Source organism: Mesonia phycicola (assembly GCF_900141885.1).
Classification (GTDB): domain Bacteria; phylum Bacteroidota; class Bacteroidia; order Flavobacteriales; family Flavobacteriaceae; genus Mesonia; species Mesonia phycicola.
The window spans coordinates 57,672-288,357 of record NZ_FQYY01000001.1 but is presented as its reverse complement, the minus strand read 5'-3'; the positions used below and the strand labels follow the sequence as shown (position 1 = coordinate 288,357).

Genomic DNA, 230,686 nt, shown 5'->3' with positions numbered 1-230,686 from the left:
TAAATCTAGGCCAATAACCTTAGGTACTCCCGCTTGAGCCAAACTTATAGCTAAATCACCAGTACCTGTAGCAATATCTAAAGCACTTTCTGGTTTTTTATCTGTTACAAGCTGAATTACTTTTTTTCTCCAAGAAGTGTCAATACCAAATGAAATTACGCGGTTTAAACCATCATAATTTTCAGAAATATTATCAAACATCTGCTCTACCTGCTTTTTTTTAGTAAGGGTAGAGTCTTTATAAGGAATCACTTTTTTAGACATAGCAAAAATTTCTACAAAGATAAGATTTATGTATTAGATATAACTTCATCATTTAAAAAATTGCTTCCTAAGCATTTATCTCATATTTGTAAAATAACCTATATTTGCTTCACTTTGAAAAATTTCATCTTAATATGAAAATAATTATTGCAGGAGCTGGAGAAGTGGGATTTCATTTAGCAAAATTACTTTCTTTTGAGTCTCAAGATATTACCTTAATAGATCCAGATAAAAACAATCTAGAGTATGCAGATACACACCTAGATATTAGAACTATTAAGGGAGACGCTACTTCTATTCAAGTTTTACATGACGCCCATATAAATGGAGTAGATTTATTAATTAGTGTAACTTCTAGTGAGACAACTAATATTACCGTGTGTGTATTAGCTAAACAATTAGGGGCTAAACGTACGGTGGCTAGAATTTCTAACACAGAATTTTTAGAAAATAAAGATGAAATAGGTTTTAAGCGTTTTGGAATAGATGAGTTAATTTCACCAGAGGCATTAGCCGCTAAAGAAATTAAGCTTCTTCTAAGTCAATCTGCCTTTAACGATACTTTTCAATTTGAAGACGGAGCCTTAACTATGGTAGGTTTTAAATTGTCTAAAAACTCTTCTTTCGTAGGAAAAAGCATAAGAGAGGCCGCAGAAATTTATCCGAAAATACATTTTGTACCTATAGCAATTCAGCGTTTTAGTACACAATATACCTTAATACCAAGAGGAGATACCCAATTTAGAGAGGGAGATCAAGTGTATTTTGTTACCACACAAGATGGAGTAGAAGAACTATTTAAACTAACAGGAAAAGTAAAACAAGAGATTAAAAATATTATGATTCTTGGTGGTAGTAAAATAGGAAAAAAGACTGCCAAGCATCTTAGTGAAGCTAAATTTAATGTTAAGCTTATAGAAAGTGATAAAGAGAAAGCATTTGATTTAGCAGACGAATTACCTAAAGTTTTGGTAATAAATGGTGATGGTAGAAATGTAGAGCTGTTAGAAGAAGAGAATATACAAGATATGGATGCATTTATTGCGTTAACAGGTAATTCTGAAACTAATATCATGTCTTCTTTAGTAGCAAAATCAAAAACTGTTAGAAAAACAATCGCTTTAGTTGAAAATATGGATTATTTTCAACTAAGTCATTCTATAGGTATTAATACGCTAATCAATAAAAAACTTCTTGCCGCTAATAATATATTTAGATATGTAAGAAAAGGAGAAGTGGTAGCAATGACCAAGCTGACCAACATGAATGCAGAGTTATTAGAATTTATTGTAAATAAATCTTCTAAAGTGTGCGGCAAAAAAATAATAGATGTAGACTTGCCTAGATCTTCTATTATAGGTGGAGTAATAAGAGAGGGGCAAGGAATTATTGCACTAGGAGATTTTAAAATAGTAGAAGGAGACCGTGTAGTGGTTTGTTGTTTACCAAGATCTATTAAAAGAGTAGAAAAACTGTTTTTATAATGCCGAAACTAAACTATAGAATTATTTTGCACATTATGGGGCTTCTGTTAGTTTGTAACGGAGGGTTTATGATTTTTGCTTCTTTAGTAAGTTGGTATTATGCAGATGGAGTTACTGTGCAAATTACGGGTGCAGCAATTACTACCATGCTTGTAGGGGTAGGGCTTATGTTTTTTACTCGCCACCACCGTAAAGAAATGAAAAAACGAGAAGGTTATATTATTGTAACTTTTGGTTGGGTTTTTATGACCTTAAGCGGAATGTTACCTTATCTTTTTTCTGAAAGTATACCTACCGTAACTAATGCTTTTTTTGAAACCATGTCTGGTTACACCACCACAGGAGCTACTATTTTAAACGATATTGAAGTAGTGCCTAAAGGTATTTTGTTTTGGCGAAGTTTAACCCACTGGATAGGTGGAATGGGGATTATTGTATTGGCGGTAGCTATTTTGCCACTTTTAGGAATTGGTGGAATGCAATTATTTGCAGCAGAAGCTCCAGGGCCAAGTGCAGATAAGTTAAAACCAAGAATTACAGATACCGCTAAAAGACTTTGGTTTATATACGTAGGCTATACATTTGCAGAAACTATACTGTTAAAAGTAGCCGGAATGAGCTTTTTTGATGCTATTAATCATGCGTTAAGTACACTTTCTACAGGAGGTTTTTCTACTAAAAATGCTAGTGCTGCCTATTGGAATGACCAGCCAATCATTCAGTATATATTAATATTGTTTATGTTCTTAGCAGGTACAAACTTTGTATTGAGTTACTTTAGTTTTAAAGGAAAAATACAAAAAGTACTTCATGACGAGGAATTTAAATGGTACTGTATTTTTGTATTCGGGTTTACGGCAATTGCAGCTGTTTTAGTCTATTATCAAGCAGATGTAGGTCTTTCTTCTATAGCGCATCCTATGGTTTGGGGAGAAGCAGAAAGTGCTTTTCGTCATGCATTATTTCAAGTGTTAACCGTAATTACTACTACAGGATTTGTATCGGCAGATTTTAGTTTGTGGACGCCTTTTTTAACTATATTTTTCTTCGGAATGTTTTTCTTGGGTGGTTCTGCAGGTTCAACCTCTGGAGGAGTAAAAGTGGTAAGACATATTATAATGATTAGAAACGGTATTACAGAGTTTAAAAGAACTCTGCACCCAAATGCTGTTTTACCTGTTCGTTATAACGGAAGAAGTATTAAAGGCGAGATTGTTTTTAATATACTAGGATTCTTTATTTTATACATGTTAGCATTTATAATTGGAGCTATTGGTTTAGCCTCTTTGGGGTTAGATTTTCCTACTTCTATAGCAGGAGCAGCTTCATCTTTAGGTAATATTGGTCCGGCGTTAGGAGCTTTAAGTCCTGTAAATAATTTTGATGTATTGCCACCTGCAGGTAAATGGTGGTGTTCTTTTTTAATGTTAATTGGTAGATTAGAGCTATTTACAGTATTAATTATACTAACCCCATTCTTTTGGAGAAATAGATAAATATGCGTTATATTTTTACTTTGTTATTATTTGTTTTTGTGAATACGCAAGCGCAAATAATTACAGGAGTTGTAAAAGATAGCATTACTATGGAAGCATTGCCTTATGTGAATATAACATTGTTAAATTCAGATAAAGGGGCAAGCACAAATACGGATGGTGAATTTAAATTGAATTTATCGGAAGAAAATAAAAACGATACATTACTTGTATCGTTTTTGGGTTATAAACCTAAAATTATTCCTATAAAAGCTATAAATAAACAATTTATAACTGTTACTCTTCAGAAGCAAATAGCAGAAATAGAAGAGGTTCAATTAAAAGTAAAAAAAGCAAAATATACTTCAGAAAAGAAAGCAGGTTTACAAAGAAATGGTGACATAAGGGTTGCGTCTGCTTACGGTTTAGAAGAATGTGTTTTAATTAAAAATGAAAAAAAACGTTCTGGAAAACTAACTGATGTTTATCTTTATTTTAAAAAGAATTCTTCTAGAAATAAAAAGTGGCAAAGTAATCAAGCTCATTTTTTAATCAAATTTTATAGGTATGACGAAGAGAAGAGAATACCAGGAGAACTTCTAAATGTAAAACCCATACTCATAAAGCCAGAAAATAAAAAAGCTACGGTAAAATTAGAGGTAGAAGGTTTAAATATATTGTTCCCTAAACAAGGTATTTGCGTAGGTATAGAAACAGTAAAGCCAGCAGATGTGGTTACAGGGAAAACTATGGCTTCAACTTATCCTTATCAGGTTTACACACATTCTAAAGAACCATTAAGTTGGGGAAGCTACCGAGGTAAACCTTGGAAGAAAAAGCGTAGGTTGTCTTATTTTAAAAAAAATATGTATAGCATACCTTTAGTTAAATTGAATGTAAAATATAAAAAATAAACCGTCACAACTGTAACGGCTTATTTTTTATATAAAAGAAAACTAATTTGTATAACTAGTAACCTAAATTAAGCTAAAGCTTCTTTTATTTGTTTAATAGCATCTGTGATATTTTCTTCACTTGCTGCGTAAGAAATTCTAATACAATTAGGGTTACCAAAAGCTTCACCGGTAACCGTAGCTACGTTTGCTTCTTCTAGTAAAAACATAGAAAGATCTGTAGCATTGTTAATTTTTACTCCTTTAAAAGTTTTCCCGAATAGGGCAGAAACATTAGGGAATACATAAAAAGCACCTTCTGGCTCATTACATTGAAAACCGTCTATTTCACTTAATAAATTTAAGATTAAAGTTCTACGTTCTTTAAACTTATCTATCATGTATTGTATTTTACTTACTGGAGCCTTTAAAGCTGTAATGGTTGCTCTTTGTGCAATACAATTTGCTCCACTAGTAATTTGCCCTTGAATTTTATTACAAGCTCTAGCAATATAAGTAGGAGCTCCAATGTAACCAATACGCCATCCCGTCATTGCAAAAGCTTTAGATACACCATTTACAGTAACAGTTCTTTCTTTCATATCTTCAAACTCAGCCATAGAAGCGTGACCACCAACAAAGTTAATATGTTCGTAAATCTCGTCACTAACTACAATTATTTGTGGGTGCTTTTGTAATACGTCTGCTAAAGCTCTTAACTCTTCTTTACTATATAAGGAACCACTTGGGTTACAAGGTGAGCTATACCATAGCATTTTTGTTTTAGGAGTAATAGCAGCTTCTAATTGCTCTGGAGTCATTTTAAAATCATTCTCAATAGAAGTTTGTACTTCTACCGGAGTACCTTCTGCAATTTTTACAATATCACGGTAACTTACCCAGTAAGGGCATGGTAAAATTACTTCATCTCCAGGGTTAAGCATTACCATTGCTACATTAGCTAAAGATTGTTTAGCACCTGTAGAAACAACTATTTGAGAAGGGTTATATGTAAGATTATTATCTCTTTGAAATTTTTCTATGATAGCTTCTTTTAACTCAGCATAACCATCTACAGGTGTGTAAGAGTTATAATTATCATTAATTGCTTGTATAGCAGCTTCTTTTATAAAATCTGGTGTATTAAAATCTGGTTCACCTAAGCTTAAACCAATAATGTTTTTCCCTTCAGCTTTTAATTCTCTGGCTTTTGCTGCCATTGCTAAAGTAGCAGAAGTTTCTAGCTTGTTAATTCTTTCAGATAATTGTTCTTGCATGGTTTTTCAAAAAAAAGTTTAGTTAAACAGCTACGGCTGGTTTTGTTCCCATTTCTTTTAAATGTCTGAAATGAGCCATAATAGCTGCTCTAGTAGTTTTATATTCGTGATATGGTAAATTAAATTCGTTAGCAGTTTCTTTTACTATCTTAGAAATTTTTCCGTAGTGAATATGACTAATATTCGGGAAAATATGGTGTTCTACTTGATGGTTTAAACCTCCAGTAAACCAGTTTACAATTTTATTTTTTGTAGAGAAATTTACTGTTGTAAATAATTGGTGAATAGCCCAAGTATTTTTCATTGTTCCTTTATCATCAGGTAAAGGCATTTCTGTATGTTCAACTACGTGAGCTAATTGAAAGACAATACTTAAAATTAAACCTGCAGTATAATGCATGATAAAAAAGCCTAATAAAATTTTCCACCAAGAAATTTGTAAAAATATCATAGGAATAACAATCCAAATAGCCACATATAGAGCTTTGGTAATTGCAAGAGTACTCCATTGTTTAATTGGGCTAGGTAATTTACCGTAAGCTAATTTTCTTTTTAAATAACGTCTAGTTTGTTTAAAATCTGTAGTTAATACCCAGTTAAAAGTAAGTAGACCGTATAAAAAGATTGAGTAATAGTGTTGAAATTTATGAAATCTTCTCCATTGAGAATGTTCACTAAATCTAATAATTCTACCAGCTTCTAAATCTTCGTCGTGACCGTGAATGTTAGTGTAGGTATGGTGAAGTACATTGTGTTGTACTTGCCAGTTGTATACATTTCCTGCTAATATATACATACTACCACCCATTATTTTATTTACCCATTTTTTAGAAGAATAAGCACCATGATTACCATCGTGCATCACATTCATCCCAACTCCGGCCATACCAATACCCATTACTACGGTTAAAAGTAGCATCCACCATTGAGAAATGTCTAAAGTTAGAATTAAAAAATATGGAGTTAAAAAAAGAGAAAACATGATAATGGTCTTTAAATGAAGCTTCCAATTACCAGTTCTTGGTATATTATTCTCTTTAAAATAACTATTTACGCGTTTATTTAATGTTCTAAAGAATTTTGCTGAATCTACTCTAGAAAATTTTATAGGGGATTGTGTCATTATTATTTCTACTTAAATATTGCCAAAGTTAAAAATTAATCAGTTTAAAACTGTCTTAAGTTTCATAAAGATTTGATTTAATTACTTTAAAACGAATTATAGATTAGATTTAGTACTTAATTTGTTTTCAGATTTTTCTAATAATAGAATTTATATGTTTAAAAATATAAAACTGTTAGTGTAATAAAACCAAGAATTTGTAAATGTATTTTTTCAATCCACTTATTACATTAATTTTGTAAAAAAAAATATCACTTTGAAAGAAATACTAAAATATTTTCCTGATTTAACAGAAGACCAAAAAGAAAAGTTTAACCAATTACAAGATCTTTACAAAGATTGGAATTTGAAGATAAATGTAGTCTCTCGTAAAGATATTGACGAAATTTATTTAAGACACGTACTTCATTCTTTAGGTATAGCTAAAATTCAGCAATTTAAACCAGGTTCAACCGTGATGGATGTTGGTACAGGCGGTGGTTTTCCTGGTATTCCGTTAGCTATTCTTTTTCCTGAAACTCAGTTCCATTTGGTAGATAGTATAGGTAAAAAGATTAAAGTTGTAAACGAAGTGAAAGATGGGCTTGGCTTAGAAAATGTAAAATCATCTAATTGTAGAGTAGAAGAAATAGATGAGCAATACGACTTTATTGTAAGTAGAGCAGTGGCTCAAATGGAAACTTTTGTACGTTGGGTAAGAGGTAAAGTGAAGAAAAAAAGTGAGCACGAACTTAAAAATGGTATTTTATATTTAAAAGGTGGAGATTTAACTGAAGAGTTAGCATTATATAAAACAGCTAAAATATATAATCTTTCTAGTTATTTTGAAGAAGATTTCTTTGAGACCAAAAAGGTGGTACATCTTCCTATGAAGTATAAGGGTTAATTACTTTCTTTCTTGTAAGCTAATACTAATTTATAATGAGCTTCTTGAGGTTCTTTGTTTTTATATACTGGAGATAATTTTGGTAATTTCTGAATCACTTCTTTAATATAGTTGCTTACATGTTCAGAATTACTATGTACAGATAAATTTATAAGTTCTCTGTTTTTGTTTATTGTAAATGAAGCATCAATTGTATTAGTGCCTTTTTCTAAGAAACTTGAAATTTTATAAATATTTATATTGTTGTATAAGCTAGAAAGATACCTTCGTTTAATAATTTCATCAAAATCTCTAAATTCAATTTTTTTATTTAATTTTTCGTCTAAATTATATTTAAGAACTTGAGCATTTTCTACATTGGAGTTATCTAAAGCTAATCCAGAGTTCTTATATAGTGGGTTTGGTTTAACTCTAGAAGGTAATTCTCTTATTACAATTGGTATAGTATAAAAAATATTTATACCCTTGCCATCGTGCATTGCAGGTGTGTGAAATTTTATTTTAGAAAGAATTTTTTCAATTTGATTTCTTATTTCTTCATTAGGATGATTAATTGTAAAATAATTTATAGTCTTATCTTTTTCAATAATAAAATCGACCATAATTAAGTTATTACCAGGATGTAGTTGAGATTGAAATTTTTCAACTTTAAGTTTTTTTCTTATTAAATTACTTATCCTTTTACTTACGCAAGCCTTTATTTCTTTGGTGTCTACATATTCTAAGCATTCTTTAAACTTTGGTGGAGTAACTGTTTCTTGTGCTAAAATAGAGACGCTACTAAAAAGAATAAAAAGAATTAAAAACTGCGGTCTTAATTTTGTAAAATGGTCGGAAAACATAAAAGACAATTAGATTTTGTACTAAAATAAAAAAGCCTCACTATTTAGCGAGGCTTTTTTGTAAATAATATTCAATTATATATTATTCTCCTAAAAAAGGATATCTATAATCTGTTGCTGGTACAAACGTTTCTTTAATTAAACGTTGTGATACCCATCTTTGCAAGTTGAGTTTAGATCCTGCTTTATCGTTAGTACCACTAGCTCTTGCTCCTCCAAATGGTTGTCTACCTACTACAGCACCTGTACATTTATCATTAATATAGAAGTTACCCGCAGCATTTTGAAGTTTATCTGTAGCTTCTGCAGCAGCATATCTGTCTTTAGAGAAAATAGCTCCTGTTAATGCATAAGCACTTGTGTTGTCTACTAGTTCTAAGGTTTCTTCCCACTTTTCATCTTCATAGATGTAAATAGTAACTACAGGGCCAAAAAGTTCTGTCTCCATAGTTGTATAGTGTGGGTCTGAGGTTACAATTACCGTAGGTTCTACAAAATACCCTACAGATTTATCATAATTACCACCAATAATAATCTCTGCATCTTTATCTTGTTTAGCTTGATCAATATATTTAGCTAATTTATCAAAAGAACGCTCGTGTATTACTGCATTAATAAAGTTGCCCATATCTTCTGGAGAACCCATTTTGAAAGATGAAATATCTTCAATAAGTTCTTCTTTTATTTGTGGCCATAAACTTTTTGGTAAGTAAACTCTAGAAGCTGCGCTACATTTTTGTCCTTGAAACTCGAATGCACCTCTAGAAATTGCTGTAGAAACTTCTTTTGTGTTAGAAGAAGGGTGAGCAATTATAAAATCTTTACCACCTGTTTCTCCTACAATTCTTGGGTAAGTTTTATAGGTATGAATATTTTGCCCAATTTTTGCCCAGATATCTTTAAATACTTCTGTACTTCCAGTATAGTGAATTCCAGAAAAATCTGGACTCTGTAAAACTACATCTGTAATCATTGCGGGATCACCCATTACCATATTGATTACTCCATCTGGCACTCCTGCTTCTTGAAAAACATCCATCAAAATTTTTGCAGAAAATACTTGACTATCACTAGGTTTCCATACTGCTACATTACCCATTAATGCTGGTGCACTTGGTAAATTACCAGCAATGGCAGTAAAGTTAAAAGGGGTTACTGCATAAACAAAACCTTCTAGTGGTCTGTGTTCTACACGGTTCCAGGCAGTTTCGTCAGATTCTGGCTGGTCGCTATAAATTTCAGACATATATTCTACGTTAAAACGAAGAAAATCTGCAATTTCACAAGCAGAGTCAATTTCAGCTTGAAAAATATTTTTAGACTGCCCAATCATTGTAGCAGCATTTAATTTGTAACGGTAAGGCCCAGAAATTAAATCTGCAGCTTTTAAAAATATAGCCGCACGTTGCTCCCAAGCTAATTTAGACCACTTTTTTCTAGCTTCTAAAGCAGTTTCAATAGCTTGTTCTATATGTTTTTTTTCTGCCAAATGATAAACACCTAAGTTATGTTGATGGTCGTGTGGCGGATGCATAGTAGCTGTATTATTAGTTCTAATTTCTTCAGAACCTATATAAAGTGGTACATCTACTTTAGTGTTGTATAATTCTTTATAAGTGAGTAATACTTCTTCTCTTTCCGGTGTTCCGGGCGCATAGCTTTTAATAGGCTCATTGTTAGCCGGCGGAACTTGAAAAAATCCTTTCCCCATAATGTATTTCGTTTTTTTTATTTATTATTTTTTGCGGTCTAAAGATAGGTAAAATCTAAGAACTTGAAGTCTGCTAGAAACTAAGGTTTTATTAATTTCTGTTAAGTTTTATTAAGGAGTGAATTGTCTCTAGAAATTAGAATTTGTTTAACTTGGAAGAAATTAATTGTGTAAAAAAAATGAAATGATTCTTAGTTAATATCATGGAAACAAAATAACTTATCTGGATTTCTTAGAAAATCGTTATTCTGATATTTATGTTGTAGAAAAAGTTGAATCTGTTCAGGTGGAGATATAGGTTTTGTAGAAGAAACTTACCGAGTTGCAAAAATTTCTTTAATATATAAAGATTTGATAGGTGTTTATATTATTTTCAATGTTGAGACAGAATATATTTTCTATTTTTCTGAAATTAATTGAGGGACAGGGATTTGTTAAATGTTAATTTTAAACCTAAGCGCCACAAATTTTTGTTTGCCGCTTTTATAATTTTGCTATGAAATATTTCAACATATTAATTGCTTTTTTATTTTTTAACCTGGCTTTTTCTCAAAACTTTATAGTTGCGGATAAAGAATCTAAAAAACCATTACCGTATGTCTCGGTTTATAGTATAAATGCAGGTGTGTATTCTAATGTTGAAGGAAGGGTGGAATTGAATGATAAATTTCAGTTAAACGATACTTTGACTATAGAAATACTTGGTTTTAAATCAGTAAAAAATACAGTATTAAATTTTCAAGAGCTAGATACTATTTTTTTAGAGCCTAAAGTAGAGAAACTTGCAGAAGTAAAATTAAATAACGGACAAGAGTTTATTGTTATAGAAAAAGGAAGTAGCCCTCGTTCTTATACGAGTTGTCCCTTAAATAATACTACCGAATTTATTAGTGTTTTAACCCCAAAAAGTACAGTAGCGAATAATCTGGTAAATAAGGTGAAACTTTATTTTCTCAAACCAAGAGGGTTTAAGTATAAAAAAAAGATGTTAAAAGGTCATAAGTTAGTTTTTCGTATGAATCTTTATAGATTTTCTAGCGATAATGATTTTGAAAAATTATATATGTCAGAAATTTTCTACATTAATATTTTAGAAAAAGATGATGTAGAATTGAATATTGATAAATATATACCTTTTTATGAAGAGGGTCTTGCTGTAGGGGTTGAGCATATAGGAGAAGTAGACTCGCAAATGAACTTTGTAGAAAAACCTTTTAGTAGAGGTCCTGCACTAACAAGCGATGTAAATGATTATTATCAAGCTGCTTCTTTTTTACGATTTTCATTTTCAGAAAAACCAACATATAGACCTTATTCAGCATTACCTTATGTATCTTCTAAAAAAGATGAAAGAAATCTTCAATTAGACTTAGAGTTAATTAAATAATTCTAAGTTTTTTGAATAAAATTGTGTTATAGCTCAAGTTACTACTGAAAATCTTTTATTTTCTACTAATTCAAAGCAAAAGGAGCACTAAGTTTAAATGAAGGAATATCTACTTTAAATTTTCTGGTAGAAGTGAAGTTAATCATATCGTAATAACCACTCATTGCTCCAAAAGGAGAGGTTAATTGGCATCCGCTTGTGTAAGTGTGAGATTCTCCAGGTTTTAAAACTGGTTTTTTCCCCACAACACCTTCACCTTTAACAATAATATTATTGTTTAAAGCGTCTTTTATCTTCCAGTATCTAGAATTAAGTTGCACAGAATCGTTGCTTTGGTTTTTGATTGTAATCTCGTAAGTAAAAGCAAAGTGTATTTGGTAGTTTTTCAAGAAAGTGCCTTGAAAACTAGTCTTCACCGATATTTTAATTCCTCTAGTTACTTGTTGAATCATACTAATAAAGTGCAAAAGATGCTAAAAATGCAATCATTGTTGTGATTGATGCTAATATAATAAATAAAATGTTTAAAAACACAAATTTTATAAGCGTTTTAATAAAACCCTGTTTGTAAAATATCATTAATGATTTAAATAGATAGGCTAGGTAGGCAATGGTTATTATGGTTGAGATGATAGTGGATTCTATAAAAATATCTATAATTACATTAAAACTCATCAAGAAAAACAACATAGTTTGCGAGTGAAATGCAAAAACTAAATGCTCCATATAGGTGTAAGAACTTCTACCGTAGGTTAGCCAAAGTATTAGTGTAAACAGTGGGATGAAAAAGAAAATAATTAGCGGTAATTTACCTATAGCAAAGACTACAAAAGATTCAGGAGATTTTACTATTTCTTCTATTAATAAAGATCTATTGTAAATCCATTTATTGTATATGCTGTTTTCGTGTTTTAGTGTTTTTAATGATTTAGTGACACTGTGTTCTGGGTTTTTTTCGTGATAGACTAAGTAGATCTTTACTTTTTCTTTAAATTCAGAAATAAAACTGAGAGTGTCTAACTCTTTTTCTGAAAGTAACGGTATATCGAGATCGTCTATAAGTTCAAAGTCATTTCCATCATTCACCTGAAATGCAATAGCCTCTTGATCTTCTATTGTCAGTTTTAGAGAGAAAACATATAGTATAAAAAATATAATAGAAATACTTAGGTAGAATCTAAATGGATTAGAGTAAGTAGCTCTTTTACCTTTTATATATTCTAAAGAAATTCTGCCAGGCTTAAATATAAGGGTGCTTAATGTTTTGCGAAGCTTAGAGTCGTAAGAAATAATGCTTCCGAAGAATTCGTAAAAAAAATCATTAAAACTAAGTTTTTTACTAGAATTTAATTGTCCGCAATAAGAGCAATATCTATCGTTAGTATCTAAAGGGGTTTCGCAATTAGGGCAAATGGTGTTGCGGTATTTTTTTGAGAATCTAGACTTCTCCATAGGCTTTAATTGCTAATGTTACTACTGTTAGCGCTACCTACACCAATTATTCTGTCGTATCTACCGCCTACTTCTCTGTAGTATGCTAAAATAGTGTATTCGTTTTCTGTCTCGTCAAAATTACCGCTGTTAAAGCCTTCGTCTATGCTTCCGTCAGGTAATAATAAAACATATTTATAATTGTAAAAACCTTGTTTAAACAGTCTTTTTCCTTCAAAAACATCTTTTTTAGAATTGTAAGTCATTTTGGTAGAGCTGTCTAAATTAAAATTATTAAAGGCTCCGTAAATGTGTATTTCGCCTCCTCTTAATTTTTCGTAATTAGCTAGAGAGAAATGTACCCAAGTATATTCAGATTCTCTTGTGGCGTCATCTCCCTGTAAGGTGGTTACTTTAAATTGGCCATTAATATCTGGATCGTATGTATAAGGATCGTAAGATCTGTTTTTATCGGTATATAAATAGGTATTGTAAATATCTTTTAATTCTATAGATCTTATATTCATAGTTGCAGACCTTACGTCTTTGCTATCAAATTCAAGAAACTCGTTACCACCCCAAAATGCAGATTCTTGATCGTATTTATAGATGAGTTTACTGCCTAAAGAATATTGAGGTTTTAAGTTGTAGATAGAAGATTTTAAATTATTATTTTGAATAATTAAAGTTTTTAAATTTTGTGATGGGTTTCTAAAAACAATTCTTTCAGAACCATCTATAGTAAAGTTGATAGTCTGTTTAGTATTTATATATTTAAGGTTTCTTGCTCTTTTTACTTCTGCTTGTACTAGTGCAATATCTTCATATACCATAAATTTTCTAGAGAATACCAGTTCTTCATCAGTATTAAAAATCTTAATAATGTAATTTCCGCTAACTTTTAAACTTCTAGTGTTAGAGTTGGGTATGGTAAGAGAATAATGAGAGTAAGATTGTAAAGTGTTCCAAGAATTTTGGTAATCCATAATTCTCATATTATCAAAACCTTCCATGTATTCATTTTTAGATAAGTTGCTAGGTTTCCAGCTAAAGTCAAAATGTTCAATGGTGTAATAATAGTCGGCTTCATCTCCAATTAAGTCATCAAAAGTTAAAGTAATCTCGTCTCCAAGGCTTATAATAGGAGTGCCGCTAAACTCAGAATTCCCTGTAAACTCAATAGTTCTAATATACTCAGGGGGTGTAGTTTCTAAAACTTGAGAAAAACCAGATAGAAAACTAAAAAAAGAAACAAGTAAAATGATAGTATTTTTCATGAAAACCTCTACTAAATTATGGGTTAAATATACTTAAAATCTTTTCTCAGCAAGGATTTTAATAAAAAATGAAGTCAATTTATTTAGAATTAATATAAATAAATAACTTCCATTTAACAGAGCTATAACATGAGGATTAAATTACTAAATTTGCAATCGCGAATATTAACTTATAAATGAATTATGTCAAAAGACATTAAAGTTAAAAAAGGTCTCAATTTGCGATTTAAGGGCGAAGCAGAGCAAGTGCTTGTGGATGCTCCTAAATCTAAGACCTTTGCAATCAAGCCACCAGATTTTCATGCGGTTGTCCCAAAACTTGTTTTAAAAGAAGGGGCTAAAGTTTTAGCCGGTGAAGTTCTTTTTTATTCAAAGTATAACGAAGCTGTAAAAATTTCATCACCTGTTAGCGGTTCTATTAAAGAAATTGTTAGAGGTGCAAAACGACGTGTTTTAGAAATTGTTATCGAGGCAGATGCTGTAAATTCTTATAAGGAATACGGGCAGTTAAATGTTGCTACTTCAGATTCAGAAACTGTGAAAAACAGAATTTTTGAAAGTGGTTGTGGTGCATTTATTAAGCAGCGTCCTTATGATATTTTAGCAAATCCAGATGATTCTCCAAAAGCTATTTATGTGTCTGTTTATAATACAGCTCCTTTAGCTGCAGATCCAGCATTTGTTTTAGCTGATCAAAAAGCAGAGTTTCAAGAAGGATTAAATGCGTTAAAAAAACTTACAGCAGGAAAAGTTTATGTGGCGGTAAATGCTAAATCTTCAGATTTTAAAGATCTTCAAGGTGTAGAGTTATTAAATGTTTCTGGACCTCACCCAGCAGGTAATGTTGGTGTGCATGTGCAAGAAACAGAGCCAATGAATATGGGAGACCGTGTTTGGACTGTAGGTCCAGAAGATGTAGCAATTATTGGTCGTTTGTTTTTAACTGGTAAAGTTGATGCAAAAAGAACAATAGCTGTTGCCGGTACAGATGCTAAAGAGAAAAAATACTTTAGAACATATATAGGGGCTAATGTAGCAGACTTGATTGGTCAAGTAGATGAAAGTAAAAGTCGTATTATTTCAGGAGATGTGTTAACAGGTTTAAAATTATCTAATAATCAATATGTTGGTTTTTATGATAATACAATAACTGTAATACCTGAAGGAAATAATTATAGAGCTTTTGGTTGGTTACCATTTACATATAATAATATTCACTCGATGTCTAAGACATCACTTTCTTGGATGTTCCCAAATAAAAAGTATGATGTGAATACTAATTTAAATGGTGAAGAAAGAGCTTTAGTGGTAACAGGAGAGATGGAAGAGGTAATGCCTTTAGATATTTATCCAATGCAATTGCTTAAGGCTTGTATGACAGGAAATATTGAGAAAATGGAAAATTTAGGTATTTATGAAGTAATACCAGAAGATTTTGCATTAATCGACTATGTGAATACATCTAAAATTGAGGCGCAAGAAATTATTCGTCTTGGTTTAGATTTAATGATTACTGAAGTAGGATAAAAGGATCATAATATTTATGAATTGGATACGTCAAAGGCTTGATAGTATAAAAGAGCCATTTTCCAAAGGGAAAAAATACGAAAAGTTCGCTCCAGCAATTAATGCGTTGGATACCTTCTTGTTTGTGCCTAATCACACAACACAAAAAGGAGCTCACGTTAGAGATGCGGTAGATTTAAAAAGAGTAATGATTACAGTTGTAATGGCTTTAATCCCTGCTCTAATTTTTGGTACCTGGAATGCAGGTTATCAATACTTGAGTCAAATTCAAGAAACAGTTGGTTTTTGGGAAGCAATAGGAGAAGGTGCTATTAAAGTAGTTCCTATGATTGTAGTTTCTTACGCTGTAGGTCTTGGAATAGAATTTGCTTTTGCAATTTTTAGAGGTCACGAAGTTAATGAGGGGTACTTAGTAACAGGATTGTTAATTCCAATGGTAATGCCAGTAGATATTCCATTATGGATGGTAGCTATTTCTGTTGTTTTTGCTGTTCTTATTGGTAAAGAGGCTTTTGGTGGTACAGGAATGAATATTCTAAACCCTGCACTTACAGCTAGAGCTTTTGCTTTCTTTGCATACCCAACTTATATGTCTGGTAATGCAGTTTGGGTTAGTGAAGCAGGAAATTTAGATGCTGTTTCTGGAGAAACAATTTTAGGTAAACTTGCAGCAGGAACAGAGGTCCCTTATAGTACAATGGATATGTTTTCAGGGTTAATACCTGGTTCTGTAGCAGAGACTTCTACTGTTTGTATTCTAGCAGGAGCTTTATTACTTATTTTAACTAAGGTGGGAAGCTGGAGAATTATTGTAAGTGGTTTCTTAGGAGCTGCTTGTATGGCTTTTATCTTTAATATGATTGGTGGTAGTTTTCCAGATAACGATTTGGTTAATTTCCCTTGGTATAATCATTTAGTAATAGGTGGTCTTGCTTTTGGTATTGTGTTTATGGCAACAGATCCAGTATCTGCAGCACAAACTTATAAAGGAAAGTGGATATACGGATTTTTAATAGGCTTGTTTGCTGTGATGATTAGAATCTTCAATCCAGCTTATCCAGAAGGAATTATGTTGGCAATATTATTAATGAATGTATTTGCTCCAACAATAGATCACTACGTTATTGAAGGTAATATCAAAAAACGTAAAAACAGAGTTAAGGCACAAGTAAAAACAGCGGTGTAATGAATAGAAATAGTAACGCATATACATTTATTTTCGCGATTATAATGGTAGTTGTGGTTGGTGCATTGTTAGCATTTACTTCCATTTCTTTAAGCGATAGACAAAACGCTAATGTAAAGCAGGAAAAGATGCAAAACATTCTTTATACTGTAGGTGTAGATTCTGTAGAGCAAAATGGAGCTATGGTTCCTTTATCTCGTCCTTTAGCAGAAGCTAACTTTAAAAAATATATTACTAAGCAAATAGCACTTAACTCAAAAGGGGAAGTAGTTGAAGAAGGTGACAAAGCCTTTCAAGTAGATTTAGCTAAAGAATTAAATAGAACAGTAGAAGAGCAGAAGTTTCCTTTATACGAAGCAGAAGTTGATGGTGCAAAGTATTATATTATTCCATTACGCGGTACTGGATTATGGGATGCTATCTGGGGATATGTTTCTTTAAAAGATGATGTAAATACAATTAAAGGAGTTGTTTTTGATCATAAAGGAGAAACTACTGGTTTAGGTGGAGAGATTACTAAAGCTTGGTTTCAGCAACGTTTTGAAGACGAGAAGATTTTTGATAGCTCTGGTAATTTAGTAGGTGTTTCTGTAGTAAAAGGTTATACAGGTGGTAGCAATAAAGATGACAATGCAGTAGACGCAATCTCTGGAGCTACTATTACTGGAGATGGGGTAACAGATATGATCTCTGAGAGATTAAAACATTACCTACCTTATTTTAAGAATCAAACTGATATGAAAGTAGCAGTAAAATAATTTTTATGGCTAAAGAAAATAATAACACAGCGATGTCAGAAAAAGAAGCAAAAAAGAAAGAAATGATTCTTTTCCTTTCTAATTCAGAAGAAAAAGAAAGTTTCTTATCTAAGCAAAATATGAAGTTATTATCAGATCCTTTGAATGATGATAACCCAATTACAGTGCAAGTATTAGGTATCTGTTCTGCACTAGCAATTACAGTACAATTACAAGCGGCAATCGTAATGTCTCTTGCAGTAATGGTAGTAATGGCTTTCAGTAACATGATTATTTCTATGATGCGTAATCTAATTCCTAGTAGAATTAGAATTATTGTACAGTTAGTAATTGTAGCAGCTTTAGTGATTCTTGTAGATCAAGTTTTAAAAGCATTTTTATATGATTTAAGTAAACAACTTTCGGTATTTGTTGGTTTAATTATTACCAACTGTATTGTAATGGGACGTTTAGAAGCGTTTGCTTTAGGTAACGGAGTTTACAAATCATTTTTAGATGGTATTGGTAATGCTGCAGGTTACGGATTAATACTTGTAATTGTAGCTTTCTTTAGAGAACTTTTAGGTTCAGGGAAGTTATTTGGTTTTGAAGTATTAGGTCACAAGGGAGCAACGTTAGCAGATTCTACAGGTTTATATGCTTTTGGATATGAAAATAACGGATTAATGTTATTAGCGCCAATGGCACTTATTATTGTAGGTATTATTATCTGGGTGCAACGTTCAAGAAACAGAAAATTAATAGAAGAAGCATAGAGACTGCTTAAAAATATAGATTATGCAAGAGTATTTAAACTTATTTATTAGAAGTATTTTCATAGAGAATATGATTTTTGCTTACTTCTTAGGAATGTGTTCTTATTTAGCAGTATCAAAAACTGTTAAAACAGCAGTAGGTTTAGGAGCAGCGGTAATTTTTGTATTAGCAATTACTGTACCTATCAACTTTTTAATGGATCAATATTTACTAAAACCTGGTGCTTTAGCTTGGTTAGATCCTGCTTTTGGAGATGAATCTGGAAGCCAATTTATCGACTTAAGTTTCTTAAGCTTTATCATGTTTATTGCTGTAATTGCATCTATGGTACAGTTAGTAGAAATGATTGTAGAGAAATTTGCTCCTGCGCTTTATGGTGCATTAGGTATATTCTTACCATTAATAGCTGTAAACTGTGCAATTTTAGGAGGATCATTATTCATGCAGCAAAAAAGTTTTGAAGGTGTTGGTCAAGCTTTAACCTATGGATTAGGTAGTGGTATAGGATGGTTTTTAGCCATTTTAGCAATTGCTGCAATTAGAGAAAAAATAGCATACTCAAATGTTCCTGCTCCTTTAAAAGGATTAGGGATTACCTTTATCATTACAGGGTTAATGGCAATTGGGTTTATGAGTTTTATGGGAATCAAATTATAGTCGAAAACAAAGCATTATGACAGTAATAGTTGCAAGTGTAATTGTATTTTTAGCGTTAATACTATTGTTAGTAGGAGTGCTGTTAGGAGCTAAAGCAAAGCTAGTTCCTTCAGGTCCTGTTAAAATTAACGTAAATGGAGAAAAAGATATAGAAGTTGGTTCCGGAGGGACATTGTTATCTACTTTAGGTGATAATAAATTATTTTTACCATCAGCTTGTGGTGGTGGTGGTACTTGTATACAATGTAAATGTATTGTAAAAGATGGTGGTGGTACTATTTTACCAACAGAAGCACCTCACTTTACCAGAAAAGAAATTGCTGAAGGTTGGCGTTTAGGTTGCCAAGTGAAGGTGAAGCAAAATATGGATATTCAAATTCCTGAAGAGGTTTTTGGTATTAAAAAGTGGGAAGCTACAGTAGTTAGAAACTGGAATGTTGCTTCTTTTATTAAGGAATTTGTGGTAGAATTACCAGAAGATATGGACTACAAAGCGGGTGGTTACATCCAAATTGAAGTTCCTAAATGTGAAATCAAATTTCAAGATATAGATATTCAAGCTCACCCAGAAGAACATCCTGGAGAGCCTGATAAATTTAAGAAAGAATGGGATAATTTTAAATTATGGCCATTAGTAATGAAAAATCCTGAAACTGTAGAGAGAGCATACTCTATGGCTTCTTACCCAGCAGAAGGACGTGAGGTAATGTTGAATGTACGTATTGCAACACCACCTTTTGATCGTGCTAAAAATGGTTGGATGGATGTAAATCCAGGTGTTGCTTCTTCTTATATTTTCTCTAGAAAAAAAGGAGATAAAGTTACTATCTCTGGTCCTTATGGTGAGTTCTTTATCAATGAAAGTGATGCAGAAATGCTTTACGTTGGTGGTGGTGCTGGTATGGCTCCAATGAGATCTCATTTATATCACCTATTCAAAACCTTAAGAACCGGTAGAAAAGTTACTTACTGGTATGGAGGTCGTTCTAAAAGAGAGTTGTTCTACTTAGAACACTTTAGAGAGTTAGAAAGAGAATTTGATAACTTTAAATTTTACATTGTACTTTCAGAACCTTTAGAAGAAGATAACTGGAAAGTTAAAAAAGATATACATAGCGAAGGTGACGGATTTTTAGGATTTGTACACAACGCAGTAATTGATGAATATCTTTCAAAACATGATGAACCAGAAGAAATAGAATTATATTTCTGTGGTCCTCCATTAATGAATAAAGCTGTTCAGAAAATGGGAGAAGATTTTGGTATTCCTGATGAGAATATTAGATTTGATGATTTTGGAGGATAAAAACTCTATCTTATTTAAAAAAGTCCAATATGAAAATATTGGACTTTTTTATGCGCTAATATTTCTGTATTTAGTTTTTTTATAGATTTGATAAATTATATCTATAAAAATTTATTTATTGAATTTTTAAAATAAGTATTATTGCATTATGGCAAAATTAACAGAACAAGAAATACATAACCTTGCAATGAATATTGTGGGTAAAGATTTAGAAGATAAGGGATTTGAATTTCTAGGAGTTAATAGTGAATTAAAAAGAAATCCACAGTTTGTAGCTTTAAAAGATAAAAAACTTCATTTTGTAATTGTTAGGGCTATTTCTTACCCTAATGATCCTAAATTTTTAGATGAAATTTTAATGAGTACAATAAAAGATCATGCAATTAAGTTTAATGCAAGAACTTTTTATGCAGGGGTAGGTTTAGCAAATTCTGAAGACTTTACTAAAGAGCTTACTTCAGAGAGTGATTATGTGGTAAATTATGACGGTTTTCAAGAATTTTAATATGTATAAATTTTTATTTTTTTTACTAGTAATTTGTTTGTTTGGTTGCAATTCTAAACAGACTATTAAAACCAAATATTTTGAAGGAAATGCTTTAGGTACTACCTATCATATTAAATTTTTTTCTGAAGAAGAAGTAAATTGGGAGAAAGGTTTAGATTCTATTTATGAAGTGGTAAATAAATCTATGAGTACATATTTACCAAATTCTGACATTTCTAAAATTAACAAAGGAGATACTACAATCGTAGTAGATAATATGTTTAAAGAAGTTTTTCTTCTTTCTAAAGAAATCAATAAATCTACTAGCGGTTATTTTGATCCTACTGTTGGAAATCTTGTAAATGCCTATGGTTTTGGCGCTGAAGAGCTAAATTATTTATCTGATAAAGAATTAGACTCCTTATTTGTATTAGTTGGTATAGATAAAATGGAGTTAAGTGAAGACAATCGTTTAAAAAAAGAGAATATTAATTCTTATATAGAATTTAATGCTGTTGCCAAAGGTTATACTATAGACAGATTAGCAATATTTTTAGAAAATAATAATGTAGATAATTATTTAATTGAACTTGGTGGAGAGTTAAGAGTTAAAGGTATTAATAAAGAGAAGAAACAAGCTTGGAGAGTAGGTTTAGATAATCCATATCAAACAGAATTAAAAAGAGAAATTACAGCTATTTTAGAGTTAAAAAATGAAGCATTGGCTACCTCTGGTAACTATAGAAAGTTTAGACAAGATTCTATAACAGGACAGAGATTTGTGCATACTATAAACCCGTTAACAGGTAAGGCTGAAAAAAGTAATATTTTAAGTGCTTCTGTTTTAGCAACTACTTGCGCAGAAGCAGATGCTTATGCTACGGCATTTATGGCAATGGGATTAGAAAAATCTAAATTAGTGATTGAAAACCTTACAGGAATAGATGCTTATTTAATTTATACTGAAAATGATAGTACTAAAGTTTACTCTACTGCTAAATTTAAAAAACAATTAGTAAAAGATTAGTTTTTAGGTTTTATGCAAACGGGAATAATTTCTTCTTTATTAATTCTAAATTTGTCTATCTCTTCGTTTGTTAAGCTTTTAGTATAATTTTCTTCAATTACCTTAAAACCTATACTTCTAAGTTTATCAAAATAATCTCTTCCATAAATCCTCACGTGATCATATTGCCCGAAGATCTTAGCTCTTTCTTTTTCATCTGTAATAGAATCATCTTCAAAAGTAGTAGCTCTACTTAAATCTTGTGGTATTTGTAGAATAGCAGTACCTCCAGGTTTTAATACTCTATATAATTCTTGCATTGCCTTAGTATCATCTGGAATATGCTCTAATACGTGATTACAAAGTATAAAATCATATTGATTATCCTTAAACGGAAGGTTGCAAATATCTGCCTTAACATCTGCTAATGGAGAGTTAAGGTCTGTAGTGGTATAATTTAGATTAGGTAGTTTTCTAAATCTTTTATAAAATGCTTGTTCTGGTGCAAAATGTAAGACAGATTTTTTTGAAGTAAAAAAATCTGTCTTATTTTTTAAATATAACCATAACAATCTGTGTCTTTCTAAAGAAAGGGCAGAAGGGGATAATACATTTTCTCTCTGATTTTCATAACCATATGGTAAAAACTTAGAAAAGCTCTTACCGTCTATTGGGTCAGTGTATTTATTCCCTTTTAGTAAAATTGCCAAAACTGGCTTAGCTAGATAACTTGCTTTTATAAGCAAAGGTCTAGGTATTGTATTTAATACAGTTTTAAATACTTTTTTGATCATATTATACTTTAAGATCTGCCCAGTTTTCTCCGGTTTTAATTCTGTGTAATTGCATTTCAGATACACCAAATTGTTTTGCTAATACTTTTAGTCTAGTTTTTCTATTAGGATCTAAAAGTTTTTTCTTTAAAATAGTTGCTTCTGCATAAGAGAGTTTTGTATAAGTTCTTCTCTTGCTTTGGCGTTTAGCAATTACTTTTGGATTCTTATCTTGGTGAGCTTCCCATTCTTTGCGGTTTACCCAAGCAAGATTGTTAATGTTGTTGTCTTTTTTGTTATAATTTTTATGAATAACAAATAGACCGTCTTCTGGTTTTTCTAAAAAGGCAATAGCTTGTACTTTGTGAAGGTAAAAGTTTTTACGTTTACCATTGGTCATTTTGGTGTTAAATACTTGATAGCCGTTAATAGAGCTTCCTTTAAGAATAATGCCATTTTTGCTTTTCACAAAATTCATTACTCTTCCTTTGCTAGAGATTGCTATTTCATAGCCCTCTGCCCAATCGTCTTCATAGTAGTAACGCCATTCTTCAACTAAGTTGTTGTCTCGGTAAAATGATTCATTCTTTTCTAAATTCATTTTCTTCTTCGCTTTTAATTCCCAAGGATTCATAAATATAATCGAAGGTAGATAGTAATTGGGGGTTTCCATCTACCAGGGCCACATCATGCTCAAAATGTGCACTGACTCTTCCGTCTGCAGTAAGAATCGTCCAGCCATCACGAAGTTGCTTGATGCGTTTTGTTCCTAAATTAATCATAGGTTCTATGGCTACGGCCATACCTTCTACAAATTTTTTACCACGACCTCTTTTGCCGTAGTTTGGCATTTCTGGGTCTTCGTGCATAGTTCTACCTAAACCGTGACCTACAAGTTCTCTTACTACCCCGTAACCGTGATCTTCTGCGTGTTTTTGTATAGCATAGCCAACATCACCCACTCGGTTACCTAGTTTAAACTCTCTTATACCAAGGTAAAGCGACTCTTTAGTAACTTTTAAAAGTTGCTTTATTTCTGGTGAAACTTCACCTACTTCAAAAGTATATGCGTGATCTCCATAAAATCCATTTTTTATAGCTCCGCAGTCTACAGATATAATATCTCCTTCTTCTAAGGGTTTATCATTTGGTATCCCGTGTACTACTTGAGCGTTTGGACTTACACATAGCGTATTAGGGAAATCATATAATCCTAAAAAACCAGGTACTGCACCTTCTGACCTAATATAGTCTTCTGCAATTTTATCTAATTGAAGTGTAGTAACTCCAGGTTTTATTTCTTTAGCAATTATTCCTAATGTTCTTGAAACTACTTGAGCGCTTTCACGCATTAATTCTAGTTCTTCGCTATTTTTTGGTATGATCATTAACTTGTAATTCTGTTATTTGAAAAAAGAAAATAAACCTTTCTTCTTTTTACTTATTTGTAAGTGCTCTGGTTTTGTGTTGGTTATTTCTTGATATATTTCTCCCCAACCTAAAAAACCACCTACGTTTCTATCGTCTATAAATATGTCTGCATTAATTTTTCTACTAATTGCAGGGTCAAACTCTTCTTCTGGGTAACTTTGATTTACTGCGTAAAATTTAATTCCGTTTTTCTCACAAAAATCTACGGCTTCTTGTAATCTTTTACCGTGTCTATAAGTCCATAAAATTAATCGGTGACCTTCTTGTTCTAGTTTTTTTAGGGTTTCAAAAGCAAAAATTTTAGTTTCTCCAATTTCAGGATATCTACTTTCTACAATTGTCCCATCAAAATCTACGGCTATAATTAAAGATTTATCACTAATCATTTACTCAGCATATGGATTTTGGTAAGGTTGTTTTGTAACTATTTTAAGAATATCTTCTTCAAATGATTCTTGAGCAAACTCTACAAATCTATTTACCTCTTTTCCTTTTTTGTCGTAAAAAATAATAGTAGGTACATGATTTATGTCTAAATCTTTTTCGTAATTAGCTGTGGTGGTTTTAAACTCATCCATAGCATATACCTCTATATTTTCTTGTTTAAAGTTTACTTGATCTAACAATTTAAATAGTTTAGGAGTTTCTCTTCTACTATCTGGACACCAAGTACCCATAAAAACTTTAATATGGTAATCTTTAATGTTGTTTTTAATTTTCTTTAGAACATCTGTATCTGCTTGATAAGCATTGTAACCTTCTGTAAACCATTCTTGAGTGTAACCTGTTTCAAAATCTTTTTTAGTGATTAAGCCAGTATACTCTTCATCATTAGGTGTTAATTCTTTTTGAGCAAAAGCAGAAATATTTATTAATAAAAATAAAATAAGACTGTATTTTTTTATTGTTGAAAAATTTATCATCATTTTTTTATAAGCGATTTTTGTGTCATTAATTCTGGTTGGTCAATATTCATTAACTCTAAAATTGTTGGAGCTACATCTCCTAAAATACCATTATTAATTTCTTTTTTATCTGGTGTAACCAATATTACTGGCACAGGGTTGGTAGTGTGTGCTGTATTTGCGCTACCGTCTTCATTTATCATTTTTTCACTGTTACCGTGATCTGCTAAAATAATTATAGAATAATTTTCTTTAGCACTGTTTACAATTCTGCCAAGACAGTTGTCTACTGTTTCACAAGCTTTCACTGCAGCTTCAAAAACACCAGTATGGCCAACCATATCTGGATTTGCAAAATTGATGCAGAAAAAATCTATTTCTGATTTATTGATTTCTGCTTCTAATTTATCTGTTAATTCATAGGCACTCATTTCTGGTTGCAGATCATAAGTTGCAACTTTAGGTGAGTTTACTAATATGCGTTCTTCTCCTTCAAAAGGTTCTTCTCTTCCTCCAGAAAAGAAAAATGTAACGTGCGGATATTTTTCTGTTTCAGCAGCTCTTAATTGAGTTTTTCCTGCTTTTTCTATAGCTTCACCTAAAGTGATTTTGATATTATCTTTTTTGAAAACTACGTTTACTCCCTTAAAAGAGGCGTCATAAGTTGTCATTGTAACAAAATATAACGGAATTTTTTTCATGTCAAATTCAGTAAAGTCTTCTTGAGATAGAGCTTGAGTTAATTGTCTTCCTCTATCTGTTCTAAAATTGAAGAAAATAACTACATCATCTTCTTTAATTGTAGCAACAGGTTTTTGGTTTTCAGTAATAACTATTGGCTCTATAAACTCATCTGTAACACCATTATCATAACTTTCTTGTATGGTAGTCGTAGGGTTTTCTGTTTCCTTACCAACTCCATTAACAATTAGGTCATAAGCTTTTTTGGTTCTTTCCCATCTTTTGTCTCTATCCATTGCAAAATAGCGACCAATTATTGATGCCAGTTTTGCATCATTTTTATCTAAAACGGTAGTTAATTCTTCTACAAATCCTTTTCCAGATTTAGGGTCAACGTCTCTACCATCTGTAAATGCGTGAACATATTTATTTTTAACTCCAGATTCTTGAGCGGCTTTAACTAAACCTTCTATATGATTAATGTGAGAGTGTACACCACCATCACTTAATAAACCTAAAAAATGAACAGCTTTGTCATTCGCTTTAGCATATTCAAAAGCATCTTTCAATACTTTTTCATCTTTTAAAGTGTTTTCTTTAACTGCCATATTTATTTTGGCTAAGTCTTGGTAAACAATTCTACCAGCGCCTAAATTCATATGTCCAACCTCGCTATTTCCCATTTGGCCTTCTGGCAGCCCTACATTCATCCCATCTGTACGTAACTCTGCGTGAGGGTAATTTTTATAAAGTTTATCAAAGTTAGGAGTATTGGCATTATATATAGCAGATGCTTTAGGGTTTTGGGTAGCCCCCCATCCATCTAATATGAGTAAAATTGCTTTGTTAGACATGACAAAAAAAGTTTAGTGTAAAGGTAAAAACTAAATAAGTGCTAAATTATAATTTTTTGCTAAAATTAGATTTGAAAAATTAGCACTTTATCCCAAAAGATGGGGGTTAATGTCTAAAACATTAGCGAAAACGTATTCTTGAATAAATTGTTTTGAAAAGTGTTCGCTTCCTATTAGACTTTCTTTTTGTAAAATAGAGAGTATATCTAGAGTCTTATATTTCTGTAAATATGGTATTGACAGTGGTGCATATGAAAAATGCCAAGGCTCGGGTTTAAACCCTTTTCTGTTAGGGTTATCTGTATAAACTACGTAAAAATTATACTTGTGTGCATTATTAGTCATCCAAGTGTTTAAATTGCTAAAAACACCATTTTTATTGTAATTTTCAGCTATTAATAAATCTGAAGGAGTTTTTGGAGTACCATCAATTATATCTATATCTGTACCCCAATGATGCCTAGAAGTACCAGGAATGGTAGAATATTCAATTATTTTTTGAATAGCAACTGTAGGAGAAAGGCCCTGTTGTAGGTAATTGTTATATTTTCTATTCCAAATTCTTTTTTGGTGTGAGAAGCTTCTATAGCTAGATACAATTTGTATATTAACTCCCGCTTCTTGATAAGCGGCTTTTTTCATTAATAAAAAATCTTGATAAGCTTCTTGTCTTAACTTATAGTTTTTACCATACAGAGTAGGGGAGCCTTTACCCAATAATTCTTTTGTAGAAATGTCTTCTAATAAATTCCATATAAAATTAGTAGGAGTAATAAGCGCACCAATACCTAAGAGAGTGTTTTGTATGAAATTTTTTCTATTCATAAATTTTATACATTAAATAATGCGGACCTACATTGGGTATGTTAAATTCTTCTCCGTACACTTTAAAATGTAATTTTTTGTAAAAAGGCACAGCTTTAGTGCGCGCATTAAACCATAATAAAGTAGGAGTTTTTTTTACTATTTCTTTTTCGCAATGAGAAAGAAGTTTTTTACCTAAACCTAAGTGTTGAAATTCTGGTAAAACTGCCATACCACGTAATCTATATTGGTTAGAATTAGAGAAAGTATTACAGCTATCTTTCATTATAGTAGCAATTGCGGTAATTTTTTGGTCTTTATATAAGCCAAAATGCTGTGTTGTTTCTAAGTTATCACCATCAAAAAGACATTCTTTTATAGGTTTGCCGTTTCTTAAAACTTGCTGCCTAATAGAAAGAATGTCTTTTGTAGAAACTTTTTTAATTTCTAAAATCAAATAATTATGCTTTTACGTCATTATATGCTTCAATTTCATCAAATTTAACCTCAGCAAAAGGGCAGAGAGGGTCTATTTTATACTTGTGCTCTCTAGCGTAATTTACTGTATGATCTAAGAGTTGAGAAGCAATACCTTGGCCTTCTAAATTTTTTCTAGTCTGGGTGTGATCAATAACTAAAATATTGTTTTCTTTTTTTACGTAAGTAAGTTCACAAACAATACCTTCTTCATCTTTCATGTAAAACATACCATTAGTATGGTTTTCTTTATGTGAAATATTGTAGTTCATTACATTATTTTTTAAACTCCCCGTCTACAATTCCATAAGCTAAAGATTCACTAGCATCCATCCAATAATCACGATTAAAATCTTTCATTACTTTTTCAAATGATTGCTCGCAATTATCGGCTAATATTTGTGCGCTTACTTCTTTTGTTTTTAAAATTTCTTGTGCCTGAATTTCGATATTAGAAGCTTGGCCTCTTGCACCACCGCTTGGCTGATGAATCATAACTTTTGCATTAGGCATAATAAAACGTTTGCCTTTTGTACCTGCTGAAAGCAAAATAGAACCCATAGAGGCAGCTAAACCTGTACAAATGGTAGAAACATCTGAAGATAAAGATTGCATAGTGTCATAAATAGAAAAACCAGAAGTTACATAACCACCAGGGCTGTTAATGTAGAATTGAATATCTCCAGAGCCTACAGCATCTAAGTACATTAATCTTTCTACCACGTGTTTAGCAGATTTATCATCTACTTGCCCCCAAAGAAATACTTTACGTTCTTCTAAAAAATTATTGTCTATCAGGTCTTGAATTTTTCCTGTTTTATTTTTCATTTTTGATTTTTTTTATTTGTTTAAAAATAGATTTTTTTGAATAAAAACCATAGTTAAAAAGGCTATTTAATTGGTGAAATTTTTTTCTATTTTTTATTTGGTAGTTAACATTAAGTTATATTATATTTGCAATCGCTTTGCGGGAGTAGCTCAGTTGGTAGAGCGTCAGCCTTCCAAGCTGAATGTCGCCAGTTCGAACCTGGTCTCCCGCTCTTAAAAAACCCATCTTTTTAGATGGGTTTTTTGTTTTTATAAAGTATTTATTTTTAGTTAGTAGTTTAAAAAATTGACAAACCAGTAAGTGAAGTAAGCTCTTCTAAAGCTTTCATCCCTTTTTCAGAGTTTCCTTTTTCGTTTAATAACGGACTCCAAACTGCAACAGAATATTGACCTGGGTGTACGGCTACAATGCCGCCGCCAACACCACTTTTACCAGGTAAACCTACTCTAAAACTAAACTCGCCAGCCTCATCGTAAAAGCCACAAGTCTGCATAATTGCGTTTATCCGTTTAGTATTGTTGGTAGTAATTACTTTTTCTCCTGTGCTTAAAATTTTACCTTTATTAGCAAAAATCATAAAAGCTTTAGAAAGTTGGTAGCAAGACATTTTTAATGAGCACTGGTAGAAATAAAAGTCTAATACATCTTCAGCGTTATTTTTTATGTTACCTAAAGATTTCATGTAATTAACTAGAGCAATATTACGATAACCGTTTTCTTTTTCAGAAGCAGCAACACTTTCATCATAATTAATAGTTTGATCGTTGCTTATTTTTCTTACAAATTCTAAAAGATATTTTTTAGGGTTTTCTAGTTCAGAAATTAATATATCTGCAATAACAAGAGAGCCAGCATTAATAAATGGGTTTCTAGGTATTCCTTTTTCATTTTCTAGTTGTAAAAGTGAATTAAAAGGATCTCCAGATGGTTCTACATCTACACGGTCCCATATTTTTTTACCTCCAAATTTTTTAGCCAAGGTTAGCGTAAAAACTTTAGATATACTTTGTATGGAAAAAAGTTCATCGTAATCTCCAAAATTAAAATGTTCTCCGTTTTGGCAATACAGGTTTAATCCAAATTTATTGGCAGGTACTTTGGCAAGTTCTGGGATGTAGGTTGGGACTTTACCACCAGCATCAAAATTTGCTAATTCTTTTTCTATTACATTTAATATAGCTTGATAATTCATTAAGAAAGATCTTTAAAAGAAGTATTTGGTTCTACTTCATAAGGTTCTTGGTTTTGTTCAAAAACTCTAGCATTAAGTGTGCCTTCTAAAATTATAGAATTGTTTTTAACTCTTAACCAACTTCCTTCTCGTAAACCAACAACTGGGATAGCATTAAACTTATGAAACTCTTTTATTCTAGTTTCTCTTGTCTCTCCTTTATGTTTAGAATTTGGATCTGGATCTAAGTAATGTGGATTAATATTAAATGGTATAATCCCTAAAGTCTTAAAATTTGGAGGATATACAATAGGCATATCGTTAGTGGTTCCTATCGTAAGTCCGCAAATATTACTACCTGCACTTGTGCCTAAATATGGTGTACCTTGTTTAATTACTTCCTTTAGAGTTTCTATCACTTTCTGGTTATAAAGTTGAGATACTAATAAAAAAGTGTTTCCGCCACCTGTGAAAATAGCTTGCGCATTTTTTACAGCTTGTGCAGCATTTTCAAATTCGTGTATGCCTTTTACTTCTACGTTTAAAAATGCCAATCCTTTTTGTGCTTGTGCGGTATATTCTTCGTGAGAAATCCCTCCAGGTCTTGCGTAGGGTATAAATAAAATTTGGCTAACCCCTTTATAAAGATTTTGTAAAGGCTCTTTTAAATATGCTAAATAATCACTTCCGTGAATAGTAGAAGTACTGGCGATAATACAATTCATTTTTGCTGTTTTTTTGTAAATTTATAGTAAACTCTTGCTTTAACAAAAGTTTACACGCGATTTAGTTTTTTTATAAGACACTTTGTGGGTAACTTTAACTTAAAATTTTATAATGAAAAAGCTACTTTTTATATTCTCTGTATTATTTACCTTTTCTCTCTCTGCTCAAATAGATACCAGAACCTTAGTGAAGGGAAAAATTAATGTAGATGCAAATTCTATTGCAAAAGACATTAATGTATACAATTACAACACTACCGATGGTACAATTACTAATGATTATGGAGAGTTTTTAATTTCTGTAAAAGAAGGAGATAAGCTATATTTTTCCGGAATTCAATACCAAGATTTTAATGTTATTATAGATGAAAATGTGGTAAAAAAAGGAGTTTTAAATATTACTATCAATGAAGCAGTGACAGAATTAGATGAGGTAACTGTAAAACCTTATGATTTATCTGGTAATGTAGAGGTAGATGCTAGAAAAATTAACACCGTAGATGTAAAAACTCCACAGCAGAGTAGTATAGAAATGGTAGAGACGTATGATTATCAACTAAGACCAGATAGCCACACTGCGGTAAAGAATGATGCTATAGATAAAAGCTACTTAACAAACGGACTTAACGTAGCTAATATTTTTAGAACAATATTTAGCTCGAAAAATGAAGGTGATGTAGATACTAGAGATGAAATAGATGTTCACGTAAGAAAAGTTTATAACGATGAGTTTTTTAAGAAAAATCTGGATATTGAAAGAGAAAATATAAACGATTTTATTTACTATGCAGAAGAGCATGGTTTACAGCAAGATATGCTTAAAAAAGGTAATGAGTTAATGCTTATAGAGTTTTTAATAGATAAAAGTAAATCTTACAAGTTGCAACAAAACTAATTAACCTGCGTCTTATAGAATAGAGTTGTTAATTTATGAGAAACACTACTATTCTATTTTTCTTAATTTTCAATGTGGTATTATCTCAAGAAAAACAATTTTCAGGAGTTATAATAGCAGATTCTATTGCATTTACTCAAGTAAACATTGTTAATTTAACTCAAGAAATAGGGACGGTAAATAATACAAAGGGAGAATTTGCCATTAATGCCAATATTGGAGACGAAATCATTTTTTCTTCCATCCAGTATGAAACTTACCAAATAACCCTTACTCAAGAAAATTTTTTAGAAAATACAACCATATATCTCTTATCTGAGGTGAATGAATTAGAAGAAGTTAAAATTAGTAATATATCTTTAACGGGAAATCTTACTAAAGATGCTGCTAATTTAAAAACGACACCTTATTTTTATCCTTCATCTGTAGGTTTGCCAAATGCAGCACCAGTGTTGAGTGTAGAAGAGAGAAGATTGTATAGTGCAAGAACTGGCGGTCCGGTGGGTTTACTTGTAGATGTTTTAAGCGGAAGAATGGCAATGCTTAAAAGAATGAAAGAAATAGCAGATGCTGAGGGAGTGATTAGCAAATCAAAAAAAATGGTTACTACTCATTTTATAGTAAATGATTTACAAATACCAGAAGACTATATAGATGATTTTTTTTATTTCTGTTCTGAAGATGAAAATTTTAAAAAAATAGTCAATACTAATGATAAACTTAAAATGATAGTTTTTTTAAATTCAAAAAAAGAATTATACCTTAAGCATAAAGAATGGAAATAGTGAAACCTAAATACTTAAGTATATTAATTTTTTTTACTACCGCTGTAGCACTTTCTCAACAATACAGAGGAAAAATTATAGCAGATTCAATTGCATTTTCTCAAGTAAACATTGTAAATTTAACTCAAGAAACAGGAACAATTAACAATACAAAAGGTGAATTTGTGATTGATGCAATTGTAGGAGATGAAATTGTATTTTCTTCTTTACAGTATGAGCCTTACCAAGTTACAATTACAGAAGAAACTCTTCAGCAATCAACAAACATTATATACCTATTTCCAGAGGTTAACGAGTTAGAAGAAGTTAATATTAGTAATATAGATCTTACAGGAGATTTATTAAAAGATGTTACAAATATAGAAGTAGATGCATATTTTAATCCTTTAGATTATGATTTACCTGTTAATACAAAACCAAAACCCACTACCGCACAAAGAAGACTGTATACCGCAAAAACAGGTAATGGTATTGTTCCTTTAGATCCTATTATAAATGCTATGACTGGTAGATTAGCCATGTTAGAAAGGCAGAGAGATTATGAAAAAGAAACTAATCTCATGATTAAAGGCTATAACTCTAGACCGTTAGATTATTTTATAACAGATTTAGGAATACCAGAAGATTTAGTAGAAGATTTTCTATATTACTGCACAGAATTTAAACCTTTCAGAAGTTTATTAGTCAAAAGTGAAAATACTTTTAAACTTTCTACTTTTTATGAAGAGAAGTCTGAATCATACAAAAAGATTAAAAAACTACCTTAAATGAAATTAATACGAATCACCTTTCTTTTCACATTAATTATCTCTTTTTCTTCATTTACAACAAGTGCCCATAAATACTATATGAGTGTTACAGATATAGAATATGTACCGCAAAAAAAATCACTACAAATTGTAAGTAGAATTTTTGTAGATGACTTGGAAAAACTATTACAAACGAGGTATGATGATTCTGCTCAATTAATAAAAGGGCAAAACAACCCTGAAAACAATGAGTATATAAAAAAATACTTTCAAGATAAATTTGAAATAATCATTAAAAATAAGCAGCTGTCATTAAATTTTATAGGCAAACGCTATGAAGATGATATGATTATTTGTTATTTTGAAGCCGTAAATGTAGAAAACTTTAAAAGCATTACCATTTCTAACCTTGTTTTAACAGATCTGTTTGAAGATCAAAAAAACTTAGTTCATGTAAAAAAAGATGAACGCACAGAAAGTATAATGTTGATAAAAGATAAACCAAAAGACACCATAAAATTTTAATTTACTAATCCAAAATCAAACTTACCTAATGAAAAAAGCTAAATTTATATTTGCTTTTCTTTTTGTAGTTTTTTCTTTAACGTCTTACGCACAGGAAGATAGCGAAAGCGCGAAAAAAGATGAACCACAAGAAGGACATCTAAATCAAAACAAATTTAGACAGCTTTACCAAGAGTTTTCTACCCCTAACCAATATAGAACTGCCTCTGGAGCTCCAGGACCTGCCTATTACCAAAATATGGCAAACTATGATATGGAAGTTGTTCTAGATGATAAAAACCAAAAACTTTCTGGTTACGAGACTATTACTTATATTAATAACTCACCAGACGATTTAACCTACCTATGGGTACAATTAGATCAAAATGTTAGAGCTAAAGATAGCAAGTCTCCTTTAAGAAACGGAGATGGCGTAAGTCCTGTAAGTCAGCCAGGTCGTTTTGTTTCTCAATATGTAGAAGAACCTTTTGATGGAGGTTTTAATATTCAAGAAGTAACTCAAGATGGTAAAGCTTTAAAATATACTATTAACCAAACCATGATGAGAATAGATTTACCAGAACCATTAGAATCTGGTGATGATTTTGAGTTTTCTATCAAATGGTGGTATAATATTAACGACCACGTAGTAAACAGAGGTCGTTCTGGTTATGAGTATTTTCCAGAAGATGGCAATTACGCTTATGTAATAGCTCAATTTTTTCCAAGAATGGCGGTTTATAATGATGTAGAAGGATGGCAAAACTACCAATTTTGGGGTAGTGGAGAGTTTGCTCTTCCATTTGGAGATTATAAAGTAAAAATAACTGTTCCTGCAGATCATATTTTAGATGGTACAGGAGAACTTCAAAATAGAAAAGAAGTTTTCTCTAAAACTATGATGAGTCGTTACGAGCAAGCTAAAAAATCTTTTGATAAGCCTGTTTTAATTGTAACGCAAGAAGAAGCAGAAAAAGCAGAAAAAGGTTTTTCTAATAAAACTAAAACTTGGGAGTTTGAAGCAGAGATGGTTAGAGATTTTGCATTTACAACTTCAAGAAAGTACATCTGGGATATGCAGAATGTAAAAGTTGGAAAGAAAAATGTAATGGCAGTTTCTTTATATCCAAAAGAAGGTAATCCGCTTTGGGAAGAGTACTCTACTAAAGCTGTAGCGCATACTTTAACTTCTTATAGTGACCATACATTTGAGTACCCTTACCATAAAGCAATTTCTGTACACGCAAAAAATCAAGGGATGGAGTACCCAATGATTTGTTGGAACTATGGAAGACCAAATGCAGATGGTACTTACACCGATAGAACTAAATTCGGAATGATTAGCGTAATTATTCACGAAGTTGGACACAACTTTTTTCCAATGATTGTGAATAGTGATGAGCGCCAATGGGGTTGGATGGACGAAGGTCTAAACAGTTTTGTAGAATATATGTCTGAGCAAGAATTTGGAGAGAAATATCCAGAGGCTATTGCGCCATTAGATAAATACCCATCTCGTAGAGGAGAGCCAACAAAGATTACTGGTTACATGAAAGGAAACCAAGATTTTATTGCTCCTATTATGAGTAATCCAGAAAATGTTTACCAATTAGGTAACAATGCATACGGTAAACCAGCTACTGCATTAAATATTCTTAGAGAAACCGTAATGGGTAGAGAGTTATTTGATCACGCATTTGCAACTTACTCTAAAAGATGGATGTTTAAACACCCAACTCCAGAAGATTTCTTTAGAACTATGGAAGACGCTTCTGGTGTAGATTTAGATTGGTTTTGGAGAGGATGGTTCTATACTACAGATTATGTAGATATTGCAGTAGATGATGTAAAATCTTATTTTATAACAGACCAACCAACAAAAGCTGGTAAAGAAATTTTAAAGCGTTATGGTATAGAAGATCCTAGCCAAATTCCTGCAGTTTATGTTGTAGAAGAATCTAGTGATGAGTTTACAGAAGATTTAAAAACAAAATCTCCTTTAGATAATGCATCGACTTTAAAAGAATATATGATGGATAATTTTAGCGAACAAGAACGTAGAAATATGAAAGTTCCTAAGCATTTTTATCAAATCTCTTTTAAAAAGCCAGGAGGTTTAATCATGCCGTTGATTGTAGAGTATAAATACAAGGACGGAACTTCAGAAAGAATAACTTATCCAGCTCAAATATGGAGAAAAAATGAAAATGAAGTAAGTAAAGTATTGGCAACAGATAAAGAATTAGAAAGTGTTGTAGTAGATCCAGATATGGAAACTGCAGATGTAAACACAGAAAATAATTCTTGGCCACAAAAAGAACAACCTAGTGAGTTTGAAAATTTCAAAGAAAATCAAACCAAAGGCTAAAAGAGGAAAATCTTATTTTTAAGCTGACTTTAACGAGTCAGCTTTTTTTTTTGTACTACCTTTACATTATTATATTTTTACAATATGCTTACAATACCATTATTTATTAGTAGTGCAGAAATAGCTTTCATCGTTTTTATATTGGTGATGGTTTTTGGCGCAGATAAAATTCCTGAAATAGCTCGAGGTTTAGGTAAAGGAATGCGTACTTTAAAAGATGCAACCAACGATATTAAGACAGAAATTACCAATAGTGCAGAAAAACATTTAGAAGGCGCAGGTGGTGAAGACTTAAAAAAAGAAGTAGATAAAGTCAAAAATGATATTGAAGAAATTACAGGTTCTATAAGTAGAAAAAGATAATTTTAAATAGATAAATGTTTAAGCAATTAAAAGAGTGGGACAGAGAGCTATTTATTTATCTTAACGGATTAGGTATAGAAGATTTTGATTCTTTTTGGATATTTATAACTCAAGAAGAAACTTGGATACCGCTTTATCTTGTAATGTTTGTTCTTATATTTTCTTCTTATAAACTCAAAAAGGCTGCTATAGTTTGTATAGGTTTTCTTTCTAGCTTTTTAATCACTTTTGGGATTACTAGAATTATTAAAGCTACGGTTGCTAGAATAAGACCTAATAATGTAGAAAGTTTAAAAGAAGTTATTAGAGTACTGCAAGAACCAACTTATTATAGTTTTGTATCTGGCCATACTTCTACATCTATGGCAATTACTACTTTTATCGTTTTATCTTTAAGACATAAATATAAATGGATTTACCTATTTTACTTATGGCCACTTTTATTTGCCACAAGTAGAGTTTACGTAGGTGTCCATTACCCTTCAGATTTGGCAGCAGGAGCTTGTTTGGGAGTTCTAGTAGCTATTATCTTACACAAAGTAATTCAGTATTTTTTAAGTAGAATTTCAGATTAATATGAATTTTATTTCAAGACCAGAAGATTTAGCACAAGAGGCATATTATACTCCTTATATAAATACTGTTGTAGGAGACAATTTATTAGAATGTTTAAAAACGGTAAAAAAAGCAACAGAAGATTTTTACCTACAATTGTCTATAGAAAAAGCAACACTCAAACCCTCTGCAGAAGTTTGGAGTGCCAAGCAAATATTACATCATATATCTGATTGTGAAAGAATATTAGCTTATCGGTTTTTAAGATTAAATAGAGGTGATACTTCTCCTACCTTAGGTTTTGATCGAATACTTTTTGCAGAAAATGAAAACCCAAACCTTTCTATCACAGAATTATTAGATGAATATAAAGCTGTAAGAGAAGCTAGTATACAACTAATTAAAAATTCAAATGCAGCATTTTTAGAGGTGACTTCCACTTATAAAGGCACAATACTTAGTCCAAGAATTTTAGCGTGGTTAATAGTAGGTCACAATCAACATCACTTAAACCTTTTATACAAAGGCTTTAATTTATAAAACTCTAGTCACAGTTAACCCATCTCTAATTGGTAGTAAAACTGTTTCTACACGATTATCGGTTGCTAATTTTTTATTGTATGCCAATAAAACTTCGGTGTCTTTATCACCAGCTTTCAAATCTTCCACAACTTTACCGCTCCACAAAACGTTGTCAGATAAAATTATACCACCTTTGTTCATTTTAGGAAGAATTATTTCAAAATAATTTAAGTAATTACTTTTATCGGCATCAATAAATACTAAATCAAACTTTTGCTCAATTTTAGGTATTATATCTAAAGCTTTCCCTACGTGCTGATGCATTTGTTCTCCCCAACCAGACTTATCAAAATACTTACGCTGAAAATCATACAATTCTTCATTTTTATCAATAGTATGCAGCGTTCCTTTTTCCTGAATACCTTCCATTAAACACAAAGCAGAATAACCTGTATACGTGCCAATTTCTAAAATATGTTGAGGTCTAATCAACTTAGAAAGCATACTTAAAACCCTACCTTGAAAGTGACCACTCAACATTCTTGGTTGTAGTATTTTTTGGTGCGTTTCTCTATTTAATTCTGCTAATAATTTAGGCTCTGCTTGAGAATGTTGCTCAGCATAAATATCTATTTCTTTTGGTAAAAAATGCATTATTCTAAAATACGTTTTACAAGTTTATCTTTAGCGTCTTGGTCATCTCCACATAGCCAAGTAATCACGTTATTCTCCCAAATATCATCATATTGTTCTGGAGTAATAATTTCACGATCTACTGCTAAATCTAATATTTTCCCTGGGTAAGATGACTGTTTTTCACTTTCCATTTCTCCTAACGGATAAGGATCATCTAAGCCCATAATTATTTGTTTTGGTTTTTGGTTTTCAACCAAAAGTTTTAAAGAACCTGTATCGTGTACCAAAGTATCAAAAAAGATATTTTTGTGCCCTACAGATTTTCTTGGGTGTGTTTTACCTTCAAACAAATCTGGTCTACCATCAAAACCTTGAATTCTTCGTCCTAAATTTATCTGAGCTAACTGTCCGCCGTGCGCAAAGCAAACACGCATATTGGGGTATTTATCAGGGTAACCGTTTAAAGTTAAAAAGTGATAAGCATCTGCACATTGCGCCAACATCCAGATTAGGTGAAAACGCCAAGAGGTATTTTCTAGTTTAATAAATTTTTCTCCATCATACGGGTGTATTTCTACCGCTAAGTTGTACTTGTTTGCCATTTCAAAAATTGGCTCATTTTCTGCATCAAAAATACAACGCCAAGTACCAATACTGTCCATATAGTGAGTAGGTAAGCATAATAAACGCATACCTAATTCTTCTACACAACGTTCAATTTCCCACAAAGCACCACGTACAAAACCCGGATGCACCACAAAACCACAAGTAAATTTAGAAGGGTGATCGTGCTGTACACGTGCATTAAAATCATTTTGAAATCTTAATGCTTTTTTCATCTCTTCTACACGCAAACCATTACCGTATAGTTGAGAAAGATTTAAAACCACCGCATGATCTAATTTGTAACGCTCCATCCATTCTAATTTTTCATCTAAGAAAAAACTAGAATCGGTTACCGGTCTGCTCCAATTTTTTTGCAGCATAAATTTACGCTCTTCATCTACCCAAAAAATTTCTTTTTCTTTCATAAACTGCGGAATTTGTTCTGGGTAAGGCAGTAAATGAGAATGACCGTTTATACGTAGCTTTTTTTTCATAGTTGTGTTTCTAGTTGGTTTGTGGCGTGTTTTAAGTTATCTGAAATTTCTATGGTTAAACTGTTTTGTCATGCTGAACTTGATTCAGTATCTCATTCTAATTTTTTTATAAGGATGAGACCCTGAAACGAGTTCAGTGTGACGCTGGTTTTGTTTTGAAAGTTTTGAGTGCCATACTTGATCCACGCAAGCGAAATTACAAACTTTTTGTTCTTCCACCATCTACCGGAACGTTAATTCCGTTAATATATCCAGCAGCTTCACTAGCTAAAAAAGTTACCACATTAGCCAGCTCTTCTGGTTGTCCAAATCTTTTTGCAGGAATGGCACTTTGCATAGCTTGAGTAACTTCTTCTTCCGTTTTTCCCGTTTTATTGGCTTTATTTTTAATAATTTCTGTTAATCTTCCTGTGGCAGTTGCACCTGGTAAAATATTGTTTACGGTAATACCAAATTCACCTAATTCATTAGCCAAAGTTTTGCTCCAATTGGCAACTGCACCACGAATGGTGTTAGAAACTCCCAAACCATCTAAAGGTTGTTTTACCGATGTAGAAATTACATTGATTACTCGGCCGTAACCGCGCTCTTTCATTCCTGGTAATAAAGTTTGTACCAAAATATGATTACAGATAAGGTGCTGGTTAAATGCTGCTAAAAATTCTTGGGTTTTAGCTTCAGAAATTTTCCCACCCGGAGGTCCTCCCGTATTATTCAATAAAATGTGATATGCTTTGGATTGGGTTGCTTCTTTTATTTTGTTTTCTAATTCAGAAGGATTTGAAAAATCAGCTACCAAATAAGTATGACTCTGATTTTGATTTTGGTCTAATTCTTCTAATACCGATTTTAATTTATCTTCGTTTCTGGCAACAAGTGTTACATTTACACCTTCTTCAGCAAGTGCTAAAGCAGAGGCTTTTCCTATTCCGCCAGTGGCGCCACAAACGAGAGCATTTTTATTTTTTAAATTTAAATTCATTTCTTTTTTATTTTACTTATCTATAATTATTTAAAAAAGTCAGCCGAAATTTGTTTCCCATCTGAATGAGATTCTGAGTCAAGCTCAAAAAGACGCTGATAAATTATTTAAAAATTATAGAATACGTTCGTTTCTTATATTGTTCAACTTCAATTTTTATACTGAATACACACATTTTTAGGTTCGGTAAAAAAGCGCAAAGCTTCAAAGCCTCCTTCGCGACCAACGCCACTGTCTTTCGTCCCGCCGAATGGTGTACGTAAATCGCGATTTAACCAAGTGTTTACCCAAATAATACCTGCTTCTAAAGTGTTACTTAATCGCATAGCTCGATCTAAATTGCTCGTCCAAACCGTAGCCGAAAGTCCGTAGCGAACGTCGTTTGCCATTTCTAGCGCTTGCTCTTCTGTTTTAAATGGTAAAATTGTAACGACCGGACCAAATATTTCTTCTTGATTTAGTTGACAACGATTCGACTGAACTTCAATAATCGTTGGTTCTAAATAATAACCATTTTCGTAATCTTTTACCTCTACACGTTTTCCGCCGGTTAGAATTTTAGCATCTTGTTTTTCAGCTTGATTAATATATCCTAAGATTTTTTGCATATGCGCTTCAGAAACCACCGCACCCAAATCTGAAGACGCTTCCGAAGGAACACCAACCTTTAGTTTTTTTGTTTCCGCAATAAAATCATTTTTAAATTTTTCGTAAATCGATTCTTCTACAAAAATCCTTGAACCACATAAACAGATTTGCCCTTGATTGGCAAAAGATGATTTTACAGTAGTTTGCAGCATTTTGTCATAATCACAATCGGCAAAAATTAGATTCGGATTTTTACCGCCTAGTTCTAACGATAATTTTTTAAACATTGGTGCCGCTGTCCTAGCAATATGCTCTCCCGTTTTGGTGCCGCCGGTAAAAGAGATGGCTTTAATTTGCGGATGTTCTACCATAGCTTGCCCAACTTCATTTCCCAGTCCGTGAACAATATTTAAAACGCCTTTTGGTAAACCGGCTTCTATACAAATTTCACTGAGTAAATAAGCCGTCATTGGTGTGATTTCACTCGGTTTGGCAACTACGCAATTTCCTGCGGCTAGAGCAGGAGCGATTTTCCAAGAGAAAAGGTAAAGTGGTAGATTCCAAGGGGAAATACACCCCACCACACCAATAGGTTTGCGTAGGGTAAAATTTATTGTGTTTTTACCCACGCTTTCGTGAGCCTCGCTTCCAAATTGTGTGAGTGCGTGTGCATAAAATTCAAAATTACTAATAGCTCTTGGTATATCTATGTTTAGTGCTAATGATAAAGGCTTACCGTTGTCTTTAGATTCGGCTTGAGCAAATTCTACTAATTTTTGCTGAAGAAGATTAGCTATTTTTAAAAGTAGTTGACTTCTTTTTTCTAAGGTAGTATTGCTCCACTCCGGAAAAGCTTTTTTAGCAGCTTCAAAAGCAAGTTCTACATCTTCTTGTTTACTTTTCGGAATTTTGCTGTAAATCTCTCCGTTTGATGGATTGTAATTATCTATCCATTCTGAAGAAAGAGGAGAAACAAACTTTCCGTTAATATAATTTTGAAGTTGTTGCATGAGTTGAAAAATTGTTGAATTCTGAAAAAAATCCACTCAAATATAACGCATGTTTAAAAAATGATTCCATAGAATTAGAAAAATTATTTTTCTAATTTAAAATAGAATTAGTGCTGTATAAATTTATTGTAGAGGTCAGGTTGAGTGGAGTAGAAACCGTATTTCAATAAAAATAGTTCTCGACTCCGCTCGAACTGACAATTATTAACCTTTCAAAGTGGTTAACTTCAGAAGGTAAATATTGTTTGTTTTTCAGCATTTAGCTAATTAACTCCGTTGAATCTTCGATGTCAAGATCTCATCAGATAGCGGACGGTTCAAAAGAAAATTTAAGGTATGGGTAAATAAAACCCTTCCGTCTTTTTCAACTTGCGTTGAAAAATCCACCTTCCCTTACTAAGGGAAGGAACTTTGTTTAATTCCCCTCCATTGGAGGGGTTAGGGGAGGCTTTTTAATGCGTAGCGTATTGTTGTTTTTTGTAAGCAATCACTTTAATCTCGATTAATAAATGCGGATGTGGTAATTGATGCACGGCAACCGTAGTACGTGTTGGGCCAGTTTCTGGTTCAAAAAACTTTCCGTAGGTTTCGTTATAACCTCCAAAATCATTCATGTTAACTAAAAAAGTCGTCACATCGACCACATCTTTTAACGAAGCGCCTTCTTCGTGTAAAATACTGTCGATATTTTCTAGAACCGCTGCGGTTTGTTTTTTAATATCAAGATTAGTGGTACCCATTTCATCAACTTCAACGCCCTCAAAAGTATTGTCGGGTCTGCGAGAACTTGTACCAGAAACATAAATAAAATCGCCAACGCGTTTTACGTGCGGATATTTGCCTCTTGGCGTTGCTTTTCCTTCAATTACTTTTCCTGTGCTCATAGTTTATTTTTTGTTTTTACCCTTCCGTCTTTTTTCGCTTTCGCTTAAAAGTCACCTTCCCTTTTTAATGGAAGGATTGTTCTTTTTATTTCTCTCTGAAAAACAAGTAAGGAGCTTATTTCGTTTCAAAACTTACGCTTCCTAATTTTTCTACTTGTGTATTAATGGTTTGATTCGCATAAAATTGAATTGCTGGTGTTGCTGCGCCAGTTAAAACAATTTGTCCTTTTTTTATAGTTACTCCAGCTTTAGATGCGAGTCTACTTAATTCTACCACCGATTGCAACGGATTAGAAAGTACCGAATTTGTATTGCCTTCTGCTAGTGTTTTATTACCAATTTTTAATTGAATAGGTAAATTACTAATATCTTCATTTACATTGATCCAATCTCCAAGCACATATGCAGAAGCAGAGCAGTTGTCTGCTATTACATCTTCTAGAGAGAAGTTGAAATTCTCATATCGGCTATCTACAATTTCTATGGCTGGAGCCATTTTATCTATATAATTGGTAATGTGCTTTAAGCCTACAGACTCTTCTATATCTTTAGAAATTCTAAAAGCAATTTCTGTTTCTGCACGAGGTTGTATCCAGCGTGTAGTATCTACTTTTTCATTATTTAAAATTTCCATACTGTTAGTAAGTACACCCCAAATAAGATCGTGTACTTCCATTTCTTTCATTTTAGCTCGGTTAGTAAACCCAAGTTTATAGCCAGTAATATATTCTCCGCGCTCCAATCTTTTTTGGATGCAGTAGTTTTGTATTTGGTAAGCAGCTTCTATATCTATTTGATGGTTGTCTGCTAATTGCAATATGGGTCTAGCATGGCTTGCCGCCTGATCTAAAATCTCTGCTATCTCCTGATGATTCATTTTTATTTAGTTTATTATTTGTAAACAGTCATCTTGATATTTTTTACCTATCACCGTGATGAGTTTCCGTGTTAAGCATAGAATGACGAAAAAATTACCGGGTTTAGTGGTTATATCGTCTTAATAAGCAACGGTATCTTCCTCTAAAATTGCTTTGGTTTCTTCTTTTACTAATTTCAGTTTTTCTGCTAAAGTCAAATCTTCTGTAATTTTTTCTTCAGAAATTAATCTCAGCATCGCTTTGTCTTGTGCACGTCCTCTTTTCATTGCTTCTGCATAACCAATTTGTTCTTGAAAGGTTACTAATCGGTATTTTGAAGCATATTCTGCAGGAAACTCTTGTTCTAAGGCAGTTTCTAATTTTCTTTTTTGCTGAAAAATTGGCGCTGCCGTATGCTCTTTCATTTCATGAAAATTATCGATAGCTAAATCTGCAATTGCATCGGTATCTTTTTTACGTGCTTTTTGGTAAGCTTTAAAAGTTTCTTCCCAATCACCTGTATGTTTTTCTAAGGCTTCATCGAAAACCACAACATCTTCAAAAGAAGCATTCATTCCTTGTCCGTAAAAAGGAACAATAGCGTGGGCAGCATCTCCCATAAGCAAACTTTTTCCGTGGCTATACCAAGGAGAACATTTTACCGTACCTAATGCGCCGGTAGGATTTTCAAAAAACTCTTCGCCTAAATTTGGCATGAGTTTTAAAGCATCTGGAAAGTTTATTTTAAAATATTCTTCTACTTTTTCTACCGTGGTAAGATCATTAAAACAATAATCACTATCTGCATAAGCTAAAAATAGTGTTACGGTAAAACTTCCATCTAAATTAGGAAGCGCAATAAGCATATCTTCTCCTCTTGGCCAAATATGCAATGCATTTTTATAAAGTTGAAAGTCTCCACTTTCGGAAGCTTCAATAGTTAATTCTTTATAACCGTGCTGTAAATATTCTTGAGAATAGCTAAATAGAAAGCTACGATCTTCCATCATGCTTTTTCGTAGTGAAGATCCTGCACCATCTGCACCAAAGATAAGATCGGCATTCATGGTTTTTTCTTCTTTAGAATGGTAATCTTTAAAAGTAGCTGTTCCTTTTTCAGAATTTACAGAAAGACAATCTTGGTTAAAAGTTATGGTAACATTTTCCATTTTTTCGGCTTCATCTAACAAAAGAGCGTTGAGGTCTGTTCTAGAAATGGAATTGATGTATTCGTGTTCTAAGCCGCTATAAGGAGAAAGAAATGTATTTTCTTGTTCGTCATGAATCATTCTGCCATTCATAGGGATACAAATGTCTAACACTTTTTTTTCTAAACCGACAAGTTTCATCGCTTTGATACCACGATTTGAGAATGCCAAGTTGATAGATCTTCCTGCAGAAATATCGGTCTTTCTTAGATCGGGACGCTTTTCAATAAGCTGAACTTGATAACCGCGTTGCGCCATACGTAAAGCCAATAAAGATCCGCAAAGACCGGCACCAATAATGAGAATATTTTCTTTGTTTTTCATTACAACAGTGCTTTTAAACGTTCAACCATTTTATAAACATCTTCAAAAGAATTGTAAAGTGGAGCAGGAGCAACTCTAATTACATTTGGCTCACGCCAATCTGCAATTACTCCGGCAGCCATTAATTTATCAAACAATGCTTTGTTAGCATTTTTCACCTTGATAGAAAGTTGGCAACCGCGTTCTTCTGGATTCTGAGGTGTTATAATTTCAATTTGATCACCTTCAATTTCTTTTAATAAATACTCTAAGTAATTTGTGATTTTTACAGATTTTGCTCTAATATTTTTAAAACCAGCTTCTTCAAAAATTGCTAAAGAAGCTCTAATTGCTGCTAACGATAGAATAGGAGGGTTGCTTAATTGCCAACCTTCTGCTCCAGGTATAGCGTCAAATTCATGACGCATATTAAAACGTGTTTGCTTGTTATGACCCCACCAACCGGTAAAGCGTTTTAAATCTTTATTGTTAGCGTGACGTTCGTGTACAAAGCAGCCGCCAACGCTCCCCGGACCGCTGTTTAAATATTTGTAAGAACACCAAACGGCAAAATCTGGTCCTGTTTTGTGTAAATTAGGCTGAATATTACCAGCACCGTGAGCAAGGTCGAAACCAACTTTTGCTCCGTGACGATGACCTAATTCTGTTATTTTTTTTAAAGGGAAAGATTGTCCCGTATAATAGTTAGTTGAACCGATAAGCAATAGCGCCACTTGATCACCTTCGGTCTCCATAATTTTTTCTAAATCTTCAAAATGGCAAAGTTCTTCACCTTCTCGAGGTTTCCATAAAATTAAAGCGTCTTTAGGGTCGTAACCATGAAATTTAAGTTGAGATTCTACCGCATATTTATCTGAAGGGAAAGCATCACTTTCAATAATAATCTTGAAGCGCTCTGAAGTAGGTTGGTAAAATGAAACCATCATTAAATGCAAGTTTACACTTAAGGTATTCATCATCACAACTTCAGATGGTTTTGCACCAACAATTTTCGCCATTTTTTCAGTAAGAAATTCGTGGTAAGGCATCCAAGGGTTTTTTGCTTCTGTATGGCCTTCTACACCTAAATTACTCCAATCTTCTAATTCTTGCTGAATGTAATCTTTAACTAATTTTGGTTGTAAACCTAAAGAATTTCCGCAGAGATAAACTTGCTCTTCTCCGTTTTTATCTTTAGGAATATGAAATTGATTTCTATAGATTTTTAAAGGATCGTTTTGGTCTTGCTCTCTAGCAAATTCTAGGGTGTTTTTATGTTGGGTTGTTTGCATTTTTGTGTTCTAAGAAAAATGTGATTTCTACAAATTTAGCAATAATTAATGAGTTGTTTTTGAATAATTAAAACGTTTGAAGGATTGTTTTGTAGGATTTTGAAATGAAATATAGAAAATAGGAATATTATTTAAATGGAACACATTGTCTAATCTTTAATAATGTGACCCTGAATCGAGTTCAGGGTGACGTTAAATTTTAAAATTAGACAGGTGATTTAAAAATTTCAGTAAAAATTACTTAGCCTTAATGTTGGTGAAATATAGTTTGAAATTTCCTTCTTTGTTTTGATGAGTTGTAGCAATTTTGAGTCCGTTAAATGTTTGGTACTTTTCCCAAGTAGTAGCTAATCTTGGCTCGTTACTACCAGAAGGTGTGTAAGACCATTCTCTAATTATAAAATCTTTGTCCACATATACTTTATAAGTATCTCCAGGGGTGTAACCATCTTTATTATCGTATGCAATAGTAATTTCTGTCATCGGTTGTTCACTAATAGGTGCTTTTATATTTTCTTTTATAGAATGCTGAAAACCTTGATCCCAAACTAACTGAAAAGGAAATAACAACCAATATTTATCATTTATAAAAGCTTGGTTTGCTTTTAGCTGAATGCTGTCCATATTTTCACGTACATATTCTAGCGTGTCTTGTGCAGTAAGCATTTTAATTTGATTTTTTTGAGGTTGCCATTGCCAAGACCTTTCAAAATGAATAGTATCTCGATCTACATTAAAAGTATAGGTTAGTTGCTCAATATTTTTAAAATTATCATAACCGTGGGCTTGTGCAACTTTTTCTAAGACGGTAAGTTCTGGAGTTTTATTTTTTTCTGATTCAGAATTTTCAGAAGAGTTTTTACAACCAAAAGTAATGCTGGCTAAAATGAAAGCGGATAGAATTTTTTTCATAAGTAATTATTTATAGATTAAAAGTAAAAAACCTCTTGATGTTCTCAAGAGGTTTTATAGTTATATTTTTTTGAGAAGAAGATTAATCTACAGCATCTTCTACGTCATCTGCAGCATCATCTACTGCGTCTCCTACATCATTTGCAGCATCTTCTACTTTATCTTCTGTGCTTTCTTCTCTACAACTTGTAAAAGTGGTAGCTAAAGTTCCTACTAAAAATAGTGATAAAAATAATTTTTTCATAATGTTTAATTTAATTGATTTGTTAATTGATTTACGGCCTTCTACCGGTTGCTAGTCTGTATAATATTCCTATTACGGCAAGTACTAATAAGATGTGTATTAAACTTCCTACAGCGTCGCCAAAGCCAAAATAACCTACTAGCCATCCTATAATTAAGATGATAATAATAAGCCAGATTAAATCTTTCATAATTAATTGGTTGTTTGTTAGTTATGATAAATGTAGAAAATATGATTTTTCATTCAAGCTCGTTTAACTATCAATTAACTAAGGTTTAGTAATTATTTGGGTTTTTAAAGATGTTTGCTGCCCTGTTTTTATGTTTCTTTAAGGTTTCTGGATTCATTTTATGTAGTAAACTCATCATCATTTTCATTCGTTGGTTATTTTTAAAATGTTCTCGTTTATCGTCTAAGAAATTCCAGTAAAGGGAATTGAATGGGCAAGCTTCTTCGCCTTCTTTTTTATTTACATTGTAATGGCAATCTTTGCAATAATTACTCATTTTATTAATGTAACTTCCGCTAGAAATGTAAGGTTTGGTAGCTACTAAGCCACCATCTGCAAATTGACTCATCCCACGAGTATTTGGCATTTCTACCCACTCTATAGCATCTATATAAATACCCAAATACCAATTATCAACTTCATCTGGATGTACTTGAGCAAGCAATGCAAAATTTCCTGTAATCATTAACCGCTGAATGTGATGAGCGTAGGCATTTTCTAAACTTTGCTTAATAGCGTGATGCAGACAATTCATTTTTGTTTCAGCATTCCAATAAAAATTGGGGAGTTTATTTTGGTTGTCAAGCTTATTGCTTCTGCCATAATTGGGCATTTCTTTCCAATAAACCCCGCGCATATATTCACGCCAGCCTAAAATTTGTCTAACAAAACCTTCTACTTGAGAAATATCAATTTCTGTTTTATTTTCGTGGTAAGCATCTATTACTTTTTCTATCACTTCTTGCGGAGAAAGCATTTTAGAATTCATTGCAAAAGAAAGTCGAGAATGAAATAAATAGATTTGCTCGGTATGCATGGCATCTTGATAATCGCCAAAATGAATCAACAAATTTTCGCAGAAATAATTAAGCACTTTTAAAGAGTCTGGGCGAGAAGTTGGCCAGTTAAAGTTTTTCTCTTCCATGCTTCCCATCGTTTTTATTTCTTGCTGTTTGATTTGCTCTACAATTTTAGAAACATTTTTTCTGAAGCCTTTTTCGTGCGGAATTTCTGGTTGACCTTTCCATTTTTTGCGATTACTCTTATCGAAATTCCATTTACCGCCTTCCGGATTTTTTTCATTCTGCATTAAAATAGAATGTTTTTTACGCATATTGCGGTAAAAATATTCCATGGTCATTTCTTTTTTGCCTTCGTAAAATTCTGTTAGTTCTGTACGTGAAGTGTAAAAATGCTCGGTATTGAAGGCTTCCGTTTCAATTTCAAGTTTGGAGCAAAAATCTTTTAATTGTTCATCTAAACGATATTCATCGGGAAGTTGATATTCAAACTTTTCAATTTCATATTTATCAATTAATTGCTGGAGATTTTTAGTTAAATCTTGTTGGTTTTCTTTAGCATCAATCTCATAGTAAATTACTTGAAGACCTTTTTCTTTTAAAAATTGATAAAAGTTACGCATAGAAGCAAAAAACGCAACCACTTTTTGAATATGATGTACCGTATAATCTGTTTCTTGGCGCATTTCTGCCATAAAATAAATGGTGTTTTTATCTGAAGAAGAAAACCAAGAATGTTTATGGTTTAGCTGATCGCCAAGTATTAATCGAAGTTTTTTCATATTTAGGTAACTTAAATTGAATTTTAGCTACTAATAAAGAAAGTTGTCTTATGAAAAAAACTATTTACTATTCTTTACTTGTAGTTTGGTTGTTAAGCCTTGCAATTTGTGCTTTTGTATTAAAGTTAGAGCCAAACACATTAATTTTTATTTACGTAATTACTCAAGGTTTAATGGTTAGCATTTATCTAAATGTTTTTAAGAAGAAGTCTTGCTCAAAGTCTTAAAACAATTCTTTTTGACCGCCTAGCCAAGTTTGTAGGTATTTCTTTTCTGGATCGTAGCGTTTTGCCTGCAATTGAATATTAAATTTTCTGTCTCGTGGGTCGTTACCAACACCGCTATTGTACATCCAATTGCCCCAATTGCTATGTACGTCGTAATCGACGAGCATACTTTCTAAATAAGCAGCGCCAATTCGCCAATCTTGTTTTAATTCTTTAGCCCAAAAACTATTTACGTTTTGGCGACCGCGATTACTCATAAAACCTGTCGCAGCAATTTCTTTCATATTCGCATTTACAAAAGGCTCATCAGTTTCGCCATTAATCCAGTTTTGAAGTATTTCTTTATCTTGATTCCAGTCGAGATTTTTGTTTAAAATACCACCAAGTTGAAAAATCTTATTGCCGTGTTTTAAAGAAATGTATTTAAAATAATCTCGCCAGATTAACTCAAAAATAAGCCAATACGTACTGTTGTTTTTTACGACTTGTTTTTCAAACTTTTTTACTTCCCAATAAATTTTTCTGGCAGAAATACTTCCGTTAGCTAACCAAGCAGAAAGTTTAGAGCTATAATCTGGGCCTAAAAGTCCGTTGCGGGTTTTTTTATAATGCTGAAGTTGACAAGTATCCCAAAAATAATGCTGAATGCGTAGGTCTGCAGCCTCTTCACCGCCGTGAAAAGGAAAGGCAGTTCTAGAGTCTTTTTCAAATTCATCTAAACCTAACTCTTTTAATTTTGGTATTTGCGTGGTATGTTCTACAAGATATTCTTTTGGTTGAGGTTGTGGTAAATTGGCGGGTGGTCTTATGTTTACATGGTATTCTGCTTTTTTTCTGAATTGCGTATAAACTTCAGGTATGTTTTGAAAAGACTCGTAAGGAATATCTTCCGGATGAAATAAAAACTGATCGTAGGTTTCAATAAATTCAACTTCTGGTAAGTGATAATGCACATTTTTTTGAACTTCAGCTTCTTCTTGCGTCCATTCTTTTTGAAGAAATATTTTCTGAAAATGATATTTCTCTGAAAGCTTCGGGAAAACACTTTCGGGATAATCGTGAAAAATCAATAAGCTAATATTGAGTTTTTCTTTTAAATTTTTCTGAAGGTTTTGCACGGTTTCGATAAGAAATTGTGCTCGGTATTTTTCAATTTTTTTGAATCCGAATTTTGTCTTTTCAAAATGTCTAGGATCAAAGCAGTAAACCGCTAGAGTTGGATGGTTTTCTTTGCGTGCTTTTTCTATAGAATAATTATCAAAAACACGTAAATCGTTCCTGAACCAAATTACATTGTATGTTTGTTTTTCGTGCATTTTTTACTACAATATTTTACATTTTCCCAATCGCGTTCCCATTTTTTGCGCCAAGAAAAGGGGCGTTTACAAATGGGACAAATTTTGGTAGGTAATTCACTTTTCTTCATTTAGAATAGAGGTTAGCTTTTTATTGGGTTTAGCGTAGCTAAGTCTGTCTAATAACTTAGCTTCTGCATAAGCATCTACACCATTTATAGTTACTGTTTCTGCTTTTTCTAAATTTAGCCAACCGTCTTCTTGTTGTATATCGTCTTCTATAAAAAGATGTTCTACTTCTCCCACAATCATTCTGCATTGGTTTTCTTCAATAAAATAATTGTTCACCAATTTACAGCCAATTTGGATGTTAGCCTCTTTTACAAAAGGCGCAAAAAAGTCTGCTTTATATTCTTCTGTAAGATGAGTTTTTTCAAACTCAGAAATATTGCCATCATATTTAGCAGAAGTTTGATGAGCCTCTTTAATAATATGTTTATTTACGTGATTTATGGTAAATTGTTTGGTAGACATTAAATTATCGTAAGTGTTTCTTACTACAGAAGTTGGTCTTAAGATAAAACCTAATAATGGCGGGTTACTACCTAAATGAATTACCGAACTGAAGATGGCTACATTAGTAATTTCATCTTTAGATTTTGTTGCAATTAAATTGGCAGATTTATAACCACTTAAACTATTTATGAGATTAACTCTATATAGCTTTTCTAATTTATCTATATGTTCTCTATTTATATATTGCATTAAAATTGTTTCTGTAAAAATATATTTTGTTTAATTATTTATAGTTAAAAATTAAACAAAATTTTATAATTAAATAAAAAAAAGCTACCGTATTTATGGTAGCTTTTTTATAAATTAAAGATGTTATTCTTTGTTTTGTTGATTTTTGATGGTTTTTTCATCAATATCAAATTTATTGGTATTTTGTTTTCTATCACCAATATTACCTAAAGGGCTTTCAGTGTCTTTGTGTTTTCTTTTGTTTCGATTATCATCTATTACTCCCATAATTCAATTTTTTTAGTTTCTTCTAAGTTAACAGAATAGCTATTAAAACTGTATTAAAAGACTTGTAAAATCTTGTTAAGCGTTTTTTAATTTAATGATGTAACCCAATTTACAGCCTTAGTAAGCTTATCAAATTTTAATATTCTGTTTTTGTAAAACATTTTTTCAAATTTTAGATTAAATAAGGAGGATTGATGTTTCGTAATTAGAATATATGAGCTTAAACTATGACCCATCTTAAAAAAACTTACCCAATCTGCAGGATTAACATAATATTTATGAATACGATGAGAAATATAATGAGGTTTACTATTTACCCCATAAAAAGATTGTGCAAGCTCAATAAGAATAGATGCTTTATGCCAATCAAAAAAAATATCTTCAGCTACTTCACCAATAATGTAATCTTTATAAAAATAAAAATTACCAAAGCTTAGCTGATGCTTTTGTAGCGCATTATTATATATATTGTGTGGTTTGATTGAAATAAAAATTTTAAATAGATATTCTAAAATTAATAATAATACTTTTAAATCTAAAGAAACCTTCCAAAAAAAAGGAAGGTTTTTTATTCTTAATATTTTAAATAGATAATTTTAAAAGTCTAATAAACTCTGCTCGATAGCCCTGTTCATCTTTTCCTTTTCCGGCTTCGGCTAATTGAACAATATTTTCTTTGGTAATATTTTTAGCAAATTGAGATTCTCTAAGTTGCATACCAAACATTGCTAAAGCAGTAGTAAATTTTAAGTCTACAGAAGCATTTTTAAGCTGAATATTTTCATCTTTTACTACTTTGGTTAATAATTTACTTTTATCTCCGTCAGGTTTTTTATAGCGGAATTTTACCGTTAATAATTCATCAGAATCATTTTTAACTGTTTTATCGGTATATTTTAAATCGTCTATATCTTTTATCCATTCACTTTCTACACCTACCGGAATAATTTCATAAAGAGCCGTTACGGTGTGACCGCTTCCTAATTCTCCTGCATCTTTTTTATCGTCGTTAAAATCTTCCGCATTAAGTAATCTATTTTCGTAACCAATTAAACGATAAGCTTGTACTTTGGCAGGATTAAATTCTACCTGAATTTTCACATCTTTAGCAATAGTGTATAAAGTACCGCCAAACTCAGTACCAAGAATACGTTGCGCTTCTTGCATTGTATCGATGTATGCGTGATTTCCGTTCCCTTTATCGGCAAGAGTTTCCATTTTAGAGTCTTGGTAATTTCCGGTTCCAAAACCTAAACACGTAAGAAAAACGCCGCTTTCTCTTTTTTCTACAATTAAATCTTCCATTGCGCTATCACTACTTGCTCCAACATTAAAATCGCCATCTGTAGCTAATATTACTCGGTTATTTCCGTTTTTAATGTAATTATCTTCCGCAATTTTGTAAGCAAGTTGTATACCTTCACCTCCAGCAGTAGAGCCTCCAGCATTTAGTTTATTAAGTGCCTCTAGAATTTTATTTTTATCTGAAGTTGGTTCTAAAGCCAAGCCTGCAGCTCCTGCATAAGTCACAATGCTTATTTTATCTTCATCGCGAAGTTGATTCACTAATAATTTAAAAGCCGATTTTAAAAGCGGAAGTTTGTTAGCCGAATTCATAGAACCAGAAACATCTATTAAAAACACTAAGTTGGAAGGTGGAATATTGTCTAACGGAACTTCTTTACCTTGTAAGCCTATTTTTACAAGTTTCGTGTTACTATTCCAAGGTGATTGCGCTACTTCGGTATTGATCGAAAACGGATCTTTACCACTTGGTTGCGGATAATCATAATCAAAATAATTAATAAATTCTTCAATCTTCACGGCGTCTTTAGGGACTTTTTGTCCGTTATTAATCATTCTTCTTACGTTACTGTAACTCGCTTTATCTACATCTATAGAGAAAGTAGAAAGTGGAGAAGCATTCACCATTTTAAAAGTGTTTTCTTCTATTTGTTTGTAAGACTCTGTATTTTCTTGCGGAACAGGAATTCTATGAATTGTATTAGAAACTTTAATGCCTTCTATTCTTTTGTGCATTACTGGAGCAGGATCCATCATTTCGTATTCTTCAGCTTCAACATCTTCTACAACTATTTCTTCTGTAATTGTGTTGATGTTTGGATTTTTGTGTTGTGTTTGATTTTTAACTTCATTATTGCACGAAAAAAAGCATAAAGAAATTACGGCTAACAAAATGTTGATATTTTTCATAATTCAAGTTTTAAGTTGCAAAAGCAATTACAAACAACTTGCCAAAAATTTTGATAGTTTTATAAATTCATCGTTTTTACCTAAACAATATGCGTTATTCTGGACTTGCTTTAGATTCTAAAGCGGTATAAAATATGGATGAGAAAACCCTGAATCAAGTTTAGAGTGACGATAACTTAAAATATTTAACCAAAATTGTAAAGATGAGTCAAAAATATGTAGCCTTATTACGAGGTATAAATGTGGGTGGAAAACGAAAATTAAAAATGGCCGATTTACGAGAATCGGTTTTAAAAATTGACTTTACAGAAGTTTCTACCTACATTCAAAGTGGAAATTTATTTTTTACTTCGGAAGAAAAAAATGCTAGAATTTTAGAAGAAAAATTAGCGCAACATTTGTTAGATGAATATACTTATGATATTCCTGTAGTTATAAGAACAGCTGGAGAGATTGAAAAAGCAATATCTAAAAACCCGTTTTCAAACGCAGAAGATTTTAAGCAATTGCATCTTATATTTTTAAAAGAAAATCCTGCTCAAGATTTAGTTAATGCTTTTAAAGAACTAGAATTTCCTTCGGAACAATTTAAAATTGAAGAAAAACATCTTTATGTAAATTATACCGAAGGTGTTAGAAATTCTAAACTTTCTACAACATTTATAGAGAAAAAATTAAAAACTAAAGCAACCGCACGAAATTGGAAAACTTTATTGAAAATAGAAAGTTTTTTGAAAGGTTAATTGAATATTGGTAATGAATCAACATAACAAACCAATACCCGTTTGTAATACTTAGCGGAGTCGAAGTCTCATTATTAATATTTTGTTTCTCAAAATAGTATGCGATTCTGGATCAAGTCCGGAATGACGAAAGCATTTATTTACATTCTAATCTGCTTGATAAAACTTTCAATTTGTAGCGTTCCGTTTTCGGTGAGGTGTTTGATGAAAGCTGAACCAATAATGGCTCCTTTAGCAAATTGAGTAGCTTTGTCGAAAGTTTCAGCATTGCTAATTCCAAATCCAACAATTTGCGGATGCTGAAGTTTCATTTGATCAATTCTTTCAAAATAAGCTTGTTGCGCGTCACCAAAACTATTTTTTGCTCCGGTAATACTTGCAGAACTCACCATATAAATAAATCCTTCTGAAGCTTCATCGATCTGTTGAATACGTTTTTCTGAAGTTTGTGGCGTGATCAAAAAGATGTTTTGTAAACCGTATTGCTGAAAAATCGCTTGATATTCTTCCGTATAAACTTCTAAGGGAAGATCTGGAATAATAAGACCGTCGATACCAATTTCAGCACATTTTTTGCAAAAATTTTCAATTCCATATTGTAGTATTGGGTTAAAATATCCCATGATAATTAACGGAATGGTAACTGTTTTTCTAATGTCTTTAAGTTGTTCAAAAAGCTTTTCTGTAGTCATTCCGTTATTTAAAGCTTGCGTAGAACTAGCTTGTATGGTTGGGCCATCTGCTAACGGATCACTAAATGGTAAGCCAATTTCTACCATATCTACGCCAGATTTTTCTAAATTTTCTAGAATAGTTTTAGTGTCGTTAAGTTGCGGATAACCTGCGGTAAAATAGATAGACAGTAATTTTTTGTCTTCTTGTAGTTTATGAGAGATACGATTCATTGTGTTTAGTTTTATTCTTCATCCCAGACTTGATCTGGAATCTCATTTATTAGTTAAATTTTGATATGACCCTGAATCAACACTTCGACTCCGCTCAGTGTGAGAACAGGTGACGTTTTTTAATACTTTAAAAACTATAAATCAAAATACTTCATATAGGTTTCTAGGTCTTTATCACCACGACCAGAAAGGTTAACTACTACCACTTCTTTAGGTTGAAACTTTCTTTGATCTAATGCCGCTAATGCGTGTGCACTTTCTATAGCAGGAATTATACCTTCTAATTGTGTTAAGTTGGCGCCAGCTTGCATTGCTTCATCATCTGTAACCGATAAAAATTCTGCTCGTTTGCTGCTAAACAAATGTGCGTGCATTGGTCCAACTCCTGGATAATCTAATCCGGCAGAAATAGAATATGGCTCGGTAATTTGTCCGTCTTTACTTTGCATTAAAAGGGTTTTACTTCCGTGAATAATACCGTCGTTACCAAGTTGAGAGGTTGCAGCACTTTCCCCACTATTAATTCCTTTTCCTGCAGCTTCTACAGCAATAAGATTTACGTCTTTTTCATCTAAATAATGATAAAAAGCGCCAGCAGCATTACTACCACCACCTACGCAAGCAATGATATGATCTGGGTTGGTTCTATTTTCTTTTTCTTTTAACTGTAGTTTAATTTCTTGAGAAATAATACTTTGTAAACGTGCTACCATATCTGGATACGGATGCGGACCAACGACCGAACCAATTATATAATGCGTTTCTTCTGGGTTATTAATCCAATCTCTAATAGCATCGTTAGTAGCATCTTTTAAGGTTTTACTACCAGAGGTAGAAGGGATAACTTCTGCTCCCAACATTTTCATTCTTGCTACGTTGGGTGCTTGGCGCTGCATATCAATTTCTCCCATATACACAAAGCAAGGCATACCCATTAATGCACAAACGGTAGCTGTTGCAACACCATGCTGTCCAGCGCCAGTTTCTGCAATAATTCTTTTTTTACCTAAGCGTTTTGCCAGTAAAATTTGACCAACTGTATTGTTTACTTTGTGTGCTCCAGTATGGCAAAGATCTTCTCTTTTTAAATAGATTTTGGTGTTGTATTTTTCACTTAATCTATTTGCAAAATAGAGTGGAGTAGGGCGACCAACATAATCTCGTAGTAATTGTTGGTATTCTTCTTGAAAAGATTTTTCGCCTAAAATAGATAAATATTGTTCTTTTAATTGCGCAATATTAGGGTAAAGCATTTCTGGAATATAAGCCCCGCCATACTCACCGTAATAGCCTTTATTGTTAATGTGGTGTGTTTTCATTTCTTAAAAATTTATAGGATGTGATGCTGTTTGTCGAGTCTGCTCGGAATGTCAAGAAGTTCAGTATAACGATATTGATTAAAAATTCGTTATTATGGACTTGATTAACTCCGTTGATTCTTCGATTTCAGAATCTCATCAACTGTTTATTTTCTTTTTAAAATTTTTTAATTTTTCTATGTTTTTTTTTCCTGGTTCTGTTTCAAATTTACTGTTAAGGTCGATAGCGTATAAGGGAAGATTTTTGTTCTGAAATTCTTTTATTTTTTCTACTTCATCTAAACCAATACCGCCACTTAAAAAAAAAGGTTTTTGAAAAGGATAATTTTCTAAAACTTGCCAATTAAAAGTGTATCCATTGCCGCCAGGTTTTTTTCCTTTTGTATCAAATAAAAAATAATCTACTACTAGAAGGTATTTTTCTAGCTCTTGAAAGTCAAATTGATCTTTGATTGAAAAAGCTTTGATGATTTCTACTGATTTTTTATGTTGACCTGTGTAATGTGATGCTGAATCAAGTTCAGCATGACGTTCAAAACCGTCATCCCGAACTTGATTCGGGATCTCATCCTGCTTATTCTCACCTTGAGCGGAGTCGAAAGGTCTTTTTAGCTTTTTCTTCAATTCTTTACAATATTCCACACTTTCGTTCCCATGAAGTTGAATCGCCTGTAAACTGTAATCTTCAATTTTTTGCTGAATAAAACTTATTTCTGCATTTACAAAAACTCCTGTTTTTTTGATTGTAGAAGTAATGGAAGGAATATTTGTATCTACATAACGAGGAGATTTTTCATAGAAAATAATACCCATATAGTCTGGCTGAAGTTGAGCTAACTCCATTATATTCTCTTCATATTTCATTCCGCAGACTTTTAGTTTCATATTTTTATTTTTTTATCATTCTGTGCTTGACACGGAACCTTATCTTGAATTTTTCTACTGAGGCGATGCTGTCCCTCGACTCCGCTCGGGATGACTATGATCTTCAATTTTATGCTTCATCCCGAATTCCTAATATGATGTGATGCTGAATCAAGTTCAGCATGACGGCTTTATTTTTTCGTCATTCCGTGATTGACACGGGATCTCATCATGCTATTTACTCTCAATTTCGTCAATTAGTTTTTTAGCACTTGCTCCAGGGTTATCGGTTTTCATAAAAGTTTCTCCAATTAAAAATCCGCGATATCCAAATTCTCTTAACTCAATAATATCATTCACAGATTTTAGTCCGCTTTCAGATATTTTAACCATTTCTTCCGGAATTTTTTCAGCTAAATTTTTACTAATTTCGGTAGAAACTTCAAATGTTTTTAGGTTTCTGTTATTTACTCCAATTAATTGAACGGGAGCATTTAAGTTAACTTGTAACTCTTCTTCATTATGTACTTCTAGCAAAACCTCTAAGCCTAATTGATGAGCTAGTTTTGTAAAATTAAGTACTTGTTGCGGCGTTAATATTGCTGCAATTAGTAAAATAGCATCTGCCCCGTGAGCTTTGGCTTCTAGAATTTGGTACTCATCTATGGTAAAATCTTTTCTAAGTAAAGGTAGGTTTACGCTTGCTCTAGCTAATTGTAAATCTTCTAAAGAACCTCCAAAAAAACTATTGTCTGTTAATACCGAGCTACCGCAAGCCCCTGCTTTTTTGTAACCTAAAACCACTTCATTTACATATAAATTCTGGTTGATATTAGGTTTAGATGGCGAGCGACGTTTATGTTCTGCAATAATACCGCTAGTACTATTTTTTAGATTTTTACTTAATGAAAAACAAGTTCTTTCAAACAAAACAGAACTCTCTAAATATGAAGTGGGAAAGAACTCTTTTTTTAGTTGTATTTCTGTGATTTTGTGTTTCACAATCGTGTCTAGAATAGTTATCATTATGCGCTTAATTTTTGAAGTATTTTTAATTTATCTAAAGCTTTACCACTTTCTAGAGACTCTTTAGCAGCTACTAAAGCTTCTTCTAAATTTATTTTATTAGCAGTAGAAATCGCTAAAGCAGCATTGGCACAAACCACATTGTTTTGTGCTACCGTACCTTCTCCGTTCAAAATTTTTTGAAATAATTGTACCGCCTCTGGAATTGTATTACCGCCATAAATTTCTTCTGCATTAATTTTTTCTGCATTAAAATCTTCAGGAGTTAATACGGTGTTTATGTGGTTACCAACCACTTTTGTGTTGCCTGTAAGAGAAACTTCATCGTAACCATCTAACGCGTGTATAATTCTGAAATTGGTATCTGTGTTTTGATAGAGGTAACTATAAATTCTTGCTAGCTCTAAACTAAAAACACCTACTACCTGATTAGTTGGTTTAGCAGGATTTACCATTGGCCCTAACATATTGAAGAAGGTTTTAACAGCTAGCTCTTTTCTTACAGGAGCTACAAACTTCATTGCTGGGTGAAACAGAGGAGCGTGTAGTACACAAATGCCAGCTTTTTCTAAACAGTTTTCTAGAAATGCTTGATCGTTAGAAAATTTTACACCTAGATTTTCTAAAACGTTACTACTTCCGCTAACAGAAGAAACACTGTAATTACCGTGTTTGGTAACATTAACGCCGGCACCAGCAGTTATAAAAGATGCCAAGGTAGAAATATTAAAAGTGTTTTTACCATCACCACCCGTACCACACAAATCTATAGGATTGTAACTAGATAAATTTATAGGAATTGCTAGCTCTAATAATGCATCTCTAAAACCTTCTAGCTCTTCAATGGTAATGCTGCGCATCATGTAAACGGTTAAAAAACTAGCTATTTGGCTGTGATTAGCTTTTCCTTCAGAAATATTAATAAGCGCCTGTTTTGCTTCTTGCTTACTTAATATTTCGTGATGAGTTAATCTATTGAGTAGTTGTTTCATTTTAATCTATTTTCCTTTTTATAAAAGGTATTTAGCTGATAATAATTTTTTAAACTTTTTAATGAACTTCTTATTAGAAAGTTAAGCTGAGACGGTTTCTTCGTTTTTTACAGGAATTTCAATCCAATTTTTTAGCATCTGTTTACCTTGAGGAGTAAGTACAGATTCTGGATGAAATTGAACTCCGTAAACTTGAAAATCTTGATGTTTGAGAGACATAATTTGTCCGTTTTCATCAAAAGAAGTAGGGATTAACACGTTAGGTAAATCTTGCACTACCCAAGAATGGTAACGGCCAACTTCTAGATTTTGAGGAAGGTTTTTAAATAAAGTATCTTCATTATCAATCACTTTAATAGGAGTTGCTACTCCGTGAAAAACCTGATTTAAATTAGCTAGTTTAGCTCCAAAAACTTCACCAATAGCTTGTTGACCAAGGCATACTCCAAAAATACTTTTGGTAGCTGCGTAGGTTTTTATAATTTCTTTAAGCAACCCAGCTTCTGAAGGGATACCAGGACCAGGAGAAAGTAAAATTCTATCAAAATCTTCTACTTCTTCTATATCTAATTCGTTATTTCTTCTTACCGTTACCTCACAATTTAAATCTTCTAGGTAGTGTACTAAGTTGTAAACAAAACTGTCGTAATTATCTATAACTAATATTTTTTTCATTTGGATGTTTTCTAAAAAATTAATTTCATAATTTCATTTCAGTATCTCATCAAGAATTTTTAGTAACTGGATGAGAACCTGAATCAAGTTCAGGTTGATAATGAACTTTCAATTTTTATTTATTCTATGTTTTCTTCCTTTTAAAAAGTAAGGTTTATAATTCTTTTGCTAATTCTAAGGCTTTTGTTAATGCACCTAATTTATTGTACACTTCTTGTAATTCGTTTTCTGGTTTTGAGTCGGTAACAATACCTGCGCCCGCTTGCCAGTGTAGTTGGTGATCTTTGCTTAAAAAAGTTCTAATCATAATAGCGTGATTAAAGTTTCCTTTAAAATCCATTACACCAATTGCACCACCGTAAAAAGTTCTATTTACAGTTTCGTATTTTTCTATTAACTCTAATGCTTTGTATTTAGGTGCACCGCTCAATGTACCAGCAGGAAAAGTATCTGCTACTAATTGCATGGTTTTTATATTGTTTTTTTTCTTTCCGGTAACTTTACTAACTAGGTGAATTACGTGTGAGAAAAATTGAATTTCTCTATAAGTTTCTACCGTTACTTCAGAGCAGTTTCTACTTAAATCGTTTCTAGCTAAATCTACTAGCATTACGTGTTCAGAATTTTCTTTAGGGTCTTTTGCTAATTGTTTAGCTAGTTCTGCATCTCGTTCATCATCACCGCTACGTTTTATAGTGCCTGCAATTGGGTGAATTTCTGCCATTTCATCTTCTACTACTAATTGCGCCTCTGGAGAACTACCAAAGATTTTAAAATTTCCGTAGTCAAAATAAAATAGATAGGGAGAAGGGTTTACACTTCTTAAAGCACGGTAAACATTAAAATCGTCTCCTTTATATTTTTGAGAAAAACGTTTAGATAACACCAACTGAAATACATCACCACGTGCACAGTGTGCTTTTGCTTTTTCTACATTTTGTTTGTAAACTTCATCATCTATGTTAGAAGTAATATCTCCATCTGTTTCAAAATTAAACTGAGCAAAATTCTTGGTTTGTAATAAAGAGAGAAGAGTATCTAAATTACTTTCAGAATTATAATTATGCGAAAATAAATAGGCCTCGTTATTAAAATGATTGATGGCTATAATGTTTTGATAAACTGCATAATAAAAATCTGGGATTTCTAGCTTATTCTCTTTTTCTGTTAGCTGAATGCTTTCAAAATACTTTACAGAATCGTAACCGGTGTACCCAAAAATACCATTATGAATAAATTTATAATGCGTGTCTTCGGTTTTAAATTGTTTTGCAAAATTTTCTATTTCTGAAGGAATATGTACTTCTTTGGTAATTTCTTTTTCCGTTTTACTACCGTCAGGATACTGAATAAAAAGCGTGTTTTTTTCTGCTTTTATAGAAGCAATAGGATTGCAACAGATATAAGAAAAACTGTTTTTATTGGCATGATAATCACTACTTTCTAGTAATAAACTATGCGGGAATTTATCTCGTAATTTTAAATAAATACTTACCGGTGTAATGGTATCTGCAATTATTTTTTTTGATGTGGTATTAAGCGTAAACATTTTATTAATCTTAGCAATTATTGAACAAAAAAAAAGGCTTGTCGTGATAGACAAGCCTTTTTGGATATAATTATATACAATGCGGTGCTAGCTCACGACGTTTTTCGTAAGTTATTCCACCACCAAGTATGTACTGTTAAATTTTTCATTGCCTCAAATATAGGTATGAAATTATAATTTGCAAATAATTTTTAAAACAATCTGCAAACTTTAATTAGAATTTAAGAGTTATATCTAATTCAAAATCATCATATATAGTTTTATCACCTAGATTATCAAAAAAGCTTCCAGAACCATATTTAATATTATATTTTGTTCTGTCTATGGTTAAATGTGTAGTGGCTGTATTATCTTTCATATACAAATCAAAAGTAACAGAGTTGGTTTTACCCTTAATGGTAAGGTCTGCCATTATTTTGTAAACATTGTCTGTTTTAGTAGCTTTTTTAATTAGCAATTTTGCTGTAGGATGTTTTTTTACACCAAAAAAATCGTCAGACTTTAAGTGACCTTCTAATTTTTGTTTTCCTTCGCCAGAAAGATCTGTAGCGGTGATAGAAGACATGTCTACTATAAATTCACCTCCTGTAATATTTTTGTTTTCCATCTCTAGAAAACCTTCTTTAAAGGTTAATGTGCCTTCGTGAGAACCGGTAAGTTTTTCACCTTTCCATTCAATATTACTTTCTTTAATGCGGATGTTTTTCTTTTTAATAGGGTTGCTAGTAAAAGAAATCATAGCTAAAAAAATGGCAGTAACACCTAAAGTTTTTAATAATCTATTTTTCATGGGATAAATGTTTAAGTATTAAATAGTAGTAAATAAATCTGTATGTTGCTTTCTAACTTTTATATGATGTTGAGTAGCATCTTCTTTGCTTCTGTAACCCACAGGGGCAATAACAGTAGCGGTAAGACCTTTGTTGTTAAGACCCAAAATTTCGTTGAATTTTTCTACATTAAAACCTTCCATTGGGCAAGAATCTATTTTTAAGGTTGCAGCTACATTTAATAAATTACCTAAAGCAATGTATGTTTGTTTTGCCATCCAGTTTGCTTGTTGTTCTTTTGGTAAAGACATAGAAGCGCCTTTAATCATTTCTGCAAATTGATCTAGATTAGAAACATCTATACCTCGTGTTACAGCAACATTTTGCATATAATCTTTAATATATTCTTCTTTTACCTCTGTATAAGCCGCGAAGACAAATATTTGAGAAGCTTCTGTAAGTTGAGGTTGATTAAAAGCAGCAGCTCTTAATTGTTCTTTTACTTTAGGGTCTTCTATAATAAATACCTGGTATGGTTGTAAGCCGTAAGAAGAAGCTGTTAAGCGTACTGCTTCTTTTAAATCTGATAAATCTTCCGCAGATATTTTTTTGCTTTCATCAAAATGTTTGGTAGCATATCTCCAGTTTAAATTTTCTAAGTGTGCTTTCATAATTCTTGTCTATACAAATGTTAATATAAATTTTTTTAAGACCTAAGTTTTTCTAAAAGGGTGTTTAACTCTTTCAATTCTATTTCAGATAAATTTTTGGTAGAATTTTCTTCTAATTTCTTTATTTCAGGATCAATTTTTTTTAATAATTCTAAACCTTCTTTAGTAATAGTAACTTCTATTTTACGTCGGTTTTCTTCACAAATACAACGCTCTACTAATTTTTTATCTATTAATTTATCTATAAGTCGGGTAGTGTTGCTCATTTTATTTACCATACGTTCTTGTATCGTATTTAAATTGGCAGGTTTTTTTTCTTGTCCTCTTAATATTCTTAACACATTAAATTGTTGAGCAGAAATATCAAAAGATTTAAGAGAAGACATCATTTCACTACTCGTCTTGGCACTTGCTAATTGCAAATTAATAAGCACTTTCTTTTTGATAGAAAGTGTAGCTTTTGTTTTTAATATATCTTCTACTTTCATTGTGTAAACAATATTTGTATATACAAATGTAATGAGATTAGAATAATGAATATATTAAAGGAATGTTAAAACTATTAAACAATGACTAAAACCCTCTAAAAACACATAATTTTACGCGGATAGGCTTATTGGTAATTTGTATTTTAATAATAAAATTAATGGAGCAAGTTATTAATAAAGACAAAACAAAATTTATGAAGTTTATTTATCTTTTTATATCTGTATTAGTATTGGTGGGATGCCAAAACAAAAAGAATAGAGAATTAACTTTAGAAGAGATAGAAGTACCTACATACAATTTTGAAGAGTTTAAAAAAGAAATTGCTATAGAAGAAGGGAAAGTATATGTAATTAATTTTTGGGCAACTTGGTGTGCTCCCTGCGTAGAAGAATTACCTTTCTTTTTAGAGCTTGATAAAAAAGAAGATATAGAAGTGGTTTTAGTAAGTTTAGATATGCCATCTATGAAAGAAACTCAGCTAAAACCCTTTATAATAAAGAAAAACGTAACCAGTAAAGTAGTGTTGCTAGATGATTTAAGAAGTAGTATATGGATGCCAGAAGTAGATGAAAATTGGGATGGAGCCATACCAGCAACTTTACTTATAAATGGAGGTAAAAAAGCCTTTTATGCTAGAAGGTTTGAAGATATGAACGATTTATTAAGTGTAGTAAATAAGATTAAAAATTAGATTATGCGTACCCTAAAAATACTTACTGTATTAACCGTGATTATAGCAGCTTCTGCTTTTGCAGTGAATACGGTAATGACAAATGCAGATGTTACAAACTCATCTATAGATGGTTATGAAATTGGTGACCAAGCAATAGATTTTACTTTAAAAAATATAGATAATAAAATGGTTTCTTTAAGTAATTTTAAAGAAGCAAAAGGTTTTATCGTAATTTTTACAACCAATCATTGTCCCTATGCAAAAGCATATGAAGAGCGCATTGTAAAGCTAGATAAAAAGTTTAAACCTCTTGGTTACCCTGTAATTGCTATTAACCCTAATAGTCCAGAAAAAAACTCTCAAGATAGTTTTGAAAATATGCAATTGAGAGCTAAACAAAAAGGCTTTACTTTCCCTTATTTGCTAGATGAAGGTCAGAAAATATATCCTCAATATGGTGCTACTAAAACACCTCATGTTTTTATTTTACAAAAAGAAGAAAGCAAAAATATAGTAAAATATATAGGTGCAATAGATGATAACTACCAAGATGAAACCGCTGTTAAACAACAGTATGTAAATAATGCGGTTTTAGAGCTTCTAGCAGGAGACGAGATTTCCATTAAGTCTACAAAAGCAATTGGCTGTGGTATTAAATAAAAGCTTATTTTTGATTTAAAAACTATTTGTAATGAAAGAATTATCTCAACAAGATTGGAAAGAACAACTAGAAAATGATGAAAATGCATTTTTGTTAGATGTAAGAACAGATGAAGAGTATCAAGAAAAACACATCCCTAACTCTACACAATTAGATATATTTCAAGCACAAAAATTTATGGATAAAGTAAATGAGTTTGATAAATCTAAAAACTTTTATGTGTATTGCAGATCGGGGAAAAGAAGTGCTCAAGCTTGTCAAATTTTAGATCAAGTAGGAGTAGAAAATACTTTTAACTTAGAAGGCGGAATATTAGATTGGACAGGTGAAACTAAAACTTCTTAATTAAGTGAAAAACATATCGTATATATTATTAATCACCGTTTGTTTTTTATTCAATAGCTGTAAAGAAACTTTTGCTAATGAAGAAGACGTACAGATGATTACTCCAGAAGAGGTGGAAAGCCTTTCTAAAATGGATGAAGTACAAACCTTAGATGTTCTTACTTCAAAAGAATACAAAGAAGAGCATCTTAAAAATGCTCAGAATATTGTATACGATGAAAATTTCTCTCATAAGATACAAGAAATAGACAAGTCTAAACCTATTATAGTTTATTGTAATACTAAAGTAGAAAATGAAAAAAGTATACAAATACTTAAAGATTCTGGTTTTGTAAAGGTTTATGATTTAAAAGAAGGAATTTCTGAATGGAAATTGAAAGAAAATAAAACTGAAAAATAAGGTGCTATATCTTATTTTTCAGTTTTAAAAACTCTTGCTCTAAAAAATTTAATTTTTCTTCTACACCTGTAGAAATAGCTTGAACTTCTGGAGTACGTTTGTAAAACACATATCTTACCTTCCAAAGTTCTTTTACTTCGTTAAGCTTAAAGCTTAAATCTTCTATGTTTTTGTGGTCAGCACGTAAAATAAGTTTATTTTTTGCAATATAAAGACGTCTTAAAATAAGTTGATTGTTAATTAAGGCTAACACAATATTTCCATTATTTAGTTTTTTATAAACCTCTTTAGGTACAAACTCTGCAATCACTATATCTTTAGGGTACAAACCTTGGTCATGATTGGTCATTTCCAAATTCATTACCGTATAAGCTCTAAAATTTTTATCCGTATTTATTGGTAAGCTTAAGCTAGGTAATTCGGTTATAAAGTTTTGCTTGTCAAAATTATCTATATAGTCTTTACTGTTTTTTTCTGTAATACAAGGTATCTCTGCAAACTTCTCTTTTATTTGTATGTGGTTATCTAGAGGTATATTCTCTTTAAATTTTAAAAGCTGATTTACTGTTAGCTCTGTAGTTAATATAGCGTCTATGCTAATGCTAAAATAATTAGCAATTAAAATAATTGTTTCTATTTTAGGTTCACTTCTCCCTTCTTCATAAGCTCCTAAAGTGCCACGTTTTAATTCAAATAAATCAGCAAAAGCCTGCTGACTCATATTTTTCACGTTTCTAATTTTCCTAATATTTTTACCAAAAAAAGACATAATTGCTAATTTTATTTGCAGATAAGATTTTAATTTGTATATTTACCTAACATTATTAGCTAATATACTATTTAATTGCTAATTATTTAAGTTGGTTTTAAGTTATTTTAAAATTAAACTAAAATAATTAGCACAAAATGTTAATTAAATTTTAAAACTAACCAATATGATTTCTCTATTTTTAATAACTTATGCAAAAATTATTTGCCAAATAGATCAGGCAGAAATTATATGTTTGCTTTTACAGTAGACCTAAAAAACCATTAACTAATGAAAGATCATTTTCAAATAACCAAAAACTTTTTACTAGAACTAAATTTCAATATTACTTATGAAAGTAGGGAAGATGAAGTGTTAGTTGTACAAAAAGAAAACTTTGGTATTAAAAATTTAATTCTTGGTGTTTCTCCTCCAGTTTTAATAATGGAGCAATTTATTTTTAATATCAATAATCAAAATGAAAAAGTATACAAGTCTCTTTTACAGAAAAATAGAGATGTTATTCACGGTGCATTTGTATTAGATGAGAGTGGTAAAAAAGTAATCTTTAGAGATACTTTACAGATAGAAAACTTAGACTTAAATGAGCTAGAAGGCTCTTTAAACTCTTTAAGTCTATTAATGAGTGAATACTCAGATAAAATTATTGAATTTTCAAAATATTAAAAACAACCGTTATGAACATATTTAAAAGATTATTTAAAATTGGAGAGGCAGAAGCAAATTCTGCTATAGATAAAATGGAAGATCCAATAAAGCTTACAGAGCAAGGTATTAGAGATATGAAGCAAGACTTAGAAAAAAGTTTTGAAGCCTTAGCGCAAGTAAAAGCATTAGCTATAAGAGCTAAAAATGAACAAGATGAGCAGCAAGATAAAGCTGAAGATTACCATAACAAAGCAATTTTAATTCTTAAAAAAGCAGAAAAAAAACAAATTGATAGTGCAGAGGCAGATCGTTTAGCAAAACAAGCATTGCTTAAAAAAGAAGAAGCTCAACAAAGAATAACTGCTTCTAAAGAAGAAGTGCAAAAGTTTAATACTTCTATCGCTCAGTTAGAAAATAATATTCAAGGTATAAAAGCCAATATTAGTAACTGGGAAAATGAGCTAAAAACTTTAAAAGCTAGAGTGAAAGTATCTAATGCTACGAAAAACTTAAATAAACAAATGGCAGAGATAGATAGTTCAAGCACAGTATCTATGCTAGAAAGAATGAAAGAAAAGGTAGCGCAAGAAGAAGCTTTAGCAGAAGCTTATGGAGATATTGCTAATGCTTCAAAATCTATAGATGAAGAACTTGAAAAAGCTGCAGATAGTACAGATGCAAAGGCAGAAAATGATCTGTCTAAACTTAAAGAACAATTAGGTCTAAATAAAGAAGCATAAAAATTGAACGATTTATTTAATATTATATTTTCTGAAGTAAATCTAGTACTTACCTGTTTACTATTGTTGCTTGTCTTGTATTGGATTTTAACTATGGTTAGCGGTATCGATTTTGATTACGATATAGATATAGATGTAGACATAGATATTGATGCAGATGTAGGAATAGAAGGAGGAAATATGGATTTTCAAGATGTTTCTAACGCAGAAGTAAATCAAGATGATATTTTAGGAAAAAGAAGAAAACCACTAAAATGGTGGCAAATTTTCTTGATTTATTTCAATTTTGTAGGCTTGCCGTTCATGTTCACTTTTACTTGCTGGATTTTTGCTTGGTGGTTTATCACCGTATTAACAACAAGTATCACATATAGTTATAATTCTGCATTTGGTTTTTTAATAATGATTATAGCCTTTTTTCCTGCGTTAATCGTAACAAAAATAATAACCACACCATTTAAAAACTTTTTTAAGAATTTAAATAAAGACGGAGATAAAGCAAAAGAATATATAGGGAGACGTGGGGTAATGCTTTCTACTATTTCTGAAAAAAAAATGGGAAATGCAGAAGTGATTATAGATGGAGATTCTTACAATATATATGTAAAATCTTTAGACGGATCACCAATTACATATCACCAAGAAATTTTAATCATTAAACAGTCACAAGACAATAATTATTTTTTAGTACAAACGTATAACAACTAAACAAACTTAAATTTATTATGGAAGGATTTTTACCCATTATTGGTATAGGATTAGGTTTATTCTTATTTCTCATTGTAATTTACTTTGCAATTATTGCAATGTTCTACAAAAAGGTACATCAAGGCCAAGCACTTATACGTACAGGTTTTGGAGGTACAAAAGTAGCTACAGATAAGGGACTTTATGTGGTGCCTGTGTTTCACCGTGTAGAAATAATGGATGTATCTGTAAAAAAAATTCAGATAGAACGTTTAGCGCACGAAGGTCTTATTTGTAAAGACAACATGCGTGCAGATATTAAAGTAGCTTTCTTCGTTAGAGTTAATAACGATATTAGTTACATTAAAAAAGTAGCTCAAACTATTGGGGTGGCTAGAGCTTCTAAAATAGAAACCTTAGAAGATTTATTTGAAGCTAAATTTTCTGAAGCTTTAAAAACAGTAGGTAAAAAATTCGATTTTATAGACTTATACGAAGCACGTAGAGAATTTAGAGATGAAATTGTAGATATTATAGGTACAGACTTAAACGGATATACTTTAGAAGATTGTGCAATAGACTTTCTAGAGCAAACTCCAATTACTCACCTAAAGCCAGATAATATACTTGATGCAGAAGGTATTAAGAAAATTACAGAGCTTACTGCTAATCAAAATGTAAAAGCTAATTTAATTAAGCGTGATGAGCAAAAAACTATCCGTAAGCAAGATGTAGAAGCTCGTGAGGCAATTTTAGAATTAGATAAACAATTAGCAGAAAAAGAAGAACAGCAAAAACGTGAGATTGCTAACATAAAATCTAGAGAAGAGGCAGAAACCTTAAAAGTATCTGAAGAAGAACGCTTAAAATCTGAAACTGCTAGAATTGCTACAGAAGAAAAAGTAAAAGTTGCAGAAGAAAATATGCAACGCCAAATTATTGTAGCAGCTAAAAACAAACAACGTACAGATGCGGTAGAAACAGAACGTGTAGAGAAAGATAGATTGCTAGAAGCAACAGAGAGAGAACGCGTAGTTACACTTGCTCAAATAGAAAAAGAAAAAGTAGTAGAAGTAGAGAAGAAAAACATACAAGATGTAATTAGAGATCGTGTAATGTTAGAGAAAGGTGTGGTTGAAGAGCAAGAGAATATGAAAGATATTCAGGCATTTAAAACCGCAGATAGAGATAAGAAAGTAAAAGTGACTAATGCAGAAGCAAATGCACAAGAAGATTTAATTAAAACGATTAAAGCTGCTGAAGCGCAAAAAGAAGCCGCTAAACAAAGAGCAGAAGAAATTAATATAGAAGCTTTAGCTAAGAAAGAAGCAAGTGAAAAAGAAGCAGAAGCAAGAAAAACACTAGCAGAAGCACAAGCCAAAGAAGAAGCAATTATTGGTATGTCTGAAGCTCAAGTAATGCATGCAAAAGCAGATGCCAACGAGCGTCAAGGTATAGTAGATGCCTCTATAATTGAGAAAAAAGCCAAAGCAGAAGCAGCAGGTATAGAGGCAAAAGCAGAAGCTTCTAGAAAAGAAGGGAAAGCACAAGCAGAAGTTATTAAAGAAAAAGCACTTGCAGATGCAGCTGGTATAGAAGAGAAAGCAGCAGCAATGAAGAAATTAGATGGTGTTGGTAAAGATCACGAAGAATTTAAATTACGTTTAGATAAAGAGCTTCAAATAGACTTAGCTAGCATTAATATTCAAAAAGAAATTGCAGATGCACAAGCTCAAGTACTTGGTGATGCATTAAAGTCTTCTAAAATAGATATTGTAGGTGGAGAAACTATGTTCTTTGATCAAATTGTTGGGCAAATTACTAGAGGTAAAGGTATAGATAGATTAGTTGAAAATAGTGAGAATATTCAGCAAGTAAAAGACTCTATCTTAGGTAGTGAAGATATTCAAGGCAATCTTTTAGAGAAGATCAAAGAATTTTCAGCTAAATACGGCATCACTTCAGAAGATTTAAAAAACTTAACCATTGCTAGTTTAATTGTAGATTTAAAAAGTAAATCTAATAGCAATAAAGAGCACACTATGTTTAACAACTTATTTAATCTTGCTAAAGGTTTAGGCTTGTCAGACAAAACTATTAGTGCTGTAACTAAAGAGCATTTAAGGTAATACATTTTTTAGCTAGGCTTTTAAACTACTATTAAAAGCCTAGTTTTTTTCCAAAATAAACTCTATTTATTTCTACCAGAATACCCACGTTGATAATTCACTATGCAAGAAGAAAAACAAGATAACAATAAGCAATCGTTAGATGGAGGTACCTATGAAATTATTCAGAATAGGTTACAAAAGCAAAAACAAGATTTGCAAAATAGACTTCAGCAATTAAATGAAGGCAGAAAAGAAGTTTTTGGTTCTTTAGAAACTAAGCTTATTGCAAATAACCGTATAAGTACAGAAAATAACTGTATTGCTAAAGATATTGTTTCTATAAACCAAACGTGCATATTTGGTTATAATGTTCACTTTGGGTTAAGAACAGAAATTAATTTAAGTGACGTTTTTAGTATTTACCAGTATAAAGATCATCAGTTTGAACCACAATCACTAGCTTTTATAGAAGATGATATTTTTATTACAGATTTTACCAATTTGTACAAATATTATAGAAATACTATCTTTTCTAAATTTGCAATTATAGGTAATTACCTATATATGGTTTTTCAATTAAGTGATAGTGTAACAGATATTAAAACCTTTAAATGGTTAATTAGCGATGGAGGTTTAACTTATGTAGATAATAGAAGTGATCACGAATATAAATTTCCGCAGCAACACGAATTTAAATGGTTAGAAGCAGGTAGAGATGAGCAACGCCACGGGAAACATTCTCATATTTCTATTTTAGATAAGGTTTTTGTAGAAACCATAGGTGGTGATTTAACAATTAAAATAGAAGATAATACAGACGAAGGTAAAGGTATTTTAGACGAGCCTGTAGAGTATAAAGATCAAACTTTAGATGATGGGCAATATAAATATGCAGATTTAGGTAACCTTATAGCCTTATCTATTAAACCATTTCAAGAAGAGGCTCGTTATTTTGTATATAACCATAAGTTAAAAGAAGTACAAAAAATAGACAGCATTAAAGAGGCTGCAGTTTTATTACCAGACGATCAGGGTATTATTTTTCCTAATGGTTATTATTTACAGACAGGAGAATACCAAGTTTTTGATAGTAATACCAAAGATTTAAAATTTCAAAAAAGAATAGCCTCTCCTAATGGAGAAGATTATTTATTTGTTTTTTATGCGCAAGCAAAAGGTACTTATGTACTTATGTCTTACAACGTAATAGAGCAAACGGTACAAACACCTATTATATGTAATGGTTATACTGTACAATCTAATGGTGAACTCTGTTATTTTAGAAGTGAAGACGATCAAAGTAAGCATCATATGGTGCAAATTTGGCAAACTCCATTTTTAAAAGGAGACATTATGCCTTCTCAACATCAAGATACGCTCTTATACAAAATTGGGAATAAAGACATTGTAAAAGCAATGGCAGAGACTCAAGAGCTTATTAATCTATTAAACAAAGAAGATAATTATAGTGGCCTTTATAATGATGTAGCAAAACTATCTAAAGATATTTTAGATACTTATTATTGGTTAAATGAAGAAGAAACTAAACAATTAAATCTTCCTTTAGCAGAAATTAATAAAGCAGCAAACTCTGCAATAGATGAATTTGAAAAAGTAGTTCAGCTAAAGAAAAATGCAAAACTAGAAACAGAAAAGTTTACTAAAAAAGCAGAAGAAGTTTTTGCAAAAATAAAAAGCACATCGTTTAAAACAATAGAAGATTTTGTACAACTGCTTAACCAAATGAGAACTTTACGAGGTGAAGCAATTGGTTTGTATGAAATTAGATACACCAACGAAAGTTTAATAAAATCTATAGAAAATGACATTGCAGAGTATACAGAAAAAATATCTGAACGTTGTGTACAATTTTTATTAGATGAAAAAGCCCTTGCTCCCTACCATAAAAAGGTAACGCAAAAAGAAAAAGATTTAGCTAAAATTGAAAAAGTAGTTGAAGCTAAAAAATTAGAAGAAGAAGTAAATCAAATAGCACAAGATTTAGAAATGCTAATTGAAATTGTTTCTAATCTTGATATAGAAGATACTTCTCACTCTACCAAAATTATAGACAATATTTCTTTAATTTTTGCTACGCTTAATCAGCTAAAAGCAGCTATTAAAAAGAAAAGAAAAGGTTTAGGTAGTAAAGAAGCTCAAGCAGATTTTGCAGCCCAATTAAAGCTAATAGATCAAAGTATAATCAACTATCTAGATATTGCAGATACCGTAGAGAAGTGTGAAGATTTTCAGACAAAAATATCTATTCAGTTAGAAGAAATTGAAGGGAAATTTGCAGATTTTGAAGAGTTTATTTCAGAAATAATAGAAAAAAGAGAAGAGGTTTATAATGCTTTTGAGGCTAGAAAAAACTCTATTAAAGAAAAAAGAAACAAGAGAAGTCTAGCTCTTCAAAATGCTTCAGAAAGAATATTAAATGGAGTAGATAAACGTGCATTAAATTTAGGTTCTGCCACAGAAATTAACGGATATTTTGCTTCAGACTTAATGGTGAGTAAACTCCGTGATATTATTCAGCAATTAAAAGATTTAGAAGAAACAGGTAAAGCTGAAGAAATTGAAACTAAGCTTAAAGTTGCTAGAGAAGATGCGTTACGTAAACTAAAAGATAAGTTAGAACTATATGAAGATGGAGATAGCATTATAAAATTTGGAAAACACAAATTTGGGGTTAATAAACAAAACTTAGATTTGAGTATTGTTTATAGAAATAATGAATTACAATATCACCTAACAGGAACAGATTTTTACGAAACCGTAACTAATAAAACTCTATTAAACGCAAGGCAAATTTGGGATCAAGAATATATCTCTGAAAATAAAAATATTTATAGAAGTTCTTATTTAGCCTATAAATTATTTAAAAATTTACCAATAGATAAGTTAGTAAATATAAATGAAGATGAGCTGCTTAAAATTGTGCAAGAAGAGAGTAGTAGTAATTATGCAGAAGGTTATGTAAAAGGAGTTCATGACCAAGATGCAGCTCAAATTTTATCTGTTTTAGTACGTAAACATCAAGAATTGGGTATGTTGAGGTTTTCTGCCAAAACAAGAGCACAAGCTCAGTTTTTTTGGCATCAATTACCTGCAGAAATACAATCGAAGTTTAATGAATCTTTAAAAGCTTCTGGAGAGGTATTAACCGTTTTTCCAGATACTAACGAGTATAAATTTTTACTAAACAAACTTCAGCAATCTATAAAAGAAGTTGCAGAAAATTCAGTTCTCTTAAACTTAGAACACAAGGAGGCTATTGCCAATTATTTATTTGAAGAATTACAAAATGACGATCAGTTTGAAGTAAGTGGAGAAGCACTAAAATTAAAAGAAGAATTTTTAAAAGCAATTAAGCAAAAACAAGCAGACGTTAGGTTTAAAAATAGCTTTGAAAATTTAGAATTATTAGAATCTAAAGTACAGTTAGTACGCCAATGGGTAAACTCATTTGTAAAAACTGCCTCTGTAAATTATGATGAAGATTATGTAGATGAAGCTGTGTGTGTAATTTTATTTGGAGATGATTCTGTTTCTAAAGTAAATCACAGCCCTGCAAAAGAAATTATTTACAATTTAAAGGGAGATCACGAGCTTATAAAAAATAATGAATTCTCTTTTAACTACCATCATTTTGTTTCTACTTTAGAAAATTATACTACCGTAAATGTACCAGCTTTTCAAGAATTTAGAAAAGCTAAGCACGAGGTGACAGAAACTCTAAAAGAAGAATTAAAATTAGAGGAATTAAAACCAAGAGTACTAACCTCTTTTGTAAGAAATAAGTTAATCAACGAGGTTTATTTACCCTTGTTTGGAGATAATTTAGCCAAACAATTAGGTACGGTAGGTGACAATAAGCGTACAGACCGTATGGGTATGTTGCTCTTAGTTTCACCTCCAGGTTACGGTAAAACTACTTTAATGGAGTATATAGCCAACAGATTAGGCTTAGTGTTTATGAAAATTAATGGTCCAGCAATTGGTCATGAGGTTACCTCTGTAGATCCTGCTGCTGCCACCAACTCTGCCACAAGAGAAGAGTTAAAAAGGTTAAACTTAGCTTTTGAAATGGGAAATAACGTAATGCTTTATTTAGATGATATACAGCATTGTAACCCAGAGTTTTTACAGAAATTTATTTCTCTTTCTGATGGAACCAGAAAAATAGAAGGAATTTACAAAGGAAAATCTAAAACCTATGATTTGCGTGGAAAGAAATTTTGTGTAATCATGGCAGGAAACCCTTATACCGAGAGCGGAGAAAAATTTAGAATACCAGATATGTTAGCCAACCGTGCAGATATTTATAACCTTGGTGATATAATTGGAGATACAGCCCATTTATTTAAACTTAGTTTAATAGAAAATGCACTTACCTCAAATGCTACTTTACAACAGCTAAGTAGTAAACATTTTAACGATATTTATAAGTTAATAGATAGAGTAGAAAACAATAATCAAGAAGTACAATTAGATGGTAACCATACCACGCAAGAAGTACAAGATTATATTTCTGTATTAGAAAAAGTGATTGCCATTAGAGATACCGTTTTAAAAGTAAATGCTACTTATATTAAATCTGCAGCTATGGAAGATGAGTATAGAACAGAGCCATCTTTTAAACTTCAGGGGTCTTACAGAGATATGAATAAGCTTATTAGTAAGATTGTACCAATTATGAATGATGAAGAATTAGCTAGTTTATTACTTTCTCATTACGAGAGTGAATCGCAAACATTAACATCATCTGCAGAGGCTAATTTATTAAAATTTAAAGAGTTGCAGGGTATTTTGACTGCTGAAGAATTTGATAGATGGGAAGCAATAAAAGAAACCTTCGTGAAAAATAACAAACTAAAAGGTTTTGGTAATCAAAATGAAATGGCGCAAATGCTAAATCAGATGATTTCTTTTACAGATAATTTAGAAGGTATTAAAAAAATACTGCAACAAGGTTTACTAAAATAATATAGATGTAAGTAAAGAAAATAAAACACTAATTAGATTAAAAGTATTTTTTAAAGATTAAGTGTTTATTAATGTTATTTTTGTGATTTTTATTAAAATTAATGCTAATTAATTGTGAATCTTATGTTATCTTGTATATGATTCACCCCAAAATCGTTAATTATGGATTTAGTATTAAACGCAATAATGACACTAGGAGGGATTTCTTTTCTAGGTATAATTTTAGATGAATTTATGAAAAACTTATAGGTATAAACATTTATACTTATAAGTTTTTTATTGATTTTATACTTCTTTAAAAATTCTACCAAAGAATTGAAAGGTTTCTTTTGCCTTATTTATAGCTTCTATTTCTTCCTTTTCAGAAAAATCTTTGCTTTTAAGATCTTTACAATACTGTTTCCAACCTTTTACATTTTGTCTTTTTCCGCTAAAAAAATAGTGCTCATCCATCATAGCTAAAGCTTTACATTCTTTAATGTTTTTAGAAATTATCATTCCGCCTAAAGATGAGCCTTCTACTACATACCAAGCACCCCAAGCTTCTGCAGGAGTATTAACGTTAAAGTTATTTTCAAAATCTTTAACAATAGAGGTGTCTACTTTTAAATTAAGTAAATCTTGAGATAATCTTTCGGTTTTATCTTGGCTATAAGTTGGTATCTGCTTAGTAATTTTTTCTTCTGTAATTTTATAAGCAACAAAATTTTGTAATAATAGTTTTTTATATTGCTCTAATGTAATACTGTGATCTATTATTAAACCGGCAGTATTTCCTCCTTCAATATCTTTATGTAGTTGTTGTGTAGCTTCTCTAAGTTTATTCAGCATCAGTATCTTTTTTAATTAGATCTATATTTTTTCTAATTTTGTTGATATTTAGTTTTTGTTCTTCATTATCTACCTGAATTTTATCTAGGTAGTCATAAATTTGATTTACAGCAATTTTATTTTTTCTTACTTTTTCACGTACTTCTTCTTGTTGAATCATGTTAAAAACAATCTTTTTAAGAAGTGGTGCTAACTTATCTGCTAGCGTATTCATGTGTTTTTTTAATATAAATCCAGATGCACCAGAAAGTATTGTATTGGCAGCCATCTCATCATCATCAATAGTACCGGTGATAAAAATAAAAGGCAAAGTATCATCGTAATTTTGGGAGTACTGTAAAATATCTAAACCATTACAAGAAGGTAAATTATAGTCAGATAATATAACGTCTGGCACAAATTTTTGAAGTTCAGTTTTAAAATCGTCAAGATTATCTACAACTCTAATTTCACTACTTTCAACAATTTGATTTATTTGAAATTTAATAAGTTCTGCATCTGTTTTATAATCTTCAACTAATAGAATTCTTAATTTTGTTGTAATCATAATTATTTTGAAAATTGTAAATTTTGAGTATTTACATCTACGTAAAAATAAAAGCTTGCTCCGTTACCTAAGCTAGACTCTGCCCAAACTTTACCTTTGTGTTTTTTTACTATTCTCTTTACGGTTGCTAAACCTATACCAGCGCCTTTAAAATCTGTACTCGCTGCAACGCGTGAAAATACATCAAAAATTTTATTTTTATATTGAGGGTCAAACCCAATACCATTATCTTTTATATAATAGATGGTTTTGTCTAATTTTTTTTCTGCTCCAATTTCAATTTTAGGATTAGTTTCTTTAGATGAATATTTTACAGCGTTATTAATTAAATTACTAAATACTTGAGATAACATTTTTTTATCTCCTGTTATTTCTGGTAAATTTTCTGCAATTTTAATTTCTACATTAGAAGTATCACTTGTTATATTTTGTGCAGTAATAATTGTTTCTATTTGTTGTTGTGTAGAGTAGGTGGTAATATTAAGGTCTTGTTGCCCTGCTTTAGAGTAAAGTAAAATATCTTCTATTAAAACATCCATCTCTTCTGTAGATGCTAATATGGTATTTAGAGCGCTTTTGCCAAATTGGTCTAATTGGTTGGCATATTTACTTTGTAATATTCTAGAGTAACCATCTATACCTCTTAAAGGAGCTCTTAAATCGTGTGTGATGCTATAGCTCAATATTTTTAATTCTTTATTTACTTCAACTAAATTTTTATTTAGCTTTTTTATTTTATCTTTTTGTCTTTTTACAATAACGTGGGTGATGCTATCTTGTAAATTAGTAGCTGCCTCAATATCATAAGTATTCCAGGCATTTGCTATACCAGAAACTTTTTCTGTCCAACGTTCAAAAGATTTTCTAGGGTGCAAGTATTGTATACCATTTTTTACAAAGCCTTTTTTTTCTGGATTGCCGCCCCAAGAGATATGGTGAGACTCTTCTGCTCTAAACCAAATTAGGTAATTATCTGTGTCATTACCAATTCTAACACTTAAAATACCAGAGGCAGTATCTTTATATGCACTTGCATCTTGATGAAAACGAGTAAGCTTTTTAGTGAAAAAAACGGCATCGTTTTGTTTTTTTAATACTTCAGAAATAATTTTTTTTACCTCATTTTTTTTAGGGGTATTACCAATTAAAGTGAGTTTTCCATTATAACAAACAGCACCTCCGTGGCAATCTAGTATATCTGTAAACTTAATACTTTGTTGTGTTAAAGCATTTTTTATACTTTTAGAATGGTCTATTTGATTTAGTAATTTTTTTCTAATTTCTTCTGAAGAATTTATTTTTTCTAGAAACGTATTACTAGTTTTTAATGCTAATTTGTTAGCAAGAATTTGAGATAAAAATTTGCAAGATTGACGTTGGTGGTAATTTATAAACTTAGGTTGGTAATGGTGGCAAGCAATTAACCCCCATAGTTTTCCGTTTAAAATAATGGCAGAAGTTAAAGAAGCACCAACCTTCATGTTAGTTAAATACTCAATATGTATTGGCGAAACCCCTCTTAATTCACTTTTAGATAAATCTATTTTTTTATCTAATTGTGGTAGTAATGGAGAAGGTGAGTGGTTTACATCACTAATTATTCTAACCCCTTGTTTTAAAAAAATTTTTCTAGCAGGTTTTGGTAAATCTGTAGAAGGGTAGTGTAAGCCTAGCCAACTTTCTAAATGCTCTTCTTTTGTTTCTGCAATTACTTCGCCATTCCATTCTTCATCAAATCTATAAATCATTACTCGGTGGTAACCATAAAGGTTTTTTACAAGCAATGCTGCTTGATTACTCATTTCTTCAATAGAGTCTGAGTCTTTTATTTCGTGAAGTATTTTAACTAATTCTTCTTGAAATTGTATAGGGTTTATGGTTTCTCCCGCAGGTTCTATATCTAATATAAGATGGTTGTCTGCAGATAAATGAGGTATAACAAGATATTTTTTATTTTTAAAAGTAGCTTCTTGTGGGTATAGTGTATTACTGTTTTGTATGGTATTATATAAGATATTAACTTTTTTAGTAGAAAGTACTTTGTCTAGAGATTGATTTATAATCTCTTTAATATCTATACCTAACAAGTGTAAACAATTTTCACTTGCTTGAACTATTTTTTTTGAAGTTGTATCTATTACAAGAATAACCCCGTGTTGTTGAGTTTGCTCTATATTGTGTATAGGTTCTCTGTCACAATTAGTTATATTTATTTTCGGACTAATTTCTTTAGGGGTTATTTTCATTAGCTATGCTTTTATTTTAAAGTAAAAAGTACTTCCTACACCTTTTTGTGAGTTTACCCAAATGGAGCCCTCATGTAATTGTACAATTTTTTCTACGTGTGCCAATCCAACACCTGTCCCTTCATATTTATCTTTTGTTGGCACTCTGCTAAAAATAGTAAAGATGGTTTTTTGGTCTTCTTCAGATATACCTATACCGTTATCCATGACAGAGAAAACCCACGAGTCTCCTTCTCTATAAGCAGAAATTCTTACTTCTGGTTTTCTGTTTTTGTCAATATATTTAAGTGCATTACTTAAAAGATTTTGTAGTAATAATCTCAATTCAACCTTATAAGCTTTAATTTTTGGTAAAGAGCCAATGCTTACTTTTGCTTGGGTGTCTTTAATTCTTTTGGTTAAATCATACTTTACTACTTCTGCAAGTTCTTGTGTGTCTACAAGTGTTTTTTTGGTGTTTCTCCCTATTCTAGAGTGCTCAAGAAGTGCTTTTATTTGGTTAGCTAACCTATCTGAAGCTTCGTCTATATAAGAGATGTAATTTTTACCTTTTTCATCTAATTTATCTGCGTATAGTTTACCTAAAACGTCACTTCCAAATTTAATAGTAGCTAATGGTTCTTGAAGATCGTGTGAGCAAATAGATACAAATTGCTCTAAATCTTTATTGGCTCTTTCTAAATCTGCTTTTTGTTCTTTAAGTTTTTCTTGTGCTAATTTTAGTTCAGAAATATCTACGCAGGTAAGGCGGTTGGTAATCACCTCTTTTTTCTCATTAAACTCAATATTAGAATAAAGTATAATAGGTACTTTTGTTCCTTTTTTAGTGAGCATTTCAATTTCTACATTCTTAAACTTATTCTTTTCTTTTAGAGCTTTGTTAAGATGTAATGCTTTTAATTGTGTTTTATCGTCATAAAGATCATAAATAGGTTTACCAATTATTTCTTCTTTATCTGTATAGCCCAATCTGAGTACAGCTTCTTCGTTACATTGAAGTATTTCTGATGTGTTAGGGTCTATGCTAAAGTGCATAACCGGGTCTTCTTCATAAAAAGATTTAAACCTTTTTTCACTTGCAACTAGTTTTTCTTTTGCTCTTTGTAAAGATTCTATGTCTACAAAAGTGATAACAACACCATCTATATTATCGTTAGAATCGATAAAAGGAGATATTCTTCTCAGGTAATTTCTACCTTCTTTAGAGACAATATTTCTCTCTAATGTTTTACCTGTTTCCATAGATTTTTTACATCGGGAAACTAGACCACGGCCTTTATTTTTACCAAAATTAGTTACAAAATTATCTATAGGTCTACCAACATCTGAATTTATTAGGCTAAAATGTTTTTTTATGGCTGGAGTAAATTTTCTAATACGTAAGTCGCTGTCTAGAAAAATTACACCAATATCTGTACTTTCTAAGATATTATTCATATCAGCATTAAGTTCAGATAAATCATCCATTTTCTGGATGTTTTCGGCATTTACCGTATTTATCTCTTCATTAACGCTTTGTAACTCTTCGTTGGTGCTTTGTAGTTCTTCATTAGAGGCTAGTAACTCTTCATTAGCGGCTTGTAATTCTTCGTTACTAGTTTCTATTTCTTCCATAGATGTGTGTAGCTCTTCTTTTGTTTTTTTAAGCTCACTTTCTATTTCTTTAATATATTCTTGTGTGTGAGAATCTAAAGTTATTTTTTTAGATTCTTTAATAGTAGAGGTATCTAATTCTTTTTCTAAAAAGGTAATAACAAAATTAGTTTCATTGTCTAAGTTGTTAATTTTAAATGGTTTTACAATTAAATCTAACACCTTTTGTTCACCTAAATGCGTATATATAGCATCTCTATAAATAATTTTACTATTATCTTTTTGGGCTTTTTTACAGCAGGCTAATAGAATGTGTTGTAGGTGTTCATCTAACATTTCAATTAGCTTGGTAGTAAAACCTTTTGCTGGTAAGTTGGCATATTTGTTAAACTCACCAACTGCTTCTAATATATTTGTTTCAGAATCAATAAAAACACTGGCGCCTCCAAATTGCTCTAATATAGCTTCGTTTAATTCTGAAATGAATTTTTGTTTAGGTCCAGTAGCTTTAGGTTCTGGTTTTCTAATTTTGTGGTCTTTAATTTTTATTTTAGAAGATGATTTTAATTGGTTGTTATTCAATCTTTTTCTAGGTGATGTATTTCTGTAAATTTTCCACTTACGGCTAACCTCTTCAAAATTTTCTTGATAGGTGTTAACGGTTTCACTTGTGCCTAATACTAAATATCCATTTTCTTTAAGTGAATAATGAAGTAGGTTTAAAGCCTTTTTCTGTATGCTTTGCTGAAAATAAATTAAGAGATTTCTGCAAAAAACCATATCCATATTACTAAATGGAGGGTTTTTTATAATATTATGTTGAGAAAATATAACCATTCTTCTAATTTTCTCTATTACTTGGTAATTATCTCCTTTTTTTACGAAGTACTTTTTGAGTAAATGTCTATCTATATCTGCAACCATACTGGCAGAGTAAATACTATTTGCTGCAATTTCTAAATGATTTTTGGCTATATCTGTAGCAAAAATCTTTACTTCTACTTGTTTGTTTTGTCGTTCTAATTCTTCTTGAATATATATAGCTAGAGAAAATGCTTCTTCTCCCGTACTGCAGGCTACATCCCAAATTTTAAAAATCTCCCCCTGATTTTTATTTTCAATTATTTCAGGTAAAATATCATCTGCTATAATTTGCCAAACTCTAGGATCTCTAAAAAATTTGGTAACACCAATTAAAAACTCTTTAAAAAGTATAGAAACTTCATCTACGTGGGTTTGTAAGTAGTAATAATAATCTTTTAAATTTTTACACTGGCATACATAAACCCTTCTGGCAATTCTTCTTACTAATGTAGAGGTTTTATATTCTTTAAAATCTAAGCCTGTTTTCTCATTAACATAATTCAGAATTTTTAGAAATGCTTCTTCATTATAGTCTTCTAAATTGCCTTCTATTACATATGTGTCTGAAGATTCTATAAATTTAGATAATTCTGCACCCATTTCTTCCACAGGTAAAACATAATCTATCATCCCTGAGTTAATAGCACTTTTAGGCATACCGTCAAATTTAGCTTGGTTAGGGTCTTGTACCATAACCATCCCGTCTTTTTCTTTTATAGCCTTAGCTCCACGAGTACCATCACTTCCAGTTCCACTTAAAATAATAGCAATAGCTTGGTCTTTTTTATAATCTGCAAGAGAATCTAAAAAAATATCAATAGGTAAATTAAGCTGTTGATTTTTAGGTTTTTGACTTAAGTGAAGAATTCCGTTTTCTATAGTAAGGTTATTTACTGGAGGTATAAGGTATATTTTACCTGGTTCTACTTTAGAATTATTAATAATTTCTTCAATAGGTAATTTTGCCGTTTTAGCTAACAATTCTCCCATCATACTTTTGTAGTCTGGAGATAAATGCTGAATAACAATGTAAGAATTTATATCATTATCTGGTAAATTACTAAAAAAAGACTTTAAAGCTTCTAAACCACCTGCACTAGCACCAACTGCTATTAATCTAGATTCTAAAGTTTTTTTATTTTTAGAATTAACAGTTTTTTTTTCTACTATTTTTGTCATTTTCTGAATAAAATGGCTATAATTAATTTTTTCACTCTAGGGGTAGAGGTAAAAATAATAAATTTAATGGGTAACTCTATACTGTATATGCCATTTATAATACCACATTTAACATTTTATAACATAATCTAGTCTTAATTTAAAAATTAATATGCTAAAAATTTCAATTACCGTAATGTTTACAAGTTTGCTGCTATTTACCAGTTGTAAGCAAGAAACCGAAAACACTAAAACAGAAGAAATGCACAGAGAGAAACAAGAGTCTGGTAATGTTTTACTATCTGAGTGGAAAGGGCCTTATCAAGGTGTACCAGCTTTTAATATGATGAAGTTAGAATTGTTAAAACCAGCAGTTTTATCTGGAATAGAAAGTCATTTAAAAGAAATAGAAGAAATAGCAAATAATACAGAAGAACCAACTTTTGAAAATACAATTATTGCGTTTGAAAAATCTGGCCAAGATTTAGATAGAGTATTTACATATTATGGTATATATAGTAGTAATTTATCTTCACCAGAATTTAGAGAAATACAAAAAGAATTGTCTCCTATAATTTCAGACTATAGCTCTAAAATATCACAAAATGAGAAGCTTTTTCAACGTATAAAAACAGTTTATAATGCCTCTCAACAAACAGCTTTACCTAAAGAGCAGCAACGTACTGTAGCTTTAATTTATCAGAATTTTGAGATGAAAGGAGCTAATCTTTCTAAAGAAGATAAAGAAACTTACGCAGAAATAGAAAAACAACTTTCTGAATATTATACTCAATTTTCTAATCATATTTTGGCAGATGAAGAGAGTTATATTACTTATATAGATAGTTCTCAAATAGGAGGTTTGCCAGAAAGTTATATAAAATCTGCTAGTGGCATTGCAAAAGAAAATGGTGAAGAGGGCAAATTTGCTATAACCAATACTCGCTCTTCTATGGATCCTTTTTTAACTTATTCTACAAATCGTGAATTAAGAGAAAAAGTTTGGAAAACATATTATTCTAGAGGAAATAATGGAGATGAAAATGATAATAATGAATTGATTCTTAATATTTTAAAATTAAGAGATCAAAGAGTAGCATTATTAGGGTATGATAATTATGCACAATGGCGTTTACAAGATAGAATGGCAAAAAATCCTGAAAATGCTATGAATTTAATGAAAGCAGTTTGGCCATCTGCTTTAGCGAGAGTAGAAGAGGAGGTAAATGATATGGAACAATTAGCGAAGAAAGAAGGAGAAAATATTTCTATACAGCCTTGGGATTATCGTTTTTATATGGAAAAAGTAAGAAAAGAAAAATATGATTTAGATAGTGAAGAAGTAAAACAGTATCTAGAACTTAATAACTTACGCAAGGCTATATTTTATGTAGCAGGAGAGCTTTTTAATTTTAATTTTGAGCCAGTATCTACAGACTCTGTTCCTGTATTTCATCCAGATGTAAAAGTTTGGGAAGTTACTAATAAAACTAATGGAGAAATTGTAGGGTTATGGTATTTAGACCCATACGCAAGACCAGGAAAACGTTCTGGAGCTTGGGCTACAACTTATAGAAGTAAGTCTGAATTAATGGGAAATTATCCAGTTTTAGCATCTAATAATTCTAATTTTGTTAAACCAGCAGATGGAGAGCCTACTTTAGTAAGTTGGGATGATGCAGAAACGTTTTTTCATGAATTTGGACACGCATTACATTTTCTTTCAGCAGATATTAAATATCCAACACTAAACGGAGGTGTTAGAGATTATACAGAGTTTCAATCTCAGCTTTTAGAGCGTTGGTTATCTACAGATGCGGTTATAAATAAATTTTTAAAACATTATAAAACTGGTGAGCCAATGCCAGCCCAATTAGTACAAAAAATTAAAAAAGCATCTACTTTTAATCAAGGTTTTGCTACTACAGAGTTTTTAGCATCTGCTTTAATGGATATGATTTATCATACTACAGACCCTGAGCAAATAAAAGATGTGCAAGAGTTTGAAAAAAACAAACTAAAAGAGTTAGGAATGCCTGAAGAAATACCTATGAGACATAGATCTACACAATTTGGGCATGTATTTTCTGGTGAAGGTTACGCAACCGGTTATTATGGTTACCTGTGGGCAGATGTACTAACCTCTGATGCTGCTGAAGCTTTTGCTGAAGCTCCAAACGGTTTTTATGATAAGCAAGTAGCTAACAAACTTGTTAAATATTTATTTGCACCAAGAAATGCAGAAGATCCTGCAGAGGCTTATAAAAAATTTAGAGGTCGTGATGCAACTATAGATGCATTAATGAGAGATAGAGGTTTTCCTATTCCTCAAAAATAGTTCTTTACGTACATTGTAAAAAAAGCCTCAAGTTTTGTCTTGAGGCTTTTTTTAATAAATGTAACAGCCTTTAACCTTTTTTTGAACCGGTTGTTTGGTTGTTTTTGATTCTACTTTCTGATTAGAAGAATATAAGTACATTCCTTCTTTAGCAATTAACGTAGTTGTGAATAATACGGTAGATAATAATATAATCTTTTTCATAGCATTTTTTATTTTATGATACAAATTTGAGTCATTTTAGTATATTTATCAAATTGATTTTGTTAACTATAGTATTTATAAAATAAATATGACGCTCCAACAATTGCATTATGTGGTTGCTTTAGATAATTATAGGCACTTTGTGAAAGCAGCAGAAAGCTGTTTTGTAGCACAACCCACGCTTACTTTACAGGTAAAAAAATTAGAAGATGAAATAGGTTTAGTAATTTTTGATCGCTCTTCAAAACCATTAACGCCTACCTACCAAGGTGAAAAATTTATATTAAAGGCAAGACAAATAATTAGAGAGGTAGAGGGCTTAAAAGAAATGGTTAATGATGATAGGCAGTCACTAACTGGTATTTGTAAAATAGGAATTATCCCTACACTTTCTCCTTATTTAATCCCTTTGTTTTTAAAATCGTTTAGTGATGCGCACCCAGATCTTCAATTAGAGATTAATGAAATGCAAAGTGATGATATTCTAGCAAATTTAGATAATGGTAAGTTAGATATAGGGATGTTAGTAGTACCCACACAACAGAGAAATATTAGAGAAGTTAAATTGTTTTCTGAGCCTTTTATGTATTACGCAGATGAAAAAAATAAATTACTTCATCAATCAAAATTGTTTCCCGAAGATTTAGATGAAAAAGGTCTTTGGTTGTTAGATCAAGGACATTGTTTTAGAGATCAGGTTCTAAATATTTGTAACAGACTTGAAAAAACTTCTGCAGAGAATAGAATTAAATTTAAAACAGGTTCTTTAGAAACATTAAAAAAGATGATATTAAGTCATACAGGCTATACGTTGTTGCCAGAACTTTCTGTTACTAGTAATGATGAAAAATATGTAAAGAAATTTGAAAATCCGCAACCAGCAAGACAAATAGGTTTAGCGGTACATAAAAGTTTTACTAAAGAATTGTTATTAAAAAATTTAAGAGATGCAATTTTAGAAGTAGTGCCTAGTCACTTCCATAAAACCAAAGAATTTATAACGGTAAAGTGGAGGTAATATATAGTTAGTCTGTGATGTACTTGTTAACTAGGTCTATGTATTTTTGTTTAGCTTGGTCTTTACTAATGCCTTTAGTTTGAAAAAGAGCATTCATTTTAAAAGCAGAAATTAATCTACTTCCTAAGTTTTCTTCTTTATGTGTAGAGTTGTCTTTAGTAGCTCTTTTGTAATAAGCATAAAAGTGTAATCTAACATCTGGAGGAAATCTCAAATCTGTTTTAGAGGCTTTATGGTAAGCCTCTTCAAATTCAAGATCTAATTGTTTTTTAGATTTAGTCATGGATTATACCTTTGCAATAACCGTTAATCCGCCCTTTACCTTTTGATTTAGTTTTACATCAATAGGTGTGTTTAATGGTAAAAAAAGATCTACTCTAGAACCAAATTTTATAAAACCACTATCACTTCCTTGAACCACTTCTTGTCCTTCTTTAGCGTAGTTTACTATTCGTTTAGCTAAAGCTCCAGCAATTTGTCTGTATAAAACTTCTACTGCGTTATTTTTTACAACTACGGTTGTACGTTCATTTTCTTCACTAGATTTAGGGTGCCAAGCCACTAAAAATTTACCTGGATGGTATTTGCTAAAAACTACTTTACCGTTAATAGGGTGTCTGGTTACGTGTACATTTACAGGAGACATAAATACAGAAACTTGTAAGCGTTTTTCTTTAAAATATTCTTTTTCAAATACTTCTTCTATAACCACTACTTTGCCATCTACTGGCGCTACAATATTATGATCACTTACTAAAGTTTGACGTTTTGGGTTTCTAAAAAACTGTAGCACTAATAGAAACATAATAATAGTTGCTGCTAAAATTAGCTGGTTTACCCATTCAACATTAATAAATGTATAAGAGAGAATGTTTATAATCACGCATATGGTGATAGCAATTCCTAAAATCTTATATCCTTCTTTATGAAACATGTTATATTATATTATTAATAAGTAAGCATAAACAAAAGTTCCTGCAAATAAAATACTATCAAGTCTATCTAATAAGCCACCGTGACCAGGCATGATATTACCACTATCTTTCACGTTAGCTTGTCTCTTTAGTTTAGATTGAATTAAATCTCCACAGGTTCCAAATATACTAACTAATATAGAAACTATTAGCCAAGTTTTGTAATCTAAGGTTTTTGTATAGTAAGCGACACCAATACTTGCAATCATAGCAAATACAAGACCGCCAATAAAGCCTTCAATAGTTTTTTTAGGAGAAATTCTTTCGTAAAGTTTTCTCTTACCAAAATTTTTACCCACTAAATAAGCAAAAGAGTCATTAAACCAAACTAACAAAAATACTCCAATAAGTATATATGGAGAATATTCTTTATTTTCATAAGGTATCAATGTTAAAAATATAATAGATGAGATAAGGTAAAATAAAGTAAGAATATATTTTTTACCCTCAAATAATGGTATTTTATTTATGATGATTAAATCTTTTAAAAGAAGAATTTTTACAAAAATAGTTACAATTAAAAGAGTGATAATGGAGTATTCGTGATATTTTAAAATACCAAAAAATACTAAAGCTATAGTAAGTACAATATAATTTAAGTAGCTATTTAGTTTTAATAATTTTTGTAGCTCATATAAGCAAACTATACCAAATAGAAAGAACAATGCAATAAAAGTATATTCTGAAATTAATATTGCAGAAATTAACAATACTACATAGAAAACCCCAGAAAGGGTTCTTTTTAAAAGTTCACTCATATTTTTATAAATCTTCTAGTAGGAGTAAATATACATTTTTGGAGGTGCTTCCATAACTTAAAAAATCACTTTCTTTTTTATCTTGAAAAGTTTTAATAGTAGTTATGTTAGAAGGAATTCTTGTTGTACTCTTAGATTTTATTCCTCTTAAACCTTCGCCAATATTGTCTACCAGTTGGCTAGTGGAAGCCAAAATAACAAAATTATGAGGTATTTCTGCTAGTTTTTTCTCCTTAATTTGATTAGAACATATAAAAAGTGCTCCAGTATTTGCAATTAAATATTCACAAGTAGAGAGAAAAAAACTAGCTTCTCCATTAGTTGTGAAATTTAAATTGAAATTTTTAAAATTTTGTTTTAAATTTTCATCAAAGCAACAACACTCGGCATTGTGCCAATTATTTTCTTGTAAAATTTGCTCAAAAATTTCTTGTACATCAGCTTGATCTTGACAATAAAGAAATTTACCTCCATTGTTTTTAAAATTATACACAAAGTTATCGTCAATTGGGAGTTGTGGCTCCGGCATGTACTTACCAGTGGTATCATTTTTTTGATCCTCTTCTTTGTCTGATTTAGATTTGGATGAAAATAATTTTCTAAATAGACTCATATATTAATTTAGGGTAGTAACCGGGTTTGTTTATACTAATTCAAATATAAAAAATCTTGATTGTACCTAGGGTATAATCAAGATTTTTTAAGGTTTTATTAGTTTTTAGGGGCTAAATTTTGAGAATCGTCAGAAAAATTTTCATTCTCTGTTGTAGAGGTACCTTCTTCTATTACTTTATTCTCTTGTGTCATGTATCTAGCATATGGACGATCTCCAAATATTCTTTGTAAATCATCTTTAAATATTACTTCTTTATCAAGTAATATCTCTGCTAATTCTGTAAGCTTGTCTTTATGCTTGGTAAGTAAATCAATAGCTCTTTGGTACTGAGTTTCAATAATATTAGAAATCTCTTTATCTATTAACTCTGCAGTTGTTTCACTATAAGGTTTAGCAAAACCATACTCATTTTGACCCGTAGAATCGTAGTATGTTAGATTACCTATTTTATCATTAAGACCGTAGATAGTTACCATCGCCTTTGCTTGCTTAGTTACTTTTTCTAAATCACTTAATGCTCCTGTAGATATTTTATCAAAAATTACTTTTTCTGCAGCACGCCCACCCATGGTAGCACACATTTCATCTAGCATTTGTTCTGTACGTACAATAAGTCTTTCTTCTGGTAAGTACCAAGCGGCACCTAAAGATTGACCACGAGGTACAATAGTTACTTTTACTAGTGGTGCTGCGTGTTCTAGCATCCAGCTAACAGTAGCGTGACCAGCTTCGTGAAAAGCAATTGCTTTTTTCTCTTCTGGAGTAATAATTTTATTTTTCTTTTCTAGACCACCAACAATTCTGTCTACTGCATCAAGAAAATCTTGTTTACCAACAGCTTTGTTTCCTTTTCTAGCAGCAATTAAAGCAGCTTCATTACAAACATTAGCAATATCTGCACCAGAAAAACCTGGAGTTTGCTTAGCCAAAAACTCTGTGTCTAACTCATCTGCAACCTTTTTTAATGGACGTAAATGTACTTCAAAAATCTCTTCACGTTCTCTTACATCTGGAAGATCTACATAAATTTGACGGTCAAATCGTCCTGCACGCATTAATGCTTTATCTAGTACATCTGCACGGTTGGTAGCGGCCAATACAATCACATTTGTATTAGTGCCAAAACCATCCATCTCGGTTAACAATTGGTTTAATGTGTTTTCTCTTTCATCGTTAGAGCCAGACATGTTGTTTTTTCCACGAGCTCTACCAATAGCGTCAATTTCATCAATGAAAATAATTGCAGGAGATTTTTCTTTAGCTTGTTTAAAAAGATCTCTCACACGAGAAGCACCAACCCCAACAAACATTTCTACAAAGTCTGAACCTGATAGAGAAAAGAAAGGAACTTTTGCTTCTCCAGCAACGGCTTTTGCTAATAAGGTTTTACCTGTACCTGGAGGGCCTACTAATAGAGCTCCTTTTGGTATTTTACCTCCTAATGCAGTATATTTTTCTGGTTGCTTTAAAAAGTCTACAATTTCTTGTACTTCTTCTTTTGCACCTTCTAATCCAGCTACATCTTTAAATGAAGTTTTAACATCTGTATTTTGGTCAAATAATTTGGCTTTAGACTTACCAATGTTAAAGATTTGACCTCCAGCACCACCACCGGCACCACCGCTCATTCTCTTCATTATAAAAATCCATACTCCAAAAAGAAGTATAAAAGGAAGAAGTGTTAGTAAAATATCTCCCCACATATTATTTTGAGTTTCATTAACTCTAATAGTATCTAGGTTATATTCATTTTTAATTTCATCAAAATCATTTTCAAAGTTTTGAAGATCTCCTAACTCAAATGAATAATCTGGTTGGTCTCCTGCAGGAAGAAATTCTTTTTCTTGCGTTTTTTTATGCTCTTCTTTAGCTTCAGCAGCTTCCGTAAGATAAACATTAGCAGTTCTTTTGTTTATAATCTCTACTTTTTTAACGTCTCCTTGTTTTAAGAAAGATTCAAACTCTGCAATATTTGTTTTTTTAGGTTCGTTAAAACCCATTCCTCCAAAAAAGTTTAGTCCTAAAAATATTAGAACTATCCCAATATAAATCCAGTAAGAGTTAAATTTGGGTTTATTGCTCCCTGGTTTCTTTTTATTTTGCTCTTTAGCCATGTGTTAATACTTTCTAATAGAAATTTTAGTAATTGGTTTCAATAGTGGTTGATTTTGCGTCTCCCCATAAACCTTCAATATCATAATATTCTCTAATGTGTTTTTGGAAAACGTGAACCACTATATTTACGTAGTCAATAAGTACCCATTCAGAATTATCGGTACCTTCTACGTGCCAAGGCTTGTCTTTAAGACCCTTGCTCACGATTTTTTGGATAGAATTTACAATAGCGTTAACTTGAGTGTTAGACGTACCGTTGCAAATTATGAAATAGTCACAAACCGTGTTTTCAATTTCTCTAAGGTCTAAGATTTGAATATCTTTTCCTTTTACTTCTTCAATCCCCTTCAGTATATATGTTATAAGCTGGTCTGTGTTATTTTCTTTTTTTACCATTAAATTTTAATTATTTTTCGCAAAGTTATTATTTTTTGCGCTTTTTTTGCGTTGATATCTCAACATTATTTTTAGCAATCTAATTTATTTTACATGCAAAGTATCAAAGTTCTTGCCACCGATTCTACAAACTTATTTTTAAGAGAACTTTTTAGAGAGCAACCAAGCATAGAAAACTGCTATGTGGTAACAGAAGAACAGACTAAGGGTAAAGGGCAAATGGGAGCTAGTTGGGTGTCTAAAAAAGGAGAGAACCTTACGTTTAGCATACTGCTGAATGATTTGAACTTAAAAATTGATGAGCAATTTAAACTTAGTGCTATTGTAGCTTCTTCTATAATTGAGGTTTTAAAAAAACATAATATACCTAAATTAAATATTAAATGGCCTAACGACATTTTGGCAGAGCAATTAAAGATATGTGGCGTGTTAATTGAAAATATTTTAATTAATGGCAGAGTAGGTTCTTCTATAATTGGTATTGGTTTAAACGTAAATCAACAAGATTTTGAAGATTTGGCTAAAGCTTCATCTTTAAAAAAACTTACCGGAGTGCATTTTGATTTAGAATATTTATTAAAACAGCTAGTAAATACTATTGAAAAAAATATTTACGATAAGAAAGATTGGGCAATAGAAGCTATTTTAGAAGAGTATTATAAAAGTTTATTTAGGTTAGAAAAACCTTCTACATTTGAATTTCCTACAGGAATAAGAAAAACAGGTATCATAAAAAAAGTCTCCAAACAAGGACGATTAATCGTTTTGTTTGAAGACAATGTTTTAAATGAGTTTGATATTAAGGAGGTAAAACTATTGTATTAAAGCTTCCCTAAGTTATCACTCAATGTATTTATAAATTTTTTAAGTGGAGATTTAACCATCATAGCCATCATTGCATTAAATTCTCCTTCAAAAACTAATTTTACTTGTGTTTTGTTATCTTCAAGAGCATCTATATCTGCTTTTAACGTAAAAGGAAATTTATCACTCATAGAGCCTAAAACTGCAGTTTTATATGGTAGCTTTTCCTGCATTTTAAGTCCAATTACGGGCATACCACTTAATTGAAAAAGAAAACTATCTTCTCCTTTTAATTCAAATTTTTGAATGCTCTCTGGCATTATTTGTTCGTAATTTTCTACGTTGGTTAAAAATTCAAAAACTTCTTGTTGGCTTTTGTTAACCGTAGTAATATCGCTTTCTAAATGCATAGTTTTTAGTTTGGAGACCAATTGGCAGGGTCTAACCTCCAACGTCTTAATGTTTCTGCTTCTTTTTTGTTTAAATAGCTAGTTTCTAAAGCTTGCTCAACTAAATGCTCATAGTTGCTCAACACGTTAATGTCGATATTTTCTTTTTCAAAATTTTCTTGAGCAATATCAAAACCGTAAGAAAAAATGGCAACCATTCCTTTTACATTGGCATTGGCTTCTTTTAGAGCTTTTACTGCATTTATACTGCTTTTACCAGTACTAATTAAATCTTCAATCACTACTACGTGTTGCCCACTTTCTAAATGACCTTCAATTTGGTTTTGTCTCCCGTGCTTTTTGGCTTCTGGTCTAACATAGATAAATGGTAGGCCCAAATATTCTGCAACAAGCATCCCAATACCAATAGCTCCAGTGGCAACTCCAGCAATTACATCTGGCTTACCGTAAATTTGCTCTACTTGTTTAGCGATGTTTTCTCTAATGTAGTTTCTAATAGGAGGGTACGAGAGTACAATTCTGTTATCACAATAAATTGGAGACTTCCATCCGCTTGCCCAAGTAAAAGGTTCTTGCGGGTTTAATTTAATTGCTTTAATTTGCAATAAAAGTTCGGCTGTTTTTTTGGCTGTTTCTGTATCTAAAATCATACTTGCAAATGTATAAAGTTTTTGTGAATGATGTTCCAATTATTCTTTCCACCAAAAAGGAAATAGGTGAGCAATATACATCAATTCCTATTAAAAAGGTAAAACTAAAAAAGCTAATTAAAAAAATTGCTAAAGGGGAATTGCTTTACGTTAATTTATATCATAAAAAAGAAGAAAAACTTCTAAAACACCTAAAAAGAAAACTTAAAACTATTGTTGCAGGTGGTGGGTTAGTGTATAATTCTAAAGGTGAAATCTTATTTATTTATAGAAATGACCGTTGGGATTTACCAAAGGGAAAAGCTGAAAAGAAAGAAACTATAGAGCAAACAGCTATTCGTGAGGTAGAAGAAGAAACGATGGTGAAAAACCTAGAGATTACTCAGTTTTTACAAACTACTTATCATATTTTAAAAAGAAAAGGTAAGTATAGATTAAAAGAGACTTTTTGGTTTGAAATGACTACCAATTTTAAAGGGGAATTAATTCCGCAAGAGAAAGAAGGGATTACTAAAGTGGAGTGGAGAAACTTTGAAAAAAGCCAAGAAGCACTCAAACAATCTTATGAAAATATTAAATTATTGTTTCCTAAAGAATATTTAATTCAGCATCCTAAAAATAGGGTATCTTAAATGAGATTTTTCATAATGTATAGAGTGTTTGTGTATCCAGTCTAATTGCATATACCAGTTTTTACTGAATGTAGAATTGACTCTTTTAATAGAGTCAAATTTTTGCTTTAATTCTGGTTGTTGTTCTAAAATTTCTAGTGCTTTGTCTTCAAAAACATAAGGTGAAAAATGTTCTTTTTGCTGAAGCACTGTATCAAAAAAGTTCCAATTAAAAAAAGAGTCGGTAGCAACAGGTTCTAAAGTTTCTATTAAATACCGAATACCTTCTTGGTGAGTAGACACTATAAAATCACCTTTGTGTAATTGTATTTTTTCTTGTTGAGCATTTACTTTGGTGTTGTAATGTAGGTAATGCCCTTCATAAGCTTCTTTTTTAGTTTTATAATCTTGTATGTGGTAAGTTTCTACTGTAATAATGCTGTCTTTTTTAAGAGATTGCATTTCTATATTATTTCTTTTTAATAGATCTGTTACTTGCCACCAAGCTTGCGGTATAATATAAGCTTTGGGAATTTTAATGGTGTCTGTAGGTTTAAAATAATTGTAATAAGTTACGTTTTTGGTGTATGGTTTCTCTCGGTTATATTTTAAACGTGACAAACCAGTAACTTTACTTTTTATGAGGGTGTCGTGGTAACCTTTAAATTGAAGTTGAGAAGTTTTAGAGCTATCTACTTTATAATTAAGGTAATATTCTTTAGCATTAGTAAAATAAGCTTTGGTTTTAGCTCTTGCTTTTAAAATTTGTTCAGAATTTTTATCGATAATATTTAAAGTAGTTTGCATAAACTCATAAGTACCTTCTACTCTTTGTTTGTATGGTTTTAGCATATGAGTTTCTAACATCATGCCTAAACTATTAAAAAGGGTAGAATAACCCGTAGAATATCTAGGAGAGTCATTAAATTGCTGAAAACCAATTTCCGGACTTTCATTAAACACATTCACATACGGAGTAATTGGCCAGTTTTTTTTAGCTAAACTATCTTGTAAAGCAGGCATAAATTGATTGTGTAAATAGTTACCTAATTCTCCATTTAATTTATTGTGCTGTGTAAGTAGATGAGTTAGAGTGTATTGGTAATCTGCTCCGTTACTTACGTGGTTATCTAAAAAAATATCAGGATCAAGATCTTGAAAAATTTTATAAAATGATCTAGCATTTTTAGTATCTGCTTTAATAAAATCTCGATTTAAGTCATAATTTCTAGCATTACCTCTAAAACCGTATGCTTTAGGTCCGTTTTGGTTAGTTCTTGTAGAAGTGTTTCTGTTTAAGGCACCGCCAATATTGTAAATAGGGATAGTGGCAACAATAGTATTTTTAGGTATAGTAATAGAGTCTTGCGCTAAATCTCTTAAAAAAAGCATCGTGGCATCAATACCGTCACTTTCACCAGGATGAATTCCATTATTAATAAAAAATATTTGTTTGTTCTTTTTTAATTCATCTAAATCAAATTTTTCTGCTGGATTGTATATCACAAGGTGTAGTTTTTTACCACTATCTGTTTCACCATATTCAATAAAAGAAATACTAGGATAAATACTATCTAAAGCTTGGTAAAAATTAATAACCTCGTTATAGGTTGCAGTTTCTTCTCCGTTAGATTTTTCAAAAGCAGTAGTAAAATCAACACTTTCAGTTTGTTTGTATTTAGAAAAATCACAACTAGAAACTACTAATATCAAAAAGTTTAGAATAATTACTCGTACAAGCATAAATAGGCATTCAAATTAACTCTATCAAAAATACAAAGATTAATTCTTCTTGAAGAAGCATCTAATTAGCTATCTTAATTATTCTATAATATGTGTTAAACATATACTAATGTAAGGTGCAGATTTTAAGCTTTTTAATTGAAAAATTAAATTAGTAAAAAATACTTATGATGAAAAAATTACAATTGCCTTTAAATTTACTTGGTTTATCAATGGGAGTTTTACTCTTGTTTAACTGCAAGGGAGAGCATAAAGTGTCTGAAGATACTATGGAAACCATTGAAGAAGATAGTACCTACACCACTGTAGAAACTGCTATTGGAGATTTAGTACTTCCTCCTGCATTTCATACAGAATCTGTACGTGTAGAAAGTGAGATTATTAATTGGGGGCAAAGAGAGTTGCCTCAAGCTCCAGAAGGTTTTACAGTTACTCGATTTGCAGACAATCTAGAACATCCTAGGTGGAGTTACGTAGGAAGTAATGGAGATTATTTTGTAGTAGAGTCTGATGATGCTAGCAAATCTGCAAATAGAATTACCTTATTTAGAGATACTAATAATGATGGGCTACCTGATGAGAATTATACTTTTTTAGAAAGTTTAAATCAACCGTTTGGAATGCTAATTTTAGGAGATTATTTCTATGTAGCTAATGTAGATGCCGTAGTAAGGTTTCCTTATTATGAAGGGCAAACAAGTATCACTGCAGAGCCAGAATTAGTAAAAGAGCTCCCTGCAGGAGGATACAATCATCACTGGACTAGAAATATGATTACCAATAAAGATGAATCTAAATTATATGTAACCGTAGGTTCTTCTAGTAATGTTGGAGAACACGGAATGGAGAAAGAAGAAAGAAGAGCGGGTATTTTAGAAATGAATCCAGATGGTACCGACGAAAAAATATATGCATCGGGTTTAAGAAACCCAGTTGGGATAGATTGGAACCCTATTACTGGAGAACTTTGGGCAGCAGTTAATGAGCGTGATAAATTAGGAGATGATCTAGTGCCAGATTACGCAACTAGTGTAAAAGAAGGTGGTTGGTATGGTTGGCCATATTCATATTATGGGCAAATAAAAGATCCTCGTTGGGAGGCAGAGCCTCATCAAGAACTGGTAGATAAAGCAATTATGCCAGATGTACCGCTAGGTGCTCATACCGCTTCGTTAGGATTTACATTTTATACCTCTAATGCTTTTCCTGGTAAATACAAATATGGAGCTTTTGTAGGGCAACACGGCTCTTGGAATAGATCTAAACTTGCAGGTTATAAAGTTGTATTTATTCCGTTTGATGCTGAAGGAAAACCACAACAGCCAGAAGATTTCTTAACAGGTTTTATTGCAAATATTGATGGTACCGAAGTTCACGGTCGTCCAGTTGGGGTAACCCAAACTCCAGATGGAGCATTACTAGTTTGTGATGACGATGCAGGAATTGTATGGCGAGTTTCTGCCGACGGATAAATTTATTCAACTTTAAAACCAATCATTTTGAAATATAAAACAATTACCTCTTTAGTTGTAGGTATTTGTTGTACCTCTTTATTACAGGCTCAAGAAAAACCAATAGAGCCTGTAGTAGATAGTACAACCTTACCTACTGTTCTTTTAAAATCTATCAGTATTCAATCTGAATTAGAAAAAACACCAGCGGCCGTAAATTTATTAACTAACAAAGAGCTCAATAGAAGTAATGTAACACTTTTAACAGCTGCTTTTAATCGAGTGCCAGGCGTATATACACAAGAAGCTGCTTTAAATACTAATAGAATAACCATTCGTGGTATAGGTGCACGTGCACAATATGGTACCAATAGATTAAAAGCTTATTTTAACGAAATTCCTATTACTACAGGAGACGGACAAACAGAAATTAACGATATAGATTTAGATGCCATTGAGCACGTAGAAATTATAAAAGGACCTAATTCAAGTATTTATGGCTCTGGTTTAGGTGGAGTGATTAATTTATACGCGTATGAGCCAGGAGAAGAACGTTCTTTTGGTAAAGTTTCTAGTACTTTTGGTAGCTATCAACTATTAAAAAATAGTGTAAGTGCTGGTTATTCAGATAAGAAAAAATCACTTTTCGCTACTTACAATCATTTACAAAGTGATGGGTATAGAAGTAATTCAGATTTTGATCGTAAATCTTTCAATTTTAATGGTACCTTATATTCTGGAGAAACTTCAGCAATAAGTTTTATAGGAAATTTTACACGTCTTAAAGCTTATATACCTAGTTCATTAGGTATTACAGATTTTACAGAAAGTCCAGAAAAAGCAGCTTATACTTGGGGAGCGGCAAAAGGGTATGAGTCTTACGATCGGTTTTTAATGGGACTTTCTTACACGCAACATTTTACAGAAAATTTTAAAAATACCACCAGCGTTTTTATTAACAATCGTGATGCTTACGAGCCAAGGCCATTTGATATTTTAAAACAAAATAGTTTTAGTATAGGGGCAAGAACAAAATTTAATTATAAAACAGAACTTTTTTCTTTTCCTACGGAAGCAAGTCTTGGCGGTGAGTTTTTAAATGAAAATTACAAAGGAAGTAATTATGAAAATTTATATGAAGATTTTCCCGATCAAGGAAGTGTTCGTGGTAGCCAAATAGCAAATTTAGAGCAAGACAGAAATTACTATAATTTATTTGCGCAGCTGAATTTACAACTTCTTCCGAAGCTAAAATTAGTAGGAGGTTTAAATGTAAATGTTACTGATTATAGTTTAACCGATTTATATGCGGAAGATGATATTGATCAAACAGGAGATTACCAGTTTGAAACCATTTGGTCACCAAGAGTTGCCGCTTTATATGAATTAACTTCCACAAAAAACTTATATGTAAATGTTTCTAAAGGATTTTCTACTCCAACAGTAGATGAAACTTTAACTCCGCAAGGCTTAATTAATACCACACTAAAACCAGAAATAGGTTGGAATTACGAAATCGGTTTTAAAGGAACTTGGCTAAAAAATCTTTATACTGAAATAGCTTTATATACAATACAAGTAAATGATTTATTAGTAGCAGAGCGTGTAGCAGAAGATCAATATGTGGGTGTTAATGCAGGAAAAACAGACCATAACGGAGCAGAACTAATGCTTAAATACAATTGGGAAGTTTCTCCTTTTGTACAAATTCAACCTTATGCATCGGCAAACTTTAATTGGTATGAGTTTGATGAGTTTGTAGATGAAGGAGAAGATTATAGCGGTAACGATTTAACAGGAGTTCCCGATCAAAAGATAAATGTAGGAATCGATCTCCTTACTGAAAGCGGATTTAGTTTTTTTAGCAATGCTTTATTCGTTTCAGAAATTCCGCTCAATGATGCTAATACTTTATATACCGATAGTTACCAATTAATCAACTTAAAAGCAGCTTACGATTTTACTATTCTTAAAGATTTTCAAATTAACCTGAATGTAGGAGTAAATAATTTGCTAGATGAAGAATATGCAGTAAGTATTGTACCTAATGCCGTTGGCTTTGGTGGTAGCGAACCACGCTATTATTATCCCGGGAACGATCGTAATTTTTACGGCGGAGTTGGAGTGAAGTATTTGTTTTAGAAGTTATAATTTATGTTTGTCGTCACCCTAAACTTGATTTAGGGTCTCATTCAGATTTTTGAAAATGTTTTTTATTTTTTCAATATAATAGGTGTTTTTAAATTACATAAATATCCCTCATTGTTAATTACGAATAATTAATAATTTGATTTCAATAAAAAATAATTTTTAAATTTTAATATATATATATATTAGCAGCAGTTATTTTCCGGAAAATACTATTGTATCAATTTAAACTTATTAATTTATCATAATATGAAAATTAAAATAATATTATCAATATTAATATATATGAACTTTAATTTAGGGTTTTCTCAAGTTGATACAGAAATTAATTTTATTTCATCAGATTCAATCGAAAATTACATTAAAGTCAAAAATCTTTCTTTCGAGAATCAAGATATTTATGTTCTGAAAAACTTAGAAAGTTTTAAAACCTATAGTCAAGGTTACTTAAAATCTCCAGTAATATTTGTGTTTAATGCTGATGGGGAATATGTAGATCTTATAAATAATGTGAATGCAGAAAAAAAGCTTTCAAAATTTAAAAGAATTAATAACAAAACTAGTGAAGAATATCCTGGTTTAAATTTTTGGAAAGAACGAATAAGCCATTTTGAGTCAGGTGATTTATTGAAAGATACTCCTGTAGAATATACTTTTATTCTTAATTGGGGTTTATTATTTGGAGATATAGAGAATATTGAAATGATTGATCATTGGTATAAAGTACTTTTAAGGCAAAAAGCTAATGGTAAAAATATTAAAATAGTTTTATTGAATGTTGATTTGCAGAAAAGTTGGAATTTATCTCCCAAAATGGAAAAATGGGTGTTAAATAACGTAAATAATCAAATATAGAATTTGTATGCGAGAATTTTTAATTTTCAGTTTTCTAATTGTTTTTGCCAGTCCTATTCTAGCTCAATCCAATTATGAGTTTAATTTTAAAAACTCAGACTCATTAAATAGTTATATTGAAAATAATAATCTTTTATTTCATCCAGAAGATATTTATATAGTTAAAGATTTAGAAAGTTATAAAGCTTATACACAGACTGATTTTTTTGCTTCTCCAATAATATTGGTATTTAATGCTGAAGGTAAGTTTTTAGAAAATATAGATAATATTAGCTCTGAAAAAAAGCTGAGTAATTTCAAAAAGATTAAAAGCAAACCTAAAAAAGATCAGCCTGTTTTAGAGTTTTTGACAGAAAAAATTGTTCCTTACGAAACTGGGAAAGATTTTCAATCTAAAAACGAGTACAGTTTTACATTTGTAATAAATTGGTTGCTTGTTACGGGCGAGCAAAAATCGATGATTATAGATATTTTAAATGAGTGGTATGATGTACTTTCACGACAAAAAGCTAATGGCGAAAATATTAGAATAATCTTATTGAATATGGATGTTCAAGATCATTGGGATTTATCGCCAAAATGGCAAAATTATGTTTTAGAAAATTTGAATAGAAGTTAGAATTTATAGTATGAATAATCGATTGATATTACTATTAGTGTCCATTATTACTTTTTCAGTAAGTGCACAAAAAGAGTACACCTATAATTTTAAAAATTCAGATTCTTTAGATGCTTATATTGAAAGGTACGAACTACCATTTCAGGAAGAAGATATTTATATCACCAAAGATTCTGAAAATAGTTTTAGACCTTATTATGAATCTAAATTTCTTCGTTCTCCTATAATTTATGTGTTTAATGAAGAAGGACAATTTTTAGAGTCTATAAACAATATAACTTCAGAAAAGAAATTGGCGAATTTTAAAAAACTTAGAAAGAGACCTGAGAAAAATGAGCCTAGCTTAGATTTTTGGACCTCAAAAATTGTTCACTACAAAACAGGAAATGATTACGACGATCCCAAAAAGTACGATTATACATTTGTAGTTAATTGGGGTGTATTTGAACATGAGCAAATCCAACAAGTCGTTGATATTTGGAGTGAATGGTACAATGTACTTATGCGACAAAAAGCAAAAGGAGAAAATATTAAAATAATCTTGTTTAATATTGATTTACAAGAACGCTGGGAGCTTTCGCCTTATATGCGAAAATTTGTTCTAGAAAATGTAAACCGAAGCTGGGGCGAATAAATTTAACGTGATGAGGTATTTATTTATAATTAGTTTTTTCTTGACTGCTTGTTATTCTATAACTGCTCAAAACGAAGTATTTAAAACTAATATTCAGCTTATAGAGCTAGAAGAATTAAAAGAAGAAATTTTTGAGAGTGAAAAAGAATACAAAATAGCTTTTATATTTAATCAATTTTGTCCGGCAAGTAGAGATATTTTTCCGGATTTAGATAAATTATATAAAAATTCAATTCAAAAAAACTTTGAATTATTTATTATCAGCGAAACAAAAGAAAAAAATAAAGAAGATTTAAAAGACCATCTTTTTTATTATGGTTATGAAGAGCCTTTTTATATTTTAAAAGACAAACCATTGTTGGGTTTCTTAAAAAAGACGATTCAAAGTATTTGTGAAGGTTGTGATTTTAAAGAAATGGGATATTCTAGTTTTATTATTTTTAATAAAAATAATGAAGTTGTAGTGCAAACTAATTACAACCACACTGAAGAAGAGCTTGTTTCAATTTTAGAAAAGTATATGCAATAATTTTTTGATTGCTCAACACAACAGTCATCCCAAACTTGATTTGGGTCTCGTATTTTTTTTGGAGTTATGTTGATGCGATGCTAAAATCGAAGATTCAACGGAGTTAATCGAGTTCTGCCTGGTAAAGGGTAAATTATTTGTTATCAATCTGTCGTCACCCCAAACTTGATTTGGGGTCTCATCCAGATTTTAAAAAATTATGATGATGCGATGCTGAAATCGAAGATTCAACGAAATTAATCGAGTTCATCATGACGAAGGGTAAAGTGTTTATTATCAAATTACCGTCACCCCAAACTTGATTTGGGTCTCCCAGATTTTTAAGAATTATATTGATGTCATTCTAAAATCGAGTTCAATATGATGTATTTATCTAACTTCTAACCAATTCTCTAAACCCTAACCGCATCTGGGACCAGCAAAGTGTAATCCCCATTATTTCTAATTACATCTCGAACAATGGAAGAAGAAATATAACTTTTGCCGCTAGAAGTTAATAAGAAAACGGTTTCAATTTGTTGTAATTTACGGTTGGTGTGAGCAATGGCTTTTTCAAACTCAAAATCGGCAGGATTTCTAAGTCCACGTAAGATGAAATCTGCATTTTCTTTCATACAGAAATCTACGGTTAAACCTTCGTAAGTTTTTACGACAATCTTTGGTTCATCTTTAAAAGTCTCTTCTAAAAATTGAAGGCGTTGCTCTAAAGAGAACATATATTTTTTATCGGCATTTACACCAATGGCTAAGATAATCTCATCAAAAAGTTTGAGTCCGCGTTCAATAATATCGTAATGTCCTAACGTTAAGGGATCAAAAGAACCTGGGAAAACCGCTCGTTTCATAATTTTATATTTAGTGATGTTATACTGAAATCAAGTTCAGTAAAACGTTACTTTATTAGTTAAGTATTTTTCAATTAAGAAAAACTAAAATTTTTAGGGAAGATAATCAATTCTTAAGATAGAGAAGCTTCCATTAAATTAGTAAATAAATCGGTTAGACTAATACCAGCTGCTTTAGCTTGCTGAGGTAAAATACTAGCTTCGCTTAAACCAGGGTTGGTATTTACTTCTAGAAAGTGAGGCTCACCTTCGTGAAAAATAAATTCGGCTCTTGTGAGACCTTTTAGCTTCAACACTTGAAAAATACGTTTAGCTTGATTTTGTACTTTAATTCTATCTTCTTCAGAAATATTAGCTGGTGTAATTTCTTTAGACATTCCTAAATATTTCGCTTCATAATCGAAAAATTCATTTTCAGAAATAATCTCGGTTACTGGCAACGCCATAATTTCTCCTTTGTAATTAATCACTCCTACAGAAACTTCGGTTCCGTCTAAAAAAGATTCAATAATTACTTCTTCGTCTTCTTCAAAAGAAAAATTAATTGCCGCTTCCAAGTCTTCTTTTTTCTTCACTTTAGAAATTCCGAAGCTACTTCCGGCTTTATTGGCTTTTACAAAACAAGGTAAACCAACACGCTCAATAATTTCATCTTCGTTATAATCGTCTCCTTTATTTAAAAAGTAGTTTTTTGCAGTTTTAATACCATAAGCACGCAAAATACTTATGCAATCGCGTTTATTAAAAGTAAGGGCCGCTTGGTAATAATCGCAAGCTGTTTGTGGAATATTTAGCATTTCTAAGTAGCCCTGAAAAATACCGTCTTCGCCTGGAGTACCATGAATAATATTAAAAACCGTATCAAATGTGATTTTCTCGTTGTTAATTTCCACAGAAAAATCAGCTTTATCAATTGAGTGTTTTTCACCATTATCAAGCACTACAAACCAACCTTCTTCTAAAATATGTACTCGGTAAGGCTCAAACAAATCTCGGTTAGTAAGTTTATAAACCAACTCACCACTATTCAATGAAATTTTATATTCACTAGAATAACCGCCCATAGCGATGGCAACTTTTTTTTTCATAGTAGAATTTATCTAAAAGGTTTTTAATAATAAAATAACACTTCAAGTATTTCACACAAAAATACGGGTGTTTTTATATCTTTGCGCAATAATTTTAATAATAATGAGCATTTTAAAATTCATTTTCAGTAAAACCTTTTTAATACAAATAGTAATTGCTATTGTACTAGTCGTAATTTTAGTTTTTGGAGCTATGGCCTGGTTAGATAGCACTACTAATCACGATCAGCGTATTGAAGTACCAGATTTATCTAGATTATCTATAGATATTGTAGATAAAAAATTAGAAGAAATGAATTTAAGAAAAGTAATTCAAGACTCAGCTAATTATAATCCAGACTATCCGCAGTATTCTGTAATAGAACAAGTGCCAGAAGCAGGTAAATTTGTAAAAGAAAATAGAAAGATTTATATCAAATTAAATCCGTCTGGATACCCAAAATTAGATATTCCGCAGTTTGAAAGAATAACAAGACGTCAAGTAGAATCTAAACTTTTATCATTAGGTTTTAAAATAGGAGATGTTACTTTTAAACCAGATTTTGCAGAAAATGTAGTACTAGAATTAAGATATAAAGGTAAAGCATTAAAAGCAGGAGATAAAGTGAAAAAGACAGGAGTGATAGATATGGTATTGGGTGATGGTACCCGTAATTATAATAGTGCGGAGTAAAAGTATGCAGGAAGAAAATAATATAGAAGATAACGGAAACGACGATTTATACGAGCATTATAGTTTTACCGCTTCTAAAGGGCAAGAACCTTTACGAGTAGATAAATTTTTAATGAATTTTGTAGAAAATGCTACCCGAAATAAAGTACAACAAGCTGCTAAAAACGGAAATGTATTTGTAAACGGAAACACCGTAAAACAAAATTACCGCGTAAAAGCCGGTGATGAGGTAAAAGTGCTTTTTGAGCATCCGCCGTATGAATATTTACTAACGCCAGAAGATATTCCGTTAGATGTGGTTTATGAAGATGATGCGCTTTTAGTAGTAAATAAACCAGCAGGAATGGTAGTGCATCCTGGGCACGGTAATTACTCAGGTACTTTAATTAATGCCTTGATTTATCATTTTGAAAATTTACCAAACAACAGTAGCGAGCGTCCCGGCTTGGTACATCGTATAGATAAAGATACCAGCGGATTGTTAGTAGTTGCTAAAACAGAAGCAGCTATGACGCACCTTACCCAACAGTTTTTTCATAAAACTAGTGAGCGTGAGTATGTAGCATTAGTTTGGGGTAACGTAGAAAATGAAGAAGGTACGGTAGAAGGCAATATTGGTAGAAACCCCAAAAACCGTTTACAAAACATAGTTTTTGAAGGAGACGAAGCAGAAAACGGAAAACCAGCTGTAACACATTACAAAGTTTTAGAACGTTTTGGTTATGTAACCTTAGTTTCTTGTAAGTTAGAAACCGGACGTACACACCAAATACGTGTGCATATGAAGCACATTGGGCATACTTTATTTAATGACGAACGTTATGGAGGCGAGCGTATTTTAAAAGGAACCTCTTTTACCAAATACAAGCAATTTGTAGATAATTGTTTTAAAGTATTACCACGCCAAGCATTGCATGCAAAAACACTTGGCTTCGAGCACCCAACCACCAAAAAATGGATGAGTTTTAATACCGACATACCAGAAGATATACAACAATGTATAGAAAAGTGGCGTAGCTACGCAAAAAACCAAAAAGAAGTATTGTAAAATGCTTCTTTTTTTATTTTAATCACTATTCTGGGCAATCCCCTCCGTAAAAACTCCGGGTCGGGCTATTCGCGCTACACGGTAGCTTGCTACTATCCCTATTGCAAAAAATTATAAAACCACAATTAACTATAGTTTTTGATTATCGTTTTATTGTAAAAAATAACAAAAAGTTATTTACATCTAGCTGCATAAATTTTAAATTTACCTCAAAATTAAATCGATGAAAATAGTAGTTTCTCCAGCAAAATCATTAGATCAAGAAAGTAAATTACCTACAACTAGAGGTACGCAAGCTCAATTTTTAGATCAAGCCACAAAAATTAATAAAAAGTTAGCCAGAATGACAAAAAAAGAGATTTCTGAGCTAATGGGGATTAGTGATAAATTGGCAGACTTAAATTATACGCGTTACCAAGATTTTCAAGAAGAACATACTAAAGAAAATTCTAGACCTGCAGCATATTTATTTTCTGGCGATGTTTATACTGGTTTAGACGCTTACACTATCGAAGCAAACAAGATCGATTTACTACAAAATACGTTAAGAATTTTATCTGGAATGTACGGAGTATTACGTCCGTTAGACTTAATACAACCTTACCGATTAGAAATGGGAACCAAACTATCTATAGAAAATAATAAAAATCTATACGAGGTTTGGCAAGATCAAGTAACTCAAGCTTTAAATAACGAGTTAGAAAATGATGAACTTTTTGTAAATCTAGCCAGTAACGAATATTTTAAAGCTGTAGATGCAAAAAAACTTAAAACAAAAGTTATTTCTCCAGTATTTAAAGACTTTAAAAACGGAAAGCTAAAAATTATTAGTTTTTATGCCAAAAAAGCAAGAGGTTCTATGGCTCGTTATGTTATAGATACCAATGCTAAAACCTTAAACGATCTTAAAGGTTTTGATTATGATGCCTATAAATTTAGTGAAGAGCATACTCAAAAAGAAAATGAACCAGTTTTTATTAGGTAAGAAACTTTATATTAAAACTTTATACAAAAAAAAGCCTCTATGAAAATAGAGGTTTTTTTTATTTAATTTATGAATAATTTTAATTTTTCAATTCAATTTTAAATTACATTTACTCGGTTTTTTAATAAAGTAAATGAATAAATATATTGTCGTAGACAATCCTAAATCTTGGAAGTTTCTAGCAGAAAACATTCAGGTAATTTCGGCTCAAGAGTACCTTACTAATGCAGATTTTGCGAGCCAAAAAAACTTTCGGGTTTTTAATCTTTGTAAAGATTATTCATACCAATCTAAAGGGTATTATGTTTCTCTTTTAGCAGAGGCAAGAGGGCATTCGCCTATTCCTAATAGTAAAAATTTGGTAGATTTACGTGCGCCAAAATTGGTAAAGATAATTTCAGAAGAATTTGAAGATTTAATTCAGCAGAGTTTAAAAAGTATCAAATCTAGAGAGTTTGTACTTAGTATTTATTTTGGGCAAAACGTGGCTCAAAAATACAAAGAGCTGAGCGCAACTTTTTTTAAAAATTTTCAAATACCTTTTTTACGAGTAAAATTTAATTTCACTCATAAATGGAATATTCAACATATTCGTGCGATTGCGTATGCAGAAATTCCGCAAGAACATAAAACTAGTGTCGAGCAATTTGCGCTTCAGTATTTTGCCAAAAAACGTTATGATACTGCAAAGCCTTCAAAGTTTTTGTACGATTTAGCTATTTTAGTAAACGATAAAGACCCTGCACCACCAAGTAATACTAAAGCTTTAAAAAAGTTTATAGAGGTTGCAGAAAAAAATAATTTTTACGTAGAGATAGTTTCTCCAAAAGATCTTTCTCGGCTTTCGGCTTTCGATGCTTTATTTATTCGTCAAAGTACAGAAGTAAATAACGAAGCTTACGCATTCGCAAGAAAAGCACAGCAAGAAAATATAGCTATTATCGATTATCCCGATGCTATTTTAAAATGCTGTAATAAAGTATTTATGGCAGAAGCTTTACAAAATGCGCATATTGCTTCGCCTAAAACCAAAATTGTACATCTAGACAATGTGCAACAGGTGTTAGAGGAAGTAAAGTTACCGTGTGTTTTAAAAAGTCCCGATTCTACCTTTTCATTTGGAGTAAAAAAAGCTCAAACCAAAATGGAGTATTTAGACTTGGTGAAAGAAATGCTGAAAACCTCAGATTTAATTATAGCGCAAGAGTATACACCATCAGACTACGATTGGCGTATAGGTATTTTAGACGGAAAACCGTTTTATGCATGCCGTTATTATATGGCAAAAGGGCATTGGCAAATTTATAATTGGGCTGCAGAAGATAAAGAAGACCAAGATGGGAATGCCGATTGTTTGGCGATAGAAAATGTACCGCAAAACATTATTGATGTTGCGGTAAAATCTGCTAAAATTATGGGCTTAGGTTTATATGGTATAGATATAAAAGAAGTTAATGGACAGCCATTGGTAATTGAGATTAACGATAATCCAAATATCGATTTTGGAGTAGAAGATATGTATTATGGAGATGAAGTTTACCAACAAATTATTAAAGCTTTACTCAAACGAGTAGAAGAGAAGTAAGATGAAAAAATACCATCTTTTTGAAGTATTTGGCATTGAGCTAGAATATATGCTCGTAAATAAAATGAACCTGAAAATTGCTCCGCAAGTAGATGAATTGTTACTATTGAAGCAAGGTGAAATCACTTCTGATGTAGAAAACGGAGAAATTGCATGGAGTAACGAATTGGTAGCTCACGTAGTGGAGTTAAAAACCAACGGACCGGCGAAAGATTTAAAAAAACTAAGCGATCAATTTCATCAAAATATTTTGGAAATTAATGAGTTGCTCGCAATAAAAGGAATGCAATTATTACCAACGGCATCACACCCAATGATGAATCCGTTAACAGATACTCAACTTTGGAAACATAGCTATTCTGAAGTTTATGCACTTTATAACCGAATTTTTAATTGCAAAGGTCACGGTTGGGCAAACGTGCAAAGTATGCACATAAATTTGCCGTTTTATGATGATGAAGAATTTGAAAAACTGCACGCTGCAATTCGGGTTTTACTTCCGTTATTACCAGCTTTAGCAGCAAGTTCACCGATATTTGAAGGAAAAGCTACCGGTTTTAAAGATAGCCGAATGCAGGTTTATAAAACCAACCAGAAAGAAATACCGGTATTGGCTGGTAAAGTAATACCGGAGCAGGTTTTTAGTAAAGCAGCTTATTACAAGGAAATTTTTGAACCAATTAATCAAGCGATTATACCTTACGATACCGAGAAAATTTTAGAACATCATTTTCTAAATTCTCGTGGAGCCATTGCTCGTTTCGATAGAAATGCCATTGAAATACGTGTTTTAGATCTGCAAGAATGCCCTAAAGCAGATTTGGCGATTGCCATGTTTGTAGTGGTAGCTTTAAAATGGATGATCAATCATTTAGATATTGAAAAATTGAAACTCTTACACGAAGATGAATTATTTTCAATTTTAAATGAAACTATTCTTTCTGCGGAAGAAGCGAACATAGAGGATGTTGAATTTTTATCGGCTTTTGGTTTTACTGAACAGAACTACACCGCTCAAGAAATTTGGCAAGTGTTATTTGAAAAAGTAAAAGATAAACTGAATGGCGAAACACAAGAAACGCTTCAATTTATTCTGAAAAACGGTTCACTTTCTACCCGAATTTTAACAGCTTTATATGGAAACTTATCAGAAGAAAATATGGTAAAGGTTTATCAAAAACTAGCAGATTGTTTGCAAGAAAATAAACTGTTTGTAAGTTGAAATTAATCATTACTTGTGAGCACGGCGGAAATGAAATTCCGCCGGCTTATCACGCTTTTATTCAGCATAAAAAACAAGCGCTAAATTCTCATCGTGGTTACGATCCGGGAACTTTAGATCTGTTTGAAGAAGTGAAATATTTAGCTGATTTTAGTCTCAAATCTGAAGTAAGCAGATTGCTTGTCGAGTTGAATAGATCTTTGCATCATCGGCAATTATTTTCTGAAGTTTCAAAAGAATTTTCAGTAGAAAAAAAAGAAGAAATACTTCAGCAATATTACTTTCCTTATCGAAATTCAGTAGAAAAGCAAATAGAGACTTGGATTCGTTTAAATGAAAAAGTGGTTCATTTATCTTTACATTCGTTCACTCCAATTTTCAACGGAATAGAGCGAAATACTGATTTTGGTATTTTGTATGACTCATCAAAAACGAACGAGAGAAATTTCAGTAAAAATTTTAAACTTCAGCTTCAACAAGAATTACCACAATTCAAAATAAGATTCAATTATCCATATTTAGGAAAAGCCGATGGTTTTACGACATATCTTCGCAAGAAATTTCCAGAAAATTATATAGGTGTTGAGTTAGAAATTAATCAGAAATACGCTGCAGAAAATCAATTTTCAGTAAAAATAAAATTAGCTATTATTCGTGTGCTTGAGCAACTTCTGGAAAGTGATGATTAAGAGTTTCTGTAATCTCTATCACCTCTCCGGCAGTCATTTTATCTATCGTTATTTTGTCTACACGGTAGCGCACTAAACGTAAGGTAGGAAAACCAACAGCAGCAGTCATTTTTTTTACTTGTCTAAATTTTCCTTCGGTAATAGTAATTGATGCCCAACTTGTAGGTCCGTGGCGTTCGTCTCTAATTTTTTTAGCACGTTCAGGTAGGTTGGGTATTTCAATTATTCTTGCTTGGCAGGGTTGGGTTAGGTATTTTTTTCCTTGAATTCCAATTTCTACGCCTAATTGTAATTTTTTAATGGCTTCATCAGTAATAATTCCGTCAACTTGCACATAGTATTCTTTTTCTACAGAATTACTCAGTACTGCGTAACTCATTTTGCCGTCGGTACTTAAGAGTAGTAAACCTTCAGAATCTTCATCTAAACGCCCAATAGACATAGTTTCTGTAGGGAAATTGTACAATTCACCCAGCATTTTTTTCTTTTTAGCTTGTTTTTGATTAGTTATAAATTGACTTAAATAACCGTAGGGTTTGTACAGTTTAAAATGACTATGCATAGATATTTACTCTATTTTTTGAAATGAATGATACTTCAATTTTTAAAAATTTCCAAATGACGATTATAGAAAATTAAATTATTGAGACTTGGCAAATGAATCATCGTACAAATATGTTATTAATTAGTCAACTTACAGAAGAATTAAAATATGGTATTTGGGAGTGAAATAAAATTTAACCTTATTCTATTAAGCTTTAGACATAGTAGAAATATAATTTGATTTGTAATATTCTGTAGGGCGTTTGCCTACAATTTTTGTAAATGTATTGCTAAAACTAGGTAAGCTACTGTAACCAACCATTAAAGCAATTTCTGCAATAGTGTATCTACCTTCAATTATATATTCTATAGCCGTAAAAATTCTAAGTAGAGTGTAATATCTAATAAAAGAAATACTCATATCTTTTTTAAAAAGACGATGCAAAGTTCTTTCACTTACTAAAAACTGTTTAGCAATATCTGTTAAGGTCCAATTTTTACTAAGGTCTTTGCGTAATAAATTGGTAACTCTTTTTAAACGCTCATCGTTAGCTAATGGTAAATTTAAAAGTATAGGTCTGTTAGAAATTTGCGGCAGTAAAACTTTAAACGCTTCTACAATAGGAAATTTATCTTTTTCTGTAGGGCAAATATTTCCGTTCCATTTTTCTGTAAAAAGTAATAATTGCATCAGCATATCATTGGCAGGGTAAATACCTTGGGTAAAATAAAAAGGATGGTCGCTTTCATGTACAGGAAAATATAAATTTCTCATCACAACTTTAGGAGAGCTAGGGTAAATGGCATGTTCTACTCCAGGCGGAATCCACATAAAATGTCTGGCAGGCAAATAAAACTCTTCCGTTTCATTTTTAACATATACCAAGCCACCTTCGGTATACAAAAATTGTGCTTTTTGGTGAACGTGTTTTTCTATAAAAACTTCGCCCATAGGGTTGTGGTAACAATAGATGCTTTTAGGCTCTTTGTCTACCTCTGTTAGATAATATTTAGGCTGAATGTTATTAATAATATTCGGTTTGGCTTAAATGGATAACTTATTGGCTAGTTAAGATAATTAATGATTATCAAGTTTGCATAAATTGCTATCAAATAATTAATAATTCACATTATAACACTTTTAAAATATTCAAATATACACTTAAAGTGTTATTTTTTGTAAAATACATAAATAAATGATGAAGGATAATAGGTTATTGTTTGACAAGTATAAAAGTAAAATTTTTAGTGCAGATAAAGCGGCAAAACTAATTAGAAATGGAGATGTTGTTGGTGTTAGTGGTTTTACTAAAGCTGGAGATAGTAAAGCAGTGTTACCTGCATTTGCAGAACGTGCTGGAGAAGAGAATTTACAAATAACCTTGATTACTGGAGCATCTTTAGGTTACAATACAGATGGGGCTCTTGCAACTAATCACGCATTAGCTAAAAGAATGCCTTTTCAGGCAGATAGTACTTTAAGAAAAGAAATAAATGCAGGTAATATTTTATATATAGACCAGCATTTAAGTGAAACCGCAGAGCAATTACATAACGGAGATCTTCCTAAAATAAATATAGCTATTGTAGAGGCAATAGGGGTAACAGAAGAAGGCTATTTAATACCTACTACGTCTGTAGGGAATTCTGCAACATTTTTGGCAATGGCAGACCGTATTATTATAGAAATTAATGAAGCGGTGCCGTTAGAATTTAACGGAGTTCATGATATTAAACTTCAAAAAAAATCACCTAATAGGGAAATTCTTGAAGTTACCTCTTGTGAGACTAGAGTAGGAGATACTTATATAAAATTAGACCCTAATAAAGTAGAAGCAATTGTATATACTAATAAACCTGACGCACCTGCTAGAATTGCTGATCCAGACAAGAAAACGATTTCGATAGCTAAACATTTAATGCAATTTTTTGAAAAAGAAGTAGAAGAAGGGAAACTAACTAAAAGTTTACTACCATTACAGGCGGGTATTGGTAAAATAGCAAATGCAGTTCTTGCAGGTTTTTTAAATAGTCCGTTTGAAGATTTAAAAATGTATTCTGAAGTATTACAAGATAGTACCTTTCAGCTAATTGACGCGGGAAAAATGAATTTTGCATCTGCATCATCCATCACTGTTTCAGAAGAATGCTATGCTAATTTTATAAAAAACTTTAAAAATTATAAAGATAAAATTGTTTTAAGACCTCAAAATATTAGTAATTCTGCAGAGGTAATTAGGCGTTTAGGGATTATTGCAATTAATACCGCTATAGAATTTGATATATATGGTAATGTAAATTCTACCCATTTAACAGGAACTAGAATGATGAATGGTATTGGTGGCTCTGGTGATTTTGCAAGAAACGCACACCTCAGTATTTTTGTATGTCCGTCAATTTCTAAAGAAGGGCGTATTTCTCACGTAGTGCCTATGGTTTCTCATACAGATCATACCGAGCATGATGTAGATATTTTAGTAACAGATCAAGGTTTGGCAGATTTAAGAAATTTGGCTCCGAGAGAGAGAGCTCAAAAAATTATAGACAATTGTGTACATCCAGCTTATAAAGAGCAAATGCAAAGTTATTTTGATCGAGCAAAATTAAAACAAGGACATACCCCACATATTTTGCAAGAAGCATTTAGCTGGCATACTAGTTTAGATGAAGAAGGTACAATGCAATTACAAACTAAAGCTGAAAGCTTAGTATCTAAAAAAGATTTCAGCTTTAGTTAATGTAAATTATTTTAATATTTCGGCGCCTCTTTGGTAATCTGAAGGGCGCTTACCTATTACTTTATAAAAGGTGTTACTAAAAGTTGGAATACTAGAGTAACCCACTTTAGAAGCTATTTCACTAATGCTGTATTTTTTTTGTGATAAATAATCTATCGCTTTATACATTCTTATAATCGTGAAAAATTTAATAAAAGATATATTGATGTCTTTTTTAAATAATCTATGTAGCGACCTTTCATTAATATTAAACTTGTTAGCCAATTCAGAAAGCATAATATTCTTATCTAAATTATTGTTCAAAAAAATACTAACTTCATTCAACTTTTCATTTTGAATTTTCGGTATAGTAAAGTTGATAGGTTTTTTAGAAAAATCTGGAAGTAAAACTTTTATTGATTGAACAATAGGGTATAGTTTTCTATTACTTTCTTCAATATCACCTGTCCAATCTTTGGTATGTAATAGTAGTTGTAATAACAAATCATTAGCAGGATATACTCCAACATTGCTATAATACTCTACCTCATCTTGTTTTATAGGAATGTATAAAGTTCTTATTAATACTTCTTTTGAATTTGAATAGATTGAATGAGCTACTCCTTTAGGTATCCATATGTAATGATTACCTGGAACAAAATAAATTTTTTCATCTGTTTCTACTTGCAGAGTGCCACCTTCTACATAACTAAGTTGACCTTTGTTGTGTGTATGTTTAGAAAATGAATTTTGCTCTTCTACGTTGTGTAAATTGTGATAACAGAATATACTTTCTGGATTTTTATCTACTAGCTCTAAAAATTTTTCTTGATTATTAACCACTTATAAATGTCTATAATTAATAAATACTTTAATATTTAAATATTTTAAGTAAATGTTAACTAAATATACCCTTTTTTACACTTTTTATAGTTAAACGTTAGTATGTTTTTTTGTTTTTGGCTTAATTTTGTCTTTAATTAATATTTTTTTAAGTTTTTAATCAAAAAAAATAGGAGTTATATTCTAACTCCTATTTTTCTTGGTAAGTTTACTTTTATTGCCAATTAGTGTTTAAATCTTCTAACTTTTTAATGTTATGTACGGTCTCTTTAATTTCTGATAATTGAGTGAGAAGCGTACTTTTAATTTCTGTTGGGTAATTGTATTTGTTCAATTTTTCTTCATACTCTTTAATACTGTTTTTGTCACCTCTAATACATTCTTCTAAAACAGCTTCAGAATCGTTATTGGTAAATGCAGTTTTAATGTCTATCCAAGCTCTATGTAAATCTCCTGCAGAACTTCCTTTTTCAATAGGTTTTTCATTTAAATCATGAATGTGTTTATCTAATTCTGTAGCAAATCTATTTCTCTTTACAGCTTGAAATTTTAGATATTCTTTTAGGTTTGGGTTATCAGTATCTTCTAATGCTTTTTTAAAACCTTTTTCTGCATCATAATTTTTTTCTAATAATGACTGTAGGTTGTCTACAAGGTCATTATGTATGTTTTCTTTTGCTTCTTCAATGGTAGTTTTCATAATTTATTTTTTTTAGTTTTATATAAATTTACATGAAACTACTTGCATTAAATTGCTAGTTAGTAATTGTTTAACAACAAAAAAAAAGCCTTTCTGAAACAGAAAGGCTTTTTTATATATAAGATTTTTTTTTATTTTCTTTTAATAACTTTTTCTGCAGCAATTTTAATTGCATTTGCATTTAAGCCATATTTTTCCATCAATTGAGCTGGTGTACCACTTTCACCAAAAGTATCTTTAGTAGCGATAAATTCTTGTGGAGCAGGAGCATTTTCAGCTAAAACTCTTGCAACACTTTCACCAAGACCACCTAAAAAGTTATGTTCTTCTGCAGTAACAATACAACCTGTTTTGTTTACAGATTTAATTATAGCTTCTGCATCTAAAGGTTTGATAGTGTGTATGTTAATTACCTCTGCAGAAATTCCGTTAGCTTCTAATTCTTCCGCAGCAATTAATGCTTCCCATACTAAGTGTCCAGTTGCAACAATGGTAACGTCTGTACCTTCTGTTAATTGTACTGCTTTACCAATTTCAAATTTTCCGTTTTCAGGAGTAAAGTTTGCAACTTTTGGTCTTCCAAAACGTAGATAAACAGGTCCGTCATGTTCTGCAATTGCAATGGTAGCGGCTTTGGTTTGGTTGTAGTCACAAGTATTAATAACCGTCATACCTGGTAACATCTTCATTAAACCAATATCTTCTAAAATTTGGTGTGTAGCGCCGTCTTCCCCTAAGGTTAAACCTGCGTGAGAAGCACAAATTTTTACATTTTTACCAGAGTAAGCTACACTTTGTCTTATTTGATCGTAAACTCGGCCTGTAGAGAAGTTAGCAAAAGTACCTGTAAATGGTATTTTACCACCAACTGTCATCCCTGCAGCCATTCCAATCATATTTGCTTCTGCAATACCTACTTGAAAAAAGCGTTCTGGATGATTTTCTTTAAATTCGTCCATTTTTAAAGATCCAGTAAGATCTGCACAAAGTGCAACTACATTTTCATTAGTTTTACCTAATTCTGCTAGTCCTGCACCAAACCCTGATCTTGTATCTTTTTTACCTGTATCTGTATATTTTTTCATTTTTCTTGATTCTGAATTAATAGTTGTAGAAATAAATTTAGTAATCTCCTAAAGTTTCAGCATTTTGCTGTAACCCTGCTTCTAATTGTTCATCGTTAGGAGCTTTACCGTGCCAAGCGTGAGTATGCATCATAAAATCTACGCCATTACCCATTACTGTTTTTAATAAAATACAAACAGGTTTTCCGTTACCTGAAAGTTTTTTAGCCTCTTGCAGACCTTTAATTACTTCTACAATATTATTTCCTTTTTCAACTTCTAATACTTCCCACCCAAAAGCAAGAAATTTATCTTTCATATTACCCATTGGTAATACATCATCTGTAGAGCCGTCAATTTGCTGTCCGTTTAAATCTACGGTTGCAATTAGGTTATCTACTTTATGCCCTGCAGCGTACATTATTGCTTCCCAATTTTGTCCTTCTTGTAATTCACCATCTCCTAGAAGAGCAAAAACAGTATGCGTATCGTTGTTTAGTTTTTTGGTTTCTGCGGCACCAATAGCAACAGATAAACCTTGCCCTAAAGAGCCAGATGCCATTCTAATACCAGGTAAACCTTCGTGAGTAGTAGGGTGACCTTGTAAGCGAGAGTCTAAAAGTCTAAATGTGTTCAATTCTTCTACAGGAAAAAAACCGCTACGAGCTAGAACACTATAAAATACAGGAGAAATATGCCCGTTAGATAAGAAAAATAAATCTTCATTTATTCCATCCATCGTAAAATCTGTACTGTACTCCATTATTTCTTGATAAAGAGCAGTAAAAAATTCTACGCATCCTAAAGAACCTCCTGGATGTCCAGAACTTACTTTATGTACTTGCCTAAGAATATCTCTTCTTACTTGGGTTACAAAATCTTCTAATTGTTGTGTGTTTTGTGGCATTTTTAAATGTGTTGTTTCAATTTATGCAAAAGTAAGTCTAATTAAAAGGCTATAAAAGAAAATACGATTCATTTATTAACTTTTTATTGTGAATAATTCAATTTTCAACTTTATAAGTATTAACTCTTTAATTCTGTAATAAAAAAATTCGGCATTTATTATAGATAGTTATCTTTGCCATCCATATATGATATTATGAAATTTGATCTTTTAAGTACAGATATAAATAGTAAAGCCAGAGCTGGAGAAATTACAACAGATCATGGTAAAATTGAAACTCCTATTTTTATGCCCGTTGGTACAATTGCTACGGTTAAAGGAGTTCATCAAAAAGAATTGAAAGAGGAGATAAACCCTGATATAATTTTAGGTAATACCTATCACTTATATTTAAAACCTAAAACTGAAATTTTAAGGAAAGCTGGCGGAATTCATAAATTTATGAATTGGGATAGAAATATCTTAACAGACAGTGGCGGGTATCAAGTATATTCACTTTCTGCAAATAGAAAGATAAAAGAAGAGGGAGTAAAGTTTAAGTCACATATTGACGGATCGTATCATTTTTTTACGCCAGAAAATGTAATGGAAATTCAACGTACCATTGGAGCCGATATAATTATGGCTTTTGATGAGTGTACACCTTACCCTTGTGATTATAGGTATGCAAAAAAATCTATGCACATGACCCATAGATGGTTAGATAGATGTATTAAGCATTTTGAAAAAACACCACCGTTATATGGTTATGAGCAATCTTTATTTCCAATTGTACAAGGGAGTACTTATAAAGATTTGAGAAGACAATCTGCAGAATATATAGCAAATGCTGGTGCCGTTGGTAATGCAATTGGTGGCCTTTCTGTTGGTGAACCTGCGGAAGAAATGTATGCAATGACAGAAGTTGTTACAGAAATTTTACCAGAAGACAAACCTAGATATTTAATGGGAGTAGGTACACCTATTAATATTTTAGAAAACATTGCATTGGGAGTAGATATGTTTGATTGTGTAATGCCAACCCGTAACGGAAGAAACGGAATGTTATTTACCGCTCACGGAACCATTAATATAAAAAATAAAAAGTGGGAAGATGATTTTTCTGCAATAGATGATATGGCCATAACTTGGGTAGATACAGAATACTCAAAAGCATATTTAAGACATTTATTTACCGTAAATGAAATGCTTGGCAGGCAAATTGCTACTATACACAATTTAGGTTTCTACCTCTGGTTAGTTAGAGAAGCAAGAAAACATATTTTAGCAGGAGACTTTAGAGTTTGGAAAGATATGATGGTTAAACAAATGGATAAAAGGCTGTAAATTGAAAATTTTAGATTGGTACATACTTAAACGCTATTTAGGAACATTTTTTATGCTTTTGTTACTGTTTATACCTATTGGTATTACTGTAAATTTAGCTGAAAAAATAGATAAAATATTTAAAAATGAAGTTCCTTTTATAGAGGTAGTCTACTACTACATAGATTTTACCATCTATTTTGCTAATCTATTATTCCCTTTATTCTTATTTCTCTCTGTTATTTGGTTTACTTCAAAATTAGCTAACAATACAGAGGTTATCGCATTTTTAAGTTCTGGAGTTTCTTTTTATCGTTTTTTAAGGCCGTACTTAATAGGTGCAACTTTGGTATGTATTGGGGCCTTAGTTTTAGGGATGTATTTAGCCCCAAAAGCAAGTGCAGGTTTTAACGATTTTAAGTATAAATACTTGAAAAACAGTTCTGATGTGCAAGAAACTAAAGATGTATATAGACAGATAAATGATAATGAGTTTATTTACGCAACCAACTTTCAGCCAAAAAAACTATCTGCAAGAAATTTTACTTTAGAGCATTTTGAAGGGAATGAACTTAAATTTAAAATTAAAGCAGACCGTTTAGAGTTTAATAAAGACTCTGCCTACTATACTTTAACTCGTTACGAAAAAAGAACAGTAGGAAAAACAAATGATATATTAGAAAGCGGAAATAAATTAGATACTATTTTACCTTTTGAAATAGATGCTTTAACTCCTGTTTCTTACATAGCAGAAACATTAAACTACCAAGAACTTAATAAATTTATAGAGCAAGAAAAAAGAAGAGGCTCTGGTAATATCAACATCTATCAAGTAGTAGCATACAAAAGGTGGAGCATACCTGTTTCAGCTTACATATTAACTATTATAGCTGTTTCTGTTTCAGCAATGAAAAGGAGAGGAGGTATGGGAGTTAATCTAGCAGTAGGGATAGCAATAGCTTTTACTTATGTATTTATGGATAAAGTGTTTGGTACCATTGCAGAGAAATCTACATTTTCACCCATTATAGCAGTTTGGTTCCCCAATATAGTTTTTGGAATACTAGCATTTTTCTTGCTTAGAAAAGCAAAAAGATAAAATCTTTTGAGATTATACTGTTATATTCTAAAATTTAAACTTTTCAGTCTTAGAAGTTTTATATATTTGTAAGCTATAATTATAAAAAGCCTTATTCATATTATGGAATATTTAGAATTTGAGTTGCCCATTAAAGAGCTTCAAGAGCAATATGAAAAAGCTTGCGCGATAGGAAAGGATAGTGAAGTAGATGTAAGCTCAACTTGTAAACAAATAGAAAAGAAACTTAGCGATACCAAAAAGGAAATCTATAAAAACCTTACGGCTTGGCAAAGAGTTCAATTATCAAGACACCCTAATAGACCTTATACATTAGACTATATTAATGCTCTTTGTGATGGTAACTTTCTAGAACTACACGGTGATAGAAATGTGAAAGATGACAAAGCAATGGTTGGTGGTTTAGGTAAAATTGGAGATCAATCATTTATGATTATTGGTCAACAAAAAGGGTATAATACCAAAACACGTCAATATAGAAATTTCGGGATGGCTAATCCTGAAGGTTACCGTAAAGCATTGCGCTTGATGAAATCTGCTGAGAAATTTGGTATACCTGTATTAACTTTTATAGACACTCCAGGAGCATACCCGGGGTTAGAAGCAGAAGAAAGAGGGCAAGGGGAAGCTATTGCAAGAAATATACTTGAGATGACACGCCTTAAAACATCTGTATTTGTAGTAGTAATAGGTGAAGGTGCTAGTGGTGGTGCATTAGGTATTGGTGTAGGAGATAAAGTGATGATGTTAGAAAACTCTTGGTACTCTGTAATTTCTCCAGAAAACTGCTCTTCTATACTTTGGAGAAGCTGGGATCATAAAGAACAAGCAGCAGAGGCATTAAAGTTAACTGCAAAAGATGCTAAAAAATTAGAGGTGATAGATTCTATTATTAAAGAACCAATTGGTGGTGCACATAGTAATAGAGAAGAAATGTTTAAAACACTTAAAAAAGTAGTTTTAGAATCTTATGAAGAAGTAAAAAACTTATCACCAGAAGAATTAATAAAAACTAGAATGGATAAATATTCTAATATGGGAGTATTTAAAGGATAAACGCTTCTGTACAAAACTTCTTGAAAAAATCCAGATGTTAAATCTGGATTTTTTTATACTTATTAACAAGATTATTAAGTTATTAACAAGCAAATTGTTTACAAACAGTGAACTATCTGCAAGGCTAAAATAGGCTCTTGTGTTAACATTTTTTTTACATTCGTGATATGGAAAAAGTACAAGCACCAAAACAATATAATTACACTAAACGTAATGTAATCAATCTTGAAAAAGGTAAAATACCACCTCAAGCAACTGATTTAGAGGAAGTTGTTTTAGGGGCAATGATGATTGATAAAAAAGGGGTAGATGAGGTAGTAGATATACTACACCCAGATGCTTTTTATAAAGAAGCGCATCAGCATATATTTGAAGCTATCTTTACTCTCTTTAAAGATGGGTCTCCAATAGACTTATTAACCGTTTCTAATCAATTAAAGAAAGACGGTAAGTTAGAAGCAGCTGGAGGTGATTATAATATCATTCAGCTTACTCAAAAAGTTTCATCTTCTGCGCATATTGAGTTTCATGCTAGAATTATTCTGCAAAAATATATTCAAAGAAGTTTAATTAAAATTTCAAATGAAATTATTGAAGACTCTTATGATGAGTCTACAGATGTTTTTGATTTATTAGATAAAGCAGAATCTAAATTATACGAAGTTACTCAAGGAAACATTAAAAGATCTTCAGAAACCGCCCAAAGTTTAGTAACTCAGGCATTAAATAAAATTGAAGAGATTTCTAATAAAGAAGGTTTAAGTGGTATACCTTCTGGTTTTGAAAAATTAGATAAATTAACTTCTGGTTGGCAACCCAGTGATTTAATTATTGTGGCAGCAAGACCTGGTATGGGTAAAACAGCTTTAACCCTTTCTATGGCAAGAAACATTGCTGTAGACCAAAAAATACCTGTTGCATTTTTCTCTCTAGAGATGGCATCTGTACAGTTAATTACTCGTCTTATTTCTTCTGAAACAGGTTTGTCTTCAGAAAAATTAAGAACAGGAAAATTAGAAACACACGAGTGGGAACAGCTAAATGTAAAAGTAAAAGATTTAGAGAAAGCTCCACTGTTTATAGATGACACACCTTCTCTTTCTATATTCGATTTAAGAGCAAAAGCTAGACGTTTAGCCTCACAACACGGAATAAAATTAATTGTAATAGATTACTTGCAATTAATGACAGCTTCTGGAGCAGGAGGAAATCGTGAGCAAGAAATATCTACTATTTCTAGAAACTTAAAAGCATTAGCAAAAGAGTTGAGTGTGCCAGTTATCGCTTTATCTCAGCTGTCACGTGCTGTAGAAACACGTGGAGGTAGTAAGAGACCATTACTATCTGACCTTCGTGAATCTGGTGCAATTGAGCAAGATGCAGATATTGTGTCGTTTATTTATAGACCAGAATATTATAAGATTGAAGAGTGGGATGATGAAGAGCGATCTCCAACAGATGGTCAAGCAGAATTTATTGTAGCAAAACACAGAAATGGTGGATTAGAAAATATAAGACTGAAGTTTGAAGGGCATTTAGGTAAATTTAGTAATCTAGAATCTTTTGACTCTCCTTTTGAGTTTCATTCTAAAATGAATGATGGAGAAGAAGAAAACCCATTTGGTGGTACTCCTAATTTCCCTTCTGCAGATGAAGCTTTTGGTAGACCAGCAGAACCAAGTAACGATGATAATGAGGTTCCTTTCTAAAAGTTTAGAAAAGAAATTCAATTAGAATAAATTTTGTTTATATTTTAGGGTTGAATTGTTTCTGATACTTTCAGAATTAATTCAACCTTTTTTAATTTAAATTTTCAGTATGAAAAAATACCTCTTAATACTTTTTATTCTAATACTCCCATTACGTAATTACGCATCTTATGTACTTATACCTATGGATGCAGAGTCTCAAACAGATCATTTGAAGGCTTACGGAATTACTTACTGGGTGCTTAATAAACAACAAAAAGTAAAGTGGTTACTTAATTATCGAGGAGGTTCTTTTTTAATGCCAGATACAGAAGAGCTAAAAAAAGAATGCAAAATAAGAGGAGTTGCTTTTGAAGTGATAAGTGATGCTAAAACTCAAAATATTTTAGAAGAAATAGAAAGTCCATCTCAAAATATGGATGCGGTAATTTTAGAAAAAGCTCCAAAAATAGCAGTTTACACTCCTAACGGAAATGCCCCTTGGGATGATGCTGTAACTATGGTACTTACTTATGCAGAAATACCATACGAGACGGTTTACGATAAAAAAGTGCTAGATAATGAGTTATTGTTGTATGATTGGTTGCACTTGCATCACGAAGATTTTACAGGTCAATATGGTAAATTTTATAGAGCTTACAGGGCAGCCCCTTGGTATATAGAAGAAAAAAGAAATGCAGAGCAATTAGCACAAGAATTAGGTTTTGCTAAAGTCTCTGAAGAGAAATCTGCAGTTGCTACAAAAATTAGAGATTATGTAATTGGTGGTGGTTTTATGTTTGCTATGTGTAGCGCTACAGATAGTTTTGATATTGCACTATCTGCAGAAGGGGTAGATATTTGTGAACCAATGTTTGATGGTGATGCAAGTGAAGCTGGTTATCAAAATAAAATAAATTACAATAATACATTTGCTTTTACAGATTTTACTTTAGAGCGTAACCCGATGGTATACGAATTTTCTTCAATAGATATGACAACCAAGCGAAGAATACCTAAAGAAACAGATTATTTTAGTTTGATGAATTATTCTGCAAAATGGGATCCTATACCAACTATGCTTTGTCAAAATCATACCGCGTTAGTTAAAGGTTTTATGGGGCAAACTACCTCTTTTAATCGTGATGAGATAAAACCTACTGTATTGGTAATGGGAGAAAATAAAACTAATGGAGAAGCTCGTTACATTCACGGTATTAAAGGCAAAGGTTTTTTTACATTTTATGGAGGCCACGATCCAGAAGATTATCAGCATAAAGTAGGAGACCCAAAAACAGAATTGTCATTACACCCTAACTCTCCGGGTTATCGTTTAATTTTGAACAATGTTTTGTTTCCTGCAGCAAGAAAGAAAAAGCAAAAAACATAATTAAATATTACGGCTGTTTATAAAAATCTTTATCAGGTATTACAATAATTTCAACCCTTCTGTTTTCTTGTCTTCCAGCAGAGGTCTTGTTAGTAGTTATTGGTTGAGTTTCTCCAAGAGACTTTACATCAAAAGTGTAATTATTGGCATTTGCTTTTAATTGTTTAATCAGGTATTCTTTTACACTTATAGCCCTATTAAAACCTAATTTCTCATTGTATTGGTGAGATGCTTGGTTATCTGTATGTCCTTCAATTATAATTTTAGCTTTAGGTATTTTATTTAATCCTATTATAAAATTATCTAAGGTTTCTGTTGCTTTATTTTTTAGTTGAAACTTATCTAAATCAAACAAAAGACTAGCATCTATATTTACTTTTAAAACCCCGCCAATAGCTCCAATAGCATCAATATCTGCACCTGCAGTTGGCCCATCACAAAAAGAACCTAGGTCAATTAGTTTAATGTAATAATAGATTGTTTTTTCTTTCCCGTTTTCTGCAGAAGAAATATCTACGTAAGAAGAGCCTCCAGAGGTATCTCCAATAGTAATCCAATTTTTTCCATCGGTAGAAATTTCAACTTTAAATGCTTCAATAGATGGGCCAACTTCAAAAAAATATAAATCGGGACCATCAATATCTATAAAACCATTATTTTTAAATTCTACAACCAACACTCCACCACACCCTAATGACAGACAATTACTATCTGGGTAGCTGGTAAAATCTGGAGCGCCTAATGCATTTTTAGCCTTCGTGTATGCTGGTAGAGCTTTAGGTTTACCTTCTTTAAAATATGTTACTTTATCTGCAAAAGAAATTTCGCCTAAAGGCATAAAAACCTCGCCCTTACTCGTGCTGTAAATTTTTTGAAAATCTATATGTGTAAAATCTACCTTTTGTGAAAATAGATTTAATGCCGAAAAAAGAATTGTCAAAAATGTAAAAAAATACTTCATCCATAATTTATTCTCTATAAATTTAATTATAATGAAATTTAAAATGTAGAGAACATGAAAATATTTCAAAAAGAATTGAAGCTAAATAAAAAAACTAGAGGAATGCATCTTGTTACGGAAGAAGTTTTAAAACAAATTCCAGAAATAAGTAGCATAAATGTTGGTGTAGTAAAGCTGTTTATTAAACATACTTCTGCAGGGTTAACTATAAATGAAAATGCAGATGTTACTGTTAGAGAAGATTTTGAAGCCCATTTAAACGTAATGGTTCCTGAAAATCAACCTTATTATAAACATACCTATGAAGGACCAGATGATATGCCGGCTCATATTAAATCTTCTTTAATGGGGAGTTCTATAGAAATACCAATTACTCAAGGAAGGTTTAACATGGGGATTTGGCAAGGCATTTATTTGTGTGAGTTTAGAAATAATGGTGGCTCTAGAAAATTGATTGCAACAATTTTTGGTGAGTAATTAGCTGTTTAAAATTTGTTCAATAATATATTCAACTCCATTTTCATCATTACTTTTGGTGCTATATTTGGCAGTATTTTTCACGTTAGGGTGAGCATTTGCCATTGCAAAACTAAAATCTGCTAATTTTAGCATTTCTAAATCGTTATTATAATCTCCAAAAACAGCGGTGTTAGTAGCGTCTATTTTTAGTAAATTTTGCAACTTTAATAAGGCATTACCTTTATGTGTTTCCATACTAGATATGTCTACCCAATGCTCTCCAGATACTTTTACTTGTAATTCATCTTTAAACACTTTAGTAAAAGGGTAGATGTAATCTTCTGCTTCTTTAGGGTGATATATTGCAATTTTAAAAAAATCATCTTGAGATACTTCTAATAAATCTTCTACTTTCTCATATTCTACATAAAACTCTTTAAAAAATTCTATAAAATTTTCATTATTAGATTCTATGTAAGCTCTTTTTTTTCCGCAGATTACTATTTCTGCTTTTTTAATTTTTCTAACTTCTGTTACAATTTTTTTAATTGTAGCTAGTGGTAGGGTGTAGGTATTTAAAATTTTATCTGCCTGCATGGTTATCCCGCCGTTTTCAGCAATTACATAAATTTCATTTTTAATAGAAGATAATTTTTGTTTTATACTATAAAATTGTCTTCCACTGGCAGCGCAAAAAGTTATATTTTTTTCTTTTAATTTTTTAAATAGTTCAAAAAAATGTTCGCTCACTTCTCCTTTATTATTAAGAAGTGTACCATCCATATCTGATACAATTAATTTTATGTTAGAAAAATCCATAGCTTTTAGTTTATTTTGGTTTGCAAAGGTGTATAAAATAAAAATCCGGTTCAAATTAGAACCGGATTTTTTATATAAGAGAGATAATAGATTGTTGTATTTATTTTACTTTCTCTACGATGGCTTTAAAAGCTTCTGGATGATTCATTGCTAAATCTGCAAGTACTTTACGATTTAACTCAATACCGTTAGCTTTTACTTTACCCATAAATTGAGAGTAAGACATTCCATTTAAACGAGTTGCAGCATTAATACGAACAATCCATAAAGAACGGAAATTTCTTTTCTTGGTTTTACGGTCTCTATAGCTATACAACATTGCTTTTTCAACCGCATTTTTAGCTACTGTCCAAACGTTTTTACGACGTCCGAAGTAACCTTTTGCTTGCTTCATTACTTTTTTTCTTCTAGCTCTTGAAGCAACTGAATTTACTGATCTTGGCATAATTTATTGTTTTTTTGTAGTGGGCGGTCTTTATTTTATGATGACACTTTAATTGAGCCCAACTCCAGGGTTTAAAATTTATTTTAACCGATTAAACTTGATTACTTTAAACGTAATTGAAGTTTAATGTTACTTTCGTCAGCTTTATGTACTAATGTACTGTGAGTTAACGCAAGCTTACGTTTTTTAGACTTCTTTGTTAAGATGTGGCTTTTAAACGCGTGCTTTCTTTTAATTTTACCAGTACCAGTTAACTTGAAACGTTTTTTGGCACTAGATTTAGTTTTCATTTTAGGCATTGTTGTCCTTATTTTAATTATCTCTACTTATATTATTGTAAACAGAAATTCTGTTATTTTGTCTTTTTAGGAGCCATAAACATAGTCATACGTTTACCTTCTAATTTTGGCATTTGTTCTACTTTACCAAACTCTTCTAAATCTTGAGCTAGACGAAGTAGTAAAATCTCTCCTTTGTCTTTAAAAACAATAGAACGGCCTTTAAAGAAAACGTAAGCTTTTAATTTAGCACCTTCTTCTAAGAACTTTTGAGCGTGATTCTTTTTAAATTCGTAATCGTGATCATCTGTGTTAGGACCAAAACGAATCTCTTTAATCACTACCTTAGTAGCCTTTGCTTTAATGGCTTTTTCTCTTTTCTTTTGCTCATAAAGGAATTTTTTATATTCCATTACTTTTGCAACAGGCGGATTAGCATTTGGAGATATTTCAACCAAATCTAAACCAAGTTCTTCTGCGATTGCTAAAGCTTTTCTAATAGGGTAAACATCCATTTCTACGTTATCACCTACTAAACGAACTTCTTTCGCGCGAATTTTATCGTTAATTCTATGCGGATCTTCCTTAATTTGTCTTAACGGACTTCTTGATTTTTTTCTACGTATTGCTATGACTATATAATTTTAAATTAAACTTCAAATGATTTTAGAGAAGTACCTATTTCTGCTTTGATAAGTTCTGCAAATTGCTCAACTTTCATTGCTCCTAAGTCTTCTCCACCGTGTTTACGTACAGAAACCGTGCCGTCTTGCTCTTCTTGTTCACCAATAATAAGCATATATGGCAATTTATTCATTTCTGCTTCACGAATTTTCTTACCCATGGTCTCGCTACGGTTATCAGCAAGGCCGCGAATTTCGTGATTTTCTAACAAATTTAAAACTTTTTTAGAATAATTTTCATATTTCTCACTCAAAGACAGGATAATAGCCTGCTCTGGCATAAGCCATAGTGGAAAATTACCTCCAGTGTGTTCTAATAAAATGGCAATAAAACGCTCCATACTACCAAAAGGAGCACGGTGAATCATTACCGGTCTGTGTAAGTTATTGTCACTACCTTTATAAGTTAGGTCAAATCGCTCTGGTAAATTGTAATCTACTTGTATGGTACCAAGTTGCCAGCTTCTGCCTAATGCATCTTTTACCATAAAGTCTAATTTTGGACCATAAAAGGCAGCTTCACCTGTCTCTATGACATAGTTTAGACCTTTTTCTTTGGCTGCATTGATAATAGCATTTTCTGCTTTTATCCAATTTTCATCTTCTCCAATATATTTTTCTTTATTCTCAGGGTCTCTTAAAGAAACTTGAGCTGTAAAGTTTTCAAAACCTAAAGAGCCAAAAACATAAAGTACTAAATCTATTACTTTTTTAAATTCTTCATCTAATTGATCTGGAGTACAGAAAATATGCGCATCATCTTGAGTGAAACCTCTTACACGAGTTAAACCATGCAATTCTCCACTTTGTTCGTATCTATAAACGGTACCAAACTCTGCAAAACGTTTTGGTAAATCTCTGTAACTCCAAGAAGTTGCATTGTAAATCTCACAATGGTGAGGGCAATTCATAGGTTTTAATAAAAACTCTTCTCCTTCATTTGGAGTGGTAATAGGCTGAAAGCTATCTTCTCCATATTTAGCATAATGCCCTGAAGTTTCGTATAGTTCTTTTTGCCCAATATGTGGTGAAACCACCATTTCGTAACCTGCTTTTTTCTGAGCTTTCTTTAAAAAGTTTTCTAATCTTTCACGTAAAGCAGCTCCTTTTGGTAACCAAAGGGGTAAACCTTGACCAACTCTTTGTGAAAAAGTAAAAAGCTGTAATTCTTTACCTAATTTACGGTGATCACGTTTTTTAGCTTCTTCTAAAAGTTCTAAATATTCTTTTAATTCTTTTTGTTTTGGGAAAGTAATGCCGTAAACACGAGTTAATTGTGGGTTATTTTCGTTACCGCGCCAATAAGCTCCAGCAATGTTCATTAATTTAACAGCTTTTATTATGCCTGTATTAGGGATGTGCCCTCCACGGCATAAATCTGTAAAGCTATCGTGATCACAAAAAGTAATATCTCCATCTTCAAGATTTTCAATTAATTCTACCTTGAATGGATTATTTTCATTTTTGTAAAAATCTAATGCATCTTGTTTAGAAACAGATCTCATTGTGAAATCGTGTTTACCACGAGCAATTTCTAACATTTTATCTTCAATTTTCTTGAAGTCGTTTTCAGAAATTTTATGCTCACCAAAATCTACGTCATAATAAAACCCTTTATCAATAGCAGGACCTATGGTTAATTTAGAACCAGGGTAAAGCTCTTGAATAGCTTGTGCTAACACGTGAGAAGAACTGTGCCAAAAGGCTTTTTTACCTTCGTCATCTCTCCACGTAAACAATACTAAAGAACCATCTGTGGTTAATGCGGTTTTTGTTTCAACGGTGGTACCGTTAAATTTTGCAGAAATTACATTTCTTGCTAAACCTTCACTAATGCTTTTAGCGACATCCAACACTGTGGTTCCGCTTTCAAATTCTTTAATACTGCCGTCTGGCAAAGTTATTTTGATCATGATTTAATTTTAAAGCTACAAAGATAGAAGTATAATTAATCTTTACAATAGCGTTTACAGGGTTTAAATTAAATTATTTCTTTACTTCTACTGCGTTTTCAGGAACCTCAAAATTAACCTCGCTAGCAGATAGGTATTTTAGGTTAGATATCTCTGTATCTCCAATTGGTTCACCATAAACTCCTTTCTCTTCACTCCAATTATAAAAGTTCCAGTATTTTGCTACAGGTACATCTTTAACCGTGAAGTATTGGTTGTAAACAATTGCGTGTGGGTTTTCTTCTGCTTTTTCAACATCTTTGCCAAAAGTAACTATGTATGCAGCTGCTTTTAAAAGGTTAGTTTGTTTGCTAGCATAAATTACGTACCAATCGTCTGGAGCATCCCCAATATTACCTTCAAATGTTAGTTTTGCAGAATTATATTCTGTGCTATCTATGCTTCCTAAGTTTCTTTCTTGTTTTTCTTGCCATTTTGTACCGTTATCTGTTAACTTAAAAGGCATAGCAAAGAAGTATGGCCATGTAAATATATCAAATCTAGCGCCACTATAGTTTTTTTCTTCTGGGTATAAAAATACACCGTTCCCATCGTAAACAATCGTAGTACTGTCTTGCTTTTCAATTTTTATTTTTGTTGAATTGGTAAGCATTGTTACTTTACCTTTTAATCTTTCTTGTCCGCCAAATCTCACAGTGATATCAAAGGCTACTGCTTCATTTTTAAAAAAGTCTTCTTGATGGTGTGTGGTAGAAATACTTTCTGCTAATTGTCTTGCAGGAGTTTTTTCTGCCTCTGTAGAGGTTTCTTCTACTGCTACAGGCTCATTTATATTTTCGTCTTCTGTAGTTGTTTTAGGGTCGTTTTTACAACTAACAAATAGGATTGCTGTAAATAAGAAAAGGTAAATGTTTTTCATGTTTTTGTTTTTAGTGGAATTATTTAAAAATATTATATAAGGTTGCAAATACAAAAGTAACTGCGATTACCATAGTCGTTTTTATTTTAGAACCTTTCAAGTGTAAGTAAAGCATAAGTGCAAGTTGGTAAGGTTCAATAGTAAAAAAAGTTTCAAATTTATAAACACCGTTATCAAATAAAGCACTTTGGTTATTTAGTGTAGCAAGTGTTCTATCTTTATTATCAATTAATTGCGTTCCGCCTTTCCAACTAGAAATGCCTTTTATTTTTACTTCAGAAATTGTTGATTTTAAATTCTTGAAAGAATTAGTTTTTTCAAGATTATCTATTTTTTTTTCATTTTTAAAAACTTCAATCATGTTTTTACTAATGTTGAATTGAATGTTTTCGTTACCGTTATAAAAAATAACTTTACTATTATTTGTAATATTCAACGTTCCTATTTCTTCAGAATAGTTGTTTGTAAATAAAAAACATCCATCTTTATAAGTTGCAGTAAATTGTTGCATACGTTTATAGGTTTACACAAATATAAAAAAACCACCTTAATAAGCTAAGGTGGTTTTTATAATATTGAGATTGAAAAATCTTACTTAATCATCTCGAAACTACGTTTAACAAAGTTAGTTAACTCTTCACCTTTTAATAAGTTTTGAGATAAACGTGCAAGATCTAAAGATTGTTTAATTATACGTTCTTGTTCTGCTTCTTCTTTGCCAACTAGACTAGAAATTAAATCGTTATTAGTGTTAACTACAAGGTTGTACATTTCTGGCATATTCCCCATTCCAAACATACCGCCACCGCCGCTTTGTTGCATCTCTTTCATACGACGCATAAACTCTGGTTGGGTTATAATTAGCGGAGCCGCAGTACTGTCCATAGCTTCTAATTGTATGGTGTACTTTTCTTTTGGTACAACTTTTTCGAAATCTGCTTTTAGTTTTTCTTGCTCTTCTTCAGAAAGTTTAGAAGTTTTATTTTCATCTTTCTTAATCAAGTTATCAATGTGATCACTGTCTACACGAACAAACGAGATATTTTCTTTAGAAGTTTCTAATTTCTGGATTAAATGCGGAACAATTGGCGTATCTAATAATAATACTTGGTAACCTTTGTCTTTTGCAGCAGAAATATAACTGTGTTGCTCATCTTTATTAGAAGCATAAAGAATCACCATTTTACCATCTTTATCGGTTTGGCTGTCTTTAATTTTTTCTTCTAATTCTTCGTAAGTGAAATATTCTCCATCTACGGTTGGGTAAAGTGTGAATTTCTGAGCTTTTTCAAAGAATTTATCTTCGGTAAGCATTCCGTATTCAATAACTACTTTAATATCGTCCCATTTCTTTTCGAAATCTTCTCTATTGTTATTGAAAAGAGATTTTAATTTATCTGCAACTTTACGCGTGATGTAGCTAGAAATTTTCTTCACCGCACCATCGGCTTGTAGGTAAGAACGAGAAACGTTTAACGGAATATCTGGTGAATCGATTACCCCTTTTAGCATTGTTAAAAATTCTGGAACAATACCTTCTACATTATCGGTTACAAAAACCTGGTTTTGGTAAAGCTGAATTTTATCTTTCTGCATTGCCATATCGTTGTTTAACTTTGGGAAGTATAAAATCCCGGTTAAGTTAAACGGATAATCTACATTTAAATGAATGTGGAATAAAGGCTCTTCAAATTGCATTGGGTACAACTCACGGTAAAAGCTATTGTAGTCTGCTTCTTCTAAATCTGTAGGTTGCTTTGTCCAAGCTGGCTCTGGGTTATTAATAATGTTATCTACCGTTACTTTTTTAGCCTCTTCCTCTTCTGGGGCATCTTCAGCTTTAGGTAAAGTTTTTTCTTTAGTACCAAACTTAATTGGTACAGGCATAAATTTGTTATACTTGATAAGTAGTTCTGAGATTTTATTTTCTTCTAAAAACTCTTTTTCATCATCGTTTATATGAAGAATAATTTCACTACCTCTTTCTGTTTTGTCTGATGGCTCTAAAGAAAAATCTGTAGTACCTTCACAAGTCCAATGTGCTGCAGGCTCATCTTTATAAGATTTGGTAATAATTTCTACTTTATTAGCAACCATAAAGGCAGAGTAAAACCCAAGACCAAAGTGTCCAATAATTCCGCTATCTTTTGCAGAATCTTTGTATTTTTCTAAAAACTCTTCAGCTCCAGAAAAAGCCACTTGGTTGATATATTTTTCTACCTCATCTTTAGTCATCCCAATTCCTTGGTCTATAATATGAAGTGTTTGGTTTTCTTTATCAACTTTAACCTCTATTACAGGTTTGCCATATTCTACATCAGTTTCTCCAATGCTAGTAAGGTGTTTTAATTTTAAAGTTGCATCTGTAGCGTTAGAAATTAACTCTCTTAAGAAAATTTCATGATCGCTATAAAGAAACTTCTTAATGAGCGGGAAAATATTTTCTACCGAAACATTAATTTTTCCTGTTGCCATATCTATATATTTTATTTTAGTGTTTAGGCTTTCTAGAAGTCAAAAAAAATACCATTACAAACAAAATGACAAACTGACAGCGAATTAAAAAAATGTGTCATTATTAATTATGTAATAATGAAAGTGGTGTTTTTAATTAAAGAGAGTTTAATAATGAATAAAACCTCTTTAAAAACATTTTCATCGTAAACTTTACTAAAAATGGTAGAAGCAAAATTTTTGTTTTCACTTTTTATCGGTTTTGTATTAATTTCAGAATAACGCTTGATTACAGGGTTTGGGTTTTAAATAGATATAATAAGTTTTGAATTTCAGTTACTTAAATGTTCTAATAGGTATAAAAGTTGCAATTAATTTCTTGAAATTATTTAACAAATATTTTGTTTAAGTTTTTATTAAATAAATTAAACAAAGTTGTAAATTTGAAGAAAGAAATGAATTATGGCGACTACAAAGAAAAATACCTCCACAAAAAAATCTACTATTAAGTTAACTAAAGAACGCGTAATTACGCTTTATATGGAGTATGTTTTAGAAAATGAAACTACACCAAAAACGGTTTATAAATTTTGTAAAGAAAACAAAATGACTGAAGAGCAGTTTTATCAATTCTTCGGAAATTTTGAAGGTTTACAACAAGAAATTTGGAATACTTTTTACCAAACTAGCATTGATTTAATGCATAAATCTCCAGAAGTAGAACAGTTTGAGAGCAGAGAAAAATTACTCACATTCTATTTTACTTTTTTTGAAATGCTAACGGCAAATAGAAGTTATGTACTATTTACGTTAAAAGAGCATCGAGAACCGTTGAAAAATTTAAGTCAACTAAAAGGTCTAAGAAAAAACATAATTTCTTTTACCAAGGGTTTAATTGCAGCTGATAATAAAGATAAAAACCTGAAATTATTACAACGTAATGAGCGTATTTTCTCTGAAGCTGCTTGGTTGCAAACTTTATTTTTGCTAAAATTTTGGATGGATGATAACTCCCCTCAATTTGAAAAAACAGACGTAGCTATAGAAAAATCTGTGAATACTGTTTTTGATGTTTTTGACAATACACCGCTGGAACGTGTGCTTGATTTCGGAAAATTTTTATTTAAAGAGAAAATGTCGTAATGAAAACAATAGATAAAATACCCACAGGTAAAATTGGTCGTACCTCAGAGTTAGTAAAAACTGGAGTTAAAATTGGAGGTAATTATCTTAAATATTATGGTAAAAAAGCATTCAATAAAGAATTAACTCGTGAAGAACTTGACAGAGATAATGCTGAAGATATTTATGACGGACTTAAAAACTTAAAAGGAAGCGCTCTTAAAGTGGCACAAATGCTTTCTATGGAAAAAAGTTTATTGCCTAATGCCTATGTAGAGAAATTTAGTTTAGCACAATTTAGTGTACCTCCACTTTCTGCTCCTTTAGTGAGAAAAACATTTAAAAACTATCAAGGCGCGTATCCAGAAGATTTGTATGATAGTTTTACATCAAACTCAATTAATGCTGCTAGTATCGGCCAAGTGCACCAAGCTACAAAAGATGGGAAAAAACTTGCTGTGAAAATACAATACCCAGGTGTGGCCGATAGCATTAGTTCAGATTTAGCAATGGTGAAACCTGTTGCTACTAAAATGTTTAACCTTCAAGGTCAAGACTCAGAAAAATATTTTAAAGAAGTAGAAGGGAAGTTGCTTGAAGAAACTGACTATAAGTTAGAAGTCGAGCAAAGTAAATTTATTTCTGAAGCGTGTGCAAAAATTGAAAACCTACGTTTCCCAAAGTATTACGAAGAGCTATCAAGCGAGCGTATTATCACGATGGATTGGATGCAAGGTGAACATTTAAGTGAGTTTGTGGGTAAAGATTTTACCAAAGAAGAAGGCGATAAACTTGGCCAAGCATTATGGGATTTTTATATGTACCAAATGCACGAGTTAAAAGCAGTACACGCCGATCCGCACCCAGGTAATTTTCTGATTGATGAAAACAGAAATTTAATAGCTATAGATTTTGGTTGCATTAAAAAAGTACCAGAAGAGTTTTATGTACCTTATTTTGAATTGGCAGTACCAGAGAATATTAACAACCGAAAATTCTTTTTAGCTAAACTTTCTGAATTAGAAATTCTTAGGCCAGACGATACAGAGAAAGAAATTAATTATTTCTCTAATCTTTTCTACGAGATGTTAAGCTTGTTTACGAGTCCGTTTCACGGAGAAACTTTCGATTTTTCAGACGAAAGTTTTTGGAATAAAATTACTGAGCTAAGTGAAAAGTATAGTAAAGACACCGAGCTTAGAAAAATGAATGGAAACCGCGGAAGTAAGCATTTCCTCTATATTAACAGAACATTCTTCGGATTATATAATCTCCTTCACGATCTAAAAGCAGAAGTCAAGATTAATAATTTTAAGCAGTATATAGATTAAATAACGTTCATCATTTGATTGAAAAAAGCAGGTTTTAGCAACAAAACCTGCTTTTTTTATTTAAGTTGAAGTAGAAGTAAACAATAAATATTCAATATTGATTATAGATTACTACGCCTTACTTCTCGATACAATTTTATTTTCCGCTATCGCTCCAATAAAATCATTCGAAGTGACTCATTGACTAAAATTCCGTCATTCTGGACTTGATCCAGAATCTCATCCTATGAAGTAAACCTAGTTACTTATCAAAAGTTTAAATTTGAAAACTTTGCTAATTCCTGTGCGCGCATACAATAACTAAAGGCTATTTTTCCTTTCAATTTTAATAATATGTATATTGCTGCGGTTGAATTTAAAGATTCTTCTATTTTTGCGTCGAAAAATTAAAAAATATACAAATGTTATATCAATCAAAAATTGCCGGTCTAGGGTATTATGTTCCTGAAAATGTGGTAACCAATGAAGATCTATCTAAGTTGATGGATACCAATGATGAATGGATTACTGAGCGTACCGGAATTAAAGAAAGAAGACATATAAAAGAAGGTGACGGTAACTCTACAGCAATAATGGGTGTAAAAGCTGCTAAAATTGCTTTAGAACGTGCTAATATAGATAAAGATGATATTGACTTAATTGTTTTTGCTACCTTAAGTCCAGATTATTATTTTCCTGGTTGTGGGGTGCAAGTACAAGAAATGTTAGATATTAAAACTTGTCCTGCATTAGATGTAAGAAATCAATGTAGTGGTTTTATTTATGGTCTTTCTGTAGCCGATCAATTTATAAAAACCGGAATGTATAAAAACGTGTTGTTAATTGGGAGTGAAAACCATTCTGGTGGTTTAGATATGACAACGCGAGGTCGTGGCGTTTCGGTGATTTTTGGAGACGGAGCGGGAGCAGCTGTTTTAACAAGAAGTAACCATAATGGGCAAGGTATACTTTCTACTCATTTACATTCAGAAGGGAAGCATGCTTTAGAACTTGCCTTAAAAGGCCCAAGTACTATGCATTGGGTACCAGAGTTAATAGAAGAAAACCCGCAAGAAGATATTCCTTATTTTCCTTATATGAACGGGCAATACGTGTTTAAAAATGCTGTTAAACGTTTTTCTGAAGTAATAATAGAAGGATTACAAGAAAACGGATTAGAGGTAGCAGATATCGATATGTTAATACCACATCAAGCTAACTTAAGAATCTCTCAATTTATTCAACAAAAATTTAAATTGAAAGATGAGCAGGTATTTAATAACATTCAGAAATACGGAAACACCACTGCTGCATCTATACCAATTGCTTTAACCGAAGCTTGGGAGCAGGGTAAAATTAAAGATGGAGATAAAATAGTGCTTGCTGCATTTGGTAGTGGGTTTACCTGGGCTAGCGCCGTAATTAACTGGTAAAATATAACCCCTGAAAAAATACATTTTCAGGGGTTTTTATAAATTGTTAGTTTGTATTTCTTTTAAAGGCTAATTCAAACAAATTATAACCAACACTCAATAATAATAGACGAATTTTAAATTCTTAAGTTGCAATACTTAACATAGTTTAACAGTTTGGTAATCAAAGATCAAAATTTTTAAAAACCGCCATTTTACAGGCGGTTTTTTTATTAACCAAAATAAAATTTACCTTAACTCATTTATCAAAATTTGGTTAAATACTTTCTCTTCTTGATAGCAACTTCTATCTTTAATGACGAATTGAAATTATAAAAGTTGCAAAATATGAGTAATAAAAATGAAACTTTGGTAATAGGTGCCTCTTTAAAACCAAACAGATACTCTAATATGGCAATAAATAAGTTGCGTAACCATAACCAAACAACTAAAGCAATTGGTTTGCGAGAGGGAGATGTAGCTGGAGTAACTATTGAAACTGATTTAAAAAAACACCAAAATATAGATACAGTTACACTTTATTTAAATCCTGCTCGGCAAGAACAGTACTACAATTACATTATAGACTTGCAGCCACGCCGAGTGATTTTTAATCCAGGAACAGAAAATCCAGAATTTTATAAATTATTACAGAAAAGCAATATTCAAGTAGAAGTTGCTTGTACTTTGGTGTTACTTTCTACGAATCAATACTAGACCTATAAAAGTAATTAACCCGTTTACAATTAGTAATTCATAATTAAAATGATAACCGCCTAGGTATTCTACTGGTAGGTTTCCTATAATTGCGGTAACTATAACAGAGATAATGGCAACTAACCATACCCATTGATCTTTTACTTTCCATTTAGTGAAAATTCCGAAGCTAAATAAACCTAGTAGAGGTCCGTAAGTGTAACTCGCAGCAGTCAGCAACGTATCAATAACGCTCGTATCTAGTAAATATTTAAAAGAAATAATTACAACTACTAATAAAAGGCTAATTAGAATATGAATGCGTTTTCTAAGTCCTTTTTGAAGAGAAACTTCCTTTTTTTCAATATCTAAAAAATCAACACAAAAACTAGTGGTAAGAGAAGTAAGTGCACTATCTGCACTAGAATATGCAGCTGCAATTAAACCCAGTAAAAAAATTACGCCAAGTCCAAGTCCCATATTGCCATTAAGAGCAATTTCAGGAAAAAGTAAATCAGTTTTTTCTTTACCATCTAAAACAGGGATGCCAATACCCTGTTGCTCTGCATAAATAAAAAGTAAAGCTCCTAAAAACAGGAAAAGAATATTTACAGGAATAAAAACAAAGCTATAAGAAAGTACATTCTTTTTAGCATCACTTAAGGTTTTGCAGGTTAGGTTTTTTTGCATCATATCTTGGTCTAAACCAGTCATACAGATGGTAATAAACATTCCGCCAAAAAAAGCTTTAAAAAAATAATTTTTATCAAGAATACTTTCAAAATGAAAAGTACTTGTGTAATTGTTTAATTCTGGAGCGGTAAAAAAATCATTAAAAGTCCAGTTTAATTCATTAGTGATAAAATAAATAGCAATAACAACACTACCAAGCATAAATAACGTTTGTAAAGTGTCTGTCCAAACAATAGTTTTAATTCCACCACGAGAGGTATAAATCCATATTAATAAAATAGAAATTAGCACAGTAAACCAAAAAGGGATTTCCCAGGCATCAAAAACAAAATATTGTAAAACGGTAGCTACTAAAAATAATCGAAATGAAGCTCCTAAAACACGAGAAATAAAGAAAAAGAAAGCACCAGTTTTATAGCTTACATTACCAAAACGTTGTTTTAAATATTGATAAATAGAGGTGACGTTTAAGCTATAATAAATAGGAAGCAAGACAAAAGCAATTACAAAATAACCAACTAAATAACCTAAAACTACTTGCATGTAGCTAAATTCAGAATCCCGCACCCAACCCGGAACCGAGATAAAAGTTACTCCGGAGAGTGAAGCACCCACCATCCCAAAAGCCACCACATACCAAGGTGATTTTCCTTCGGCTTTAAAAAAAGCATCGTTACTATCATTTTTACCAGTAAAGTAAGAGATTAGCATTAAAACCGCAAAGTATAAACCAATAAGTAAAAGAATATGAATAGGCTTCATTCTGTATAAATTTTAGGCAAATTTAGTAATTATTGGAGTGGCATTACTGAAATATTTAGGCTTATCTATAAAGTTTAGATTTCATTGAAAATATAATTAAAAGTTTTAATTATATTTAGACGTTATTTTATTTATGTTAAAGAAATCGAAATAATTTGATTTTATTTCTTAACTGTATAGAGTATGATTACATAACCAACAACCTTATGAAAAAATCTTTACTTATCTTAATTTGTAGTGTATTACCAACTTTTATGTATGCTCAACATAGTACTTATGAATGGTCGTGGGCACTGAGAGGCGGAGGTTCTAGACATTTCACCCCATATGGGTTAAGTTCTACTCCTGAGGAACAGCAACGTATTTACAATATAAAAGTAGATACTCATAATAACCATTATTATTTAGCTCATATTGCGGGTGAGGGTATCAATCCACCAACACTGGGTAATATTCCCAATGATACTATAATGATCAGAGATTATAGTGGACCTGAAAATATAACGCTTGGTAAATCAAGAAATACATATTTAGTTTCTACAAATTGTGAAGGTGATTTTAGATGGCACAAATCCATCGGGGGTACAGGTGATATATATTCTTATGGTTTGGGTACAGATAACCACGGAGGAGTTTATATGGCAGGTAATTCAGGTCAATATCCTATAAATGGTGGATTACCTTTACATTATGATGAAGATACTATTAGAAATAGCTTGAGTATGGATAAAAATTTATATTTAATAAAATATGATACTTTAGGTAATTTTCAATGGTTACGAGAGCCTCAACCCAAAAACCCTAACCACAATTATAATTTATCAACAGCAATGAGTGGGGAGATTTTTGTTGAAAATGATGGTACAGTACATTGGTTAGTTGTACTAGAACCAAATTCTAGTCTTGAAAATGGCGCTGTAGTAGCTCAAAATAATTACTTACCTATTACAAATTCACAAGTAGGAGATATTGGAGTTTTAAAATATGATAAAAACGGGAATTTTTTAGGCTACACTAGATTAGATATCAATATGTATGGACGAATTGGGATGACCAAATATACCCAAATATGTTTTACCTATGATACTGTTTATGAACAATATTATATTAATGCTTATGGTAATACTTTATATTCAGACTATCATACATCTATGATAAACGGAAGCGTAGTAAATGGTTCTGTTTTTCTAGCAGCATTCAATGCTAATACTGGTAATAATGTGTGGTGGGATCAAATTCCAAATGATGTTGGAGCAGATTTAAAACAGCTAATTACAGATAGTTCTGGTAATTTGTATATAACAGGTAGGTATTTTGCTTATTTAGCTAACGGGCAGATTTCAGGTTACCCTACATTAGCAGGATTGAAGTTTTATGGCGATTCGTCTGAAGCTTTCTGTATGAAAATTGATCACAATGGTCAAGGAATTTGGGTTAGTACTGCTTATGATTCTTATGCAGAAGGGCAGAGTTTAACAGTCAACGATGATGGTGTATTCTTAGGTTTGGGTTACGCTTCTTTTGGAGGGGGTGATAGCTATTGGGGTAATATTAATTTTAATCGCCCTTCGGGATTTGGTAGAGACCCTATAGTGGTTCACCTAGATAAAGATACAGGTGAAGCTATAGATATCTATGAAATTCGAGGCGCTGGTTTTGGAAAAGACGATGAAATCACAGCTATAGAGACGGATAGACTAGGAAATATCCTTGTTGGAGGTTTTATGAGAAGTGTTTACTTATTTGATAACCAGGCACCAATGTCAAAATTAAATAAAAAGACTAATAACGATAATGACTTTTTTATCGCTCAATTAGGTAAAGATGGTGTGAGCTGTAGTGATCCTATTCTAAAGGTATCTGAAAATGAAAAATTAGCTATTAAATTATGGCCAAATCCCACGCGAGGTAGAGTACATATTGAGTCTGAAAGCTTTATTGATAGCATCAATATTTATAACGTATTAGGGCAAAAAGCTGACGTGTTATTAGATAACACCTCTACTGCCAACGGTCAAATGATTGATATTTCTTCATTAAGTTCTGGTATTTATTTTATAGAAATACAATCTGGGACACAAAGAGAAATAAAGAAAATTATAAAAGAATAATAGATATTATCTAACCAATAACCTTATGAAAAGTTTTTACGCATTAATTTTTCTACTTTTTACATCAATAACTTGTTTCTCACAAAATGCACCGTTTATCACCACTTGGGAAGTCGATGCTAGTGATCTTTCTATCACTATTCCAACTTCAGGTACCGGATATAACTATACTATAAATTTTGGTGACGGGACAGTTTTAAATAACCAAAATGGGAATGTCACACATACCTATGTTAATGCTGGAACTTATACGGTAAGCATCGCAGGAGATTTTCCTAGAATTCAATTTGGTTTTTTTAATTCTACAGATATTAATAAGATAAAAAGTATAGAACAATGGGGAGATATAGAGTGGCATACTATGTACTATGCTTTTCAAGGTTGTAGTAATTTAAAGGTTAATGCTATAGACGCTCCAGATTTAAGTTTGGTTACCAATATGTCCGGCATGTTTCGTGACTGTAGTAGTTTTAATGAGAGTATTGATCATTGGGATGTTTCTAATGTTATATATATGAGAGGGTTATTTGGTGGAGCAATTAGTTTTAACCAACCTTTAAATAGCTGGGATGTTTCTAATGTAATTTATATTGAAGGAATGTTTGAAGGAGCAACTTCTTTCAATCAACCCTTAGATAATTGGGATGTTTCAAATGTAAAGTATATGGGGCGAATGTTTTATCAGGCGACAACATTTAACCAACTTTTGAATAGTTGGGATGTCTCCAATGTGGTTACTATGAGATATATGTTCCGAAATGCTAATTCTTATAATCAATCTTTAAATAATTGGGATGTTTCCAATGTTACAAATATGTCTGGATTATTTAGAAATGCAATTAGTTTTAATCAATCTCTAAACAATTGGGATGTTTCTAATGTTACAGATATGCATGAGATGTTTCGAGAAGCGACTTCTTTTAACCAACCTTTAAATAATTGGGATGTTTCCAGTGTTATAAATATGTCTGGAGTATTTAGAAATGCAATTAATTTTAATCAATCTTTAAACAATTGGGATGTTTCTAATGTAGAGTATATGGGGAGATATTATGGACCAAATGAAGCTTTAGGGTATGGAGGGGGAATGTTTGAAGGAGCCACTTCTTTTAATCAACCCTTAAATACTTGGAATGTCTCTAATGTGGAAGATATGGGGTTTATGTTTTCGGGAGCTACTTCTTTTAATCAGCCTTTAAATAATTGGAACGTTTCTAGTGTAGAATACCTAGGAGCAATGTTTGATGATGCTTCTGCCTTTAATCAAGATCTATCGAGTTGGAGTTTTAATCAGAATGTTACTTTTAATAATATTGTGTTAGTAAGTAATATACAGAATTATAGTTTTGTTAGCGGTACTAATATAGATGTTCAGAATTATGATTTATTATTAGGGCAGTTTTCATCTTTGGGCTTGACTAATAAAACCTTAGATTCTTTAGGTTTAGCTTATTGTGATTTTAATACTAGAAGTAACTTAATAAATAATTTAGGTTGGACGATTACTGGAGATAATTTAGATGCAAATTGTACAAACGGTTTTATCACCACTTGGGAAGTCGATGCCAGTGATCTTTCTATCACTATTCCAACTTCAGGTACGGGATATAATTATACTATAAACTTTGGTGACGGGACAGTTTTAAATAACCAAACGGGTAATGCCACACATACCTATACTAATGCAGGTACTTATACGGTAAGCATAGCAGGAGATTTTCCTAGAATTCAATTTGGAGATTCAAATTCTACCGATAACGACAAAATTAAAAGTATAGAAAATTGGGGAGATATAGCTTGGCAGTCGATGCGATATGCGTTTAGTAACTGTAGTAATTTAGTAATTAATGCACAAGATGCACCAGATTTGAGTCTGGTAGAAGATATGTCTTATATGTTTATGGGATGTAGCAGTTTTAATCAAAGCATCAATCATTGGGAGGTTTCAAATGTAGAATTGATGACAGGTACATTTCAAGATGCAATAGTATTTAATCAAGATTTATCAAGCTGGAGTTTTCATTCAAATATTGTTTTTGAAGATAGTCAGAATATAACCACTACCGGTTTTTTAAATAACACCGATCTCGATATTCAAAATTACGATTTGTTATTGGCACAATTTTCATCTTTAGGATTAACCAATAAATATTTGGGCGCTCTAAGTTTGGAGTATTGTGATTTTAACGCTCGATTTAATTTAGAAAATGGTTTAGGATGGTCAATTGCAGGAGATAGTTTAAATACAAATTGTGCAAAACCTTTTATTACAACTTGGGAAGTAGATACAAATAACCCTTCCATTACTATTCCTACCTTAGGTACTGGGTACAATTATACCGTAAATTTTGGTGATGGTACTTGGTTAAGTAATCAAACAGGAGACGTTTCACATACCTACGTTTCGCCAGGAACATATACAGTCGCTATATCAGGAGATTTTCCTAGAATAAGATTTACTTCAACAGCTATTAATTATGAAAATTTAATAAAAAGTATAGAACAATGGGGAGACATAGAATGGCAGAGTATGGAAAACGCTTTTACTCACTGTAATAATCTTATCGTTAATGCCCAAGATGCACCAGATTTAAGCCTAGTAGAAAATATGTCTGCTATGTTTGCGAATTGTAGTAGCTTCAATCAAAATATCAATCATTGGGATGTTTCTAATGTAGTAAATATGTCGGGTTTATTTTCAGGAGCAACTAGCTTTAATCAACCTCTACATAATTGGGATATCTCGAACGTAACTAACCTTTCAGACTTATTTTCAGGAGCATCTTCATTTAATCAGCCCTTAAATAGCTGGGATGTTTCGAATGTAACAAATATGGGAGGTATATTTGTAGGAACCACTAGTTTTAATCAGCCTTTAGATAGTTGGGACGTTTCAAACGTTACGACTATGGGAGCTATGTTTGTCAATTCCTCTTTTAATCAAGATATTGGGAATTGGGATGTTTCAAATGTAGTAGAGTTTGGAGGTATGTTTAGTGATGCAGCCTCTTTTAATCAAGATATATCAAGCTGGTATTTTAGAAGTGATGTGTTAAATTTTGGAGATTTTCTTTACGATGCGGGACTCGATGTTGAAAACTACGATAAACTGTTAAAACGCTTTCACGAACTCAATTTAATCGGAAAAAATTTAAATTCGAATGGGTTGTTTTATTGTGAAAGCAATCCGGAAAGAAATGAGTTGATAAATAATTTAGGCTGGACAATCTATGGAGATCAACTTGATAGTAATTGTACGTTAAGTAATGATAATTATGCTGAAAATAATTTGGTTGTTTACCCAAACCCTACTCAAGGAAAACTTTTTGTAGAAGCTGAAGTGAAGCTGAAACATATCGAAGTTTTCACCGTTTTAGGTCAAAAAATAAATTTAAGCTTTAGCCAGCAAACAAAAACTGGTCAAGAACTTCAAGCAGATTTATCATTTTTAGAAAATGGTGTTTATTTTTTAAAAATTTATACTGATGATGGGTATCAAATAGAAAGGATCGTAAAGAATTTATAATATCAATGAAAGTTTGGAGTAATAGCCGATTTTTCTTTCAAACCAAATTATCTTAAAAAACTTTCATAAATTGTAGTCCTTTTATATCAAAACTCAATTCAAATGATAAAAAAATACGTGTTACTAGTTACGGTATTACTAACTAGTTTTGTTTATGCTCAAAATGAAACCACAAAAGCAGCAGACGATCTTTTTTCTAATTACCAGTATGTAGACGCAATAGACGCATATTTAAAACTAGTAGATAAAGGCAAAGCTACGAGTTATGTTTACAAACGTTTAGGAGATAGTTATTACAAATTATTCAATATAGATAAAGCTGCACAATGGTATAGCAAAGCAGTTAAAACAAAGCAAGATGCAGAAACCTATTATAATTATGCACAAACTTTAAAATCTCAAGGAAAATATGAAGAAGCAAATGAGCAATTAAATAAATTTGCCAAATTAAAACCAGAAGATCCAAGGGCTATTACTCACTTAAAAAACCCTAATTATATTCCGAAATTATCTTCCGATGAATCTGTTTTTACGGTAGAAAAATTGCCTTATAGTAGTAAACAATTTACAGATTTTGGTCCTGTTAGTGTAGGTAATCAGCTTTATTTTGTGAGTACTAGAAATAAAGACAATAAAAAAGACAAGTGGACTAGCCAACCTTTTTTAGATATTTATCAGGTTACTCAAGGAGAAAATAACGAACCACAACCAGTAAAAAACATAAACACCAATCACAATGATGGGCCTGTAACTATTAGTAAAGATGGGCAATTAATGGTTTTTTCTAAAGACGGTCACGAAGAGGGATTATTTAAAAAAGGCAAGGGAAGAACAAAAATAGCACAGCAAGGTCTTTATTTGGCAAAAAAAGTAAATGGAGAGTGGAAGTATGTAAAACCATTGTCTATTAATAGTTCAGCTTATTCTGTTACCCACCCAGCATTAAGCGATGATGGTAAAACACTTTATTTTGCTTCTGATATGGAAGGCGGAATGGGAGATACAGATTTATGGAAAGTAGAATTTTCTGAAGATAAATTAGGAACACCAGTGAATCTAGGAGCAGAAATAAATACACCTGCAAAAGAAGGTTTCCCTTCTGTAAGAAATAATGTGTTGTATTTTTCAACTAACGGAAGACAGGGTTTAGGTGGTTTTGATGTATTTAGTTACAACTTAGACGGAAGCGGAGAAGCAACTAATTTAGGTGCACCTATCAATAGTGCTAGAGATGACTTTTCATTTAGCATGGATCAAGAAAATAAAGACGGATATTTTGCCTCTAACAGAGATGGGATGGACCAGTTATTTATTGCAAAAGGTATTTGCAAAGCAGAGTTACTTACACTAATTAAAGATAGTAAAACCAATACCATTATAGCTAATGCTCAAGTTGCTATCTTAGATGCTCAAGGTAATAAAATGGCAAGTAAAAATTCTAACAAAAAAGGAGAAGTTAGTTTTGAAGCCTCTTGTGAAAATAGCTATCAGCTAGAAGTTTCTTATCCAGGTTATGAAACAAAAGTTGTACAAATAGTACAACCAGAGCACGGTTTAAATAAAAATGAAGTAAAGCTTACACCAGAAGAAGTAGAAATTACAGAGACAGAAGTAAAACTTGATAACATTTATTTTGAATTTGATAAAAGTTTTATCACTCAACAAGGTGCAGCAGAGCTAGATAAATTAGTAAGAGTTATGCAAAGTCATCCAGAAATGAATATTATGGTAAAATCTCATACAGACTCTAAAGGTAATGCAGCGTATAACTTAAAACTATCTAACGAGCGTGCCCAAGCAACTGTTCAATATTTAATTTCTAAAGGAATACAAAAAAACAGATTAACCGGTAAAGGTATGGGTAGTACTGCACCTAAAATAGATTGTGGTAAAAATTGTACAGAAGAGCAAGATGCACAAAATAGAAGATCTGAGTTTGCAATTATAAAATAGTAAATAATTATACCTATTTTTGTAATGATTATATAATAGTCAACCATTTAGGTTGACTATTTTTTTGCTTTATTTTATGAAATTATATCTCCCCTTTTTATTTACTGTTTTACTTTGTTTATCTGCAAGAGCACAAGAACCAAATGATTGTGTAAATGCTATTGTTATTTGTGGTAATGGTAGTTTTAGTTCTAATGCAAGCGGTGCAGGTGTACAAGAAGTTTCTGGTTGTACTAGTGAAGAACATAATTCTATTTGGATTAAAGTGGATATTGTACAAAGTGGAAAATTAGGTTTTGATATAATTCCAGAAAACACAAGTATTACGGTAGATTATGATTTTTGGGTATATGGACCAAATGAAGACTGCTCTAGTTTAACTACACCAATTAGATGTTCTACTACAAATCCAGAAGCAGCAGGTCAATCTAACAATTATACAGGTTTGGGAGATGCAAATTTAGAAGAGTTTGAAGGTCCAGGAGCATTAGGAGATAGTTATGTAGAATGGCTAGATGTAGTTGATGGAGAATCTTATTATATTGTTATAGATAGACCTATAGGAAACGGAGGTTTTGAAATTAATTGGACAGGTTCAGCTGCTCAAGGTACTGGAGCGTTTCCTGAGCCACCAGAAGCTAATTCAATTTCAGATATAGAAATATGTAGTAATACTGGGAGTGCAATTTTTGATTTGGATAATTTAAAAAGCTTAGTGAATTCAGACTTAAATAATAATACAGTAGAGTTTTATGACTCATTAGCAGATGCGGTAGATAGCAATAACCCCTTAGCTAATAATTATACGTCTACACAAGCTATAAAAACTATTTACACAAAAGTTACGAATAGTATTACTGGTTGTACAAGTTTTTCAGAATTTAATTTAATAATCAATCAAGTTAAAGACATAAATATATCTTTTTCAGAAAACCCCATCTGTGCAGCTAAAGATGTTGAAATTCAATTTTCAGGTACCGCTAATGCTTATGTAGAATTTCAAATAGATGGAGGTACAGTACAAGAAATTCAGTTAGATAGTTCAGGAAATGCCCAAATTACACAATTTGTTGGTCAAGAATTAAATATAGAAACATTATACACGTATGTAGAAGATGTAGATGGTAATGTTGCCTGTTCAGCAAACCAAGACGGTATTTTCACAGTAACTATAGAGCCTATACAAGTAGGTGAAAATTTAATAGACTTTTATGAGTGTGACGGAGATGAAGACGGTAAAGTGTTGTTTAATTTAACAGAAAACGATTCATTAGCTTTAGGTAATTTAGGTGATAATTTTCAAGTCTCTTATCATTATACACAAAATCACGCTGTAAACGGTACAAACGCAATAACTTCTCCATTAGCTTTTGAAAATACACAGACTCTCCCTCAAGAAATATGGGTAAGAGTAGAAGACGCAAGCTTTACAGATTGTAATGCAGTAAGTAGTTTTTTATTAGATGCATATACAGATGCACCACCTAGTTTTGAAGTATCTAGAAGTAGCTTAAATTTTGAAGAACAACACCTAATTACAGTGAGTAATATTACTGGTATTGGTACTTATGAGTTTAGAGTAGGTAATGGAAATTGGCAACCTGTAGATCAAATAACAAATACCGTAACATTTGCGGTAGAAGGAGGAGGACAATTTACTGTAACAGGAAGACATACAGAAGGTTGTGGTAGTAGTTTTACAACGGTAACTTTTATAGATTACCCTAGGTTTTTTACACCTAATCAAGATGGGATAAATGATACGTGGAATATTATAGGTTTAAGCGGAAATAATAGTAATGCAGAAATTTTAATTTTTGATAGATTTGGTAAGTTATTAAAAAGCTTAGCAGCCAATTCTAAAGGATGGGACGGTACTTACCATGGTAAACAAATGCCATCTAATGATTATTGGTTTTTAGTAAAATATAAAGAAGTTTTAGCAGAAGGAAGCATTGTAACAAAAACATTCAAAAGTAATTTTAGTTTAATACGTTAATCACCCAGTTAAAATTTGTAAATTCGCAGTTATGGATTTCTCTTCAAAACTGTTGGAAAACGCCGTGCATGAAATGGCACAACTTCCAGGTATAGGTAAGCGTACCGCATTACGTTTAGTACTTCATTTGTTAAGGCAACCAGAAGAACAAACTACACATCTAGCTAAAGCATTGGTAGATTTAAAAACAGAAGTAAAATTTTGTAAAAACTGCCATAATATTAGTGATTTTGATTTGTGCGAGATTTGCGCTAATCCCAATAGAGAGAAAAGTTTAGTTTGTGTAGTAGAAGATATTAGAGATGTAATGGCTATAGAAAATACAAGTCAATACAGAGGTTTGTATCACGTTTTGGGAGGCAAAATTAGTCCGATGGATGGAGTTGGTCCTAATCAATTAAACATCACCACACTTATAGACAAAGTAAAAAGAGAAGAAGTAACAGAAATTATTTTTGCTTTAAGCAGCACTATGGAAGGTGATACTACTAATTTCTATATTTACAAACAATTAGAAGATTACAAGATAACCACCTCTACTATTGCACGTGGTATTGGAGTAGGAGATGAGTTAGAATATGCAGATGAGGTAACTCTTGGTAGAAGTATTTTAAACCGTGTACCATTTGAAAATTCACTTAAAAGCTAAGTTGTGATTCAACTCTCTGTAATTATCCTAAATTATAAAGTACCCTATTATTTAATGCAGTGTATTTCTAGTACAGAAAAAGCACTTCAAAGTATATCTTCAGAAATTATTGTAGTAGATAATAATTCTCAAGATGAGAGTTGCCAATGGGTAAAAACACATTTCCCTAACGTTCAATTAATTCAGAATAAAGAAAATTTAGGCTTTAGCAAAGGAAATAATATAGGGGTTAATATAGCCAAAGGCAAATATATATGTCTTTTAAATCCAGATACCATTGTAGGAGAAAATGTGTTTAGTTGTTTACTAAATTTTGCTGAACAACATCAAGATTTAGGAATTGTAGCTCCACAATTAATTGACGGAACAGGAAATTTTCTGCCAGAATCTAAAAGAAATATACCCACGCCTAAAATTGCATTTCAAAAATTACTAAAAATCAATAAAAACTACTATTCTAAATTAGCAGAAGAAGAAACTGGTAAAGTAGATATTTTGGTTGGGGCATTTATGCTAATGCAAAAATCTAAGTATAAAGCAGTAGGGATGCTAGATGAAGACTATTTTATGTATGGAGAAGACATAGATTTGTCTTATAAATTTTTAAAAGCAGGCTACCAAAATTATTATATAGGTTCACAAAAAGTATTGCATTATAAAGGTGAGAGTACTTTAAAAGATAAAAAATACAGAGAACGTTTTTATGGAGCTATGGATATTTTTTACCAAAAACACTTTCAAAGGGCAAGAATATTAAATCCGTTAATTAAATTACTGTTGCAATTAGCCAAATTTTTACATGCTAAAACGCCTACTAAAAATAAAACAGTTAATTGTAAGGAAATTTATTGGGTTAGTGATCGTCCTGTTTTAGAAAGAATTTCAAATAAATTAAAAAAAGAAATTATTCATATTTCTAGAGATGAGCTAAATAAATTAGAAATAAAGAATTCTCAATTAATTTTTGATGCTAAAAGTATGGAGTACCAAGAAATTTTTAGTATCATGACAAATCTTAAAATCAACCAAAATTACTTTCGTATCAAACCAGTAAACTTTAATTTTACTGTTGGAAGCGATGATAGCAGAAGCCAAGGCTCTGTATTAAATTTTGATTATTGAAAAATAGTTATTATTTGAGTGATTTTTTATTAAATTCGCATTTTAAATTAAAAATAAGACCTTCGGGTTTAAGATATGGCAAAATTTGAACTGAAATTACCCAAAATGGGAGAAAGTGTTGCAGAAGCAACCATTACAAATTGGTTAAAAGAAGTAGGAGATACCATTGAAGAAGATGAAGCGGTCTTAGAAATAGCTACAGATAAAGTAGATAGTGAAGTGCCAAGTGAGGTAAATGGTGTGTTAGTAGAAAAACTTTTTGGTCCAGATGATGTTGTGCAAGTAGGGCAAACCATTGCTATTATAGAAGTAGATGGAGATGCTGCAGATACAACTTCAACTTCAGAAGAAACTAATACAACAGAAACTTCTGCTAATATTACCGCAGTTGAAGAGACAGTAAACCAAGCGCAAGCAACAGTAAGTAACGAAGATTATAGCGATAGTGATCGTTTTTACTCTCCGTTAGTTAAAAATATAGCCAAGCAAGAAGGCATAAGCGCAGAAGAGTTAGAAAAAGTACAAGGTACAGGTAAAGATGGGCGTGTTACCAAAGATGATATTTTAAATTACGTACAAAATAGAGAAGAGCAAGTAGCTCCAGCACCAGTAAGTACTCCAGTACAATCTACACCAAAACCAGCTGCTACGCCAGTAAGTGTAAACGGTGAAGATGAAATTATAGAAATGAGTAGAATGGGAAAAATGATTTCTCATCATATGATGAAGAGTATAGAAACTTCTGCTCACGTACAGTCTTTTATTGAGGTAGATGTTACTAAAATATGGAACTGGAGAAATAAAGTTAAAAATGAATTTTCTAAACGTGAAGGAGAAAAATTAACCTTTACTCCAATTTTTATGGAAGCAGTAGCAAAGGCTATTAAAGACTTTCCTTTAATTAATATCTCTGTAGATGGAGATAAAATAATTAAACGTAAAAATATTAATTTAGGGATGGCGGCAGCGCTACCTGATGGTAACTTAATTGTACCTGTTATTAAAAACGCAGATCAATTAAATCTAGTTGGTTTAGCAAAACAGGTAAACGATTTAGCCTCAAGAGCAAGAGCAGGAAAATTAAAACCAGACGATACGCAAGGCGGTACTTATACGGTGACTAATGTTGGTACTTTCGGTAGCATTATGGGTACACCAATAATTAATCAGCCACAAGTTGCAATTTTAGCTTTAGGAGCCATTCGTAAAGTTCCTGCAGTAATAGAAACTCCAGAAGGTGATTTTATAGGTATTAGACACAAAATGTTTTTATCTCATAGTTACGACCACAGAGTGGTAAACGGAGCTTTAGGCGGACAGTTTGTGCAGCGTGTTGCTCAATATTTAGAAGGTTTTGATGATACTAGAAATTTCTAGTTTCACCATTATAATATAAAAACAGCCTCCTTTTTGGGAGGCTGTTTTGCTTTATACAATGGTTAAACTGCTATAACCTTGCCCATTTTGCGTAAGTCTTATTTGCGTAGCAATACGTTCTTTTAAACTTTCTACGTGACTAATAACTCCAATCATTTTAGAAGATTCTGCTTGTAAAACTTCTAAGGTATCTAAAGTTTGGTCTAAAGTTTCTGGGTCTAAAGTTCCAAAACCTTCATCTATAAAAAGGCTATTAATTTCTATATTTCTAGAAGCTAAATCAGAAAGTGCTAAAGCTAAAGCCAAGCTCAAAATAAAAGTTTCTCCACCAGAAAGCGTTTTTATAGAACGGCGTTGACCACCCATATGCTCATCGATCGCTACTAAACTATCATCTTCATCATCAGTAGGTTGGTCAATACGGTAACGGTCACTTAGATTAACCAGGCGTTTATTGGCTAGTTGTAAAAGTTGAGCTAGCGTTAAATCTTGAGCAAAATCATTAAATTTATTACCGGTTTTATCTCCAATTAAATCGTTTAAAATTTTCCAATGTTCAGACTGTTCTAATTTTTTACCTATTTCATTTTGTAAATTTTCAATCTGTTTTAAATTTTCAGATTGATTTTTTAATAAACGTAGAATTTCTCTAAGGTCATATTCATTTTTGGCTAATAATTCGTTTTCATTTTTAAGTACTTCTTCTAACTTCTCTAAACTTATTTCATTGTCTTTTTGTTGTAACAACTCAATTTCTTCATTTAATTTTTGCAGAAGCGTTTTCAATTCAATTCCCTTTTGCTGTAGCTGCTCTCGCTCTTTTTGCCAAGCTTGAGCTTCTGTAGCGGTAAGTCTAATAGTTAGAGCTTGTTCTATATTTTGGTAACCTTTTTCTGCAAGTTGAGTAGTGAGCGTTTTGGTTAATTTCGCTAATTTCTCGTTCACTTCTGCAAGAGATTTTTCGGTAGTTTCAAGTAATTTCTGTTGCTGATAAATATCTTGTTCATTCCTATTCCAAGACGTTTCTACCGTGCTAATTTCATTTTCAAAATTGCTTCCTTTAAAAAGTGCCTCAATCGCTTTACTCTTTGTTTTTCCTTTAGCAATCAACTGCGCTAATTCTCTAGATTTTTCGGCTAATTCTTGAAGTTGAGCTAAGTCTTTTTCTAGTTGCTTAGCTTCTTTTAACTCTTCTAAATCTGTTTCTAATTTAGTTTCCATTTCAGCAAAAGATTGCTCTTTTTTCTGCTGAAGGATTACAGCAAAATTTACTTTAAACTCTTTTTCTTTGTCTGTTAATAAGCTTTCCGTTGGCTTAATTTCTTTTTCAAGTTTTTCTTGTTGCTGCTGAAATTGTTGCCATTGAGTTTGTTCTCGCGTGAGCTCTTGTTGTAATTGCTGAATTGATTTTTGTAATTGTTCAACTTTTGTTTTTAAGTGATTTTCAACTTCTGGATGCGCTGAAGCAAATGGATGGTGTGTAGATCCGCACAAAGGGCAAGGTTCATTTTCAACCAGATCTTTGCGATAATCTTCTAGCTGTTTTTGTAACTGCTCAACTTCTAAAGTTTTTTGTTTGGCTTCAAGCTGCGCATCTTTCAACTTTAATTCTTGTTGAATTTTTTCTACTTGTTGAGGTAAACCATTTAAAGAATTATTAATTTTTTTAAGCTCTTCTGATTTTTTGTTAAGGTCTTTTTTTAATTGAAGTAATTGAAATTCTTCTTTTTCTGCAGTACGAATTAATTTTAATTGCTGCTGAATTTCTTCTTGCCAAGCAGCAACCGATTTTTCTTGAAGTTGAAATTTTTTGTTCAACTTTTCAAAAACGGTAGATTTATCGTGTTGTTTTTCTTTTAATTCTTGCTGAAAAGTGTCTGTGTTTGATGGTTTTGAGCTAAACTGAAAGTCATTTAATAAACCAGAAATATGTTGTTCTGAAGTTCTGTAAACCGACAATAAATCACTTCTTTCACTTATTAATTTTCTAACCTGTTCTTTATAATTATAGAGTTTTTTTGAAGCGTTTTGCGGACTAATATCTAACTGAAAAGTCGAAGAAAACTCTAATTGTAAATGCTTTTGTTTTTTTTGAAAGTCTTTTAAATTCTGTTGAATCTTAGTAATTTCTTCAGTATTCTTTCTTTGTTCTTTTTGGAAGTTTTGCCAAGCATTTAAATCTTCAGAGAAAAACTGTATTTGTTCATGTTGGGTAAGTTTTGCTCCTTTTTCTTCTTTAAATTTTTCGGTTTCAATTACTACTTGCTTTATTTTATTTTCTGTAGCTAAAACCTGATTTTGCTGCTCTTTTAAATTATTTTTTAGCTTTATAGCTTCATTATTTTTTTCAATAGAAAGGCTTAAGTTTTTCTTTTCTAGTTCAAGTTTTTTTGCTTGTAATTTCTTTTCGGCATAAACTTCTTCAGCTAATAATTGTTCTTTAAAAGTTTCAATTTTAAGCCTTTTTTCTTCGGTATCTTTTTTTACTTGATTGTATTTTAAAAATGCTTCTTGCCCAATTCTTCTATAAATTTGGGTGCCTGTAATTTTTTCTAAAAGAGCTCCGCGTTCTTTTTTAGGTACTTTTAAAAACTTAGCAAACTCGCCTTGTGCTAATACTACAGATTTAATAAATTGATCGTAGTTTAAGCCAATTAACTCTTCGTTTTTAGCAGGAACATCAGATTTTTTTAAGTCTAAATGTCCGCTTTCTACATTTACTAATTCCATATGATAATCGCGTAGATTACCGGTTCTAGCAGTAGAAATTTGCCAAGTTGAAGCAAAAATACCTTGTTTACATTGGTAAGTAATTTTGGCGTAAGCTTCTTTTTGGTTGCGAGTAAGAATAGCTCCTTTTTTAAGAACTTCTTGAGTACTTAACTTTCCTAATCGTGGTACTTGATTAAATAAAGCTAAAGAAATTACATCGAGAATCGTAGTTTTTCCACTTCCTGTAGGTCCAGTAATCGCAAATAAACTGTTTTGTAAAAACGGTTCTTTAGTAAAATCTATTTCGTGCTCGCCACGCAGCGAGTTGATATTTTTAAAAGCTATTTTTAATATTTTCATTCAAGTTATTTTATATCTTGACCTTAGCTATTTTAACTTACGTCATGCTGAATTTATTTCAGCATCTCATCAAAAATCATTTATACTTATAATGTGACCCTGAATCAAGTTCAGGGTGACGAAAATTTTCAATAATTAATGTGAAGCATTCACTTCTTCTAGTAATTCTTGAAAAGCAATGTTCACTTTTTCTTTAATATCTTCTGTATAACTGTGTTGTGCTAATAATTTTTGAAATACTTCTTGTGGTTTTAAATCTTCTAAATGTTGATGATTTTCAAATAGCTTACCACTTTCACGTAACTGATTTTTAAAGGTGGCTCTATGTTTTACAATTTCACAATTAGTTTGTTTAAAATTAGTTACTAATTCATCTAATTGTGCAATTAAATTAGCGTCGTAATTATCTTCTTTTAATTCTACTTCAATAAGATTAGTTAATTCTCCTTGTGGTTGAATTGTTATTAATTTTTGCTGAATTTCAGAAATAACACCACTAATTCTAATTAATTTTCTAAAACTAGGTATAGTTATACTCTCTGGTTCAAAACCATTTTTAGTATCTATTAATAATAATCTTTTTTCATCTTTGCGTTCACTAAATGAAAGTGGGAGAGGTGAGCCACTATAAAAGGTAGGTATTTGCGCATTTACACGTTGCGGTTTATGTATGTGACCTAAGGCTACGTAACTAAACTCTTCACCAAATTGACTTGCCTGGAAAGCCGCCTGATTACCAATTTGAATGTCCCGTTCACTATCAGAAGACTCAATGCCAGCAGCATATAAATGACCCATTGCTATAATAGGAAGTTTAGGAAATTGTTTTTTACTAGTTATTGCAGCTTTTGCAAATGTGGCTTCAATGCCTTTTCTAATGGCTTCAATTCTATTCTCGTAAACTACTTCTTCTTCAATAGAGCGTAAATCGCTATCTCGTAAAAATGGAATAGCCGCTACAATAACTTCTTTTTCTCCATTTTTGTTAAAAAGCGGAATAAGGCATTCTTCTATGTTTTTTGGCATTCCGCCAATTACGGTTACGTTTAATTCATTTAAAATTTCTTTGGGTGCATCTAGCATACTGGGTGAATCGTGATTACCTCCTGTAATTATAAGTTGGCAATTGGTTTTTCTAAGCTGAAGCAATGCACGGTAATACTGTTTACGTGCTTCTGCAGAAGGGTTTGCCAAATCAAACACATCTCCAGAAATTAAAATAGCATCGATTTGTTTATCTAAAATTAATGGTATTAACCAATTAATAAATAAATCAAAATCTTCGTGTAAATAATGCTTATGCAGTTTTTTACCAATATGCCAATCGGCAGTATGTAGAATTTTCATAAAAATTAAATGTCAAGAAAAAGAAAGTTCAATTTACAAAGTAAACAAAAGCTATAAAAGCGTGTTACTGCAGATTTGTAAACAATTTTTATTAGAGTGTAGAAGTTAATAAAGATGTCTTTTAATAAAAAATTAGACTTGTTACATCAAATATAGACTGACGTAAAAAAAATTATCTTTGAAAAAAAAATAGTATGGCGAAGTCTGGCTCAGAAAAAAATACCAAGAATAAAGCGAAACATACCAAATTAATGAATCGCAAGAAAAATAAGTTACGAGAAGAAAAAGAAAACCGTAAGGCTAGATTAAAAGAGCTAACAGCAAAAATGAACGCGCAAAAAGAAAATTAAAGATCTGTTTTGCCTTTAACATCTTTATAAAATAGTTGTAATAGTTTACTGTCTTTTTCGTAATTACCGGTAGGGTAAAAGGCTTCTCCTATTTTTATAACTCTTCTTCCATAATCAAAAGCGACGGGAATTATAGGTACTTTAGCTAATAATGCTATGTAGTAGAAACCAGATTTCCATTGTAGTACTTTTTTACGAGTTCCCTCTGGCGCTAAAGCAAGTCTAAATTCTTCTTTATCTTCAAAAATTTTAGCAATTGCTTCTACTTTGTTTTGATTGCCAGTTCTGTCTAAGGGTGTGCCGCCCATCCATTTAAAATAAGCGCCAAATGGCCAACGAAACAATTCTTTTTTGCCTACAAAATTCATAGGTAGTTTTACAATTCTTCTGGTAAAAACACCTAGATAAAAGTCGTGCCAGCTAGTATGTGGCACTACAATGATTACTGATTTTTTTATGGAAGCATCAAATTGACCTTCAATCTTCCAATTCATCAAATTATGAAATATGTATTTTACCATCACTTTTTTAAGAATGTGGTAAATGTAGTGAAATAAAAACGAAGCTATCTAGAAAATATTTTAAGCCAATCTTTTGGTTGAAATATTAACCTGAGTTATAATTAACTCCGATTAATATGGCTTTATATTTTTAAACAGCTTCGTTTAGGGTTTTAATTCACCAATTCTCTTCAGTGAGTATCTAATACATTATTAGTTTCATTTCTAAAAACTAATTTATCGTTAAAAGCATCTAATAAAATAATACTATCTGTAGTAACTTCACCAGATAAAATTTCTTTAGACAATGTGTTTAAGACTTCTTTTTGTAATGTTCTTTTTACAGGTCTTGCACCATACTGCGGATCGAAACCTTGTTTTGCTAAAAACTTGATAGCTTCTGGAGTAGCATCTAGCGTAATGTGTTGCTCACTCAACATCTTGGTAATTCCTTTTAATTGAAGACCAACAATTTCTGAAATGTTTTCTTGCGTTAGCGGTGTAAACATTACAATGTCATCAATTCTATTTAAAAACTCAGGTCTTACTTGTTGTTTTAATAAACCAAGCACTTCTACTTTTGCACCTTCCATTGCAGTTTCTACATCTGGTATTGCATCAAACTTTTCTTGAATTATATGGCTTCCCATATTAGACGTCATAATAATAATGGTATTTCTAAAATCTGCTAGTCTACCTTTATTATCGGTTAATCTTCCTTCATCTAAAACTTGAAGTAAGATGTTAAACGTATCTGGATGCGCTTTTTCAATTTCATCTAAAAGTACTACAGAGTAAGGTTTTCTTCTTACCGCTTCCGTTAACTGTCCGCCTTCATCGTAACCTACGTATCCTGGAGGTGCACCTACTAATCTACTTACAGAGTGACGTTCTTGATATTCACTCATATCAATTCTAGTCATTGCATTATCATCATCAAACAGGTATTCTGCTAATGCTTTGGCAAGTTCAGTCTTACCAACACCCGTAGTACCTAAAAATAAGAAAGAGCCAATTGGTTTTTTCTGATCTTGTAAACCTGCACGGCTTCTTCTAATAGCATCACTTACCGCTTGTATGGCTTCTTCTTGGCCAACTACTCGTTTGTGTAACTCGTCTTCTAATTTTAAAAGCTTTTCACGTTCACTTTGTAGCATTTTAGTTACAGGTATACCTGTCCATTTTGCTACTACTTCAGCAATATCATCACTAGTAACTTCTTCTTGAATAAGTGATTTTTTACCTTCGTGTTTTTGCTCTTCTACTTCTTTTTGAAGTTTTTCTAAATTTTGTTGCGCTTCTTTAATTTTACCATAACGTAACTCGGCTACTTTACCGTAGTCTCCATCACGTTCTGCACGTTCTGCCTCTAGTTTGTAATTTTCAATATCAGTTTTTGCTTGCTGAATATTGTCTACTACACCTTTTTCATTTTGCCATTGTGCATTTAATTCTGCGCGTTCTTCTTTTAAATTGGCTAGATCTGATTTTAGAGATTTTAGTTTAACTTCATCTTTTTCTCTTTTAATGGCCTCAATCTCAATTTCTAATTGCATAATCTTACGATCAAGCACATCTAGCTCTTCTGGTTTAGAATTGATTTCCATTCTTAATTTAGAAGCAGCTTCATCCATTAAATCAATAGCTTTATCTGGTAAAAATCTATTGGTAATGTAACGTTGAGAAAGTTCTACTGCAGAAATAATAGCCTCATCTTTAATTCTTACTTTGTGGTGAGTTTCATATTTCTCTTTAATACCTCTTAAAATGGAAATAGCACTTTCTGTATCTGGCTCATCTACGGTTACTCGTTGAAAGCGACGCTCTAGCGCTTTGTCTTTCTCAAAATATTTTTGATACTCATCTAAAGTAGTTGCACCAATTGCTCTTAATTCTCCACGTGCTAAAGCAGGTTTTAAAATATTGGCAGCATCCATAGCTCCTTGTCCGCCACCGGCGCCAACCAACGTGTGAATTTCGTCAATAAAAAGTACAATGTTTCCGTCACTAGAAGTAACTTCCTTGATAACTGCTTTTAGTCGTTCTTCAAATTCACCTTTATATTTAGCTCCGGCAATTAAAGCACCCATATCTAAAGAAAAGATTTCTTTATTTTTTAAGTTTTCAGGCACATCACCAGCTACAATTCTATGAGCTAACCCTTCTGCAATAGCGGTTTTACCAGTTCCTGGTTCACCCACCAACATTGGGTTGTTTTTTGTTCTTCTAGATAAAATTTGAAGTATACGTCTAATTTCTTCATCCCTACCAATTACTGGATCTAACTTTCCGCTTTCTGCTAACTGATTTAGGTTTTTAGCAAATTTGTTTAGAGAGTTGTAAGTTTCTTCTGCGCTTTGAGAAGTAACTCGGTCTCCTTTTCTTAATTCTTCAATAGCAGCTTTTAATCCTTTTTCTGTAGCACCTTGATCTTTTAAAATTTGAGCAACTTTACTTTTTGAATTAAAAATTGCTAGTATAAGATGTTCTATAGAGACATACTCATCGTTCATTTTTTTAGCAATCGTAGAAGCGTCATTTAGCATTTTGCCTGCTTCTCTAGATAGTACAATATCACCACCGCTTACTTTTGGAAAACTTTCTAAGGTTTTATCTACTATTTGTGTAAATAAGCCTACATTAATATTTAGTTTTTTTAGTAAGAAAGGGGTTACATTTTCGTCTATTGAGGTAATGGCTTTAAAAATATGCTCATTCTCAATTTGTTGGTGACCATATTCTTGAGCAAGCTGTTGTGCTTGCTGGATGGCCTCTTGTGATTTTATGGTATAATTGTTTAAATTCATCTTGTTATTTTTTACTTAGAATAGTCAAAAGATATACCTTTTTTAAAAACTGACTAATTGGCAGTTTTTAATTGAAATTAGATGACATAATAACAGTTGATAAACTTATCTAAAGTTACGGAAAAGTAGATTTATTATGCTTAATTTTAATGTAAATAATATAAATAAATGGGATTTTTAGATAGTATTTTTAAAAGTAATGGAGGAGATGGAGAGTCTCAAAAATCATCTACTCCGTGGAATGAATTAGAGACAGAATTACAGATACATCAATTAATAGAAGAATCTAAAGAAAAATTGGTGGTGGTTTTTAAGCATTCTACCAGATGTGGAATAAGTAGAATGGTGAAGAAACAATTTGAAAGTGAATACAATTATGAGGAAGCACAGGTTAAATTGTATTATTTAGATTTGATAACCTATCGCAATATATCTAATAAGATAGCTGAAGATTTTAAAGTACATCATGAGTCTCCGCAATTATTAATTTTTAGTGATGAGAAAGTGGTTTATCACACTTCTCACAGTAATATTTCTGCTGAAAAAATAGAGGAATATTTAAATTAATTTTTTAGCTCTTAAAAAACAAAAAAGCCATTCAAAATTGAATGGCTTTTTTTATGATAGGTAATATTAATTTATGCTTTGTAAACTGGCAATAGTTTGGTGCTTACCTCTCCAAAACCAATACGAACACTCTTGTTTTCACAATGTCCGCGAATTATAACCGTATCATTATCATTAATAAATTTACGGTCTTCACCATCATTAAGTTTAATGGGTTTTTCACCATTCCAAGAAAGTTCTAACATAGATCCAAAACTAGACTCGTCTGGGCCAGAAATGGTACCACTACCCATCATGTCTCCGCTATTTACCGGGCAACCGTTAATGGTGTGGTGTGCGAGTTGCTGACTCATATTCCAATACAAATACTTGAAGTTAGATTTGCTTACAACGGTTTCTTCTTTTCCTTCTGGTTGTATGGCTACTTCTAAATTTATATCAAATGTTTTCTTTCCTTTAGATTGAAGATAATCTAGCTGTTTTTTTACAGGTTTTGGTCCTTCGGTTCTAAAAGGCTCTAAAGCATCAAGTGTAACAATCCAAGGAGAAACGGAAGAGGCAAAGTTTTTAGCTAAAAAAGGACCTAGTGGTACATACTCCCATTTTTGAATGTCTCGAGCACTCCAGTCGTTAAATAATACCATTCCGAAGATATATTCTTCTGCATCTTCTACGGAAATAGGTTCACCTAGCGGATTGGCAGCAGTGGTTATAAAAGCCATTTCTAGCTCAAAATCTACTAATCTTGAAGGTCCAAAAATTGGACTTTCAGATCCTTTAGGCATTTTTTGCCCTTTAGGCCTGTGTACAGGAATACCACTCGGAATTATAGAAGAGCTTCGTCCGTGATATGCAACTGGTACGTGTAACCAATTTGGTAAAAGAGCATCTTCTTTTCCTCTAAATAATTCACCCACATTTGTAGCGTGTTCTTTACTTGAGTAAAAATCTGTATAATCACCTACTTGCACCGGCAATTGCATTTCAATTTCATCTAAAGTAAAAAGTACTATGCGTTGGTGCTCTTTATTCTCTTTTAAAGTTGAATTGTTTTCATCAAAAATCTCTGCAATTTTATTTCTAACTGCTCTCCATGTTTTTCTACCATCTGCAATAAAATCATTTAGGGTATCTTGAAGAAAAATATCATCTGTTAGAGGTATATCATCAAAATAACCTAATTGATGCAAAGCTCCTAAATCTATAGCAAAATCTCCAATTCTGGTACCAATAGTAATAATATCATCTCTTGTTAAAAAAACTCCAAAAGGAATATTCTGAATAGGAAAATCTGAATCTTTAGCTACTTCTAGCCAAGTTTTTCTTTTAGGGTCGTTAGCAGTAATGGTCATAATAATTCAATTTTTAATAAAGAATGTATTCAAATATATTATTTTCCCACAATTAACCGAATGCTTTTTATATTTTTGACAAATATTTTAATAGATGCTTAACTATGAATACCAGAGATACCGAAATTTTTGATTTAATTGAAGAAGAAAAAAACCGACAACTAAATGGTTTAGAGCTTATTGCAAGTGAAAACTTTGTAAGCAATCAAGTGCTAGAAGCAGCTGGGTCTGTATTAACTAACAAATATGCAGAAGGTTACCCAGGTAAACGTTATTATGGTGGTTGTGAAGTAGTAGATGAAGTAGAGCAAATTGCTATAGAACGTGCTAAAGAATTATTTGGAGCAGAATATGCAAACGTACAGCCACACTCAGGGTCACAAGCTAATACTGCTGTTTTTGCTGCGTGTTTAAAACCTGGAGATAAAATTTTAGGATTTGATCTTTCTCACGGTGGGCATTTAACGCACGGTTCTCCTGTAAACTTTTCAGGAAAATTATACAACCCTGTATTTTACGGAGTAGATAAAGAAACAGGAAGAATAGATTATGATCACGTACGTGATATGGCAATAAAAGAACAGCCAAAATTAATAATTGCTGGTGCTTCTGCTTATTCTAGAGAAATAGATTACAAAAAGTTTAGAGAAATTGCAGATGAAGTAGGTGCAGTTTTAATGGCAGATATTGCTCATCCAGCAGGACTAATAGCAAAAGGACTTTTAGCAGACCCAATACCACATTGTCACGTAGTAACAACAACTACTCATAAAACATTAAGAGGGCCAAGAGGTGGAATGATTTTAATAGGAAAAGATGTTGAAAATCCGTTTGGATTGAAATTGAAAAACGGAAACCTTAAAAAAATGTCTACTCTTATTAATAGTGCAGTTTTTCCAGGTAACCAAGGAGGGCCTTTAGAGCATATTATTGCTGCTAAAGCTATTGCTTTTGGAGAAGCGCTTACAGATGAGTTTTTACATTATATGGTACAAGTAAAAAAGAATGCAAAAGCAATGGCAGAAGCTTTTGTTGCTAAAGGCTATGATGTAATTTCTGGAGGTACAGATAACCATATGATGCTAATAGATTTACGTAACAAAGGAGTTACTGGTAAATTAGCTGAAGAAACTTTAGTAAAAGCAGAAATTACCGTGAATAAAAACATGGTTCCTTTTGATGATCAATCTCCTTTTGTAACATCTGGAATTAGAGTTGGTACTGCTGCAATTACTACTAGAGGTCTTAAAGAAGATGATATGAAAGTGGTTGTAGATTTGATAGATAACGTAATTACGAATATTGAAGATGAAGCAGTTATTGAAGAAACAAAAAACAAAATACACTCTATGATGAGTGATAAGCCTTTATTTAACCAATAAGAATATTTAATTATGAAAAAGTTATTAATCGCTGTTGCTTTTGTAGGCTTAAGTTTCTCTGGTTTTGCACAAGAAGAGACGGAGTTTAAAAAAGAATTACTGAATTTTGTTAAGTTGAATACCGGTAGTGAAGATGCTATAAGTCCTTACATTGACCAAATGGCTGCAGGTTTACCAGATAGAAATAAGGAAGCTTTCAAAAGCGAAATTAAAGCTGAATTAGATGGAATGTATTCTCAGTTGGTAGATGTTTATATTGAGAACGTGCCTAAAGAGGATTTAGAGAAAATGATAGAGTTTTACCAAACTCCTGCAGGTAAAAGTGTTTTAAGTGCTACGCCTCAAGTTTTAGCTAAAAATATAAGCTTAACTCAGGGATTAATGATGAAGTTTCAAAATATTTTTCAGAAGTACTCTGCACAATAAGTAAATCAACATATAAAAAAAGCCTGCTAATTTTAGCAGGCTTTTTTTATGAGGTTATTTTTCTTTTATTCTTCAGGGAAAATAATACTTTCATAAGCACCAGTATCGGGATTGCTACCTCTTGAAACCCCTAAAATGTCTGTAGAGGTTGAAGTAGAAGGATTTGCAAGGCTATTGGCTGCAGACTCTTCATTTATCATTAGTTCATTATCTTCAGGAGCTAAAAAGTTAGGTTCTTCATTTACAATGCAACCAGGAAAAAGAGTTTCATCTTCAAAATCAATATCGTCAGTAGAACTTCCAAAGTTATTGTATTTGATTAAGCAATTTTCAAATTTATAATTAAAAGCAGCTTCTTCTCTTTCATTAAAAAACAACTCTTTATTTTCATTTCCATAAATAATACAATTATAAAAATTTGCTTGTATTAAATCTGAAACAAAAATTTCATCTGTTGTTTCTAAGTAATTTTCTACTAAAACAGAAGGGTAAGATCTAAAGCTTCCCGTCCAATAATTAGCAAAAGTGCAATTTGTGAAGTTATATTGGCCTCCTAAAGATAGGTTTAGAGAGCTTTGTCCTGCTTTATTAATCACGAGATTTTCACCTTCTATAAACCCAGTTCTAGCTAATAAACCAACATTAGAAGAGTTGTAAATTTTAGAATTTTTAATGGTAAGCGTAGGGTTACTGCTACCATCGTTAGAGTCCATCAAAAGACCAACAGTAGCATTTTTTATGGTTGCATAATTAATAATGTTATTGGTGCTTCCTTCTGTTAACCAAATTGCTCCCCATTGGCCTGCAACTTCACTAAAATCAGGCTCTAATCGGTCTCCTTCAAAAATAACTTCGTTTTCTAAGTTTTCTTGGTCTGAACTTAAATTACCGTTTACATGTAATGAGCCATTATTAGCTACTATTATACCGCTGTCTGCATGAAAGTGAATTCTAGCACCAGCATCTATAGATAATGTACGATTGCCTGGTACTGCTGCATAGCCATATATTACGTAAGGTTTTTCGTTAGTCATGGTTAATTCGGTATCATCTAAGAAAAAGCCGTCAATTAAAATTTCATTGCCTTCTTCGTCAAAACCGAATGATAGGCTTTCTGTGGAGCCATCGTTAAATTTTTCAGGATAAAGAAAAATAGCGTCTTGTATTAGCGTTACTAACTCCACTTTTTGTAGGTAAGCCTCTGTATCAAACTCTATAGCGTCTGTTAGTAAAAATTGGTTTTCTTGGCTATAATTGTCAATGTTTGTGGTAGATTCTATAAAAACAAAAATACTGTCTTTTGCTAGTATGTCTATGTTTTCAAAAGATTTTCCTGGCAATCCGTCTACGTTTAACCTGTAGTTAGAGCTTTCTCCTTTAGATAATTTTATGCTAGGGATGGTTATATCTTCATCACTTCTATTATAAACAGTAAGATTATAAGTGCTTGAGCCAATACCAGAAAATACCGTATCTAGGTAAACGGTATCTTTAGAAAACTCTAAATTACCAGTACTAGGTTGTGTTTCAAAATCGTTTCTACAAGAGCTCCATAAAACAATAGAACACAATAAAAGTAGAGGATATATGTATTTCATTTAAATCTATTTTTTAATAATTTTCACCTCAAATAACTTGTCCCAGTTTTTACCAGTAACATATAATTTCTTAGTGTTAGGGTTATAAGCTATACCATTAAGCACGTCTAATTTAGGGTGCTGAGTAACTTTATCTCTTAAACCTCTAAAATCAATAATACCTTCTATAGCTCCGGTTTTTGGGTCTATAACAGCCACACCATCTCTTTGGTAGGTATTTGCATAAATTTTACCATCTACCCATTCTAGCTCATTTAATCTTGTAGAGGTAGATTTGTGTGTAACTGGCTGAATATAGCTTTTCTCTTCAAGAGTTTTAGGGTCTAGTATCCAAATTTTTTCTGTGCCATCACTTTTGTAAAGTAAATTTCCATCATTGCATAAACCCCAACCTTCTTTACTATTGTTGTATTGAAAAATCTCTAATCTTTCAAAAGTATTTAAGTCGTAAATTAAACCATCACCAGAGCGCCAGGTTAGTTGATAGATTTTATCATTTAAAATAGTAAGTCCTTCTCCAAAATATGTTTTAGCTAAATCTACTTTTTTTAGAACTTTCCCTGTTTCTAGATCTACCTTTCTAAGAGAAGATTTTCCATTTAGTCCAGTACTTTCATAAAGAGTGTCATTAAAAAACTCTAATCCTTGTGTGTAGGCATCAATATCATGTGGATAAGTATTTACAATCTCGTAAGAATACAGTTGAGTAGGCGTTTTACTGTGTACAACAACTTCTTCTGATACCTTAATCACATCTCCTTCTGTATATATAGTAGCTTCTAGTGTGTTTTTACCTAACGGAAGCCCAAAAGCGATGGTGTTATTTTTAGAAGCGATAGACTTATCGGCATATTTATAGGTAATTGAATCAATTTTTTTTGTTGATTTTTGTTGAATTGTAATTTTTACGGGGCTTCCTTCTTGTATAATTTCTTTGTTTTCTCCAATTTTTAGAGAAAAGTTTTTAGAATTATCTACAGTTTTTTCTCCGCAAGAAAAAAGTACAGTACTCAATAATAACAAATTCAGTAAGTTATGAAATCTCATGTAATTAGTTTTTTAAACATTGGCTAATTTAGTTATTTCATGCTAAAAAATGCTTGCAGAAATAGATAAACCTTGTATATTTGCACCCGGCAAGTCCCACACAACCAGCTCCTGTCGAATTCCCCCAGGGCGGGAACGCAGCAAGGGTAGATGGTCGTAGCGGTGTGATGTGGGTAGCTTGCCTTTTTTTATGCAATATTCCCACGTATTTTCTCTCATTTTATTCTTAACGTTAAATTTTAAGCTTTCTTATAAATAAGCGATATTTGCTTTTCTATTTTTAGAATTTATGGCAAATAAAGTTGTTTTAATTACAGGAGCCTCTTCTGGTATAGGTAAATCTATAGGAGAGTTTTTAGTAGATAAAGGGTATAAAGTTTACGGTACTAGTAGAAACCCTAAACAAAAAGAATTAAACGGTGTTCAATTTGTAGCATTAGATGTTACCAAACCAGAAACCATAACCTCTGCGGTTCAAGAAATTATTCTGAAAGAAAAAAGAATAGACTACCTTGTAAATAATGCAGGTATGGGTATTACAGGCCCATTAGAAGAAACCCCAGATCAAGAAATTAGAAGAGTTTTTGATACTAACTATTTTGGAGTTATAAATGTAATTAAAGCTGTTTTGCCAATAATGAGAGAGCAAAAAGATGGTTTTATTATTAATATAACTTCTATTGCTGGATATATGGGCTTACCTTACCGCGGAATTTACTCTGCCACTAAAGGCGCATTAGAGTTAACTACAGAAGCTTTTAGAATGGAGTTAAGAGAGTTTAATATAAAGATGACAAATATAGCTCCTGGTGATTTTGCTACCAATATTGCAGCAGGACGTTTTCATGCGCCAGTTGTTAAAGACTCTCCGTATGAAGAAAATTACGGAAATACTTTAAAACTGATGGATGAGCATGTAGATAAAGGAGAAGATCCTATAAAAATGGCAAAAAAGGTTTTTGAAGTTATGCAGCAAAAAAAACCAAAAATACATTATAAAGTAGGCGAGGCATTACAAAAATTTAGTATTGCTTTAAAGCATATTTTACCAGATAAAATGTATGAAAAAATGCTAATGAAACATTATAAACTGTAACTTTACTAGTATAACTTTAAAATTAACAAAACACGATGAAGTTTTTTATTGATACAGCAAATTTAGATCAAATTAAAGAAGCGCAAGAATTAGGTGTGTTAGATGGGGTTACCACCAACCCATCGTTAATGGCTAAAGAAGGCATTACGGGTAAAGAAAATATAATTAATCACTACAAGAAAATTTGTGAAATTGTTGAAGGTGATGTTAGTGCAGAGGTAATTGGTACTAGTTATGAAGATATTATTAAAGAAGGGGAAGAGTTAGCCCAATTAGATAATCAAATAGTTGTAAAAGTACCTATGATTAAAGATGGTATTAAAGCCATTAAATATTTTAGTGATAAAGGGATAAAAACTAATTGTACATTGGTTTTTTCTGCAGGGCAAGCACTTTTAGCAGCAAAAGCAGGAGCAACCTATGTTTCTCCTTTTATAGGTAGATTAGATGATATCTCTGCAGACGGCTTAAATTTAATTGCAGAAATTAGGTTGATTTATGATAATTATGGTTTTGCTACAGAAATTTTAGCTGCTTCTGTAAGGCATACAATGCACATTATAGATTGTGCAAAAATTGGAGCAGATGTAATGACGGGACCTTTAAGCTCTATAAACGGTTTATTAAAACACCCTTTAACAGATATTGGTTTAGAGAAATTTTTAGCAGATTACAAAAAAGGTAATCAATAACTAAAAACATAAAAAAAGCTCTTCTAAATGGAAGAGCTTTTTTTTTGCTTTATATCTGATTTAAATACTCAAGGAGTTGATTTTCAAAATTAGGATCAAAGATATTTAAGTTAGATTTTTCTATAATTCCATTTTTATTGATAAGTAAAATCTTATTACTAAAATTTTTATAGAACTCAATATTTTTTCCGCGGTCTCTAATTTTTACTTCATAGTCTTTGTTGTAATCAAAATTATCAAGAATTTTTAGCCAAAGTGTAAAAGATTCTTCTTCATCTATGTTTACCCCTAAAAAATCTATCTCAGGGTACCTATTTCTTAATTCATTAATACGCTGGTGCTGTTTTGGATGTGCAGCTTTGTAAATAGACCAAGTAAAAGTAATGGTAGGTTTGCTTAAAATGTTTTTTAATATAATTTTTTCTGAATTAGGTTTTGTTAATTTAGATTGTGAAACATCACTACCTACAAAGTAGTTTTTTTGAAGTCTACCAAGATTTACTAATTCATTATAATTATCATCAGGAAATTTAAAACTCTTTACCAATTTAAGCGTAGAGTCTATTTGCTGATTGTTTTTTGCGGTATTTATTTGTTTTTTAGCAAATCTGGTAATAAATCTATTTCTCAGGTATTCAATTTTAAAAATACTATCAGAGATTATTAATCTGCTTTTTAAGTTTTTTACACTATTGGTATTAAAACAATCTGTAGAATTTGGCAAAGATACACAGCGCTCAATAGCTTTATTTTTAAGGTAATTATCTAAAAAACGTTGGTATATATAGTAAGATTGTAATTTTTTGTCATTAAAGTTGGCTTCGTTTCTGTAAGAGAAAAATTCTTGAGGAATTTTATTTCTAAATTCATTAAAGTATTTGTTAATAAGGTACGCATAACGTTCTCTTAAATCATAATACTCATATTCAATAGATTTTTTAGCAAGAGAAATAAATTCTGGAGAAAATTCATTCTCTTTTTCTAAATTAGTAAGTTGCTTCATTCTAAGGTTCTTGATAGAATCTGTTTTTTCGGCAAACTTTTCTGGACTAATTTTATAATAAGAATAAATGAGTTCGTTATCTTTTTCATTTAAAAGATACATTTCCATTAAAAAATTATTCTCTTCCGCTTTATCACCAGTATACATTAAAGACTCGTCAAAATCTTTAGTATTTAATCTAAATAATAAACTATCTCCTTTTTCAATATAAAAAACTTGTCCTTCTGGGCTATGTCTAAAAGTATATAAACCAGGAGTAAAATTGCTATCTTTTAAATTATAAGAAAATTTTCCGTTTTTTTCAATAGGGATAGAGTCTATAAAATAACCATCTTTCTCTAAAGTAAGGTAAGCTTCATTGCTATTCACAATTTCTCCTCCAATGTGAGTAGAACTGGGAGTATTCTCTTTATTATTGCTGTTACAAGAAAACAATAAGAAAGATATAGACAAAAATAATAGATGTCTCATAAGTAGTTAGGGTGATTTCAACCTCAAAGTTAAAATAATACTTGACTAACAGTTGTTAATCATGAGTTAAATAGAAAAGTTAAAAAGTTAATATTTCAGGTTATCAACTTAATTAACTATTTTTGCAAAAAATTTCAATAGCTTATGTTATCAGTTTCAAACTTATCTGTACAATTTGGTAAAAGAATTCTTTTTGATGAGGTGAATACAAACTTTACTCAAGGGAATTGTTACGGAATTATTGGTGCTAATGGAGCCGGAAAATCTACATTTTTAAAGATATTATCTGGTAAAATTGAGGCAACCTCAGGTCACGTTCATTTAGAGCCAGGCAAACGTATGTCTGTATTAGAACAAAACCACAATTTACACGATGAGCATACTGTTTTAGAAACTGTATTAAAAGGTAACAAGCCTTTATTTGAAGTGAAAGCAGAGATGGATGCTTTATATGCAGATTATTCTGATGAAAATGCCGATAGAATAGGAGAGCTTCAAGTAAAATTTGAAGAGATGAACGGGTGGAATGCAGATAGTGATGCAGCATCTATGTTATCTAATTTAGGTATAAAAGAAGCTCACCATTACACATTAATGAAAGATTTAGATGGTAAACAAAAAGTACGTGTGTTATTAGCGCAAGCGCTTTTTGGTAATCCAGATGTGTTAATTATGGATGAGCCTACTAACGATTTAGATTATGAAACCATTTCTTGGTTAGAGCATTTTCTAGCAAATTATGATAATACTGTAATTGTAGTATCTCACGACCGTCACTTTTTAGATGCAGTGTGTACACATATTTCAGATATAGATTTCGGAAAAATAAATCACTTTAGTGGTAATTACTCGTTCTGGTACGAGTCTTCTCAATTAGCAGCAAGACAAAGATCACAACAAAACAAAAAAGCAGAAGAGAAAAAGAAAGAGCTGCAAGAATTTATTCAGCGTTTTAGTGCTAACGTAGCAAAATCTAAACAAGCTACCTCTAGAAAAAAAATGATAGAGAAGCTAAACATAGAAGAGATAAAGCCATCATCTCGTCGTTACCCAGCAATTATTTTTGAAAGAGAAAGAGAAGCAGGAGACCAAATATTAAATATAGAAGGTTTAGAAGCCTCTATAGATGGAGAAACTCTATTTAAAAATATTCATTTAAACCTAGCTAAAGGAGATAAAGTAGTAGTTTTCTCTAGAGACTCTAGAGCAACCACTGCTTTTTATGAAATTATAAACGGTAAACAAAAAGCTGTTGCAGGTAAGTACGAGTGGGGTATTACTACTAACCAATCTTACTTACCATTAGATAACTCAGAGTTTTTTGAAAAAGATTTAGTATTAGTAGACTGGTTACGCCAATACGCTAAAACAGAAGAAGAACGAGAAGAAGTTTACGTAAGAGGCTTTCTAGGTAAAATGCTTTTTAGCGGAGAAGAAGCTTTAAAAACAGCAAAAGTACTTTCTGGAGGAGAAAAAGTACGTTGTATGTTAAGTAGAATGATGATGATGCGTGCTAACGTAGTAATGCTAGATGAACCTACTAACCACTTAGATTTAGAGTCAATTACCGCATTTAATAACTCTTTAAAAAACTTTAAAGGTACCGTATTACTAACCACACACGATCACGAGTTTTCTCAAACCGTAGGTAACCGTGTGGTAGAGTTAACACCAAACGGGGTAATAGACCGTTACTTATCTTTTGATGAGTATATGAGCGACCCTAAGGTAAAAGAACAAAGAGAAAAAATGTACGGAGATAATAAGTAAGGCGTTACCCTAACGGGTCGGGCTGTACGCTATATCTTTTTTTGCCACTTGCAAAAGCAAAAAAAGGATGCCGCTACCATCCCTAACGCAAATTAACTTTTAGTAAATAATAAAAAACCTTTCTAAATTTTTAGAAAGGTTTTTCTATTTTTAGCACTTATTAAAAAAATCTTAAAATGCATAAATTACCAAAAGGAGATAAAAAATTACTGAATGCTTGGGCATTTTACGATTGGGCAAATTCAGTGTATAGTTTGGTAATTTCATCAGCTATCTTTCCAATATTTTATGGCGCATTAACCATTATAAAAAAAGATGGAAAGATAATTAGTGATACCGTTACTTTTTTAGGAGTAGATTTTAATAATGATACCCTTATAAGTTATGTTACTGGAGTTGCTTTTCTTACCGTTTCATTTTTAAGTCCATTTTTAAGTGGTATAGCAGATTATGTAGGTAATAAAAAGAACTTTATGAAATTCTTTTGTTACCTAGGTGCCTTTTCTTGTATAGGTTTATACTGGTTTAATTTAGACGAACTTTGGTTTGGTTTACTCTGCTATTTTTTTGCCTTAATAGGCTTTTGGGGTAGTTTAGTATTTTATAATTCATATTTGCCAGATATAGCTTTCCCAGAGCAGCAAGATAAAATTAGTGCCAAAGGTTATTCTTTAGGGTACTTAGGTAGTGTAATTCTGCTAGTTGTATGTTTATGTATGATTATGTTTTATGAGACCTTTGGCTTTAAAGATGAAGGTTTACCAACCAGATTATCATTTGTATTAACAGGAGTATGGTGGATAGCCTTTAGTCAATACACCTATTATTACCTGCCAAAAGGTAACAGAGAAGATAAACAACGTTTAACCAAAAACGTACTATTTAATGGTTTTAAAGAATTAAAGAAAATAGGATTAAGTATAAAAGAAAATTTAAGGTTAAGAAGATATCTATATGCATTCTTTGTGTATAGCATGGCAGTACAAACCATTATGTTAATTGCAACTTATTTTGGAATAGAAGAGTTAGAGTGGGGAGACCAAGATACTACCATTGGTTTGATTGTAAGTATTTTACTAATTCAATTAGTGGCAATTTTAGGTGCGTTCTTAACCTCAAGAGCTTCCAGTAAATTTGGAAATATAAATACACTAATTTGTATTAATATATTATGGATAGGGATTTGCTCTTATGCTTATTTTGTAACAACACCTTATCAATTTTATGGTACCGCAGCCTTTGTAGGTTTAGTAATGGGAGGTATACAATCACTTTCTAGATCTACTTACTCTAAATTATTGCCAGAAAATGCAATAGATACCGCTTCTTATTTTAGTTTTTACGATGTTTCAGAAAAAATAGGAATTGTGATAGGGATGTTTTCTTATGGATTTATAGCTCAAATCACGGGGAGTATTCGCTACTCCATTCTCTTTTTAATCTTATTTTTTGTGATAGGTGTAATATTATTGTTAAGAGTGCCGAAAACAAAATTTTAATTTAACATAATTTTAATTAAGTTTGTGTTTACCCAATTTATAACACACTTATGAAAAAAACATTATACCCTATTTTTTTAGCACTTGTTGCTTTTGTTGCAATTTCTTGTGATAATGAACCTTTAGAAGGTGAGTTTGGTGATTTAGATGCCGCTCAAAATAATAGCTCTAACTTTACAGCTACAATTAATGGTGAAACTTTTGTAGCAGATGCTGCTGCAGCAAGTATTACAGATGATTTTATTTCTATTTCAGGAGGAAAGCTAGATGGAGAGGGAATTTCAATTATTATTCAAGGAAACGCTGAGGGTGATTACGTTTTAACTTCAGAAGTAGGTGTAGGATCATATTTTGCAGCAGGCAATTCTAATGGTTATGTAACTAACGGTGAAGATGAATCTGATAATATTGTTATAACTAATATAAATAGCGATTTATTAACTATTTCTGGTACATTCTCTTACACAGCTCTTAGAGAAGTAACTGCAGAAGATGGTAGCGTAGAAGTTTTAACTGTAGAAATTACAGGAGGTAGCTTTACTAACATACCTTATACTGTTTTATAAACAAAATACATTTTTCAATATAAAAAAAGTCCCAATGAAACTTCATTGGGACTTTTTTTATTACTAGTTGTGTAAAATAGTTTAATTTTCTGTTTCAGGGAAAGTAGCTTTTACAATTTTAATAGCTTCATTAGCGTGTGATTTTTGTACAAATAATTGCACTTGCCCTGACAAACCACCGCCAAACCCTGCTCTTAATCCAGATTCAAAATTATTTTTTACAATTGAGTTTATACTAGCTTTACGTAAAACTTCTTGTAAATATTGAATATTTACTTCAGATCCTGTGTAAATATTTTCATAAGTTGCATTATCTGTACCCATTTCTAATTTTTTTACTCTACGTTATGATTAATACAACTAATTGAAATTTGGTTTAAGTAGAAATTAACTAATTTACTACAATTCTACTTCTACTTGATTAGCTATTAAATCTTCAAAAGTCTCTCTCTTTCTAATAAGTTTAGCTTCTCCTTTATGCCATAAAACTTCAGCAGGTCTAAAACGAGAATTATAATTGCTTGCCATAGAAAAACAATACGCACCAGCATTTTTAAATGCTAGAATGTCTCCTTCAGTAATCTCGGCAATACGTTTATTGGTAGCAAAGGTATCTGTCTCACAAATATAACCTACTACAGAGTAAAAACGCTTATTTTTAGTTGGGTGAGTAATATTTACTATTTCGTGCTTAGAGCCGTAAAGCATAGGTCTAATTAAGTGATTAAAACCAGAATCTACTTGTGCAAAGACTGTAGAGGTTGTTTGCTTTATAGAGTTTACTTTTACTAAGAAAAAACCAGACTCACTTACTAAAAATTTACCAGGCTCAAAGGCTAAGGTTAATTCTTTACCGTATTTTTTACAAAAGGCGTTAAACTTTTTACTTAGTTTTTCTCCAAGCTCTTCAATATTTGTTTCTATATCATTCTCATGGTAAGGCACTTTAAAACCACTACCGAAGTCTAAAAACTCTAAATTTTTAAAATTTTCTGCTGCTTCAAAAAGAATCTCAGAAGCATATAAAAATACTTCAATATCTAAAATATCACTTCCGGTATGCATGTGTATACCGTTTATATTCATTCCTGTGTTTTCTACTATTCTAAGTAAATGTGGCATCTGGTGAATAGAGATACCAAATTTAGAGTCAATATGACCAACAGAGATATTAGAGTTACCTCCCGCCATAATATGCGGGTTTATACGTATACAAACAGGTATGGTTGGGTGTTTAGAGCCAAATTGCTCTAAAACAGATAAATTATCAATATTTATTTGAACCCCTAGTTTTACGGCTTCTTCAATTTCACTAATAGAAACACCATTAGGAGTAAAAATAATTTTTTCTGGTGCTATTCCAGTTTTTAAACCTAACTGAACTTCTTGTATAGATACTGTATCTAAACCGCTTCCTTCATTAGTTAGCAATTTTAATACGTTAATGTTAGATAAGGCTTTTACTGCATAATTAACCTTTAAATTTTTTACCTGTTTAAATGCATTGGTTAAGCGTTTATATTGAGCTATTATTTTTTCACTGTCATATACATACACTGGGTTGCCAAATTCTTCTGCAATTTTTAAAAGGTCTTTGTTTTTCATGGTTAAATTTATACGATTAATGTAAAACGAAAATATTTGAGAAAGCCTCTAATATTAAGGAAGCGAAATTAAAATAAAAATTGATTATTTACTCATATTATTATAAATAAGATTGGCATAAAAGTGAGCATTATTTTACTTTATTATAGTCTTAATTAAATAATATGTCTTTTTAGTTTTATTGCTTAATGTATTGATATATTAGAAACTAACTTTTTTAAAAGATTTTGTTTTTGTTAAAGAAAGCATAAAATGAAATTTTAAAAATCCAGATATCTGTTAAAAGCGTTTCTATACTACAAATCAAATACAAATAATAAATTATGAAAATTTCAAAATCAATTAAATCATCTTTCGCTATTCTTGCTCTTGTAATTAGTGCAACGGGTTACTCTCAAAAAACAAAAATGGTTGGTGGGGCAGAAATGTATCCTACAAAAAATATTATAGAAAATGCTGTTAACTCTAAAGATCACACAACACTTGTAGTGGCTGTAAAAGCAGCAGATTTAGTAGAGACATTGCAAGGAGACGGACCTTTTACTGTTTTTGCTCCTACAAATACAGCTTTTTCTCATTTACCAGAAGGTACAGTTGAGAATTTGATGAAAGCAGAAAATAAGCCTGTTTTGCAAAGTATTTTAACTTATCACGTAGTTGCAGGTAACTGGTCTGCTAAAGATATTGCTAAAATGATAAAGAAAAATGGAGGTAAGGTAAATGTAGAAACAGTGAACGGATCTTCTATTACTATGATGATGGATGGTAAAAAATTAAAAATAAAGGATGCTTCTGGTAATATAGCAACGGTAACTATTGCAGATGTAAATCAATCTAACGGAGTTATTCATGTTATAGATACTGTATTATTGCCTAAAATGTAATATAGTAATACAAGACATAAAAAAATCCGATAGCTTCTATTAGCCATCGGATTTTTTTATAAAATACTTTAAAATAATTTATCTTAAACTAGCACCTAATTGTTTTTCAAATTGTTGCTGTAGTTTACTCATTATTTTATCTACTTGTTTATCTGTAAGGGTTTTATTTTCATCTAGAAAAGTGAAGCTTACAGCATAACTCTTCTTGCTATTTGGTAAATTATCACCTTCATAAACATCAAACAACTCTACATTTTGTAAAAGTTTACGTTCTGTTTTTGTTGCAATTTCATAAATATCACTAAAAGTTACATTTTCGTCTAATAGCAATGCAAAATCTCTTCTTGAAGACGGAAATTTAGGGATAGCTTGAAATTGAATTTTCTTTCCTTTTACAAATTCAATAATTAAATCCCAATTAAAATCTACATAAATTACTTCTTGCTCAATATCAAAACTTTTTAATATTGATTTTTTAACCACTCCAAACTCTACAATTTTTTTCTTTCTAGCGCTAATGCTTAAACCTTCAGAAAAAATAGAATTAGTAGTAGGTATGTATTTGGTATCTACAATTCCTAATTTTTCTATTATTGCATTAATAACTCCTTTAGCATAAAAGAAATCACTTTTTTGTGGTAAAGAGTTCCAGCGTTCTTCTTTACGATTACCACTTATAAATAAAGAAAGATGTTTATGTTCTTCTCTTCCAGAGTTAAAGTTATGGTAGGTTTTACCAAACTCAAACAATTTAATGTTGTTGTTTTTTCTGTTTATGTTATAAGAAATAGCTTCTAAACCGCTAAAAAGTAAAGATTGACGCATTACGGCCAAATCTTGACTTAATGGGTTAAGCATTTCTACATTATGCTCTTCGTTTAAATCATCTACTAAAGCAATGTAATCTTTTGTTGTTAGTGAGTTAGACATTGCCTCGTAAAATCCTTGCCCTACTAATTGATCTGCTACAATATTTTGTATACGGTAATCTTCAAATCTAGTAGAGTTAGATATAGAAGCATTTAGTTTATCATTAAATTCTACGTTATTGTAACCATATACACGTAAAATTTCTTCAATAACATCTACTTCACGTTGCACGTCTACTCGGTAAGCAGGAATAGTAAGACCTAAACCACTTTCTGTAACGTTGTTTACTCTAATTTCTAAAGAAGCTAAAATAGATTTGATAGTACCAGGATCTATTTCTTGACCTATTAGATTATTAATTTTATCAAATGTTAAAAATACTTGGAAGTCTTCTATTTTTTTAGGATAAATATCATCTATATCACTAGTTACTAAACCACCTGCGGTTTTTTGTATTAATAGAACTGCTCTTTTTAAAGCGTATTCTGTAGTATTAGGGTCAATTCCTCTTTCAAATCTAAAAGAAGCATCGGTGTTTAAACCGTGACGTTTTGCAGTTTTACGAACGCTTACTGGGTTAAAATAAGCACTTTCTAAAAATATGTTAGAAGTACGCTCGGTTACACCAGAATTTAATCCTCCAAAAACACCAGCAATACATAATGGTTTTTCTGCGTCACAAATCATTAAATCTTCTTCGTGTAATTCTCTTTCTACCTCGTCTAAAGTTGTAAATTTAGTTCCTGCAGGAAGAGTTTTTACTTCAATTTTATTATCTGTAATATGGTCTGCATCAAAAGCGTGAAGAGGTTGCCCTAATTCGTGTAATACATAATTAGTAACATCTACAACATTATTTTTTGGAGCAATCCCTATTGCTTTTAATCTATTTTGAAGCCAAGCAGGTGAAGGACCTACTTTTACACCAGAAATAGTTACCCCACAATAGCGAGGCGCAAGGTTATAATCTTCTACCTCTATAGTAATTCTTCTACTTCTATTTTCTACGTGAAAGCTACTAACAGAAGGAGAGTCTAAAGGGGTGTTTATTTCTTTTTGTAATAAACCAGCTTTTAAATCTCGAGCAACGCCATAATGGCTCATAGCATCTGCTCTGTTAGGCGTTAGCCCAATTTCAAAAACTTGGTCTGTTTCTACCTCGAAAATTTCGTTTAATGGAGTACCAGGTTTTAAATCTTCAGCTAAAACCATAATACCATCATGACCTTTACCTAGACCTAACTCATCTTCGGCGCAAATCATACCAAGACTTACTTCTCCTCTTATTTTACCTTTTTTTATTTTCCAAGGTTCTTGTTTATCATCATATAAAGTGGTGCCTACAGTTGCAACAGGTACTTTTTGCCCGGCAGCAACATTAGGAGCGCCGCATACAATTTGTACGGGTTCTTCTGCGCCAATATCTACTGTAGTAACACGTAAGCGGTCTGCGTTACTATGTTGCTCACAAGTAAGTACATGACCAACAACAATACCGTTTAAACCACCTTTAACAGACTCAAAATTTTCAATACCTTCTACTTCTAAACCTAAATCGGTAAGAAGCTCTTCGGTTTGTTCTGCATTCCAATCTGTTTTGATAAACTGTTTTACCCAGTTATAAGAAATTTTCATTTATACGTAATTTTATCTAAAAAGGTGTAATTCTAAAAGCTAATATAGAATAATCTTTCTGCTAATTAAAAGATAATTTAAGTGCGCAAAGATAATATTAATTTTGGCAAAATCTAAGATAAGATAAGGAGTTACTTTTGAAGATTTTTATGTAAATTTTAGAAATTATTTAGATGAAATGAAAAAGCATATTTTATACTTATTTACGTGTTGCTTATTGCTGAATAGCTGCCAAGAATCTTCTGTTAATTATGATTGGCTAGTAGGAAATTGGACAAGAACTAATGGAAAAAAAATAGAACAAACTTATGAGTATTGGCAAAGAGTTACTTCTGAAAAATATAAAGGGTTAGGGTTTACGTTGGTTGAAAATGATACTGTTTTTAAAGAAGAACTAACCTTATTAAAAGTAAATGAAGATTGGGTGTTAAGGGTTGAAGGTGTTAACGAAGAAGCAGTTGATTTTCTAGTTACTAAAACAAATGTAGAAAGTTTTTCTGCAGAAAATAAAGAGAATGAATTTCCGAAGGTGATTAGTTATCAGTTAGATCAAGATTTATTGAAAGCCACTATTTCTGATGATAAAAATTCTATAGATTTTGTTTTTAAACAGGAAGAATAAACTATAAAAATTGAATAATTTCTGACCACATAAAGGTTGAAAAGAAACCAATAATAATACCTATACCTAAAATTAGGCTCGCAAGTTTATTATTCAATCCATATTGAGCAGCAATAATTGTTGGCGTTACCATTGGCGACATAGAAGCTTCAAAAACGCTAACTTTTGCTGTGAGTGAAGAAATGTTTAAAGCAAATAGAATTATAAAAACGCTAAGTGGAGCGATAAATAATCTAAAAAGTAAAGATAAACTTACCAATCTCACATCTGCTTTCCAGTCTTTTAATTGAAGTTGTAATCCAACAGAAAATAGTGCCATAGGCACTAAAGTGGCTCCTAAAATATCTAATAATGGATTTATTGGAGATAAGTCTACCAACTGCGGAAGCGTAAATGCAGCAATAAAAGCCAAAAAAGGAGGGAAGCTGATTACTTTTTTTACAATAGATGAAATACTGAAATTTCCTGTATCACTTGCTTTTGCTGCTATAAAAACGCCTAAAGTAGATACTATTAAAAAAGAACTTTGATCACATAAAATAGCTATTTCTAGACCTTCTTTGCCATAATAAGCTTCCGTAAGCGGAAAACCTAAAAAAGAAGTATTACCCAAACCGCTTAATAATATTAAAACTGCTTTGGTAGCTTTATTTAGCTGAATAAAACGGGATATAATTTCAATAAAAATAAAACTGAGCCCAAATATAAAAAGTGGCATAGCAAACGGAATAATTAGCTCTGTACTCCATTTTATTTGCGGAATATATTTTAAAGCAATTGCAGGCAAAGCAATATAGATTACCCAAAAATTTACCGCAACATAGCTGTTTTGTGGTAATTTTTTAAACTTTCTAGCAGCTGCACCAGCAAGAATAGCAATGGCAATTAAAATAAAATTATTCATTAGCTAATATAGTTCCAGATGGTTTTGTTTTTTGCAATTTGCTGGTAAGTATAATTTACAATTCTGTTTTCTTCTTTTTGTAACTGTTGGTCATCTTTTAAAATTTTCATAGCGTGGTAACGTGCAGATTTTAAAATCTGATTGTCTTTTACAATATCTGCAATTTGCAAATTAAGCACACCGCTTTGTTGCGTACCCATTAAATCTCCTGGCCCACGTAATTTTAAATCTACCTCTGCAATTTCAAAACCATCGTTGGTTTGTGTCATGGTTTCTAGTCTAGTTTTACTATCGCTAGAAAGTTTGTGCCCCGTCATTAAAATACAAAAACTTTGCTCTGCACCACGACCCACGCGCCCACGAAGCTGATGTAATTGAGAAAGGCCAAAACGCTCGGCACTTTCTATAATCATCACACTTGCATTAGGTACGTTTACGCCAACTTCTATTACGGTGGTGGCCACCATAATTTGTGTTTCGCCTTTTACAAACCTATTCATCTCATAATCTTTGTCGGCAGGTTTCATTTGGCCGTGAACAATAGAAATTTGAAATTCTGGCTGCGGAAATTCTCTAGCAATACTTTCATACCCATCCATTAAATCTTTATAATCCATTTTTTCAGATTCTTGAATTAACGGGTAAACCACATAAATCTGTCGGCCTTTTTTTATTTCATCTCTAATAAAAGCAAATACTTTTAAACGATTATTATCATACCTATGTACGGTTTTAATAGCTTTTCTGCCTGGAGGTAACTCATCAATCACAGAAATATCTAAATCTCCATACAAACTCATTGCTAATGTTCTTGGTATGGGAGTGGCCGTCATTACTAAAATATGAGGCGGATTTATATTTTTTTTCCACAACTTAGCACGTTGTGCTACACCAAAACGGTGCTGCTCATCAATAATAGCTAAACCTAAGTTTTTAAATTTTACTTTATCTTCTAATAATGCGTGTGTACCAATTAAAATATCGAGTTCTCCATTTTCAAGTTTTTCATGGATTATTCGTCTTTCTTTTGTTTTGCTAGAGCCGGTGAGTAAAGCAATTTCTATATTCATTTCTGCACAAAGCTCAGACAAACCTTGAAAATGCTGTGTGGCCAAAATTTCGGTTGGCGCCATTAAACTTGCCTGAAAACCATTATCTAAGGCTAATAAACAACTCATTAAAGCAACAATAGTTTTACCAGAACCTACATCACCTTGTAGTAATCTATTCATTTGGGCACCAGTACCTAAATCGTTTCTTATTTCTTTTATAACCCTTTTTTGAGCATTGGTTAACTCAAAAGGTAAGTGTTTACTGTAAAATTCGTTAAAATAATTACCTACTTCTGTAAATTTAAATCCTTTTATTTTTCTTTTATGAAGTAAGTTTTTCATTAATAATTGAAGCTGAACGTAAAATAGTTCTTCAAACTTCAATCTAAATTGAGCTTGTGCTAATTTTTCTGGAGATTGCGGAAAATGAATATTGAATAAAGCCTCGCTTTTAGAAATAAGTTTTAATTCTTTTCGTAAATAATCTGGCAACGTTTCTACAAAACCTTTTTTATTTTCTACAAATACTTGCTGTATCATTTTGATAACCGCACGATTGGTAACTCCACGTTTAGAAAGTGTTTCTGTAGAAGGGTAGAGCGGTTGCATAGCAATTTTCATTTGCTTTTGGTGCTCTTTTAGTAGCTCCATTTCTGGGTGTGGCATCGAGTAAATACCATTATAATAATTTACTTTACCAAAAATTACATAAGGCTCATTTAATTGAATATTTTCTTGAATCCATTTATGTCCGCGAAACCAAACTAATTCTATTTTACCGGTATTATCTACAAAGCTTGCAACAAGGCGTTTACCTCTTTTTTGCGCAACTGTTTTTAGATGAACAATTTTACCTATAATCTGAATTTCTGCAGAATTACGCTGAATTTCGTTGATTTTGTAATACTTAGTTTTATCTATATATCTATTAGGGAAAAAATTGAGTAAATCTTGAAAGGTATGAATACCAACTTCTTTACGAAGTAAAGCAGCACGATTAGGACCTACTCCTTTTAGATAATCTATGGGTGTTTGTAGGGTATTAGCATTCATAAAAGCGAAGATAGGATTTTCTTGTAATTTCCTTTTCTTGTCTTAAAATTATTCTAAATTTAAAGAAATTTTAAAAAACACTTTTGAAGAAGGTTAAAAACATATTTTTAATTAGCAGCATTATCAATTTAATGGTAGTGCTTATTCTTCCTTCTGTACATTGTTTTTCTCACGATTTGCAAGAGCATTCAAAAAAAAACATTCATACAGATTTATTGAAACCTATAGATTGTAAAATTTGTAATTTTCATTTATATAAAACTCCCGAAGTAGATTTTACGTTTTTTAAAATTGTTATTTATACATCTTTCTTCTTTGCAGGTTTTGCTTTATTATCTACTACCACAGATAATTTAAACCTGTTATCATTTCAATTAAGAGCGCCACCTAGTTTGTAATTTTAATTTTATAAGTAAAGAGTAGACAGATTAATATAAAGGTCTGTTATTGTTTACTATTTAGGTTATTTAAAATATTCACTATTAAGCTTTTGCGGATTTTTTTAAAAAGTTATTCGTAATGTCTTAGTTATAAGAATAATTTAAAATTTTATAATTACAATTTAATTTAATGATACAAACAAAAAATTTAGAATTTTCGTACCACTCTAAAAACGGTATGAAGTTTCCTGATATTTCTTTAGACCAAGAAGAAGACTTAGTGATTATAGGTGATTCTGGAAAAGGGAAAACAACCTTGTTAAAATTATTGTCTTTGCTTTTAAAGCCTTTATCTGGAGAAATTTTTATAAATAATACAGCAATACATACCTTTTCTGAACGAGAAAAAGATAATTTTAGAAGAAAACATATAGGCTTAGTATTTCAGAAATCTAATTTTATACAATCGTTAAGTCTAATTGAAAATATTCAAGCCAAAATATTATTTTCAAAATCTAAAGTAGAAAGCTCTGCTATTAAAACTATTTTAGAAGATTTAGGAATAGCAGATTTGATGCACCAACGGATGTTTGCATTAAGTGAAGGGCAAAAACAGCGAGCTTCTATTGCATTGGCAGTAATCAATAACCCGTCTATAATTCTAGCAGACGAGCCAACTTCAAGCTTAGACGATACCAATAGCCGTAAGGTAATTAATTTGCTAAAAGCGACTGCAAAAAGAAGTGGCTCTAATTTAATTTTGGTAACACACGATAAGCGTATTGTACCAGAATTTTCAAAAATGATAGAGCTATGAATATTTTTAAAATTAGCTATAAAAACTTTTTAAGTAAGCCTTTAAATTCTTGTCTAGCTATTATTTTATTAGCGCTTAGTGTAGCTTTAATATCTTTTTCTTTTCAGTTTCAGCAACAAATATCAGCAAAACTTACTAAAAATTCTACCGCTATAGATATGGTAGTTGGGGCAAAAGGGAGTCCGTTACAGTTAATTTTGTCATCGGTGCTACACATAGATAATCCTACCGGAAATATTTTATTAAAAGATGTAGAGTATCTTACTAAAAATCCGCTTATAAGTAAAGCTATACCCATTTCTTACGGAGATAATTATAAAGGTTCTAGAATTGTAGGTACTACAGAAGAGTTTAAAACTTTATATGAGATAGAAAAAGTAGAAAAAGGTAGAGAAGCTTCTAGCGCTTTAGAGGTGGTTTTGGGAGCAAATGTTGCGAAAAAACATAATTTGAAATTAAACGATGTTTTAATTAGCAGTCACGGTTTAATGGAAGAAAGTGTAGAGTCTCACGACAACCATTCGTTAAAAGTAGTAGGGATTTATCCAGCCAGTAATTCTGTAATAGATAATTTAATAGTAACCCCATTAGCTAGTATTTGGGATCTACACAAGCACGAAGAAGAATCACATGAAGAAGATCATCAAGATCATGACCACGAAGCACCTAAAGAAATTACCTCTGTATTAGTAAAGTTTAGAAGTCCTATGGGATTTTTGCAATTACCTCGATCTATTAACGAGAAAACAAATATGCAAGCAGCTCTAACTAAATATCAGCTAGAAAAATTATTTAAATATACAGGTATTGGCGTACAAGTAATACAATTAATAGCAATAGCGGTACTATTCATTTCTGTTTTTAGTATTTATATTAGTTTATATAAAATAGTAAACGAAAGAAGGTATGAGTTGGCTTTAATGAGAGTGTATGGGGCAAATTGGTTTCAGCTTGTACTAGTAGTTTTTTATGAAGGATTAATAATTGTATTACTAGGTTATCTATTAGGTTTGGTATTAAGCAATTTTGGAGGGGCTTATTTATACCATTACATTGCTGTAAATTATAATTATGTGCTAGAGCAAAACATTTTAACATTAATAGATGCCTATCTTTTTGTTGCTATTTTACTCTTATTGGTAATGGCTACATTATTCAATATCAAATCTATATTTACCATTAACGTTTCAAAAATATTATCTAATGAAAAATAAACTTTTAGTTAGTATATGCTTATTGCTAGCACTAACTTCTTACAGCCAAAACCTTAAAAAAGACTGGAAAGATCTTACAGATGTAAACTTTGAGTATAAATTTTTAGATGAATTCGGAGATAAATTTCTTGTTCCAGAATTTGGAGAATCTGTTAAAAAATTAGAAAATAAAAAAATACAAATAAAAGGCTATGTGCTCGATTTATTAGAAAATAGTAAATCTTATTTATTGTCTAAACAGCCTATGGCTAGTTGCTTTTTTTGCGGAATGGCAGGCCCAGAAACCATAATAGAACTTCAATTTGCTGAAGAGCAGAATTTAAAAACGGATATGATAATTACTGTAGAAGGAACTTTTAAATTAAATAAAGAAGACATTAATCATTGTAATTTTATAATGAGCGATGTGAAAATAATTGAAAATTAGAAAGATGAAAAAAAATACAATTATTAGCGGTATTATTCTTCTGTTTTTATTTGTGAGTTGTTTACCAAAAACAAACTCAGGTAAAGTGAATAATTATAATTTTCCTTTATTCGATAATTTTGATGATACCGATGAAGTAAGTAAAGAAGATTATAATTTATACGGAGAAGTGAAAAAGGTTACTTATTATACCAAAATTCCTCTAGCTAATGTTAATTCCACTAAAAAGAAGAACAAATCTTTTGAAGTGAATTATGATAAAGAAGGGAGATTTATGGAGAAAAATATATTTTATGTGGGCTCTTTCTTTTTTAATGGTAAAGTTAAAAGAACTACTACAGTTACTTATGACTCTTTAGGAAAGGTGTTGGTAGATAAAGACATGTCAAAAGATTCTATTGAAATTGTTTATAGAAATAAATACGATAAAAATGGAAATCTTCTAGAAACAGAAAGTAAAAGAGGTGCTAGAAAATATACTTATGACGATAAAGATCGTGTTATAAAAGAAGAAGGCTATAAAAAGCTAGGCGACACTTTTAATTTTAATAATCCTAAAGAGTTATCTACAGTTTATACTTATGAATATGTAGATGATTACCATAAAATTAAAAAGAAATTAAAAAGTAATAATTTTGACACATCTTACAATGAGCATTACTATTACAGAAAAAATGGAAGTTTAGATAGTACTCAAATAGCTACTTCTCAAGATACTATCACTACAAAATATGATGAAAATAAAAATGTGATTTATTATAATAAGATTTATAAAGGAAAAGATTACTACAAAAAAATATATACGTTTAATCAAAAAAAATTATTAGTAGAAGAAAAAATTTATAGAAAAGGAGAGATTTATCAAAATGTAACATATACTTATGATGAAAATAGGAATCTTACAAATACAAAAACCTGTATGTCTAATAGAAATTGTATAGAAACTTCTTTCAAATATGAATATGATAATAAACATAATTGGGTAAAAAAAGAAAGTATACAGAGTATGGGAGATAATAAAGAAGTGGGCTATGTAGAGTATAGAGATATAATGTATTATTAGAAAACTCCTGTTAATAATTACAACTCTTAACAGGAGTTTATTTTACTTTAAAATTCCTTTTTGAAATAGTTTTTTAGAAAACCAAACCTCAAAAAAAGCTATTATAATTACTAAAATAGGCATTATGTAGGCTTCAACTCCATAAACATCAACAGCACTAGTTAAAAATAGATTATGAAACATCTGTATAATTATTGCTATTAAAGAGATTATAAAAAAGTTGATAGCCATTTTCTTTTTTATTAAAAGTAAAATATTAGCAATGAGAGCGCTTAACGTTGCTATTGCAAAAACAATATGTGTCCATAGCGGGTATTCTCCGTACAAAGCTTTTTCTTTTTCAGGTAGTAATTCTAACGTTTCACCTTGCATTAAAAATGTATGAAATATAAAAGAACCAACTCCCATTAAGTTCCATAATAAAAGCAATAATGCAATAACCCAAAACCAAGCGGGTGTTTTTTGAGTAGATAAATTCATCTAGAAATAGTTAGTGTTAATAATTTCAAAAATAGAAAATAATATTTTTTCGTTTATAAAAATACTAAGGGTATTGCAGACAATGTTTTTACATGAAAAAAATACGTTTTTTAAAAGTAATAGTTAAGTTTTGTATTTTCGAAGCAAGAATTATTAAAAATCATGCAAAAGGTATTTTGTTTTATATGTTTTCTAAGTTTATTTTTTGTTGAAGCGCAACAAACAGAAAAGCTAGATATACAGAGAATTTCAGGAACTATTCATTTATTACCACAAACAAAAAGTGTAGAAGGTACGCTTCAAGTAGAATTTAAAATTCTAAAAAATACAGATTCTATATACCTAGATGCAGTAAATACAACGGTAGAAATTTTTAAAAAATCTAACTTTAAACCAATAATTACTTCCGAAGAAAATAAAATTTATTTTATAGATAATTTTGAAGCAGGTAAAACTTATCAAGTCAGCTTTACCTACCAAGCAATACCAAAACAAGCCTTATATTTTGTTGGTTGGGATAATAATGCGAGTAATCAAATCTGGACACAAGGTCAAGGTAAATACACCTCCCATTGGCTACCTAGTTTAGATGATATGAATGATAAAATTGAATTTGATCTAGCTTACCAAGTGCCAGAAAATTATACCGTTATTGCAAATGGTAAATTAACCAACACTAAAAATAAAGGAAAAGAAAAACTTTGGGAATTTAATATGAATAATCCCATGAGTAGTTATTTGGTAGCTGTAGCAGTAGGTAATTACAAAGTAAAAGAATTAACTTCTACGGGTAATATTCCTATTAAACTATATTATGAGCCTAAAGATGAAGCTAAGGTAGAGTGGACGTATAAAAACTCTAGAAAAATTTTAGATTTTTACGAAAAAGAAATTGGAGTACCATACCCTTGGCAAAACTACAAACAAATTCCTGTAAGAGATTTTTTATATGCCGGAATGGAAAATACCACAGCAACTATTTTTTCAGACATGTTTATGGTAGACCAAATAGGGTATGTAGATAGAAATTATGTAAACGTAAATGCCCACGAATTAGCACACCAATGGTTTGGAGATTTAGTAACAGAAAAATCTGGCACACACCATTGGTTGCAAGAAGGTTTTGCTACTTATTATGCCTTATTAGCAGAAAGAGAGATTTTTGGAGACGATTATTTTTATTTTAAACTTTATCAAAACGCAGAAAAACTAAAAGAGCTAAGTGATGCAGGTAAAGGGGAAGCTTTAAAAAACGATAAGGCAAGCTCGCTTACTTTTTACCAAAAAGGAGCTTGGGCATTACATATTTTAAGAGAAAAAGTAGGAGAAGAAGCCTTTAAAAAAGGCGTGAAAAACTATTTAGAGAAATATGCTTATCAAAATGTAGAAACCAAAGATTTTATTGCAGAAATAGAGAAAACTAGCGGTGAAGATTTATCTTCTTTTGAAGAAGACTGGTTAGAGCAATCTGCTTTTAAATCTTCACAGGTTCTAAATTCCCTTAAAAAATCTGGATTTATGGAGAAATACCTTTCTTCTATAGCTGTTAGAACCATTTCTATAAGTGATAAGTATGAAGCTTTAAACAAATTATTAAACTTCCCGGTAAACGATTATTTAGGCCAAGAAGTAGTAGCTCAATTAGCAAAAGAAAACCCAGAAGATGTTCTTCCTCTATACAGAAAAGCTTTTGAAACCAATAATGTATTAGTAAGGCAAGCTATATCTACTTATTTAACTCAAATACCTGTAAGTCTTCAAAAAAAATACGAAGGTTTATTAAACGATAGCTCGTACTTAACGCAAGAGCAAGCATTGTTTAATTTGTGGCAAAATTTTCCAGAAAATAGAAACAAGTATTTAACCAAATTACAAAACGTAGAAGGCTTTAGTAATAAAAATATTAGATTACTTTGGTTAACCTTAAGTTTAGTAACCCCAGAATTTCAGCCAGAAAATAACAGCAAATTTTATAAAGAATTATCAGGTTATACAAGTCCTTCTTACGCATATGAAATTAGAGAAAATGCATTCGGATTTTTGTATCAAATAAATTCATTTACAGAGCAAAATTATCTAGATTTAGCGCAAGGGGCAACCCATCACGTATGGCGATTTAGAAAATTTTGTAAAGAATTATTAGCTCAATTAGCTAGCAATGAGCAGCACAGAGCAATTTTTTACAGTGTAAAAGATAAATTACCACAAAAACAATTAAACACACTTAATAAAATTTTAGATAAATGAGAGCTTTAGTAATTTCTGGAGGTGGTAGTAAAGGTGCTTTTGCAGGTGGCGTAGCAGCTCATTTAACTAAAGTACAGCATAAAGAGTACGATATTTTTGTAGGCTCATCTACAGGGAGTTTGTTGCTCACCCATTTGGCTGCTAACGATATAGATAAACTACACCAAGTTTATACCAATGTAAACCAAAAAAGTATCTTTAGTTTAAACCCGTTTAAAATTCAGAAAAAAGATGGTAGAGAGTATGTGAGTATTAATTTTTTAAACACTGTTCTTCAATTTATAAAGAAGAAAAGAACCTTTGGAGAGAGTAAAAATCTTAGAAAATTAATAGCCAACAAAATTACTAAAGAAGAGTTTCTTCAAGTAAAAAATAGCGGAAAAGATGTGGTTGTCACCGTTTCTAATCTTACAAAAAATAATGTAGAATATAAATCTATTAAAGATTTTGATTATGAAGAGTTTTGTGATTGGATTTGGATAAGCTGTAATTATATTCCGTTTATGAGCTTGGTCAAAAAAAACGGGTACGAATACGCAGATGGTGGTTTTGGTAGTATGGTTTCTATTAGAGAAGCTATAAGGCGCGGTGCAACAGAGATAGATGCAATTATATTAGAGTCAGAAAATATGGAGCACAACAAAGTGCTTGGTAAAAATCCCTTTTCATTAATGTTAAACCTTTTTGGGTTTGTATTAGACCAAGTAGAAAGAAGCAATATTATAGAAGGTAAACTTGCAGCAAATAACAAAAATGTAATATTAAATTTATTTTACACCCCTTCTAAGCTTACAGAAAACTCATTAGTGTTTGATAAAAAATTAATGACAGAGTGGTGGGATTTAGGTTTTAAATACGCTAACGATAAAGCTTTAAAAATAAAAGTAAACGAATTAAAAATTTAATTTTAGGGGCGTTACCCAAAGGGTCGGGCTTTCATGACTCGCTTTTTTGTTTACATTCCCATGTAAACAAAAAGAGCTCAAACAAATCCTTCAATCCCTAACGCAGAAATTACCAAATTTCTCTAACCTCATTTTTTAAGAAAGCAAGACCAGTTTCACTAGGCGCTTTTTTATCAACTAAATCAGATAAAATCATTTCTCTCAATTTATCTGGAGAATCTACTTTCTCACTCATATTAGTTTGTCTAATTAAAGAGATAGTAGCATTTTTAGTAGCTTTTATAGCACCCCAACACTTCTCACTAACATAAATTTGCTGAGCTAAATTATGCTCAAATTCTTGCTCAATATTTCTTATTAATAAATTTTCATAATCATGCTTGTTATTTCCAATAGGCTTTACTCTAATTAATAAACTACCAGGATGAATTCTTTCTAAAAACAAAGTCATTCTTTCTAACGCTTGTAAACGTTGTGGTAATGCATTTTTAGAGTTTTCTCTTTTTAGTTCATAAATTCTACGGTTTTCTTCATTAGTCATATAATTACTAAAAAAGTAAAAAGAAATTATACCTACAATCACTGCAGGTAATACATAAAAGATAATCTGTGAAATGTCCATCTCTTGCATAGTCTATTTAATAGCGTACGTCCTCTTTATCAAAAGATTTTTTAGACGCTTGTTTGTTATAATTTCCGCCAAGATACTCACAATTTTGTAAAGAAGAAACCCCTTCAAAAGGAACTTTAATTTTATTATATGCATAAGATGCAGCAAGAGTTTTTGTAAAGTCTTGATCACTAAGATTTATGTCTACATCATCCATCGTAAATTGACACGGATGCTCGTAGCCAGAAGAGTGAGTTACCTCTAACAATTCTTTTCTAAAATTTTTAAAATAGTAATTCACCCTTTCAGACTTGTCTTTTACATTAATACCAGCCTGCAACCATTTACTTTGGGTAGCAACACCAGTTGGGCAAGTATTAGTGTGGCAAGATTTAGCTTGTATACAACCTACACTAAGCATAGCCTCTCTAGCAACATTAATACAATCTACACCCATAGCAAAAGCCATAGCCGCTTTAGAAGGAAAACCTAATTTACCACTGCCAATAAATACAATTTTATCTGCTAAATCATTTCTCTTAAAAATCTTGTATATATTTCTAAAAGCATACACCCAAGGTACAGATACGTGGTCTGCAAAACTTGGTGGAGCTGCTCCCGTACCACCTTCACCACCATCTACGGTAATAAAATCTGGTCCTTTATCTTGTTCTTTCATTAATTTGGCAATATTCTCCCATCCTTCTAATTTACCAATAGCAGCTTTTACACCTACAGGCAAACCTGTTTTATTAGCAATTTCTTCAATAAAATCTATCAAGCCTTGGTTTCCTTCAAAAGCAGTGTGGTAGGGAGGAGATACCACATCTTTACCTAAAGGTACTTTTCTAATTTCAGCAATTTCTTTAGTGATTTTAGAACCTGGTAAAACGCCACCTTTTCCTGGTTTAGCTCCTTGAGATAATTTTACTTCTATAGCTCTTATACAAGGGTTTTCTTCTACTAATTTCACCAAATGATCTACAGAAAATTTTCCATTTTCATCTCTCACTCCAAAATAACCTGTCCCTATTTGAAAAATAATATCTCCGCCGTGTTTGTGATATGGAGATAAACCGCCTTCACCCGTATTGTGATAAGCATATGCTTTTTTTACACCTTCATTTAAAGAAGAAATTGCTTTGGCAGAAAGACTACCAAAACTCATGGCAGAAACATTAATTATAGAAGCTGGTCTAAACGGTTTTTTTCTTTTATGGTGTAACCCCATTACTTTAGCGCAAGGTAAAAAGTAAGGGTCTTCTTTATTAATATGATTTTCTGGAAGCTTATAAGGCATCATTGCATTTTTTACAAAAATGTAATTGTTCTGAAAAATGTCTTGATCGGTACCAAAACCCTCGTAATTATTTTCATTTTTTGCAGAAGCGTAAATCCAGCCTCGTTCAATTCTATTAAAAGGAAGTTCTTCTCTATTATTAGCAACAATATATTGTCTTAACTCAGGGCCTATGCTTTCTAAAATATACCTAAAATGGCCAACTACGGGGAAATTATGCTTTATGGTATGCGTTTTGTTAAAAAACACATCTTTAATGGCAATTACTAAAATTGCAAAAATAACCCACTGCCACCAAGATATAGAAGACAGAAACTCTAAAATATTATTCATAAATATTAAAATTGATAAGAAAAGCTAAGTTATTTAATTTTTAATGTTCTTCATAAACTTCAAAAGACTTTTGTTTATAATTAACCTTTGTAACTCCTGTTTGTTTTTAGTAAAAAATGGTAAATTCACGCCTCTAAAATGATGATGACTTGGAAAATTATTTAGCTGAATTAAATGATGCGCAAAGAGCTCCTGTATTACAAAAAGATGGAGCAATGATTGTAATTGCTGGTGCCGGTTCTGGTAAAACTAGAGTATTAACCTACCGTATTGCTTATTTAATGAGTCAAGGGGTAGATCCTTTTAATATTCTTTCTCTCACCTTTACCAACAAAGCAGCAAGAGAGATGAAGCATCGTATTTCTTCTATTGTAGGGAGTAGCGAGGCAAAAAACTTATGGATGGGAACATTTCACTCTATTTTTGCCAAGATTCTACGAATGGAAGCAGATAAACTAGGTTATCCTTCTAATTTTACCATTTACGATACACAAGATTCTCAGCGTTTAATTTCTGCTATTATAAAAGAAATGAGCTTAGATAAAGATGTATATAAATATAAACAAGTTTACTCTCGTATTTCTTCTTATAAAAACAGTTTAATAACCGTAAAAGCTTACTTTCAAAACGGAGAGTTACAAGAGGCAGACGCCATGGCTAAACGTCCGCGTTTAGGAGAAATCTATCAAAATTATGTAGAAAGATGCTTTAAAGCAGGAGCAATGGATTTTGATGATTTATTATTGAAAACCAACGAGTTATTAAATAGATTTCCAGATGTATTACAAAAATATCAAAATAGATTTAGGTATATTTTGGTAGATGAGTACCAAGATACCAATCACTCTCAATACTTAATTGTTAGAGCATTAAGTGATAAGTTTCAAAATATTTGTGTGGTTGGTGATGATGCGCAGAGTATTTATGCCTTTAGGGGAGCAAATATTAATAACATTTTAAATTTTCAAAAAGATTATGATAATGTAGAAATGTATAGGCTAGAGCAAAACTATCGTTCTACAAAAAATATAGTAGAGGCAGCAAACTCTATTATAGACAAGAATAAAACTAAACTAGATAAAGTTGTTTGGACGGCTAATGATGATGGACCAAAAATTGTAGTAAACCGTTTATTAAATGACGGAGAAGAAGGTAGATTTGTAGCTAGCTCTATTTTTGAAAATAAGATGGAACATCAGTTACAAAATGGAGATTTTGCTATTTTGTACAGAACCAATGCGCAGAGTCGTGCAATGGAAGATGCTTTGCGTAAAAAAGACATTCCGTATAGAATTTATGGAGGACTTTCATTTTACCAACGTAAAGAAATTAAAGATGTTTTAGCTTATTTAAGGTTACTAATAAACCCTAATGATGAAGAAGCTTTAAAGAGAATAATCAATTTTCCTGCTAGAGGTATTGGTGCTACTACTATGGATAAGCTAGTATTAGCAGCCAACCATTACAAGCGTTCTATTTTTGAAGTAATAGAAAATATAGATAGAATAGACCTTAAAATAAATGGTGGTACTAAAGCAAAGCTGAAAAACTTTAGTAATATGATTAAAAGTTTTGCAGTAATGGCTCAGCAACAAGATGCCTTTGTAGTAGCAGAGACAGTTGCTAAAAAAACAGGTCTGCTGCAAGAATTAAAAAAAGACGGTACACCAGAAGGGGTAGCAAGAATAGAAAATATAGAAGAGCTGCTTAATGGTATTCAAGATTTTGTAGATGGTCAAAAAGAATTAGCAGATGCTAATGGTACGCTAGCAGAATTTTTAGAAGATGTAGCTTTAATGACAGATCTAGATCAAGAAACTCCAGATGAAGATAGAGTAGCATTAATGACTATTCACTTAGCGAAGGGACTAGAATTTCCGTACGTGTATATTGTAGGTTTAGAAGAAGATTTGTTTCCTTCTGGAATGAGTATGAACACAAGGTCTGAGTTAGAAGAAGAAAGACGTTTGTTTTATGTGGCATTAACCAGAGCAGAAAAACAAGCTTACTTAACTTATGTACAATCTAGATTTAGATGGGGTAAATTAATAGATGCTGAGCCTAGTAGATTTATAGATGAAATAGATGATCAGTTTCTAGATTATATGATTCCGCAAGATGATTATAAATACAAACCTTTAATAGATAATGATATTTTTGGAGAAGTAGATAAAAGTAAATTTAGGCAAAATAAACCCCAAAAAGGTACACCGCCACCAGCGCACAAACCAACTCAATCTGAACTTCAAAAACTAAGAAGATTGAGGCCAGTAGACGCTCCATCTGTAGCAAAAACCAATACTAATTTAGTTCAGCTAGAAGTTGGGCAAGAAGTAGATCATATGCGTTTTGGTAAAGGGAAAGTATTAAGTATAGAAGGTGTAGGGCAAGATAAAAAAGCTGAAATAGATTTTGAAAACGGAGGAATGAGAAAACTGTTATTACGATTTGCTAAGCTAAAAGTACTTTAGTAACTCGTTAAAATACTGTTATTTAAGTATACGGTTATTATTTGTCTTCTTATCTTTTATTTAAAAAAAGATGATAAAAGAAGGAAGCAATGTGAAATGGAAATGGGGTAATGGTACCGCTACAGGTAAAGTAGAAAAAACCTACAGTAAAAAAATAACCAAAACCATTAACGGTAGTGAAGTTACCAGAAAAGGAGAACAAGGCAATAAAGCCTTATTAATTAAGCAAAAAGATGGTAGCTCTGTATTAAAGTTAGAAGATGAAGTAGAGAGAGAATAAGTGATTAAAATTCAGATGAATAAATAGCTTTTGTGTTAAAATATCTTAAAGCTATTTTTTTATGCTGAAAATTAAAATGAAAGTATTACTTTTAAATTTGTGAGTAAAAATTTTATAGATGAGCACAATACTTTCAAGTTTAACGTTAACCATACCAGAGAAAATCTACATTAAAGATCCTCAATCTTCAAAATTGGGAAGAAGAATATTAGAATACTCTATACAATTAATAAGGCAAGAGGGTTTAGAAAAATTCACCTTTAAAAAATTAGCTAAAAAAATAAACTCTAATGAGAGTTCTGTATACCGTTATTTTGAAAACAAGCATATGCTAATGCTGTATTTAATATCATGGTATTGGGGTTGGTTAGAGTATAAATTAGTTTTTAGAACCAATAATATAGAAGATAAAGAAGATGTTTTAAAAAGAGCCATAATCGCTATTACAGAAACTCCAAGAAGAGACGAAACTTTTGGCTTTATAAATGAAGAAGAGCTTCATTATATAATTGTGCAAGAATACTCTAAAGCATTTCATACCAAAGATGTAGATGAAGAAAATGAAAATGGCTATTTTATAATCTATAGAAGATTGGTAGAGAGGCTTAGCAAAATTATATTAAACTATAACCCTAGTTACTGCTATCCGTTAACACTATCTAACACAGTAATACAAGGAGCTTTAAAACAAAATTTTTTACATCAACACTTTAAACATTTATCAGACTTTAAAGAGACAGACGAAGAACCAATAACCAAATTTTTTCAAAACTTAATTTTCAACTCCCTAAAATAAATATGAATTCTATATCACCTTGGGCAAAGCTATTTAACCTTTTAAAACTGGAGCGTAAAGATATACTTCAAGTTTTATATTACGCCATTTTTGCCGGACTTATAAGCCTAACTTTACCATTAGGTATTCAAGCCATAATTAACTTACTACAAGGAGCTCAAGTTTCTAGTTCTTGGATTTTACTAACCGTATTAGTAACACTTGGTGTAGGTTTTGTAGGAGTATTGCAAGTACTGCAATTAGATATTGTAGAAAATATAGAAGAGAAGATTTTTGCTAGAGCATCTTTTGATTTTATATACAAATTCCCTAAAATGAGAGTGAGTGAGTTAGAAGGCAGATACCCACCAGAACTTTCTAATAGATTTTTTGATGTGTTAACACTTCAAAAGGGAATGGAGAAATTATTATTAGATTTTCCTGCAGCAGTAATTCAAATAATCTTCGGGTTGTTACTACTTTCATTTTACCATCCGTTTTTTATAGCATTAGGGATGTTGTTAGTTGTTTTACTGTATATCTTTTTTAAACTAAGTTTAAAAAAGGCGGTAGATACTAGTATTAAAGAGTCTAAAGCAAAATATAAAATTGCCTTCTGGATACAGCAAGTAGCTTCTAATTATAAAACTTTTAAAAATACTTCTAATGAGTATGAGCAAGAGAAAAATAATGAATTAGTAGAGCAATACCTAACGTATAGACAAGCACACTTTAAAATTGTGAAAAATCAGTTTAAGCAAATGGTTGGTTTTAAGTTGATTATTACTCTAGGGTTACTACTTATTGGTGGTTTGTTAGTTTTAAATCAGCAAATGAATATAGGGCAATTTGTTGCTTCAGAAATTATAATTCTACTAATTATTAACTCTATAGATAAAATAGGTTTTAGTTTAGAAACTCTTTATGATGTAGTTACAGCAGTAGAAAAAATAGATGAAGTAAGCTCTAAAAAAATAGACAGAAAAGCAGAAGGTAATTCTAAAGACTTATCAATTTTTCCAATAAATACAGAGAAATTAGAGATTAACTATTCTAAAATTAACGATCTACACATAGATAAAGGAGAACTTTTAAATATAGTAGGTAGTCATTTACAAATTTATGACCTCTTTCATTTTTTAGGAGGAATGAAAAAAACTACCAATGGAAAAATTTATTTAGATAGAAAAGAAATCTCTAGCGTAAATCTAGATTTATATAGAAGTAAAATAGGCTTGGTGCTTAATAGTAATTATCTTTTTGATGGTACTATTTGGCAAAACATAACTTTAAATAATGCAGAAATAGACGAAAAATCTGTGTATGATTTACTAGAGAATTTTCAAGTATTAGAAGAAATTAAAAATTTGCCAGATACGGTAAATACCTACGTATATCCAGGCACTAGAATGTTAAGCCATACGCTAACACAAAAAATTTGTTTAATTAGAGTGTTGTTAAAAAAACCAGAACTTTTATTAATTGAAGAAGAGTTTATTTTTTCAGATGAAGATATTCAGGTATTAATGGAGTATGCTAGAGAACAAGAAATAACTATGCTTTTAGCTAGTAAAGAACCAGCTAGTAGTAGAATGAAAGCCGTTAATTTAAACTAAACTTACAAAATGCTAAATTTAACAAATAATGAACTTGAAAGAGATACGCGTTTTTCTAAGTTTAACGCATACTCAATGATAGTAAATAAAAATATACATCACTTACTTTCTAGAATTATATTAGGTACCAGTATTTTTTTATTAATACTATTATTTTTTCCGTGGACGCAAACTATTAATAGCAATGGGTATGTTACTACCTTAAGGCCAGACCAAAGACCACAAACTATACAGTCACCTATTCCTGGTAAAATTGAAAAATGGTATGTAAAAGAAGGAGATTTTGTAGAAAAAGGAGATACAATCTTACAAATTTCAGAAATTAAAAACGATTATTTTGATCCGCAACTTATAGAGAGAACAGGAGATCAAATTTCATCTAAATCTAACTCAGTAAAAGCTTATGAGCAAAAAACAGATGCTTTAAAAAACCAGTTAGGTTCTGCAAGAAAAGAGCGAGTTTTAAAAATGGAACAAACCAAAAATAAACTCAAGCAAGCCAAATTAAAAATAGTTAGTGATAGTATTTCTTTAACTGCAGCAGAGGTAAATTTATCTATTGCAAAAAAACAATATACTCGTACACAATCTTTATTAGAAGAAGGTTTAAAGTCTAGACTAGATTTTGAAATTAAACAATCTAAACTACAAGAAAGTCAAGCAAAAGTAATAGATCTAGAAAGCAAGCTACTAACTAGTAAAAATGAACTGCTTAATGCACAAATGGAGATTAACCGTATTGAGGCTGAGTATGCTAATAAAATAAGTAAAATAGAGAGTGATATTTCATCTACCGTTTCCTCTAAGTTTGATGCAGAAGCACAAGTAAGTAAGCTAGAAAACTCTTTAAGTAATTATGAAATAAGAAAAGGCTTATATTTTGTAAGAGCACCACAAAGTGGGTATATAAACAAAGCCATTATTTCTGGTTTAGGAGAAACCTTTAAAGAAGGAGAAAAATTAGTAAATATTATGCCTTCTAATATAGAAATAGCTGTAGAAACTTACGTAGAACCAATAGATTTACCATTAATAGGTATAGGAGACCACGTTCGTGTACAATTTGATGGTTGGCCTGCAATTGTTTTTAGTGGTTGGCCTAATGCCTCTTACGGTACTTACGGCGCACAAGTAGTAGCTATAGAAAGTTTTATAAGTGATAATGGTAAGTATAGAATTTTACTAAAACCAGAACCTAATGCAGAGCATCAATGGCCAGATGCCTTACGTGTTGGTTCTGGAGCAAGAACTTTAGCTTTGTTAGAAGATGTGCCAATTTGGTTTGAAATTTGGAGAAAGTTAAATGGTTTTCCTCCAAATTATTACGATAAAACCCAACAAAAGGAAGCTAAAGGAAAAACAAAATCCTAATATGAGAAAGTTAATAATAATACTATTATTACTTGGGGTTAATGTTACAGTACAATCTCAAGAAATGAATAAAAATTTCTCATTAGAAGAGTTTTTGGCAATGGTAAAAAAGTACCATCCTGTTGTAGCTCAAGCAAATTTAAAACTCTCTGAAGCAGAAGCAAAGTTACTAAAAGCAAGAGGTTCTTTTGATCCTAAATTAGAAGGAGGTGTAAAAGAAAAAAACTTTAATGGTACAGAATATTATTCTCTTTGGGATGGTAGTTTTACCATACCAACTTGGTACGGTATAGATGTAAAGGCAGACTATCAGCAAAATGATGGGTATTACCTAAACCCTCAAAACACAACACCAGAAGATGGTTTGTGGAGTGCAGGGGTAAGTATAAAACTTGCCAAGGGATTACTTTATAATGATAGAATGAATGCTTTACGACAAGCTAAAATACTTCAGAATAAAAATGAATTAGAAAGAGATATTTTAATAAATAGTATTCTTGCTGAAGCAGCCAAAGCATACGCAGATTGGAAATATTATTTTGATAATAAAGAAGTGTACACTGAGTTTTTAGAGAATGCTAAAGTGCGTTATCAAGGTATTTCTAGATCTAGTGAATTAGGAGAAACTCCTGCAATAGATACCGTAGAAACTAAAATAACAGTAAAAACTCGTGAGTTAGATCTATCACAAGCATCATTAAAATTGCAAAAGGCAAAATTAAAACTTTCTAATTATTTATGGATAGATGATGTACCCGTAGAATTAGAAGATAATTTAACACCTTTTATTACTAAAGAAAGTATTTTAAATAGTTTAGGGATAGAAAACTATTTGGGTAATGCAGAAAATCTAGAAGATCATCCAGAGTTAAAATCTTTAGAGTATGATTTAGAGTCTTATGATTTAGATATAAAACTTAGTAAAAATAATCTTTTACCTACTATAGATGTACAATATAATTTTCTTACATCAGAAGTAGATCAATTAAACTATTTAAACACGAGTAACTACAAAGCTGGGGTTAAAGTAAAGTTTCCTTTATTTTTAAGAAAAGAAAGAGGAGAACTACGTTTGGCAAAAGTAAAAAGAGAAAATACAGAATATAAACTGAGCCAACAAGAATGGAAATTAACCAATAAAGTAAAATCTATAGAAGCAGAAATTGTGAGTTTGCAAGAGCAAATAGAAATTGTGCAAACTATTGTAGATGATAGTGAGGTAATGGTAAATTCTGAAAAACGTTTGTTTGAAGTAGGCGAGAGTTCTATTTTTTTAATAAACTCTAGAGAAAATAAATTAATAAGTGCACAATTAAAACAAAACAAAATTAAGAATGAATTTTTTAAAGCCGCTACTCAGTTATTTGAAGAGTTGCGTCTTAATTTATAATTTAATTGGAAGCATATATTTTTATTTTTTCGTAATTTTTCAAAAAAAGGAAAACCATGGCAGAGTTGATTAAAATTTATGAAGAAAATCCCAATGCTAAAGACATAGCAAAGGTGGTAAGTGTACTTAAAAAAGGCGGTTTAATAATTTATCCAACAGATACCGTGTATGGTTTAGGTTGTGATATTACTAATAATTCAGCATTAGAAAAAATTGCAAAAATTAAAGGAGTAAAGTTAGATAAGGCTAACTTTTCTTTTATTTGTGAAGATCTAAGTAATCTATCAGAATATGCAAAACAGATAGATAATAGTACGTTTAAAATTTTAAAGAGAAATTTACCAGGGCCGTATACTTTTATTCTTCCAGGAAGCAATAATTTGCCATCTGTATTTAAAAAGAAAAAAACAGTAGGTATACGTGTTCCAGATAATTCTATTTGCCAAGCTATAGTAAATAAGTTAGGTAACCCTATTGTTTCTACTTCTATTAAAGATGAAGATGAGGTGATAGAATATACAACAGACCCAGAGTTAATTTTAGAAAAATGGGATAAGTTGGTAGATTTAGTAATAGATGGTGGTTATGGAGATAATGTAGCATCTACTGTAGTAGATTTAACAACAGATACACCAGAAATTATTAGAGAAGGTAAAGGAGATATTGATTTGTAATAAATATGCAGTTAACAAAAAACGGCTCAAAAATTATTTTTGAGCCGTTTTTTGTTAACTGCATTTTTTGTGGTAGAAATTATTCTGTTTCACTCCCCCAGTTAACAATGTCTTCTTCTGTCCATAAAAAAGGAAAAAATTTTCTTTGCTGATATTTTGGGTGCAGGTATTTTTTCCATTCAGAGCCTCCTGTTGCAGTTTTATTTTCTCCTTTACTATCAAGGTAGTGTTGAGCTGTTTTTAAGTGAGCCATTGGCCATTCAATATTATAAAAATGATCAAAATCTCTCATTGCTTTCTTAAGCTCTTCAGAAGGGTTTTTAAATTGAAGAAATTTATCTGCTAACGTTTTACCTTCTATTTTTTTAGCTAAAGAAATAAAACTATCTAAATATTTTTCTTCAAAAAGACGTAAAGTTAATGTCTCTTTCCCAGTCTTTCTATTATATCCAGCATCACGCCAGTAAATATTACTAAAATAATCTTCTGTAGTAGGGTTTTCTGTTAATCTACTTTTCCCTTTTTCGTTTATTAAATTAATTAATGGAGTAGTATAGATTTCTAAATATCTAAACTGAGCACTTTGAAAACCACTTGCAGGAGCTAAAGTAGATCTAAAAGTATTATAATCATCATAATTCAAGCCAAATCTCATCACATCAAAAGAAGTCATTAACATACTAGTATATCTTCTTAAGCGTGAAACCTTTTCAATAATAATAGCTTCAGTAGGGTTATGGTCGCCTGTGAGTTGTTTAAGCTCGTGAATCATTAATTTTAAAACCAACTCTGTTATTTGGTGGTACATTATAAAGATTTCTTCATCTTTAAAATTGGTACGGGGCTTCTGTAAAGAAAGTAAAGTATCTACTTGAATATAATCCCAATAATTAATAGGTTTAGCTTGAAGTAATCCTTTTAGGTAAGTTTCTGTATTCTCACCTAAATCGTTGTATTTTTCTTCAAGTTTAGAAATCAATTCTTCTTTACTCATCTTCTAAATAATTTATAGCAAATTTATCAAAATAATAAGATGCACAAGCCTTACTCTATAAATTATATGTTTAAAACCTATAAATCGTTTTTCTTTATAGTAATATAACAAAGTCTTCAAGATTTTTATTGGTAGTTTTTTATGAAACTTATTACATTTACAATTCTAAAAATGAAACAATTATGTCAGACAATAAATTAGAACGTATCAAGTGTTTGATAATAGGTTCTGGGCCTGCAGGTTATACAGCCGCAATATATGCATCTAGAGCAGATTTAAAACCAATTATGTATACAGGGATGGAGCCTGGAGGGCAATTAACCACAACTACAGAAGTAGATAATTTCCCTGGTTACCCTGAAGGTATTGATGGACCAACTATGATGATGCAACTTCAAAAGCAAGCAGAGCGTTTTGGTACAGAGGTAAGAATAGGGATGGTAACAGAGGTAGAATTTAGTAAAGAAGTTGGAGGTATACACAAAGCTTGTATAGATAACTCTACTTGGGTAGAAGCAGAAACTGTAATTATTTCTACAGGGGCAACTGCTAAATATTTAGGCTTACCTAGTGAACAAAGATTAAGAGGTGGTGGTGTTTCTGCGTGTGCAGTTTGTGATGGCTTTTTCTACAAAAACCAAGAAGTTGCTATTGTAGGTGGAGGTGATACTGCTGCAGAAGAAGCTACTTATCTAGCAAATATTTGTTCTAAAGTAACTATGTTGGTAAGAAAAGACGAAATGAGAGCGTCTAAAGCAATGCAACACCGAGTAACAAATACTAAAAATATAGATCTACGTTACAACTCTCAAGTAGATGAGGTTTTAGGAGAACAAGTAGTAGAAGGTTTACGTATTTTAAACAACGTAACTGGAGAAAAAGAAGAAATAAACATCACAGGACTATTTATTGCTATTGGGCACAAACCTAATACAGAGGTGTTTAAAGGCCAGTTAGATATGCACGAAGATGGCTATTTAATTACACAAGGTAAATCTACAAAAACAAATTTACCAGGTGTTTTTGCTAGTGGAGATGTACAAGATAAAGAATATAGACAAGCAGTAACTGCAGCAGGTACAGGTTGTATGGCTGCTTTAGATGCAGAACGTTACTTAGCAGCTATAGAAAGTAAAGAAGAAGTATCTGCTTAATAATACTTAAAAATAATTTATATAAAAGGGTTGCTTTATAGCAATCCTTTTTTTTTGTAAAAAATATAGTTTAAACGTTAAAAAATAAGATTAAATGTATATTTTTATGTAATTATTACTGTTTAGTTTATAATCAAAGAAATTTACTATGAGTGTCAATAAAAGACATACTTTAAAAAGTATAGCTCTAGATATGGGGGTATCTATAGCAACTGTTTCATTTGTTTTAAACGGAAAAGCAGAAGAAAAAAGAATTTCAGAAAAGCAAACAAAAAAAATTAAAGAATATTGTGATGAGATAGGGTATAGGCCCAACCTCTTAGCTCAAACTTTAAGAACTGGAAAATCTAAAATAATAGTTGTTATTGTTGAAAATATTTATTCTAAACTAGCAAGAATTATAGAAGAAATAGCTCACGGAAATGGTTATCACTTAATCTTTTGCAGTAATAATAATAGAGATGATAAAACAATTAAGTTTATAAACCTTTTTAGAGATCGTAATATTGCAGGCTTTGTTTTAGCGCCTTCTCCTAATGTACAAAACGAAGTACAGAAGTTAATAGATGATGAGTTTCCATTGGTGCTAATAGATAGGTATTTTAAAGATATAAATTCTAATTTCGTTGTTACAGAAAATTTTTCTACATCGCAAACAGTTACCAAAAAGTTAATAGATAATGGTTTTAAAAAAATATTATTTATAACTCCGCAAAGCAATCAAACACAACTTGTAGGTAGATTAGAAGGTTATAAAACAGTAGTGAAAGAAAACAATTTAAAAGAATACATATTACAACTACCATTTGAAGATAAAACATTAAGAAATAGAGAAAATAAATTAAAACAGGCTTTAGCAACACTAGAGTACGATGCAATATTTTTTGCAACTGGTTACTTAGCAAGATTAGGTATAGAAATTTTAAAAGATAATTTTTCAGACCTATTAGATAAAATAGGTATTTATACTTATGATGATGAAGTGTTATTTAAATTATTTAAGCCAAGTATCTCTGCCGTTTATCAACCGCTCAAAGAAATGGGAGAAGAAATAATGAAAATTATTTTAGAAGAAATGAATAACCCATCGGTAGAAAATAATACCATTAAAAAACAAGTAATACTAAAGTGTGAATTTAGAGATAGAGAGTCTTCCCAAAGAAAAGATATGCACTTGAAAGCTTTGTAAGCTAACAACTATATCAGTTTAAATTTAATTATTAAATTACTTGTACTCTCTTAGGTAGTTAAATACTAATAAATTGTTAAAAAAAATATTAGTTGTGCAAATCAATTCGGGTTATCCGAAATTTGCATAATGCAGCATGACTTTACAATTCGTGACAAAAAACGAGAAAAAATAATATTACTGGTACTAGGTACACTTATAGCTTTAGGGCCTTTCTCTATAGATATGTACTTGCCAAGTTTTCAAAGTATAGCGCAAGAGTTTACTACAACAAAAGCGCAAGTAGGTTTTTCTTTAACTAGTTATTTTATTGGTATTGCTTTAGGCCAATTGGCTTATGGGCCAATAATGGATAAATTTGGAAGAAAAAAACCATTACTAATAGGTTTAGTAATTTATATTATAGCTGCTTTAAGTTGTTTTTATTCTCCTAATCTTTATTGGTTAATTATTTCTAGATTTTTTTTAGCAGCAGGCTCATCTGCAGGGATGGTAGCTTCTAAAGCAGTAGTGAGAGATATTTTTCCGCCACAAGAAGTAGCAAGAGCAATGTCTTTTTTAATGTTAATAATGGGTGGCGCTCCTATAATTGCACCTACAATAGGCGGAATAGTAATTACGCACTTTTCTTGGCATAGTATTTTTTTAATTTTAGCTGTATTTGCTGGTTTAATGTTTATAAGTGTTTACAAATTTTTGCCAGAAAGTATAGAGCCAGATAGAACGGTAAAATTACACGTAAAACAAGTTTTTTTAAAGTATAAAGGTATTTTAGAAAATAAAATATTCTTTACTTTTTCTCTAGCAGGAAGTTTAACAATTGGGGCAATGTTTGCTTATATAAGTAATGCACCAAGTTTATTTATGGATAATTTTCATTTATCTGAAACAGAATTTGGTTGGTTGTTTGGTATGAATGCTGCTGGGTTAATTATTGGTAGTCAACTAAACAGATTAGTACTAAAACATGATACTACGTTTAATATTACCTTAAAAATTAGTTACCTTCTAGTTGCATTGGCAATATTGTTTTTAATAAATGGTTTTTGGGTAGCTAATTTTTATACCACTATTATTATACTGTTTCTTATTTTATTTTTACTTGGTTTTCAAAACCCTAATACAACCGCATTATCATTATTTCCATTTACAAAAAGAGCTGGTAGGGCATCTGCCTTAGTAGGAAGTTTTAAAATGATATTTGGTGCCATTGCTTCTTTTATCATTAGCAAATTTACAGGCCCAAGTATGCTGCCTTTAGCAATAATTATTATTGTTTCTCTTTCTATTAGTTCTTTACTTTTATTAAGATTTAGGTTGAAAGAAAAGAGATCTTTAGTATTGATTAATAAATAAAAAAAGTCCTGATTTTGTTTTCAGGACTTTCTGTTTTTTTGTAAACTATTATTATTTCTCTATAAACGTAAGAATTGTATTTGCTATTTCAAGCTGTCCTTCTTCAGAATTTAAAAAGTGTTTTTCATCAGGATTAGATAAAAATCCTAACTCTATCAATAAAGCTGGAGCATTACTATCTTTTATTATTTTGAAATTAGCATTTTTTATAGAAACCTTTCCTAAAGATGTGTTTTGAAATGCCAAGTGACTTGCTAGTTTACTGGCAAAGTTGTAATTCTGGTCTTTGAATTTATTATTTTTAGTAAAATAAATTTCGAAACCAGTATTTGTGGTATTATTAGAAGCATTTGTGTGTAATGATAATACTAAATCTGGCTTTATATTATTAATAAATTCTACTCTTTCTTCTAAAGAAATAAATTCATTATTATCTCTCGTAAAATAAATCTCTACATTTTTATCTTGATGTAGTTCTTTAATCTTTTGGGTAATATTAAAAACTATTTGACTTTCAGAAATTTCTTCAGAATAAGAACCTGCATCTTTGCCACCGTGACCAGCATCTATAACAATTTTAATTGTTTTTTCTGTAGGAGGAGTGGTAAATGCAAATAAACTTACGGAGCATACTAATAATAAAATTTTTATGGTATTTTTCATAATAACAAGTAGTTAGATGTTAGTATTTATGTAACTCTAATATATATAAATATATTGTGTAATTCTATTTTTTTTACCATAATATATAATAACAAACAGGCTTTGTAATTAATTGCAAAGCCTGTTTTTGTATTAGTTAGCATACGCTCCAGAAGAGTAGGTAAGCTCATAACTATGCGTGTAAATTTCAAATACAATTCCAAATGGATCTTCTACATAACACATTTTGTATGGTTTTTCATTAGGGTAGTATTCTCTAATAGGCATACGTTGCTTACCTCCTGCAGCAACAATTTTTTCTATAAGTTTTTCAATTTCTGGATCTTGAATACAAAAATGAAATAATCCTGTATTAAACGGATTAAATTCTGGGGCTTCTTTTACTCCGTGCGGAAAAGAAAAAAGCTCAATACCAATACCATCTGAGGTAGACATATGTGCAATTTCAAATTCTTCCCAATCTTCACCAAAAACATCTATGCACATTTGGCCTATAGCGGTTTCTTTTTCTTTTTTAACCACAGATGGCTCCATAATAACGTACCAACCCATAACTTCAGCATAAAATTTTACAGCTTCTTTAATGTTGGGTACAGTTATACCTATGTGAGAAAATGATTTTGGATATGTTTCGTTTCTATTCATAATTTAATTTTTATATGAGCAAAACTAGTTTATATTTGGTTGCTAAACAATAAGTTACCTAAATGTTATATAGGTTACTAAAAGAGTTATATGTTGATTATTAATAATTTGCGTTTTTATGATGAATGAAATTTATTGTCCTCTTAACAAAACCATGAATTTAATTGGTACTAAATGGAAGCCGTTAGTACTTTTTCATTTACTAGATGGTGCTTTAAGATCTGGAGTATTACAAAAAAAAATACCCAATATTTCTAACAAAATGTTTACACAAACAGTTAGAGAGTTAGAGAAAGATGATTTAGTATCAAGAAAAATTTACGCTACCGTTCCTCCTAAAGTTGAATACCAATTAACTAAAAAAGGAGCGTCGTTAGAACAAATTTTAAAAAGTTTAGATCAATGGGGTAGAGAAATTAACTCTCTGTAATTAAAATCTTAATACTTAGTTCTATTTTCTTTTTTATCCCATTCTTGAAAAACGGGTAAAGCTTCTTCTCTTAAAATAGCAGCAAAAGGTATAGATCTGTTTTCAGGTTGTAATTCTATTTCTTTATAAATAAACGCATCATCAAAACCAATTGTAGCGGCATCTGTCTGCTCTAACGCATAATATACTTTTTTAAATCTAGCCCAATAAATAGCGCCTAAACACATAGGGCAAGGTTCACAAGAGGTATATAAAATACAATCGTCTAATTGAAATGTTTTTAAATTTTCACAAGCTTTTCTAATAGCAGTTACTTCTGCGTGCGCAGTCGGGTCGTTGGTAGAAGTTACTTTGTTGTAACCTTCAGCAATAATTTCTCCATTTTTAACTACAACAGCACCAAACGGTCCGCCAGCATTTGCATTCATTCCTTCTTGAGCTAAAGAAATAGCTCTTCTCATAAAGTTTTTATCTTCTTCTGTCATATTTTTTTATAGAAAGATACTTAATAATATAGTAGTATTTAAGTGGAATGTTTAAAAACTAAGCTATTATACTTAATTTAAAATTTTAGCGTTAAATAATAGCTTGTAAAACCTTTATAATTTTTTATTTTTGAGCACTTCTTAAAATAGAAAAAATGAAAAAACTTTTTTTACTGTTACCTTGTTTATTTGTAGCAATTAACCTGTTTGCACAGCAATCTAAAGATGTGTTGTTAACTATTGATAGTCAACCTGTTTATGCTGAAGAATTTAGTAGGGTTTTTTCTAAAAATCTATCTTTAATTGAAGAAGAAGAAGATAGAGATGTAGATGAATATTTAAATTTATTTATAGATTACAAATTAAAAGTTCTAGAGGCAGAAGAGCTAAAACTAGACACATTACCTACTTTTAAGGGAGAATATAATATCTACAAGAAGCAATTAGCCAGAAAATTTATTAATCAAAGTGAAGCTTCTACTCAATTATTAGAAGAAGCTTATGCAAGATTAAAAGAAGAAGTTAATGCAAGTCATATTTTATTTATGCTTAAATCAGATGCTTCTCCAGCAGATACTTTAGCTGCATACAAGAAAGCAATTAAGGTTAGAACAGAGCTTTTAAATACAGATCAATCTTTTGCAGAAATTGCAAAAAAATACTCTGAAGACCCTTCAGCTCAATCTAACGGAGGAGATTTAGGTTGGTTTGGCGTATTTAATATGGTATACCCTTTTGAGAGTGGTGCTTATAATACTAAAATAGGTGAAATTTCTATGCCAGTAAGAAGTAGTTTTGGCTACCACTTAATAAAAGTGAATGGTAGAAGAAAAGATGAGGGAATGGTGACTATTGCACACATTATGATTGAATCTAAAAATGATGATGCAGCAGCAGAAAAACAAATAAATCAATTATACAAACAACTTCAAGAAGGAGCTTTGTTTGAAGATTTAGCAAAACAATATAGTGCAGATAAAAATACTGCAGTAAATGGAGGTAAATTAAGTCCGTTTCCTAGAGGGAGACTTAACTCAGAAATATTTGAAAATGCAGCATTTGCATTAACAGAGCCTAATCAAATATCTAAGCCAATAAAAACTAAGTTTGGTTGGCATATTATAAAACTTATAGAAAAAGATGTTGTAGGTAGTTTTGAAGAAGAGAAGTTTAAGTTAGAAAAAGATATTAAACAAGACAGCAGGTCTAAGTTAATAGAGTCTGAAGTATTAGCACGTATAAAAAGTACTTATAATTTAATAGAAGATGATGCAAGTTTGTCTTACTTTAAAAACAATTTAAAAGTAGATTTTTCTAAAGAACCTATAGAGGTAGCTAACCTTAAAAATCTTCCGAAGAAAAATTTGATAGCCATCAAACAAGAAGGTAAAACTTATGAAGATTTTGCAAACTATCTAGTAAAACGCCAAAAACAATCTTCAGGGTATAAAAACAATACAGAAGCACTAATAGATTGGTATAATGATTTTAAAAATAATTTTTACAGAGATTATCACAGAGATAATTTAGAAGATGTAGATCCAGATTATGCTAATGTAATAGAAGAATATAGAAACGGATTGTTGTTATTTGATTTGATGGAGAAAAAAGTATGGAATGCAGCAAAAAGTGATTCTGTAGCTCTACAAAATTATTATAACCAACATCAATCAGAGTTTAAAAGTCCAATTACTTATAATGGTACTATTGCTTCTGCAGCAAATAAAGCTGTAATGAAAAGTGTAAGAAAAGACTTAAAAAAGAAAGAATTACAAGAGGTAGAAGAGGCTTACCAAGACGTAATTTTTAATTCAGGAGAATTTACTCCTACAGATAGTGCTTTGCCAAACAATTTTAAAGCAAAAAAAGGCGTTAGTAAATTGTACCAAAATAATGGCATGTTTGTTGTAATTCAATTAGATCATATTAATAAAGCCAAATTACTATCTTTTGAAGAAGCTAGAGGTCAAGTAGTATCTAAATACCAAGCAGAGTTAGAAAAAAACTGGATAAACAGTTTAAAAGCCAAGCATACCATACAGGTAAATCAAGAAGTATTATCAAAATTAAAACAAGAATTTGAGTAGACTAAAAAATTACATACTCAGTTTATCTACCATACTTATTATTGCAAGTTGTAGCTATTTTCAGCAAACAGAAACAAGAGAACCGCTGGCTAGAGTAAACCAATCTTATTTATACAAGGAAGATCTTGTAAATTTATTACCAAACAATTTAACACAAGAAGATAGCGCATTATTTGTATCTAATTATATAAAAAATTGGGCAACAGATCAGCTTTTGTTAGATCAAGCAAAATTTAACTTGCCTATAGAAAAGCAGAAAGAATTTGATAAAATGGTGAAAGATTACAGATCAGAGCTTTATACCGCAGCGTATAAAGACTTGATATTGTCTAAACAAATAGATACTTTCATACAAGAAGAAAAACTGCTTCAATATTTTAATGAAAATGGTAACAATTTTAAATTAAATCAAGATTTAGTTAAGTTTAGATACATTTATTTAAATAAAAATTATCCAAATCTAGAGGTAATAAAAACAAAATTTAACCGATTTAATAAAGAAGATAAACTTGATTTAGAAAAAGAAACCTTAAAGTTTAAGGCATTTTCTTTAAACGATTCTGTTTGGGTAACCGGCAAAAATTTTTACAAACAATTAGAAATACTTAACCAAGATGAAAGTAAAGAATTTTTAAAAGATGGTAAGTTTTTGCAACAAGCAGATTCTTTAGGCGTATATTTGATTAAAATTGAAAAAGTTTTATTTAGAAATAAAAATGCACCTTTTGAATATGCTAAACCAACCGTAAAGCAAATTATACTCAATAGAAGAAAGATTGAGCTATCAAAAGAATTTGAAAAAGAGATTACTAAAGACGCACTAAAAAATAATAAATTTGAAATTTACAACTAAGTTATACTTATTAGCATTTGCATTTATAAGCCTTACCGCAGCAAATGCACAAATTACACAACAAGATTCTACGCTAGTAATTACAGATAAAGATAACCTTACTAGAGAAATAGAAAAAAAAATAGACTCTGTAAAACCTTTTGTTAGAAGAAAAGCAGATGGTATTGCAGCAGTAATTGGTGATTATTTAATTTTAGATAGTGATATAACCAAAATGCGAGAAGATGCAGAAGTACAAGGAGTATCTTCTAGTGAAATTTCTAACTGCCAATTAGCAGGTAGAATAATGGAGAATAAACTTTACGCACACCACGCATTATTAGATTCTACTATATTTGTAAGTGATGCAGAAATCACAAGTATGTCAGATCAGCAATTATCTAGAATGGTAAGTCAAATAGGTAGTTTAGATAAGCTTTTAGAGTTTTATAGAAAAGAAGACGAGCAAGCCTTAAGAGATGAGCTTTTTAAAATAAATAAAGAAAGAAGACTTGCTAGTGCAATGCAAGAAAAAATAATAGAAAACGTAGAAATTACACCAGAAGAAGTAAGAGTTTTCTTTGATAAAATACCAGAAGACGAGCGTCCAAAATTTGGAGATGAGGTAGAAATTGCACAATTGGTAATTAAACCAGAGGTACCAAAAGAAGAAGAAGATAAAGTAGTAGCAAAACTTAATGATATTAGAAATGATATTGTAAATGAAGGCTCTAGCTTTGCTACAAAAGCAGTTTTATATTCTCAAGATGCTACTAGCTCTAAAGGTGGGCAAATGACTATAACTAGAGAAGACCCTCTAGATAAAGATTTTAAACAAATAGCTTTTAGTTTAAGAGAGGGAGAGGTAAGCAAACCTTTTAAATCTCAATTTGGATATCATATTGTTCAATTAGATAAAATAAGAGGACAACAATTAGACATTCGTCATATTATTATGATACCTCAAGTTACATCAGCAACTGTAGAAGCTGCAAAAACTAAAATAACAGAGATTAGAGAAGAAATTGTTAGCGGTAAAATAACTTTTGATGCTGCAGCAAGAAAATATTCTGAAGAAAAAGAAACTAGAGGAGATGGAGGGCAATTAATTAACCCACAATCTGGAGATACACGTTTTGAACTTACAGATATAGACCCATTAATTTATGATAAAGTAAATAACTTAAAGAAAGGAGAAGTTTCTTTAGTATTGATGGATCAAACCAGAACAGGACAAAAATTCTTTAAAATTATAACCCTTACAGAGCGTTACCCAGAACATATTGCAGACTACTCTAAAGATTACACTAAAATTAAAGAGTTAGCTTTAAGAGAAAAACAATTTAATGCTATTGAAGAATGGCAGACAGAAAAAATTAGTGAAACCTACGTTAAAATTAACGGTATTTATAGAGATTGTGATTTTAATAGTAATTGGTTAAAAAACTAAAAAGATAACTTATGTCAGATGTCAAGGCGGTAGAGCAATTAGTAAGTAAATATGCAGGTCTTAAAAAAGAAATTGCAAAAAAGATTATAGGTCAAGATAAGGTAGTAAATGAAATTTTACTATCTATTTTTGCAGGTGGTCACGCTTTATTAATTGGAGTGCCAGGCTTGGCTAAAACATTAATGGTAAATACCATATCTCAAGCATTAGGTTTAGAATTTAAAAGAATTCAATTTACACCAGACTTAATGCCAAGTGATATTTTAGGGTCAGAAATTTTAGATGACACTAGAAATTTCAAATTTATTAAAGGTCCTATTTTTTCTAATATAGTTTTGGCAGATGAGATTAACCGTACGCCACCTAAAACTCAAGCTGCACTTTTAGAGGCAATGCAAGAGAAAACAGTAACAGTTTCTGGTAAAAATTACCAATTATCAAAACCATACTTTGTATTAGCAACACAAAACCCTATTGAGCAAGAAGGTACTTACCCATTACCAGAAGCTCAGTTAGATAGGTTTATGTTCTCTATATTTCTTCAGTACCCTACTTTTCAAGAAGAAATAGATGTGGTAAAAAGCACTACCGCCAATCATAAAATCACTATTAATCCATTATTTACTGCTCAAGAAATAGTAGATTTTCAGCAATTAATAAGAAGAATACCCGTTGCAGATAATGTAATAGAATATGCTGTAAAATTGGTAGCTAAAACTAGACCTCATGGAGAGTTTGCTCCAGCTATAGTAAAAGAGTTTATAGATTGGGGAGCAGGGCCAAGAGCGTCTCAAAACTTAATATTAGCAGCAAAAGCTAATGCAGCCACTAAAGGTAAATTTTCTCCAGATATAGAAGATGTAAAAGCTGTTGCAGAAGGAATTCTTCGTCATAGAATTATAAAAAACTACAAAGCTGAAGCTGAAGGCTTAACAGAAGAAAAAATAATAGCAGAATTACTGTAAATTATTTAGAATCAAATCAAATTATACTTTTTTCCTATAACGTTATAGACGTTTTATCTAGTTGAGCTTCAAATCCTTTTCTTAAAATTGATAATCTAATAATCTACATCGTTTAGATTACGGATTTCTCAAAAATAATTTTATTTTTTGCGATATTTGTAATATTTTAAAGAAAGTCTATTTTTTTTAGATTTTTTTATGGTTTTCACGCTAATTAGTGAATATTTTACATTTACAATAAAAACTCGTAATTTCGTAGACGTTCAAAAAACAAATAAGACCTATGGCATACGATATTGATATGATCAAGAAGGTTTATGCTCAAATGGCGGAGCGTGTTGGTAAAGCACGTGAAGTTGTGGGTAAACCTTTAACACTTTCAGAAAAAATCCTTTATTCTCACCTTTGGGATGTAGAAGCTGACAAAGCTTACGGAAGAGGAAAAGACTACGTTAATTTTTCACCAGACAGAATTGCTTGTCAAGATGCAACGGCACAAATGGCATTACTGCAATTTATGCAAGCTGGAAAGAAAAAAGTAGAAGTTCCAACTACAGTACATTGTGATCACTTAATTCAAGCTAAGCAAGGTGCTAAAAAAGATTTAAAAAGAGCTAACGAGACCAGTAACGAGGTTTTTGATTTTTTAGGTTCTGTATCTAATAAATACGGAATTGGCTTCTGGAAACCAGGAGCAGGTATTATTCACCAAGTAGTTTTAGAAAATTATGCTTTCCCTGGCGGAATGATGATTGGTACAGACTCTCACACAGTAAACGCTGGTGGTTTAGGTATGGTAGCTGTTGGTGTTGGTGGTGCAGATGCAGTAGATGTAATGGCAGGTATGCCTTGGGAGTTAAAATTCCCTAAACTTATTGGTGTAAAATTAACCGGTAAACTTAATGGTTGGACTGCCGCTAAAGATGTAATTTTAAAAGTAGCTGGTATTTTAACTGTAAAAGGTGGTACTGGAGCTATTATTGAATATTTTGGCGAAGGTGCTAAATCTATGTCTTGTACTGGTAAAGGTACCATTTGTAATATGGGAGCAGAAGTTGGAGCAACCACTTCTACTTTTGGTTACGATGACTCTATGGAGCGCTTTTTAAGAGCTACAGACCGTAACGATGTTGCAGATGCAGCTAACGAGGTACGTGAGCATTTAACTGGTGATGATGAGGTTTATGCAAATCCAGAATTATACTTTGATGAAGTTATAGAAATTAACTTAACAGAGCTTAGACCTCACTTAAACGGACCATTTACTCCAGATTTAGCTACACCTATTTCAGAAATGAAAGAAAAAGCTAAAGAAAATGATTGGCCAATTAATGTAGATTGGGGACTAATAGGTTCTTGTACTAACTCTTCTTATGAAGATTTAACAAGAGCAGCTTCTATAGCTCAACAAGCTTTAGATAAAAACTTAAAACCAAAATCAGACTTTGGTATTAATCCAGGATCAGAGCAAATTAGATATACTGCAGATCGTGACGGATTATTAAAAATATTTGAAGATTTAGATGCTACGGTATTTACTAATGCTTGCGGACCTTGTATAGGGCAGTGGGATAGAAGTGACCGTAAAGGGGAAGAGAAAAATACAATAGTACACTCTTTTAACCGTAACTTCTCTAAACGTGCAGATGGTAACCCTAATACTCACGCTTTTGTTGGTTCTCCAGAAATGGTAGCAGCAATAGCAATTTCTGGTCGTCTAGATTTTGATCCTACTCGTGATAAGTTAATTAACGAAGATGGAGAAGAAGTAATGTTAGATGAACCTAAAGGAATTGAATTACCGACTAATGGTTTTGAAGTAGAAGATGCTGGTTATGTAGCTCCTATGGAAGATGGTAGTGGCGTAGAAATTAAAGTTGCTGAAGATAGTGAGCGTTTAGAGTTATTAACTCCGTTTGAACCTTGGGATGGTGAAAATTTATTAGGTGCTAAATTATTAATTAAAGCACACGGTAAATGTACCACAGATCATATTTCTATGGCAGGACCTTGGTTGCGTTATAGAGGGCATTTAGATAATATCTCTAACAACTGTTTAATTGGTGCTGTTAATGCATTTAATATGAAAACTAACTTTGTAAAAAGTCAGTTGACAGGAGAGTATGGAGGTGTGCCAGATACACAACGTGAGTATAAAGAGAAAAAAATACCTACAGTAGTAATTGGTGACCATAACTACGGAGAGGGTTCTTCAAGAGAGCACGCAGCAATGGAGCCAAGACACTTAGGGGTTAAAGTGGTTATCGTTAAATCTTTTGCACGTATTCACGAAACAAATCTTAAAAAGCAAGGGATGTTAGGTCTTACTTTTGATAATGAAAGTGATTATGACTTAATACAAGAAGATGATACATTTAACTTTATAGATCTTAAAGACTTTGCTGAAGGGAAACCTCTTACTGTAGAAATTGTTCATTCAGATGGTACTAAAGATGTGATTAAAACTAATCATACTTACAATTCTAATCAAATAGATTGGTATAAAGAAGGTTCTGCACTTAACTTAATAAAAAAGTTAAACGCATAATTTACTCTTTGTTTGTAATAAAAAAACTCCTGCCAAAAGCAGGAGTTTTTTGTTTTAAAGCTTATTTAATATTATTAGTTTAATACTACTTCTAAAATGTTAGGTTTGTTTTTTTTACCTTCATTAGCAATAAACATTCTTCCATTTTTGCTAAAAGTAATTCCTTCTGGTTGGTAAAAAATATCTTCGTTTAATTTATAAAGTTTAGATAGTTTTCCTTTTTTGTCTGTAACCAACAATTTAGGGTCTGCGCCATCTAAATATAATACCTTTTCTTTATTACTAGAAAAACTGATGGCAGAAGGTCTCATAATTTTATGCGTTTTTTTAGAATGTATGTTTTTAAAAATTTCATCTTTTAATTCAATTTTATAAACTGGATCAAAATTGAATTTTTTGGTATCAATATCAAAAGCATAAACTCCTTTAAAATTCTTGTCTTTATTTTTTTCATCTTTTACCGCTAATAATAATCTTTGATGATCTTCATCTAAAGCAAGTCCTTCAACATTACGTTCTGTGTCATTAAACGTAGCGTGTTGAGTAACTTTAGGGTCTTGTAGGTAATCTTTAATCATAAAAATGATTCCGTCACTTCTTAGAACAAAAGCATCATTTTTATAAGTAACAATATCTTCATAATCACCGTGATTAGCAAAATCTATTTGCTTTTCAATGTTAGAAGTCTTTAAGTTGTATATAAAAATACTACCATCTTCGTCTTGAATACACGCAATCTTTTCATTACCAATCCAAGAAATGCCTGAAACTTCTTCTAAAATCTTAGGTAACTCCCAACGATTGGTAATAGAGTAGTTTTCACTAACTTCTTCTTTTTGATTAATTATATTTTTTTTATTGAAAGCAAATATGGTTAATCCTATCATTAAAAATATGCCGAGTATAATTTTCATTTCTGTTTTCATAACTATTCATTTTTAATCCCAGTATATAATTGTTTCATTTTCACTACCGTCTTCATTGTAAACCTTTTCTAAATCAATAGAAGGTTGATCAATTTCTAGTTGATAATAAGTGTCACTTTCTATCTTAAGTGTTTCTACATCGTCAATTTGATTTTGATTGTAGTTTGTAGTTAATGAATCTTGTAATGGCTGCGGAAGGTTAATAAATTGACTGTCATATTTGTATTTTATTAATTCTCCTTGTTCATTGATAATTGCAGAATGATCTATGTTGTCTATTTCAAAATCTGCTTCATAATTTTCTCCAATCATTTCCCATTCTAAATCTTTAGCATTAGAAAAATTGGTTTGAAAAGTACTTGCTACAATAGAAGGAACATCTGTAGAAGAGTAATCGTCATCTTGGTTGCAGCTTGTTAAAATTAAAAGGCTAATGGTAATCAGTGATAAATTTTTCATTGTTTCTATTTTTTTATTTGATGCTAAAATCAGAAACAAATCTGTATAGAATTGGGAAGTATTAATTTCCAGAAGGTTATTTAATATTTTTTAGTCAAAATTCACTGTAAAATGATGTCTTTTATTATAATGGTAGGTAAGAGACAAAGCATATTTATCTGTAATTGCTTTGGCAATAGCTAAGCCTAAACCGGTAGAGTTTTTATTATTGCCAGTTTTATAAAATCTAGTATAGAGTTTATTTGGATTTAGTTCTGTGGTTGTTGAGTAATTACTGATGCTAACTTTATTTGAAGCAATTTTAACTTCTATCTCACTATTTTTTTCTGAATGAAGAATAGCGTTTTTAATAAGATTGGTAAATAAAATTATAGCTAAATCTTTATTCATTTTAATGGCAATATCACTTTCAAAATTTTTATTTAGAGTGATGTTTTTATGCTCTAATAAATCTGAAAATTCAATAGATATTTTATCTAAAACTTTACTTAGTTGTATATTTTCTTCTTCAATAAATTGTTTGTTTTCAATTTTAGAGAGTAATAAAAGAGATTTATTTAACCTAGTCATTCGTTCTAAATTATCTAAAGTAGTAGCAAGAATATGCATTTGTTCTTCAGATAATTTTTCGTTTTCTGCCAAAAGTTCTAATTTGTTAATGCTAATAGCTAGTGGAGTTTGCAACTCGTGAGAAGCATTTTCTATAAACTGTTGCTGAGCTTTAAAACTATCTATAGATTTTTTTAAAAGTCGGTCTATATTTTTATTAAGCAGCTTAAATTCTTGAATGTTGGTTTCTTCAAAAGTAATAAGCTCTTGTTTTTCTATATTAAAATTTTTAAGCTTATTTAGTAATGAGTAAAATGGTTTCCAAAGTCTTTTTAAAATGAAATTATTAAGTACTAAGATACATAGTACAAGGCCTAAGTAAAGAAATAAAATAGAGTAGAGTAGGTCTTCAATTAAATCATCCTCTTCAACCATAGAGGTAATTACTTTTAATTTGTAATAATTACCTTCTTGCTCAAAAACGGTTTCTAGAAGTCTTACAGGTTCATAATCTTTTTCATTCAACATATACATGAGCGTATCTCTGTAAATATCTCTAACTTCTTTTATTTGTTCATATTTTACTTTGTGGATAGTATAATAACCATCTTCAAATTTATTTTTATTAAGTATTTCAGGATTTTTTTTAGCTCTATTAATCACTAGTATTTTTTGGTTTTGCAGCCCGTCGTCTAAACTATCGTAAATTTCATCTAACATCTGAAAGTAAAAAATAGTGGTAAACACAGAAAGGGCTAAAAGTAGTAGCCCTGCAAAATACCTAGTGGTGTAGCTTAATAATTTCATGAAGCTGTTAATTTATAGCCTATGCCATAAATAGATTTTAACTCTACTTCTGCATTATTTGTGCTGAGTTTTTTTCTTAGATTTTTTATTTGAGAGTAAATAAAATCAAAGCTATCTGCTTGGTCAATATGGTCTCCCCAAACGTGTTCTGCTAAAGAAGATTTATTTACCAAACGGTCTTTGTTAGAGGCTAAGTAAAACAAAATATCAAACTCTTTTCTGTTAAGCGTAAGTTCTTTGTCTGCAACACTTACTGCTTGGCTATCAATTTTTATAGATAGATTACCAATTTTTAGTTGGTTGCTTCCTTTTAATTTTCTTCTTCTAAAAATAGCTTTGATTCTAGCATTTAGTTCTGCCATATGAAAAGGTTTAGGCAGATAATCATCTGCTCCTAAATTTAAACCTTCAATCTTATCTTCTAAAGAATTTTTTGCAGAAACAATTATTACTCCATCGGTAATTCCTCTAGATTTTAATTCTCTTAAAATTTCTAATCCGTTTTTTCCGGGAAGAGAAATATCTAATAAAATGCAGTCATAATCATACACTCCAATTTTAGAAAATGCAGAATCATAATCTGTAGCAGTTTCTACTAAATAATCTTCTTTTTCTAAAGTTTGCTTCATATTTTGAAGCATCTGCTCTTCATCTTCAATAATTAGAATTTTCATAAAAAACTATTTAAAACAAAAATACAAGCTAAATCTAGAAAGAATTGGGAATACTATGTTAATTGATTTTATTCCTAATTCATTTCAGTTTTGCCTCTTTTATTTGTACCGAATTAAAAAAATAAAACTATGAAGACTTTAAAAATTTTAGGAGTATTAAGTTTAATGGCAATCTCTGCAAATGCGCAAGACCTTTTGCCTACAGAAGTACCGCAACAAATAAGAACTAATTTTCAAAATTCTTATCAAAATGCAACAGATGTAGAATGGGAAAAAGATTTAGAGTATTATAAAGTAGAGTTCGAAGTAAGTAGAGATGATTACGAAATTTGGTATTCTGCCAATGCAAAAGTTTTAAAAACAGAAAAAGAAATTAGTGCAAGAAATCTGCCTGCAATAGTAAGCAAGAATATTAAAAACAATTACTCTGGTTATAGTATTGACGATGTAGAAGAGATTACAGAAGGCAGTAAAACTACTTATTACGTAGAGGTAGAAAAGTGGAATGACGAAATAGATTTGGTATACTCTGCAAACGGAAAGCTATTAAGAGAAACAAAATAATTTAAATTTAAATCAAGATAAACTCTCACTTTATGTGGGAGTTTTTTATTTTGCATTTATGAAATTTATAAGAAAACATTGGAGTAATATTTTAATAGTAGTTGTAATAATTTTACTAACTATACCACAAACAAGAACCTCTGTAAGTGTATTTGTAAATAAAATTTTAGCCTCTACACCTGCAGAAGTTGCACCGCAAAACCAACGAGAAGTAATTAATTATTATTGGAGTTTAGAAGATAGGTACGGAGCAAGATTTAATTTTGAAACCTCTAAAAATAAAGTAGTTTTTATTAATTATTGGGCTACTTGGTGCCCACCGTGTATTGCAGAAATGCCAGATTTAGAAGAGTTATACCAACAATACAACTCACAAATAGATTTTTACTTTATCACTAATGATGAGCCGTTAAAAGTAGAGGCATTTATGAAAAAGAATAACTACAATTTCCCTGTATATTACAGTAAAAGTAATGTGCCAGAAAATCTTCAATCTTCTGCTTTACCTACAGCGTATGTGCTATCTAAAAAAGGAAAAATTGTTTTTGATAAGGTGGGTACTGCAAATTGGAATAGTGATAGGTTTACCACTGTGTTAGAAAAATTAGTTGAAGAGTAAACTTATAAAGTTTTAAAAAAAGCTTTTATAAATGCAGAAGAAAATAGAGAGTTCATAATTTTTAAATCTTGCAGTGTAGTAGTTTCTTCATCTAAATACTTAAAAATATTTTTAATAGAATTTTTAGCATAAAATTGACTAAAAATCCATTCTCCTTTATTGTTTTCTTGCTCTAAAACTTTCAAGAAGATTTTATCAAAATATTGGTATTTATAAGAATACAAACCTTTAGTTACAGAGTGCTTATTTTTTAAATTTTCTAAAATAAGTGCTACTTTTTTTTCTGTATGTTTAAAAGAATAACCTGTAGATGCTTTTACCCAACCTCCCGCAGTACCTATTTTAGTGAGATTAGAAGTATTATATGTATGAAAAGGAAAATCTGTCATAGGGATAATTCCTTTTTCTGTTTCTAAAATTTTATAATCTTCAATTTTTAAAATTTCAGAAATATATTTTTTTAGCTGAAGGTTATAAATTTCTTCTTCTGTAGTAAAAGGGGTAAAAAAGGTATACTCTATAAATGCTTTTGTTGAAGAAATAGGTAATACATAAGTAAAGCTTGTAGAATCTTTCCATTTCAATCTATAATCCATCATAGTGAATTTTTCAGTATTAAAAGTAGGCTGTTTTGTTTCTATCATCCAACCTTTAAAATGCTGATAAATTCTGGTATGCTTATCTTCTTTTTTAAAATATGCTGTAGGTATTCTGCTATCAAAAATATGATTTGCTGTATAACTAGCTTCAGAAGTAATTACTTGTAAGCCAGTTGTTTCTTGTACTTCTTCTTGAATAAAAGTAAACTGAGGGTTAGATGTTAAGTTGCTAAAAGCATCTTGGTAAAAATCTATAGCTCTTATCATTTTATATTGATAGGGGTCTAACTTAAATTCTGTTTTTTTAGCAGAAGTAATCACATTACCTTCTTTCCAATTTTTATAAACTATATGATCCCAATTTCCTTTATTTTTTTCCCAAAAGCACCAAGTTTTATCGTTGGTATTTTTTAGGTTTTTGTCTAGTAATGCTATTTTTTTTATTTTAAAGTATGCATCTCTATTAAAAGCTAAGGCTAGCTGTAAACCAGCTAGCCCGTTACCTATAATTATATAATCAAAGTGATGGTGATGCATTTATTAAAACTTACTTTTTAAAATATTTAAAAGGTACAATTAGCATCCCAAAGTTTTCTCCATCACCTTTACCTAAATGTTTATGGTGAATTTTGTGAGCACGTCTTATACCTTTAGCATACCAATTATCGGCATTTCTAAATATTTTAAATCTTTGATGAATAAAAATATCGTGTACTGTAAAATAAGCAATACCATACGCCAAAATACCTAAGCCAATTGGTAAAGTAAACCAAACATCTTTATACTCCCAAAGTAGAAAACAACCTATACTAACTAAAGCATAAAAAACAAAGAACAAATCGTTACGTTCCCACCAACTCCCGTGATCTTTATGATGATGATCTTTGTGTAAACTCCACAAAAATCCGTGCATAATATATTTGTGTGTGAACCACGCCATAAACTCCATAAAAAAGAAGGTTCCTAAAAAAATAAGAATCCAATATATAGTTTGCATTTTAAATAAGATTTAGTCTATATGATACATAACATTTAGCTAAAAGTCCTGCTTTTTGATAATTAGGAACTCTAATTCTTTTAGTTCTAATTTCTAAAGAAGGAGTAGCTTTTAGTTTTTTTAATAGTTTTAAGTAGTAAATATACGCAGTATATACTCCCAATTTAGCTTCTACAGGTAATTTTGCAATTCCAATTAATGCTTGGTTAAAATCATCTTCAATTTCTTTAATAATTTTATTTTTAGAAGCTTCATCTAGCTGTTCTAAATTAGTATTGGGAAAGTAAGTTCTGCTTAACTCTTCAAAGTCTGCTTTTAAATCTCTAAGAAAATTTACTTTTTGAAAAGCAGAACCTAAACGCATAGCGTCATTCTTAAGATTGTTGTATTTCTCTTGGTCTCCTTTTACAAATACTTTTAAACACATTAAGCCTACAACATCTGCGCTTCCATAAATATAATCTTTGTATTCTTGTTGTGTTAGATAAGTAGATTTGTGCAAATCCATTCTCATACTTTTCATGAAAGACTCATACATTTTAGGCTCAATAGAATATTTATGCACTGTATGCTGAAATGCGTTTAAAATAGGATTTAAACTAATTTTATTTTCAATAGCCTTATACATTTCTTTTTCAAAATCATTAAAAAGCTGCTCTTTGTTATAATCGTGAAAAGTATCTACTATTTCATCTGCAAATCTCACAAAACCATAAATATTGTAAATATCTTGGCGTATAGACGGAGCTAGCAGTTTTGTGGCAGTAGAAAAAGAGGTACTATAGCTATTAGTTACCGCTTGGCTACATTGCATAGAAACGTTATCAAAAATAGATTTCATAAAATTAATCTTCGTGTTTTTTAATTAAATCTGCCACTAATTTCCCCGAAATTAAGGAAGGCGGAACTCCTGGTCCTGGTACGGTTAATTGACCGGTAAAGTACATTCCTTTTACTTTTTTGCTTTTTAATTTTGGTCTTAAAAAGGCGGTTTGTAAAAGTATGTTTGCCATACCGTAAGCATTCCCTTTATAAGAGTTGTAATCTTCTATAAAATCATTTACGCAATAGCTTTTTTTGAAGATAATATTATTTTTTATCTTTTGCTGAGTTATTTTTTCAAAACGGTCTACTATTTTATGAAAATAACTTTCTCTTAAAGCTTCTGTGTCTTTTAAACCTGGAGCAATTGGTATTAAAAAAATACCTGCTTCTTTGTCTTCTGGAGCTACTTCTTTATCTGTTTTAGAAGGGAAACTAGCGTAAAATAATGGGTTTTCTGGCCATTCATTATCATCGTAAATTGCTTGCGCATGCTTTTTAAAGTCTACATCAAAAAAAAGTGTATGGTGTTCTACATTTTTTATTTTTTTATCAAAACCAACGTAAAATAGTAGGGAAGAGGGAGCAAAAGTCTTTTTACTCCAATACGCTTCTGAATATTGTCTATATTTTTGATCTAATAATGTCTCTGTATGGTGATAGTCTGCACCGCTTAAAACAATATCTGCTTCGTGTTTTTTTCCGTTAGAAATTATACCTGTAGCTTTTTGATTGGCAACAGTAATTTTTTCTACGTTTTCATTTACATTAATTTTTACGCCTAAGTCTTTTGCTAATTTATTAATTGCTAAAATTACCTGATACATACCACCTTTTGGGTGCCAAGTGCCTAAGCCAAAATCTGCAAAATTCATAAAACTATAAAATGCAGGAGTATCACTTGGTTTAGCACCTAAAAATAATACAGGAAACTCGAGTACTTGTATAAGCTTAGGGTTTTTAAATTCTTTTCTTACATCTTTAGCAATTGTGCTAAAAAATTGATTTAATTTGGTAGCTGTTTGAGGAGTAATTAATTCTAGAGGAGAAACTCCGGGTCTGTATACTAAATCTTTTATAGCAATATCATAATTGTTTCTAGCCTTTTCTATAAATTTTCTAAGTTTTTTAGAGCTACCACTTTCAACTTCTTCAAAAGAGGCATATATTTTTTCTAACGTATCTCCAATAGTAATAGAGTCGTTAACATCAAAATATACTTGATAAGCAGGGTCTAATTTTATAAGCTCGTAAAAGTTTTCTGGTTTTAATTGAAAGTCGTTAAAAAAACGTTCAAAAACATCTGGCATCCAATACCAGGTTGGGCCTATATCAAAAGTAAAACCGTCTTTTATGTATTGCCTAGCTCTACCACCAACCGTATTATTTTTTTCAAATATTTCAACCTCATATCCCATTTTTGCTAAGTAGCAAGAAGCAGCTAGTGAAGAAAACCCTGAACCAATAAGTATTATTTTTTTCATATTATAATTTTCTTGTTAACTCTTCAATAGAATTGAAAAAGGTGATTTTATCTGATGGTTTATGAGTAGCAGTAGTTAATTTTTTACCTAAAACCCAGTAATTACAGTCAATTTCGTCTAATATATGTGATTGAAATTTGCTTAAATAATCGTCTACATCATCTGGTTTAACCGTAAAATAACTTACAAAATGGATGTTGTTATAAATGTTTTTTACAAAATTTAAATTTTCTAATGGTAAACTATGGCCTAAGTAAATTGCTTGATAACCGTGTAGTAAAATTTCAAAGTGTATGTATAATATCCCTAGATCGTGTATTTCATCTTCAGGTAGAAATAACACAAAGTTTTTAGAGGTGTTACTAGGGTTTTGCTGCTGAAGTTGTTCTATATTAAGAAGTAATTTTTGCTTAATTAAGTTAGAGATAAAATGCTCATGAATAGGATCTATAGAATTTGTTTGCCATAGTAAACCTATTTTGTTTAAAAATGGAATAAATACCTCTTGAAAAATTTCTCTAAAAGTTTTTGTCTTTAATAAACTATTATAAGTTTCAAAAAATAACCTTTGATCAAAGTTATACATAGATAGAGTAAGAGACTTTATAGCTCTATCTTCATTTTTATTGGTAGAAGAAATATTTTTTACAAGCTCATTAATTTCTAAAGTATCTAATTTTGAAATTCTAGAAATTTTGTAACCATTTTCATTTAAAAAAGAAATGTTTAATAATCTCTGTAAGTCATCTAGCTCATAAGTTCTGATGTTAGTTTCTGTTCTGTTGGGTTTTAAAACATCATAACGTTTTTCCCACATTCTTAGCGTATGAGCTTTAATACCGCTAAGCATTTCTAAATCTTTAATGCTGAATTGTTTTTTTATGTAGGCCATTTTATTTTATTAGATAGCCAAACTTAATCTATAAAAATCAATTTTGTTTAAAAAATAAGTTAAAAAGTTAAACAGTTTTGTTTTTTTAGCTGAAAATGATCTAATTCAGTATAAAAATTAAATTAGAAAGAATAGGTTATTTATTTAATTGTTAATCAGTTAGGTTCTTGTGTTTGGTGATATTTAAGCCAAGACTGTATTCTGCCAATGTACATAGTTAGGTAATTTTTGGTAAGAAAAATATTAGACCAATCAAACCTTTGTGCTTGAATGCCTAAATAAAAGATAAAAATAGCAGCGCCTGCTTTTGGTATTAATTTAATTTCTTCTGAAGATAAAATTCTGTTTTTTTGATAACCTTCTAAAAAACTTTGGTATTTTAACTCATATTGCGCTTTATCTGCTTCAATAAAAAACAACTGTTTACAAAAATATGCCACATCTAAAACTAAAGAACCGTTACCACAAAAATCGAAATCAAAAATAGTAATCTCTTTTTCTTCTGTAATAGCCATATTATCGTACCAAATATCTAAATGAACTATTCCTTTTGGTGTTTCTTTAAACTCTGAATCTTGAAACGTTTTTTGAAAATTAGATATAAATTTCATTTCAGGTAATTCTTCAGAAAAGTAATTTTTTACTCTATCTAAAGGTAATTTAATAAGAGTTTGTTGGTTGTAAGTTATTCTGTTAATAGATTTGTTTAAAGTAGTGTTATGTATTTTAGACATTAAAGAACCAATAGCAAAACAAGTATCTTCTTTTAAAAATCTTATTTTTTCTCCTTTAGCAAACGAAAAAAGTACTGCATATCTAACACCTTCTGGTGCCTTAATTTCTTGTATTACTTGGTTGTCTTTATCTGGAAGAGGATAAGATATACTCAAGTTATTTTTCTGTAATAGAGTTAAAAGTTCTAGCTCTTCCGTAATTTCTTGCTTGCTTCTCCAATTAAAACAATACACTCTTAAAACGTATGTAGTATCTTGATAGGTAATAAGGTAAGTGTGATTCATGCCGGTTCTAAACAAAGAACAAGTAAAATTTTTATCAAGCTGGTATTGTTCAATCACAAAATCACCTAATTCTTTTTCAGAAAGAGTAGAAGTAATAGCAGAAAAGGTCTTCATATGTTATTTATAAATTATGAGATTATTGTGTAGAATTCTTTTTTCTTAATATCAGAAAATTAACAGGCTGCAAAAGAAAGTAAAATATAGACAATTACAACATTTTAATAGGTAATAGAAGTATGTAACATGAATAATAGAAATATAAAAATACTAAATATAAGTACTTAGCCATATTACTTTAGATTTCCTCTCGATATAAGGTAATGGTAGATATTTTAAACTATAGTTTTAATTATTTAAGCAATAAATGGATGTAAATTTTTTTTGATGAAATAGAATAAAAAGAAGAATTTATAAATTTAAATTATTGATATGTATGTAATTAAGTGTTGTGGCTTAGCTTTTAAAATACTTTTTGATTATGATAAATAATTGCTTAAATTCGCAACATTTGAAAAAATTTAATTATTTTCTTTCACCTAAGATATCCTATGACAGAATATAACGCATATTTAAAGCAAATTGAAGAACGCAAAGCAGAAGATTTAAAACCATTACCAATTGATGGAGCTAATTTAACTGCAGAAATTATTGCGCAGATCAAAGACGTAAATCATCCACATCGTGAAGATTCACTCAATTTTTTTATTTATAACATTTTACCAGGTACCACAAGTGCCGCTCAGGTAAAAGCTGAATTTTTAAAAGAGATTATCTTAGAAGAAGCCAAAGTGGAAGAAATTACACCGGCTTTTGCTTTTGAGCAGCTTTCTCACATGAAAGGGGGACCATCTACAAAGGTGCTACTTGATTTGGCTCTAGAAGCAGACGAAGCTATAGCAAAAGAAGCTGCTATTGTACTTAAAACGCAAGTTTTTCTTTACGAAGCAGATATGGAGCGTTTAGGTACTGCCTATAAAAATGGTAACACTATAGCTAAAGAAATTTTAGAAAGTTATGCTCAGGCAGAGTTTTTTACAAAACTACCTGAGGTAGAAGAAGAAATAAAAGTAGTTACTTATGTTGCTGGAGTTGGTGATATTTCTACAGATTTATTATCTCCAGGAAAAGAGGCTCACTCAAGATCTGACCGTGAATTACACGGTAAGTGTATGTTTGAGTTTAATGAAGAAAAACAAAAAGAACTTCTTGCAATAAAAGAGGCGCATCCAGATAAACGTGTAATGTTACTTGCAGAAAAAGGAACAATGGGTGTAGGATCATCTCGTATGTCTGGAGTAAACAACGTAGCACTTTGGATAGGGAAACAAGCAAGCCCTTATGTGCCATTTATCAATATGGCGCCTATAGTAGCAGGAACTAACGGTATTTCTCCTATTTTCTTAACCACAGTAGGGGTAACAGGAGGTATTGGTATAGATCTTAAAAACTGGGTAAAGCAAACAGATGATAATGGCAATCTAATTTTGAATGAAGAAGGAGAGCCTATTTTAAAACAAGAATACTCTGTAGATACAGGTTCTGTATTTACCATCAATACAAAAACAAAAAAATTATACGACAGCGAAGGGAAAGAGGTAAAAGATATCTCTTCTGCACTTACTCCACAAAAAATGGAGTTTATGAGAGCAGGTGGTTCTTATGCAGTTGTATTTGGTAAAAAGTTACAAACTTTTGCAGCAAACACTTTAGGTATAGATATACCATTAGTATACGCACCATCTAAAGAGGTTTCTCATAAAGGGCAAGGTTTAACAGCTGTAGAAAAAATATTTAATAAAAATGCAGTAGGTACCTCTGGAGCTACTTTACACGCAGGTTCATACGTACGTGTAAATGTAAATATTGTAGGTTCTCAAGATACTACTGGATTAATGACTTCTCAAGAGTTAGAAATGATGGCTGCAACGGTTATCTCTCCAATTGTAGATGCAGGTTACCAATCTGGTTGTCATACAGCTTCTGTTTGGGATTTAAAAGCACAACGTAATACGCCAAGGTTAATGAAGTTTATGAATGACTTTGGATTAATTACTGGGCGTGATCCTAAAAATGCATATCCTCCATTAACAGATGTAATTCATAAAGTACTTAATGATATTACAATAGATGATTGGGCAATCATTATAGGTGGAGATTCTCACACTAGAATGTCTAAAGGGGTTGCTTTTGGTGCAGATTCTGGTACAGTAGCTTTAGCACTTGCAACAGGAGAAGCTTCTATGCCTATCCCAGAGTCAGTAAAAGTGACTTTTAAAGGGAAGATGAAAGAATATATGGATTTCCGTGATGTGGTTCACGCTACACAAGCACAAATGCTGAAGAAATTCAATGGAGAAAATGTTTTCCAAGGAAGAATTATTGAAGTACACATAGGTACATTACTAGCAGATCAAGCTTTTACTTTTACAGACTGGACTGCAGAGATGAAAGCAAAAGCATCTATCTGTATTTCTCAAGATGAAACTCTAATTGAGTCTCTAGAAATTGCAAAAAGCCGTATCCAAATCATGATAGATAAAGGTATGGATAATGAAAAGCAAGTACTACAAGGACTTATAGATAAAGCTAACCAAAGAATTAACGAAATTAAATCAGGAGAGAAGCCAGCACTTGCTCCAGATGAAAATGCAAAATACGCTGCAGAATTTGAGGTAGATCTAGATATTATTGATGAACCAATGATTGCAGATCCAGATGTGCACAATGATGATGTTTCTAAGCGTTACACACACGATACAATTAGAGAATTATCTTTTTATGGAGGAAACAAACAAATAGATTTAGGTTTTGTTGGATCTTGTATGGTACATAAAGGAGATATTAAGATTGTAGCAAAAATGCTTAAAAATTTAGAAGAATTACACGGTAAGGTAGAGTTTAAGGCTCCACTTGTTGTAACGTCTCCAACATATAATATTATTGAAGAATTAAAAGCTGAAGGTGATTGGGAAATATTACAAAAATACTCAGGCTTTGAGTTTGATGATAATGCACCTAAAACTTCAGCACGTACCGAATACGAAAATATCTTGTATTTAGAGCGTCCAGGTTGTAACCTTTGTATGGGTAACCAAGAAAAAGCAGAAAAGGGAGATACGGTAATGGCAACTTCAACTCGTTTATTTCAAGGACGTGTGGTAGCAGATGCAGACCGTAAAAAGGGAGAATCTTTGTTAGCTTCAACTCCAGTAGTTGTACTTTCTGCAATTTTAGGAAGAACACCTAATAAAGAAGAATATGCAGCAGCTGTTAAAGGTATTGAGCTTACACAATTTGCTCCACCTGCAGGTAAAATGTCTACCCCAGCTCACTTACAGACTTACTAATTTTAGTAAAATATAAAAACAAAAAACCGCCAGACTTGGCGGTTTTTTGTTTTTATACCTATCCATTATTATTAATAAAAATCTTTTTTATAGATACTATCTGTTAGTTAACTTATAGATTTTATCAAGATGGTAATTGTAAAACAATTTATAATTAATAAAGTTATTGTTTTAAAAATAACTTCTATATTTAGATTATCAAATATTATAGGTTTACAGCAAATAGCAACCAAAATAAAAGCGACTTAAACATAATGTTTAAATCGCTTTTTTGTAAGTGGTTAAGTAAATATTTAGGTATAGTTGAAATTAAATTGCTTTTACTGGGCAACCAATAGCTTTTGTGAAATTAGGCTCAATTTTCTCTCCTTTTTCTAATGCTTCAATAGCATTTTCTACATATTTAACTTTCACATCTTCTGCAGATTTAGCATTATCATCTATAGTACCAATGTATTGTACTTTTCTTTCTGCATCTAGTAAAAATACGTGAGGAGTTCTTACTGCTCCATATTGAGGAAATATTTTATGTTCTGTATCTGCTAAATAAACGTAAGGAAATTGCTTTTCTTCAGCTCTTTTTTGCATTGCAGTAAAGTTTTCTTTCTCATTATCTTCACTTACATTAGGGTTAATAGCAACTACAGAATATCCTTTAGAAGCATATTTATTATGTAAAGCAATTAAACGGTCTTCGTACATTTTTGCAAATGGACACTCGTTACAAGTAAATACTACGATATAACCTTTAGCGTTTTCAATATCTGCTAAAGAAAACATATTACCATCTACATTTTTAAGATCAAAATCTGTAGCTACTTCACCTATTTTGTAACCACCAATTTCTTCTAAAGTTTTGGTTTGTTCTGGGCTATGGTTACCGCCACCTGGAGGAGGTCCTTTTCTGTCGCCTTTACCTTTAGGTGGGTGTCCTGGTTTCCCTTTATGGTCTTTAGAAGCCATTTTTTCGTGGCCTTCTGTATGTTCTTGTTTGTCAGAATTTTCTGATTTTTCTGCGTTGTCTTTGCAAGAAACTAAGGTACCAGCAATTAAAGAAAGACCTAGTAATAGTGTACTAATTTTTTTCATTTTTAAAATTTTAGTTAAAGGTGTTAAGAACTTCTGTTTCTAAATCTTGAAGATTATCAAAAGCACGTTCGTGGTAAGAACGATTTTCATTATTAAATATTATAGTATATGGTATAGCTCCAGACCAATTTGGGTTAATTTTATTAATCCAACTGTTAGCATCTGGGTCATCTAACAATACAACGTTAGAAGTAATTTCTTTTTTTTCTAAAAACGGTTTAAGCTTTGTTTCAATATCTTTAGGGAAATCAAGACTGATTAATAGAACTTCTACATTAGGATTGTTCTTTTCATATTCTTGAATTATAGGAAGTTCTTTTACACAAGGAGCACACCACATTGCCCAAAAATTTACAATATAAGTTTTATCAGAATTTGTGTATAATAGAGGCTCTATAGATTCAAAATCATAAACCTTAATTTCATCTGTGTCTTCAACACTTTCTACTACCGGCTTAGTTTCTTCTGTTTTTTTCTTATTATCTACACATCCATAAAACATAGAGATTAGTAGAATTGTTAGTATTAAAATACTCTTGCTATTTTTCATTAAATAAATTTACTTAATTCTTTATATTTTATTTAGACTGTTTGTTTTATTAAAGGTTTAATACAAAGTTTGTTTTTTTATTTTTTATTAGAAATAATTTGAGTGATTTAACTATTATTCTACTAATTATACAATTAAAAGGTGTGTTGCTCTTATTGTTAGATTATAAATAATTTACTTTTTTTTCATTTTTAAACTGTTGTAAATCATAAAAATACACGTTTTGGTAACTAAGGGTTAAATGTGTAACTTCTTGTTTAGTAGTATTGTATAGTATAGTTTTGCTTCAAATTAAAAAAAAATAATATGAAGAAATTATTAGTATTAGTTGTTTTCAGTTTAATGTTTTCAACTATTGGTTACTCACAAGATAAAATTGATACTACTTATTCAAATGAAGCAGAAAAACCTTTTCCTAGAACATTTTCTCACATAGGTATTACAGTACCAGACATAGATGAAGCAGTAAAGTTTTATACAGAAGTATTGGGGTTTTATGTAATTATGGAGCCTACCGTTATTAAAGAGGAGAACAAAACCGCAATTGGGCAAATGTGTATAGATGTATTTGGTACAGGTTGGGAAACTTTTAATATTGCCCATCTTTCTACGGGAGATAAAATAGGGGTTGAGTTGTTTGAGTTTCCTGTAAGTAAAGACCTAAAACCAACTTTTGAGCCTTTTAAAACAGGATTATTTCATTTTGCAGTACAAGATCCAGATATTGAAGGGTTAGTAGCAAAAATTGTAGCTGCAGGAGGTAAGCAAAGAATGCCAATTAGAGAATATTATCCTGGAGAAAAACCTTACCGTATGTGTTATGTGGAAGATCCATTTGGTAATGTTTTTGAAGTTTATTCTCATTCTTATGAGTTAAATTATTCCGCAGGAGCATATAAATAATTTTCTATAACTCATCTCTATTAAATTTTAATAGGGATGAGTTTTTTATTTAATATTCTCTAAATAATGAGTGACTTGAGGTTTTTGTAATCTTGGCT

216 protein-coding genes, 1 tRNA gene and 1 other RNA gene (2 of these 218 only partly in view) are annotated in these 230,686 nt (G+C 31.3%); 106 read left to right on the top strand and 112 right to left on the bottom strand.

Going from position 1 to position 230,686, the window contains the following annotated elements:
- Positions 1 to 264: the beginning of a bifunctional demethylmenaquinone methyltransferase/2-methoxy-6-polyprenyl-1,4-benzoquinol methylase UbiE gene (gene ubiE / locus BUC03_RS01360; RefSeq protein WP_073147458.1), read on the bottom strand. Its footprint begins 465 nt before the window's first position; 264 of the gene's 729 nt are visible here — the first part of the coding sequence; the start codon lies at positions 262 to 264; the stop codon falls past the left edge of the window.
- Between the two features lie 134 nt (positions 265 to 398).
- Here ubiE and trkA point away from each other — a divergent pair, with 134 nt between their 5' ends.
- Genes trkA through BUC03_RS01345 form a run of 3 tightly spaced genes read left to right on the top strand, consistent with a single transcriptional unit; the run spans position 399 to position 4,137 of the window.
- Positions 399 to 1,748: a Trk system potassium transporter TrkA gene (trkA, locus tag BUC03_RS01355; protein ID WP_073147456.1), complete on the top strand. Its 1,350-nt coding sequence runs from the start codon at positions 399 to 401 to the stop codon at positions 1,746 to 1,748.
- Entirely contained in the window at positions 1,748 to 3,244 is a 1,497-nt protein-coding gene (locus BUC03_RS01350) for a TrkH family potassium uptake protein (protein WP_073147454.1), read from the top strand. Before trkA ends, BUC03_RS01350 begins: the two co-directional genes overlap by 1 nt.
- A 2-nt stretch (positions 3,245 to 3,246) precedes the next feature.
- Complete coding sequence (locus BUC03_RS01345; RefSeq protein WP_073147452.1) at positions 3,247 to 4,137, top strand: carboxypeptidase-like regulatory domain-containing protein; 891 nt, start codon at positions 3,247 to 3,249, stop codon at positions 4,135 to 4,137.
- 68 nt (positions 4,138 to 4,205) lie between these two features.
- Here the strand turns inward: BUC03_RS01345 and BUC03_RS01340 are convergent, their stop codons facing one another.
- A complete protein-coding gene (locus BUC03_RS01340; protein WP_073147450.1) occupies positions 4,206 to 5,393 on the bottom strand; it encodes a pyridoxal phosphate-dependent aminotransferase in 1,188 nt (395 codons plus the stop codon).
- Between the two features lie 22 nt (positions 5,394 to 5,415).
- Entirely contained in the window at positions 5,416 to 6,516 is a 1,101-nt protein-coding gene (locus BUC03_RS01335) for a fatty acid desaturase family protein (protein ID WP_073147448.1), read from the bottom strand.
- Between the two features lie 256 nt (positions 6,517 to 6,772).
- Between BUC03_RS01335 and rsmG the strand changes: the two genes are divergently transcribed.
- The gene (gene rsmG / locus BUC03_RS01330) at positions 6,773 to 7,402 is read left to right on the top strand and encodes a 16S rRNA (guanine(527)-N(7))-methyltransferase RsmG (protein ID WP_073147446.1); all 630 of its coding nucleotides are present in this window, start codon (positions 6,773 to 6,775) and stop codon (positions 7,400 to 7,402) included.
- On the opposite strand, the gene BUC03_RS01325 is transcribed toward rsmG, so the two are convergent.
- Together BUC03_RS01325 and pruA are read right to left on the bottom strand one after the other, a co-directional pair.
- Entirely contained in the window at positions 7,399 to 8,244 is an 846-nt protein-coding gene (locus tag BUC03_RS01325) for a hypothetical protein (RefSeq protein ID WP_073147444.1), read from the bottom strand. The genes rsmG and BUC03_RS01325 overlap by 4 nt on opposite strands.
- Positions 8,245 to 8,326: 82 nt before the next feature.
- Positions 8,327 to 9,955, bottom strand: a complete 1,629-nt coding sequence (pruA, locus tag BUC03_RS01320; RefSeq protein WP_073147442.1) for an L-glutamate gamma-semialdehyde dehydrogenase — start codon at positions 9,953 to 9,955, stop codon at positions 8,327 to 8,329.
- Between the two features lie 496 nt (positions 9,956 to 10,451).
- Between pruA and BUC03_RS01315 the strand changes: the two genes are divergently transcribed.
- The gene (locus BUC03_RS01315; RefSeq protein ID WP_073147440.1) at positions 10,452 to 11,342 is read left to right on the top strand and encodes a peptidase associated/transthyretin-like domain-containing protein; all 891 of its coding nucleotides are present in this window, start codon (positions 10,452 to 10,454) and stop codon (positions 11,340 to 11,342) included.
- Positions 11,343 to 11,407: 65 nt separating this feature from the next.
- On the opposite strand, the gene apaG is transcribed toward BUC03_RS01315, so the two are convergent.
- From apaG to BUC03_RS01300, 3 genes are read right to left on the bottom strand one after another with little or no spacing between them, the layout of a single operon-like run.
- Positions 11,408 to 11,794: a Co2+/Mg2+ efflux protein ApaG gene (gene apaG / locus BUC03_RS01310; protein ID WP_073147438.1), complete on the bottom strand. Its 387-nt coding sequence runs from the start codon at positions 11,792 to 11,794 to the stop codon at positions 11,408 to 11,410.
- A 1-nt stretch (position 11,795) separates the two neighbouring features.
- On the bottom strand, positions 11,796 to 12,794 hold the full coding sequence (locus tag BUC03_RS01305; protein ID WP_073147436.1) for a DUF3667 domain-containing protein: 999 nt from the start codon (positions 12,792 to 12,794) through the stop codon (positions 11,796 to 11,798).
- A 5-nt stretch (positions 12,795 to 12,799) separates the two neighbouring features.
- Positions 12,800 to 14,050 carry a type IX secretion system plug protein gene (locus BUC03_RS01300; RefSeq protein ID WP_073147434.1) on the bottom strand — a complete coding sequence of 417 codons (1,251 nt, stop codon included), beginning with the start codon at positions 14,048 to 14,050 and terminating at the stop codon, positions 12,800 to 12,802.
- Between the two features lie 183 nt (positions 14,051 to 14,233).
- Between BUC03_RS01300 and BUC03_RS01295 the strand changes: the two genes are divergently transcribed.
- The 8 genes from BUC03_RS01295 to BUC03_RS01260 all read left to right on the top strand — a co-directional run bounded on the left by BUC03_RS01295 (position 14,234) and on the right by BUC03_RS01260 (position 21,754).
- On the top strand, positions 14,234 to 15,577 hold the full coding sequence (locus BUC03_RS01295; protein ID WP_073147432.1) for a Na(+)-translocating NADH-quinone reductase subunit A: 1,344 nt from the start codon (positions 14,234 to 14,236) through the stop codon (positions 15,575 to 15,577).
- A 16-nt stretch (positions 15,578 to 15,593) separates the two neighbouring features.
- Positions 15,594 to 16,763, top strand: a complete 1,170-nt coding sequence (locus tag BUC03_RS01290) for an NADH:ubiquinone reductase (Na(+)-transporting) subunit B (protein ID WP_073147430.1) — start codon at positions 15,594 to 15,596, stop codon at positions 16,761 to 16,763.
- On the top strand, positions 16,763 to 17,521 hold the full coding sequence (locus BUC03_RS01285; protein ID WP_073147429.1) for a Na(+)-translocating NADH-quinone reductase subunit C: 759 nt from the start codon (positions 16,763 to 16,765) through the stop codon (positions 17,519 to 17,521). The genes BUC03_RS01290 and BUC03_RS01285 overlap by 1 nt, the downstream gene beginning before the upstream one ends.
- 5 nt (positions 17,522 to 17,526) lie before the next feature.
- Entirely contained in the window at positions 17,527 to 18,276 is a 750-nt protein-coding gene (locus BUC03_RS01280) for an NADH:ubiquinone reductase (Na(+)-transporting) subunit D (RefSeq protein WP_073147427.1), read from the top strand.
- 22 nt (positions 18,277 to 18,298) lie between these two features.
- Positions 18,299 to 18,934: an NADH:ubiquinone reductase (Na(+)-transporting) subunit E gene (nqrE, locus tag BUC03_RS01275; RefSeq protein WP_073147425.1), complete on the top strand. Its 636-nt coding sequence runs from the start codon at positions 18,299 to 18,301 to the stop codon at positions 18,932 to 18,934.
- A gap of 16 nt (positions 18,935 to 18,950) precedes the next feature.
- Positions 18,951 to 20,240 (top strand): NADH:ubiquinone reductase (Na(+)-transporting) subunit F, encoded by a 1,290-nt coding sequence (gene nqrF / locus BUC03_RS01270; RefSeq protein ID WP_073147423.1) that lies wholly within the window; start codon positions 18,951 to 18,953, stop codon positions 20,238 to 20,240.
- Positions 20,241 to 20,388: 148 nt separating this feature from the next.
- A complete protein-coding gene (locus tag BUC03_RS01265; RefSeq protein WP_073147421.1) occupies positions 20,389 to 20,745 on the top strand; it encodes a Na(+)-translocating NADH-quinone reductase subunit F in 357 nt (118 codons plus the stop codon).
- Position 20,746: 1 nt separating this feature from the next.
- Complete coding sequence (locus BUC03_RS01260; protein ID WP_234971588.1) at positions 20,747 to 21,754, top strand: FAD:protein FMN transferase; 1,008 nt, start codon at positions 20,747 to 20,749, stop codon at positions 21,752 to 21,754.
- On the opposite strand, the gene BUC03_RS01255 is transcribed toward BUC03_RS01260, so the two are convergent.
- The 10 genes from BUC03_RS01255 to BUC03_RS01210 all read right to left on the bottom strand — a co-directional run bounded on the left by BUC03_RS01255 (position 21,751) and on the right by BUC03_RS01210 (position 28,486).
- Positions 21,751 to 22,524, bottom strand: a complete 774-nt coding sequence (locus BUC03_RS01255) for a class I SAM-dependent methyltransferase (protein WP_073147990.1) — start codon at positions 22,522 to 22,524, stop codon at positions 21,751 to 21,753. The two genes, BUC03_RS01260 and BUC03_RS01255, sit on opposite strands and share 4 nt — an antisense overlap.
- 4 nt (positions 22,525 to 22,528) lie before the next feature.
- Complete coding sequence (locus BUC03_RS01250) at positions 22,529 to 23,107, bottom strand: HNH endonuclease (protein WP_073147417.1); 579 nt, start codon at positions 23,105 to 23,107, stop codon at positions 22,529 to 22,531.
- On the bottom strand, positions 23,088 to 23,894 hold the full coding sequence (gene map, locus BUC03_RS01245; RefSeq protein ID WP_073147415.1) for a type I methionyl aminopeptidase: 807 nt from the start codon (positions 23,892 to 23,894) through the stop codon (positions 23,088 to 23,090). Before map ends, BUC03_RS01250 begins: the two co-directional genes overlap by 20 nt.
- A 15-nt stretch (positions 23,895 to 23,909) precedes the next feature.
- Entirely contained in the window at positions 23,910 to 24,323 is a 414-nt protein-coding gene (locus tag BUC03_RS01240) for a BT0820 family HAD-type phosphatase (RefSeq protein WP_073147413.1), read from the bottom strand.
- Positions 24,324 to 24,863, bottom strand: a complete 540-nt coding sequence (locus tag BUC03_RS01235; protein ID WP_084112730.1) for a TlpA family protein disulfide reductase — start codon at positions 24,861 to 24,863, stop codon at positions 24,324 to 24,326.
- Positions 24,860 to 26,377 carry a 2,3-bisphosphoglycerate-independent phosphoglycerate mutase gene (gene gpmI / locus BUC03_RS01230; protein WP_073147409.1) on the bottom strand — a complete coding sequence of 506 codons (1,518 nt, stop codon included), beginning with the start codon at positions 26,375 to 26,377 and terminating at the stop codon, positions 24,860 to 24,862. Before gpmI ends, BUC03_RS01235 begins: the two co-directional genes overlap by 4 nt.
- An 87-nt stretch (positions 26,378 to 26,464) precedes the next feature.
- The gene (locus BUC03_RS01225) at positions 26,465 to 27,202 is read right to left on the bottom strand and encodes a M15 family metallopeptidase (RefSeq protein ID WP_073147407.1); all 738 of its coding nucleotides are present in this window, start codon (positions 27,200 to 27,202) and stop codon (positions 26,465 to 26,467) included.
- Complete coding sequence (locus BUC03_RS01220) at positions 27,195 to 27,638, bottom strand: GNAT family N-acetyltransferase (protein ID WP_073147405.1); 444 nt, start codon at positions 27,636 to 27,638, stop codon at positions 27,195 to 27,197. Before BUC03_RS01220 ends, BUC03_RS01225 begins: the two co-directional genes overlap by 8 nt.
- Positions 27,639 to 27,642: 4 nt before the next feature.
- Positions 27,643 to 27,930: a GNAT family N-acetyltransferase gene (locus BUC03_RS01215; protein WP_073147403.1), complete on the bottom strand. Its 288-nt coding sequence runs from the start codon at positions 27,928 to 27,930 to the stop codon at positions 27,643 to 27,645.
- 4 nt (positions 27,931 to 27,934) lie between these two features.
- On the bottom strand, positions 27,935 to 28,486 hold the full coding sequence (locus BUC03_RS01210; RefSeq protein WP_073147401.1) for a ClpP family protease: 552 nt from the start codon (positions 28,484 to 28,486) through the stop codon (positions 27,935 to 27,937).
- Positions 28,487 to 28,625: 139 nt separating this feature from the next.
- Between BUC03_RS01210 and BUC03_RS01205 the strand changes: the two genes are divergently transcribed.
- Positions 28,626 to 28,698: transfer RNA gene (locus BUC03_RS01205), tRNA-Gly, on the top strand.
- 66 nt (positions 28,699 to 28,764) lie between these two features.
- On the opposite strand, the gene BUC03_RS01200 is transcribed toward BUC03_RS01205, so the two are convergent.
- Positions 28,765 to 29,679 carry a glutaminase gene (locus BUC03_RS01200; RefSeq protein WP_073147399.1) on the bottom strand — a complete coding sequence of 305 codons (915 nt, stop codon included), beginning with the start codon at positions 29,677 to 29,679 and terminating at the stop codon, positions 28,765 to 28,767.
- Entirely contained in the window at positions 29,679 to 30,383 is a 705-nt protein-coding gene (gene pepE, locus BUC03_RS01195) for a dipeptidase PepE (RefSeq protein ID WP_073147397.1), read from the bottom strand. The genes BUC03_RS01200 and pepE overlap by 1 nt, the downstream gene beginning before the upstream one ends.
- Positions 30,384 to 30,495: 112 nt before the next feature.
- Here pepE and BUC03_RS01190 point away from each other — a divergent pair, with 112 nt between their 5' ends.
- The 8 genes from BUC03_RS01190 to BUC03_RS01155 all read left to right on the top strand — a co-directional run bounded on the left by BUC03_RS01190 (position 30,496) and on the right by BUC03_RS01155 (position 37,142).
- Positions 30,496 to 31,278, top strand: a complete 783-nt coding sequence (locus BUC03_RS01190; RefSeq protein ID WP_073147395.1) for a peptidase associated/transthyretin-like domain-containing protein — start codon at positions 30,496 to 30,498, stop codon at positions 31,276 to 31,278.
- 35 nt (positions 31,279 to 31,313) lie between these two features.
- Positions 31,314 to 32,063 (top strand): peptidase associated/transthyretin-like domain-containing protein, encoded by a 750-nt coding sequence (locus tag BUC03_RS01185; RefSeq protein WP_073147393.1) that lies wholly within the window; start codon positions 31,314 to 31,316, stop codon positions 32,061 to 32,063.
- The gene (locus tag BUC03_RS01180; RefSeq protein WP_073147391.1) at positions 32,054 to 32,830 is read left to right on the top strand and encodes a peptidase associated/transthyretin-like domain-containing protein; all 777 of its coding nucleotides are present in this window, start codon (positions 32,054 to 32,056) and stop codon (positions 32,828 to 32,830) included. Before BUC03_RS01185 ends, BUC03_RS01180 begins: the two co-directional genes overlap by 10 nt.
- Positions 32,831 to 33,337 carry a DUF6702 family protein gene (locus BUC03_RS01175; RefSeq protein ID WP_073147389.1) on the top strand — a complete coding sequence of 169 codons (507 nt, stop codon included), beginning with the start codon at positions 32,831 to 32,833 and terminating at the stop codon, positions 33,335 to 33,337.
- Between the two features lie 28 nt (positions 33,338 to 33,365).
- Positions 33,366 to 35,684, top strand: a complete 2,319-nt coding sequence (locus BUC03_RS01170) for a M1 family metallopeptidase (protein WP_073147387.1) — start codon at positions 33,366 to 33,368, stop codon at positions 35,682 to 35,684.
- A gap of 84 nt (positions 35,685 to 35,768) precedes the next feature.
- Positions 35,769 to 36,047 (top strand): Sec-independent protein translocase subunit TatA/TatB, encoded by a 279-nt coding sequence (locus BUC03_RS01165; RefSeq protein WP_073147385.1) that lies wholly within the window; start codon positions 35,769 to 35,771, stop codon positions 36,045 to 36,047.
- A 14-nt stretch (positions 36,048 to 36,061) separates the two neighbouring features.
- Positions 36,062 to 36,622, top strand: coding sequence for a phosphatase PAP2 family protein (locus BUC03_RS01160; protein WP_073147383.1), 561 nt, complete (start codon positions 36,062 to 36,064; stop codon positions 36,620 to 36,622).
- Position 36,623: 1 nt separating this feature from the next.
- Positions 36,624 to 37,142 carry a DinB family protein gene (locus BUC03_RS01155; RefSeq protein WP_073147381.1) on the top strand — a complete coding sequence of 173 codons (519 nt, stop codon included), beginning with the start codon at positions 36,624 to 36,626 and terminating at the stop codon, positions 37,140 to 37,142.
- Here BUC03_RS01155 and BUC03_RS01150 read toward each other — a convergent pair.
- The 12 genes from BUC03_RS01150 to BUC03_RS01105 all read right to left on the bottom strand — a co-directional run bounded on the left by BUC03_RS01150 (position 37,137) and on the right by BUC03_RS01105 (position 48,951).
- The gene (locus BUC03_RS01150) at positions 37,137 to 37,778 is read right to left on the bottom strand and encodes an O-methyltransferase (RefSeq protein ID WP_073147379.1); all 642 of its coding nucleotides are present in this window, start codon (positions 37,776 to 37,778) and stop codon (positions 37,137 to 37,139) included. The genes BUC03_RS01155 and BUC03_RS01150 overlap by 6 nt on opposite strands.
- Positions 37,778 to 38,860 (bottom strand): amidohydrolase family protein, encoded by a 1,083-nt coding sequence (locus BUC03_RS01145; protein ID WP_073147377.1) that lies wholly within the window; start codon positions 38,858 to 38,860, stop codon positions 37,778 to 37,780. Before BUC03_RS01145 ends, BUC03_RS01150 begins: the two co-directional genes overlap by 1 nt.
- Before the next feature lie 196 nt (positions 38,861 to 39,056).
- Positions 39,057 to 39,842 (bottom strand): SDR family oxidoreductase, encoded by a 786-nt coding sequence (locus tag BUC03_RS01140; protein WP_073147375.1) that lies wholly within the window; start codon positions 39,840 to 39,842, stop codon positions 39,057 to 39,059.
- A 149-nt stretch (positions 39,843 to 39,991) separates the two neighbouring features.
- Complete coding sequence (locus tag BUC03_RS01135; protein WP_073147373.1) at positions 39,992 to 41,440, bottom strand: aldehyde dehydrogenase; 1,449 nt, start codon at positions 41,438 to 41,440, stop codon at positions 39,992 to 39,994.
- Positions 41,441 to 41,892: 452 nt separating this feature from the next.
- Entirely contained in the window at positions 41,893 to 42,324 is a 432-nt protein-coding gene (locus BUC03_RS01130) for a RidA family protein (RefSeq protein ID WP_073147371.1), read from the bottom strand.
- Between the two features lie 115 nt (positions 42,325 to 42,439).
- Positions 42,440 to 43,201: a 2-keto-4-pentenoate hydratase gene (locus tag BUC03_RS01125; RefSeq protein WP_073147369.1), complete on the bottom strand. Its 762-nt coding sequence runs from the start codon at positions 43,199 to 43,201 to the stop codon at positions 42,440 to 42,442.
- A gap of 120 nt (positions 43,202 to 43,321) precedes the next feature.
- A complete protein-coding gene (locus BUC03_RS01120) occupies positions 43,322 to 44,713 on the bottom strand; it encodes an FAD-dependent oxidoreductase (protein ID WP_073147367.1) in 1,392 nt (463 codons plus the stop codon).
- Positions 44,713 to 45,984: a kynureninase gene (kynU, locus tag BUC03_RS01115; protein ID WP_073147365.1), complete on the bottom strand. Its 1,272-nt coding sequence runs from the start codon at positions 45,982 to 45,984 to the stop codon at positions 44,713 to 44,715. The genes BUC03_RS01120 and kynU overlap by 1 nt, the downstream gene beginning before the upstream one ends.
- A gap of 237 nt (positions 45,985 to 46,221) precedes the next feature.
- On the bottom strand, positions 46,222 to 46,896 hold the full coding sequence (locus BUC03_RS01110) for a hypothetical protein (protein WP_073147363.1): 675 nt from the start codon (positions 46,894 to 46,896) through the stop codon (positions 46,222 to 46,224).
- An 82-nt stretch (positions 46,897 to 46,978) separates the two neighbouring features.
- The gene (locus tag BUC03_RS15260; protein WP_200799116.1) at positions 46,979 to 47,140 is read right to left on the bottom strand and encodes a hypothetical protein; all 162 of its coding nucleotides are present in this window, start codon (positions 47,138 to 47,140) and stop codon (positions 46,979 to 46,981) included.
- Between the two features lie 31 nt (positions 47,141 to 47,171).
- A complete protein-coding gene (locus BUC03_RS15085) occupies positions 47,172 to 47,330 on the bottom strand; it encodes a lmo0937 family membrane protein (protein ID WP_143159117.1) in 159 nt (52 codons plus the stop codon).
- Positions 47,331 to 47,415: 85 nt separating this feature from the next.
- Positions 47,416 to 48,951 (bottom strand): cryptochrome/photolyase family protein, encoded by a 1,536-nt coding sequence (locus BUC03_RS01105; protein WP_073147361.1) that lies wholly within the window; start codon positions 48,949 to 48,951, stop codon positions 47,416 to 47,418.
- Positions 48,952 to 49,001: 50 nt separating this feature from the next.
- On the opposite strand from BUC03_RS01105, the gene BUC03_RS15150 reads away from it, so the two are divergent.
- Positions 49,002 to 49,178, top strand: a complete 177-nt coding sequence (locus BUC03_RS15150) for a hypothetical protein (RefSeq protein WP_159432686.1) — start codon at positions 49,002 to 49,004, stop codon at positions 49,176 to 49,178.
- On the opposite strand, the gene BUC03_RS01100 is transcribed toward BUC03_RS15150, so the two are convergent.
- The 5 genes from BUC03_RS01100 to BUC03_RS01085 all read right to left on the bottom strand — a co-directional run bounded on the left by BUC03_RS01100 (position 49,175) and on the right by BUC03_RS01085 (position 53,719).
- Positions 49,175 to 50,494, bottom strand: coding sequence for a DASH family cryptochrome (locus tag BUC03_RS01100; RefSeq protein ID WP_073147359.1), 1,320 nt, complete (start codon positions 50,492 to 50,494; stop codon positions 49,175 to 49,177). The genes BUC03_RS15150 and BUC03_RS01100 overlap by 4 nt on opposite strands.
- Entirely contained in the window at positions 50,467 to 50,604 is a 138-nt protein-coding gene (locus BUC03_RS01095; RefSeq protein ID WP_073147357.1) for a DUF2256 domain-containing protein, read from the bottom strand. Before BUC03_RS01095 ends, BUC03_RS01100 begins: the two co-directional genes overlap by 28 nt.
- A complete protein-coding gene (locus BUC03_RS01090; RefSeq protein ID WP_073147355.1) occupies positions 50,591 to 51,238 on the bottom strand; it encodes a flavin reductase family protein in 648 nt (215 codons plus the stop codon). Before BUC03_RS01090 ends, BUC03_RS01095 begins: the two co-directional genes overlap by 14 nt.
- Before the next feature lie 123 nt (positions 51,239 to 51,361).
- Positions 51,362 to 51,505 carry a hypothetical protein gene (locus tag BUC03_RS15145; protein WP_159432685.1) on the bottom strand — a complete coding sequence of 48 codons (144 nt, stop codon included), beginning with the start codon at positions 51,503 to 51,505 and terminating at the stop codon, positions 51,362 to 51,364.
- Positions 51,506 to 52,087: 582 nt separating this feature from the next.
- A complete protein-coding gene (locus BUC03_RS01085) occupies positions 52,088 to 53,719 on the bottom strand; it encodes a vWA domain-containing protein (protein ID WP_084112728.1) in 1,632 nt (543 codons plus the stop codon).
- A 203-nt stretch (positions 53,720 to 53,922) separates the two neighbouring features.
- Between BUC03_RS01085 and BUC03_RS01080 the strand changes: the two genes are divergently transcribed.
- Positions 53,923 to 54,462 carry a DUF1697 domain-containing protein gene (locus BUC03_RS01080; protein ID WP_073147353.1) on the top strand — a complete coding sequence of 180 codons (540 nt, stop codon included), beginning with the start codon at positions 53,923 to 53,925 and terminating at the stop codon, positions 54,460 to 54,462.
- Positions 54,463 to 54,602: 140 nt separating this feature from the next.
- Here the strand turns inward: BUC03_RS01080 and trpA are convergent, their stop codons facing one another.
- The 10 genes from trpA to BUC03_RS01030 all read right to left on the bottom strand — a co-directional run bounded on the left by trpA (position 54,603) and on the right by BUC03_RS01030 (position 63,721).
- The gene (gene trpA, locus BUC03_RS01075; RefSeq protein WP_073147351.1) at positions 54,603 to 55,367 is read right to left on the bottom strand and encodes a tryptophan synthase subunit alpha; all 765 of its coding nucleotides are present in this window, start codon (positions 55,365 to 55,367) and stop codon (positions 54,603 to 54,605) included.
- Between the two features lie 134 nt (positions 55,368 to 55,501).
- The gene (gene trpB / locus BUC03_RS01070; protein WP_073147349.1) at positions 55,502 to 56,686 is read right to left on the bottom strand and encodes a tryptophan synthase subunit beta; all 1,185 of its coding nucleotides are present in this window, start codon (positions 56,684 to 56,686) and stop codon (positions 55,502 to 55,504) included.
- Positions 56,687 to 56,824: 138 nt separating this feature from the next.
- Positions 56,825 to 57,550 carry a phosphoribosylanthranilate isomerase gene (locus BUC03_RS01065; RefSeq protein ID WP_234971587.1) on the bottom strand — a complete coding sequence of 242 codons (726 nt, stop codon included), beginning with the start codon at positions 57,548 to 57,550 and terminating at the stop codon, positions 56,825 to 56,827.
- Between the two features lie 234 nt (positions 57,551 to 57,784).
- The gene (trpC, locus tag BUC03_RS01060) at positions 57,785 to 58,573 is read right to left on the bottom strand and encodes an indole-3-glycerol phosphate synthase TrpC (RefSeq protein WP_073147988.1); all 789 of its coding nucleotides are present in this window, start codon (positions 58,571 to 58,573) and stop codon (positions 57,785 to 57,787) included.
- A 2-nt stretch (positions 58,574 to 58,575) separates the two neighbouring features.
- Complete coding sequence (trpD, locus tag BUC03_RS01055) at positions 58,576 to 59,568, bottom strand: anthranilate phosphoribosyltransferase (RefSeq protein ID WP_073147345.1); 993 nt, start codon at positions 59,566 to 59,568, stop codon at positions 58,576 to 58,578.
- A gap of 81 nt (positions 59,569 to 59,649) precedes the next feature.
- Positions 59,650 to 60,243: an anthranilate synthase component II gene (locus BUC03_RS01050; protein WP_073147343.1), complete on the bottom strand. Its 594-nt coding sequence runs from the start codon at positions 60,241 to 60,243 to the stop codon at positions 59,650 to 59,652.
- Between the two features lie 154 nt (positions 60,244 to 60,397).
- Complete coding sequence (locus BUC03_RS01045; RefSeq protein ID WP_073147341.1) at positions 60,398 to 61,792, bottom strand: anthranilate synthase component I family protein; 1,395 nt, start codon at positions 61,790 to 61,792, stop codon at positions 60,398 to 60,400.
- 214 nt (positions 61,793 to 62,006) lie between these two features.
- On the bottom strand, positions 62,007 to 62,582 hold the full coding sequence (locus tag BUC03_RS01040) for a YceI family protein (RefSeq protein ID WP_073147339.1): 576 nt from the start codon (positions 62,580 to 62,582) through the stop codon (positions 62,007 to 62,009).
- An 18-nt stretch (positions 62,583 to 62,600) separates the two neighbouring features.
- Positions 62,601 to 63,233 (bottom strand): NAD(P)H-dependent oxidoreductase, encoded by a 633-nt coding sequence (locus BUC03_RS01035; protein WP_073147337.1) that lies wholly within the window; start codon positions 63,231 to 63,233, stop codon positions 62,601 to 62,603.
- Between the two features lie 35 nt (positions 63,234 to 63,268).
- Positions 63,269 to 63,721 (bottom strand): MarR family winged helix-turn-helix transcriptional regulator, encoded by a 453-nt coding sequence (locus BUC03_RS01030; protein ID WP_073147335.1) that lies wholly within the window; start codon positions 63,719 to 63,721, stop codon positions 63,269 to 63,271.
- A 194-nt stretch (positions 63,722 to 63,915) separates the two neighbouring features.
- Here BUC03_RS01030 and BUC03_RS01025 point away from each other — a divergent pair, with 194 nt between their 5' ends.
- Genes BUC03_RS01025 through BUC03_RS01010 form a run of 4 tightly spaced genes read left to right on the top strand, consistent with a single transcriptional unit; the run spans position 63,916 to position 65,801 of the window.
- Positions 63,916 to 64,413 carry a TlpA family protein disulfide reductase gene (locus tag BUC03_RS01025; RefSeq protein ID WP_073147986.1) on the top strand — a complete coding sequence of 166 codons (498 nt, stop codon included), beginning with the start codon at positions 63,916 to 63,918 and terminating at the stop codon, positions 64,411 to 64,413.
- Between the two features lie 3 nt (positions 64,414 to 64,416).
- Positions 64,417 to 65,055, top strand: a complete 639-nt coding sequence (locus BUC03_RS01020; RefSeq protein WP_073147333.1) for a thioredoxin family protein — start codon at positions 64,417 to 64,419, stop codon at positions 65,053 to 65,055.
- A 31-nt stretch (positions 65,056 to 65,086) separates the two neighbouring features.
- Complete coding sequence (locus BUC03_RS01015; protein ID WP_073147331.1) at positions 65,087 to 65,401, top strand: rhodanese-like domain-containing protein; 315 nt, start codon at positions 65,087 to 65,089, stop codon at positions 65,399 to 65,401.
- 4 nt (positions 65,402 to 65,405) lie between these two features.
- Complete coding sequence (locus BUC03_RS01010; RefSeq protein ID WP_073147329.1) at positions 65,406 to 65,801, top strand: rhodanese-like domain-containing protein; 396 nt, start codon at positions 65,406 to 65,408, stop codon at positions 65,799 to 65,801.
- A 4-nt stretch (positions 65,802 to 65,805) separates the two neighbouring features.
- On the opposite strand, the gene BUC03_RS01005 is transcribed toward BUC03_RS01010, so the two are convergent.
- Positions 65,806 to 66,570: a helix-turn-helix domain-containing protein gene (locus tag BUC03_RS01005; protein ID WP_073147327.1), complete on the bottom strand. Its 765-nt coding sequence runs from the start codon at positions 66,568 to 66,570 to the stop codon at positions 65,806 to 65,808.
- A gap of 270 nt (positions 66,571 to 66,840) precedes the next feature.
- Between BUC03_RS01005 and BUC03_RS01000 the strand changes: the two genes are divergently transcribed.
- The 5 genes from BUC03_RS01000 to BUC03_RS00980 all read left to right on the top strand — a co-directional run bounded on the left by BUC03_RS01000 (position 66,841) and on the right by BUC03_RS00980 (position 75,745).
- Entirely contained in the window at positions 66,841 to 67,236 is a 396-nt protein-coding gene (locus BUC03_RS01000; protein WP_073147325.1) for a molecular chaperone Tir, read from the top strand.
- Positions 67,237 to 67,247: 11 nt separating this feature from the next.
- Entirely contained in the window at positions 67,248 to 67,958 is a 711-nt protein-coding gene (locus tag BUC03_RS00995; protein ID WP_073147323.1) for a PspA/IM30 family protein, read from the top strand.
- A gap of 3 nt (positions 67,959 to 67,961) precedes the next feature.
- The gene (locus BUC03_RS00990) at positions 67,962 to 68,666 is read left to right on the top strand and encodes an OB-fold-containig protein (RefSeq protein ID WP_073147321.1); all 705 of its coding nucleotides are present in this window, start codon (positions 67,962 to 67,964) and stop codon (positions 68,664 to 68,666) included.
- Between the two features lie 17 nt (positions 68,667 to 68,683).
- Positions 68,684 to 70,774: a flotillin family protein gene (locus BUC03_RS00985; protein WP_073147319.1), complete on the top strand. Its 2,091-nt coding sequence runs from the start codon at positions 68,684 to 68,686 to the stop codon at positions 70,772 to 70,774.
- Positions 70,775 to 70,876: 102 nt separating this feature from the next.
- On the top strand, positions 70,877 to 75,745 hold the full coding sequence (locus BUC03_RS00980) for a DNA repair ATPase (RefSeq protein ID WP_073147317.1): 4,869 nt from the start codon (positions 70,877 to 70,879) through the stop codon (positions 75,743 to 75,745).
- 285 nt (positions 75,746 to 76,030) lie between these two features.
- Here the strand turns inward: BUC03_RS00980 and BUC03_RS00975 are convergent, their stop codons facing one another.
- Genes BUC03_RS00975 through BUC03_RS00960 form a run of 4 tightly spaced genes read right to left on the bottom strand, consistent with a single transcriptional unit; the run spans position 76,031 to position 83,005 of the window.
- Complete coding sequence (locus BUC03_RS00975; RefSeq protein WP_073147315.1) at positions 76,031 to 76,576, bottom strand: biliverdin-producing heme oxygenase; 546 nt, start codon at positions 76,574 to 76,576, stop codon at positions 76,031 to 76,033.
- Positions 76,566 to 77,123, bottom strand: coding sequence for a response regulator (locus BUC03_RS00970; RefSeq protein ID WP_073147313.1), 558 nt, complete (start codon positions 77,121 to 77,123; stop codon positions 76,566 to 76,568). Before BUC03_RS00970 ends, BUC03_RS00975 begins: the two co-directional genes overlap by 11 nt.
- A 2-nt stretch (positions 77,124 to 77,125) precedes the next feature.
- Positions 77,126 to 79,369 carry an ATP-binding protein gene (locus BUC03_RS00965; protein ID WP_073147311.1) on the bottom strand — a complete coding sequence of 748 codons (2,244 nt, stop codon included), beginning with the start codon at positions 79,367 to 79,369 and terminating at the stop codon, positions 77,126 to 77,128.
- A gap of 3 nt (positions 79,370 to 79,372) precedes the next feature.
- Positions 79,373 to 83,005 carry a CheR family methyltransferase gene (locus BUC03_RS00960; protein WP_073147309.1) on the bottom strand — a complete coding sequence of 1,211 codons (3,633 nt, stop codon included), beginning with the start codon at positions 83,003 to 83,005 and terminating at the stop codon, positions 79,373 to 79,375.
- Between the two features lie 151 nt (positions 83,006 to 83,156).
- On the opposite strand from BUC03_RS00960, the gene BUC03_RS00955 reads away from it, so the two are divergent.
- A complete protein-coding gene (locus tag BUC03_RS00955; RefSeq protein WP_073147307.1) occupies positions 83,157 to 85,322 on the top strand; it encodes a M3 family metallopeptidase in 2,166 nt (721 codons plus the stop codon).
- A gap of 292 nt (positions 85,323 to 85,614) precedes the next feature.
- Positions 85,615 to 86,544 carry a LysR substrate-binding domain-containing protein gene (locus BUC03_RS00950; protein ID WP_073147305.1) on the top strand — a complete coding sequence of 310 codons (930 nt, stop codon included), beginning with the start codon at positions 85,615 to 85,617 and terminating at the stop codon, positions 86,542 to 86,544.
- A 7-nt stretch (positions 86,545 to 86,551) separates the two neighbouring features.
- Here the strand turns inward: BUC03_RS00950 and BUC03_RS00945 are convergent, their stop codons facing one another.
- The 6 genes from BUC03_RS00945 to rsfS form a co-directional block, all read right to left on the bottom strand.
- Positions 86,552 to 86,827 (bottom strand): acyl-CoA-binding protein, encoded by a 276-nt coding sequence (locus tag BUC03_RS00945; protein ID WP_073147303.1) that lies wholly within the window; start codon positions 86,825 to 86,827, stop codon positions 86,552 to 86,554.
- A gap of 3 nt (positions 86,828 to 86,830) precedes the next feature.
- Positions 86,831 to 87,478, bottom strand: coding sequence for a phosphatidylserine decarboxylase family protein (locus BUC03_RS00940; RefSeq protein WP_073147302.1), 648 nt, complete (start codon positions 87,476 to 87,478; stop codon positions 86,831 to 86,833).
- Positions 87,479 to 87,484: 6 nt separating this feature from the next.
- Positions 87,485 to 88,276 (bottom strand): phosphatidate cytidylyltransferase, encoded by a 792-nt coding sequence (locus BUC03_RS00935; RefSeq protein ID WP_073147301.1) that lies wholly within the window; start codon positions 88,274 to 88,276, stop codon positions 87,485 to 87,487.
- Positions 88,277 to 88,280: 4 nt separating this feature from the next.
- Positions 88,281 to 88,889, bottom strand: coding sequence for an LUD domain-containing protein (locus BUC03_RS00930; protein ID WP_073147299.1), 609 nt, complete (start codon positions 88,887 to 88,889; stop codon positions 88,281 to 88,283).
- 98 nt (positions 88,890 to 88,987) lie between these two features.
- Positions 88,988 to 91,006 carry an ATP-dependent zinc metalloprotease FtsH gene (gene ftsH, locus BUC03_RS00925; RefSeq protein WP_073147297.1) on the bottom strand — a complete coding sequence of 673 codons (2,019 nt, stop codon included), beginning with the start codon at positions 91,004 to 91,006 and terminating at the stop codon, positions 88,988 to 88,990.
- 25 nt (positions 91,007 to 91,031) lie between these two features.
- Complete coding sequence (rsfS, locus tag BUC03_RS00920) at positions 91,032 to 91,403, bottom strand: ribosome silencing factor (RefSeq protein ID WP_073147295.1); 372 nt, start codon at positions 91,401 to 91,403, stop codon at positions 91,032 to 91,034.
- A gap of 93 nt (positions 91,404 to 91,496) precedes the next feature.
- Here rsfS and BUC03_RS00915 point away from each other — a divergent pair, with 93 nt between their 5' ends.
- Complete coding sequence (locus BUC03_RS00915; protein ID WP_073147293.1) at positions 91,497 to 92,228, top strand: biotin--[acetyl-CoA-carboxylase] ligase; 732 nt, start codon at positions 91,497 to 91,499, stop codon at positions 92,226 to 92,228.
- On the opposite strand, the gene BUC03_RS00910 is transcribed toward BUC03_RS00915, so the two are convergent.
- Both BUC03_RS00910 and pyrE read right to left on the bottom strand, forming a co-directional pair.
- Positions 92,225 to 92,617 carry an orotate phosphoribosyltransferase gene (locus BUC03_RS00910; RefSeq protein WP_073147291.1) on the bottom strand — a complete coding sequence of 131 codons (393 nt, stop codon included), beginning with the start codon at positions 92,615 to 92,617 and terminating at the stop codon, positions 92,225 to 92,227. The genes BUC03_RS00915 and BUC03_RS00910 overlap by 4 nt on opposite strands.
- 5 nt (positions 92,618 to 92,622) lie before the next feature.
- Complete coding sequence (gene pyrE, locus BUC03_RS00905; protein ID WP_073147289.1) at positions 92,623 to 93,267, bottom strand: orotate phosphoribosyltransferase; 645 nt, start codon at positions 93,265 to 93,267, stop codon at positions 92,623 to 92,625.
- Between the two features lie 8 nt (positions 93,268 to 93,275).
- On the opposite strand from pyrE, the gene BUC03_RS00900 reads away from it, so the two are divergent.
- A complete protein-coding gene (locus BUC03_RS00900; RefSeq protein ID WP_073147287.1) occupies positions 93,276 to 93,899 on the top strand; it encodes an NUDIX hydrolase in 624 nt (207 codons plus the stop codon).
- On the opposite strand, the gene BUC03_RS00895 is transcribed toward BUC03_RS00900, so the two are convergent.
- The gene (locus BUC03_RS00895; RefSeq protein ID WP_073147285.1) at positions 93,867 to 95,621 is read right to left on the bottom strand and encodes a M14 family metallopeptidase; all 1,755 of its coding nucleotides are present in this window, start codon (positions 95,619 to 95,621) and stop codon (positions 93,867 to 93,869) included. The two genes, BUC03_RS00900 and BUC03_RS00895, sit on opposite strands and share 33 nt — an antisense overlap.
- 167 nt (positions 95,622 to 95,788) lie before the next feature.
- Here BUC03_RS00895 and BUC03_RS00890 point away from each other — a divergent pair, with 167 nt between their 5' ends.
- The 6 genes from BUC03_RS00890 to BUC03_RS00865 all read left to right on the top strand — a co-directional run bounded on the left by BUC03_RS00890 (position 95,789) and on the right by BUC03_RS00865 (position 101,857).
- Positions 95,789 to 97,093 carry a PQQ-dependent sugar dehydrogenase gene (locus BUC03_RS00890; protein WP_394333493.1) on the top strand — a complete coding sequence of 435 codons (1,305 nt, stop codon included), beginning with the start codon at positions 95,789 to 95,791 and terminating at the stop codon, positions 97,091 to 97,093.
- Between the two features lie 27 nt (positions 97,094 to 97,120).
- Positions 97,121 to 99,214, top strand: a complete 2,094-nt coding sequence (locus BUC03_RS00885; RefSeq protein WP_159432684.1) for a TonB-dependent receptor family protein — start codon at positions 97,121 to 97,123, stop codon at positions 99,212 to 99,214.
- A 291-nt stretch (positions 99,215 to 99,505) separates the two neighbouring features.
- A complete protein-coding gene (locus BUC03_RS00880) occupies positions 99,506 to 100,075 on the top strand; it encodes a hypothetical protein (RefSeq protein WP_073147281.1) in 570 nt (189 codons plus the stop codon).
- 7 nt (positions 100,076 to 100,082) lie between these two features.
- The gene (locus BUC03_RS00875) at positions 100,083 to 100,694 is read left to right on the top strand and encodes a hypothetical protein (protein WP_073147279.1); all 612 of its coding nucleotides are present in this window, start codon (positions 100,083 to 100,085) and stop codon (positions 100,692 to 100,694) included.
- A gap of 10 nt (positions 100,695 to 100,704) precedes the next feature.
- On the top strand, positions 100,705 to 101,328 hold the full coding sequence (locus BUC03_RS00870) for a hypothetical protein (RefSeq protein WP_143159116.1): 624 nt from the start codon (positions 100,705 to 100,707) through the stop codon (positions 101,326 to 101,328).
- A 10-nt stretch (positions 101,329 to 101,338) separates the two neighbouring features.
- On the top strand, positions 101,339 to 101,857 hold the full coding sequence (locus tag BUC03_RS00865; protein WP_143159115.1) for a hypothetical protein: 519 nt from the start codon (positions 101,339 to 101,341) through the stop codon (positions 101,855 to 101,857).
- A gap of 392 nt (positions 101,858 to 102,249) precedes the next feature.
- Here BUC03_RS00865 and coaD read toward each other — a convergent pair whose 3' ends face one another.
- The gene (gene coaD / locus BUC03_RS00860; RefSeq protein ID WP_073147273.1) at positions 102,250 to 102,702 is read right to left on the bottom strand and encodes a pantetheine-phosphate adenylyltransferase; all 453 of its coding nucleotides are present in this window, start codon (positions 102,700 to 102,702) and stop codon (positions 102,250 to 102,252) included.
- A 113-nt stretch (positions 102,703 to 102,815) separates the two neighbouring features.
- Positions 102,816 to 103,790 (bottom strand): D-alanine--D-alanine ligase, encoded by a 975-nt coding sequence (locus BUC03_RS00855; RefSeq protein WP_073147271.1) that lies wholly within the window; start codon positions 103,788 to 103,790, stop codon positions 102,816 to 102,818.
- A 103-nt stretch (positions 103,791 to 103,893) separates the two neighbouring features.
- Between BUC03_RS00855 and BUC03_RS00850 the strand changes: the two genes are divergently transcribed.
- From BUC03_RS00850 to BUC03_RS00825, 6 genes are all read left to right on the top strand, one after another.
- A complete protein-coding gene (locus BUC03_RS00850) occupies positions 103,894 to 104,463 on the top strand; it encodes a PASTA domain-containing protein (RefSeq protein ID WP_073147269.1) in 570 nt (189 codons plus the stop codon).
- Positions 104,464 to 104,467: 4 nt separating this feature from the next.
- On the top strand, positions 104,468 to 105,511 hold the full coding sequence (locus BUC03_RS00845; RefSeq protein ID WP_073147267.1) for an RluA family pseudouridine synthase: 1,044 nt from the start codon (positions 104,468 to 104,470) through the stop codon (positions 105,509 to 105,511).
- Between the two features lie 223 nt (positions 105,512 to 105,734).
- On the top strand, positions 105,735 to 106,496 hold the full coding sequence (gene yaaA / locus BUC03_RS00840) for a peroxide stress protein YaaA (RefSeq protein WP_073147265.1): 762 nt from the start codon (positions 105,735 to 105,737) through the stop codon (positions 106,494 to 106,496).
- 133 nt (positions 106,497 to 106,629) lie between these two features.
- Positions 106,630 to 108,081 carry a RimK family protein gene (locus BUC03_RS00835; RefSeq protein WP_073147264.1) on the top strand — a complete coding sequence of 484 codons (1,452 nt, stop codon included), beginning with the start codon at positions 106,630 to 106,632 and terminating at the stop codon, positions 108,079 to 108,081.
- 1 nt (position 108,082) lies between these two features.
- Entirely contained in the window at positions 108,083 to 109,303 is a 1,221-nt protein-coding gene (locus BUC03_RS00830) for a glutamate-cysteine ligase family protein (protein WP_073147262.1), read from the top strand.
- On the top strand, positions 109,300 to 109,992 hold the full coding sequence (locus BUC03_RS00825) for an N-formylglutamate amidohydrolase (protein WP_073147260.1): 693 nt from the start codon (positions 109,300 to 109,302) through the stop codon (positions 109,990 to 109,992). Before BUC03_RS00830 ends, BUC03_RS00825 begins: the two co-directional genes overlap by 4 nt.
- Here the strand turns inward: BUC03_RS00825 and BUC03_RS00820 are convergent.
- A complete protein-coding gene (locus BUC03_RS00820; protein WP_073147258.1) occupies positions 109,952 to 110,554 on the bottom strand; it encodes a pseudouridine synthase in 603 nt (200 codons plus the stop codon). The genes BUC03_RS00825 and BUC03_RS00820 overlap by 41 nt on opposite strands.
- 189 nt (positions 110,555 to 110,743) lie before the next feature.
- Positions 110,744 to 111,508: a helix-turn-helix transcriptional regulator gene (locus BUC03_RS00815; RefSeq protein ID WP_262493962.1), complete on the bottom strand. Its 765-nt coding sequence runs from the start codon at positions 111,506 to 111,508 to the stop codon at positions 110,744 to 110,746.
- 226 nt (positions 111,509 to 111,734) lie between these two features.
- Here BUC03_RS00815 and BUC03_RS00810 point away from each other — a divergent pair, with 226 nt between their 5' ends.
- Positions 111,735 to 113,273 carry a succinate CoA transferase gene (locus BUC03_RS00810; RefSeq protein ID WP_394333498.1) on the top strand — a complete coding sequence of 513 codons (1,539 nt, stop codon included), beginning with the start codon at positions 111,735 to 111,737 and terminating at the stop codon, positions 113,271 to 113,273.
- A gap of 6 nt (positions 113,274 to 113,279) precedes the next feature.
- On the opposite strand, the gene BUC03_RS00805 is transcribed toward BUC03_RS00810, so the two are convergent.
- The 4 genes from BUC03_RS00805 to BUC03_RS00790 all read right to left on the bottom strand — a co-directional run bounded on the left by BUC03_RS00805 (position 113,280) and on the right by BUC03_RS00790 (position 116,766).
- Complete coding sequence (locus BUC03_RS00805; protein ID WP_073147252.1) at positions 113,280 to 114,095, bottom strand: AraC family transcriptional regulator; 816 nt, start codon at positions 114,093 to 114,095, stop codon at positions 113,280 to 113,282.
- Between the two features lie 214 nt (positions 114,096 to 114,309).
- Positions 114,310 to 114,795 (bottom strand): ferritin-like domain-containing protein, encoded by a 486-nt coding sequence (locus BUC03_RS00800; RefSeq protein WP_073147250.1) that lies wholly within the window; start codon positions 114,793 to 114,795, stop codon positions 114,310 to 114,312.
- A gap of 131 nt (positions 114,796 to 114,926) precedes the next feature.
- A complete protein-coding gene (locus BUC03_RS00795; protein ID WP_073147248.1) occupies positions 114,927 to 115,880 on the bottom strand; it encodes a transketolase family protein in 954 nt (317 codons plus the stop codon).
- A 37-nt stretch (positions 115,881 to 115,917) separates the two neighbouring features.
- On the bottom strand, positions 115,918 to 116,766 hold the full coding sequence (locus BUC03_RS00790; RefSeq protein ID WP_073147246.1) for a transketolase: 849 nt from the start codon (positions 116,764 to 116,766) through the stop codon (positions 115,918 to 115,920).
- 195 nt (positions 116,767 to 116,961) lie between these two features.
- Here BUC03_RS00790 and tgt point away from each other — a divergent pair, with 195 nt between their 5' ends.
- From tgt to BUC03_RS00765, 5 genes are all read left to right on the top strand, one after another.
- A complete protein-coding gene (gene tgt, locus BUC03_RS00785; RefSeq protein ID WP_073147244.1) occupies positions 116,962 to 118,092 on the top strand; it encodes a tRNA guanosine(34) transglycosylase Tgt in 1,131 nt (376 codons plus the stop codon).
- Position 118,093: 1 nt separating this feature from the next.
- Positions 118,094 to 119,170, top strand: a complete 1,077-nt coding sequence (locus tag BUC03_RS00780; protein ID WP_073147242.1) for an LptF/LptG family permease — start codon at positions 118,094 to 118,096, stop codon at positions 119,168 to 119,170.
- 102 nt (positions 119,171 to 119,272) lie between these two features.
- The gene (locus BUC03_RS00775) at positions 119,273 to 120,226 is read left to right on the top strand and encodes an acetyl-CoA carboxylase carboxyltransferase subunit alpha (RefSeq protein WP_073147240.1); all 954 of its coding nucleotides are present in this window, start codon (positions 119,273 to 119,275) and stop codon (positions 120,224 to 120,226) included.
- Positions 120,227 to 120,393: 167 nt separating this feature from the next.
- Entirely contained in the window at positions 120,394 to 121,935 is a 1,542-nt protein-coding gene (gene dnaB / locus BUC03_RS00770; RefSeq protein ID WP_073147238.1) for a replicative DNA helicase, read from the top strand.
- Positions 121,936 to 122,119: 184 nt separating this feature from the next.
- Positions 122,120 to 123,304 carry an asparagine synthetase B gene (locus tag BUC03_RS00765; protein ID WP_073147982.1) on the top strand — a complete coding sequence of 395 codons (1,185 nt, stop codon included), beginning with the start codon at positions 122,120 to 122,122 and terminating at the stop codon, positions 123,302 to 123,304.
- Between the two features lie 7 nt (positions 123,305 to 123,311).
- Here the strand turns inward: BUC03_RS00765 and BUC03_RS00760 are convergent, their stop codons facing one another.
- On the bottom strand, positions 123,312 to 124,265 hold the full coding sequence (locus tag BUC03_RS00760) for an OmpA family protein (RefSeq protein ID WP_073147236.1): 954 nt from the start codon (positions 124,263 to 124,265) through the stop codon (positions 123,312 to 123,314).
- A gap of 54 nt (positions 124,266 to 124,319) precedes the next feature.
- On the opposite strand from BUC03_RS00760, the gene BUC03_RS00755 reads away from it, so the two are divergent.
- Complete coding sequence (locus BUC03_RS00755; protein ID WP_073147234.1) at positions 124,320 to 124,742, top strand: secondary thiamine-phosphate synthase enzyme YjbQ; 423 nt, start codon at positions 124,320 to 124,322, stop codon at positions 124,740 to 124,742.
- On the opposite strand, the gene BUC03_RS00750 is transcribed toward BUC03_RS00755, so the two are convergent.
- The 8 genes from BUC03_RS00750 to htpG all read right to left on the bottom strand — a co-directional run bounded on the left by BUC03_RS00750 (position 124,743) and on the right by htpG (position 132,256).
- A complete protein-coding gene (locus BUC03_RS00750) occupies positions 124,743 to 125,543 on the bottom strand; it encodes an HAD family hydrolase (protein WP_073147232.1) in 801 nt (266 codons plus the stop codon).
- A 100-nt stretch (positions 125,544 to 125,643) separates the two neighbouring features.
- Positions 125,644 to 125,988, bottom strand: coding sequence for a 50S ribosomal protein L20 (gene rplT / locus BUC03_RS00745; protein WP_073147230.1), 345 nt, complete (start codon positions 125,986 to 125,988; stop codon positions 125,644 to 125,646).
- 101 nt (positions 125,989 to 126,089) lie between these two features.
- A complete protein-coding gene (gene rpmI, locus BUC03_RS00740; protein ID WP_073147228.1) occupies positions 126,090 to 126,287 on the bottom strand; it encodes a 50S ribosomal protein L35 in 198 nt (65 codons plus the stop codon).
- 53 nt (positions 126,288 to 126,340) lie between these two features.
- Complete coding sequence (infC, locus tag BUC03_RS00735; protein WP_073147226.1) at positions 126,341 to 126,856, bottom strand: translation initiation factor IF-3; 516 nt, start codon at positions 126,854 to 126,856, stop codon at positions 126,341 to 126,343.
- A 59-nt stretch (positions 126,857 to 126,915) separates the two neighbouring features.
- Complete coding sequence (gene thrS / locus BUC03_RS00730) at positions 126,916 to 128,862, bottom strand: threonine--tRNA ligase (protein WP_073147224.1); 1,947 nt, start codon at positions 128,860 to 128,862, stop codon at positions 126,916 to 126,918.
- 73 nt (positions 128,863 to 128,935) lie between these two features.
- Positions 128,936 to 129,781, bottom strand: a complete 846-nt coding sequence (locus tag BUC03_RS00725) for a hypothetical protein (protein WP_073147980.1) — start codon at positions 129,779 to 129,781, stop codon at positions 128,936 to 128,938.
- A gap of 19 nt (positions 129,782 to 129,800) precedes the next feature.
- Positions 129,801 to 130,292: a hypothetical protein gene (locus BUC03_RS00720; RefSeq protein WP_073147222.1), complete on the bottom strand. Its 492-nt coding sequence runs from the start codon at positions 130,290 to 130,292 to the stop codon at positions 129,801 to 129,803.
- An 80-nt stretch (positions 130,293 to 130,372) separates the two neighbouring features.
- Positions 130,373 to 132,256: a molecular chaperone HtpG gene (gene htpG / locus BUC03_RS00715; protein WP_073147220.1), complete on the bottom strand. Its 1,884-nt coding sequence runs from the start codon at positions 132,254 to 132,256 to the stop codon at positions 130,373 to 130,375.
- 441 nt (positions 132,257 to 132,697) lie between these two features.
- On the opposite strand from htpG, the gene BUC03_RS00710 reads away from it, so the two are divergent.
- The 4 genes from BUC03_RS00710 to BUC03_RS00695 all read left to right on the top strand — a co-directional run bounded on the left by BUC03_RS00710 (position 132,698) and on the right by BUC03_RS00695 (position 136,796).
- The gene (locus tag BUC03_RS00710; RefSeq protein ID WP_073147218.1) at positions 132,698 to 133,378 is read left to right on the top strand and encodes a TetR family transcriptional regulator C-terminal domain-containing protein; all 681 of its coding nucleotides are present in this window, start codon (positions 132,698 to 132,700) and stop codon (positions 133,376 to 133,378) included.
- Positions 133,378 to 134,688 carry an ABC1 kinase family protein gene (locus BUC03_RS00705; protein ID WP_073147216.1) on the top strand — a complete coding sequence of 437 codons (1,311 nt, stop codon included), beginning with the start codon at positions 133,378 to 133,380 and terminating at the stop codon, positions 134,686 to 134,688. Before BUC03_RS00710 ends, BUC03_RS00705 begins: the two co-directional genes overlap by 1 nt.
- A 401-nt stretch (positions 134,689 to 135,089) precedes the next feature.
- Positions 135,090 to 136,100 carry a 3-oxoacyl-ACP synthase III family protein gene (locus tag BUC03_RS00700; protein WP_073147214.1) on the top strand — a complete coding sequence of 337 codons (1,011 nt, stop codon included), beginning with the start codon at positions 135,090 to 135,092 and terminating at the stop codon, positions 136,098 to 136,100.
- A gap of 327 nt (positions 136,101 to 136,427) precedes the next feature.
- Positions 136,428 to 136,796, top strand: coding sequence for a CoA-binding protein (locus tag BUC03_RS00695; RefSeq protein WP_073147212.1), 369 nt, complete (start codon positions 136,428 to 136,430; stop codon positions 136,794 to 136,796).
- Here the strand turns inward: BUC03_RS00695 and BUC03_RS00690 are convergent.
- The gene (locus BUC03_RS00690; protein WP_073147210.1) at positions 136,773 to 138,230 is read right to left on the bottom strand and encodes a sodium:solute symporter; all 1,458 of its coding nucleotides are present in this window, start codon (positions 138,228 to 138,230) and stop codon (positions 136,773 to 136,775) included. The genes BUC03_RS00695 and BUC03_RS00690 overlap by 24 nt on opposite strands.
- Before the next feature lie 206 nt (positions 138,231 to 138,436).
- Between BUC03_RS00690 and BUC03_RS00685 the strand changes: the two genes are divergently transcribed.
- The 7 genes from BUC03_RS00685 to BUC03_RS00655 all read left to right on the top strand — a co-directional run bounded on the left by BUC03_RS00685 (position 138,437) and on the right by BUC03_RS00655 (position 150,967).
- Complete coding sequence (locus BUC03_RS00685) at positions 138,437 to 140,341, top strand: T9SS type A sorting domain-containing protein (protein ID WP_084112716.1); 1,905 nt, start codon at positions 138,437 to 138,439, stop codon at positions 140,339 to 140,341.
- A gap of 25 nt (positions 140,342 to 140,366) precedes the next feature.
- On the top strand, positions 140,367 to 143,867 hold the full coding sequence (locus BUC03_RS00680; RefSeq protein ID WP_073147206.1) for a BspA family leucine-rich repeat surface protein: 3,501 nt from the start codon (positions 140,367 to 140,369) through the stop codon (positions 143,865 to 143,867).
- A gap of 102 nt (positions 143,868 to 143,969) precedes the next feature.
- Positions 143,970 to 145,820: an OmpA family protein gene (locus BUC03_RS00675; protein ID WP_073147204.1), complete on the top strand. Its 1,851-nt coding sequence runs from the start codon at positions 143,970 to 143,972 to the stop codon at positions 145,818 to 145,820.
- 76 nt (positions 145,821 to 145,896) lie between these two features.
- The gene (locus BUC03_RS00670; RefSeq protein WP_073147202.1) at positions 145,897 to 147,819 is read left to right on the top strand and encodes a T9SS type B sorting domain-containing protein; all 1,923 of its coding nucleotides are present in this window, start codon (positions 145,897 to 145,899) and stop codon (positions 147,817 to 147,819) included.
- 31 nt (positions 147,820 to 147,850) lie between these two features.
- Positions 147,851 to 148,468 carry a recombination mediator RecR gene (gene recR, locus BUC03_RS00665; protein ID WP_073147200.1) on the top strand — a complete coding sequence of 206 codons (618 nt, stop codon included), beginning with the start codon at positions 147,851 to 147,853 and terminating at the stop codon, positions 148,466 to 148,468.
- 3 nt (positions 148,469 to 148,471) lie between these two features.
- Positions 148,472 to 149,590 carry a glycosyltransferase family 2 protein gene (locus BUC03_RS00660; protein WP_262493961.1) on the top strand — a complete coding sequence of 373 codons (1,119 nt, stop codon included), beginning with the start codon at positions 148,472 to 148,474 and terminating at the stop codon, positions 149,588 to 149,590.
- A 75-nt stretch (positions 149,591 to 149,665) separates the two neighbouring features.
- Positions 149,666 to 150,967, top strand: coding sequence for a dihydrolipoamide acetyltransferase family protein (locus tag BUC03_RS00655; protein ID WP_073147198.1), 1,302 nt, complete (start codon positions 149,666 to 149,668; stop codon positions 150,965 to 150,967).
- Between the two features lie 51 nt (positions 150,968 to 151,018).
- Here BUC03_RS00655 and BUC03_RS00650 read toward each other — a convergent pair whose 3' ends face one another.
- Together BUC03_RS00650 and BUC03_RS00645 are read right to left on the bottom strand one after the other, a co-directional pair.
- On the bottom strand, positions 151,019 to 154,039 hold the full coding sequence (locus tag BUC03_RS00650) for an AAA family ATPase (protein WP_073147196.1): 3,021 nt from the start codon (positions 154,037 to 154,039) through the stop codon (positions 151,019 to 151,021).
- Between the two features lie 135 nt (positions 154,040 to 154,174).
- A complete protein-coding gene (locus BUC03_RS00645; RefSeq protein ID WP_073147194.1) occupies positions 154,175 to 155,386 on the bottom strand; it encodes an exonuclease SbcCD subunit D C-terminal domain-containing protein in 1,212 nt (403 codons plus the stop codon).
- Positions 155,387 to 155,580: 194 nt separating this feature from the next.
- On the opposite strand from BUC03_RS00645, the gene BUC03_RS15255 reads away from it, so the two are divergent.
- Positions 155,581 to 155,736: a hypothetical protein gene (locus BUC03_RS15255; protein ID WP_200799114.1), complete on the top strand. Its 156-nt coding sequence runs from the start codon at positions 155,581 to 155,583 to the stop codon at positions 155,734 to 155,736.
- On the opposite strand, the gene BUC03_RS00640 is transcribed toward BUC03_RS15255, so the two are convergent.
- Positions 155,733 to 156,230 carry a 1-acyl-sn-glycerol-3-phosphate acyltransferase gene (locus BUC03_RS00640; RefSeq protein WP_234971585.1) on the bottom strand — a complete coding sequence of 166 codons (498 nt, stop codon included), beginning with the start codon at positions 156,228 to 156,230 and terminating at the stop codon, positions 155,733 to 155,735. The two genes, BUC03_RS15255 and BUC03_RS00640, sit on opposite strands and share 4 nt — an antisense overlap.
- 197 nt (positions 156,231 to 156,427) lie before the next feature.
- The gene (gene clpB, locus BUC03_RS00635) at positions 156,428 to 159,043 is read right to left on the bottom strand and encodes an ATP-dependent chaperone ClpB (RefSeq protein WP_073147190.1); all 2,616 of its coding nucleotides are present in this window, start codon (positions 159,041 to 159,043) and stop codon (positions 156,428 to 156,430) included.
- A 168-nt stretch (positions 159,044 to 159,211) separates the two neighbouring features.
- Here clpB and ytxJ point away from each other — a divergent pair, with 168 nt between their 5' ends.
- Positions 159,212 to 159,610: a bacillithiol system redox-active protein YtxJ gene (gene ytxJ, locus BUC03_RS00630; RefSeq protein ID WP_073147188.1), complete on the top strand. Its 399-nt coding sequence runs from the start codon at positions 159,212 to 159,214 to the stop codon at positions 159,608 to 159,610.
- A gap of 71 nt (positions 159,611 to 159,681) precedes the next feature.
- Here ytxJ and fahA read toward each other — a convergent pair whose 3' ends face one another.
- Positions 159,682 to 160,962: a fumarylacetoacetase gene (gene fahA, locus BUC03_RS00625; protein WP_073147187.1), complete on the bottom strand. Its 1,281-nt coding sequence runs from the start codon at positions 160,960 to 160,962 to the stop codon at positions 159,682 to 159,684.
- Positions 160,963 to 161,066: 104 nt separating this feature from the next.
- Between fahA and glyA the strand changes: the two genes are divergently transcribed.
- Together glyA and BUC03_RS00615 are read left to right on the top strand one after the other, a co-directional pair.
- The gene (gene glyA / locus BUC03_RS00620) at positions 161,067 to 162,344 is read left to right on the top strand and encodes a serine hydroxymethyltransferase (RefSeq protein WP_073147185.1); all 1,278 of its coding nucleotides are present in this window, start codon (positions 161,067 to 161,069) and stop codon (positions 162,342 to 162,344) included.
- 12 nt (positions 162,345 to 162,356) lie between these two features.
- Complete coding sequence (locus BUC03_RS00615; protein WP_073147183.1) at positions 162,357 to 162,770, top strand: DUF2059 domain-containing protein; 414 nt, start codon at positions 162,357 to 162,359, stop codon at positions 162,768 to 162,770.
- A 65-nt stretch (positions 162,771 to 162,835) separates the two neighbouring features.
- On the opposite strand, the gene BUC03_RS00610 is transcribed toward BUC03_RS00615, so the two are convergent.
- Both BUC03_RS00610 and BUC03_RS00605 read right to left on the bottom strand, forming a co-directional pair.
- On the bottom strand, positions 162,836 to 164,368 hold the full coding sequence (locus tag BUC03_RS00610; RefSeq protein ID WP_073147181.1) for a hypothetical protein: 1,533 nt from the start codon (positions 164,366 to 164,368) through the stop codon (positions 162,836 to 162,838).
- A 6-nt stretch (positions 164,369 to 164,374) separates the two neighbouring features.
- On the bottom strand, positions 164,375 to 165,415 hold the full coding sequence (locus BUC03_RS00605; protein ID WP_073147179.1) for a glutaminyl-peptide cyclotransferase: 1,041 nt from the start codon (positions 165,413 to 165,415) through the stop codon (positions 164,375 to 164,377).
- Between the two features lie 87 nt (positions 165,416 to 165,502).
- Here BUC03_RS00605 and ffs point away from each other — a divergent pair.
- The 3 genes from ffs (at position 165,503) to fsa (ending at position 167,203) form a co-directional block, all read left to right on the top strand.
- An RNA gene (ffs, locus tag BUC03_RS00600) (signal recognition particle sRNA small type) lies at positions 165,503 to 165,602 on the top strand.
- Positions 165,603 to 165,704: 102 nt separating this feature from the next.
- Positions 165,705 to 166,511, top strand: a complete 807-nt coding sequence (locus tag BUC03_RS00595; protein ID WP_073147177.1) for an SDR family oxidoreductase — start codon at positions 165,705 to 165,707, stop codon at positions 166,509 to 166,511.
- A 35-nt stretch (positions 166,512 to 166,546) separates the two neighbouring features.
- A complete protein-coding gene (gene fsa, locus BUC03_RS00590; protein ID WP_073147175.1) occupies positions 166,547 to 167,203 on the top strand; it encodes a fructose-6-phosphate aldolase in 657 nt (218 codons plus the stop codon).
- Between the two features lie 49 nt (positions 167,204 to 167,252).
- On the opposite strand, the gene BUC03_RS00585 is transcribed toward fsa, so the two are convergent.
- Positions 167,253 to 168,677, bottom strand: a complete 1,425-nt coding sequence (locus BUC03_RS00585; protein WP_073147173.1) for a TlpA family protein disulfide reductase — start codon at positions 168,675 to 168,677, stop codon at positions 167,253 to 167,255.
- Positions 168,678 to 168,821: 144 nt separating this feature from the next.
- Here BUC03_RS00585 and BUC03_RS00580 point away from each other — a divergent pair, with 144 nt between their 5' ends.
- From BUC03_RS00580 to BUC03_RS00570, 3 genes are all read left to right on the top strand, one after another.
- Complete coding sequence (locus tag BUC03_RS00580; protein ID WP_073147171.1) at positions 168,822 to 170,447, top strand: ABC-F family ATP-binding cassette domain-containing protein; 1,626 nt, start codon at positions 168,822 to 168,824, stop codon at positions 170,445 to 170,447.
- A gap of 176 nt (positions 170,448 to 170,623) precedes the next feature.
- Positions 170,624 to 171,946, top strand: coding sequence for an MFS transporter (locus BUC03_RS00575; RefSeq protein WP_073147169.1), 1,323 nt, complete (start codon positions 170,624 to 170,626; stop codon positions 171,944 to 171,946).
- Between the two features lie 50 nt (positions 171,947 to 171,996).
- Positions 171,997 to 172,512, top strand: coding sequence for a DUF6252 domain-containing protein (locus tag BUC03_RS00570; RefSeq protein ID WP_073147167.1), 516 nt, complete (start codon positions 171,997 to 171,999; stop codon positions 172,510 to 172,512).
- Between the two features lie 81 nt (positions 172,513 to 172,593).
- Here BUC03_RS00570 and BUC03_RS00565 read toward each other — a convergent pair whose 3' ends face one another.
- Both BUC03_RS00565 and lysA read right to left on the bottom strand, forming a co-directional pair.
- Positions 172,594 to 172,836 (bottom strand): putative signal transducing protein, encoded by a 243-nt coding sequence (locus BUC03_RS00565; RefSeq protein ID WP_073147165.1) that lies wholly within the window; start codon positions 172,834 to 172,836, stop codon positions 172,594 to 172,596.
- Positions 172,837 to 172,911: 75 nt separating this feature from the next.
- Positions 172,912 to 174,117 carry a diaminopimelate decarboxylase gene (gene lysA, locus BUC03_RS00560; RefSeq protein WP_073147163.1) on the bottom strand — a complete coding sequence of 402 codons (1,206 nt, stop codon included), beginning with the start codon at positions 174,115 to 174,117 and terminating at the stop codon, positions 172,912 to 172,914.
- Between the two features lie 323 nt (positions 174,118 to 174,440).
- On the opposite strand from lysA, the gene BUC03_RS00555 reads away from it, so the two are divergent.
- The gene (locus BUC03_RS00555) at positions 174,441 to 175,001 is read left to right on the top strand and encodes a fasciclin domain-containing protein (RefSeq protein WP_073147161.1); all 561 of its coding nucleotides are present in this window, start codon (positions 174,441 to 174,443) and stop codon (positions 174,999 to 175,001) included.
- A 78-nt stretch (positions 175,002 to 175,079) separates the two neighbouring features.
- Here BUC03_RS00555 and pheT read toward each other — a convergent pair whose 3' ends face one another.
- On the bottom strand, positions 175,080 to 177,506 hold the full coding sequence (gene pheT, locus BUC03_RS00550) for a phenylalanine--tRNA ligase subunit beta (protein ID WP_073147159.1): 2,427 nt from the start codon (positions 177,504 to 177,506) through the stop codon (positions 175,080 to 175,082).
- Between the two features lie 178 nt (positions 177,507 to 177,684).
- On the opposite strand from pheT, the gene BUC03_RS00545 reads away from it, so the two are divergent.
- Positions 177,685 to 178,128 carry a hypothetical protein gene (locus tag BUC03_RS00545; RefSeq protein WP_143159112.1) on the top strand — a complete coding sequence of 148 codons (444 nt, stop codon included), beginning with the start codon at positions 177,685 to 177,687 and terminating at the stop codon, positions 178,126 to 178,128.
- A 1-nt stretch (position 178,129) separates the two neighbouring features.
- Here BUC03_RS00545 and BUC03_RS00540 read toward each other — a convergent pair whose 3' ends face one another.
- Together BUC03_RS00540 and recG are read right to left on the bottom strand one after the other, a co-directional pair.
- The gene (locus BUC03_RS00540; RefSeq protein WP_073147155.1) at positions 178,130 to 179,032 is read right to left on the bottom strand and encodes an AEC family transporter; all 903 of its coding nucleotides are present in this window, start codon (positions 179,030 to 179,032) and stop codon (positions 178,130 to 178,132) included.
- Positions 179,032 to 181,137: an ATP-dependent DNA helicase RecG gene (recG, locus tag BUC03_RS00535; RefSeq protein ID WP_073147153.1), complete on the bottom strand. Its 2,106-nt coding sequence runs from the start codon at positions 181,135 to 181,137 to the stop codon at positions 179,032 to 179,034. Before recG ends, BUC03_RS00540 begins: the two co-directional genes overlap by 1 nt.
- 83 nt (positions 181,138 to 181,220) lie before the next feature.
- Between recG and BUC03_RS00530 the strand changes: the two genes are divergently transcribed.
- The 5 genes from BUC03_RS00530 (at position 181,221) to BUC03_RS00510 (ending at position 185,038) form a co-directional block, all read left to right on the top strand.
- Positions 181,221 to 181,535: a hypothetical protein gene (locus tag BUC03_RS00530; protein ID WP_143159111.1), complete on the top strand. Its 315-nt coding sequence runs from the start codon at positions 181,221 to 181,223 to the stop codon at positions 181,533 to 181,535.
- 172 nt (positions 181,536 to 181,707) lie between these two features.
- Positions 181,708 to 182,334, top strand: coding sequence for an ATP-binding cassette domain-containing protein (locus BUC03_RS00525; RefSeq protein ID WP_073147149.1), 627 nt, complete (start codon positions 181,708 to 181,710; stop codon positions 182,332 to 182,334).
- Positions 182,331 to 183,548 (top strand): ABC transporter permease, encoded by a 1,218-nt coding sequence (locus BUC03_RS00520; RefSeq protein WP_073147147.1) that lies wholly within the window; start codon positions 182,331 to 182,333, stop codon positions 183,546 to 183,548. Before BUC03_RS00525 ends, BUC03_RS00520 begins: the two co-directional genes overlap by 4 nt.
- Positions 183,538 to 183,975: a hypothetical protein gene (locus BUC03_RS00515; protein WP_073147145.1), complete on the top strand. Its 438-nt coding sequence runs from the start codon at positions 183,538 to 183,540 to the stop codon at positions 183,973 to 183,975. The genes BUC03_RS00520 and BUC03_RS00515 overlap by 11 nt, the downstream gene beginning before the upstream one ends.
- A 4-nt stretch (positions 183,976 to 183,979) precedes the next feature.
- On the top strand, positions 183,980 to 185,038 hold the full coding sequence (locus BUC03_RS00510; protein WP_143159110.1) for a hypothetical protein: 1,059 nt from the start codon (positions 183,980 to 183,982) through the stop codon (positions 185,036 to 185,038).
- Positions 185,039 to 185,080: 42 nt separating this feature from the next.
- Here BUC03_RS00510 and BUC03_RS00505 read toward each other — a convergent pair whose 3' ends face one another.
- Complete coding sequence (locus BUC03_RS00505) at positions 185,081 to 185,518, bottom strand: hypothetical protein (RefSeq protein ID WP_073147141.1); 438 nt, start codon at positions 185,516 to 185,518, stop codon at positions 185,081 to 185,083.
- A gap of 162 nt (positions 185,519 to 185,680) precedes the next feature.
- Between BUC03_RS00505 and BUC03_RS00500 the strand changes: the two genes are divergently transcribed.
- On the top strand, positions 185,681 to 187,765 hold the full coding sequence (locus BUC03_RS00500) for a M1 family metallopeptidase (RefSeq protein WP_073147139.1): 2,085 nt from the start codon (positions 185,681 to 185,683) through the stop codon (positions 187,763 to 187,765).
- Positions 187,762 to 188,670, top strand: coding sequence for a patatin-like phospholipase family protein (locus BUC03_RS00495; RefSeq protein WP_073147137.1), 909 nt, complete (start codon positions 187,762 to 187,764; stop codon positions 188,668 to 188,670). The genes BUC03_RS00500 and BUC03_RS00495 overlap by 4 nt, the downstream gene beginning before the upstream one ends.
- A 109-nt stretch (positions 188,671 to 188,779) precedes the next feature.
- Here BUC03_RS00495 and BUC03_RS00490 read toward each other — a convergent pair whose 3' ends face one another.
- Positions 188,780 to 189,292 carry a DUF7935 family protein gene (locus tag BUC03_RS00490; RefSeq protein ID WP_317041132.1) on the bottom strand — a complete coding sequence of 171 codons (513 nt, stop codon included), beginning with the start codon at positions 189,290 to 189,292 and terminating at the stop codon, positions 188,780 to 188,782.
- A 16-nt stretch (positions 189,293 to 189,308) separates the two neighbouring features.
- Complete coding sequence (locus BUC03_RS00485) at positions 189,309 to 190,913, bottom strand: FMN-binding glutamate synthase family protein (RefSeq protein ID WP_073147133.1); 1,605 nt, start codon at positions 190,911 to 190,913, stop codon at positions 189,309 to 189,311.
- Between the two features lie 149 nt (positions 190,914 to 191,062).
- On the opposite strand from BUC03_RS00485, the gene BUC03_RS00480 reads away from it, so the two are divergent.
- The 7 genes from BUC03_RS00480 (at position 191,063) to BUC03_RS00450 (ending at position 199,490) form a co-directional block, all read left to right on the top strand.
- The gene (locus BUC03_RS00480; RefSeq protein ID WP_073147131.1) at positions 191,063 to 193,384 is read left to right on the top strand and encodes an ATP-dependent helicase; all 2,322 of its coding nucleotides are present in this window, start codon (positions 191,063 to 191,065) and stop codon (positions 193,382 to 193,384) included.
- Between the two features lie 70 nt (positions 193,385 to 193,454).
- Positions 193,455 to 193,664, top strand: coding sequence for a hypervirulence associated TUDOR domain-containing protein (locus BUC03_RS00475; RefSeq protein WP_073147129.1), 210 nt, complete (start codon positions 193,455 to 193,457; stop codon positions 193,662 to 193,664).
- Positions 193,665 to 193,782: 118 nt separating this feature from the next.
- Positions 193,783 to 194,460: a TetR/AcrR family transcriptional regulator gene (locus tag BUC03_RS00470; protein ID WP_073147127.1), complete on the top strand. Its 678-nt coding sequence runs from the start codon at positions 193,783 to 193,785 to the stop codon at positions 194,458 to 194,460.
- 2 nt (positions 194,461 to 194,462) lie between these two features.
- A complete protein-coding gene (locus BUC03_RS00465) occupies positions 194,463 to 196,055 on the top strand; it encodes an ABC transporter transmembrane domain-containing protein (protein WP_073147125.1) in 1,593 nt (530 codons plus the stop codon).
- Between the two features lie 9 nt (positions 196,056 to 196,064).
- On the top strand, positions 196,065 to 197,426 hold the full coding sequence (locus BUC03_RS00460; protein WP_073147123.1) for an HlyD family secretion protein: 1,362 nt from the start codon (positions 196,065 to 196,067) through the stop codon (positions 197,424 to 197,426).
- A 1-nt stretch (position 197,427) separates the two neighbouring features.
- Entirely contained in the window at positions 197,428 to 198,816 is a 1,389-nt protein-coding gene (locus tag BUC03_RS00455) for a TolC family protein (protein ID WP_073147121.1), read from the top strand.
- Positions 198,817 to 198,872: 56 nt separating this feature from the next.
- Positions 198,873 to 199,490: an L-threonylcarbamoyladenylate synthase gene (locus BUC03_RS00450; protein ID WP_073147119.1), complete on the top strand. Its 618-nt coding sequence runs from the start codon at positions 198,873 to 198,875 to the stop codon at positions 199,488 to 199,490.
- A 79-nt stretch (positions 199,491 to 199,569) separates the two neighbouring features.
- On the opposite strand, the gene BUC03_RS00445 is transcribed toward BUC03_RS00450, so the two are convergent.
- Positions 199,570 to 200,484 carry a tryptophan 2,3-dioxygenase family protein gene (locus BUC03_RS00445; protein ID WP_073147117.1) on the bottom strand — a complete coding sequence of 305 codons (915 nt, stop codon included), beginning with the start codon at positions 200,482 to 200,484 and terminating at the stop codon, positions 199,570 to 199,572.
- 182 nt (positions 200,485 to 200,666) lie between these two features.
- Here BUC03_RS00445 and trxB point away from each other — a divergent pair, with 182 nt between their 5' ends.
- The 3 genes from trxB (at position 200,667) to BUC03_RS00430 (ending at position 204,183) form a co-directional block, all read left to right on the top strand.
- The gene (gene trxB / locus BUC03_RS00440) at positions 200,667 to 201,638 is read left to right on the top strand and encodes a thioredoxin-disulfide reductase (RefSeq protein WP_073147976.1); all 972 of its coding nucleotides are present in this window, start codon (positions 200,667 to 200,669) and stop codon (positions 201,636 to 201,638) included.
- 148 nt (positions 201,639 to 201,786) lie between these two features.
- A complete protein-coding gene (locus BUC03_RS00435; protein WP_073147115.1) occupies positions 201,787 to 202,827 on the top strand; it encodes a LacI family DNA-binding transcriptional regulator in 1,041 nt (346 codons plus the stop codon).
- Between the two features lie 129 nt (positions 202,828 to 202,956).
- Positions 202,957 to 204,183, top strand: a complete 1,227-nt coding sequence (locus BUC03_RS00430) for a multidrug effflux MFS transporter (protein ID WP_073147113.1) — start codon at positions 202,957 to 202,959, stop codon at positions 204,181 to 204,183.
- Between the two features lie 51 nt (positions 204,184 to 204,234).
- On the opposite strand, the gene BUC03_RS00425 is transcribed toward BUC03_RS00430, so the two are convergent.
- Positions 204,235 to 204,846: an N-acetylmuramoyl-L-alanine amidase family protein gene (locus BUC03_RS00425; protein ID WP_073147111.1), complete on the bottom strand. Its 612-nt coding sequence runs from the start codon at positions 204,844 to 204,846 to the stop codon at positions 204,235 to 204,237.
- A 132-nt stretch (positions 204,847 to 204,978) separates the two neighbouring features.
- Positions 204,979 to 205,491 carry a lactoylglutathione lyase family protein gene (locus BUC03_RS00420; protein ID WP_073147109.1) on the bottom strand — a complete coding sequence of 171 codons (513 nt, stop codon included), beginning with the start codon at positions 205,489 to 205,491 and terminating at the stop codon, positions 204,979 to 204,981.
- Positions 205,492 to 205,609: 118 nt separating this feature from the next.
- On the opposite strand from BUC03_RS00420, the gene BUC03_RS00415 reads away from it, so the two are divergent.
- On the top strand, positions 205,610 to 205,921 hold the full coding sequence (locus BUC03_RS00415) for a winged helix-turn-helix transcriptional regulator (protein WP_073147107.1): 312 nt from the start codon (positions 205,610 to 205,612) through the stop codon (positions 205,919 to 205,921).
- A gap of 8 nt (positions 205,922 to 205,929) precedes the next feature.
- On the opposite strand, the gene BUC03_RS00410 is transcribed toward BUC03_RS00415, so the two are convergent.
- Positions 205,930 to 206,406 (bottom strand): nucleoside deaminase, encoded by a 477-nt coding sequence (locus tag BUC03_RS00410; RefSeq protein WP_073147105.1) that lies wholly within the window; start codon positions 206,404 to 206,406, stop codon positions 205,930 to 205,932.
- Positions 206,407 to 206,561: 155 nt separating this feature from the next.
- Here BUC03_RS00410 and BUC03_RS00405 point away from each other — a divergent pair, with 155 nt between their 5' ends.
- From BUC03_RS00405 to BUC03_RS00385, 5 genes are all read left to right on the top strand, one after another.
- Positions 206,562 to 208,493, top strand: a complete 1,932-nt coding sequence (locus BUC03_RS00405) for a peptidylprolyl isomerase (protein ID WP_073147103.1) — start codon at positions 206,562 to 206,564, stop codon at positions 208,491 to 208,493.
- Positions 208,486 to 209,346, top strand: a complete 861-nt coding sequence (locus BUC03_RS00400) for a peptidylprolyl isomerase (protein ID WP_073147101.1) — start codon at positions 208,486 to 208,488, stop codon at positions 209,344 to 209,346. The genes BUC03_RS00405 and BUC03_RS00400 overlap by 8 nt, the downstream gene beginning before the upstream one ends.
- Positions 209,330 to 210,775, top strand: coding sequence for a peptidylprolyl isomerase (locus tag BUC03_RS00395; RefSeq protein ID WP_234971584.1), 1,446 nt, complete (start codon positions 209,330 to 209,332; stop codon positions 210,773 to 210,775). The genes BUC03_RS00400 and BUC03_RS00395 overlap by 17 nt, the downstream gene beginning before the upstream one ends.
- Before the next feature lie 11 nt (positions 210,776 to 210,786).
- Positions 210,787 to 211,740: an AAA family ATPase gene (locus tag BUC03_RS00390; RefSeq protein WP_073147097.1), complete on the top strand. Its 954-nt coding sequence runs from the start codon at positions 210,787 to 210,789 to the stop codon at positions 211,738 to 211,740.
- A 283-nt stretch (positions 211,741 to 212,023) separates the two neighbouring features.
- On the top strand, positions 212,024 to 214,288 hold the full coding sequence (locus tag BUC03_RS00385) for an aconitate hydratase (RefSeq protein WP_073147095.1): 2,265 nt from the start codon (positions 212,024 to 212,026) through the stop codon (positions 214,286 to 214,288).
- A gap of 74 nt (positions 214,289 to 214,362) precedes the next feature.
- Here BUC03_RS00385 and BUC03_RS00380 read toward each other — a convergent pair whose 3' ends face one another.
- The 4 genes from BUC03_RS00380 to BUC03_RS00365 form a co-directional block, all read right to left on the bottom strand.
- Entirely contained in the window at positions 214,363 to 215,214 is an 852-nt protein-coding gene (locus BUC03_RS00380) for an SdiA-regulated domain-containing protein (RefSeq protein WP_073147094.1), read from the bottom strand.
- A 12-nt stretch (positions 215,215 to 215,226) separates the two neighbouring features.
- Positions 215,227 to 215,673, bottom strand: coding sequence for a hypothetical protein (locus BUC03_RS00375; RefSeq protein WP_073147093.1), 447 nt, complete (start codon positions 215,671 to 215,673; stop codon positions 215,227 to 215,229).
- A 90-nt stretch (positions 215,674 to 215,763) separates the two neighbouring features.
- Entirely contained in the window at positions 215,764 to 217,029 is a 1,266-nt protein-coding gene (locus tag BUC03_RS00370; protein WP_073147092.1) for a sensor histidine kinase, read from the bottom strand.
- Positions 217,026 to 217,703, bottom strand: coding sequence for a response regulator transcription factor (locus BUC03_RS00365; protein ID WP_073147091.1), 678 nt, complete (start codon positions 217,701 to 217,703; stop codon positions 217,026 to 217,028). The genes BUC03_RS00370 and BUC03_RS00365 overlap by 4 nt, the downstream gene beginning before the upstream one ends.
- A gap of 129 nt (positions 217,704 to 217,832) precedes the next feature.
- Between BUC03_RS00365 and BUC03_RS00360 the strand changes: the two genes are divergently transcribed.
- Together BUC03_RS00360 and BUC03_RS00355 are read left to right on the top strand one after the other, a co-directional pair.
- Positions 217,833 to 218,267, top strand: coding sequence for a PepSY-like domain-containing protein (locus tag BUC03_RS00360; RefSeq protein ID WP_073147090.1), 435 nt, complete (start codon positions 217,833 to 217,835; stop codon positions 218,265 to 218,267).
- A gap of 58 nt (positions 218,268 to 218,325) precedes the next feature.
- Positions 218,326 to 218,886 (top strand): TlpA family protein disulfide reductase, encoded by a 561-nt coding sequence (locus BUC03_RS00355; RefSeq protein WP_073147089.1) that lies wholly within the window; start codon positions 218,326 to 218,328, stop codon positions 218,884 to 218,886.
- A 2-nt stretch (positions 218,887 to 218,888) separates the two neighbouring features.
- Here BUC03_RS00355 and BUC03_RS00350 read toward each other — a convergent pair whose 3' ends face one another.
- The 6 genes from BUC03_RS00350 to BUC03_RS00325 all read right to left on the bottom strand — a co-directional run bounded on the left by BUC03_RS00350 (position 218,889) and on the right by BUC03_RS00325 (position 224,813).
- Complete coding sequence (locus BUC03_RS00350; RefSeq protein WP_073147088.1) at positions 218,889 to 220,022, bottom strand: lycopene cyclase family protein; 1,134 nt, start codon at positions 220,020 to 220,022, stop codon at positions 218,889 to 218,891.
- A 10-nt stretch (positions 220,023 to 220,032) separates the two neighbouring features.
- Complete coding sequence (locus tag BUC03_RS00345; RefSeq protein WP_073147086.1) at positions 220,033 to 220,482, bottom strand: sterol desaturase family protein; 450 nt, start codon at positions 220,480 to 220,482, stop codon at positions 220,033 to 220,035.
- A gap of 1 nt (position 220,483) precedes the next feature.
- Positions 220,484 to 221,323: a phytoene/squalene synthase family protein gene (locus tag BUC03_RS00340; RefSeq protein ID WP_073147084.1), complete on the bottom strand. Its 840-nt coding sequence runs from the start codon at positions 221,321 to 221,323 to the stop codon at positions 220,484 to 220,486.
- Between the two features lie 4 nt (positions 221,324 to 221,327).
- The gene (locus tag BUC03_RS00335; RefSeq protein ID WP_073147082.1) at positions 221,328 to 222,788 is read right to left on the bottom strand and encodes a phytoene desaturase family protein; all 1,461 of its coding nucleotides are present in this window, start codon (positions 222,786 to 222,788) and stop codon (positions 221,328 to 221,330) included.
- Between the two features lies 1 nt (position 222,789).
- Positions 222,790 to 223,680: a MerR family transcriptional regulator gene (locus tag BUC03_RS00330; RefSeq protein WP_073147080.1), complete on the bottom strand. Its 891-nt coding sequence runs from the start codon at positions 223,678 to 223,680 to the stop codon at positions 222,790 to 222,792.
- A gap of 155 nt (positions 223,681 to 223,835) precedes the next feature.
- A complete protein-coding gene (locus BUC03_RS00325; RefSeq protein WP_073147078.1) occupies positions 223,836 to 224,813 on the bottom strand; it encodes a phosphotransferase in 978 nt (325 codons plus the stop codon).
- Positions 224,814 to 225,247: 434 nt separating this feature from the next.
- Here BUC03_RS00325 and BUC03_RS00320 point away from each other — a divergent pair, with 434 nt between their 5' ends.
- Entirely contained in the window at positions 225,248 to 228,046 is a 2,799-nt protein-coding gene (locus BUC03_RS00320; protein WP_073147076.1) for a bifunctional aconitate hydratase 2/2-methylisocitrate dehydratase, read from the top strand.
- A 309-nt stretch (positions 228,047 to 228,355) separates the two neighbouring features.
- On the opposite strand, the gene BUC03_RS00315 is transcribed toward BUC03_RS00320, so the two are convergent.
- The gene (locus tag BUC03_RS00315; protein WP_073147074.1) at positions 228,356 to 229,135 is read right to left on the bottom strand and encodes a thioredoxin family protein; all 780 of its coding nucleotides are present in this window, start codon (positions 229,133 to 229,135) and stop codon (positions 228,356 to 228,358) included.
- Between the two features lie 10 nt (positions 229,136 to 229,145).
- Positions 229,146 to 229,685 (bottom strand): TlpA family protein disulfide reductase, encoded by a 540-nt coding sequence (locus BUC03_RS00310; protein ID WP_073147073.1) that lies wholly within the window; start codon positions 229,683 to 229,685, stop codon positions 229,146 to 229,148.
- Positions 229,686 to 229,991: 306 nt separating this feature from the next.
- On the opposite strand from BUC03_RS00310, the gene BUC03_RS00305 reads away from it, so the two are divergent.
- Positions 229,992 to 230,588, top strand: coding sequence for a lactoylglutathione lyase family protein (locus BUC03_RS00305; protein ID WP_234971583.1), 597 nt, complete (start codon positions 229,992 to 229,994; stop codon positions 230,586 to 230,588).
- A 45-nt stretch (positions 230,589 to 230,633) separates the two neighbouring features.
- Here the strand turns inward: BUC03_RS00305 and BUC03_RS00300 are convergent, their stop codons facing one another.
- On the bottom strand, positions 230,634 to 230,686 hold the end of the coding sequence (locus BUC03_RS00300) for a hypothetical protein (RefSeq protein WP_073147072.1). The gene runs 754 nt beyond the window's last position; only the last 53 of its 807 coding nucleotides appear in the window; its start codon lies beyond the right edge, outside the window; the stop codon is at positions 230,634 to 230,636.

Excerpts from the sequence above, each read along its gene's own strand:
- BUC03_RS15085 (WP_143159117.1), bottom strand. The coding sequence starts at position 47,330 with ATGAAAGATTTAATCTGGCTTATTATTATCATCTTAATTATAGGATGG.
- BUC03_RS00320 (WP_073147076.1), top strand. The coding sequence starts at position 225,248 with ATGACAGAATATAACGCATATTTAAAGCAAATTGAAGAACGCAAAGCA.
- BUC03_RS00425 (WP_073147111.1), bottom strand. The coding sequence starts at position 204,846 with ATGAAAAATACCATAAAAATTTTATTATTAGTATGCTCCGTAAGTTTA.
- BUC03_RS00835 (WP_073147264.1), top strand. The coding sequence starts at position 106,630 with ATGAATAAATATATTGTCGTAGACAATCCTAAATCTTGGAAGTTTCTA.
- BUC03_RS00570 (WP_073147167.1), top strand. The coding sequence starts at position 171,997 with ATGAAAAAAACATTATACCCTATTTTTTTAGCACTTGTTGCTTTTGTT.
- BUC03_RS00830 (WP_073147262.1), top strand. The coding sequence starts at position 108,083 with ATGAAAAAATACCATCTTTTTGAAGTATTTGGCATTGAGCTAGAATAT.
- BUC03_RS00485 (WP_073147133.1), bottom strand. The coding sequence starts at position 190,913 with ATGAATAATATTTTAGAGTTTCTGTCTTCTATATCTTGGTGGCAGTGG.
- BUC03_RS00345 (WP_073147086.1), bottom strand. The coding sequence starts at position 220,482 with ATGCAAACTATATATTGGATTCTTATTTTTTTAGGAACCTTCTTTTTT.
- BUC03_RS00575 (WP_073147169.1), top strand. The coding sequence starts at position 170,624 with ATGCATAAATTACCAAAAGGAGATAAAAAATTACTGAATGCTTGGGCA.
- coaD (WP_073147273.1), bottom strand. The coding sequence starts at position 102,702 with ATGAAACGAGCGGTTTTCCCAGGTTCTTTTGATCCCTTAACGTTAGGA.
- BUC03_RS01185 (WP_073147393.1), top strand. The coding sequence starts at position 31,314 with ATGAGAAACACTACTATTCTATTTTTCTTAATTTTCAATGTGGTATTA.
- BUC03_RS00930 (WP_073147299.1), bottom strand. The coding sequence starts at position 88,889 with ATGAGTCTATTTAGAAAATTATTTTCATCCAAATCTAAATCAGACAAA.
- lysA (WP_073147163.1), bottom strand. The coding sequence starts at position 174,117 with ATGAAAAACAAAGACCTTTTAAAAATTGCAGAAGAATTTGGCAACCCA.
- BUC03_RS00790 (WP_073147246.1), bottom strand. The coding sequence starts at position 116,766 with ATGCCACAAAACACACAACAATTAGAAGATTTTGTAACCCAAGTAAGA.
- BUC03_RS00470 (WP_073147127.1), top strand. The coding sequence starts at position 193,783 with ATGAGCACAATACTTTCAAGTTTAACGTTAACCATACCAGAGAAAATC.
- BUC03_RS01345 (WP_073147452.1), top strand. The coding sequence starts at position 3,247 with ATGCGTTATATTTTTACTTTGTTATTATTTGTTTTTGTGAATACGCAA.
- BUC03_RS00800 (WP_073147250.1), bottom strand. The coding sequence starts at position 114,795 with ATGAAAACTACCATTGAAGAAGCAAAAGAAAACATACATAATGACCTT.
- BUC03_RS00915 (WP_073147293.1), top strand. The coding sequence starts at position 91,497 with ATGCAAAGTATCAAAGTTCTTGCCACCGATTCTACAAACTTATTTTTA.
- clpB (WP_073147190.1), bottom strand. The coding sequence starts at position 159,043 with ATGAATTTAAACAATTATACCATAAAATCACAAGAGGCCATCCAGCAA.
- BUC03_RS00605 (WP_073147179.1), bottom strand. The coding sequence starts at position 165,415 with ATGAGATTTCATAACTTACTGAATTTGTTATTATTGAGTACTGTACTT.
- BUC03_RS00950 (WP_073147305.1), top strand. The coding sequence starts at position 85,615 with ATGACGCTCCAACAATTGCATTATGTGGTTGCTTTAGATAATTATAGG.
- trkA (WP_073147456.1), top strand. The coding sequence starts at position 399 with ATGAAAATAATTATTGCAGGAGCTGGAGAAGTGGGATTTCATTTAGCA.
- ytxJ (WP_073147188.1), top strand. The coding sequence starts at position 159,212 with ATGGGATTTTTAGATAGTATTTTTAAAAGTAATGGAGGAGATGGAGAG.
- BUC03_RS01140 (WP_073147375.1), bottom strand. The coding sequence starts at position 39,842 with ATGAATTTAAATTTAAAAAATAAAAATGCTCTCGTTTGTGGCGCCACT.
- BUC03_RS00960 (WP_073147309.1), bottom strand. The coding sequence starts at position 83,005 with ATGACAAAAATAGTAGAAAAAAAAACTGTTAATTCTAAAAATAAAAAA.
- recG (WP_073147153.1), bottom strand. The coding sequence starts at position 181,137 with ATGAATGCTAATACCCTACAAACACCCATAGATTATCTAAAAGGAGTA.
- BUC03_RS15150 (WP_159432686.1), top strand. The coding sequence starts at position 49,002 with ATGAAAAAAACTATTTACTATTCTTTACTTGTAGTTTGGTTGTTAAGC.
- BUC03_RS01290 (WP_073147430.1), top strand. The coding sequence starts at position 15,594 with ATGAATTGGATACGTCAAAGGCTTGATAGTATAAAAGAGCCATTTTCC.
- BUC03_RS01300 (WP_073147434.1), bottom strand. The coding sequence starts at position 14,050 with ATGAAAAATACTATCATTTTACTTGTTTCTTTTTTTAGTTTTCTATCT.
- BUC03_RS00315 (WP_073147074.1), bottom strand. The coding sequence starts at position 229,135 with ATGAAAAAAATTAGTACACTATTACTAGGTCTTTCTTTAATTGCTGGT.
- rpmI (WP_073147228.1), bottom strand. The coding sequence starts at position 126,287 with ATGCCTAAAATGAAAACTAAATCTAGTGCCAAAAAACGTTTCAAGTTA.
- BUC03_RS00870 (WP_143159116.1), top strand. The coding sequence starts at position 100,705 with ATGAATAATCGATTGATATTACTATTAGTGTCCATTATTACTTTTTCA.
- BUC03_RS00880 (WP_073147281.1), top strand. The coding sequence starts at position 99,506 with ATGAACTTTAATTTAGGGTTTTCTCAAGTTGATACAGAAATTAATTTT.
- BUC03_RS01215 (WP_073147403.1), bottom strand. The coding sequence starts at position 27,930 with ATGAACTACAATATTTCACATAAAGAAAACCATACTAATGGTATGTTT.
- BUC03_RS01225 (WP_073147407.1), bottom strand. The coding sequence starts at position 27,202 with ATGAATAGAAAAAATTTCATACAAAACACTCTCTTAGGTATTGGTGCG.
- BUC03_RS00305 (WP_234971583.1), top strand. The coding sequence starts at position 229,992 with ATGAAGAAATTATTAGTATTAGTTGTTTTCAGTTTAATGTTTTCAACT.
- BUC03_RS01280 (WP_073147427.1), top strand. The coding sequence starts at position 17,527 with ATGGCTAAAGAAAATAATAACACAGCGATGTCAGAAAAAGAAGCAAAA.
- BUC03_RS00705 (WP_073147216.1), top strand. The coding sequence starts at position 133,378 with ATGAAAACAATAGATAAAATACCCACAGGTAAAATTGGTCGTACCTCA.
- nqrF (WP_073147423.1), top strand. The coding sequence starts at position 18,951 with ATGACAGTAATAGTTGCAAGTGTAATTGTATTTTTAGCGTTAATACTA.
- BUC03_RS00690 (WP_073147210.1), bottom strand. The coding sequence starts at position 138,230 with ATGAAGCCTATTCATATTCTTTTACTTATTGGTTTATACTTTGCGGTT.
- glyA (WP_073147185.1), top strand. The coding sequence starts at position 161,067 with ATGAATACCAGAGATACCGAAATTTTTGATTTAATTGAAGAAGAAAAA.
- BUC03_RS00325 (WP_073147078.1), bottom strand. The coding sequence starts at position 224,813 with ATGAAGACCTTTTCTGCTATTACTTCTACTCTTTCTGAAAAAGAATTA.
- BUC03_RS00700 (WP_073147214.1), top strand. The coding sequence starts at position 135,090 with ATGTTATATCAATCAAAAATTGCCGGTCTAGGGTATTATGTTCCTGAA.
- pepE (WP_073147397.1), bottom strand. The coding sequence starts at position 30,383 with ATGAATTGTATTATCGCCAGTACTTCTACTATTCACGGAAGTGATTAT.
- BUC03_RS00795 (WP_073147248.1), bottom strand. The coding sequence starts at position 115,880 with ATGAAAAAATATACAGATACAGGTAAAAAAGATACAAGATCAGGGTTT.
- BUC03_RS00340 (WP_073147084.1), bottom strand. The coding sequence starts at position 221,323 with ATGAAATCTATTTTTGATAACGTTTCTATGCAATGTAGCCAAGCGGTA.
- BUC03_RS01135 (WP_073147373.1), bottom strand. The coding sequence starts at position 41,440 with ATGCAACAACTTCAAAATTATATTAACGGAAAGTTTGTTTCTCCTCTT.
- BUC03_RS01030 (WP_073147335.1), bottom strand. The coding sequence starts at position 63,721 with ATGAAAGTAGAAGATATATTAAAAACAAAAGCTACACTTTCTATCAAA.
- BUC03_RS00895 (WP_073147285.1), bottom strand. The coding sequence starts at position 95,621 with ATGCTTGTACGAGTAATTATTCTAAACTTTTTGATATTAGTAGTTTCT.
- BUC03_RS00365 (WP_073147091.1), bottom strand. The coding sequence starts at position 217,703 with ATGAAAATTCTAATTATTGAAGATGAAGAGCAGATGCTTCAAAATATG.
- BUC03_RS00510 (WP_143159110.1), top strand. The coding sequence starts at position 183,980 with ATGAAAAAAAATACAATTATTAGCGGTATTATTCTTCTGTTTTTATTT.
- BUC03_RS00775 (WP_073147240.1), top strand. The coding sequence starts at position 119,273 with ATGGAATATTTAGAATTTGAGTTGCCCATTAAAGAGCTTCAAGAGCAA.
- BUC03_RS15145 (WP_159432685.1), bottom strand. The coding sequence starts at position 51,505 with ATGGGAGTAATAGATGATAATCGAAACAAAAGAAAACACAAAGACACT.
- BUC03_RS00940 (WP_073147302.1), bottom strand. The coding sequence starts at position 87,478 with ATGTTTCATAAAGAAGGATATAAGATTTTAGGAATTGCTATCACCATA.
- BUC03_RS00595 (WP_073147177.1), top strand. The coding sequence starts at position 165,705 with ATGGCAAATAAAGTTGTTTTAATTACAGGAGCCTCTTCTGGTATAGGT.
- BUC03_RS00360 (WP_073147090.1), top strand. The coding sequence starts at position 217,833 with ATGAAGACTTTAAAAATTTTAGGAGTATTAAGTTTAATGGCAATCTCT.
- BUC03_RS00505 (WP_073147141.1), bottom strand. The coding sequence starts at position 185,518 with ATGAATTTATCTACTCAAAAAACACCCGCTTGGTTTTGGGTTATTGCA.
- BUC03_RS15255 (WP_200799114.1), top strand. The coding sequence starts at position 155,581 with ATGGCGAAGTCTGGCTCAGAAAAAAATACCAAGAATAAAGCGAAACAT.
- BUC03_RS01235 (WP_084112730.1), bottom strand. The coding sequence starts at position 24,863 with ATGATGATAAATTTTTCAACAATAAAAAAATACAGTCTTATTTTATTT.
- BUC03_RS00965 (WP_073147311.1), bottom strand. The coding sequence starts at position 79,369 with ATGAAAATAACCCCTAAAGAAATTAGTCCGAAAATAAATATAACTAAT.
- BUC03_RS00430 (WP_073147113.1), top strand. The coding sequence starts at position 202,957 with ATGCAGCATGACTTTACAATTCGTGACAAAAAACGAGAAAAAATAATA.
- BUC03_RS00350 (WP_073147088.1), bottom strand. The coding sequence starts at position 220,022 with ATGCATCACCATCACTTTGATTATATAATTATAGGTAACGGGCTAGCT.
- BUC03_RS01165 (WP_073147385.1), top strand. The coding sequence starts at position 35,769 with ATGCTTACAATACCATTATTTATTAGTAGTGCAGAAATAGCTTTCATC.
- BUC03_RS00640 (WP_234971585.1), bottom strand. The coding sequence starts at position 156,230 with ATGAATTGGAAGATTGAAGGTCAATTTGATGCTTCCATAAAAAAATCA.
- tgt (WP_073147244.1), top strand. The coding sequence starts at position 116,962 with ATGAAATTTGATCTTTTAAGTACAGATATAAATAGTAAAGCCAGAGCT.
- BUC03_RS00845 (WP_073147267.1), top strand. The coding sequence starts at position 104,468 with ATGCAGGAAGAAAATAATATAGAAGATAACGGAAACGACGATTTATAC.
- BUC03_RS00540 (WP_073147155.1), bottom strand. The coding sequence starts at position 179,032 with ATGAATAATTTTATTTTAATTGCCATTGCTATTCTTGCTGGTGCAGCT.
- BUC03_RS00415 (WP_073147107.1), top strand. The coding sequence starts at position 205,610 with ATGATGAATGAAATTTATTGTCCTCTTAACAAAACCATGAATTTAATT.
- BUC03_RS01095 (WP_073147357.1), bottom strand. The coding sequence starts at position 50,604 with ATGAAGAAAAGTGAATTACCTACCAAAATTTGTCCCATTTGTAAACGC.
- BUC03_RS00495 (WP_073147137.1), top strand. The coding sequence starts at position 187,762 with ATGAGAGCTTTAGTAATTTCTGGAGGTGGTAGTAAAGGTGCTTTTGCA.
- BUC03_RS01020 (WP_073147333.1), top strand. The coding sequence starts at position 64,417 with ATGCGTACCCTAAAAATACTTACTGTATTAACCGTGATTATAGCAGCT.
- BUC03_RS15260 (WP_200799116.1), bottom strand. The coding sequence starts at position 47,140 with ATGAAAAAATTATTTTTATCACTATTTTTAGTAGGAACTTTAGCTACC.
- htpG (WP_073147220.1), bottom strand. The coding sequence starts at position 132,256 with ATGGCAACAGGAAAAATTAATGTTTCGGTAGAAAATATTTTCCCGCTC.
- apaG (WP_073147438.1), bottom strand. The coding sequence starts at position 11,794 with ATGATTCAACAAGTAACTAGAGGAATTAAAATATCGGTGAAGACTAGT.
- BUC03_RS00865 (WP_143159115.1), top strand. The coding sequence starts at position 101,339 with ATGAGGTATTTATTTATAATTAGTTTTTTCTTGACTGCTTGTTATTCT.
- BUC03_RS00760 (WP_073147236.1), bottom strand. The coding sequence starts at position 124,265 with ATGAAGTATTTTTTTACATTTTTGACAATTCTTTTTTCGGCATTAAAT.
- BUC03_RS01000 (WP_073147325.1), top strand. The coding sequence starts at position 66,841 with ATGAAAGATCATTTTCAAATAACCAAAAACTTTTTACTAGAACTAAAT.
- BUC03_RS00875 (WP_073147279.1), top strand. The coding sequence starts at position 100,083 with ATGCGAGAATTTTTAATTTTCAGTTTTCTAATTGTTTTTGCCAGTCCT.
- BUC03_RS01050 (WP_073147343.1), bottom strand. The coding sequence starts at position 60,243 with ATGAAAAAAATATTAGTTATAGATAATTACGACAGTTTTGTTTACAAC.
- BUC03_RS00910 (WP_073147291.1), bottom strand. The coding sequence starts at position 92,617 with ATGCATTTAGAAAGCGATATTACTACGGTTAACAAAAGCCAACAAGAA.
- BUC03_RS01125 (WP_073147369.1), bottom strand. The coding sequence starts at position 43,201 with ATGAATCATCAGGAGATAGCAGAGATTTTAGATCAGGCGGCAAGCCAT.
- BUC03_RS01200 (WP_073147399.1), bottom strand. The coding sequence starts at position 29,679 with ATGAATTATCAAGCTATATTAAATGTAATAGAAAAAGAATTAGCAAAT.
- BUC03_RS00850 (WP_073147269.1), top strand. The coding sequence starts at position 103,894 with ATGAGCATTTTAAAATTCATTTTCAGTAAAACCTTTTTAATACAAATA.
- BUC03_RS00525 (WP_073147149.1), top strand. The coding sequence starts at position 181,708 with ATGATACAAACAAAAAATTTAGAATTTTCGTACCACTCTAAAAACGGT.
- BUC03_RS01110 (WP_073147363.1), bottom strand. The coding sequence starts at position 46,896 with ATGAAAAAAATTCTATCCGCTTTCATTTTAGCCAGCATTACTTTTGGT.
- BUC03_RS01170 (WP_073147387.1), top strand. The coding sequence starts at position 33,366 with ATGAAAAAAGCTAAATTTATATTTGCTTTTCTTTTTGTAGTTTTTTCT.
- BUC03_RS00680 (WP_073147206.1), top strand. The coding sequence starts at position 140,367 with ATGAAAAGTTTTTACGCATTAATTTTTCTACTTTTTACATCAATAACT.
- BUC03_RS00710 (WP_073147218.1), top strand. The coding sequence starts at position 132,698 with ATGGCGACTACAAAGAAAAATACCTCCACAAAAAAATCTACTATTAAG.
- BUC03_RS00555 (WP_073147161.1), top strand. The coding sequence starts at position 174,441 with ATGAAAATTTCAAAATCAATTAAATCATCTTTCGCTATTCTTGCTCTT.
- BUC03_RS00820 (WP_073147258.1), bottom strand. The coding sequence starts at position 110,554 with ATGCATAGTCATTTTAAACTGTACAAACCCTACGGTTATTTAAGTCAA.
- BUC03_RS00355 (WP_073147089.1), top strand. The coding sequence starts at position 218,326 with ATGAAATTTATAAGAAAACATTGGAGTAATATTTTAATAGTAGTTGTA.
- BUC03_RS01120 (WP_073147367.1), bottom strand. The coding sequence starts at position 44,713 with ATGAAAAACAAAGAAAATATTCTCATTATTGGTGCCGGTCTTTGCGGA.
- trpD (WP_073147345.1), bottom strand. The coding sequence starts at position 59,568 with ATGAAACAACTACTCAATAGATTAACTCATCACGAAATATTAAGTAAG.
- BUC03_RS00975 (WP_073147315.1), bottom strand. The coding sequence starts at position 76,576 with ATGCTGAATAAACTTAGAGAAGCTACACAACAACTACATAAAGATATT.
- trxB (WP_073147976.1), top strand. The coding sequence starts at position 200,667 with ATGTCAGACAATAAATTAGAACGTATCAAGTGTTTGATAATAGGTTCT.
- BUC03_RS00385 (WP_073147095.1), top strand. The coding sequence starts at position 212,024 with ATGGCATACGATATTGATATGATCAAGAAGGTTTATGCTCAAATGGCG.
- BUC03_RS00765 (WP_073147982.1), top strand. The coding sequence starts at position 122,120 with ATGGATGCAGAGTCTCAAACAGATCATTTGAAGGCTTACGGAATTACT.
- BUC03_RS00455 (WP_073147121.1), top strand. The coding sequence starts at position 197,428 with ATGAGAAAGTTAATAATAATACTATTATTACTTGGGGTTAATGTTACA.
- BUC03_RS00855 (WP_073147271.1), bottom strand. The coding sequence starts at position 103,790 with ATGAAAAAAAAAGTTGCCATCGCTATGGGCGGTTATTCTAGTGAATAT.
- BUC03_RS00465 (WP_073147125.1), top strand. The coding sequence starts at position 194,463 with ATGAATTCTATATCACCTTGGGCAAAGCTATTTAACCTTTTAAAACTG.
- BUC03_RS00390 (WP_073147097.1), top strand. The coding sequence starts at position 210,787 with ATGTCAGATGTCAAGGCGGTAGAGCAATTAGTAAGTAAATATGCAGGT.
- BUC03_RS01190 (WP_073147395.1), top strand. The coding sequence starts at position 30,496 with ATGAAAAAGCTACTTTTTATATTCTCTGTATTATTTACCTTTTCTCTC.
- BUC03_RS01100 (WP_073147359.1), bottom strand. The coding sequence starts at position 50,494 with ATGCACGAAAAACAAACATACAATGTAATTTGGTTCAGGAACGATTTA.
- BUC03_RS01260 (WP_234971588.1), top strand. The coding sequence starts at position 20,747 with ATGTATAAATTTTTATTTTTTTTACTAGTAATTTGTTTGTTTGGTTGC.
- BUC03_RS00580 (WP_073147171.1), top strand. The coding sequence starts at position 168,822 with ATGTTATCAGTTTCAAACTTATCTGTACAATTTGGTAAAAGAATTCTT.
- recR (WP_073147200.1), top strand. The coding sequence starts at position 147,851 with ATGGATTTCTCTTCAAAACTGTTGGAAAACGCCGTGCATGAAATGGCA.
- BUC03_RS00410 (WP_073147105.1), bottom strand. The coding sequence starts at position 206,406 with ATGACAGAAGAAGATAAAAACTTTATGAGAAGAGCTATTTCTTTAGCT.
- BUC03_RS01315 (WP_073147440.1), top strand. The coding sequence starts at position 10,452 with ATGAAATATTTCAACATATTAATTGCTTTTTTATTTTTTAACCTGGCT.
- BUC03_RS00565 (WP_073147165.1), bottom strand. The coding sequence starts at position 172,836 with ATGGGTACAGATAATGCAACTTATGAAAATATTTACACAGGATCTGAA.
- BUC03_RS00670 (WP_073147202.1), top strand. The coding sequence starts at position 145,897 with ATGAAATTATATCTCCCCTTTTTATTTACTGTTTTACTTTGTTTATCT.
- fahA (WP_073147187.1), bottom strand. The coding sequence starts at position 160,962 with ATGACCATTACTGCTAACGACCCTAAAAGAAAAACTTGGCTAGAAGTA.
- BUC03_RS00720 (WP_073147222.1), bottom strand. The coding sequence starts at position 130,292 with ATGCAACAATTTACTGCAACTTATAAAGATGGATGTTTTTTATTTACA.
- kynU (WP_073147365.1), bottom strand. The coding sequence starts at position 45,984 with ATGCAAACAACCCAACATAAAAACACCCTAGAATTTGCTAGAGAGCAA.
- pruA (WP_073147442.1), bottom strand. The coding sequence starts at position 9,955 with ATGGGGAAAGGATTTTTTCAAGTTCCGCCGGCTAACAATGAGCCTATT.
- BUC03_RS01160 (WP_073147383.1), top strand. The coding sequence starts at position 36,062 with ATGTTTAAGCAATTAAAAGAGTGGGACAGAGAGCTATTTATTTATCTT.
- BUC03_RS00685 (WP_084112716.1), top strand. The coding sequence starts at position 138,437 with ATGAAAAAATCTTTACTTATCTTAATTTGTAGTGTATTACCAACTTTT.
- BUC03_RS01325 (WP_073147444.1), bottom strand. The coding sequence starts at position 8,244 with ATGTTTTCCGACCATTTTACAAAATTAAGACCGCAGTTTTTAATTCTT.
- BUC03_RS00645 (WP_073147194.1), bottom strand. The coding sequence starts at position 155,386 with ATGAAAATTCTACATACTGCCGATTGGCATATTGGTAAAAAACTGCAT.
- BUC03_RS00460 (WP_073147123.1), top strand. The coding sequence starts at position 196,065 with ATGCTAAATTTAACAAATAATGAACTTGAAAGAGATACGCGTTTTTCT.
- BUC03_RS01175 (WP_073147389.1), top strand. The coding sequence starts at position 32,831 with ATGAAATTAATACGAATCACCTTTCTTTTCACATTAATTATCTCTTTT.
- ftsH (WP_073147297.1), bottom strand. The coding sequence starts at position 91,006 with ATGGCTAAAGAGCAAAATAAAAAGAAACCAGGGAGCAATAAACCCAAA.
- BUC03_RS00945 (WP_073147303.1), bottom strand. The coding sequence starts at position 86,827 with ATGACTAAATCTAAAAAACAATTAGATCTTGAATTTGAAGAGGCTTAC.
- BUC03_RS00420 (WP_073147109.1), bottom strand. The coding sequence starts at position 205,491 with ATGAATAGAAACGAAACATATCCAAAATCATTTTCTCACATAGGTATA.
- BUC03_RS01145 (WP_073147377.1), bottom strand. The coding sequence starts at position 38,860 with ATGAAAAAAAAGCTACGTATAAACGGTCATTCTCATTTACTGCCTTAC.
- BUC03_RS01305 (WP_073147436.1), bottom strand. The coding sequence starts at position 12,794 with ATGGAGAAGTCTAGATTCTCAAAAAAATACCGCAACACCATTTGCCCT.
- BUC03_RS00810 (WP_394333498.1), top strand. The coding sequence starts at position 111,735 with ATGAAGGATAATAGGTTATTGTTTGACAAGTATAAAAGTAAAATTTTT.
- BUC03_RS01130 (WP_073147371.1), bottom strand. The coding sequence starts at position 42,324 with ATGAGCACAGGAAAAGTAATTGAAGGAAAAGCAACGCCAAGAGGCAAA.
- rplT (WP_073147230.1), bottom strand. The coding sequence starts at position 125,988 with ATGCCAAGATCAGTAAATTCAGTTGCTTCAAGAGCTAGAAGAAAAAAA.
- nqrE (WP_073147425.1), top strand. The coding sequence starts at position 18,299 with ATGCAAGAGTATTTAAACTTATTTATTAGAAGTATTTTCATAGAGAAT.
- BUC03_RS00980 (WP_073147317.1), top strand. The coding sequence starts at position 70,877 with ATGCAAGAAGAAAAACAAGATAACAATAAGCAATCGTTAGATGGAGGT.
- pheT (WP_073147159.1), bottom strand. The coding sequence starts at position 177,506 with ATGAAAATTTCTTATAACTGGGTAAAACAGTTTATCAAAACAGATTGG.
- BUC03_RS01085 (WP_084112728.1), bottom strand. The coding sequence starts at position 53,719 with ATGAAAAATATCAACATTTTGTTAGCCGTAATTTCTTTATGCTTTTTT.
- BUC03_RS00500 (WP_073147139.1), top strand. The coding sequence starts at position 185,681 with ATGCAAAAGGTATTTTGTTTTATATGTTTTCTAAGTTTATTTTTTGTT.
- BUC03_RS00380 (WP_073147094.1), bottom strand. The coding sequence starts at position 215,214 with ATGAAAACAGAAATGAAAATTATACTCGGCATATTTTTAATGATAGGA.
- BUC03_RS01250 (WP_073147417.1), bottom strand. The coding sequence starts at position 23,107 with ATGAATTTAGAAAAGAATGAATCATTTTACCGAGACAACAACTTAGTT.
- BUC03_RS00900 (WP_073147287.1), top strand. The coding sequence starts at position 93,276 with ATGTATAAAGTTTTTGTGAATGATGTTCCAATTATTCTTTCCACCAAA.
- BUC03_RS00515 (WP_073147145.1), top strand. The coding sequence starts at position 183,538 with ATGAAAAATAAACTTTTAGTTAGTATATGCTTATTGCTAGCACTAACT.
- BUC03_RS01335 (WP_073147448.1), bottom strand. The coding sequence starts at position 6,516 with ATGACACAATCCCCTATAAAATTTTCTAGAGTAGATTCAGCAAAATTC.
- BUC03_RS01005 (WP_073147327.1), bottom strand. The coding sequence starts at position 66,570 with ATGTCTTTTTTTGGTAAAAATATTAGGAAAATTAGAAACGTGAAAAAT.
- trpB (WP_073147349.1), bottom strand. The coding sequence starts at position 56,686 with ATGAAAACACACCACATTAACAATAAAGGCTATTACGGTGAGTATGGC.
- BUC03_RS00335 (WP_073147082.1), bottom strand. The coding sequence starts at position 222,788 with ATGAAAAAAATAATACTTATTGGTTCAGGGTTTTCTTCACTAGCTGCT.
- yaaA (WP_073147265.1), top strand. The coding sequence starts at position 105,735 with ATGAAAATAGTAGTTTCTCCAGCAAAATCATTAGATCAAGAAAGTAAA.
- BUC03_RS00655 (WP_073147198.1), top strand. The coding sequence starts at position 149,666 with ATGGCAAAATTTGAACTGAAATTACCCAAAATGGGAGAAAGTGTTGCA.
- BUC03_RS00615 (WP_073147183.1), top strand. The coding sequence starts at position 162,357 with ATGAAAAAGTTATTAATCGCTGTTGCTTTTGTAGGCTTAAGTTTCTCT.
- BUC03_RS01265 (WP_073147421.1), top strand. The coding sequence starts at position 20,389 with ATGGCAAAATTAACAGAACAAGAAATACATAACCTTGCAATGAATATT.
- BUC03_RS00545 (WP_143159112.1), top strand. The coding sequence starts at position 177,685 with ATGAAAAAGCATATTTTATACTTATTTACGTGTTGCTTATTGCTGAAT.
- BUC03_RS00890 (WP_394333493.1), top strand. The coding sequence starts at position 95,789 with ATGATGAAAAAATTACAATTGCCTTTAAATTTACTTGGTTTATCAATG.
- BUC03_RS01065 (WP_234971587.1), bottom strand. The coding sequence starts at position 57,550 with ATGAAATATGAAGAGAATATAATGGAGTTAGCTCAACTTCAGCCAGAC.
- BUC03_RS01180 (WP_073147391.1), top strand. The coding sequence starts at position 32,054 with ATGGAAATAGTGAAACCTAAATACTTAAGTATATTAATTTTTTTTACT.
- BUC03_RS00450 (WP_073147119.1), top strand. The coding sequence starts at position 198,873 with ATGGCAGAGTTGATTAAAATTTATGAAGAAAATCCCAATGCTAAAGAC.
- BUC03_RS00490 (WP_317041132.1), bottom strand. The coding sequence starts at position 189,292 with ATGGACATTTCACAGATTATCTTTTATGTATTACCTGCAGTGATTGTA.
- BUC03_RS01155 (WP_073147381.1), top strand. The coding sequence starts at position 36,624 with ATGAATTTTATTTCAAGACCAGAAGATTTAGCACAAGAGGCATATTAT.
- BUC03_RS00310 (WP_073147073.1), bottom strand. The coding sequence starts at position 229,685 with ATGAAAAATAGCAAGAGTATTTTAATACTAACAATTCTACTAATCTCT.
- BUC03_RS00405 (WP_073147103.1), top strand. The coding sequence starts at position 206,562 with ATGAAAAAACTTTTTTTACTGTTACCTTGTTTATTTGTAGCAATTAAC.
- BUC03_RS01340 (WP_073147450.1), bottom strand. The coding sequence starts at position 5,393 with ATGCAAGAACAATTATCTGAAAGAATTAACAAGCTAGAAACTTCTGCT.
- BUC03_RS00375 (WP_073147093.1), bottom strand. The coding sequence starts at position 215,673 with ATGAAAAATTTATCACTGATTACCATTAGCCTTTTAATTTTAACAAGC.
- BUC03_RS00445 (WP_073147117.1), bottom strand. The coding sequence starts at position 200,484 with ATGAGTAAAGAAGAATTGATTTCTAAACTTGAAGAAAAATACAACGAT.
- BUC03_RS00330 (WP_073147080.1), bottom strand. The coding sequence starts at position 223,680 with ATGGCCTACATAAAAAAACAATTCAGCATTAAAGATTTAGAAATGCTT.
- BUC03_RS00725 (WP_073147980.1), bottom strand. The coding sequence starts at position 129,781 with ATGAAAAACATTTACCTTTTCTTATTTACAGCAATCCTATTTGTTAGT.
- BUC03_RS01150 (WP_073147379.1), bottom strand. The coding sequence starts at position 37,778 with ATGCATTTTTTACCAAAAGAAATAGATATTTATGCTGAGCAACATTCT.
- BUC03_RS01210 (WP_073147401.1), bottom strand. The coding sequence starts at position 28,486 with ATGAAAAATAAAACAGGAAAAATTCAAGACCTGATAGACAATAATTTT.
- BUC03_RS00475 (WP_073147129.1), top strand. The coding sequence starts at position 193,455 with ATGATAAAAGAAGGAAGCAATGTGAAATGGAAATGGGGTAATGGTACC.
- BUC03_RS01080 (WP_073147353.1), top strand. The coding sequence starts at position 53,923 with ATGAGTCAAAAATATGTAGCCTTATTACGAGGTATAAATGTGGGTGGA.
- BUC03_RS01350 (WP_073147454.1), top strand. The coding sequence starts at position 1,748 with ATGCCGAAACTAAACTATAGAATTATTTTGCACATTATGGGGCTTCTG.
- thrS (WP_073147224.1), bottom strand. The coding sequence starts at position 128,862 with ATGATCAAAATAACTTTGCCAGACGGCAGTATTAAAGAATTTGAAAGC.
- BUC03_RS00955 (WP_073147307.1), top strand. The coding sequence starts at position 83,157 with ATGCTAAAAATTTCAATTACCGTAATGTTTACAAGTTTGCTGCTATTT.
- BUC03_RS01035 (WP_073147337.1), bottom strand. The coding sequence starts at position 63,233 with ATGAAAGCACACTTAGAAAATTTAAACTGGAGATATGCTACCAAACAT.
- BUC03_RS01295 (WP_073147432.1), top strand. The coding sequence starts at position 14,234 with ATGTCAAAAGACATTAAAGTTAAAAAAGGTCTCAATTTGCGATTTAAG.
- BUC03_RS01015 (WP_073147331.1), top strand. The coding sequence starts at position 65,087 with ATGAAAGAATTATCTCAACAAGATTGGAAAGAACAACTAGAAAATGAT.
- BUC03_RS00970 (WP_073147313.1), bottom strand. The coding sequence starts at position 77,123 with ATGATTACAACAAAATTAAGAATTCTATTAGTTGAAGATTATAAAACA.
- BUC03_RS00520 (WP_073147147.1), top strand. The coding sequence starts at position 182,331 with ATGAATATTTTTAAAATTAGCTATAAAAACTTTTTAAGTAAGCCTTTA.
- BUC03_RS01090 (WP_073147355.1), bottom strand. The coding sequence starts at position 51,238 with ATGCAATATATAAATAGAGAACATATAGATAAATTAGAAAAGCTATAT.
- map (WP_073147415.1), bottom strand. The coding sequence starts at position 23,894 with ATGATCATACCAAAAAATAGCGAAGAACTAGAATTAATGCGTGAAAGC.
- BUC03_RS01285 (WP_073147429.1), top strand. The coding sequence starts at position 16,763 with ATGAATAGAAATAGTAACGCATATACATTTATTTTCGCGATTATAATG.
- BUC03_RS00750 (WP_073147232.1), bottom strand. The coding sequence starts at position 125,543 with ATGGATTTTTCTAACATAAAATTAATTGTATCAGATATGGATGGTACA.
- BUC03_RS00585 (WP_073147173.1), bottom strand. The coding sequence starts at position 168,677 with ATGAGACATCTATTATTTTTGTCTATATCTTTCTTATTGTTTTCTTGT.
- BUC03_RS00985 (WP_073147319.1), top strand. The coding sequence starts at position 68,684 with ATGGAAGGATTTTTACCCATTATTGGTATAGGATTAGGTTTATTCTTA.
- BUC03_RS01040 (WP_073147339.1), bottom strand. The coding sequence starts at position 62,582 with ATGAAAAATAGATTATTAAAAACTTTAGGTGTTACTGCCATTTTTTTA.
- pyrE (WP_073147289.1), bottom strand. The coding sequence starts at position 93,267 with ATGATTTTAGATACAGAAACAGCCAAAAAAACAGCCGAACTTTTATTG.
- BUC03_RS01240 (WP_073147413.1), bottom strand. The coding sequence starts at position 24,323 with ATGATTAGTGATAAATCTTTAATTATAGCCGTAGATTTTGATGGGACA.
- BUC03_RS00650 (WP_073147196.1), bottom strand. The coding sequence starts at position 154,039 with ATGAAAATATTAAAAATAGCTTTTAAAAATATCAACTCGCTGCGTGGC.
- BUC03_RS00755 (WP_073147234.1), top strand. The coding sequence starts at position 124,320 with ATGAAAATATTTCAAAAAGAATTGAAGCTAAATAAAAAAACTAGAGGA.
- BUC03_RS00610 (WP_073147181.1), bottom strand. The coding sequence starts at position 164,368 with ATGAAATACATATATCCTCTACTTTTATTGTGTTCTATTGTTTTATGG.
- BUC03_RS00995 (WP_073147323.1), top strand. The coding sequence starts at position 67,248 with ATGAACATATTTAAAAGATTATTTAAAATTGGAGAGGCAGAAGCAAAT.
- trpA (WP_073147351.1), bottom strand. The coding sequence starts at position 55,367 with ATGAATCGTATCTCTCATAAACTACAAGAAGACAAAAAATTACTGTCT.
- dnaB (WP_073147238.1), top strand. The coding sequence starts at position 120,394 with ATGGAAAAAGTACAAGCACCAAAACAATATAATTACACTAAACGTAAT.
- gpmI (WP_073147409.1), bottom strand. The coding sequence starts at position 26,377 with ATGTCTAACAAAGCAATTTTACTCATATTAGATGGATGGGGGGCTACC.
- BUC03_RS00370 (WP_073147092.1), bottom strand. The coding sequence starts at position 217,029 with ATGAAATTATTAAGCTACACCACTAGGTATTTTGCAGGGCTACTACTT.
- BUC03_RS00935 (WP_073147301.1), bottom strand. The coding sequence starts at position 88,276 with ATGAGTGAACTTTTAAAAAGAACCCTTTCTGGGGTTTTCTATGTAGTA.
- BUC03_RS00435 (WP_073147115.1), top strand. The coding sequence starts at position 201,787 with ATGAGTGTCAATAAAAGACATACTTTAAAAAGTATAGCTCTAGATATG.
- BUC03_RS01025 (WP_073147986.1), top strand. The coding sequence starts at position 63,916 with ATGAAGTTTATTTATCTTTTTATATCTGTATTAGTATTGGTGGGATGC.
- BUC03_RS00675 (WP_073147204.1), top strand. The coding sequence starts at position 143,970 with ATGATAAAAAAATACGTGTTACTAGTTACGGTATTACTAACTAGTTTT.
- BUC03_RS00695 (WP_073147212.1), top strand. The coding sequence starts at position 136,428 with ATGAGTAATAAAAATGAAACTTTGGTAATAGGTGCCTCTTTAAAACCA.
- rsfS (WP_073147295.1), bottom strand. The coding sequence starts at position 91,403 with ATGGTAAAAAAAGAAAATAACACAGACCAGCTTATAACATATATACTG.
- fsa (WP_073147175.1), top strand. The coding sequence starts at position 166,547 with ATGAAGTTTTTTATTGATACAGCAAATTTAGATCAAATTAAAGAAGCG.
- BUC03_RS01105 (WP_073147361.1), bottom strand. The coding sequence starts at position 48,951 with ATGAAAAAACTTCGATTAATACTTGGCGATCAGCTAAACCATAAACAT.
- BUC03_RS01045 (WP_073147341.1), bottom strand. The coding sequence starts at position 61,792 with ATGTTTACGCTTAATACCACATCAAAAAAAATAATTGCAGATACCATT.